General features: G+C 65.3%; 190 protein-coding genes, 5 tRNA genes and 2 pseudogenes. 106 read left to right on the top strand and 91 right to left on the bottom strand.

Annotated elements, in window-relative coordinates; genetic code table 11:
• Positions 1-14: 14 nt before the first annotated feature.
• From GQS65_RS22245 to GQS65_RS17150, 3 genes and pseudogenes are all read left to right on the top strand, one after another.
• Positions 15-131: pseudogene (locus GQS65_RS22245) on the top strand (hypothetical protein); the annotation flags it as partial.
• A 61-nt stretch (positions 132-192) separates the two neighbouring features.
• Positions 193-351 carry a thiolase C-terminal domain-containing protein gene (locus tag GQS65_RS22240; protein ID WP_394351456.1) on the top strand — a complete coding sequence of 53 codons (159 nt, stop codon included), beginning with the start codon at positions 193-195 and terminating at the stop codon, positions 349-351.
• Complete coding sequence (locus GQS65_RS17150) at positions 348-707, top strand: Zn-ribbon domain-containing OB-fold protein (protein ID WP_158205843.1); 360 nt, start codon at positions 348-350, stop codon at positions 705-707. Before GQS65_RS22240 ends, GQS65_RS17150 begins: the two co-directional genes overlap by 4 nt.
• A 66-nt stretch (positions 708-773) precedes the next feature.
• Here GQS65_RS17150 and GQS65_RS17145 read toward each other — a convergent pair whose 3' ends face one another.
• Genes GQS65_RS17145 through GQS65_RS17135 form a run of 3 tightly spaced genes read right to left on the bottom strand, consistent with a single transcriptional unit; the run spans position 774 to position 2274 of the window.
• Positions 774-1724 (bottom strand): zinc-dependent metalloprotease, encoded by a 951-nt coding sequence (locus tag GQS65_RS17145; RefSeq protein ID WP_158205842.1) that lies wholly within the window; start codon positions 1722-1724, stop codon positions 774-776.
• A gap of 60 nt (positions 1725-1784) precedes the next feature.
• On the bottom strand, positions 1785-1946 hold the full coding sequence (locus GQS65_RS17140) for a hypothetical protein (protein ID WP_158205841.1): 162 nt from the start codon (positions 1944-1946) through the stop codon (positions 1785-1787).
• 43 nt (positions 1947-1989) lie between these two features.
• The gene (locus GQS65_RS17135) at positions 1990-2274 is read right to left on the bottom strand and encodes a hypothetical protein (protein WP_158205840.1); all 285 of its coding nucleotides are present in this window, start codon (positions 2272-2274) and stop codon (positions 1990-1992) included.
• 137 nt (positions 2275-2411) lie between these two features.
• Between GQS65_RS17135 and GQS65_RS17130 the strand changes: the two genes are divergently transcribed.
• From GQS65_RS17130 to GQS65_RS17115, 4 genes are all read left to right on the top strand, one after another.
• Entirely contained in the window at positions 2412-3464 is a 1053-nt protein-coding gene (locus tag GQS65_RS17130; RefSeq protein WP_158205839.1) for a M20/M25/M40 family metallo-hydrolase, read from the top strand.
• 39 nt (positions 3465-3503) lie between these two features.
• On the top strand, positions 3504-4127 hold the full coding sequence (locus tag GQS65_RS17125; RefSeq protein ID WP_158205838.1) for a histidine phosphatase family protein: 624 nt from the start codon (positions 3504-3506) through the stop codon (positions 4125-4127).
• A gap of 114 nt (positions 4128-4241) precedes the next feature.
• Positions 4242-4427: an LSM domain-containing protein gene (locus GQS65_RS17120; RefSeq protein WP_158205837.1), complete on the top strand. Its 186-nt coding sequence runs from the start codon at positions 4242-4244 to the stop codon at positions 4425-4427.
• A complete protein-coding gene (locus GQS65_RS17115; protein ID WP_158205836.1) occupies positions 4424-4600 on the top strand; it encodes a 50S ribosomal protein L37e in 177 nt (58 codons plus the stop codon). The genes GQS65_RS17120 and GQS65_RS17115 overlap by 4 nt, the downstream gene beginning before the upstream one ends.
• Before the next feature lie 62 nt (positions 4601-4662).
• On the opposite strand, the gene GQS65_RS17110 is transcribed toward GQS65_RS17115, so the two are convergent.
• Positions 4663-5424 (bottom strand): SDR family NAD(P)-dependent oxidoreductase, encoded by a 762-nt coding sequence (locus tag GQS65_RS17110; RefSeq protein WP_158205835.1) that lies wholly within the window; start codon positions 5422-5424, stop codon positions 4663-4665.
• 270 nt (positions 5425-5694) lie between these two features.
• On the opposite strand from GQS65_RS17110, the gene purF reads away from it, so the two are divergent.
• The 3 genes from purF to GQS65_RS21465 all read left to right on the top strand — a co-directional run bounded on the left by purF (position 5695) and on the right by GQS65_RS21465 (position 7659).
• Positions 5695-7146: an amidophosphoribosyltransferase gene (gene purF / locus GQS65_RS17105; protein ID WP_394351455.1), complete on the top strand. Its 1452-nt coding sequence runs from the start codon at positions 5695-5697 to the stop codon at positions 7144-7146.
• Positions 7147-7163: 17 nt separating this feature from the next.
• Entirely contained in the window at positions 7164-7325 is a 162-nt protein-coding gene (locus tag GQS65_RS17100) for a hypothetical protein (protein ID WP_158205834.1), read from the top strand.
• Between the two features lie 175 nt (positions 7326-7500).
• A complete protein-coding gene (locus GQS65_RS21465; protein ID WP_368280298.1) occupies positions 7501-7659 on the top strand; it encodes a DUF7563 family protein in 159 nt (52 codons plus the stop codon).
• A 164-nt stretch (positions 7660-7823) separates the two neighbouring features.
• On the opposite strand, the gene GQS65_RS17095 is transcribed toward GQS65_RS21465, so the two are convergent.
• Positions 7824-7907, bottom strand: a tRNA-Ser gene (locus GQS65_RS17095).
• A 40-nt stretch (positions 7908-7947) separates the two neighbouring features.
• Entirely contained in the window at positions 7948-8667 is a 720-nt protein-coding gene (locus GQS65_RS17090; protein WP_158205833.1) for a hypothetical protein, read from the bottom strand.
• A gap of 54 nt (positions 8668-8721) precedes the next feature.
• Here GQS65_RS17090 and GQS65_RS17085 point away from each other — a divergent pair, with 54 nt between their 5' ends.
• Both GQS65_RS17085 and GQS65_RS17080 read left to right on the top strand, forming a co-directional pair.
• Positions 8722-8928: a hypothetical protein gene (locus GQS65_RS17085; protein ID WP_158205832.1), complete on the top strand. Its 207-nt coding sequence runs from the start codon at positions 8722-8724 to the stop codon at positions 8926-8928.
• A gap of 112 nt (positions 8929-9040) precedes the next feature.
• Entirely contained in the window at positions 9041-9745 is a 705-nt protein-coding gene (locus GQS65_RS17080) for a hypothetical protein (protein WP_158205831.1), read from the top strand.
• A 22-nt stretch (positions 9746-9767) separates the two neighbouring features.
• On the opposite strand, the gene GQS65_RS17075 is transcribed toward GQS65_RS17080, so the two are convergent.
• The 5 genes from GQS65_RS17075 to aroC form a co-directional block, all read right to left on the bottom strand.
• Entirely contained in the window at positions 9768-11435 is a 1668-nt protein-coding gene (locus tag GQS65_RS17075; protein ID WP_158205830.1) for an acyl-CoA synthetase, read from the bottom strand.
• A 49-nt stretch (positions 11436-11484) separates the two neighbouring features.
• Positions 11485-11961: a hypothetical protein gene (locus tag GQS65_RS17070; protein ID WP_158205829.1), complete on the bottom strand. Its 477-nt coding sequence runs from the start codon at positions 11959-11961 to the stop codon at positions 11485-11487.
• Positions 11958-13535 carry a sodium:solute symporter family transporter gene (locus GQS65_RS17065; protein ID WP_158205828.1) on the bottom strand — a complete coding sequence of 526 codons (1578 nt, stop codon included), beginning with the start codon at positions 13533-13535 and terminating at the stop codon, positions 11958-11960. Before GQS65_RS17065 ends, GQS65_RS17070 begins: the two co-directional genes overlap by 4 nt.
• On the bottom strand, positions 13535-14008 hold the full coding sequence (locus GQS65_RS17060) for a hypothetical protein (RefSeq protein WP_233265167.1): 474 nt from the start codon (positions 14006-14008) through the stop codon (positions 13535-13537). Before GQS65_RS17060 ends, GQS65_RS17065 begins: the two co-directional genes overlap by 1 nt.
• Before the next feature lie 113 nt (positions 14009-14121).
• A complete protein-coding gene (aroC, locus tag GQS65_RS17055) occupies positions 14122-15357 on the bottom strand; it encodes a chorismate synthase (protein WP_158205827.1) in 1236 nt (411 codons plus the stop codon).
• A gap of 89 nt (positions 15358-15446) precedes the next feature.
• Here aroC and GQS65_RS17050 point away from each other — a divergent pair, with 89 nt between their 5' ends.
• Complete coding sequence (locus tag GQS65_RS17050) at positions 15447-15671, top strand: hypothetical protein (protein WP_158205826.1); 225 nt, start codon at positions 15447-15449, stop codon at positions 15669-15671.
• Between the two features lie 87 nt (positions 15672-15758).
• Positions 15759-16616: a winged helix-turn-helix domain-containing protein gene (locus GQS65_RS17045; protein WP_158205825.1), complete on the top strand. Its 858-nt coding sequence runs from the start codon at positions 15759-15761 to the stop codon at positions 16614-16616.
• A gap of 15 nt (positions 16617-16631) precedes the next feature.
• Here the strand turns inward: GQS65_RS17045 and GQS65_RS17040 are convergent, their stop codons facing one another.
• Both GQS65_RS17040 and aroA read right to left on the bottom strand, forming a co-directional pair.
• Positions 16632-17822, bottom strand: coding sequence for an iron-containing alcohol dehydrogenase family protein (locus GQS65_RS17040; RefSeq protein WP_158205824.1), 1191 nt, complete (start codon positions 17820-17822; stop codon positions 16632-16634).
• Positions 17823-17903: 81 nt separating this feature from the next.
• Positions 17904-19190: a 3-phosphoshikimate 1-carboxyvinyltransferase gene (gene aroA / locus GQS65_RS17035; RefSeq protein ID WP_158205823.1), complete on the bottom strand. Its 1287-nt coding sequence runs from the start codon at positions 19188-19190 to the stop codon at positions 17904-17906.
• Between the two features lie 111 nt (positions 19191-19301).
• Between aroA and GQS65_RS17030 the strand changes: the two genes are divergently transcribed.
• From GQS65_RS17030 to udk, 4 genes are read left to right on the top strand one after another with little or no spacing between them, the layout of a single operon-like run.
• Positions 19302-20099 carry an enoyl-CoA hydratase-related protein gene (locus GQS65_RS17030; RefSeq protein ID WP_368280297.1) on the top strand — a complete coding sequence of 266 codons (798 nt, stop codon included), beginning with the start codon at positions 19302-19304 and terminating at the stop codon, positions 20097-20099.
• Positions 20100-20101: 2 nt separating this feature from the next.
• A complete protein-coding gene (locus tag GQS65_RS17025; RefSeq protein ID WP_158205822.1) occupies positions 20102-20980 on the top strand; it encodes a BKACE family enzyme in 879 nt (292 codons plus the stop codon).
• 56 nt (positions 20981-21036) lie between these two features.
• Positions 21037-22269 (top strand): alpha/beta hydrolase family protein, encoded by a 1233-nt coding sequence (locus GQS65_RS17020; RefSeq protein WP_158205821.1) that lies wholly within the window; start codon positions 21037-21039, stop codon positions 22267-22269.
• Positions 22270-22319: 50 nt separating this feature from the next.
• Entirely contained in the window at positions 22320-22955 is a 636-nt protein-coding gene (gene udk, locus GQS65_RS17015) for a uridine kinase (RefSeq protein WP_158205820.1), read from the top strand.
• A 10-nt stretch (positions 22956-22965) separates the two neighbouring features.
• On the opposite strand, the gene GQS65_RS17010 is transcribed toward udk, so the two are convergent.
• Both GQS65_RS17010 and GQS65_RS17005 read right to left on the bottom strand, forming a co-directional pair.
• Positions 22966-23229 carry a hypothetical protein gene (locus GQS65_RS17010; protein ID WP_158205819.1) on the bottom strand — a complete coding sequence of 88 codons (264 nt, stop codon included), beginning with the start codon at positions 23227-23229 and terminating at the stop codon, positions 22966-22968.
• 63 nt (positions 23230-23292) lie between these two features.
• Positions 23293-25053 (bottom strand): acyl-CoA carboxylase subunit beta, encoded by a 1761-nt coding sequence (locus GQS65_RS17005; RefSeq protein ID WP_158205818.1) that lies wholly within the window; start codon positions 25051-25053, stop codon positions 23293-23295.
• A gap of 133 nt (positions 25054-25186) precedes the next feature.
• Between GQS65_RS17005 and GQS65_RS17000 the strand changes: the two genes are divergently transcribed.
• Both GQS65_RS17000 and GQS65_RS16995 read left to right on the top strand, forming a co-directional pair.
• On the top strand, positions 25187-26353 hold the full coding sequence (locus GQS65_RS17000) for an acyl-CoA dehydrogenase family protein (RefSeq protein ID WP_158205817.1): 1167 nt from the start codon (positions 25187-25189) through the stop codon (positions 26351-26353).
• A 195-nt stretch (positions 26354-26548) separates the two neighbouring features.
• A complete protein-coding gene (locus GQS65_RS16995; RefSeq protein ID WP_158205816.1) occupies positions 26549-26689 on the top strand; it encodes a hypothetical protein in 141 nt (46 codons plus the stop codon).
• A 39-nt stretch (positions 26690-26728) separates the two neighbouring features.
• Here GQS65_RS16995 and GQS65_RS16990 read toward each other — a convergent pair whose 3' ends face one another.
• The gene (locus GQS65_RS16990) at positions 26729-27154 is read right to left on the bottom strand and encodes a hypothetical protein (protein WP_158205815.1); all 426 of its coding nucleotides are present in this window, start codon (positions 27152-27154) and stop codon (positions 26729-26731) included.
• A 55-nt stretch (positions 27155-27209) separates the two neighbouring features.
• A complete protein-coding gene (locus tag GQS65_RS16985; protein ID WP_158205814.1) occupies positions 27210-28850 on the bottom strand; it encodes a class I adenylate-forming enzyme family protein in 1641 nt (546 codons plus the stop codon).
• A 136-nt stretch (positions 28851-28986) separates the two neighbouring features.
• Between GQS65_RS16985 and GQS65_RS16980 the strand changes: the two genes are divergently transcribed.
• The 3 genes from GQS65_RS16980 to GQS65_RS16970 all read left to right on the top strand — a co-directional run bounded on the left by GQS65_RS16980 (position 28987) and on the right by GQS65_RS16970 (position 30396).
• Positions 28987-29772, top strand: a complete 786-nt coding sequence (locus GQS65_RS16980) for an HAD-IIA family hydrolase (protein WP_158205813.1) — start codon at positions 28987-28989, stop codon at positions 29770-29772.
• 48 nt (positions 29773-29820) lie between these two features.
• Complete coding sequence (locus GQS65_RS16975; protein WP_158205812.1) at positions 29821-29982, top strand: hypothetical protein; 162 nt, start codon at positions 29821-29823, stop codon at positions 29980-29982.
• Positions 29983-30144: 162 nt separating this feature from the next.
• Positions 30145-30396 (top strand): MTH865 family protein, encoded by a 252-nt coding sequence (locus GQS65_RS16970; RefSeq protein WP_158205811.1) that lies wholly within the window; start codon positions 30145-30147, stop codon positions 30394-30396.
• 34 nt (positions 30397-30430) lie between these two features.
• Here the strand turns inward: GQS65_RS16970 and GQS65_RS16965 are convergent, their stop codons facing one another.
• The gene (locus GQS65_RS16965) at positions 30431-30910 is read right to left on the bottom strand and encodes a metal-dependent hydrolase (RefSeq protein ID WP_158205810.1); all 480 of its coding nucleotides are present in this window, start codon (positions 30908-30910) and stop codon (positions 30431-30433) included.
• A 66-nt stretch (positions 30911-30976) separates the two neighbouring features.
• On the opposite strand from GQS65_RS16965, the gene GQS65_RS21975 reads away from it, so the two are divergent.
• The 4 genes from GQS65_RS21975 (at position 30977) to GQS65_RS16950 (ending at position 36951) form a co-directional block, all read left to right on the top strand.
• Positions 30977-31111, top strand: coding sequence for a hypothetical protein (locus GQS65_RS21975; RefSeq protein ID WP_267902934.1), 135 nt, complete (start codon positions 30977-30979; stop codon positions 31109-31111).
• 42 nt (positions 31112-31153) lie between these two features.
• Complete coding sequence (locus GQS65_RS16960) at positions 31154-31741, top strand: peroxidase-related enzyme (protein ID WP_158205809.1); 588 nt, start codon at positions 31154-31156, stop codon at positions 31739-31741.
• 218 nt (positions 31742-31959) lie between these two features.
• Positions 31960-36048: an Eco57I restriction-modification methylase domain-containing protein gene (locus GQS65_RS16955; RefSeq protein WP_158205808.1), complete on the top strand. Its 4089-nt coding sequence runs from the start codon at positions 31960-31962 to the stop codon at positions 36046-36048.
• A 312-nt stretch (positions 36049-36360) separates the two neighbouring features.
• Positions 36361-36951: an AsnC family transcriptional regulator gene (locus tag GQS65_RS16950; protein WP_158205807.1), complete on the top strand. Its 591-nt coding sequence runs from the start codon at positions 36361-36363 to the stop codon at positions 36949-36951.
• Between the two features lie 70 nt (positions 36952-37021).
• Here GQS65_RS16950 and GQS65_RS16945 read toward each other — a convergent pair whose 3' ends face one another.
• Entirely contained in the window at positions 37022-37219 is a 198-nt protein-coding gene (locus GQS65_RS16945) for a heavy-metal-associated domain-containing protein (RefSeq protein WP_158205806.1), read from the bottom strand.
• A 140-nt stretch (positions 37220-37359) separates the two neighbouring features.
• On the opposite strand from GQS65_RS16945, the gene GQS65_RS16940 reads away from it, so the two are divergent.
• Positions 37360-40035 (top strand): heavy metal translocating P-type ATPase, encoded by a 2676-nt coding sequence (locus tag GQS65_RS16940; RefSeq protein WP_158205805.1) that lies wholly within the window; start codon positions 37360-37362, stop codon positions 40033-40035.
• Between the two features lie 65 nt (positions 40036-40100).
• Here the strand turns inward: GQS65_RS16940 and GQS65_RS16935 are convergent, their stop codons facing one another.
• Positions 40101-41450, bottom strand: coding sequence for an MFS transporter (locus tag GQS65_RS16935; RefSeq protein WP_158205852.1), 1350 nt, complete (start codon positions 41448-41450; stop codon positions 40101-40103).
• Between the two features lie 217 nt (positions 41451-41667).
• Between GQS65_RS16935 and GQS65_RS16930 the strand changes: the two genes are divergently transcribed.
• The 3 genes from GQS65_RS16930 to GQS65_RS16920 all read left to right on the top strand — a co-directional run bounded on the left by GQS65_RS16930 (position 41668) and on the right by GQS65_RS16920 (position 45022).
• Positions 41668-42399, top strand: coding sequence for an ABC transporter ATP-binding protein (locus GQS65_RS16930; RefSeq protein ID WP_158205804.1), 732 nt, complete (start codon positions 41668-41670; stop codon positions 42397-42399).
• Positions 42396-43823, top strand: coding sequence for a hypothetical protein (locus GQS65_RS16925; protein WP_158205803.1), 1428 nt, complete (start codon positions 42396-42398; stop codon positions 43821-43823). Before GQS65_RS16930 ends, GQS65_RS16925 begins: the two co-directional genes overlap by 4 nt.
• Before the next feature lie 872 nt (positions 43824-44695).
• Positions 44696-45022, top strand: a complete 327-nt coding sequence (locus GQS65_RS16920) for a hypothetical protein (RefSeq protein ID WP_158205802.1) — start codon at positions 44696-44698, stop codon at positions 45020-45022.
• Positions 45023-45025: 3 nt separating this feature from the next.
• Here GQS65_RS16920 and GQS65_RS16915 read toward each other — a convergent pair whose 3' ends face one another.
• Complete coding sequence (locus GQS65_RS16915) at positions 45026-45214, bottom strand: hypothetical protein (RefSeq protein WP_158205801.1); 189 nt, start codon at positions 45212-45214, stop codon at positions 45026-45028.
• Positions 45215-45336: 122 nt separating this feature from the next.
• Between GQS65_RS16915 and GQS65_RS16910 the strand changes: the two genes are divergently transcribed.
• Positions 45337-47247, top strand: coding sequence for a DEAD/DEAH box helicase family protein (locus GQS65_RS16910; RefSeq protein WP_368280295.1), 1911 nt, complete (start codon positions 45337-45339; stop codon positions 47245-47247).
• A gap of 3 nt (positions 47248-47250) precedes the next feature.
• Here the strand turns inward: GQS65_RS16910 and GQS65_RS16905 are convergent, their stop codons facing one another.
• Positions 47251-48801, bottom strand: a complete 1551-nt coding sequence (locus GQS65_RS16905) for an aldehyde dehydrogenase family protein (protein WP_158205799.1) — start codon at positions 48799-48801, stop codon at positions 47251-47253.
• 205 nt (positions 48802-49006) lie between these two features.
• Between GQS65_RS16905 and GQS65_RS16900 the strand changes: the two genes are divergently transcribed.
• Positions 49007-49243, top strand: a complete 237-nt coding sequence (locus GQS65_RS16900) for a hypothetical protein (protein ID WP_158205798.1) — start codon at positions 49007-49009, stop codon at positions 49241-49243.
• A gap of 97 nt (positions 49244-49340) precedes the next feature.
• Here GQS65_RS16900 and GQS65_RS16895 read toward each other — a convergent pair whose 3' ends face one another.
• Together GQS65_RS16895 and GQS65_RS16890 are read right to left on the bottom strand one after the other, a co-directional pair.
• Positions 49341-50879, bottom strand: coding sequence for a cryptochrome/photolyase family protein (locus tag GQS65_RS16895; RefSeq protein WP_158205797.1), 1539 nt, complete (start codon positions 50877-50879; stop codon positions 49341-49343).
• A 182-nt stretch (positions 50880-51061) separates the two neighbouring features.
• Positions 51062-51307 carry a sporulation protein gene (locus tag GQS65_RS16890; RefSeq protein ID WP_233265166.1) on the bottom strand — a complete coding sequence of 82 codons (246 nt, stop codon included), beginning with the start codon at positions 51305-51307 and terminating at the stop codon, positions 51062-51064.
• Between GQS65_RS16890 and GQS65_RS21460 the strand changes: the two genes are divergently transcribed.
• Positions 51302-51460, top strand: a complete 159-nt coding sequence (locus GQS65_RS21460) for a hypothetical protein (protein WP_199268493.1) — start codon at positions 51302-51304, stop codon at positions 51458-51460. The genes GQS65_RS16890 and GQS65_RS21460 overlap by 6 nt on opposite strands.
• A gap of 21 nt (positions 51461-51481) precedes the next feature.
• Here the strand turns inward: GQS65_RS21460 and GQS65_RS16885 are convergent, their stop codons facing one another.
• Positions 51482-52375 carry a haloalkane dehalogenase gene (locus GQS65_RS16885; protein WP_158205795.1) on the bottom strand — a complete coding sequence of 298 codons (894 nt, stop codon included), beginning with the start codon at positions 52373-52375 and terminating at the stop codon, positions 51482-51484.
• A gap of 71 nt (positions 52376-52446) precedes the next feature.
• Here GQS65_RS16885 and GQS65_RS16880 point away from each other — a divergent pair, with 71 nt between their 5' ends.
• Together GQS65_RS16880 and GQS65_RS16875 are read left to right on the top strand one after the other, a co-directional pair.
• Positions 52447-52755 (top strand): ubiquitin-like small modifier protein 1, encoded by a 309-nt coding sequence (locus GQS65_RS16880; RefSeq protein ID WP_158205794.1) that lies wholly within the window; start codon positions 52447-52449, stop codon positions 52753-52755.
• Positions 52752-53771 (top strand): MBL fold metallo-hydrolase, encoded by a 1020-nt coding sequence (locus GQS65_RS16875; protein ID WP_158205793.1) that lies wholly within the window; start codon positions 52752-52754, stop codon positions 53769-53771. Before GQS65_RS16880 ends, GQS65_RS16875 begins: the two co-directional genes overlap by 4 nt.
• A 455-nt stretch (positions 53772-54226) precedes the next feature.
• On the opposite strand, the gene GQS65_RS16870 is transcribed toward GQS65_RS16875, so the two are convergent.
• A tRNA-Arg gene (locus GQS65_RS16870) sits at positions 54227-54299 on the bottom strand.
• A 31-nt stretch (positions 54300-54330) separates the two neighbouring features.
• Complete coding sequence (locus GQS65_RS16865) at positions 54331-54618, bottom strand: twin-arginine translocase TatA/TatE family subunit (protein WP_158205792.1); 288 nt, start codon at positions 54616-54618, stop codon at positions 54331-54333.
• Positions 54619-54707: 89 nt separating this feature from the next.
• On the opposite strand from GQS65_RS16865, the gene GQS65_RS16860 reads away from it, so the two are divergent.
• The 3 genes from GQS65_RS16860 to GQS65_RS16850 all read left to right on the top strand — a co-directional run bounded on the left by GQS65_RS16860 (position 54708) and on the right by GQS65_RS16850 (position 57500).
• On the top strand, positions 54708-55175 hold the full coding sequence (locus GQS65_RS16860) for a redoxin domain-containing protein (protein WP_158205791.1): 468 nt from the start codon (positions 54708-54710) through the stop codon (positions 55173-55175).
• Positions 55176-55223: 48 nt separating this feature from the next.
• Positions 55224-56042: an HD domain-containing protein gene (locus tag GQS65_RS16855; protein WP_158205790.1), complete on the top strand. Its 819-nt coding sequence runs from the start codon at positions 55224-55226 to the stop codon at positions 56040-56042.
• A gap of 126 nt (positions 56043-56168) precedes the next feature.
• A complete protein-coding gene (locus GQS65_RS16850) occupies positions 56169-57500 on the top strand; it encodes an MFS transporter (protein ID WP_368280294.1) in 1332 nt (443 codons plus the stop codon).
• A 157-nt stretch (positions 57501-57657) separates the two neighbouring features.
• On the opposite strand, the gene GQS65_RS16845 is transcribed toward GQS65_RS16850, so the two are convergent.
• The 5 genes from GQS65_RS16845 to GQS65_RS16825 all read right to left on the bottom strand — a co-directional run bounded on the left by GQS65_RS16845 (position 57658) and on the right by GQS65_RS16825 (position 61969).
• Positions 57658-58143 carry a YciE/YciF ferroxidase family protein gene (locus GQS65_RS16845; RefSeq protein WP_158205789.1) on the bottom strand — a complete coding sequence of 162 codons (486 nt, stop codon included), beginning with the start codon at positions 58141-58143 and terminating at the stop codon, positions 57658-57660.
• A 55-nt stretch (positions 58144-58198) separates the two neighbouring features.
• Positions 58199-59014 carry a class I SAM-dependent methyltransferase gene (locus tag GQS65_RS16840; RefSeq protein WP_233265165.1) on the bottom strand — a complete coding sequence of 272 codons (816 nt, stop codon included), beginning with the start codon at positions 59012-59014 and terminating at the stop codon, positions 58199-58201.
• A gap of 112 nt (positions 59015-59126) precedes the next feature.
• Positions 59127-59426, bottom strand: coding sequence for a hypothetical protein (locus GQS65_RS16835; RefSeq protein WP_158205788.1), 300 nt, complete (start codon positions 59424-59426; stop codon positions 59127-59129).
• Positions 59427-59789: 363 nt separating this feature from the next.
• Positions 59790-59864: transfer RNA gene (locus GQS65_RS16830), tRNA-Glu, on the bottom strand.
• 137 nt (positions 59865-60001) lie between these two features.
• Positions 60002-61969: a 3-hydroxyacyl-CoA dehydrogenase/enoyl-CoA hydratase family protein gene (locus GQS65_RS16825; protein WP_158205787.1), complete on the bottom strand. Its 1968-nt coding sequence runs from the start codon at positions 61967-61969 to the stop codon at positions 60002-60004.
• Between the two features lie 120 nt (positions 61970-62089).
• Between GQS65_RS16825 and GQS65_RS16820 the strand changes: the two genes are divergently transcribed.
• Complete coding sequence (locus GQS65_RS16820) at positions 62090-63244, top strand: acyl-CoA dehydrogenase family protein (RefSeq protein ID WP_158205786.1); 1155 nt, start codon at positions 62090-62092, stop codon at positions 63242-63244.
• Between the two features lie 69 nt (positions 63245-63313).
• Here GQS65_RS16820 and GQS65_RS16815 read toward each other — a convergent pair whose 3' ends face one another.
• The gene (locus GQS65_RS16815; protein WP_158205785.1) at positions 63314-64555 is read right to left on the bottom strand and encodes a hypothetical protein; all 1242 of its coding nucleotides are present in this window, start codon (positions 64553-64555) and stop codon (positions 63314-63316) included.
• 261 nt (positions 64556-64816) lie between these two features.
• Between GQS65_RS16815 and GQS65_RS16810 the strand changes: the two genes are divergently transcribed.
• From GQS65_RS16810 to GQS65_RS16780, 7 genes are all read left to right on the top strand, one after another.
• A complete protein-coding gene (locus tag GQS65_RS16810; RefSeq protein ID WP_158205784.1) occupies positions 64817-66073 on the top strand; it encodes a geranylgeranylglyceryl/heptaprenylglyceryl phosphate synthase in 1257 nt (418 codons plus the stop codon).
• A 114-nt stretch (positions 66074-66187) separates the two neighbouring features.
• Complete coding sequence (locus GQS65_RS16805) at positions 66188-67696, top strand: hypothetical protein (protein ID WP_158205783.1); 1509 nt, start codon at positions 66188-66190, stop codon at positions 67694-67696.
• A 72-nt stretch (positions 67697-67768) separates the two neighbouring features.
• A complete protein-coding gene (locus GQS65_RS16800) occupies positions 67769-68686 on the top strand; it encodes a hypothetical protein (RefSeq protein ID WP_158205782.1) in 918 nt (305 codons plus the stop codon).
• An 81-nt stretch (positions 68687-68767) separates the two neighbouring features.
• Positions 68768-69877 (top strand): NAD-dependent epimerase/dehydratase family protein, encoded by a 1110-nt coding sequence (locus GQS65_RS16795; protein WP_158205781.1) that lies wholly within the window; start codon positions 68768-68770, stop codon positions 69875-69877.
• Positions 69874-70290 (top strand): hypothetical protein, encoded by a 417-nt coding sequence (locus tag GQS65_RS16790; RefSeq protein WP_158205780.1) that lies wholly within the window; start codon positions 69874-69876, stop codon positions 70288-70290. Before GQS65_RS16795 ends, GQS65_RS16790 begins: the two co-directional genes overlap by 4 nt.
• A gap of 172 nt (positions 70291-70462) precedes the next feature.
• Positions 70463-71053, top strand: coding sequence for a serine O-acetyltransferase (gene cysE / locus GQS65_RS16785; protein WP_158205779.1), 591 nt, complete (start codon positions 70463-70465; stop codon positions 71051-71053).
• Positions 71054-71136: 83 nt separating this feature from the next.
• Positions 71137-71703 (top strand): DNA-3-methyladenine glycosylase family protein, encoded by a 567-nt coding sequence (locus GQS65_RS16780; protein WP_233265172.1) that lies wholly within the window; start codon positions 71137-71139, stop codon positions 71701-71703.
• 290 nt (positions 71704-71993) lie between these two features.
• Here GQS65_RS16780 and GQS65_RS16775 read toward each other — a convergent pair whose 3' ends face one another.
• Complete coding sequence (locus GQS65_RS16775) at positions 71994-73349, bottom strand: RimK family alpha-L-glutamate ligase (protein WP_158205777.1); 1356 nt, start codon at positions 73347-73349, stop codon at positions 71994-71996.
• 109 nt (positions 73350-73458) lie between these two features.
• Here GQS65_RS16775 and GQS65_RS16770 point away from each other — a divergent pair, with 109 nt between their 5' ends.
• From GQS65_RS16770 to GQS65_RS16740, 7 genes are all read left to right on the top strand, one after another.
• Positions 73459-74484, top strand: coding sequence for a succinylglutamate desuccinylase/aspartoacylase family protein (locus tag GQS65_RS16770; RefSeq protein WP_158205776.1), 1026 nt, complete (start codon positions 73459-73461; stop codon positions 74482-74484).
• A 130-nt stretch (positions 74485-74614) separates the two neighbouring features.
• On the top strand, positions 74615-75019 hold the full coding sequence (sdhC, locus tag GQS65_RS16765; RefSeq protein ID WP_158205775.1) for a succinate dehydrogenase, cytochrome b556 subunit: 405 nt from the start codon (positions 74615-74617) through the stop codon (positions 75017-75019).
• Positions 75019-75390 (top strand): succinate dehydrogenase hydrophobic membrane anchor subunit, encoded by a 372-nt coding sequence (locus GQS65_RS16760; RefSeq protein WP_158205774.1) that lies wholly within the window; start codon positions 75019-75021, stop codon positions 75388-75390. Before sdhC ends, GQS65_RS16760 begins: the two co-directional genes overlap by 1 nt.
• A gap of 2 nt (positions 75391-75392) precedes the next feature.
• Complete coding sequence (locus GQS65_RS16755) at positions 75393-76280, top strand: succinate dehydrogenase/fumarate reductase iron-sulfur subunit (protein WP_158205773.1); 888 nt, start codon at positions 75393-75395, stop codon at positions 76278-76280.
• Positions 76281-76365: 85 nt separating this feature from the next.
• Positions 76366-78201, top strand: a complete 1836-nt coding sequence (locus GQS65_RS16750) for an FAD-binding protein (protein WP_368280302.1) — start codon at positions 76366-76368, stop codon at positions 78199-78201.
• A 392-nt stretch (positions 78202-78593) separates the two neighbouring features.
• The gene (glmU, locus tag GQS65_RS16745; RefSeq protein ID WP_158205771.1) at positions 78594-79778 is read left to right on the top strand and encodes a bifunctional sugar-1-phosphate nucleotidylyltransferase/acetyltransferase; all 1185 of its coding nucleotides are present in this window, start codon (positions 78594-78596) and stop codon (positions 79776-79778) included.
• A gap of 324 nt (positions 79779-80102) precedes the next feature.
• Complete coding sequence (locus GQS65_RS16740; protein WP_158205770.1) at positions 80103-80309, top strand: hypothetical protein; 207 nt, start codon at positions 80103-80105, stop codon at positions 80307-80309.
• Here GQS65_RS16740 and GQS65_RS16735 read toward each other — a convergent pair.
• The 3 genes from GQS65_RS16735 to GQS65_RS16725 form a co-directional block, all read right to left on the bottom strand.
• Complete coding sequence (locus GQS65_RS16735; RefSeq protein WP_158205769.1) at positions 80299-81012, bottom strand: ferritin-like domain-containing protein; 714 nt, start codon at positions 81010-81012, stop codon at positions 80299-80301. The two genes, GQS65_RS16740 and GQS65_RS16735, sit on opposite strands and share 11 nt — an antisense overlap.
• A gap of 171 nt (positions 81013-81183) precedes the next feature.
• Positions 81184-81495: a hypothetical protein gene (locus GQS65_RS16730; protein WP_158205768.1), complete on the bottom strand. Its 312-nt coding sequence runs from the start codon at positions 81493-81495 to the stop codon at positions 81184-81186.
• A gap of 72 nt (positions 81496-81567) precedes the next feature.
• Positions 81568-81882, bottom strand: coding sequence for an ArsR/SmtB family transcription factor (locus tag GQS65_RS16725; RefSeq protein ID WP_158205767.1), 315 nt, complete (start codon positions 81880-81882; stop codon positions 81568-81570).
• Positions 81883-82271: 389 nt separating this feature from the next.
• Between GQS65_RS16725 and GQS65_RS16720 the strand changes: the two genes are divergently transcribed.
• The 3 genes from GQS65_RS16720 (at position 82272) to GQS65_RS22315 (ending at position 83982) form a co-directional block, all read left to right on the top strand.
• Positions 82272-82436, top strand: coding sequence for a hypothetical protein (locus GQS65_RS16720; protein WP_158205766.1), 165 nt, complete (start codon positions 82272-82274; stop codon positions 82434-82436).
• Between the two features lie 386 nt (positions 82437-82822).
• Positions 82823-83326, top strand: coding sequence for a hypothetical protein (locus GQS65_RS16715; RefSeq protein ID WP_368280301.1), 504 nt, complete (start codon positions 82823-82825; stop codon positions 83324-83326).
• Between the two features lie 413 nt (positions 83327-83739).
• A complete protein-coding gene (locus GQS65_RS22315) occupies positions 83740-83982 on the top strand; it encodes a DUF7344 domain-containing protein (RefSeq protein ID WP_449271797.1) in 243 nt (80 codons plus the stop codon).
• 71 nt (positions 83983-84053) lie between these two features.
• Here GQS65_RS22315 and GQS65_RS16710 read toward each other — a convergent pair whose 3' ends face one another.
• Entirely contained in the window at positions 84054-84329 is a 276-nt protein-coding gene (locus tag GQS65_RS16710; RefSeq protein WP_158205765.1) for a hypothetical protein, read from the bottom strand.
• A gap of 248 nt (positions 84330-84577) precedes the next feature.
• Between GQS65_RS16710 and GQS65_RS16705 the strand changes: the two genes are divergently transcribed.
• The 5 genes from GQS65_RS16705 (at position 84578) to GQS65_RS16685 (ending at position 91171) form a co-directional block, all read left to right on the top strand.
• Entirely contained in the window at positions 84578-87547 is a 2970-nt protein-coding gene (locus GQS65_RS16705) for a queuine tRNA-ribosyltransferase tRNA-guanine transglycosylase (protein WP_199268490.1), read from the top strand.
• A 97-nt stretch (positions 87548-87644) separates the two neighbouring features.
• The gene (locus tag GQS65_RS16700; RefSeq protein ID WP_158205764.1) at positions 87645-88679 is read left to right on the top strand and encodes a tRNA-guanine transglycosylase; all 1035 of its coding nucleotides are present in this window, start codon (positions 87645-87647) and stop codon (positions 88677-88679) included.
• Positions 88676-89572, top strand: coding sequence for a hypothetical protein (locus GQS65_RS16695; protein WP_158205763.1), 897 nt, complete (start codon positions 88676-88678; stop codon positions 89570-89572). The genes GQS65_RS16700 and GQS65_RS16695 overlap by 4 nt, the downstream gene beginning before the upstream one ends.
• Complete coding sequence (locus GQS65_RS16690) at positions 89569-90726, top strand: BREX system ATP-binding domain-containing protein (protein ID WP_158205762.1); 1158 nt, start codon at positions 89569-89571, stop codon at positions 90724-90726. The genes GQS65_RS16695 and GQS65_RS16690 overlap by 4 nt, the downstream gene beginning before the upstream one ends.
• 121 nt (positions 90727-90847) lie before the next feature.
• Positions 90848-91171, top strand: coding sequence for a hypothetical protein (locus tag GQS65_RS16685; RefSeq protein WP_158205761.1), 324 nt, complete (start codon positions 90848-90850; stop codon positions 91169-91171).
• Between the two features lie 112 nt (positions 91172-91283).
• Here GQS65_RS16685 and csa3 read toward each other — a convergent pair whose 3' ends face one another.
• On the bottom strand, positions 91284-91937 hold the full coding sequence (gene csa3, locus GQS65_RS16680; RefSeq protein ID WP_158205760.1) for a CRISPR-associated CARF protein Csa3: 654 nt from the start codon (positions 91935-91937) through the stop codon (positions 91284-91286).
• Positions 91938-92380: 443 nt separating this feature from the next.
• Between csa3 and GQS65_RS16675 the strand changes: the two genes are divergently transcribed.
• The 7 genes from GQS65_RS16675 to GQS65_RS16645 all read left to right on the top strand — a co-directional run bounded on the left by GQS65_RS16675 (position 92381) and on the right by GQS65_RS16645 (position 111085).
• Positions 92381-93247: a hypothetical protein gene (locus tag GQS65_RS16675; protein ID WP_158205759.1), complete on the top strand. Its 867-nt coding sequence runs from the start codon at positions 92381-92383 to the stop codon at positions 93245-93247.
• Complete coding sequence (locus GQS65_RS16670) at positions 93244-94170, top strand: hypothetical protein (RefSeq protein ID WP_158205758.1); 927 nt, start codon at positions 93244-93246, stop codon at positions 94168-94170. Before GQS65_RS16675 ends, GQS65_RS16670 begins: the two co-directional genes overlap by 4 nt.
• Positions 94171-95640: 1470 nt before the next feature.
• Positions 95641-97269: a hypothetical protein gene (locus GQS65_RS21725; RefSeq protein WP_233265164.1), complete on the top strand. Its 1629-nt coding sequence runs from the start codon at positions 95641-95643 to the stop codon at positions 97267-97269.
• 1 nt (position 97270) lies between these two features.
• Complete coding sequence (locus GQS65_RS16660) at positions 97271-98125, top strand: hypothetical protein (protein ID WP_158205757.1); 855 nt, start codon at positions 97271-97273, stop codon at positions 98123-98125.
• Positions 98126-98127: 2 nt separating this feature from the next.
• On the top strand, positions 98128-103659 hold the full coding sequence (locus GQS65_RS16655; RefSeq protein ID WP_158205756.1) for a DEAD/DEAH box helicase: 5532 nt from the start codon (positions 98128-98130) through the stop codon (positions 103657-103659).
• 21 nt (positions 103660-103680) lie between these two features.
• The gene (locus tag GQS65_RS16650; protein WP_158205755.1) at positions 103681-109137 is read left to right on the top strand and encodes a DEAD/DEAH box helicase; all 5457 of its coding nucleotides are present in this window, start codon (positions 103681-103683) and stop codon (positions 109135-109137) included.
• Positions 109130-111085, top strand: a complete 1956-nt coding sequence (locus GQS65_RS16645) for a phospholipase D-like domain-containing protein (RefSeq protein WP_158205754.1) — start codon at positions 109130-109132, stop codon at positions 111083-111085. The genes GQS65_RS16650 and GQS65_RS16645 overlap by 8 nt, the downstream gene beginning before the upstream one ends.
• Positions 111086-111963: 878 nt before the next feature.
• Here GQS65_RS16645 and GQS65_RS16640 read toward each other — a convergent pair.
• From GQS65_RS16640 to GQS65_RS16630, 3 genes are all read right to left on the bottom strand, one after another.
• Complete coding sequence (locus tag GQS65_RS16640) at positions 111964-112224, bottom strand: DUF7692 domain-containing protein (protein WP_158205753.1); 261 nt, start codon at positions 112222-112224, stop codon at positions 111964-111966.
• Positions 112225-112535: 311 nt separating this feature from the next.
• The gene (locus tag GQS65_RS16635; protein WP_158205752.1) at positions 112536-113996 is read right to left on the bottom strand and encodes a hypothetical protein; all 1461 of its coding nucleotides are present in this window, start codon (positions 113994-113996) and stop codon (positions 112536-112538) included.
• Between the two features lie 111 nt (positions 113997-114107).
• Positions 114108-114854: a hypothetical protein gene (locus GQS65_RS16630; protein WP_158205751.1), complete on the bottom strand. Its 747-nt coding sequence runs from the start codon at positions 114852-114854 to the stop codon at positions 114108-114110.
• A 209-nt stretch (positions 114855-115063) separates the two neighbouring features.
• Here GQS65_RS16630 and GQS65_RS16625 point away from each other — a divergent pair, with 209 nt between their 5' ends.
• Complete coding sequence (locus GQS65_RS16625; RefSeq protein WP_158205750.1) at positions 115064-116125, top strand: DUF6414 family protein; 1062 nt, start codon at positions 115064-115066, stop codon at positions 116123-116125.
• 264 nt (positions 116126-116389) lie between these two features.
• Here the strand turns inward: GQS65_RS16625 and GQS65_RS16620 are convergent, their stop codons facing one another.
• The 4 genes from GQS65_RS16620 to GQS65_RS16605 all read right to left on the bottom strand — a co-directional run bounded on the left by GQS65_RS16620 (position 116390) and on the right by GQS65_RS16605 (position 120161).
• The gene (locus tag GQS65_RS16620) at positions 116390-118024 is read right to left on the bottom strand and encodes a DUF7845 domain-containing protein (RefSeq protein WP_158205749.1); all 1635 of its coding nucleotides are present in this window, start codon (positions 118022-118024) and stop codon (positions 116390-116392) included.
• A gap of 392 nt (positions 118025-118416) precedes the next feature.
• Positions 118417-118490, bottom strand: a tRNA-Thr gene (locus tag GQS65_RS16615).
• Between the two features lie 7 nt (positions 118491-118497).
• Complete coding sequence (locus GQS65_RS16610; RefSeq protein ID WP_368280293.1) at positions 118498-118980, bottom strand: GNAT family N-acetyltransferase; 483 nt, start codon at positions 118978-118980, stop codon at positions 118498-118500.
• Entirely contained in the window at positions 118977-120161 is a 1185-nt protein-coding gene (locus tag GQS65_RS16605; protein WP_158205748.1) for a phosphoglycerate kinase, read from the bottom strand. The genes GQS65_RS16610 and GQS65_RS16605 overlap by 4 nt, the downstream gene beginning before the upstream one ends.
• An 81-nt stretch (positions 120162-120242) precedes the next feature.
• On the opposite strand from GQS65_RS16605, the gene GQS65_RS16600 reads away from it, so the two are divergent.
• The 5 genes from GQS65_RS16600 to GQS65_RS16580 all read left to right on the top strand — a co-directional run bounded on the left by GQS65_RS16600 (position 120243) and on the right by GQS65_RS16580 (position 125044).
• On the top strand, positions 120243-120719 hold the full coding sequence (locus tag GQS65_RS16600) for a hypothetical protein (protein WP_158205747.1): 477 nt from the start codon (positions 120243-120245) through the stop codon (positions 120717-120719).
• Between the two features lie 120 nt (positions 120720-120839).
• On the top strand, positions 120840-121886 hold the full coding sequence (locus tag GQS65_RS16595; protein ID WP_199268488.1) for a branched-chain amino acid ABC transporter permease: 1047 nt from the start codon (positions 120840-120842) through the stop codon (positions 121884-121886).
• Complete coding sequence (locus GQS65_RS16590) at positions 121883-123235, top strand: branched-chain amino acid ABC transporter permease (protein WP_158205746.1); 1353 nt, start codon at positions 121883-121885, stop codon at positions 123233-123235. Before GQS65_RS16595 ends, GQS65_RS16590 begins: the two co-directional genes overlap by 4 nt.
• On the top strand, positions 123228-124178 hold the full coding sequence (locus GQS65_RS16585; RefSeq protein WP_158205745.1) for an ABC transporter ATP-binding protein: 951 nt from the start codon (positions 123228-123230) through the stop codon (positions 124176-124178). The genes GQS65_RS16590 and GQS65_RS16585 overlap by 8 nt, the downstream gene beginning before the upstream one ends.
• Positions 124175-125044 carry an ABC transporter ATP-binding protein gene (locus tag GQS65_RS16580; protein WP_158205744.1) on the top strand — a complete coding sequence of 290 codons (870 nt, stop codon included), beginning with the start codon at positions 124175-124177 and terminating at the stop codon, positions 125042-125044. The genes GQS65_RS16585 and GQS65_RS16580 overlap by 4 nt, the downstream gene beginning before the upstream one ends.
• A gap of 184 nt (positions 125045-125228) precedes the next feature.
• Here the strand turns inward: GQS65_RS16580 and GQS65_RS16575 are convergent, their stop codons facing one another.
• Positions 125229-126608 carry an ABC transporter substrate-binding protein gene (locus tag GQS65_RS16575; RefSeq protein WP_158205743.1) on the bottom strand — a complete coding sequence of 460 codons (1380 nt, stop codon included), beginning with the start codon at positions 126606-126608 and terminating at the stop codon, positions 125229-125231.
• A gap of 145 nt (positions 126609-126753) precedes the next feature.
• Complete coding sequence (locus GQS65_RS16570) at positions 126754-127512, bottom strand: GTP cyclohydrolase IIa (protein ID WP_368280292.1); 759 nt, start codon at positions 127510-127512, stop codon at positions 126754-126756.
• 172 nt (positions 127513-127684) lie between these two features.
• Between GQS65_RS16570 and GQS65_RS16565 the strand changes: the two genes are divergently transcribed.
• On the top strand, positions 127685-127858 hold the full coding sequence (locus GQS65_RS16565; RefSeq protein ID WP_158205742.1) for a hypothetical protein: 174 nt from the start codon (positions 127685-127687) through the stop codon (positions 127856-127858).
• Between the two features lie 70 nt (positions 127859-127928).
• Here the strand turns inward: GQS65_RS16565 and GQS65_RS16560 are convergent, their stop codons facing one another.
• Positions 127929-128243, bottom strand: a complete 315-nt coding sequence (locus GQS65_RS16560) for a DUF5785 family protein (protein WP_158205741.1) — start codon at positions 128241-128243, stop codon at positions 127929-127931.
• A 70-nt stretch (positions 128244-128313) separates the two neighbouring features.
• Entirely contained in the window at positions 128314-128871 is a 558-nt protein-coding gene (locus GQS65_RS16555) for a DUF420 domain-containing protein (RefSeq protein ID WP_158205740.1), read from the bottom strand.
• A 354-nt stretch (positions 128872-129225) separates the two neighbouring features.
• Between GQS65_RS16555 and GQS65_RS16550 the strand changes: the two genes are divergently transcribed.
• Both GQS65_RS16550 and GQS65_RS16545 read left to right on the top strand, forming a co-directional pair.
• On the top strand, positions 129226-130029 hold the full coding sequence (locus GQS65_RS16550; protein WP_158205739.1) for an alpha/beta fold hydrolase: 804 nt from the start codon (positions 129226-129228) through the stop codon (positions 130027-130029).
• A gap of 1243 nt (positions 130030-131272) precedes the next feature.
• Positions 131273-131566: a hypothetical protein gene (locus GQS65_RS16545; RefSeq protein WP_158205738.1), complete on the top strand. Its 294-nt coding sequence runs from the start codon at positions 131273-131275 to the stop codon at positions 131564-131566.
• A gap of 314 nt (positions 131567-131880) precedes the next feature.
• Here the strand turns inward: GQS65_RS16545 and GQS65_RS16540 are convergent.
• Positions 131881-131965: transfer RNA gene (locus GQS65_RS16540), tRNA-Leu, on the bottom strand.
• A 174-nt stretch (positions 131966-132139) separates the two neighbouring features.
• Between GQS65_RS16540 and GQS65_RS16535 the strand changes: the two genes are divergently transcribed.
• Complete coding sequence (locus tag GQS65_RS16535; RefSeq protein ID WP_158205737.1) at positions 132140-132658, top strand: helix-turn-helix domain-containing protein; 519 nt, start codon at positions 132140-132142, stop codon at positions 132656-132658.
• Positions 132659-132750: 92 nt separating this feature from the next.
• On the top strand, positions 132751-133992 hold the full coding sequence (locus GQS65_RS16530; RefSeq protein ID WP_158205736.1) for an alanyl-tRNA editing protein: 1242 nt from the start codon (positions 132751-132753) through the stop codon (positions 133990-133992).
• A gap of 16 nt (positions 133993-134008) precedes the next feature.
• Here the strand turns inward: GQS65_RS16530 and GQS65_RS16525 are convergent, their stop codons facing one another.
• The 4 genes from GQS65_RS16525 to GQS65_RS16510 are packed head-to-tail and all read right to left on the bottom strand — an operon-like array spanning position 134009 to position 137242.
• A complete protein-coding gene (locus GQS65_RS16525; RefSeq protein ID WP_158205735.1) occupies positions 134009-134749 on the bottom strand; it encodes a DUF7519 family protein in 741 nt (246 codons plus the stop codon).
• Positions 134746-135957, bottom strand: coding sequence for a DUF58 domain-containing protein (locus tag GQS65_RS16520; RefSeq protein ID WP_158205734.1), 1212 nt, complete (start codon positions 135955-135957; stop codon positions 134746-134748). Before GQS65_RS16520 ends, GQS65_RS16525 begins: the two co-directional genes overlap by 4 nt.
• 47 nt (positions 135958-136004) lie before the next feature.
• Positions 136005-136550 carry a DUF7269 family protein gene (locus GQS65_RS16515; protein ID WP_158205733.1) on the bottom strand — a complete coding sequence of 182 codons (546 nt, stop codon included), beginning with the start codon at positions 136548-136550 and terminating at the stop codon, positions 136005-136007.
• A complete protein-coding gene (locus tag GQS65_RS16510) occupies positions 136547-137242 on the bottom strand; it encodes a hypothetical protein (protein ID WP_158205732.1) in 696 nt (231 codons plus the stop codon). The genes GQS65_RS16515 and GQS65_RS16510 overlap by 4 nt, the downstream gene beginning before the upstream one ends.
• 124 nt (positions 137243-137366) lie before the next feature.
• Here GQS65_RS16510 and GQS65_RS16505 point away from each other — a divergent pair, with 124 nt between their 5' ends.
• The 3 genes from GQS65_RS16505 to GQS65_RS16500 are packed head-to-tail and all read left to right on the top strand — an operon-like array spanning position 137367 to position 139467.
• Positions 137367-138488: an acyl-CoA dehydrogenase family protein gene (locus GQS65_RS16505; RefSeq protein ID WP_158205731.1), complete on the top strand. Its 1122-nt coding sequence runs from the start codon at positions 137367-137369 to the stop codon at positions 138486-138488.
• Between the two features lie 59 nt (positions 138489-138547).
• Positions 138548-138952, top strand: a complete 405-nt coding sequence (locus GQS65_RS21720) for a hypothetical protein (RefSeq protein WP_233265163.1) — start codon at positions 138548-138550, stop codon at positions 138950-138952.
• Positions 138949-139467, top strand: coding sequence for an HAD hydrolase-like protein (locus GQS65_RS16500; RefSeq protein ID WP_368280291.1), 519 nt, complete (start codon positions 138949-138951; stop codon positions 139465-139467). Before GQS65_RS21720 ends, GQS65_RS16500 begins: the two co-directional genes overlap by 4 nt.
• A 17-nt stretch (positions 139468-139484) precedes the next feature.
• Here the strand turns inward: GQS65_RS16500 and GQS65_RS16495 are convergent, their stop codons facing one another.
• Positions 139485-139718, bottom strand: a complete 234-nt coding sequence (locus GQS65_RS16495) for a DUF5822 domain-containing protein (protein WP_368280290.1) — start codon at positions 139716-139718, stop codon at positions 139485-139487.
• Positions 139719-139842: 124 nt separating this feature from the next.
• Here GQS65_RS16495 and panB point away from each other — a divergent pair, with 124 nt between their 5' ends.
• Positions 139843-140649 (top strand): 3-methyl-2-oxobutanoate hydroxymethyltransferase, encoded by an 807-nt coding sequence (gene panB, locus GQS65_RS16490; RefSeq protein WP_158205730.1) that lies wholly within the window; start codon positions 139843-139845, stop codon positions 140647-140649.
• Positions 140650-140765: 116 nt separating this feature from the next.
• Complete coding sequence (locus GQS65_RS16485) at positions 140766-141704, top strand: DNA-3-methyladenine glycosylase 2 family protein (RefSeq protein WP_158205729.1); 939 nt, start codon at positions 140766-140768, stop codon at positions 141702-141704.
• A 20-nt stretch (positions 141705-141724) separates the two neighbouring features.
• On the opposite strand, the gene GQS65_RS16480 is transcribed toward GQS65_RS16485, so the two are convergent.
• Positions 141725-142495: an alpha/beta fold hydrolase gene (locus GQS65_RS16480; RefSeq protein WP_158205728.1), complete on the bottom strand. Its 771-nt coding sequence runs from the start codon at positions 142493-142495 to the stop codon at positions 141725-141727.
• 192 nt (positions 142496-142687) lie between these two features.
• On the opposite strand from GQS65_RS16480, the gene GQS65_RS16475 reads away from it, so the two are divergent.
• A complete protein-coding gene (locus GQS65_RS16475) occupies positions 142688-142921 on the top strand; it encodes a DUF7127 family protein (RefSeq protein ID WP_158205727.1) in 234 nt (77 codons plus the stop codon).
• Complete coding sequence (locus GQS65_RS16470) at positions 142918-145194, top strand: CDC48 family AAA ATPase (protein WP_158205726.1); 2277 nt, start codon at positions 142918-142920, stop codon at positions 145192-145194. The genes GQS65_RS16475 and GQS65_RS16470 overlap by 4 nt, the downstream gene beginning before the upstream one ends.
• Before the next feature lie 257 nt (positions 145195-145451).
• Here the strand turns inward: GQS65_RS16470 and GQS65_RS16465 are convergent, their stop codons facing one another.
• From GQS65_RS16465 to priS, 4 genes are all read right to left on the bottom strand, one after another.
• The gene (locus GQS65_RS16465) at positions 145452-145646 is read right to left on the bottom strand and encodes a hypothetical protein (protein WP_158205725.1); all 195 of its coding nucleotides are present in this window, start codon (positions 145644-145646) and stop codon (positions 145452-145454) included.
• Positions 145647-145680: 34 nt separating this feature from the next.
• Positions 145681-146214, bottom strand: a complete 534-nt coding sequence (locus GQS65_RS16460) for a hypothetical protein (RefSeq protein ID WP_158205724.1) — start codon at positions 146212-146214, stop codon at positions 145681-145683.
• A gap of 109 nt (positions 146215-146323) precedes the next feature.
• Entirely contained in the window at positions 146324-147244 is a 921-nt protein-coding gene (locus GQS65_RS16455; RefSeq protein ID WP_158205723.1) for a DNA replication complex subunit Gins51, read from the bottom strand.
• A complete protein-coding gene (gene priS / locus GQS65_RS16450; protein WP_158205722.1) occupies positions 147241-148422 on the bottom strand; it encodes a DNA primase small subunit PriS in 1182 nt (393 codons plus the stop codon). The genes GQS65_RS16455 and priS overlap by 4 nt, the downstream gene beginning before the upstream one ends.
• A 139-nt stretch (positions 148423-148561) precedes the next feature.
• Between priS and GQS65_RS16445 the strand changes: the two genes are divergently transcribed.
• Positions 148562-149023, top strand: a complete 462-nt coding sequence (locus GQS65_RS16445) for a cupin domain-containing protein (protein WP_158205721.1) — start codon at positions 148562-148564, stop codon at positions 149021-149023.
• A 174-nt stretch (positions 149024-149197) separates the two neighbouring features.
• Here the strand turns inward: GQS65_RS16445 and GQS65_RS16440 are convergent, their stop codons facing one another.
• Complete coding sequence (locus GQS65_RS16440) at positions 149198-149671, bottom strand: GNAT family N-acetyltransferase (protein ID WP_368280289.1); 474 nt, start codon at positions 149669-149671, stop codon at positions 149198-149200.
• 85 nt (positions 149672-149756) lie between these two features.
• Here GQS65_RS16440 and GQS65_RS16435 point away from each other — a divergent pair, with 85 nt between their 5' ends.
• Entirely contained in the window at positions 149757-150524 is a 768-nt protein-coding gene (locus GQS65_RS16435; protein ID WP_158205719.1) for a DUF502 domain-containing protein, read from the top strand.
• 15 nt (positions 150525-150539) lie between these two features.
• Here GQS65_RS16435 and GQS65_RS16430 read toward each other — a convergent pair whose 3' ends face one another.
• Positions 150540-150845 (bottom strand): hypothetical protein, encoded by a 306-nt coding sequence (locus tag GQS65_RS16430; protein ID WP_158205718.1) that lies wholly within the window; start codon positions 150843-150845, stop codon positions 150540-150542.
• A gap of 112 nt (positions 150846-150957) precedes the next feature.
• On the opposite strand from GQS65_RS16430, the gene GQS65_RS16425 reads away from it, so the two are divergent.
• Positions 150958-151797, top strand: coding sequence for a translation initiation factor eIF-2B (locus GQS65_RS16425; RefSeq protein ID WP_158205717.1), 840 nt, complete (start codon positions 150958-150960; stop codon positions 151795-151797).
• 167 nt (positions 151798-151964) lie between these two features.
• Here the strand turns inward: GQS65_RS16425 and GQS65_RS16420 are convergent, their stop codons facing one another.
• Positions 151965-152174 (bottom strand): hypothetical protein, encoded by a 210-nt coding sequence (locus GQS65_RS16420; protein ID WP_158205716.1) that lies wholly within the window; start codon positions 152172-152174, stop codon positions 151965-151967.
• Positions 152175-152735: 561 nt separating this feature from the next.
• Positions 152736-153470 carry a proteasome assembly chaperone family protein gene (locus GQS65_RS16415; protein WP_158205715.1) on the bottom strand — a complete coding sequence of 245 codons (735 nt, stop codon included), beginning with the start codon at positions 153468-153470 and terminating at the stop codon, positions 152736-152738.
• A gap of 80 nt (positions 153471-153550) precedes the next feature.
• On the opposite strand from GQS65_RS16415, the gene GQS65_RS16410 reads away from it, so the two are divergent.
• Positions 153551-154672, top strand: coding sequence for a mechanosensitive ion channel family protein (locus GQS65_RS16410; protein ID WP_158205714.1), 1122 nt, complete (start codon positions 153551-153553; stop codon positions 154670-154672).
• Between the two features lie 43 nt (positions 154673-154715).
• Here the strand turns inward: GQS65_RS16410 and GQS65_RS16405 are convergent, their stop codons facing one another.
• The 3 genes and pseudogenes from GQS65_RS16405 to GQS65_RS16400 form a co-directional block, all read right to left on the bottom strand.
• Positions 154716-155114, bottom strand: a complete 399-nt coding sequence (locus GQS65_RS16405; protein ID WP_158205713.1) for a universal stress protein — start codon at positions 155112-155114, stop codon at positions 154716-154718.
• Positions 155111-155371, bottom strand: a pseudogene (locus GQS65_RS21970) (hypothetical protein); the annotation flags it as partial. The pseudogene GQS65_RS21970 and the gene GQS65_RS16405, both read right to left, overlap by 4 nt.
• Before the next feature lie 73 nt (positions 155372-155444).
• Positions 155445-156515: a bifunctional metallophosphatase/5'-nucleotidase gene (locus GQS65_RS16400; RefSeq protein WP_267902930.1), complete on the bottom strand. Its 1071-nt coding sequence runs from the start codon at positions 156513-156515 to the stop codon at positions 155445-155447.
• A gap of 75 nt (positions 156516-156590) precedes the next feature.
• On the opposite strand from GQS65_RS16400, the gene GQS65_RS16395 reads away from it, so the two are divergent.
• From GQS65_RS16395 to GQS65_RS16365, 7 genes are all read left to right on the top strand, one after another.
• Positions 156591-156833 (top strand): DUF5816 domain-containing protein, encoded by a 243-nt coding sequence (locus tag GQS65_RS16395; protein ID WP_158205712.1) that lies wholly within the window; start codon positions 156591-156593, stop codon positions 156831-156833.
• A gap of 132 nt (positions 156834-156965) precedes the next feature.
• A complete protein-coding gene (locus GQS65_RS16390) occupies positions 156966-157283 on the top strand; it encodes a DUF7116 family protein (protein WP_158205711.1) in 318 nt (105 codons plus the stop codon).
• A 75-nt stretch (positions 157284-157358) separates the two neighbouring features.
• Complete coding sequence (locus tag GQS65_RS16385) at positions 157359-158306, top strand: metal-dependent hydrolase (protein ID WP_368280288.1); 948 nt, start codon at positions 157359-157361, stop codon at positions 158304-158306.
• A gap of 31 nt (positions 158307-158337) precedes the next feature.
• Positions 158338-158931, top strand: coding sequence for a hypothetical protein (locus tag GQS65_RS16380; protein ID WP_158205710.1), 594 nt, complete (start codon positions 158338-158340; stop codon positions 158929-158931).
• Complete coding sequence (locus tag GQS65_RS16375; RefSeq protein WP_368280287.1) at positions 158928-159623, top strand: hypothetical protein; 696 nt, start codon at positions 158928-158930, stop codon at positions 159621-159623. The genes GQS65_RS16380 and GQS65_RS16375 overlap by 4 nt, the downstream gene beginning before the upstream one ends.
• Positions 159624-159720: 97 nt before the next feature.
• On the top strand, positions 159721-160914 hold the full coding sequence (locus tag GQS65_RS16370; RefSeq protein WP_158205709.1) for an NAD(P)/FAD-dependent oxidoreductase: 1194 nt from the start codon (positions 159721-159723) through the stop codon (positions 160912-160914).
• Positions 160915-161048: 134 nt separating this feature from the next.
• Positions 161049-161246: a dodecin gene (locus tag GQS65_RS16365; protein WP_158205708.1), complete on the top strand. Its 198-nt coding sequence runs from the start codon at positions 161049-161051 to the stop codon at positions 161244-161246.
• A 77-nt stretch (positions 161247-161323) separates the two neighbouring features.
• Here GQS65_RS16365 and GQS65_RS16360 read toward each other — a convergent pair whose 3' ends face one another.
• The 6 genes from GQS65_RS16360 to GQS65_RS16330 form a co-directional block, all read right to left on the bottom strand.
• Positions 161324-162082 (bottom strand): universal stress protein, encoded by a 759-nt coding sequence (locus GQS65_RS16360; RefSeq protein ID WP_233265168.1) that lies wholly within the window; start codon positions 162080-162082, stop codon positions 161324-161326.
• A gap of 143 nt (positions 162083-162225) precedes the next feature.
• A complete protein-coding gene (locus tag GQS65_RS16350; protein WP_158205705.1) occupies positions 162226-162582 on the bottom strand; it encodes a HesB/IscA family protein in 357 nt (118 codons plus the stop codon).
• Positions 162583-162639: 57 nt separating this feature from the next.
• A complete protein-coding gene (locus GQS65_RS16345; protein ID WP_368280286.1) occupies positions 162640-163095 on the bottom strand; it encodes an SRPBCC family protein in 456 nt (151 codons plus the stop codon).
• A 156-nt stretch (positions 163096-163251) separates the two neighbouring features.
• Positions 163252-164529: a histidinol dehydrogenase gene (gene hisD / locus GQS65_RS16340; RefSeq protein WP_158205704.1), complete on the bottom strand. Its 1278-nt coding sequence runs from the start codon at positions 164527-164529 to the stop codon at positions 163252-163254.
• Between the two features lie 83 nt (positions 164530-164612).
• Positions 164613-165422 carry an ArsR/SmtB family transcription factor gene (locus GQS65_RS16335; RefSeq protein ID WP_158205703.1) on the bottom strand — a complete coding sequence of 270 codons (810 nt, stop codon included), beginning with the start codon at positions 165420-165422 and terminating at the stop codon, positions 164613-164615.
• Positions 165423-165520: 98 nt separating this feature from the next.
• Positions 165521-165730: a hypothetical protein gene (locus GQS65_RS16330; protein WP_158205702.1), complete on the bottom strand. Its 210-nt coding sequence runs from the start codon at positions 165728-165730 to the stop codon at positions 165521-165523.
• Between the two features lie 228 nt (positions 165731-165958).
• Between GQS65_RS16330 and GQS65_RS16325 the strand changes: the two genes are divergently transcribed.
• From GQS65_RS16325 to GQS65_RS16315, 3 genes are all read left to right on the top strand, one after another.
• A complete protein-coding gene (locus tag GQS65_RS16325; protein WP_158205701.1) occupies positions 165959-167035 on the top strand; it encodes a hypothetical protein in 1077 nt (358 codons plus the stop codon).
• Between the two features lie 57 nt (positions 167036-167092).
• Positions 167093-167479 carry an ester cyclase gene (locus GQS65_RS16320; protein ID WP_158205700.1) on the top strand — a complete coding sequence of 129 codons (387 nt, stop codon included), beginning with the start codon at positions 167093-167095 and terminating at the stop codon, positions 167477-167479.
• A 72-nt stretch (positions 167480-167551) separates the two neighbouring features.
• The gene (locus GQS65_RS16315; RefSeq protein ID WP_158205699.1) at positions 167552-168838 is read left to right on the top strand and encodes an alpha/beta hydrolase family protein; all 1287 of its coding nucleotides are present in this window, start codon (positions 167552-167554) and stop codon (positions 168836-168838) included.
• A gap of 397 nt (positions 168839-169235) precedes the next feature.
• Here the strand turns inward: GQS65_RS16315 and GQS65_RS16310 are convergent, their stop codons facing one another.
• Positions 169236-170585 carry an NAD(P)/FAD-dependent oxidoreductase gene (locus GQS65_RS16310; protein WP_158205698.1) on the bottom strand — a complete coding sequence of 450 codons (1350 nt, stop codon included), beginning with the start codon at positions 170583-170585 and terminating at the stop codon, positions 169236-169238.
• 133 nt (positions 170586-170718) lie between these two features.
• Between GQS65_RS16310 and GQS65_RS16305 the strand changes: the two genes are divergently transcribed.
• Positions 170719-171669, top strand: coding sequence for a D-2-hydroxyacid dehydrogenase (locus tag GQS65_RS16305; RefSeq protein WP_158205697.1), 951 nt, complete (start codon positions 170719-170721; stop codon positions 171667-171669).
• Between the two features lie 183 nt (positions 171670-171852).
• On the opposite strand, the gene GQS65_RS16300 is transcribed toward GQS65_RS16305, so the two are convergent.
• On the bottom strand, positions 171853-172626 hold the full coding sequence (locus GQS65_RS16300; RefSeq protein ID WP_158205696.1) for a helix-turn-helix transcriptional regulator: 774 nt from the start codon (positions 172624-172626) through the stop codon (positions 171853-171855).
• A gap of 118 nt (positions 172627-172744) precedes the next feature.
• Here GQS65_RS16300 and GQS65_RS16295 point away from each other — a divergent pair, with 118 nt between their 5' ends.
• On the top strand, positions 172745-175969 hold the full coding sequence (locus tag GQS65_RS16295; protein WP_158205695.1) for an FAD-binding and (Fe-S)-binding domain-containing protein: 3225 nt from the start codon (positions 172745-172747) through the stop codon (positions 175967-175969).
• A 12-nt stretch (positions 175970-175981) separates the two neighbouring features.
• On the opposite strand, the gene GQS65_RS16290 is transcribed toward GQS65_RS16295, so the two are convergent.
• On the bottom strand, positions 175982-176347 hold the full coding sequence (locus tag GQS65_RS16290) for a VOC family protein (RefSeq protein WP_158205694.1): 366 nt from the start codon (positions 176345-176347) through the stop codon (positions 175982-175984).
• 108 nt (positions 176348-176455) lie between these two features.
• On the opposite strand from GQS65_RS16290, the gene GQS65_RS16285 reads away from it, so the two are divergent.
• Complete coding sequence (locus tag GQS65_RS16285) at positions 176456-176770, top strand: hypothetical protein (protein WP_158205693.1); 315 nt, start codon at positions 176456-176458, stop codon at positions 176768-176770.
• Here GQS65_RS16285 and asd read toward each other — a convergent pair.
• The 10 genes from asd to GQS65_RS16235 form a co-directional block, all read right to left on the bottom strand.
• Positions 176761-177798, bottom strand: a complete 1038-nt coding sequence (gene asd, locus GQS65_RS16280) for an aspartate-semialdehyde dehydrogenase (RefSeq protein ID WP_158205692.1) — start codon at positions 177796-177798, stop codon at positions 176761-176763. The genes GQS65_RS16285 and asd overlap by 10 nt on opposite strands.
• 108 nt (positions 177799-177906) lie before the next feature.
• Entirely contained in the window at positions 177907-179403 is a 1497-nt protein-coding gene (locus GQS65_RS16275) for an MATE family efflux transporter (RefSeq protein ID WP_158205691.1), read from the bottom strand.
• A gap of 152 nt (positions 179404-179555) precedes the next feature.
• Positions 179556-179744 (bottom strand): 30S ribosomal protein S17e, encoded by a 189-nt coding sequence (locus GQS65_RS16270; RefSeq protein ID WP_158205690.1) that lies wholly within the window; start codon positions 179742-179744, stop codon positions 179556-179558.
• Positions 179745-179942: 198 nt separating this feature from the next.
• A complete protein-coding gene (gvpM, locus tag GQS65_RS16265; RefSeq protein WP_158205689.1) occupies positions 179943-180191 on the bottom strand; it encodes a gas vesicle protein GvpM in 249 nt (82 codons plus the stop codon).
• On the bottom strand, positions 180178-181017 hold the full coding sequence (gene gvpL, locus GQS65_RS16260; RefSeq protein WP_368280285.1) for a gas vesicle protein GvpL: 840 nt from the start codon (positions 181015-181017) through the stop codon (positions 180178-180180). Before gvpL ends, gvpM begins: the two co-directional genes overlap by 14 nt.
• Complete coding sequence (gvpK, locus tag GQS65_RS16255; protein ID WP_158205688.1) at positions 181014-181301, bottom strand: gas vesicle protein GvpK; 288 nt, start codon at positions 181299-181301, stop codon at positions 181014-181016. Before gvpK ends, gvpL begins: the two co-directional genes overlap by 4 nt.
• Positions 181298-181792, bottom strand: a complete 495-nt coding sequence (gene gvpJ, locus GQS65_RS16250) for a gas vesicle protein GvpJ (protein ID WP_158205687.1) — start codon at positions 181790-181792, stop codon at positions 181298-181300. Before gvpJ ends, gvpK begins: the two co-directional genes overlap by 4 nt.
• Positions 181785-182660: a hypothetical protein gene (locus GQS65_RS16245; RefSeq protein WP_158205686.1), complete on the bottom strand. Its 876-nt coding sequence runs from the start codon at positions 182658-182660 to the stop codon at positions 181785-181787. Before GQS65_RS16245 ends, gvpJ begins: the two co-directional genes overlap by 8 nt.
• Positions 182657-182911, bottom strand: a complete 255-nt coding sequence (gene gvpG / locus GQS65_RS16240; RefSeq protein ID WP_158205685.1) for a gas vesicle protein GvpG — start codon at positions 182909-182911, stop codon at positions 182657-182659. Before gvpG ends, GQS65_RS16245 begins: the two co-directional genes overlap by 4 nt.
• Positions 182908-183531 (bottom strand): GvpL/GvpF family gas vesicle protein, encoded by a 624-nt coding sequence (locus tag GQS65_RS16235; protein WP_158205684.1) that lies wholly within the window; start codon positions 183529-183531, stop codon positions 182908-182910. The genes gvpG and GQS65_RS16235 overlap by 4 nt, the downstream gene beginning before the upstream one ends.
• A gap of 146 nt (positions 183532-183677) precedes the next feature.
• Between GQS65_RS16235 and gvpA the strand changes: the two genes are divergently transcribed.
• Both gvpA and gvpO read left to right on the top strand, forming a co-directional pair.
• Positions 183678-183965, top strand: coding sequence for a gas vesicle protein GvpA (gene gvpA / locus GQS65_RS16230; protein ID WP_158205683.1), 288 nt, complete (start codon positions 183678-183680; stop codon positions 183963-183965).
• Positions 183966-183981: 16 nt separating this feature from the next.
• Complete coding sequence (gvpO, locus tag GQS65_RS16225; protein WP_158205682.1) at positions 183982-184467, top strand: gas vesicle protein GvpO, halophile-type; 486 nt, start codon at positions 183982-183984, stop codon at positions 184465-184467.
• A 4-nt stretch (positions 184468-184471) separates the two neighbouring features.
• Here the strand turns inward: gvpO and GQS65_RS16220 are convergent, their stop codons facing one another.
• The 4 genes from GQS65_RS16220 to GQS65_RS16205 all read right to left on the bottom strand — a co-directional run.
• A complete protein-coding gene (locus GQS65_RS16220) occupies positions 184472-185128 on the bottom strand; it encodes a DUF447 domain-containing protein (RefSeq protein ID WP_394351454.1) in 657 nt (218 codons plus the stop codon).
• Positions 185125-185988 (bottom strand): triphosphoribosyl-dephospho-CoA synthase, encoded by an 864-nt coding sequence (locus GQS65_RS16215; protein WP_158205681.1) that lies wholly within the window; start codon positions 185986-185988, stop codon positions 185125-185127. The genes GQS65_RS16220 and GQS65_RS16215 overlap by 4 nt, the downstream gene beginning before the upstream one ends.
• Positions 185985-186788, bottom strand: coding sequence for a tRNA-dihydrouridine synthase (locus GQS65_RS16210; RefSeq protein ID WP_158205680.1), 804 nt, complete (start codon positions 186786-186788; stop codon positions 185985-185987). The genes GQS65_RS16215 and GQS65_RS16210 overlap by 4 nt, the downstream gene beginning before the upstream one ends.
• 2 nt (positions 186789-186790) lie before the next feature.
• On the bottom strand, positions 186791-187191 hold a 401-nt coding region (locus tag GQS65_RS16205), incomplete at its 5' end, for a 2-phospho-L-lactate transferase CofD family protein (protein WP_199268487.1).

Raw genomic sequence — 187191 nt, 5'->3', positions numbered from 1 at the left:
GTAGCGCCGACGAGATGGACTTCGCGGAGGTCCACGACTGCTTCACCGGCGCGGAGATCATGGCCAGCGAAGCCATCGGCTTCCTTCGAGGACGGCGAGGGGTGGCCCGCCGCCGAGGCGGCCGCCTCGTCGACTCGAGGGCGACCGACCCATCAACCCCCTCGGGCGGTCTGAAGGCGGAAGGGCCACCCCATCGGCGCGACCGGGACCGGCCAGATCGTCGAACTGACCGAACAGCTCAGAGGCGGTGCGAAGGAACGCCAGATAGACGGCGCGACGAAGGGTCTGGCCCACAACCTGGGTGGCGACGCCGCAACTACCGTCGTCACGGTGATGGAGGTGCGCGAATGAGCGCCCTGACCCACGAGGAGTGGGCCGACGCCCTGCGCGAGGGCGACCTGCTCGGCGTCACCTGTACGGACTGCGGGCGGACCTACGCGACCCCGTTTCTCGTCTGTGACGAGTGTGGCTCGCGCGACCTCGAACGCACCGCGCTCCCCCGCGAGGGCGTCGTCTACACCGAGACGACCGTCCAGGTCCCTCCCGAGCAGTTCGAAGGACCGTACCAGGTCGGGATGGTCGAGGTGGACGGCGCGAAGGTGATGGCCCGTCTCGAAGGCGGTGCGGACATCGGCGACCGGGTGGTGTTCGACGACGTGCTCGAAGAGAGCGGCGACCCCGCGCCAGTCTTCCGCGTCGACGAGTAGCGCGGCGACCGGCGGCCGTCGAGTCCCGCGAGAACGAGACGAGTCTTCGACGCCCGAGACTCCCCTTCAGACGCCCATCCGGCGGAGCCACCGCACCGGGTGGTCCAGTTCGTCGTCGGTCGGGAGGTTGTCCGGGGACTCCCAGACGACTGCGGCGGTCTGGACGTCACGGGCGGCCGCGACGGACTCGAAGAACTCCTTGCCGCGTTCGTACTGGCGCTGTTTCCGGCCGAGTCCGAGGAGGCGACGGAACAGCGTCGAGAGCGGACCGCCCTGTCCGCGGCGGGCGTCGAGTTTCGCCCGAAGGTCGGCGTACTCCCGGTCGAACGTCTCGTCCATCAGGAGTTCGGCGTAGCCCTCGACGGCGGTCATCGTCGTGTCGATCTCCTGCAGGTCGGCGCGGTTGAACTGGATGGCCGAGATGTCGTCGAGCGTCGTCTCGATGAGCGATTCGAGGTGGTCGTCGAGCCACGGGGCGGCCCCGAACTCGGCGGCGTGGGTCATCTCGTGGAACGCGATCCAGCGTCGGAACCGGGGCACGTCGACGTCGAGCATCTCGGCGACGTTGACGATGTTCGGGTGGACGAAGTAGAGGCGATGTTCGTCGTGACCCGAGAGGAGCAGCGGGTCGTACTGCCCGAGGACGTGGTTGGCGAGGAAGCCGACGGAGGCGGCGATAGAGCCGGTGTTGAGGGTGCGAGCGATGCCGGGGACGACGGCGGGACCGACCTCCAGTTGGTCGAGGACACGCCGGAAGGTGGGGACGTTGGCGTCGATCCAGTGGTGGCGGTGGTGGAGTTCGACGGTCTCGGGGAGGTCGAACTCGACGCCACCGATCTCCTGAATGCGTCGGTGGGCCGCCTTCACGTCGTCGGCGTAGCCCTGCTGTTCGGCGGTCGTGAGGTCGAGGTCACCGGGGTCGGTCGCCGCCTTGGCCGCTTCGCCGACGGCGTACCAGTCGACCGGACCGTCACCGGAGGCCTCGGAGACTGCACGAACCGCACGAAAGAGGTTCATGGACGATACAGGCGCACACGCTCCAAAGGCCTTCCGGCTACCCGTAGAATCGCCCCTCGCTCACGCCTCCGGACGGGCGCTCGCTGGCTCGTCGACCACGACGTCGTCGACCGGCGTACCGGCCCGACGGCGGCGGGCCAGCGCCGTCACGAACAGCAAGAACAGCAGGCCCACGACGGCGGCGACGGCCCCGCTGCGACTCGACGCTTCGTCCGTCTCCACGCCCTCGTCGTCCTCGTCGGTGAGGGCCGTCGACCCGTCCCAGTCATCGTCCCAGTTCTCGTCGCCCCAGTCCGACTCCTCGGGGGGGGGCCGGGTCCTCGTCGTCGCCACCTCGGAACTTCCGGGCCAGGACGACCCCGAGACCACCGACGACGGCCACGACACCGACCGCACCGACGACGAGCAGTTTCCCACGACCACCGCCGCTCCCTTCGGCGTCGTCGTCGTCGCTCTCGACGTCGACGCGGTCGGCGAGTATCTGGCGGCCCAACGGCGCGACGAACGTCGAGTCGGACAGGTCGACCTTGAACACCGTGATGTCAGCCATGCGTCGTACCTCGGCGGCCGACGGCTTAGCGGTTGTCCCGACCGGCGCGGAACCGGGACCCGGTCCATCGACCGAACACCCTCACGCTCCGGCAGCGAATCGCGGGCTACTTACTCGACGGTCGGTCACTGTTCGACATGGACGAACGCCAGCGTGGGTTTCTCGACGAACTGCTGACCACGGCGTCCCCCTCGGGGTTCGAGACGCCGGCGACCCGCGTGTGGGTCGACTACGTCTCGGCGTTCGCCGACGACGTGAGCGTCGACGCCTACGGGAACGCGGTGGCAACGGTCGAAGGGTCGGGGGATGCCGACGTCGCGTTCGGGGGCCACGCCGACGAGATCGGCTTCATCGTCCGCGCCATCGACGACGATGGCTTCCTCTCGCTGTCGCGTATCGGTGGGTCTGACAGGACCGTCATGCGTGGCCAGCACGTCACGGTCCACACCGACGACCCGGTCCACGGCGTCGTCGGCCAGACGGCCATCCACCTCCGCGACGGCGACGACGACCCCGCCGACATCGAGAAGCAGTCCGTCGACGTCGGCGCGACCAGCCGCGAGGAGGCCGAGGAACTCGTCGAGGTCGGTGACCCCGTCACCTTCTCCAGTGGCGTCCAGGACCTTCAGGGCGACCGCATCGCCGCTCGGGGGATGGACAACCGTGTCGGCATCTGGGCGGCCGCCGAGGGGCTTCGGCGGGCCGGCGAGCGCGGAGCGGAGGCGACGGTCCACGCGGTGGCGACGGTCCAAGAGGAGGTCGGGCTCGAAGGCGCGCGGATGGTCGGCTTCGACCTCGACCCCGACGCGTTCGTCGCCGTCGACGTGACACACGCCACTGACGCCCCCGGCGCACCGGGTGACGCGGTGTCCCCGGTCGGCCTCGGTGACGGTCCGGTGGTCGCTCGCGGGTCGACGAACCACTCCGGCCTCGTCACCGGTGTCCGGGAGGCGGCCGACGACGAGGACATCGACGTCCAGTTGCAGGCCGCCGGGAGTTCGACCGGGACCGACGCGGACGCGGTGTTCACCGCCCGCGGCGCGACGCCGTCGCTCAACGTCGGCCTCCCGAACCGCTACATGCACACGCCCGTCGAAGTCGTCGACACGGCCGACCTCGACGCGACGGCCGACCTCCTCGCGGCCGTCGGCCGTCGCATCGAGACGTTCGACCTCGGGCCGGGGTTCTGAGAGCGGTCGCTTCTTGCTCCTCGCGCGCCTCCCCCGACTGTGAGACTCCTCCTCGTTCGACACGGCGAGACGGCGTGGAACCGGGCCGGTCGAGTGCAGGGCTGGGCACCCGTCGGACTGACCGAACGGGGCCGCGAGCAGGCCGAACGCGTCGGTGACCACCTCGCGGGGGCGTACGACCTCACCACGGTACACGGTTCGGACCTCAGACGCGCCCGCCAGACGGCGGCCGTCCTCGCCGCCGCGCTCGACGTGTCGGACGGACGACTCCACACGCACCCCGAGTGGCGCGAACGCGACTTCGGGGTCTACCAGGGGTTGACCGACGAGGAGGTGCTCGACGCCGACCCGGACCTCGTCGACCGGTACCGCCGGGGGGAGGTCCCACCGGACGAGGGACCACCGTCCGGCGAGAGTCCTCGCACGTTCCGTGAACGCGTCCTGACCGGACTGCGCACCGTGACCGACGGCGACGACCGGACCCGAGTGGTCGTCACGCACAACAACCCCATCGTCGTCGTGCTCTCCCACGTCAGCGGCCGGTCGGTACAGGCGGGGTTCGACGACTTCGACGTCCCCAACGGGTCGCTGTCGGTCGTCGAGTGGGACGCCACCACCGAGACGGGTGGGGTGGCGGCCGTCGGTCTCACCGAGTTCGAGTGAGCGGGTCCCTCGTGGCTCGGGAGCGGTCGGTCGGGAGCGGGTGTGACGTGCTCACGGCCCGGTTCCGGAGGCGTTCCCGGTGGTATTAAGGCGGTTCCCCGTCGGGTAGCGAGTATGACTGGTCGTCCACTGGACGTGCTCGAAGAATCGCTCGGTGAGGAAGTGACGGTGAACCTGAAAGGTGGGGAGGTCTACTCCGGTGCGCTGACCGGCTACGACCAGCACATGAACCTCGTCGTCGAGGACGAGGACAACGTAACGATTATCCGCGGCGATAACGTCGTCTCGATAACTCCATGACTGGCGCAGGAACACCCTCTCAGGGGAAGAAGAACACGAAGACGCACGTCAAGTGCCGCCGCTGTGGCGAGAAGTCCTACCACAAGAAGAAAAAGCAGTGCGCATCCTGTGGCTTCGGCAAGACCGCGAAACGCCGGAGCTACGACTGGCAGTCGAAGAACGGCGACCACTGAACGGCCGATTTCTCTGCGGTTCTCTCCGGCGAGGAGTCACCACCAGCGGGAGCGGAGGCGACTCAGCCCCGCAGTTCTTCGGGCGGGTCGCAGACCCGCGTGAGGTACTCCTCGTCGGCGTGGAACGGTCCGAACAGCTCGGTCGCTCCCAACTCGGGGAAGAGTGGAACCTCGTAGCCCAGCCAGAACATCCTCCCCGTCGGGCCGTCAGCGTCGAGGCCGAGGAGGTAGTCGACCGTCGAGTGACACGCCGTGGGCGGGAGCGGGCCATCGTACATCTCGGTGCTCGTGGGGCCCGGGCCCATCAGGTTGATTTTGACGTTCCGGTCGTCGTTCTCGTGGGCTGCCGTCACGCCGTAGGCGTTTCGAGCCATGATAGACGCGTACTGGGCAGCCCACCCCGCCATCGGGACGAGGACTCCCGTGCCCGAGACGTTGACGATGCGGCCGAAGTCGTGTTCGCGCATCGCGGGGAGGAGCGCCTGCATCGTCCGAACGTGAGCGAAGGCGTCCACTTCCATCGCCAGTCGAAGGTCCTCGTCGGTGAGTTCGAGGAGCGACTTCGTGTTCCAGATGCCGGCGACGTTCAGGAGGTAGGGGATGTGCCCCCACTCCGCAACCAGGTCGGCGAGGAGCGAGCGGGTGCCGTCGGCGTCGGCGAGGTCCAGTTCGTACGGGTGGATGGAGGGGTGGTCGCCGTACTCGCGGTTCATGCGGTCGATGCGGCGAGCGAGTGCGAGCACCTCGTAGTCGCCAGCGAGGTGACGAACGAGCGACGCACCGATGCCGCTCGACGCCCCCGTGATGAGGAGCGTGCCGTTCATGCGGACACCCTACTCGATTCGTTCGTGTGGTCCTCGGTCGTCATCAGTCGTCGAGTCGGTGGTGAACTGCGACGATAGCTGTTGTGTCGCGGACCGACTGGAACTCGGGACACGGTGGAGTCTGGCGACTCGCCAACCGCTCGGAGCGTGTCCCGTCGCTCCACTACGGCACGGCCCACATACGCACGTTCGTGTATACACTCGCTCGTGAGGGACCTTCGCTACGCACAACCACGGACTTTTTACTGGCTGGGCGGCCATCTCCCCCTGATGATGCACTCCGGGCCGCGCGAGAAGTGCGGCGTCGTCGGTGTCGCGCTCGACGACCGGGCGGCAGCCAGACCGCTGTACTACGCACTCTACGCCCTCCAGCACCGCGGGCAGGAGTCGGCGGGAATCGTCACCCACGACGGGTTCCAGCAGCACGACCACGTCGGGATGGGCCTGGTCGGGGACGCCTTCGACGAGGCCGACCTCGACGGGCTCAACGGGAGTGTCGGCATCGGTCACGTGCGCTACCCGACGGCCGGGAGCGTCGACACGTCGTGTGCTCAGCCGTTCTCCGTCTCGTTCAAGAGCGGGTCGCTCGGTCTCTCGCACAACGGCAACCTCGTCAACACCGCCGACGTCCGGGACGCCCTCGCCGCACAGGGTCACGCGTTCACGAGCGACGGCGACACCGAGGTCATCGCCCACGACCTCGCGCGCAACCTGCTGGACGGTGACCTCGTGCGTGCCGTCCGGCGGACGATGGACCGTATCCACGGGTCGTACGCACTCACCATCATGCACGACGACACCGTCGTCGGCGTGCGCGACCCGGAGGGGAATCGCCCGCTCTGCATCGGCGAACTGCCGGACGGGTACGTCATCGCCTCCGAGTCGGCGGCCATCGACACGCTCGACGGCGAACTCGTCCGCGACGTGCGACCGGGTGAACTCGTCGTCCTCGAAGCCGACGGGTCGGGCTACGAGACCTACCAGCTCGTCGAGCGCGACCGGACCGCTCACTGCTTCTTCGAGCACGTCTACTTCGCCCGGCCGGACTCGGTCATCGACGGCAGCCTCGTCTACGAGACGCGCCGTGACCTCGGGCGCGCGCTCTGGGAGGAGTCGGGCGTCGACACCGACGTCGTGATGCCCGTCCCCGACTCTGGGCGGGCGTTCGCAACCGGCTACGCCGAAGCGTCGCAGGACTCGGGCGCGGACGTCGAGTTCGCCGAGGGCCTGATGAAGAACCGCTACGTCGGCCGGACGTTCATCATGCCGACGCAGGACGCCCGCGAACGCGCCGTGCGGCTGAAACTCAACCCCATCCGTTCGACCGTCGAGGGGCGGACGGTGACGCTCATCGACGACTCCATCGTCCGCGGCACCACGTCGAACCAGCTCGTCGACCTGCTGCGCGACGCCGGGGCCGAGGAGGTCCACCTGCGAATCGGTGCGCCGCCCATCACCGCCCCCTGCTACATGGGTATCGACATGGCGACCCGCGAGGAACTCATCGCCGCCGGCGAGGACGTCGCGGACGTCGAGTCGACGGTGGGGGCGGATTCGCTGGCGTACCTCTCCGTCGACGCCGTCGCCGCGGCACTAACGGAGTCCCGTGCCGACCTCTGTCTGGGCTGTGTCACCGGCGAGTACCCCTACGACATCGACGGGGAGACGACCGACCGCGACGTCCGACGACCCGGCGTCGACACAGCCCCGGCCGACGACTGACCTCGACGTCCACCGGTGTGCCCGTCGCCCTCGCCGGCCCGTACCGTTCCCCGACGGGACCCGGCCGTCCGAGCGACCACCTTCCGGACGGGTCGTCCGTGACCACCGCCGCGGACTGCACCGCCGCGGACTGTACCGCCACCGTCGGGGCCGATGGCCGAATCACGGTCCGGCAGTGACGCGACTTCCGTCGTTCACGGGCGAACACGCACGAGTTCGCAAGTGCTCGTCGACGCGACCGCGTCGTCCCCTCGTCGACCCGGCCGGAGCGCGGCGGTGGGTGCGGTTCCGGCCCACCCACACCTTGACCTCGCAGGCTCAACCCACATCCGACGCAGTCCCCTCTCTCCACACGTGACCGAGTGTGACAACTGCGGGTCGTTCGTGACCGAAGCGTACGTCCGAGTGTTCTCGCCGCCGGAGATGGAGACGGTCAGGGTCTGTCCCAACTGTGAGGACAAACTCCGCGACGGTGCGCAGATCCGCGAGGCCCGCTCTTCGCGCGGGAACTGACGCCGTCGGGAACTGTCACAGCAGCCACCTCTCCTCCGGAGACCAGCCTCTGGCGTGAAACGCCGATGCACGTCGAGACGGTCGCTCGCTTCGCTACGCGCGTTCGGTCCCCTCCGAATCCAGAGGTGCCCTTGCGGTCGTTCGCGTCCGCTCACGACCGGAGACGGTGAGGCTGGGATTCGAACCCAGGAGGCAAATGCCACCGGTTTTCAAGACCGGCGCGTTAGGCCAGGCTCCGCCACCTCACCACACCACGGCGTACCGGTCCGCCCCTCTTTGTCCTGTCGGTCAGCGTGCGAGCGTCAGGTCCGCGCCCTCCGCCACGACGGTCACACCGAGGTCGTCCAGTACGGCCGTCGTCCGCTCGGGGACGATGCGACCGGCACGCCGTCGCGCCCGAATCAACGAGAGCGCCTCGGCGAGGTCCGAACCGGTCTCGACGACGGGCAGGACCGGGAGGAAGTCCACGTCGTAGCCCGCGTCGAGACCACGGTCGGTGACCGTCTCGACGGCCGGCGCGGCGTACGCGTCCTCGAAGTCGACGGGGTCGGTGAACCCCGCGTAGTACACCCGGCCCCTCGTGGCAGGCCCGACGACGACCTCGCTGGAGCGGAGCTTCATCGCCGCGTTGTCGACGTGCGAGCGGCCGAGGAACGCCGCGGTCGGTTCGACGACGGCGACGGAGACGACGTCCTCGCCGTCCAGCAGGTGAGTCGCGGTGTTACCCGCCCGTCCCGCGAACGTCTCGCCGACCTGCACCTCGTAGCGTACCGCGTCGGGGTCCGCGACCGCCTCGCGGACGACGCTCCGCAGTTCGGCTTCGGCGTCCTCCTCGCCGCGGTAGTTGACGAGTAGTTCGCCGCCGCTGGTCTCGACGGCCCGGCAGACGTCCCCGAGCATCGCGGCGTAGAGGTCGGCGCACTCGGCGGGGGTGAGCGGTGACGTGTCGGCGAGCGTCGAGAGGACGCCTTCGCGTGGCGGGTCACAGAGGACGGCGACGGTGGTCATGTCCGGGCATCCGACCCCCGCGGGCTTTATGCCCTCGGTGTCGAACGCTTGGCCATGGTACTCTCACGACTCCTCGGTGGTCTCGCCGTCCTCTCCGTCGCCGGCCTCACGCTCGGCACGCTCTGGACGCTGCTCGGACTGCTCACCGGCGAGTACGTCGTCGCGTCGGCGCTCGCACTCGCACTCGTCCTCGTCGTCGCCGGGGGCGGCGTCCTCGCGGGCCGTCGGTCCGGTCGGTGGACCGCCAACCCCTACTGGTGAGCGTCGGGGCCTGTCCCCGCACCGTGGGACGCTGGTCTCCCCCCGTCCCCCTTCGCCTGCGGTAGCCTGCCGGGAGCTGTGGATTCAACACCGGTGCGTTCCTACGCTCCCCGTGACCAGAGCGGCAGTCGAGACGGAGCTCCACGACGCCATCGACGCGACGATGGACGCCGTCTACGAGGCGTTCGACGTAGTCAGTGCGGTCCGGGGGAGCGCGGGAGGTGCGGTCGGGTCGCGCGCCGTCGACGCACTCCTCAAACGGAACCGTGTGCTGAACGAGCGTCTCGTCGAACCGGAACTCGACCGCTACCGGCGGAACGCTCGTCGGCAGGTGACGGCGATGCTGGACGCCGTCGCCGCGGGCGACCCGGTCGAGACGCGACGTGCCGAACTCCTCGACGCGAGCGTCTACGTCGAGGCGCTCCGCGAGGACGCCCCGACCGCCACGCGCGACGCCGTCGAGTCGGCTGTCGTCGACCGGTTCACACGGGCGGGTGTGGCGGTGACGCCGCTCGTGGAGAGCGACGAGACCGAGTTCTGGGCCGCCGCGCGGACCGAACTCTCCCGTGCCGGGATGGACGACCTCGTGGCCGCCAACTTCTCGTTCGCTCCGCGGATGCGCGAGTTCCGCGACGCGCTGGCGTTCGAGACCCGTCTCGACCCCGGTGCGGTCCTCGACAGTCCGCTCGTCGCCGGCCTCCCGACCCTCGCCGTCGACTACACCGACGAGTCGTTGCGAGCGATGTCCCGCGGCGAGACGAGGGTCAGACGCGCCTACGAGCGAGCGGTCGACCGTCGGTTCGAAGGCGACGGCTGACTCCCACGGGACGCCGGAGGCCTCACTCGCCGTCGTACCCCTCCCGCAGTTTCCGCCGTTGTATCTTCCCGGTCGTCGTCTGTGGCAGTTCGTCGACGAACACCACCTCGCGGGGGTACTCGTACTTCGCCAGTCGCTCGCGGACGAGGTCCTGAATCGCTCGCCGAAGGTCGTCGTCGCCCGTGACGCCCGAGACCGGCTGGACGAACGCCGTGATGCGCTCCCCGCGCGTCTCGTCGGGGAGGCCGACGACCCCCACCTGTGCCACGTCGGGGTGGTCGAGGACGACGTTCTCCACCTCCCCCGGCCCGACGCGGTAGCCCGAGGTGATGATGACGTCGTCGTCGCGTGATTTGAACCAGCAGTAGCCCTCGGCGTCACGACTGCCGAGGTCACCGGTCAGATGCCAGTCGTCGCCGTCTGGCCCCTCGACGGTCGCCGCTGCGGTCTTCTCCGGTGCGTTCCAGTACTCGCGGAACACGACCGGATCGCCCGTCCGTCGGACGGCGAACTCGCCGACCTCGCCTGCCGGGAGTTCCTCCCCAGTCTCCGAGTCGAGGACCGCCACGTCGTGGCCGGGGACGGGTCTGCCCATGCTCCCGACCCGAGCGTCGAACCACTCGCGGCAGTTCGTGACGAGCAGGTTCGCCTCGGTCTGGCCGTACAGTTCGTTGACGACGGTGCCCGACAGTTCCTCGTCGGCCCACGCCAGAATCTCGGCGGTGAGCGGTTCGCCGCCCGAACAGACGGCCTCGACCGAGAGGTCGTACCGCTCGGCGGGGGCCTCGACGTCCATCAGCATCCGAATCGCCGTCGGCGGGAGGAACGTCCCCGTCACGTCGAACTCTTCGACCACCTCGAACGCCGTCTCGGGGTCGAACGTCCCCATGGGGTAGCCGACGACGGGTTGGCCGTAGTGCCACGCCGGGAACAGCAGGTCGCCGAGCGCACCGATCCACGCCCAGTCCGCGGGCGTCCAGTACACCCCGTCGACGCTCCGCTCGAAGTACATCGAGAACGCCGGACAGTGCCCCGCCCAGAGACCGTGTTCGTGCAGCACGCCCTTCGGCGGCCCGGTCGACCCGCTGGTGTAGAGAATCATCGCGGGCGTCTCGTGGTCCGTCTCGACGATGGCGAACTCGGTGTCCGCGACGAGCAGGTCGGCGAACGCGACGGTTCCGTCGGTCGGGTCGCCGGGAACCGTGAGGTCGCCGTCGGTCGGTTCGACGACGTGCTCGACGGTGTCCACGTCGCCGGCCGCGTCGAGCACCGTCTCGCTCACCGACGGGTCGGCGACGACGACCCGCGCGCCGCTGTCGTCGAGTCGGTAGCGAAGCGAGTCGGGACCGAACAGGACCGAGAGCGGCAACGAGACGGCCCCGAGTTTCCAGCACGCGAGGTGGGTCAGTGCGTTCGCGGGGCGCTGTGGGCAGACGACCGCCACCCGGTCGCCCCGGTCCACGCCGCGTGCGGCCAGTCCGTTGGCGAGGCGGTTCGACAGGCGGTCGAGGTCGGCGAACGAGTACGTCTCCCGACGGCCGTCCGGGTACGCCTGGTAGAGCGCGGGCGCGTCGGCATCGTCGTGTTTCCGGAGTAGGTCGTGGGCGAGGTTGTAGTCCGGTGGGAACTCCCACTCGAAGGACGCGCGTGCGTCCTCGTAGCCGTCGCCGAGCGTGACGTGCCAGGTCATACCGCACGGCCACGCCGCTGGCTAAAGAAACCGGCCCCCACCGGTCGTCTCAGAGGAAGGCGAGACGTGGGGTCCGCGTCGAGACGTCGACGGAGGAGAACGCCTCGTGGTCGGCGAGTCGCTCGACGAGTTCGCGCTGCTGGTCGCCGTTCGCGGTGTTCGACAGCGTCCACTCGTGGTGGCCGTCGTCGTCCGTCCACGCGAGTTCGAGTCGGGCGCGGCGCGTCCGCGTGCCCTCGGTGAGCGCGAGCGAGTCGAGCGCCGAGAGCGGGACGGCGAGGTTCCGCGCCTCCGAGACGAGCGCCTCGTCGGGTGACCACTCTTCGAGTCGGCCGCGCGTGCGTTCGCCCATGTCCGCGCGGAGCAGCATCGCGCTGAACGACTCGCCGGCGAAACAGCAGACGAGTCGCCGGTCGGTGACGACCACCTCCCAGAACTCCAGTGAGGTCGGTCGGTTGCGGAACCACTCGGTGAACCGCCCGAGCGTCGTCTCGGCCGCAGTCGTCGCCGTCTCCTGGCCCGTCATCGGTCGATGAGGGCGGCGATGTCCGCCGGGACGCGGTTACCGCGCTGGGTCGCCAGGGAGACGAACACGAACAACGCGATGGCGAGGAGCAGCGCCGTCGCACCGACCGGGACGCCGTTGAACGTGCTACCGTAGAAGCCACTGACGGCGTCGCCGGCCGACTCGAACCCGGCCTGCGTGAGGATTCGCGGTACGGCACTGAACAGGACGTTGAACCCCATCCCGCCGAGGGCGGCCGCGATGGCTCCCGCCGACGTCGCCCCCTTCCAGTTCATCCCGAGTGCGGCGATGGGGAAGATGGCCGCCGCGAAGAACCCCCAGCCAATGGTCCCCAGGATGCCGACGAGTTCGCTGGAGAAGAACACGACGAACGTCGAGGCGACGGTGAGGAACGCGAGCGCACCCTGCGTGACCCGGAGTTCCGTCCGGTCGTTCCGGATGTTCACCCCGAGTGACTTCGGGATGTCCCGCGAGATGGCCGCCGCCCCGATGTTGAGGAAGGAGTCGCTCGTGGACATGATGGCCGCGAGCAGCGCCGCGAGGATGAGACCCGCGACGACGCCGGGCGTGTTCTCCAGGACGAACACCGGGCCGACGATGGAGGCGCTGGCCGGTTCGGCCGCGCTCCCGGCTTCGACCATCGCCCGCAGCGAGAGGCCCACCGAGAGCGCGAGCAGGCTCGAAACCGCGTAGGAGATGGCCGCGATGGGCGCACCCCAGCGCAGGATGCGCAGGTTGCGACTCATGTAGAACTTCGTGATGAGGTGTGGCTGACCGGCCGCGCCGAGCGAGAACAGGATCCACCAGCCCAGCCCGGTGAAGATGGGCACCGCGACGGCCGTCTCGACGCCGAGCGACCCGAACGGCGTGACGAGCGCGGGGTTCGCGCTCTCGAGGTTGGCGAAGATGTTCTCGACACCGCCGCCGAACGAGATGGCGAAGAAAAACACCATCACCGCGCCGATTATCATCGTGATGGCCTGGACGAAGTCCGTCCAGACACCCGCTATCATCCCGCCGAGCATACTGTAGAACAGCAGGATGAGTGCGCCGCCGAACAGACCGTAGATGACGGGGATGCCGAAGATGGCACGCATCACGTACTGGAGTGCGGCGAGGTTCGTCGCCAAGTAGGCGATGACCCCGACGACGACGGCGATACCCGTCAGCAGTCGGACGACGTCACTCTCGTAGCGGACGTACATCCCGTCGGCGAGCGTCAGCACGTCGCGGATGTCCGCGAGGATACGCATCCGCTTGGCGAGGACGACCCACGTGACGAGAAAGCCCAGCGGTGCGGTGAGGAATATCCAGAACGACGTCGTCCCGTAGAGGTAGATGAGTTCGGGACCACCGACGAAGCCGAACCCGGACTGGATGACCGAGAACGCCGTCAGCGCCAGCACCCACGTCCCGATGGACTTGCCCGTGATGAGGAAGTCCTTGGTCGACTCGGTCTGCATGTACCCCCACGCGCCGATACCGAGCACGAGCAGCAGGTACGCCGACCCGAACAGCAACACGAACGGGTCGTCGGCGACAGGGATCTCCTGTAGCGGCACGAGCGACCGCATCAGTCGTCACCCCCGGTCGACCCGTCGCTCGGCGTCAGCGGGTAGCGACGCTCCGACTGTGCGTCCCGCGCCTCCGCCATGATGTCGTCGACGACGTCGTCGCTCCCGATCTCGGGGAAGAGAACGGCGTAGTAGATGGCCCCGAGCAGTGGGAGAATCCAGATGAACACCAGGTACGACAGCGTCGCACTGGGGACGCCGAAGACGTAGGTGAACTCCCCACTCCCGGGCGTCCAGAAGTACCAGATAGTGGTCAGGCCCGCGAGGAACGTGGCGAGCAGGCCCGCGCCGAGCCCCACGTACGGCGAGAGGTCGAACTCGCGTCGCCCCCGTTCGACCGACGCCCCGACGACCACCGAGACGATGAGGACGGCCGCGACGTAGGAGAACGCACGGTAGGTCCCACCCACCGCGGTCACCAGCGCGGCGACCGACAACACCCCGACCGTTGCCATGAGTTTGTTCCGTGACATACCGTCACGTCCTTCCCGCCGGCCGTAAGGTGACGGGTTAATTTGTTAACCCGGTCGGTCGCCGTTCGGCGGTTCCTCGTCGACGAGTGATACGAACCACCCGCGTGTCTCGCTCAGTCCTCCGTCGGTTCGGCGTGGGTGTCCGCTCCGTCCGGGTCGTTCTGCGGACTGCTCGGGTGGTAGTCGGTGTCGTACTCGCCCGGCCGGTCGTCGAGTCGGTCGGGGTTGACGCGCCCGGCGAGGAGCATGAAGTCGAGGATGGTGCAGTGGAGCATCGCCTCGACGACGGGCACCGCTCGCGGCGGCAAGACGGGGTCGTGGCGACCGACGACCTGGATACGTTTCTCCTCGCCCGTCTCCCAGTCCACGGTGGTCTGTTCTTTCGGAATCGAGGTCGGGGCGTGCCACGTCACCTCGCCGTAGATCGGTTCGCCGGTGGTGATCCCTCCCTGAATACCGCCGTGGTCGTTGCCGACGGGCGTGGGGTCACCCCGCGGCTTGTCGCCGCTCGCGTCGTCCGCGGAACTCCGTTCCGCGCTATCGTCGAACTCCCAGTCCTCGTTCCGGTCGATGCCGGCCACCTCGCGGGCCTCCCGGCCCAGACCGAACTCGAACGCCGTCGTCGCGGGAATCGCCATCATCGTCTGCCCGAGGCGGGCCGGGAACGAGTCGAATCGTGGTGCGCCGAGTCCTCGGGGCACGCCGCGCGTCTCGAAGTAGATGGACCCGCCGATGGAGTCGCCCTCCTGCTGGTACTCGTCGATGCGTTCGCGCATCGTCTCGGCCGTCTCGGGGTGGGCACACCGGACCGGGTTCTCCTCGGTGTGTTCGACCATCTCCTCGAAGGTCACGTCGGGGGCGACGATGTCGTCGATCTGGTTGACGTGCGCTTTCACCTCGATGCCGAACCGTTCGTTTATTTTCTTGGCGATGGCTCCCGCAGCGACCCAGTTGACCGTCTCGCGGGCGCTGGAGCGCCCGCCGCCGCCCCAGTTGCGCGTGCCGAACTTCGCGGAGTAGGTGAAGTCGCCGTGTGAGGGACGGGGCGCGGTGACGAACGGTTCGTACTTCCCCGACCGGGCGTCCTTGTTCTGGACGACCATCCCGATGGGCGTCCCCGTCGTGTAGCCGTCCTGGACCCCCGAGTTGATGACGACGGCGTCGGGTTCGCCGCGACTCGTCGTGATCATCGACTGGCCGGGTTTCCGCCGGTCGAGTTCGCGCTGGACGTCCTCCTCGGAGAGTTCGAGCCCCGCCGGGACGCCCGAGACGGTGGCTCCCATCGCCGGCCCGTGGCTCTCGCCGTAGGTGGTGACTCGGAACAGTCGCCCGAACTGATTGCCGTTCATGCCCTCCGTGCGGTGCGAATCCATTTCAAGCGTACGGATAGCGCAGGTGGCCCGTACGTTCCAAGTGGTCGGCGGCCGTGGCGTCACCCATGGAAGAAGCACTCGAAGTCGTGGACGTACTGGCCGACTCGGGACTCGAAGGCGTGTTCACGTGGCTGTTACGCCTCCTCGGCGTCGTGGCCGTCCTCGCCGGCCTCGGTCTCTGGCTGTTCACCGACGCGGGGATTCTCGTCCTGCCGGCGCTGTTGCTCGTCGTCGGGGTGATCCTCCTCGTCGCGCCGAGCGTCCTGCTGGCACTCGCAGAACTCGCCTGACTCCGACGGACTCCATCGCTCGACGACGACCATCGAAGGGGCCGTCGTGTCCACAACGGCTTTCGGGTGGCCGGTGATGGACCCTCCATGGACCACGACGCTGGCATCACCGTCGACTATCGGTCGCCCGAGGAGGTGTTCGCGGTCCTCGGTAACGAGACGCGACTCGCCATCCTTCGGGCGTTCGTCGGGGCCGAAGGGCCGCTCACGTTCTCACGGCTCCGCGAGACGGTCGGGATGCGCGACTCCGGGCAGTTCAACTACCACCTCCAGAAACTGTCCGGGGCGTTCATCCGCGAGAGCGAAGCGGAGGACGGGTACGAACCGACGCTGGCCGGGATGCGCGTCGTCGGTGCGCTCGTCGCGGGCAACTACACGGCCGACGCGACCATCGACCCCATCGACGTCGACGACGCCTGTCCGACCTGCGAGGAGCGGCCCCTGCGCGTCACGTTCGAGGACGACCAGGCACACGTCAGGTGTCCTCACTGTGAGTCGTTCCACAACCAGTACGGGTTCCCGCCGGGGACCATCGACCAGTACAGCCACGAGGAGCTTCCGCAGGTGTTCGACCGCTGGCTGTGGACGCTGTTCCAGCGTATCACCGCCGGGTTCTGCGTGAACTGTGCGGGGCGTCTCGACGGGGCACTCGTCACCGACGGGGACGAACCACGCATCGAGTGGCGCTGTGACCGCTGTGGGGACAGGGCGAACGCGTCGGTGACGGTTCCCGTCCTCTACCACCCGGCGACCCAGGGCTTTCTCTACGACCACGGTGTCGACCCGACGACGACGCCCTCGTGGCGCATCGCCACGAAGCGTGACCGCGACGTCGAAGAGACCGACGACGGCGTGACGGTCCGACTCACCGTCGACGGCGAGACGGTGACTGGCCGGGTCGCACACGACGGGTCGGTCACGGACGTCGACCGGTCGGACCGCTGACGACCCCGTTCCTACTCACCAGGTCGCTTCGAGCGTGTCGAGCAGGTCCTCCCGACTCGGGTCGAACCCCTCGGGCGCGTTCGCCACGAACTGGTCCTCGGCGACACGTCGGGCCACGGTGGGCAGTGCATCACGCTCGACTTCGTCGACCTCGCGCAGTCGCGCGGGCAGTCCCAGTCCGTCCCGGACCGCGGCGACGGCGTCGACGACGGCACTCGCCGTATTCTCGGCGTCGGTGACGCCCAGAGCCGTCGCCAGCAGGTCGCGCCGGCCGTCGACCGACTCGAACAGCAGTTCGAGCGCGGGCGGGGCCATCACGGCGTGGGCGACGCCCTGCTGGACCCCCTCGCCGCGCAGTCCGTGGCCGAAGGCGTGAATCAGCGAGAGCAGTCCGCCGTCGACGGTCGCTCGCGGGTACTGGACGAGGACGATACCGGCGACGACACGCTCCAGCACCGACTCGTCGGCGGGGTCGGTGACGCCGGGGAGCGCGTCGGTGAGCAACTGGAGGCCACGAATCGCCGGCGCGTCGGTCAGCGGCGACGCGTGACGCGAGTAGAGCGCTTCGAGACCCTTGTCGAAGCCGTTCATCGCGGACCCGACGAGCGCACCGGTCGGCGTCGTCTCGAACAGCACGGGGTCGTAGACCACCGCGTCGGGCATCAGCCGTGGGTCACCGTAGCCACCGGAGAGCGTCTCCTCGTCGCCGTCCCCGTAGAACGTCACCGACCCGCCCGTCGAGCAGTCCGCACCCGCGAGCGTCGTCGGGACGGCGACCAGCGGCGGGAGCGACGCGTCCGGAACCGGTATCGTGCCGTGCTCGGCGACGTACGCGCGGAACTCGTCGGCGTCGTGCCCCGTCACGGCGACGGCGCGCATCGCCCGCGCCACGTCGATGGACGAGCCACCACCGACCGCCACGAGGGCGTCCGCGTCGTGGTCGGCCATCGCCGCGACTCCCTCGGTGACCGCGCGAGCGTCCTTGTCCGGCGTCGTGCCGTCGAAGACACCCGCGAGCGAGTCGCCGAGACCGGACTCGACGGGGGCCATCGTGTCTCGATTCGCGCCGACGTTCGACCCGCAGACGACGAGTGCGCGTTCACCGCCCGCCTCTGCAACCGAGTCGCCGAGTTCGGCGGTGCGGCCACGGCCGAACGCGATGCGTCCGGCGACGTTCTCGTAGTCGAAGGGAGCGACGTGGTCCATGGCACCCGTGTGGGTCGGTGCCCCGTTAACGGTTGAGCATGCGGCGAACGGTCCGGACACTTCGTGGTGGGCCTCCCGTGCTCACTCGACGCGCGTCGGGGCCGCCCCCAACTCGTCGAGCACGTCGAAGAAGTCGGGGAACGACACGTCGACGTGCTCGGCCCCCCGCACGGTCGTCTCGCCGTCCGCGACGAGTGCGGCGACGGCCAGCGACATGACGATGCGGTGGTCGTGGTAGCCGTCGACCGTCGCGCCCGTCAGGTCGGACTCGCCACCGTGGACGGTCAGCGAGTCGCGTTCTTCGGTCGTCTCGACGCCCATCTTCCCGAGTTCGGTCGCCATCGCGCTCACGCGGTCGGTCTCCTTGTATCGGACGTGTTCGGCGTCCGTGATGTGGGTGTCGCCGTCCGCGACTGCGCCGAGCGTGGCGATGGTCGGCAGCAGGTCGGGCGTGTCGGCGACACTGACTTCGACGCCGGAGAGCGCCGAGCGTGACGCCTCGATGACGCCCGCGTCGCGGTCCCACGCCACGTCGCCGCCCATCCGTTCGACGACGTCGACGATGGCGGTGTCGCCCTGTGCGCTCGGGACCGCCCCCTCGATACGGAGGCCGTCGGGGGCGGCGAGGACGCCCATCGCCAGCAGGTAGGAGATAGAGGAGAAGTCGCCGGGGACGGTGTACGGGTCGTCGCGTGTGTACGACTGCCCACCCGCCACCTCGAACCCGGCGTCGGTCTGCTCGGTGTCGACGCCGAAGTCCGCCAGCAGTTCGCGCGTGATGTCGACGTAGGGCGCGCTCTTGAGTTCGGTTTCGAGGTCGATGCGGATGCCCTCGCTCGTCGCCGCGCCGGCCATCAACAGCGCGGTGATGTACTGCGAGGAGACGTCGCCGGGGATGGAGACCCGCCCGCCGTCGATGGCTCCGCCGACGACGAGCGGTGCCTGTCCGTTGTCGCGGGTCGATTCCGCCCGGCCGCCGAGGTCCGCGATGGCCGCCAGCAGCGGCCCCTGTGGCCGCGACCGGAGCGAGTCGTCGCCCGTGAGGACCGTCAGACCGTCGCCGAGGGCGGCCGTCCCCGTCGTCAGGCGCATGGTCGTCCCGCTGTTGGCGCAGTCGACGACGTCCTCGGGGACGTCGGGGCGGCCGTCGAACCCCTCGACGTGCCGGTCGTCGCCGTCCTCGGTGACGGTGCCGCCGTAGGCCTCGACCGCTCGCATCGTCGCTCGCGTGTCGGCGCTCAAGAGCGGTCGTTCGACGGTCGCACCGGCGGCGTACCCCGCCGCGAGGATGGCCCGATGGGTGTAGCTCTTCGACGGCGGTGCGCGGGCGGTCCCGGAGAGGAGAGACGGCGAGAGTCGAAGGTCCATGCCACGGCGTGGCGCGGGCCGCGCATGAGGGTTCCGGAGTGTGCAGGGCTTGCATCGGTCCGCCCGCACGGGGAAACGGCTTTGTGATGCGCTCACGCATCACGCCCAACCGTGGACATCGACGCACTCTCGGACGACGACCTCCGTCTCGACACGCGCGACGACGGACTCGTCGTCCGGGCGACCATCGACCGCCCCGACCAGCGCAACGCGCTGAACGACGCCGTCGTCGCCGGACTGCTCGACGCCCTCGACGCCGCGGACGACGCCGACGCGCGGGTGTTCGTGATTCGAGGCGCTGGTGAGACGTTCTGTTCGGGCGGTGACCTCTCGGCGATGCCCCTCGGACAGGGCGCACAGGACTACCGCGAGAACTTCTCGGGACTCGCTCGTCTCCTCAAACGGATGGAGGACGCATCGGTCATCACCGTCGCCGCCGTCGAGGGGTACTGTCTCGCCGGTGGCTGTGGCCTCGCCGCGGCGTGTGAGTTCGTCGTCGCCGACGCCGACGCCCAGTTCGGCACGCCGGAGGTGAACGTCGGCCTGTTCCCCGCACAGGCGATGGCCCCCATCACCCGCGCCGTCGGCGAGAAACAGGCACTCAAGCTCATGTTCACCGGCGAGCGCATCGACGCCGAGGAGGCCCACCGCATCGGTCTCGTCACGACTGTCGCGGACCAGGGTGAGTTCGAGGCGACGCTCGACGACACCGTCGCCGCCATCGTGAAGAACAGTCCCGTGATGCTCTCGATGGGCAAGGAGGCGTACTACGCTCAGCGCGACATGGGCTACGGCGAGGCACTGGACTACCTCAAGGAGGTCATCGCACTGCTCGCGCTCTCGGAGGACACCGAAGAGGGTATCGACGCGTTCCTGACCGACCGCGACCCCGAGTGGCGGGGGCGATAGCGATGTTCGACAGCCAGGAGTCACTGAAGGGTAACGACCCCGAGACGGCCGTGATTTCGGCGGCGCTCACCGGCGCGCTCACGACACGGGACCAGTGTGAGCACATCCCCTACACGCCCGAGGAGATCGCCGAGGACGCTGCCGCCGCACGCGAAGCGGGTGCGAGCGTCGCCCACATCCACGCGCGGACTCCCGACGGGTCGCCCACGTTCGAGACGGAGACCTACCGCGAGATTCGGGACGCGGTCCGCGAGCGGACCGACATCGTCGTCAACTTCTCGACGGGTGCGGTCGGGGTGCCCGTCGAGAAACGCGTGGCGTACATCGAGGAGACGGCCCCCGAGATGGCCGCGCTCAACATGGGGTCGATGAACTACGCGAAGTACTCCGAGTCCCGCGAGGAGTTCGTCTTCGACATGGTGTTCGAGAACTCCTTCTCGGAGATTCGAGCGTTCGTGGCCGCGATGAACGACGCGGGCGTCAAACCCGAACTGGAGTGTTTCGACACCGGGCACGTCGGGAACGCCGAACCGCTCGTGAAACACGGCGACCTGAACGAACCGCTCCAGTTCAGCCTCATCATGGGCGTGCTCGGCGGCATCCCCGCGAGCGTCGAGAACCTCGCCCACCAGGTCCGACAACTCCCCGAGTCCGCGACGTGGCAGGTCATCGGCATCTCGCGGGACCAGTGGCCGCTCTGTGCGGCGGCGCTCTCGATGGGCGGCAACGTTCGGGTGGGGTTGGAGGACAACTTCTACCTTCCCGACGGTGAGATGGCGACGAACGCCGAGTTGGTCGGGGAGGCCGCGAAGCTGGTCCGACAGGTCGGCCGGAAACCGGCGACACCCGACGAGGCACGGGCGATCCTGAGTATCGACTGAGCCCGGTCGTCGTCTCGCTCGTCTCGCTTTTCTCCCTGCGCGTGCAACATCTGTCTATGCGTGTTCACTTCTCCTCCAAGGCGTTCGACTACCAGACGCTCCGAGCACTGGCGTACGCGCCGTTCGGTGGGTCGGAAGTCGGCGAAGTACTCACCACCGTCGAGCGCATCACGAACGGTGACACCGACGCGTGGTTCGAGGAGTGGTACCGGACCGCCGCGCTCGTCGAACGCGCCGCCGAGGACGCCCACGACGCGGGCCGGGAGCGGACGGCCGGCCACGCCTACCACCGCGCCCACACCTACTACCGCACCGCCGAGTTCTTCCTGTCGGCCGACGACCACCGGCGCTCGACGGCCTACGGACGCGCCGTCGAGACGTTCCGTTCCGGACTCGACGCGCTCGCTGTCGCCGCCGACCGCCTCTCGATACCCTACGAGGACACCCGCCTGCCGGGCTACCTGTTCACCTCGCCGGACCACGACGGGCCGCGACCGACCGTCGTCTGTCTCGGCGGGTTCGACTCGCTCGGCGAGGAACTCTACTTCCTCTGTGGCGTCCCCGAGGCGCTGGCGCGTGGCTACACCGTCGTCGTCTTCGAAGGGCCGGGGCAGGGCGCACCGCTCCGCGAGCAGGGGTTGACCGCCCGTCCCGACTGGGAACACGTCGTCGGGCCGGTGCTCGACGAGACAGCGGAACGACCCGAAGTCGACGCCGACCGTATCGCGCTGGTGGGGGTCAGTTTCGGTGGCTACTACGCGCCGCGAGCGGCGGCGTTCGACGACCGCGTCGCCGCCTGTATCGCGTTCGACCACATGCACGACCTCTGGCGGGCGGCGGCGGTCGACGCCCCGCGACTGTCGAGAGCGATGCTGTACGCACCGGACTCGCTGGTGAACGGACTCGCACGTCTGGGCGAGCGGGTCAGCGTCGACTCGCGGTGGCTGATGGACAACTCCCGGTGGGTGTTCGGTATCGAGACGGCCGCCGACCTCCAGCGGACGCTCCGGGAGTACTCGCTGACCGACGAGGCGCGACGTATCGACTGCCCGACGCTCGTGTTGGCGGGCGAGGACGACCACTTCGTCCCCGTCGAACTCGCCGACGAGTTCGTCGCGCTGGTCGGGACGACGGCCTCTCGACGCGTCTTCAGGGGAGAGGAAGGGGCGGCCGAACACTGTCAGGTCGGCAACCTCACGCTGGCGACCGACACCATCTACGACTGGCTGGACGAGACGCTGGCCGCTCCCGAACGTCCGGACAGCGTGGAGAACGTTCGCCGTCGGTGACAGCGACGGACTCCGAGCGATTCAAGCGTTCTGACCTGTAGGTCACGATAATGACCCAGCCGTCGTTCGTCATCGGCATCGCAGGGGGCACGGGTGCCGGGAAGACCGCCGTGGCGCGCGAGGTGAAAGAGGCCGTCGGCGAGGCCGTGACGCGTCTCCCGCTGGACAACTACTACCGCGACCTCTCGCACCTCCCGATGGCCGAACGCGAGGAGGTCAACTACGACCACCCCTCGGCGTTCGAGTGGGACCTGCTCGCCGAGCACGTCTCGGCGCTGATGCGGGGCGAAGCCATCGAGATGCCGCAGTACGACTTCTCGGCACACAACCGCGACCCCGAGACGGTCACCGTCGAGCCGTCGGCGGTCATCGTCGTCGAGGGGATCCTCTCGCTCTACGAGTCGGAACTGCGAGAGTTGATGGACCTCTGTGTCTACGTCCAGACGGACGCCGACGTGCGTATCCTCCGACGCATCCAGCGCGACGTCATCGAACGCGGCCGTGAACTGGAGGGCGTGATGGACCAGTATCTCGGGACGGTGAAACCGATGCACGAGCAGTTCATCGAACCGACGAAGAAACACGCCGACATCATCATCCCCGAAGGGCTGAACCGCTCGGCGGTCGACCTGCTCATCAAGAAGATACACGCGGAGATGCGCGAACAGGAGAGCGCACTGGTCTGAGTCCGACGGTTCAGAACCGGTCGTCACCGGTCATCCGTTCGACGGCACCGACGAACCGGTAGAGGAGGTAGACGGTGTAGGCCGCCAGTCCGAACCACGCCAGGTCCCAGACGAGGCCGAACCAGACGGCGAGACCCAGCCCCGAACGCGGGCCGCTCAGGAACAGCACCGAGTAGAGCAGCGCCAACACGAGGAAGACGACGAGACCACGGACGAGATAGCTCGACCACTGGTGTGAACGAAGGTACAACTGTCGTGGCGTGTCGGGGGACATGCGTTCGACCAGCGACGGCGCGACGATAACCGTTCCGGACGGGGGAAACAGTCCGAACCTCGGTCAGAACAGTACGGTCCCGTGGTGGCGGTCACGTTCGACCCGGCGCTTGTTCCGGAACGTCCGCAGACGCTGGGTCAACTGCTCTCGCAGGTCACCCGCCGCGAGGAGTTCGTCCACCTGCATCGTCGACGCCTGCGCACGGACGTCGACGAACTCCTGGAACTCCGCCTTCGCGCTCTCGACGAACTGCGCGCGGGACTCGTCGTCCATCTCTTCCAGTTGCCCGCCGAACAGCGCGTGGACGGCGGCGTCCGGACCCATCACCGAGATTTCGGCGGAAGGGAGCGCGAGCGTCGCGTCCGGGCCGAACGACGGGCCACACATCGCGTAGATGCCCGCGCCGTACGCCTTGCGCGTGACGACGCAGAACTTCGGCACCTGCGCGTTCGAGGTGGCGTAGATGAACTTCCGACCGCGCTGGAGGATGCCCTCGCGTTCGACCGCAGAGCCGACCATGAACCCCGGCGTGTCACAGAGGTAGACGAGGGGGATGCCGAAGGCGTCGCAGATCCAGACGAACTCCGCGCCCTTCTCGGCACTGTCGGGGAAGATGGCCCCCGAGACGTGGGTCGGCTGGTTGGCGACGATACCGACGGGAGAGCCGTCGATGCGACCGTACCCCGTCACGAGTTCCGGCGCGAACCGGGGTTTGAGTTCGAACCACGAGTCGCGGTCGACGAGGCGGTCGATGACCTCGTGGACGTCGTAGGCCCTGTTCGGCTCCTCGGGGATGACCGAATCCAGTCCCTTCGGGTTCGCGGCGGGCGGTTTCGGGGTGCGAGTGGGGAGGTCGGCGTCGAACGTCTGTGGGAGATACCCCAGCAGGTCGCGGACCGCGTCGGCGGCGGCGTCCTCGTCGGGCACGACGAGGTCCGCACTGCCCGACTGCGTGGCGTGGACGTCCGGGCCGCCCAGTTCCTGCATCGTCACCGACTCGCCGGTCATCGCCTCGACGATTCGGGGGGAGGCGATGGCCATCCCCGAGATTTCCTCGACCATCACCAGGTAGTCACAGAACACCGGTGTGTAGGCGCTCCCGGCGATGTCCGGGCCGTACAGCACGCCGATTTGGGGAACCTGTCCCGAGTGGATACACTGGTTGTAGAACATCCGGCCGCCGCGATAGCGGTCCATGTGGCTCCCGCCCTCCTCGCGTTCGCTGGCGTCGAGTCGTGCGCCGGTCGAGTCGATGAGGCGCAGGATGGGCGCACCGGCTTCGACGGCGCGTTCGGCGAGGCGAATCTCCTTCTCGACGCCCATCTGTCCGAGCGACCCGGCCTTGACCGTGTAGTCGTTGGCCGCGAAGAACACCTCCCGACCGTGGATGCGTCCCACCCCGGTCAGCAGACCGTCGGCGGGGAACGCCAGTTCGTCCGAGTCGCCCGCGTTGAACCTGGCGAACGTGCCGTCCTCGTAGGCCACCTCGTCGAAGATGCGGTCGATGCGCTCGCGGACGAACAGTTTGCCGAGCGCGTCTATCTTCTCGTGGCCGCGTTCGGGACCACCCGAGAGGACGCGTTCGACGTCCTCGCGCAGGCGGTCCTCGCGGTCGGTGACGACGTGGTCTGCGTCCCACTCCCGTTCGCCCGCCTCGGCCACCGGGCCGTCGTCGGCGACGAGTTCGACGGGTCTGCCGAGGTGCTCCGCGAGGGCGGTGGCGAGGACGCGAGCGGTCTCCTCGTCGGTGTCGCCACGGACGGTTATCTTCACGTGGTCCACCCCCGGGCCGGTCGCTCGCCCCGTCGGAGAGCGGTCGAGCATGGTGTCTTGGAGGACGGCTGTCGTGTCATGGTCGGTCACGTCGCTCGGGTGGCAAATAGCTATGGGGGACGCCCCCGCGGACCGTGGGTCGTGTCACCACAACCGTCAAGACTGCGTGGCTCGGCGAACGTGTATGGCGAGCGACAACGACGACCTCCACGGACTCATCCGCGAGTCGGTGCGGGGCATCGCGAGCGACTTCGACCGGGACTACTGGCGCGAGCACGTCGACGAGAAGGAGTTCCCGGAGGCGTACTGGCAGGCACTCGCCGACGACGGCTGGCTGGGCGTCGCCATCCCCGAGGAGTACGGCGGCGAGGGGATGGGGATGGAGGAGATGACCATCATCATCGAGGAGCTCTCGCGTGGCGGGGGGCAGGGCGGCATCGTGTTCGTCCTGACGCCCGTGTTCGGTGGCATCGGCATCACTCGTCACGGCACCGAGGAGCAGAAAGAACACTACCTCCCGAAGATAGCGAACGGCGACATGCGCTTCTGTATGGGCCTGACCGAGGCCCACGCGGGCACGAACACGCTCAACATCGAGACGCGCGCCGAGAAGGAGGGCGAGGAGTTCGTCGTCTCGGGCCAGAAGATGTGGATTTCGGGCGTCGAGAACGCCGACACGATGTTGCTCATCGCCCGCACCAGCGAGTTCGACCGGTCGAACCCGACGCACGGCGTCTCGATGTTCCTCGTCGACGACCCCGCAGAACGGGAGGCCATCTCGCTGTCGACGGTGGACGTCGCCCTGCCGTGGTTCGAGAAGCAGTACCAGGTCGACATCGACGGCCTGCGCGTCCACGAAGACGACATCCTCGGCGAGGAGGACGGCGGCCTCTACATGCTCTGGGACACGCTCAACACCGAACGTATCGCCGGAGCGGCGTCCTCGCTCGGTGGGGGTCTCAGAGCGGTCGACCTGGCAGTGGACTACGCCTGTGACCGCGAGGTGTTCGGGCAACCCATCGGTGCCCACCAGGCTATCCAGCACCCGTTGGCCGACTCCTACGCGAAACTGCTGGCCTCCCGCGAGATACTCTACAAGGCCGCCCGACTGTGGGACGACGGCGAGGACTGCGGGATGGAGGCGAACGCGGCGAAACTCCTCACGAGCGAGTTCGGTACCGAAGCGGCCGACCGGGCCATCCAGACCCACGGCGGCAACGGCTTCACCCGCGAGTACGAGGTGTACGACATCTGGCAGAACATGCGCCTGACGCAGGTCGCTCCCGTCACCAACCAGATGGCGAAGAACTTCATCGCGGAACACCACCTCGGCCTCCCACGAAGCTACTGAGCGCCGTGTGAACGGGGGCCGTGAACTACCGTCTCATTCTCTTCCGTTTACGACCGTTCGTCCAGCCGACGGGTCGGACACGTGATGATACCGCGGGAACGACCATCCAGAACCGTAAACACATTAGACGATACCGTGCCAAGAGAGGTCATGTCAGCGTACGCTTATTAGGCTCCGGTCGAAACGTCAACCCGTATGCCCGAAACCATCGCTCCCGAACCCGACGACGCGGCCGAATCGGACCTCGAAGCGGACGCCGAGGCGGCCGAGACGACGGACGAGGACGAAGAAGGGGAGTTCTTCATCCCCGCGCCCGGCGGCCTGCGCGGACTGTAAGTAGTCGACCGATTGTTCTACCGCGTCGACGCTCCCCGTTCAGCCAGCCGTGCGGTCGTAGACGACGTAGGCCGCCGGAACGAGGTACGACGCGACGAGCGAGACGGAACCGGGAACTCCGCCCGCGAGAGCCGCGAGGACGGCGACGAGCAACGAGACGCCGACCTGTACGACCAGGAACACGCCGAGCGGTCGTCCCCCGAAGCCACGCCAGACGTGGACGACGCCGGCGAGGACGGGGAGTCCGAACGCGACCCACGGTCGGAGCGACTCCCACAGTGTCGGCGGAGCCTCGGCGACCCCTCGGTTCGTCGCAGGTTCGAGGGCGCTCGCAGCGCCCGATGAGGGAAAGAGGAGCGTCGCCAACAGCGGCCCCAGCACCATCAGGTAGCCGAACGCGGCGAGGCCGGCCAGTCCGAACAGGCGCAGCCAACGATAGACCGGGTCGTCGGTGGAAGAGGGCACAGTCCACGGTTCGCGGCGGTGGACGAAAAGGTTCGCTCGCGGATCGGTCCGGTCGCTACAGTTCCTCGCTCGGCGAGAGCGGGCCGTCGAGGTGCTCGTCGGCCTCCTCCTCCAGTTTGTAGCGCTGGACCTTCTGGGTCGCGCTGCGGGGGAGGTCGTCGACGAAGAACACCCGTCGCGGGTGAGCGTAGGTGGCGAGGTGGTCGAGCGTGAACCGCCGGAGGTCCTCCTCGGAGACGTCCTCGCCCTCCTCCAGCACGACGAACGCGACGGGCGCTTCGCCCTTCATCTCGTGGGGGACGCCGACGACGGCCGCCTCCGCGACGGCGGGGTGTTCGTACAGCGCGTTCTCCACCTCTGCCGGGTAGATGTTCTCCCCACCGGCGATGATCATGTCGTCGGCGCGGTCGACGATCCAGAAGTAGCCGTCGCGGTCGACGCGCGCGACGTCCTCGGTGTAGAACCAGCCGTCGTCGTCGAACACCTGCTCGGTCTTCTCGGGGCGGTTGTAGTAGCCCTCGAAGACGTTCGGGCCGCGAATCGCTATCTCGCCCGTCACCGAGTCGTGGTCCTCGAAGTCGATGTCGGGGTTCGGATGCGGCGAGAGGTCGTCGGGCGCGACGACGGTCTCGCGGGTCTCGGGGTCGGTGATCTTCAGTTCGACGTTGTAGACCGGTGGGCCGACACAGCCGGCGGGCTTGCGGACGCCACGCGAGGGTTCGACGGTTCCGGCGGGGGCCGTCTCGGTCATCCCCCACCCCTCGACCATCGGGACGTCCCACGCCTCCTCGATGGTCCGGCGGGTCTCGTCAGCGAGGGGTGCGGCCGCGCAGGTCACGTCCTCCAGCGACGAGAGGTCGTACTGGTCGGGGGTCTGGCGGTACTCCCGGAACATCATCGTGTACATCGCGGGGACGCCCGCGAACTTCGTGATGCCCTCCTCCTCGATGGCCTGCAGCATCGGGACCGGTTCGGGACTCGGCTGGAGGAACATCGTCGTCCCCGAGTAGATGCCCGTCCCCATCAGCGCGTTGAGCGCGTAGATGTGGAACAGCGGGAGGACGAGCAGGAACGAGTCCTCGGGGTCGATGGCGAGGCCGCCCTTGTCGTAGGCCTCGATGGTCGTCAGCAGGTTCTCGTGGGTGAGCAGCACCCCCTTCGGCCGTCCGGTCGTCCCCGAGGTGTAGGGCTGACAGGCCACGTCGTCGTAGGCGCGCTCGGGTCGGTCGAGGTCCGACGAGGCGTCGGCGATGGCGGCGTCGAGGTCCTGCACGCCTTCTCCGCCGCCCGCGACGAACGTGTGTTCGACTTCGGCGGCCGCCGCGAGCCGTCCCACCTGGTCGCCGATGAGCTGCGACCCCAGCAGGTGGTCCGCGCCGGCGTCGTTCAGGACGAACACGAGCGTCTCGGGGTCCATCCGGAGGTTCAGCGGCGTCGGGACGCCGCCGGCCTTGATGGCTCCGAAGTAGGCGACGGGGAACTCGTTGGTGTTCGGAATCATCACGCCGACCCGGTCGCCCGGTTCGAGCCCCGCGTCGAGCAGGACGTTCGCCACGCGGTTCGAGCGGTCGTCGAGCGCCGCGAACGAGAGGTCGTCGGCGTAGAAGTTGAACGCCGTCTTCTCGCCGTAGCGGTGGGCGGCCATCGCCGGCAGGTCACCCAGATGTCGCAGGGGTTCACCCCGAAAGAGTTCCATGGTATCGTTTGACGCTGTTCGTGTGCTCACATAAACGTTCACTCCGTTGGCAACAGTTTGGACGGCAGCGGTACCACCGTTCGACACCGGCGACGAGCATCGCCGTCGTTATTCACGCGCCGGTGATAGCGACAGTATGGACGTGCGCGGTGCGGTCGTCGACCTGGACGGGACGGTGTACCGGGGTGACACGCTGGTCGAGGGGGCGCGAGCGGGTATCGACGCGCTCCGCGACCACGGCGTCGACCCACTGTTCGTGACGAACAACCCGACGCGCTCGCCAGCGGCGTACGCACGTCGCCTCGGTGAGATGGGCCTCGACGTCTCCGCAGACCGGGTGCTCTCGGCCGGGTCGGTGACCGCCCAGTTCCTCGCGGAACGCCACCCGAACGACGAGACGTTCGTCGTCGGCAGCGACGGCCTCCGCGAGCAGTTGCGGGCGGTGGGTGTCTCACTGACCGACGACCCTCACGCCGCGACGGTGCTCGTCACCTCCCACACCTACGGCTTCGACTACGAGGCGCTGACCGAGGGGTACTGGGCGCTGGCGTCGGCCGAGACGTTCGTCGGGACCGATCCCGACCTGACCTACCCCGGTGGCGACGGCCGGAACCGTCCGGGGTCGGGAGCCATCACGAGAGCGGTGGGTGCCGTCGCGGACCGGGACCCGGACCACGAGTTCGGCAAGCCCTCCCCGGAGACGCTCGCGGCGATTCGAGAGCGACTCGACTGCGACCCGGCCCACTGCCTCGTCGTCGGCGACCGACTGGACACCGACGTGGCGCTCGGGGAACGTGGCGGGATGCAGACCGCGCTGGTACTCTCGGGCAGCACGACCCGCAGCACGTTCGAGGCGGGCGACGACGGCCCGACACCCGACGTCGTACTCGACCACCTCGGGGACCTCCGGACCGTCCTGTGAGTCACTGTCTGACATAGCTTTTTATACGAGCGCGTGTTCCCTTCTGGCATGAGGAATCCGGATAGTCCGTACCTCTTCGGTGAGGTCGAAGACGAGGAAGAGGAGGAGGAAGAACTGATCGAGACGCCCGACGTGAGCCGCGAGACCGTCATCGTCGACGGTGCGGCGATGAGCTACAGGGGGTACCAGCGCCAACTGGGTGAGGAGTGAGCGACCGACCACCACCCGGGAGGACCGACCCACGACCGTCTCACGTCGACGGCGGCCGAGCGACCGCTGACGACGGCACCACCCCGTCCGATAAACTCTCTGCTGGGGGTCTGCGGTTCCATACGGTTTTTTGTGTGTAACGGTGTTCAGTGACGGTGTCACATGGCAGACAAAGACGAACTCCGACAGCAGATGATCGACGCGTTCGAAGGTGCCGACTACCCGATCAACTCCCCGATGGACCTCGTCCCGGCGCTCCCGAACGGCCCGGCGACGAAGTTCGAGTCCGGCGACTTCTCGATGACCGCGATGGAGCTCAACACGAAGCTCGGTGGCGGCGACTTCCCGTACGAGTCGGCCGAGGCGTTCGTCGACGACATCATGGACCAGCTCGAAGAGCAGGGCCACGTCTGAGTCCGCGCGACCACACCGAATCCGACCGCATTTTTCACCGGAGGAGGACGGCCAGCGCCGTCAGGACCGTTCCGAGTCCGAGCAGTCCCCAGTTGGCCAGCGCGTCGTTCGCTCTGACGAGACGGAGCGAGAACCGTCGCCTCGACAGCGGCCAGAACAGCGGGACGCCCGAGGGCGTCAGCGCGTCGGCCAGCAGATGCGTTCCGATGCCGAACACGCCGGTGAACGCCGCGAACGGGACGAGCCACGGCGCGTCGAGCGACGACGGCGCGACGTCCGACAGCAGGGTCGCCACACCCGCCAGCACCGCGCCGACACCGAGGGCGAACAGGAGCGTGTGCGTCGGCCCGCGGTGGGAGACCAGCGGGAGGCGCAGGTCGACGTCCGGGAACCGGGCGAGTGCGAGCACGCCGATGCCGCCCGCGAGCGCGAGGCCCGGCCGTGTCTCCAGCAGAAACCACCCGACCGGCGCGTAACAGACCAGCGCCGCACCCCAGTGTCCCGTCTTGAGCATGGCAGCGCTCACGGCGCGACCCGTATCAACGACCCGTTTTATCCTGTGGCCGCCCGACGAGTCGGTATGCAGTCGTCGCTCACGTCGCTGCTCGACCTGTACGGCGTGTTCCTCATCCCCGTGGCCGTGTTCGTCGCCGGAGTCGTCGGCTACGGCGTCCTCTACGTGTCGAGCAGACGGGGCTGGCTGGAGTGGCCGTGAGTCGAACGTAGACCTTTCGTGGTCGCCGTTCGACTCCACCCTATGGACGACCAGTCCGACCCGGCGATGGGGAACTTCCCCGTCCCCGACCACGCCGACCTGCCCGAGGACCTCCAAGAGCGCATCGAAGAAGAGACCGAGCGTGCCGGCTTCACGCCCAACGTCTTCTCGGCGATGGCGTACAAGCCCAGTCACTTCCGCGCGTTCTTCGAGTACCACGACGCCCTCGTCGAGGACACCGCACTCGAACGCGAGGAGATAGAGATGCTCGTCGTCACCATCTCGGGGGTCAACGACTGCCTCTACTGCGTCGTCGCCCACGGCGCACTCGTCCGCATCTACGCGAAAGACCCACAGTTGGCCGACCAACTGGCGACGAACCACCGCGCGGCGAGCCTCAACCCCACCCACCGCGCGATGCTCGACTTCGCCGTGACGCTCACCGAGTCGCCCGGCCGTATCGACGAGACGGACCTCGAAACCCTGCGCCAGCACGGCTTCTCCGACGAGGCTATCTGGGACATCACGAGCGTCGTCGCGTACTACAACCTCTCGAACCGACTGGCCGTCGTCGCCGACATGCGACCCAACGAGGAGTTCTACACCCTCGGCCGGGAGCCACGCGAGTAACCCGAAACTCCCCGCTTCGGTCGGTGGCGTGCGTCCGACGAGTCGAACGGGAGACGCTCTCGCTACCGCGCCGAGCGGACCGCCCGCGACTGGGCGCTCCGTGCGGTCGCGTCCTCGGTCGTGGTGGTGCCGGTCGTGAGCGCGTGACTCGTCGGTGGTGTGAGTGACGGCAAGTCCACACATTCTTTACAGCGGCAACCACCCGTCTACCAACGGACATGAGTCAGGCGACGCTCCCCCCGACCCCGTATCTCAACTCCAGTCTCTTCTCGGGCTACTATCTCGACGAACGGGTCGCGGACCTCGACGCGTGGGACTGCGACGAGGAGGCGACGGCAGCCTTCGAGACGCTCGTCGAACTGTGGAACGAGGAGTCGGGTCTCGTCGGGACGTACAAGGAGGACGAACTGCTCGACTCCTGGATCGACGAGGTGCTCTCGGTTCTCGGGTTCGACACGCTCTCGGAGTCCACGATTCCCGAGGGGACCGGCTACACGGACCGCCTGCTGTACGACTCCGCCGAACGCCGCCGCGACGCCGTCGGAAAGGACCAGTCCGAGAACGTGGACGCGAAGTTCGGACTCGCCTCGGCGGTGTTGGAAGCGAAACAGTGGGACACCGACTTCACGAAGAAGTTCGACGAACAGCGGTCGTACCGTGACGCTTCACACCAGATCAAGTACTACCTCGAACGGACGCCCGAACGCCTCAGATGGGGCGTCCTCACCGACGGTCGGAAGTGGCGGCTGTACGGAACGAAAGACTACGAGACACAGACGTACTACGAAATCGACCTGCCGGAACTCCTCGAATCGGGCAGCGTCGAGCGGTTCAAGTACTTCTACGTGTTCTTCCGGGCGGCGGCGTTCCACGAGACGGCCGAGACGTGCTTTCTCGACCGGGTCTGGAACGAGAGCGAGACCGCCGCACAGGAACTCGGCGAGGACCTGCAGGACAACGTCTTCACTGCACTCCGAGTGCTCGGTGAAGGGTTCGTCGAGGAGAACGACCTCGACATCGGCCCGGAGGACGAAGCCGCGCGTGACGAACTGAAAGAGCAGTCGCTGGTGTTGCTCTACCGGTTGATGTTCGTCCTGTACGCGGAGTCCCGTGGGCTGATTCACCCGGACGACCCGGACGCCGAGAGTGAGTACCAGGAACACTTCAGTATCGAGCAGCTTCGGAGCGAGATTCACGACACTATCGAGGGAGGAGACTCGTTCGAGGACTACAGCGAGCACTCCACGTCGATGTGGAGTCGGCTTCAGGACCTGTTCCGCCTCGTCGACGAGGGTGAGGACGCACTCGGTATCCCGCCGTACAACGGTGGCCTGTTCGACGCGGAGCGCCACGCGTTCCTCGCCGAGCACCAGGTCGCCGACCGCTACATCGCGGAGGTCATCTACCGTCTCGGAACGACCGAGGCCGACGATGGGTCGTTCGTCCTCGCGGACTACGCCGACCTCGACACGCGACACCTCGGGACCATCTACGAGGGACTGCTCGAACACGAGTTCCGCATCGCGGGCGAAGAGTACGCCGCAGTGGCCGACGACGGCGGACAGGTGTGGAAGCCAGCCACCGACGTGAGCGTCGCCGACGCCGTCGAGACGGTCGAACCGGGCGAACTGTACGTCGTCAACGACGACGGCGAGCGGAAGGCGACGGGCGCGTACTACACCCCCGACTACGTCGTGACGTATATCGTCGAGGAGACGGTCGGTCCCCTGCTCGACGACATCGACGAGGAACTCCGTGCGGAGGGTCTCGAACCCAGCGACGGGGCGTACTTCGGCAAGTTCTGGAGTGCGGTGCTGGACCTGAAGATCCTCGACCCGGCGATGGGGAGCGGCCACTTCCTCACGCGGGCGACGGGCTACCTCACCGAGCGGGTGATGAGCGTCGTCCGCGAACACGAGATTCAGGGCCGCGACGAACAGGACCTGCGCCGTCGCATCGCCCGCGAGTGCATCTACGGCGTGGACCTCAACGGCATGGCCGTCGAGTTGGCGAAACTCTCGATGTGGCTGGAGACGCTCGCCACCGACCAACCGCTCGCCTTCCTCGACCACCACCTCAAAACCGGCAACTCGCTGGTCGGGTCGGACGTGACCGAGGTGCTCTCCGAGGACGAGGCGGACGACGGCGGGCAACTGACGCTGTTCGAGGCCCACGCTCGGGTCCGACAGCGCACGCTCGAACACGTCATGGACCTGATGGAGGAACTCCTCGCTATCGACAACGAGACGTACGCCGACGTGAAGTCGATGGAGGACCTGTACGAGCGCATCCGCGAGGACCCGCTCTACCAGCGCCTGTTCGAGTTGGCCTCGGTCCACACCGCCGAACAGTTCGGCGTCGACGTCCCCGATGGCTCCTACGAACGCATGGCCGACGCTATCGAGGACGAAGCGGGATGGGCCGAGATTCGTTCCGAAACGTGGTTCACGACGGCGCAGTCCGTGAGTGAGGACGAGTCGTTCTTCCACTGGGAACTGGAGTTCCCCGAAGTGTTCTTCGGGGAGGGTGGGACCAAGCGGGAGGATGCTGGGTTCGACGCTGTTGTTGGGAACCCGCCGTACGTCTCAAACTGGAACCTGACAGAAGAGAGCCCAGAATTAGTCAATGTCGTTAACAAACTATATCCAGAAGTTGCTGTAGGTCACTGGGACCTATTCGTCCCTTTCTCTTATCGAGCGATTACGTTACTAAAAGAGCGAGGGAGACACTCGTACGTTACATCAAATTCGATAGGGTCTGAAAAGTATGGGCGGAAAATTAGGGAGGAAATTATTGAGCGAACTAATCTTGAGAAGTTAGTTAGGTTTTCTTCAAATAATGTATTTACTGGTGTCAACCGGATGGTCCTTATATATGTGCTTGAGAGATCGCGTAACGAACAATCAGAGGTAGATATCGTTAAATCAGCTTCGGAGAAATTCTCTACCGAAGGCCGACTGAAGCAGAGCCACTTTTCAGAGTTCGAAGATTACGCGTGGCGGGTTGATATTAGTGAGTCTGATTTCAAACTCCGTGAGAAGGTGGAGAGTATATCGGTACAATTGGGTTCACTTTGCTGGGTAAATCCAGGAGTAGTTGCCCACAGCGCAGAAGATAGCCCTCTCGATTTCAAGAAAGACGATGTGCTGACCGACAACCCATCCGAGAGCGCTAAAAAGTACGTTTCGGGACAGGATGTAAAACGCCATCACGTCAATTGGAGCGGAAAATACATTGAGTATGACCAATATGCAGAACACTTTCACCGCCCAAAATCGCCCGTTTTATTCGAATCTGAAAAAATTATGTTCAGTGACGTCAGCGGGAAGAATAACCGAATCAAGAGTGCATTTGATGATTCTGGCTATTTCTCAAACCATACCGTAAATCACGCTACGAAGTGGACCGATGACACTGAAGCGTTCAAATCATCATTTGATTATGACAAACATGAGAGTGCTGGCTCCTTTAATTTGAGATTCGTATCCGGAGTAGTCGGGTCTTCTCTCCTCGCCTACTACTTCTCAAATTTCCTCGCGACGAAAACACTTCAGAGTAGCCGGACAAGAATGCATCCCAACGATATACGAAAATTACCAGTAATTGACATAACAAAAGACGATGGCAGGGATGGGGAGAAGTCCGAGCACGCGGCAGAAATATCTCGGCTCACAAAATCGATTACACAGTCGCATGGAGAGAAGCGCAAACTCAACACCAACCTCCTCGACCATCTCGGCAACTACTCCGACGGTCACACCCTCGCCGAAATCGGTCTGACCCAACCCCCGGAGAACGCGGCCGAGTCCATCCTCCAGCAGACCACGGAACAACACCCCAACCTCCGAATCGGGGAGGCGACGGTCGAACGCTCCTCCGAGAACACGGTCGAGATTCGACTCACCGCCCGCTACAAACCGGACGACGACTCGCTCGAAACCGACCGCTGGGGCTACACCGAAACGGCCCCGCTCCCGGCACTCCGAATCACGGACCTGAGCGAGACGGAGGCGGACCTCGTCGAGGCGTTCGTCCCCGTCGCGGTGGACGAGGCGGGTGGGTTCGCGGGCTTCCGCGAGACGGCGACGAAGACGAACTCGCTGGTCGACCGTCTCCAGAAACTCACGCTCCCGGCCGTCGCGGACGTGGCGCAGGGCTTGCAGAACTACACCGAGACGGTCGAACGTGCCGAAGAACTGGAGGCGAAAATCGAGCGCACGGACGCGCTCATCGACGACATCGTCTACGAGTTGTACGGTCTGACGGACGAGGAAATCGAGATCGTCGAGGAGTCGGTCGGGGAGTAAGCGGTCCGGTGCGGTACTGTCGCAGTGCCGTCGCAGTGCCGTCGCAGTGCCGTCGCAGTGCCGTCGCGGTCCAGTGCGGTGTCGTCGCGGTGCGGTCGCACTCGGCCGTCGTACCGCGAGTGACCGCAGTGAGCGAGCGGCCTTTTTCGTCCGGGGTTTCGAGGGGCGGTGATACGTAGCGCGACCCGACGCGGCCAGTGGTGAGGGTCTGTGGCCCCGTGCGGTACGGCGGTCTGACGACCGGGACCGTGCTTTCGATACTAAACTCCACTCGCCACAACACTGTTGTATCGAAACTCCGTACCGAAGCCTATGCCAGACCTCGACGACATCGACCGGACCATCCTGCGCCTGCTGGTCGAGGACGGCCGGCGGCCGTACAGCGACATCGCCGAGGCGGTCGACCTCTCGCCCCCGGCGGTCTCCGACCGCATCGCACGCCTCCGGGAGTGGGGTATCGTCCGGCGGTTCACCGCCGACGTGGACCGCTCGAAGCTCCGTGACGGCGTCTCGGTACTCGTCACGCTGGACCTCGAACCGAACGCCGTCGAGACGACGCGAGCGGCGCTCGTCGCCGACGAGGCGGTCGAACACGTCTTCACCACCGCGGCGGGGTCCCTCGTCGCCACGCTGCGCGTCCCGAGCGGCGACGTGCGGACGTTCCTCGCCGAGACGGTCGAGTTCGGCGCGATACGGTCGCTCGACGTGTCGCTGCTCACGGCCACGTCGTGGTCGCCGGGTATCGGCGCGGCGGAGTTCGCCCCGGAGTGTGCGGAGTGTGGGAACACCGTCACCGCCGAAGGCGAGACGCTAGCGCTCGACGACGACACGTACCACTTCTGTTGCTCGTCGTGTGCCGGCCGGTTCGAGAACCGCTACGACGACCTGAAGTCCGGCGTGTAGTCGCCTCCGGCGACGGAGACGACGCCGGACCGGTTCGACGGGGAGACCACCGCTGCCGGGAGACGTGGCTTCAGGCGCTCGCGTCGTAGCCCGCGCCCTCGACGGCGGCGACCAGTTCGTCGGTGTCGGCGTCGCCCTCGACGGTAGCCGTCTCGTCGTCGGTGTCCGCGCTCGCCGACTCGACGCCGTCGACGGCTTCGAGCGCCTCGACGACGCTCTGCTCGCAGTGGCCACAGCTCATACCGGTGACGGTGAGTGTCTTCGTCATGGAGACACGTTGCCCGCCACCGAACTTGTATCTTCTCACTCTGAATCCCGATTACGGTTCAGAATAGAAAGTTCAGAACCGTCTCGAACGTCGATGTCGAAGGCACAAGGCGGTTGAACCTACACCGAGTATCTCTACACATGAGCCACAGGACGGAACGCCTCGCAATCACCGGCATGAGCTGTGCGAACTGCTCGGGGACGGTGACCGAGGCGCTCGAATCACTGCCGGGAGTGCGTGAGGCGAACGTCAACTTCGCCACCGACGAGGGTACCGTCGAGTACGACCCCGACGTCACGCCGCTGGCGGCCATCTACGACGCCATCGACGAGGCGGGGTACAGCGCCGTCGACGACACCGCCCGCATCACCGTGACGGACATGTCGTGTGCGAACTGCTCGCAGACCGTGACGGAGGCGCTGCTCGACACGCCGGGGGTCGTCTCGGCGGACGTCAACTTCGCCACCGACGAGGGGCGAGTGCGGTTCAACCCCGAGGAGGCGACCCGGTCGGACCTCTACGACGCCGTCGAACGGGCGGGCTACTCGCCGGTCCGTGACGACGGCGAGGACGCCGACGCGGGGGACACGGAGAGCCGTGCCGACACCGCCCGCCGCGAGGAGGTCCGCCACCAGCGCAACCTCGTGCTGTTCGGGGCGGCGCTCTCGCTGCCGCTGCTGGGGACGATGGTTCTCGAACTGTTCGCGCCGGGGGTCCTGCCCGAGACGGTTCCGGGGACCGACCTCCAGTTCGGCTGGGTCGCGTTCGCGCTGGCGACGCCCGTCCAGGTCCTGCTCGGCCGTGAGTTCTACGTCAACTCCTACAACGCGGTGGTGAAAAACCGCACCGCGAACATGGACGTCCTCATCGCGCTCGGGTCCTCGACGGCCTATCTCTACTCCGTCGCCGCGCTCGCGGGCCTCATCGCGCAGGCGGGCCTCTACTTCGACACCGCCGCGTTCATCCTCGTGTTCATCACGCTCGGCAACTACCTCGAAGCCCGCTCGAAGAGCCAGGCCGGCGCGGCGCTCAAACGCCTGCTCGAACTCGAAGCCGACACCGCGACTGTGGTGGACTACTCGGAAGCGTCGGGAGCAAGCGACGACGGCGAGGCCGACCGAAGCGAGGGCTCGAACCGAACGGGGGGTGGAACGATCCGTGAGGAACGCGAAATCCCGCTCGACGAGGTACAGGAAGGGGACTACCTGAAGGTCCGCCCCGGCGAGCAGGTGCCGACCGACGCCGAGGTGGTGCAGGGCGACTCGGCCGTCGACGAGTCGATGGTCACCGGCGAGTCCGTCCCCGTCGAGAAGTCGCCGGGCGACGAGGTGGTCGGCGCGACGGTCAACCAGAACGGCGTGCTCGTCGTCCGCGCGACGAAGGTCGGGGCCGACACCGCGCTCCAGCAGATCGTCGAGCAGGTCCGCGAGGCACAGTCCCGCCAGCCGGAGATTCAGCGCGTCGCCGACCGCATCAGCGCGTACTTCGTCCCGGCGGTCATCGTCAACGCGCTCCTCTGGGCGACGGTCTGGTACCTGTTCCCCGAGACGCTCGCCGGGGTCGTCGGGTCGCTCCCGCTGTGGGGACTGGTCGGTGGGGGTCCGGCCGCTGCGGCCGCCGGCGCTGGCGGCGTCTCGGCGTTCGAGTTCTCGGTCGTCGTCTTCGCCAGCGCGGTGCTCATCGCCTGCCCCTGTGCCCTCGGACTGGCGACGCCCGCCGCGACGATGGTCGGGACGACCATCGGCGCACAGAACGGCGTGCTGTTCAAGGGTGGCGACGTGCTCGAACGCGTCCGCGACGTCGACACCGTCGTCTTCGACAAGACGGGCACGTTGACCGAGGGCGAGATGGAACTGACCGACGTGGTCGCGGTCGGTCCACGGGCCGACGGCGGTTCGCAACTGGAGCGAGCGGACGACCTGGACGAGGACGGCGTCCTCCGCCTCGCCGCGAGCGCCGAACGCGACAGCGAACACCCGCTCGCACGGGCCATCGTCGACGGGGCCGAGGAGCGTGGCATCGACCTCGTCTCGCCCGACTCGTTCGAGAACGTCCCCGGCCACGGCGTCCGTGCGACCGTCGAGGGCCGCCAAGTGCTCGTCGGAAACCGGAGACTGCTCGCCGACCACGACGTCGACGTCGGGCCCGCCGAGGACGTCGCAGAGCGCCTCGAATCGGAGGGGAAGACGGCGATGTTCCTCGCTGTGGACGGTGCGGTGACTGGCGTCCTCGCCGACGCCGACACGGTCAAGGAGACGTCGAAAGAGGCAGTCACGGCCCTCCGCGAACGCGGAACCGACGTCTGGCTCGTCACCGGCGACAACGAGCGGACCGCCCGTGCCGTCGCCGAACAGGTCGGTATCGACGCCGAGCACGTCCGAGCGGAGGTGCTCCCCGAGGACAAGTCCGAGGCCGTCGAGTCGATTCAGACGGACGGCCGGAGCGTGATGATGGTCGGCGACGGCGTCAACGACGCGCCGGCGCTGGCCACCGCGTACGTCGGCGTCGCCATCGGGTCCGGGACGGACGTGGCCATCGAGGCCGCCGACGTGACGCTGATGCGTGACGACCCGACGGACGTGGTCCGGGCCATCCGCATCTCCGAGGGGACGCTCTCGAAGATCAAGCAGAACCTGTTCTGGGCGCTGGGCTACAACACGGCGATGATTCCGCTGGCCTCGCTCGGCCTGCTCCAGCCGGTACTCGCCGCGGGTGCGATGGCGCTCTCCAGCGTCAGCGTCCTGACCAACAGCCTGCTGTTCCGCAGCTACGACCCGGACGAGGACTACCGCCTCTTCGGGTTCCTGCGACGCTGAGCCGAGAAGCCGACTCGACCGACTCCGTCCGCTCTTCGATTCCTCTTTCGTCCTCCTTCCGTCCGTTACCGACCGCCGGTGGTCGGCCCCTCGCCCGCGTCCGTGGTACCGTCGCGTACGCTCTCGCCGCCCCCACCGCCGAGCACGTCGCCGTCCAGTCGACGGAGCAGGACCAGCACGGGGACGAACAGCAGGCCGGCGACGACGAACGGGACCCAGAACGCGATACCGGCGTACAGCGCCCCCGCCAGCGCGGGGCCGACCGTTCGAGCGAGACTCCCCGCGCTCTGGGTGAGGCCGAAGGCCCCACCCTGCGTCTCGTCGCTCGCCGACCGGGAGACCAGCGCGTTGAGCGAGACGTTCGTCAGCGCGTTGCCGAACGCCAGCGGCGTGGCGACGAGCGCCAGCGCGAGCGACGCGCCGGTCTGCCACGGCTCGAGGCCGGCGACGGCGACGAGTTCGAAGCGTCGCCCCCACGCGGCGGCGAACGGGACGAGGCCGAGCGTCAGGACCTGGACGCCCGCGCCCACGACGGCGAGTCGGTACTCGCCGAAGCGGTCGGTGAGCGGTCCGACGAGTCCACCCTGGACGACGGCGACGACGACGCCGAAGTAGGTGAGCAGGAGGGCGTTCTCCGCCGTCCCGAACGTCAGCAGGTCGTTCGTCAGGAATATGAACTGGCTCTCGAACGCCGAGAAGGCGAACGAGGCGACGAAGAAGGAGACGACCAGCGTCCCGAGGGCGGGCGTCCGCAGCGCCCCCACGAGCGCAGCGACGCGCGACTCCTCGCTCCCGGCCGACCGCGTCCGGTTCGGTTCGGGCAGGACGACGGCGGCGACGGCGAGGTTGCCGGCGGTCAGCGCCGCGGCGACGAGACTCGGGAGCGTGAACTCGGTGATGGGTATCCACGGGACGACGCCTCCCACGACGTCGAGGGCGGGGCCGCTGGCCGCGAGGCCGCCGATGGCGGGACCGAAGACGAACCCCAGGCCGAACGCCGCACCGAGCAGGCCGAGGCCGCGTGCACGGTCCTCGGGTGGCGTGATGTCCGCGATGTAGGCCTGTGCGGTGGCGATGTTGCCGCCCATCGCTCCCGCGAGGGCACGGGCGAGAAACAGGACGACGAGGCCGTTGGCCGCGCCGACGAGCGACCCGAGTTCGCCCGCGAGGCCGAACAGCGTCCACGCGAGCGTGCTCCCGAACAGCGAGACGAGGATGACCGGGCGACGGCCACGCTCGTCGGAGAGGCGGCCGAGCACGGGGGCGAAGACGAACTGGAACAGCGAGTAGACGGCGATGAGGAGACTGCCGACGAACTCGTTCGCACCGAACGAGAGCGCGTACAGCGGGATGACGGGGATGAGGATGCCGAAGCCCAGCAGGTCGACGAAGACGACGAGAAAGAGCGTCGCCAGCGCCCGACCACGGTCGACGTCGGCGTTCGGGTCGCCCGTCTCTGCCGACGGGGCGTCACTCGACCCGCTCACGAGGACCGCCCTCGGGCAGACAGTCGGTTCATTGACGTACTCAGCGACGCGGGTGGGATAGCACTGCCGGTGGGGGGTGTGCGCCCCGCACCGCGTGGGCCACTGCGTTGCAAAGGTTCAACACGTCACAGTCGATGACCGACACATGGACGAGAACGAATCGGCCGTCGTGCTGGAGCGCGTCGGCAAGCGCTACGGGGATGTGGTCGCACTCGACGGTCTCTCGCTGTCGGTCGGCCGCGGCGAACTGTTCGGCTTCCTCGGTGCGAACGGCGCGGGAAAGACGACGACGATCAAACTGCTGACGGGCCAGCGCGTCCCCGACGAGGGGTCGGTGTCGGTGCTCGGACGCGACCCGAGCGTGGACCCCGTCGAGACGCGTCGACACCTCGGTATCCTGCCCGAACGCGAGGACCCGCCGAGTTTCGTGACCCCACGCGAGTACTTCGGGTTCGTCGGTCGGGTCCGAGACATCGACTCCGAGATGCTGGCGGCGCGAGTCGACGGCTGGACCCGACGGTTCGCCTTCCGTGAGCAACTCGATACGCTGTGTACGGACCTCTCACGGGGGCAGCGCCAGAAGGTGATGATAGCGGCGTCGTTCCTCCACGAACCGGACCTCGTGTTCATCGACGAACCGCTGGCGAACTTAGACCCCATCATGCAGGAACGGCTGAAGGAGTTCCTCGTCGCCTACACCCGCGAGGAGAACACGGTCTTCCTCTCGACGCATCACATCGACGTGGCCGAGGAGATCTGCACGCGTGTCGGCGTCCTCCGTGACGGCCACCTCGTCGAGGACCGGCGCCTCGGCGATTCGGCCGCCGGGGACGACGCGCTCCTCGACGTGTTCCTCGACGAGGTGGACGCGCCGTGAGCGAGTACCCCTCCGTCGGCCTGTTGCGGGCGCTGTTCCGCGAGGAGTGGCGACTCCACAGCGACCTGTTCGGCGGCGCACGGTTCGCGGCGTTCCCGCTGTTCGTCACCGTCCTGGCGACGGGAGCGCTGTACGGTCTCCAGACGGTCGGGACGCCGCTCGTCGACGCACTGGCCGGCCTGCACGCCCTCGTGTTCGTCTTCGGCCTCCAGACCGGGGCGGTGGCGTTCGTCAGTTCGGACGCGCTCGACAGCCTGCTCGGGGACGTGACGCTCCTGCTGTCGTCGTCTCGGACGCTGCCGGTCTCCGAGCGACGCATCTACGCGCTGTTCCTCGTGAAAGACGCGCTCTACTACTCGGTGCTCTTCCTCGCCCCGCTCGCCGTGGCGGTGGCGGCCGTCGGGACGCTCGTGGGGTCGTCGACGCTCTTCTGGCGGTCGCCGCTGCTGTTCGGGTCGCTGTCGGCGACGTTCTCGCTCGGCCTGGCGACGACGCTCGTCGCCATCGGTCTCTCGCGTCGAGGCGTCCAGGGGCGAGTGACGCTGGCGCTCGGCGTCGGGAGCCTCGCCGCCGCGTTCTGGCAGGGGTTCCCGCTGGTCGCGTACTCGCCGTACGGCGTCTTCGCCGACCCGGCTCTGGGTCGGGGCGTCGTCGCCCTCGGCGGCGTGCTCGTCGCGGCCGTCCTCGGCTGGTGGCTGTTCGACCCCGACCACGAACGCCGCGCACGGACGAGCACCGACCGCTTCGAGACGCTCGCGGTACGGTTCGACGACCCGCTGGCCGCCCGTTCGCTCGTCGAACTGCACCGCTCTGGCGGCGGCGTCGGGAAGGTCGTCGTCTCGACGGCCATCGTCGCGGGGGTCGCCGTGGCCCTGCTCGAACTCGTGAGTCGGGTCGTCGGCGACCCGCCGGCCCCGTCCGTCGCGCTCGGTGCCATCCTCGCCCTGACGGCGTTCACGACGTACAACTGGCTGACGCAGTTCGACTCGCTGGAGGAGTACCGGACGCTGCCGCTGTCGGTCCCGGACGTGTTCCGGGCGAAGGCGCTGGCGTTCGCGCTGTTGCTTCCCGTCGGTGGTCTCGGCTATCTCGTGACGGCGCTCTCCGCCGGTGGGTCGCCGACGGGCCTGCTCGTCGGTGGCGTGCTGTTCGTCGGCGTCTCGGTGTACCTGTTCGGACTGACGGTGTTGCTCGCCGGCGTCGAACCGAACGAGTTCCTCTTCGACACGGTGCTGTTCGCGGCGTTCACGCTGGCCGTCGTGGTCGCCCTCGTCCCGGTGTTAGTCGCCGGTCTCGTCCTGCCGTTGACGCCGACGCTCGCCGTCGGTATCGGTGTCGAGGCGCTGGTGCTGGCCACGGTCGGTGTCCTCGCGCTTCGACGGGCCGGGCCGCGCTGGGAGGCGCGACTGCTCGGTGGCGCGTGAGCGCGTACCTCGGGAACCGGGACCGGGGGCGGCCTCGGGGAGGGCTGAGCGGTGTCGTTCGCTACTCGTCGTACATCGGGCCGACGTCCGGGAGGCCGGAACGCTGGCGGGCGAGCGATCGGAGGGTCCGTTGCATCTCGCCGTAGTCGGGCATTCGGGGAGTGGACGCCGGACTCATCGTGCATCACCCGTGACCGCGGGGTGATGCACGACCAGCACGGCGGCGCTGTTCGGTACCATGTTATCTCAGGACAACGGCACGATGGGTCTTTGTTATGCCTGCATATGCAACAGAGTAGTCGCCGATTAATCCCACGCTCGGGGCCGTACCGTGGAGATTCGCTACAGACGTGGTGGGTCTCTCGGGGCGATTTGCAGGCCCACCGGAGGGAGCCACTCCGCTCGACACCGTCGCCGTGTGGCCGGCCTACCGTACCCGGTCACGGAGGGTCGGCGATCGGGTCGCTCCGTTCCGCGAACTGCCAGCGACCGCACACTCGGTGCGGCGACCGAGTAGGCGGTTGCTTCGCCCTCGTCGAGTCGCCGGACGGCCGCCGGGGCCGCGAGCACGTCTCCCCGGCAGCGCTCCGTCTCCGGTGGGCAGCGGAGGTGTCGTCGCGCTCCGACGGGGACTAATTCACCGGGACTGACCAGTCGTGTCAGCGGACAAAGTGTATCGCTCGTCGATACGTTTAAGCGTCCCCGAACCCGTCGTGTGTGCGTATGGCACGACTGGCCGCGACCCGGAGGATACGTCGGTGACGGTGGTGACCTCGATGACGTCGATGACGGCTGTCCGGCCGTTCATCCGACCGCTCGGTCTCTCAGTGGTCGGTCTCCACGCCACCTTCGCGACACTCGGTGCCGTGGCTATGGAGTCACTACTCTCGGTCGGTGCGCTCGTCGTGACGCTCGTCCTCGTGGCGGCCATCGGTCTCCACGCCCACGGCCGTGGCCCACTGGTTCCGACGGTGCTCGGGGCCGGCTACACGCTCGCCGCGGCGATGGCGGTGACGTTCGCGATACCGCTGGGTGCCCTCGGTCCGGTTCCGACCGACGCGTTCGCGTCGCTCTCGTGGCGGACCATCTCCTCTATCGTGTTCTTCGCCCTCTTCGCCGGCGGAGCCTGCTACGTGCTCGCGGTGCTGTCGCTGGTGGGTGGGAAGCCACAAAAGCCGATGCTGTTGGACGTCGAGTGAGGCTCAGTCGTCCGCCGCCGCCCCCTCTTCGTCGAGCAGCGAGTCGCCGTCCGGGTCGCCACCGAGCAACTCCTCGAAGTCGAGGTCCTCCTCGGAGTCCAGCGATTCGAGTTCGCGGTCGTACATGTGTTCTCGGAGCTGCTCGTGCTTGCCACGCCCCTTGCGCTCACGACCACGTTTCGTGTCTGGCATGTTCTGTCATACCTCGCCTGTCGTCTTGAAGCTTGTCCCCACGTGAACTCCTCTCGTGGTGACCGGCGGCGAGGTGCTGCCGTGACGCAACCGGTTTGGGGGGGCCGACCCTATCGTGGGTAGTGTCCGACGAGTCCTCACCGCTGTCGCTCGACGAGTTCCAGGCCGTACTCCAGCGCCTCGGACGGTCGGTCGTCACCGCGAGTCAGGTCGCACGGGTTCTGGAGTGCCCACAGGCCGACGCGAGCGAGCGTCTCGCTGCACTCGCCGACGCCGGGCGTATCGCCAGCGCCGACGTGTCGAGCGACCCGGTCGTCTGGTACCCGACCGACCTCGACGCGGTCGCCTCGAAGGAACACCGTATCCTCTTTCCCGAACGCCGGGAGGTCGTCGTCGAACACCCCCGACAGTTCACCCGTGCGCAACTCGCGCAGTTCGCCCACCTCGTCGACTCCTCGGGCGACGCCTACATCTACCGCATCCGCGAGGAGGACGTCTGGCAAGCGCCCTACGACCACCTCGACGACCTGTTGCGGACGATGCGCGACGTGTTGCCCGAGCGCTCGCCACACCTCGACGAGTGGGTCGAACGCCAGTGGTCCCGCGCCCACAAGTTCACGCTCGTGACACACGAAGACGGGTACACGGTTCTGAGGGCCGCGAGCGACGACCTCATGGGGAACGTCGCCCTCCAGCGACTCGACCAAGGCGAGCACGTCCGTGCTCCGATCAGCGACTCCGAGGTGTGGGTCGCCTCCGAACGCGTCGGCGAGATAAAGCGCATCCTCTACGACGCGGGCTACCCCGTACAGGACGACCGGGAACTCGAATCGGGCGCGCCGCTCGACATCGACGTGAACCTCGACCTGCGGGAGTACCAGCGGTCGTGGGTCGAGCGCTTCGAGACGGCGAACTCCGGAGTGTTCGTCGGCCCGCCGGGCAGCGGGAAGACCGTCGCCGCGATGGGCGCGATGGCGGCCGTCGGCGGCGAGACGCTGATTCTCGTCCCCTCTCGTGACCTCGCCGGGCAGTGGCACGACGAACTCCTGATGAACACCTCCCTGACGCCCGACCAGGTCGGCGAGTACCACGGCGGTGAGAAGAACATCCGGCCCGTCACCGTCGCCACCTACCAGACCGCGGGGATGGACCGCCACCGCTCGCTGTTCGACGACCGCGAGTGGGGGCTCATCGTCTACGACGAGGTCCACCACGTCCCCTCGAACGTCTTCCGACGCAGCGCCGACCTGCAGGCAAAGCATCGGCTCGGACTGAGCGCGACCCCCATCCGGGAGGACGACCGCGAGGCCGACATCTTCACGCTCATCGGGCCGCCCATCGGCACGGACTGGGCGGCGCTGTTCGACGCGGGGTTCGTCGCCGAACCCGAAGTCGAGATTCGCTACGTCCCGTGGGCCGACGACTACGCCCGCAACGAGTACGTCTCGACGCACGGCCACGAACGCCGGCAGGCGGCCGCGACCAACCCCGCGAAAGTCGAGGCCGTCCGGACGCTGCTCGAAGCACACGCCGGGTCGAAACTCCTCGTGTTCGCGGACTACCTCGACCAGGGCGAGGCGCTCTCGGCGGCACTCGACATCCCGTTCGTCTCCGGGGAGATGCGCCACAGTCGGCGGCAGGTGCTGTTCGACGAGTTCCGAAGCGACCGCCGGGACGCGCTCATCATCTCGCGGGTCGGCGACGAGGGCATCGACCTCCCGAACGCCGAGGTGGCCATCGTCGCCTCCGGGTTGGGCGGGTCACGCCGACAGGGCGCACAGCGCGCCGGCCGGACGATGCGACCGGTCGGGAGCGCCCTGATGTACGTGCTGGCCACCAGAGGCACCAGCGAGGAGGACTTCGCTCGCCAGCAGTTGCGTCACCTCGCGGGGAAAGGCATCCGCGTCACCGAACGCGACGCGCCGCAGGTCGAACCGGTCGTCGACCGAGAAGCGGAGGACGACGACACCGAGGACGCGTCCGAACTCGACGACGGAGAGGACGACGCCGGGACGCGCGACGCCGAGGATTGACCCTCAGAACGGGTAGTCGCGCGGTTCGTGCTGGACGGATATCCACTTCGTCTCGGTCAGTTCTTCGAGGACGTACTCGCCGTTGAACCGCCCGATACCGGAGGCACCCATCCCGCCGAACGGGACGTGCGGTTCGTCGTTGACCGGCATGTCGTTGAGATGCAGCATCCCGTGGTCGATACGGTCGGCGACGCCCTCGGCGGCCTCACGGTCACCGAACACCGACCCGGCCAGACCGTAGCGCGTGTCGTTGGCGAGTTCGACGGCCTCCGCCTCGTCGGAGAACGGAATCACGGGTGCGACCGGGCCGAAGTGCTCGTTGCACGCCGCGCTCATCTCGTTGGTCGCCTCGGAGAGCACCGTCGGGAGGACGAACAGTCCCGAGGAGTCGCCGACGTCGCCGTCCAGTTCGCCGACCGGGACCGACGTCCCCTCGAAGTCGTCGGGGCCGACCGCGAACCCGCCGGTCTCGAGAGTCGCCCCCGCTTCGATGGTCTCCTCGACGTACTCCAGCATCTGGTCACGCTGGGACTCGTTGATGATGGGTCCGACGACCGTCGACTCGTCGGTCGGGTCGCCGAGCGGCAGGTTCCGGGCCTTCTCGGCGAGTCGCTCGACGTACTCCTCGTAGTGGTCCTCGTGGACCAGGTGACGGTTGATGGAGATACAGATCTGGCCCTGGTGGAGGAAACTGCCGAACGCGCCGGCGTCGACGGCCTGTTCGACGTCCGCGCTCTCCAGCACGACGTGAGGGCCGTTGCCCCCGAGTTCCATCGACGGGAGCGCGAAGTTCCCGGCGGCGGTGGCGGCCACCTCCGACCCGACCTGCGAGGACCCGGTGAACGAGACGACGCTGGCGGCGTCGTGGCCCGCCACCCGGTCGCCGATGTCCGAGCCACGCCCGGTGACGACGGTCAGCAGGCCCTCGGGGAGACCGGCGTCCTCGAAGATGCGTGCGAGGAGCAACCCACCCGTGATGGGCGTGTCCGAGGCGGGCTTGAGGACGACACCGTTGCCCGTCGCCAGCGCGGGGGCGACGGCACGCATCGAGAGGTGGAACGGGAAGTTCCACGGCGAGATGACCGACACCACGCCGACCGGTTCGCGCTTGACGACGTGTTCCTTGTTCGGGACCATCCCCTCTTTGTTGTCGCCGCCCATCCGCGTCGGGAACGAGGCAGCCTCCTGCATCATCCCGACGGCCGTCTGGAGTTCCGACTCGGCTTTGATGCGGGTGCTCCCGGACTCGGTGGCGAGCAGGTCGAGTATCTGCTCGCGGTGTTCTTGGACCGTCTGAATCGCGTTCTGAACCACTCGCTGGCGCTTGGCGGGCGTCGTCTCGGCCCACTCCGTCTGTGCCTCCTGGGCTACCTCGAACGCCTCGTCGACGTCGTCGGTCGTCCCGGCGGGGACCTCGGTGAAGGGCGTCTCGGTCGCGGGGTTCTCGACGGTGATGGTGTCGCGGTTACCCGCGTCCCGTACACCGTCGAGATACAGCACGTTCCAGTCGCCGTGCGGTTCGTAGCGGTCGGCTCGCTGGGTCTGTTGTGCCATATCTGTGGTAGGGGTTGGAGCCTAAAGGGGGCGGGCGAAACCCACACGCTTGCCGCCACCGAGCGTGTGTGACGGACTGGGTTTCGGAGTAGTGCTCGCCGCTACGTGGCTGGCTGCACAGGTTGCCGGTATTGTTAGACGCGTGCCGCGTGTGTATCAGTTAGGGCTGCACCACACCTTTGTTTCCCTACACATACTGTGTCGTATGGCCCCTACGGTTCCCTCAACGAATCCGATACTAGATGCTGTCAGAGACACGTTCAGCGAGATCTTCGAACACCAGTACAGTGATGTCGTGGTGTACGGCGACCGAGAAGGCGAAATCGTCCTGCACGAAGGTCCGGTTCGGATGCGTGCTGACGGGTGGATTGAGCTTCCGACAGACCGACTTCTCTCACCGGAGGCCGTCCATCACGTCGATATCCGCTCGGAAAGGAGATGAGGATACCCCATACCTCCGCTGTGAGACCCACGCTCTCTGTCTAACAGCCGATTCGAATCGTGAAGGCTTAAAGTAACGACGTGCATCGCCTTACCACTCACAGGTCACCCGACTCGGCCAGCGTTCGAATCTCGTCGGCCCGGTCGTGGATTTCCTCGCGCTCCTCGTCGTCCTTGCGGTCCCAGTGGCCGTAGACCGGGCCGATGCGGTCGTTGCTTCGCAGGCTCTCTTCGTGCCGCCCGAGGAAGTCCCAGTACAGCGCGTTGAACGGACAGGCGTTCTCGCCGGTCGTCTTCGTCTTCGCGTACTCGCACCCCGAGCAGTAGTCGCTCATCCCGTCGATGTAGTTCGCGGAGGCGGCGTACGGTTTGGTGGTGAGCACGTCCGTGCCGAACACCCCCATCCCGATTACGTTCGGCGTCGTCACCCAGTGGAACGCGTCGACGTAGGCGGCGTGGAACCACTCGTTTATCCGGGTGGGTTCGACGCCGTAGGTGAGCGCGAAGTTCGACAGGAGCATCAGTCGCGGGATGTGGTGGGTGTAGCCGCGTTTCCGAACGCTCTCGACCACGTCCGAGAGACAGTGCATGTCGGTCTCACCGGTCCAGTAGAACTCGGGCAGGTCGTGGGGCGCGTCGAGCAGGTTGGCCGTCGCCAGTTCGGGCATCTCCCGGCGGTACGTCTGGCGCATGAACTCCCGCCAGCCGACGAGTTGGCGGACGAACCCCTCGATGCTGTTGAGCGGGACGTCGTCACGCCCGCGGGAGGTCTCGATGGCGCGTTCGACCACCTCGCGGGGATGGAGCAGACCGAGGTTGATAGCCGGCGAGAGCAGGAGGTGGTCGAGCGACCACTCGCCGTCGAGCATGGCGTCCTGATACGGGCCGAACCCCGCGAGGCGGTGTTCGCAGAAGTCCGCCAGCGCGTCGAGTGCCTGCTCGCGGGTGACCGGCCAGCAGAACGGTTCGGGGTCGGCCCACGCACCACCCTTCTCGTCGGTGTCGTAGCTGCCGTCGAAGGTGTCCTCGACCCAGTCGAGCACCTCCCGGGTCGTCTCGTCGGGGTCGTAGCGCGGCGGGTCGGGGAACGCCCGTTCGGGGTCCGCTGACTCCTGGTTCTGGTCGTCGAGGTTCCACTCACCACCCTCGGGGTCGTCGCCGTCCATCAGGTAGCCCGTCTCGCGGCGCTGCCAGCGGTAGAACTCCTCGTGTGTGTAGTCGCTGTCGCCGGACTCCCCGTCGAACCAGTCGTCGAACGCCGCGGGCGTGACGAGAAACAGGTCGTTCTGGACGACGTCGAGGCTGCCACCGGCGCTCTCGACGACGTCGTGGAGACGCTCCGCTCCACGGTGGCTCGGTGGGTCCATCACGACCAGTTCGTCGCCGGGGTGGTCCGCGAGGTGTGTCTCGACACCTTCGGCGAACGTCTCCGTCTGTCGGTAGTCGACGCTGTGGCCCGTATCGCGCAACTCGTCGCGGAAGTGGCGCATCGCCGAGAACACCAGCGTGAGTTTGTGCGGGTGGTAGGCGTGGCGGGTGGCGAAGGCCGTCGCCTCGACCATCAGCACGTCCGGCGACCCCTCGCTCAGCGGCCCGTGCCGGCGGGTCAACTGGTCGCCGAGGACGAGGACCGTCATCTGCGACCACCACGGTGGGGTTCGTCGTGGACCGGTGTCGACGGGCCGACCGCTCGTGACATACTCCGAGGACGGGTGTGGGTCACATAGCCCTTCACCGCCCGACAGGAGTGACCGGTGGTGAGAGTAACACTGATAGCCGTCCCCCGAGTGGCGACGAACGCACTCGTACAGTGCTCCACTCACGCGGCACCGAACGAGTGTTCACGGTGGTTGCGTTCGGCGAGTGCGTCCGGACGCGTGTTCGCGTCACCGCCGTCGTGGGCGGAGGTTGCGCTCGCCCGCACACCGTTTCTCGCCGTCGCTCGTCTTCGAGCGACGCGCTTTCGGGCGAGCGTCGTCCTCCGGTCGCCCTCCTCGTCACGGTAGCGTGTCTTGAGGGCGAAGTAGACGACGTCGATGTCCAGGTCGGTCGACCCGCCGTGCATCTCGACCTGGGCGTCGACGGCATCACCCCGCGTCAACTGGGTGGTGGGGAGGAGGGATCGACCGTAGCGGCACCGATGCCGATGCGAGCGAGGATTCGCTCCATGCGTCCGGTCGTGACGAGCGTCCGGTCGTACGCGTTCGGGTTCGTGTGACCGTCCCCCGAACCACCCGGTTCAGGTCCGGTCGACGAACGCCAGTATCTCCTCGGCGATGTCCTCGCCGGCGTCCTCCTGGAGGAAGTGCATCGCGCCCTCGACCCAGACGTCGGGTTGCTCGTCGGCAGTGGCGATGAGTCCCCGGAGCGGGTCGCGTGCGGGCCTCGTGATGGGGTCCGAGTCGGCGAACAGGACGAACGCCGGTTTCTCCCACGACTTCAGCTCCTCGCGGGCCTTCTCGGTCATCTCGCCGCCATCCCCACCGTCCGTGCGTGGGACCATGTCGGGCCACGCGTACGCGCCCGCCTTCGACGCCTCGTTGGGGTACGGTGCCTCGTAGGCGGCCAGTTCCTCGTCGGTGAGTTCAGTCGCCGTCGCGTTCTGGACGAGCATCCCGATGGGCAACTCCTCGACGCGCTCGACGAAGTTCCGGAAGTCGTGCCACTCCTCGGCCATCTCCGTCTCGTAGGTGGGGACGAACGTGTTCATCGCCACGAGTCGCGCGAACCGGTCGGGCTGGTGGGCGGCGTACGTCAGTCCGATGATACCGCCCCAGTCCTGGCAGACGAGGGTGACGTTCTGCAGGTCGAGCGTCTCGACGAAGTCCGCGAGCGTCTCGTAGTGGAGCGCGAAGCTGTACTCCTCGCGGTCGGTCAGCTTCTCCGAGCGGCCGAACCCGACGAAGTCGGGGACGACCACCCGCCCGCGTTCGGCGAGCGTCGGAATCATCTTCCGGTACAGGTAGCCCCAGGTCGGTTCGCCGTGGAGACAGAGGAACGTCTCCTCGGCGTCTTCGTCACCCTCGTCGACGTAGGCCATCTGAAGGTCGTCGCCCACGGTGACGCCGTGCAGGTCGTAGTCCCAGTCCGGCAGTCCCTCGAACCGTTCCTCGGGGGTGTGCGTTCGTCCCATGGCGGCCCGTCGGCGCGGCAGGATAAGGCGATTGTGGCGGGGTTTATACGCTTCGCGCGGCGAGCGAGTGCATGCAGGTCGAGGTCGAATTCGAGTTCTACGCGACCCTCCGCGACGCCGTCGGCGAGCGAACGCTCACCCGAACGGTCCCCGAGGGAGCGACCGTCACCGAAGCACTCCGGACGCTGACCGGGGAGTACCCGTCGCTCGGGCCGCTCCTGTTCGACGGCGAGGGGCGACTCAGACCACACGTCTCCGTACTCGTCGACGGGGAACGCACCGAGGGCGGCCGTTCGCTCGCTGGCGGCGAGACGGTCGGCGCGGCACCGGCGGTGGCCGGCGGTCGTGACGGTGCCTCGTCGACGGAGGGGGCCCGATGAAGGCGATCAGCCTCGGCAACCGCGCCTTCGAGGGTCTGAACAACGCCTACCTCCTGGAGGGGGAGGTGACGACGCTCGTCGACACCGGTATCGCCACGCCCGACACCGAGCAGGGACTGCGTGACGGCCTCGCCGACGCGGGCTACGAGTTCACAGACGTCGACCAGTTGCTCCTCACGCACTTCCACGCCGACCACGTCGGCCTCGCCGGCGCGGTCCAGGAGGAGAGCGACGCCGTCGTCCGGGTCCACGAGGCCGACGCACCGCTCGTCGCACAGGACGCCGACGCACGGACCGCGATGGAGGAGCGCCAACGGGCGGCACTCGACCGTTGGGGGATGCCCGAGGACGCCCAGTCGGAACTGCTCGGGGTCCTCGACGGGAGCGACGGGATCGAGGGGAGCGCCCCCGAGGTGACGCCGTTCGAGAGCGGCGAGGCGTTCGCGGCCGGCGACCGGACGCTGGAAGCGGTCCACCTCCCCGGACACAGTGCCGGTCTCTGTGGGTTCGCGTGCGCCAGCGACTACGTGGGTCTCTCCGGGAGCGGCCGGGACCTCTTCTCCGGGGACGCGCTGCTCCCGTACTACACCCCGAACGTCGGCGGCGCGGACGTGCGCGTCGAACGACCACTCGCCGAGTACCTCGACACGCTCACCCGCATCGCCGAGGGTGGGTACGCCCGTGCCTGGCCCGGCCACCGTGGCCCCATCGTCGACCCCACCGGCCGCGCCCGCGACATCGCCGTCCACCACCGCGAGCGGACCGGCCGCGTCCTCGCCGCCCTACGTGATCACGGCCCCGCGGACGCCTGGACCGTCAGCGCCCGCCTCTTCGGCGGCCTCTCGTCGATTCACATCCTCCACGGCCCCGGCGAGGCCTCCGCCCACCTCGACCACCTCGCCGAGGGCGGCCTGCTCACCGTGACCGAGACCTCATCACGGGAGTACGAACTGACCGACGCGGCCGACGACGAGTCCGCCGTCGACGACCTGTTCCCGGCGCTGGCCGTCGAGTAGGTCGACAGTCGTCTCTTCGGGCCACCACCATCACCACACCGTGGCCGCCGCTGTAAACCGGCCGGAGTACCTCGGTGTCCGGCTACGCCGTCCGACTGCATCACCGCAACACGGTGCGGGCCGTCCACGTCGATAGCTGGCCACTCCATCCGGCGACGAGCAGACCAACCAGTCGCCGGCCAGTTCGAGGGCGTTTGGGGGCTCCCGCGAACGAGCGGAGCCAGTGAGTGGGAGTCAGGCAGGCTCGTCGACTGAGCGCAGTGAAGGAGACGGGCGTGGCGGGAGTCGAACTTCAGTCGCTCGCATCCGGTCGTTCCCTGCGTCGAACCCGCACGCGTCGCTGTTGGTCTCGCTTCGTTGGCACGACAGTGGGCGTTTGGGGACTCCCGCGAACGAGCGAAGCGAGTGAGTGGGAGTCAGCCACGGCCGCGAGGCTGAGCGAAGCGAAGCCGAAGCGGGCGTGACGGGATTCGAACCCGCGGTCTAGAGGTTAGGAACCTCTCGCCCTATCCGCTAGGCCACACGCCCTGCGTCATCCCCGAGTCGGGCGACGAGAAAATCAGTTCTGCTTCTCGGTCTCGACGGTCTCCTCGGTCGCCGTGGACGGCGTCGTCTCGGTCGTGGTCGGCTCCGACGACTCGGCCTCCTCCGCGCCCTGTCCCTGCATCTCGGCGAGTTCCTGCTCGACTTCCTCGCGCCCCTTCTTGAACTCGCCCATCGCCTGTCCCGACGAGCGTGCCAGCTTCGGGAGCTTGTTCGCACCGAACAGTAGGACGATGATGAGCAGCACGACGAACACTTCGATGCCGCCGGGGATGCCCGGGAACAGCGGTACCAGGGTTGCCATGTCTATCGTCACTTACCAACTCCCGACTATAGGCCTTTTGCTAACCCGTAGGGACGGGTATATCCGTTCGACGACCGTTGCTCCAGTCGATGCAGGTCGGAGACACCGCCCCGGAGTTCACGGCACCGCTCGCAACCGGCGAGGACGTCGAATCGTTCACGCTGTCGGACGCACTCGAGGACGGACCGGTCGTTCTCGCGTTCTTCCCCGGCGCGTTCACCAGCGTCTGTTCCCACGAGATGGCGACGTTCAGAGACCGGTTGGACGAGTTCCGAGCCTCGGACGCGAGCGTCTACGGCATCAGTACCGACCTCCCGTTCGCACTCAACGCGTTCCACGACGAACTCGACCTGAACTTCCCGCTCATCAGCGACGCGAACCGTGAACTCGTCCACCAGTACGACGTCTCGACCGAGTTCGCCGGTATCGAGGACGCCGCCAGACGGGCGGTGTTCGTCGTCGGCGCGGACGGCGTCGTCGACTACGCCTGGGTCGGCGAGAACCCCGGCGTCGAACCGGAGTACGACGAGGTGGAGGCGGCCGCGGCGGACGCCTGAATATATATTTCCGAAGCTGTTTTCGCACCGACGACCGGAGGTGGCCGTATGCAACCTCAAGGCGACAGTGGCAACGGGGGTCGGACCTACGACCCCGACGCGGACCACGCGTTCCCCGACGAGCGTCTCAACGAAGTGCTCGGCTTCATCGACACCGACGACGAGATTCAGACGTATCTCGACGCACAGAACGTCAACCCCGTCGACCGGAAGGGGTACAACGACCACGGGCGCAAGCACATCTCCATCGTCCGCAACCGTGCGCTCTGTCTCTACGACCTGCTGAAAGCCGGCGGCGTCGAGTTCAACGGTGCGCGCCAGCAGGGTCTCGACGAGGCCGACGAGGCCGTCATCGTCGCGCTGGCGGCCCAGTTACACGACATCGGTCACGTCGTCCACCGCGACGACCACAGCTACTACTCGATTCCGCTGGCGTCGGACGTGCTCGACCGTATCCTTCCGGAGTTCGGCTACGACGTGGCCGAGGCCGTCCGGGTGAAAGGCGAGGTGCTCCACGCCGTCCTCTGTCACCACACCGAGGAGAAACCTCTGACCCGTGAGGCGGGCGTCCTGCGGGTCGCGGACGGACTGGACATGGAACGCGGGCGTTCGCGGATGCCCTACGAGCGCGGCGGACGGGGTATCAACACCCTCTCGAGTCAGGCCATCCGGAAGGTGACGCTACGGGAGGGAGACGACCGGAGCGTCCTCGTCGAGATCGAGATGACCGACGCGGCGGGCGTCTACCAGGTCGACGAACTGCTGAAGTCGAAACTGGAGGACTCGCTCATCGAGGACGACATCCGTATCGTCGCCATCAACAGCCACGGCGACGGCGACCAGCTGGTCGAACGCATCGAACTGTAGCCCCGTCTCCGCACGGCGAACACGTGCCGTCCGCCCCGTGTCGCTCGTTCTCTATCACGGTCTTTCCGTCCCCTCTCGTCCGGTTTTCGGGGATTTAACCGTCTTCGAATCGTCGGTCGAGATACCGTGGCTGGTGGCTCGCTCGGCGTCCTCAGGGACCGCGAGTTCCTCGCGCTGTCGGGAACCGCGTTCGCTCGGGCACAGGCGTACTCGACCATCGCCATAGCGCTGGCGCTGTACGCCGACATGCTGGGCACCTCCAGCACCGTCGAGGGACTGTTCGCCACCGTCTTCGCACTGGCACAGTTCGTCATCGTCCTCCCGCTGGGGCGGAAGATAGACACGGGGAACGCGAAACGCTACCTGCTGGCGGGACTCGTGCTCAACGTCGGCGTCTTCGTCGGCTTCTGGATGGTCGACTCGGTGGCCGACATCCTGCTCGTTCGGGTCGTGCAGGGGTTGGGCGCGTCCCTTCTGTGGATTACCGGGTCGACCGTCGTCGGCGAGATATCGCCCGACGGCGAGCGCGGCCAGTGGCTCGGGACGTACAACCAGGTGGGGGCGTTCTCCTCGTTCGCCGGTGACCTCGTCGGTGCGTACCTGCTCGACGTCCACGGCTTCGGCGTCACGTACGCCGTGCTCGCCGGCGTCACCGCGTTCGCCACTCTCTTGCTGTACTCGTGGCTTCGGGACAACCCCGGCGGGAGAGCCGACCCCGACGAACAGTCCGGCCGGGAGGCCATCGAGCGCCTCCTCTCGCGGACGCCGATTCGTGCGCTCGTCGTCTTCCGGTTCGGGCTCAGCTTCGGGAAGATGTGTGTCATCCTCTTCCTGCCCATCTACGCGGTGACGGTCCTCGACATCCCGACGCTCTACGTCGGCGGCATCCTCGCGGGCGGGAAGCTGACGAAGGCGCTCACACAGGGGTACGTCGGCGGTCTCACGGACAGAGTCGGCTCGAAACACCTGTTCGTCTTCGTCGGCGCGTTGCTGTACGCGGTCGGGGCGCTCCTCATCCCGTTCGCGGGACTGGCCGGCGCCTACTTCTCCGCGATGACCGTCGCGGGCTACACGCTCACTCCCGGCTTCCAGGTCCTGTTCATCGCGTTCGGCGTCTGTGGCGTCGCCGACTCCATCCGCCTGCCCGCCAGTATGGCGCTGTTCGTCGAGGAGGGCGAGCAGTTCGACGCCGTCGCCGCGAGTATGTCGCTCCGCTCCATCGCGTGGAAGGTCGGGCAGATTACGGGACCGTTCCTCGTCGGCGTCGTCTGGGACCTCACGGACGTCTTCACCGCCTTCGGCGTCGCCTCGGTCACCATCGTCTTCGCAGCGCTGGCGTTCATCACGCTGTACACCGTCGACCCGATTCCCGACCTCGTCGACGAGGAGCCCGTGGACCTGACACCCGGCGGTCCGAACCAGTGCGACGAGGACGCCTCCGGCGCGGACGACGACTGACCGACCGGTCTACACGTCAGTGCGCTCCTGTCGTCCGGTATCTCTCCGGGTCTCAGTATCCGTCGCGGCCCGCTCCGAGCGGCCGGCCGAGGCATCACTCCCCGTCGTGGTCGACCACCGACCGGTGACCTACCGGACGTCGCCGCGCTTTCGCCGCCTACAGCGAGTCGTAGTCGAACGACCGGGCCATCTCCGCGAGGTCGCTCAGCGTCTCCTCGTCCTCGTCGAGGTTGGTCTTGAGCAGGTCCATCGCCTCCTCGTCGCCGCGCTCGGACGCCAGCGCGACGAGACTCTCGTAGGCCGTCTGCTCGTAGCGTTCGGTCTTCATCGCCGTCACGACGTTGTAGTAGTCGTGGACCGGGCCGGGGTCGTGGTCGGCGGTGAACTCCTCCCACTCCGTCAACAGCCCCTCGATTCCTTCACACTCCTCGGTCTGTGGGGCTTCACCGGTCGCCTCGAAGACGTCGACGAGGCGCTCAATGTGGCTGCCCGTCTCCTCGACGTGCGCCTCGAAGAACGCCACGAGGTCCTCGTCCGTCGACGCCTCGGCCATTTGCTCGTAGGCCGCAGTGAGTTCGTGCTCCGCGAAGTAGATGTCCTCCAGTTCGTGTTCGAACAGATCGTCGAGACTGGCGGTGCTCATAGCTACAGTCGTCTCGACGGACGTTGATGACGGTTGTGCCTGTCTCTGCCCGCCGTCACACGGACCGGTCACCGTCGGTCGGTTTCGACCCCACGATGGCCTCGACGGTCGCTCGCTGTTCGAACCGCTCCCGGTCGAACGCCGTCAGTCGCGCACGGAGGTCCGTCTCGAACGCCTCGGCGTCCCCGCCGAACCGGTCGGGCGAGCAGTACGAGAGCGAGAAAACGTAGCCGACGATGCCGTCGACTGGCCACTCACGGTGCAGGTCGAACTCCAGTGTCTCGACGTCCTCGAACCCGAAGGCGCGGAGCTTCTCGTCCCACGGGTCGTCGTAGCTCACGGCCGCCGGGTCGACGCGCTCCGGCAGGTCGTCGAGGTACTGCTCGGTGACCTCGTAGACGGCCGCCTGCCAGTTGGCCTGCCCCTTCGTCAACCACTCGCGGTCGGTGACGAGCGCGACACCACCACCGGGTTCGGTCGCTCGAAACAGCCTGTCGAGCGTACGTTCCTGGTCCATCCAGTGGAACGACCGGCCCATCACCGTCAGTCGAAACGGCCCCATCTCGACGCGCAGGTCGGCGTCCGACCCGACGACCCACTCGACGGTCTCGACGCCCGCTTCGCTGGCCCGCCTGCGAGCGTGTCGCACCATCTCCTCGTTCGGGTCCATCGCCAGCACGTGGCCCGCGCGTTCGGCCAGCGGGAGCGTCGTCTGCCCGGCACCACACCCCAGGTCGAGGACCCGGGACTCGTCGCCGAGCGCGAATCGCTCCGCCAGGAACTCGAACAGCGCGTCACCGTAGCCGGGGCGGTGCTCGGCGTAGTAGGATTCGGTGCTGGCGAACCGGCGTGCCGGGGACTCGTCGGTCATGGCTGGTCGGACTCCGAGCGAGTCGTCGCGGTGACAAGCCGGTTGCGATGTGGCGAGCGCTCTGCCCCGGTGGACGGTCGGCCCGCCGACCGGCGGACTCGCCGCGGCCGTCTCACTCGAAGCGGTCGCGGTGGACGAACAGGACCACGACCACCGCTGCCGTCGCCACCGCAGCGAGCGGAAGGCCGACCGCCAGCGCGGCACCCGCGGTCACGGTGTCGGCACCGAGCGCCGCGGACCACGCCCAGCGGCGGCGGCTCCACACCCCCCTCGCGAGGACGAGTTCGACGACGACCGCACCGACGACGGCGACCGCGAGGAGTCCGGCGGCGTCGCTCAGGAGGCCGTAGCCGACGCTGGCGACGGTCAGCAGTCGGACGAGGCAGGCGAGCGTCACGCTCGGCGGTGTCACGTCCGGCGTCTCCGACTCGTCGGGCCGATGCGGGTACTGGAGGGTCTCGTTGTCCGGCGACCGAATCGGTGCCGATGGAGGGGGAACCGTACGGTCCGTTCGGACAGCAGAGTGATAAGTTCTCGCCAGCGGCGACGGCGTACCGAACGGCGCAATCGCTCGTCGGTTCGGCTCCACGAGAACCACCCGTGGCGCGTTTCTCACTTCGTCCGAGAAGTGCTCGGTACGGGCGTCTGCTCGTCGGAGTACTCCTCGCAGACTGCTCGGTACGGGATTTGAACCGCGGTCGCTCACTGGCGTTCGCTCCCTGATCCAAATCTCGACGCTGTGCGTGTTTCTTCGTCACTCTGTTCCTCAGAAACATGCTCGGTACGGGATTTGAACCCGTGTCATCGGCTCGAAAGGCCGAAATGATTGGCCGGACTACACCAACCGAGCTTTCGCTTCGCTCAGCTTCGAGCCCCACGTCGCTTCGCTCCGTGGGACGACCGAGCTACGGTTTCACCTGCGACCCAGCCACTGATAAAGGCTGTTGTTCGGGACGCGGCTGTCACTTCCTGACAGCCCCGTTCAGGTCACTTCCCTTCGAACTCGGGGTCGCGGTCCCCCATGAACGCGGTGATACCCTCCATCAGGTCGTCGGTACCGAGCAGGTGGCCGAACGACTGGGCTTCGAGTTCGAGACCGGCGTCGGGGTCCTCCCAGCCCTTGAGCATCGCGCGCTTCGTGAGCTTCTGGGAGACCGGCGGGCCGCCTGCGAGCTTCGCGGCCAGTTCGTGCGCCTTCTCCTCGAACTCGCCGAACGGGACGACGTCGTTGACGAAGCCGTAGTCGTACATCGTCTCGGCGTCGAAACGCTCGGCGGTGAACACGATCTCCTTCGCACGGCCGAAGCCGACGATGCGCTGGAGGCGCTGGGTGCCACCCCACCCCGGAATCAGGCCGAGGTCGTGTTCGGGGAGGCCGAGTTCCGAGCGGTCGGAGGCGATGCGCAGGTCCGCACAGGCGGCGAGTTCGAGGCCGCCACCGAGCGCGAAGCCGTCGATGCCGGCGACGACGGGCAGCGGCGACTCTTCGAGTTTGCCGAACGTCTGCTGGCCCTTCCGGGAGAGTTCGATACCCTTCAGCGGTTCGGCGGAGGAGGCGAACGCGCTCACGTCCGCACCCGCGGAGAACGCGCGGTCGCCCTTCCCCGTGATGAGGATGGCACGCACGTCGTCGTCCTCCTCCAGCACGTCGACGGCTTCGCCGATTTCGTCGAGCATGTCGGCGCTGATGGTGTTCATCCGGGCCTCGCGGTCGAGGACGATCTGACCGACCATGTCGCCGGGATACTTCAACGAGACGGCGGAGAACTCGACGGACTCCTCGTCGTCGCCACCGTAGAACCCGCCCTCCTCGGCGGCCTCACGGAGGCCGTCCGAAACCGCGTAGCGCTCGGCGTCCTTCTCCTCGTGGAGGTCCTCGAGCGTCTCGACGAGTACGTCGAGGCCGGCGTCGTCGGCCATCTTCGCGGGACCGTCGGGGTAGCCAGCGCCGAGCATCACGGCCTGGTCGATGTCGCGGGGTGGCGCGACGTCCCCTCCGACGAGGTTGCCGACCTCGTTCGCCATGATGGCGAGCAGACGGTGTTTGACGTCTTCACGGATCTCGTCGGTCGGGACCTGTGCGCCCTCGCCGTCCTCGTAGTCGTAGAAGCCCTTCCCGGATTTCTTCCCGTAGTTCTCCTCCTCGACGACCTCTTCGAGCAGCGGTGCGGGGGCGTACGCCTCACCGAGCACCTCGTGCATGTACTCGAGGACGTGGTAGGTGACGTCGTTGCCGACCTGGTCGCCCAGTTCGAACGCGCCCATCGGCAGGCCGATGTCGTACTTGACCGTCGAGTCGACCTCGGCCATCGTGGCGTCCTCCTCGGAGACGACCCAGCACGCCTCGTTCATCAGGGGGACGAGGATACGGTTCACGATGAACCCAGGCGTGTCCTTGCGAACGCGGACGGGCGTCTTGCCGAACGCCTCGGCGAGGCCCTCGATGGCTTCCAACGTCTCGTCGGCCGAGTGTGCACCGGAGATGACCTCGACCAGCTGCATGCGCACGGGCGGGTTGAAGAAGTGCATCCCACAGAACTGCTCGGGACGCTCGGTGGCCTCCGAGAGGTCCGTGATGGACAGCGAGGAGGTGTTCGACGCGATGATGGCCTCGTCGGGGGCGTGGGCCTCTACCTCGTCGAAGACGTCCTTCTTGATGTCCATCTTCTCGGGGACGACCTCGATGACGACGTCGACGTCCGAGACGGCCTCGCTCATCTCGACGAGCGGCGTGATGCGGTCGAGGGCGGCGTCGGCCTCGTCCTCGCTCAACTGGTCGTTCTCGGCGAGTTTGCCCAGCGACCACTCGATTTGGTCGTAGCCGTTCTGGACGAACTCCTCGTTGATGTCACGAAGGTTGACGTCGTAGCCGGCCATGGCCGCCACCTCGGCGATACCGTGGCCCATGTTGCCAGCGCCGAGCACGGCGATGGTCTGGATGTCGTCGGAGTCCATAGACAGTCGTGACTCTGCCGGTGCCCTGTTCAACGTTTCCCATCCACCCCGCAGAAACTCCTTACCCGTTGGAAATCGTCGGGAAACGGTTATGTGTGCCCCTCTGCGAGGACGAATGTCATGGACTATCAACTCAGCGACGAGCAGAAACAGATCAAAGAGGAGGTCCGCCGCTTCGCGGAGAACGAGATCGCGCCCGTCGCCCAGGAGTACGACGTCGAGGAGAAGTTCCCCCACGAGGTGCTGGAGACGGCCGCCGAGATGGGTCTGACCGGCGCGAACATCCCGATGGAGTACGGTGGTGCGGGCTACAACGCCCTCGAAACCGCCCTCATCGTCGAGGAGATGTTCGCCGTCGACCCCGGTATCGCCCTCTCGATTACGGCGACGACGTTCGGGTCGGACGCCATCATGGAGTTCGGGACGGAAGAACAGAAAGAGCAGTACCTCGAACCCGTGGCGATGGGCGAGGCCATCATGGGCGCGGCTATCTCCGAACCCGACACCGGTTCCGACGTCTCGTCGGTCTCCACGACCGCCGAGAAAGACGGCGACGAGTGGGTCCTCAACGGCAACAAGATGTGGATCACCAACGGCTCCGTGGGGGATTTCTTCGTCGTCATGTGTAAGACCGACCCCGAAGCAGAGGGCCGCTACAACGGCTTCTCTCAGATCGTCGTCGAGTCCGACCGCGACGGCTTCACCGCCGAGAAGATCACGGGGAAACTCGGCATCCGCGCCAGCGACACCGCGGAACTCATCTTCGACGACCTGCGTGTCCCCGAGGAGAACCTCGTCGGCACGCGCGGCATGGGGTTCCTCCAGCTCATGCAGTTTTTCGACGTCACCCGGACGATGGTCGCCGCGCAGGGCGTCGGCATCGCCAAGGGCGCGTGTGACCGTGCGCTGGAGTACGCCAAGGAGCGCGAGCAGTTCGGCAAGCCCATCGGCGACTTCCAGGCCATCCAGCACAAGCTCGCGGACATCCACACCCGCACCGAGGCCGCCCGTCAGCTCACCTACAAGAGCGCGTGGTCGGTCGACAACTCCGACGACCAGTTGACGACGCTCGCCTCGATGGCCAAGGAGTACGCCTCCCGCGTCGCCGTCGACGCCGCCAACGAGTGCGTCCAGATTCACGGTGGGGCGGGCTACGTCAACGACTTCGACGCCGAACGCCTCTACCGCGACGCGAAGATCACGCAGATCTACGAGGGCACCACCGAAATCCAGAAGAACATCATCGCCCGCGAACTGCTGGGGAAAGGCTTCTAAGCCACGCGTTTCGGTCCCACGAACGCTTCGGTGGTCGAATACGTGTCTTCCGTCGGAACGGCGTTCGGGTCACTCGCGGCTTCCGGGCAGGCTCTCGGGGGCACCCGAGCGCAGGATGTACTCGACGGCGATACCGGTGAGCGTCGAGTCTGAGGCCGTCGCGGCGGCCTTCGCCGCGTCGAGGTAACGGACCGCGATGTCGACGATTCGGTCGTAGGCTTCGCCGTCGGAGTCGGCGAGCCAGTACTCCGCGGTGGCGGGGGTCAGCTGTCGGTCCGCCAGGTCCTCGGGGAAGTCGTCGACGTCGTCGAGCCATATCTGTGCGCCGACGATGGCGAGGATGATGGACTCCTCGAAGCCGGCGTCGATGTCGATACCGACCGCCCGGTACATCTCGATCATCCCCGCGTAGATGACGCCGACGCGACCGTACTGGGTCGTGAAGTACGGGAGGTCGCCGTGTTCGGGGGCGAACAGCGGCCCGTCGTCGTCGAACGGGGCGTGTTTGTACTCCTCGCGGATATCGGTCGCGGCCGCGTCGGCGTCCGTCGCGGCCCGCTCGGCGATCTCGCGGAACCGGGGGTCGTCGTCCTGGTGGCGTTCGGAGACGGTGACCGCCCGCTCGTAGGCCGCCCTGACCTCGTCGGGGAACGTCTCGAACTGTGCCTCGACGCGTGCCGCCAGTGTCTCCTGGGCGACGACGGCGATTTCGGGCGTCGAGAGGTCGCCCGTCGGTCCTTCGACCTCGAAGTCGTCGTACTCGTCGTCGTTGATGGCGTCGCGCATGTCGCCGTCGAGTAACGCCTCGACGACCAGTTCGGTCATCGCCTCGGCCCGTTCGACCTCGTCGAGGACGGCGGCGTACTGCTCTCGGTACATGCGGAGCCGTCTCCGCTCGTACTCGTCGTCGAAGGGAGAGCGAACGTACTCGACGAGCGGCGTCCTGACGGAGAGCGTCACCGGGTTGAACGCCGCCGGCGTCTCGTCGACCGCTCGCTGGTAGACCCGGCCGAGCGTGAGTTCCGCGGGCAGTGTCAGCTTCGTATCGTAGGCGAACTCGATGGCCGAAGGAGGTTCGTCGACGACGTCCGCGATGGACCGTTCGACCGCCCGGTACGCCGCGGTGAGGAGTTCCTCGACGGTCCGGTCCACGTAGCGCTTGAGCGTGAGCGAGTCGTAGTCGAAGACGCCGGTCTCCGCGTAGTAGCCCAGTACCGACCGGAGAGAGAGGGGGAGGAGGTCGCTGTCCGCGGCGACGCTGGCGACGCGAGCCACGGCCGACCGGGGTGGGGAGTCGACGTGCGTAGTCATGCTACGGAATCACCGAGCGCTCGCAGTGACCGCCCGGAGCGGGTGTGGGGCAGTCGGGTCGGTTCCGATGCTGGTCATACTGGCCGGTGGGTCAGGCCCCTAATCAACGCTCCTATCTCCGGAGTGGTGAGTGTCGCCCCGGCCGACGAGCGTCGGTGTACTCGGACGACACGGAAGCGCCAGACTCTCGCTCACCCTCCGTCGGTGGGGGCGTGGTCGGTTTCGGGGCTGTTATGTGTGACACTCGCGCTTATCGCACCAATGACGCGTGACAGCTCCGTTCTGGGGGTGGCCCGGACCGTGGGGGGTGCGGTCGGAATCGCCGGCCGTCACCTGTTCAGAGTCGACTCGAACCCCGTTCCGAGCGAGTGGTCACACGTGACCAAGGTCGACCCGGAACCGGAGAAGCTGCTCCCCGTGTTGTATCCGCTCTACCTCCAGCACACGGACGTCCTCTCGGTCGGCGGGTCACGGAGCGTCGACCAGCGGACGACGGAGGAGACGTTCCACCTCTTGGAGTGGACACCGAAGCCGACGATTCACGAACCCAGCGGCGCACAGCACGTGAGTTCGACCACCATCGAGAGCGCGACGTTCCTCGCCGTCCCCGAGGTGCTCAACGGCGACTCGAACGCGCTCGTCGGCACGCTCGGCGAGGGGATCGAGTACATCCGTGAGTCGCTGGCTCCCGAGACGCTCGACGGCGTGCTCCCCCGCTGGACACCCGACGCCGTCTCGGACCGACTCGCCGACTTCCTGACGTCGTGGCTGCTCCACGAGGCGGTGTTCGAGGCCTACATCATCCAGAACCCCGACAGCGCGGCGGCGCGGGAGGCCAACGTCACCGCCTCGGACTGCCTCACCGTCGAGGAGGCCCGCCAGCGGGCGATGGCCGCGGAGCGACACCTCGAAAGCGAGATTCTCTACCTCGAATACTCCGGGACGTTCGGCGGCGAGGAGGCCGCGGCGACGCTCGACGCGATCCGGGACGCGACGACGTGGTCACGGCTCTGGTACGGAGGTGGTCTCGACTCGCGGGAGAACGCACGGGCGATGCTGGCGGCCGGCGCGGACGCCGTCGTCGTCGGTAACGTCTTCCACGACATCGCCGCCGCCGAACGGTCCATCTGCACGCGAGCGGCCGACGACCTGACGGCCGATGCCGACGAGGCGGCGGTTCGGGAGTGGGTCGACCGGCACGTCGACGTCGACGCGTTCCCGGCGGTCCAGTATCTGGAGACGATACCGTCCGTCGACGACCCGGCCGAGACGGCGCGGGCGTATCTGGTGGCCACCGTCGCCGTCTGGATGCACGTCCTCGACGACGGCCCCACCCCCAGCGAGTCGCTCCCGGAGCGGTATCGTTCGGTCGCGGGACCGACCCACGCCGACGGTGACGACGACGTGAGGGTCGACGAGTACCTCGACGCGCTGACGAGCGCACTGTCTCGGGCCGACGGTGGGCCGACGGGGGTGCCGGTCACCCACCTGAGCATCCACGACGTCGTCGACGGCTGAGTCCGAGCGACGACGGACGGGCCGGTCGCTCGTGGCTAGAGCGCCATCGACCGCCCGAACCGGCAGTGGCGACGACGCGTTGTTATATATGCTATCGTATCACACTGTCCGGTGATGGACGAAGACGAGCGGTCCGACGGAGGGGTCGTCGCCTCGTCCACCCCCCGCTCTCGGGAGCGAAGCGGGTCGGGGTGGCATCGAGGTACCGACTCGAACCCGACGTACCTCCACCAGTTCTGTCCGCTTCCGGCGGCTCTGGGAGGTGAGTCGGACGAGCGGAACGAGCGGGACCACAGGGAGCTGTTCTTCGAGTTCGATGGGGAGGGGCTACCGGTGTTGAACCGGGTTCCCGTACTGGAGACCTGGTCGGACCTCGCCGCCACAGCGTATCGCTACTCGCCGCTGGTGGTCCTCGGCCTCGCGGTGGTGCTCGCCGCGTTGCCGGAGTTCTTCGAGGTGGGACTCGCCCCGCTGTCCGAACTGCCGGTCTTCGACAGGGACGTCGACGGCCTCGCGGCGAACGAACTGGTGCTCGTCGGATTCGGTCTCCTCTGGTTGGTCATCCTCTGGACGTTCTCGAGACTCGTCGACGACCGACCGGAGGGGCCGCCCGTCGCACAGTTCGTCGTCTACTACTCCGGTGCTCTCCTGCTGGTCCTCGCAACCGCGTACTCGGTGTATCTCGTCGTCAGTGGCACACACACGGAGTCACCGTCGAACGTGCTCTACGCCTCCGCGTACGTCCTGTTGCTGTATCTGGGTGGGCCGCTCATCTACGACGGGATGTTGCGGACGTACACCCTCCTGGAGACGCTCCCGACGAACGGGCACCTCTCCGAGGAGTACGCCGGAGCGTATCGGGCCAGTCTGGACGACCTGAAGGCGGCCACGACGTCCCCGAAGGTCGTCCTCATCGCGGTGCTGTTCGTCGCGCAGTTCCTCTTCCTCTACGCCCAGGGGAACGGCCCGTTCAACACCGGGTCGCCGGTCACGTACGTCGTCGTGTTCCTCGGGAACCTCCTGATAACCGTCCTAGCGGTCCAGTTCGTCCTCCTGATTCGGTTCCTGCGGCGACTGTTCGACGATTCGATGGGCGACCCGACGCGCGAACGGCCGACGCCGGTCGGCGGAGACGACGACCTGCCCCTGGAGGTGATTCCGCTCTCGTACAGGCCCGACTCTCTCGACTCGGCGGGCGGGTTCGAGGACTTCGGGACGTTCGCAACGCGAGTCAACACGATACTCGTCCTGGCGCTCGCGTACCTGTCGTATCGACTGCTCGTTCAGGGGTTGCGGGACCCGCTCGTCACCGAGAACGAGTTGCTGTGGATGCTCAGCTACTGGCTCCCGGTGTTCGTCTACGTCGTCGTCCTGGCGCTGTGGCTCTACCTGTCGTTCTGGACCATCCACAAGAAGATGGTGCGGGAGAAACGCGAGTGCATCCGACGAGAGATCGAGGGGAACGACGACCCGCGGGACAACCTGGAGGTCATCGCGGCGTACGAGGAAGCCCCGGAGTGGCCCATCGGCGAACAGGTTCTCTTCTCCGTCGTGGCCATCGACATCGTGTCCATCGGACTCTCGGCTCTCGGACTCGGGACCTCCATCGTCCTCAGCATATGACGGGGCGTCGAGCGACCGAGCGGGGGCCGAGACGACCCAACGGTTTACGTCACCGACGGTGAACGACGACCAATGACACAGGTCGCCCGGCAGTTCGGTGCCGTCGTCGCCGGCAGCGTGGTCATCGCAACCGGCTCGGCCGTCGTCGGACTGATGGCGTTCGACGGGAGCGTGGGGTGGGTGACGCTCGGGTTCGCCCTCTTCGTGCTCGGCTACGCACTGTCACAGCGAGGGGCCGACTCGGGCGTCCCCACCCGTCCGAGCGGCGACCGGAGGGCCGTCGAGGTGGTCGTTCGAGGGGGCCTCGTCGTCGGCGGTGTCGTCGGTATCGCCTGGGGGGTCACGCAGTTCTCCCTGACCGTCCTCGACCCGAGTCTCACGCGTGCAGCGGTCGCGGGAGTGAGCAGTATCGGCGGCTACATCGTCGCCCACGTCGGGGTCAACCGCGACGGGTTGGGAGGGTCGTTCTTCGAACCGCTGCTGGACTCGGTCAGGGGGGTCGGTCGCTCCCCGGCCACCGAGGAGGACATCTCCCGACTGCAGTGGGCCGGGTTCGGTGCCGGGATGCTCCTCACCTCGGCGTCGCTCTCGTCGGGGTTCATCTGGGCCTGCGGTACGCGCTGTATCGAGGACGCCGTCGTCTGGTCGCCGGGACGACAGGGGGCGCTGATATTCGCCGCGGCGTTCGCCGGGTGGTGGGGGTATCTCGTCGCCCACCGGTCGGTCGCCGGCAACTGGGTCGACCAGAGCGCACACGGGCCGGGGGCCTCGGCGACTCGGGACGGAACCTCGGACACGACGACGGCCGACTCCCTCTCGACCGTGCGTCTACTCGGCGTCGTCCTCGGACTCGGCGTCCTCGTCGCCGGGATGGTCGTCGGCGTCTTCTACATCCGACAGGGTGACCACCTGCTGACGAACGTCGGCGGCGTGCTCTTCCTGAGCGGGTACGCCATCGCACACCACCTGGAGACGGGGCTCCCGCTCTGACCCGCGGGCTTCCGCCGTGCCGGGGGTGGTCTCGACACGGTGATTTTTACGGTCGCTTGTCATACACCGCCACGAACGGTCGTGGGTCACAAGCGAGCACTCGTCACGGGAGCCTGTGGGTTCGTCGGGAGTCACCTCGTCGAGCGACTGGACGAGCGCTGCGAGAGCTGGGACGTCGTCGCCACCGACCTCGAACGGGCACAGCGACGCTCGTACTACGCCGACGGGACGCTCGAGGAGAGCACCGCTCGACCGCAGCATCGCTACTACGGGGACTTCCTCGAAGAGAGCGGGGCACGGTTCGTCCCGGCGGACCTGACCGACCGGTCGTCGCTGGAACCGCTGTTCGAGGAGTCCTACGACGTCGTGTTCCACACGGCGTCCCTGTTCGACTACTTCGCCGAGCGGGAGACGCTCGACGCCGTGAACGTCGAGGGCGGGCGGAACGTCGGTGCGCTGGCCGCCGCGAACGACGTCGGCCAGTTCGTCCACTGGAGCACCCTCGGCGTCTGTGGCGGAACCGACGTCACCAGGGACACCCCCGCAACGGAGGACGTACCGTACGACCCACACAACCGGTACGGCCGGTCGAAACGACGACAGGAGGAGGCCCTGTTCGAACTCCGAGCACAGACGGACCTGCCGCTGACGGTCCTCCGTCCCGCCCCGATATACGGACCGCGCCACCAGTACGGCATCTACCACCTGCTGTTGCTCTACCGGAAGGTCGGGACCGGACTGGTCTTCCCCATCTACCCCCGCGAGCGACAGTTCCGGTTCCCGTGTGTCCACGTCGAGGACCTCGTCCGGGCGGCCGTCTTCGTCCACGAGCACCGCGAGCGGACCGTCGGCGAGACCTACCACGTCACCAGTGACCCGATTCGACAGGACGAACTCGTCGAGTTCGTCGCCGAGTCGCTGGGACTCCCGCGACGACGCGTGCCGCTCCCGTGGCCGGTCTATCGGACCGTCGCGGGGTGGCTGGTGGGTCTCGCCTCGTCGCTGGAGCGACGCGCCCGCGAGCAGGGGCGAACGCCGAAGTTCCCGGCGTCGATGGCGCGGTACCTGACGAACGACTTCTGGTTCACGAACCGGAAGCTCCGTGAGGAGGGGTTCGAGTTCGTCTACGAGGACCCGCGACACGGCCTCTGGGACTACATCACGTGGTGCAAGGAACGGGGGCTCCTGTGACCCTCGTCAGCGTCTGGGACGTCCCACTCCTGGTCGTCTCGGGGGCGGTGGCCGCGTTCGTCCACCGCCGGTCGCTCCGTCGGGAGCGTCGAAACGCGTTCGCACTCCTGTCGGTGCTCGTCGTCGCCCTCGTCTGGGCCAACGCGGTGGTGGCGAACGCGAGTTCAGTGTCGTACTGGGCCGTCGGTGTTCCGACCACGAACGTCCCGACGGCGCTGGGCGTCGTCTACCTGCTCGCCTACCCGCTGTGGTGCAAGGCCGCCGGCGAGGCGACGTTCGTCGTGTTCGGTCGGAGCGCCGAGCAGGGCGGTCTCCTGTGGGTGTTCACGCTCGTCGACTGGACGGCCTCCATCCCACCGTCCTGGCGAGCGACGAACGAGAACGGGAGAGAGGACTCGGAGACCGACCGGTGACCGTTCTCGCCAGCCTTTTGCCCGCACCGCCGAAACGTCGGGTATGTGCGACAGCACCGGTCGCCGTCGGTCGCCCGCTCACCACTCGCTCGTGCGCCCGTGTTGTCGCTGTTGACTCTCTCCTCGCCCGTTCGCCCGCCACTCGACTACCCCACGACAGTCACCACCCACGATGCTCGATAGAATCCGCGAAGACGTCCACACCGCACTCGACACCGACCCGGCCGCGCAGAGCCGCCTCGAAGTCCTGCTCACCTACCCCGGTCTCCACGCCGTCTGGGGGTATCGAATCGCCCGCCGACTGCTCGATGCCGACCACCCGCTGGCCGCGCGCGTCGTCTCGCACCTCGTTCGCGTACTGACCGGCGTCGAGATTCACCCCGGTGCGACCGTCGGCCGCCGCGTGTTCGTCGACCACGGGATGGGCGTCGTCGTCGGTGAGACGGCCGAAATCGGCGACGACGTCCAGATGTATCACGGTGTCACGCTCGGCGGAGACGACCCCGAACCGGTCGAACGCCACCCGACGCTCGAAGACGGGGTGACGGTGGGAGCGAACGCGACGCTCGTCGGTGACATCACCGTCGGTGAGGGGGCGACCGTCGGCGCTGGTGCGGTGGTCGTCCGGGACGTCCCGCCCGGCGTGACCGTGGTCGGGAACCCCGCCCGACCGGTCTCGGAGAGCGACGAGTCGAGCGACACCGGCGACGACGGGACGGTACCACAGCACCCACCTGCCTCGGAACCCAACGAGGACCGATGACAGACGACGGCGTGACGACCGGCGAGTCCGACGAGGAGACGACCGAACGGACCCCCGAGTCGGTACTACGGAGCGACCCGGTGATGGCCGAACTGTGGGACCGATACGGCCCCGTAGACCTCGAAGCGGCCGTCTACGACGACGAGTTCGAGCGCATCGTCGTGAGCGTCGTCAACCAGTCGGTCTCCACCGCGTCCGCGAACGCCGTCCGCGAGCGTCTCTGGGACGTCCTCGACGGCGAGGTGACGCCCGACTCGATACGCGCCGCGGACGACGAGGCGATGCGCGAGGCGGGGCTCTCGGCGGGCAAGGTGGAGTACCTCCACCACATCGCCGACGCGTTCGACGAACGCGACTACTCGCGCGACGGTCTCGCGGACCACGACGACGAAGCGGTCGTCGACCTCCTGACGGAGATTCGCGGCGTCGGCGCGTGGACGGCACGGATGTACCTCCTGTTCGCACTGGGACGGGAGGACGTCCTCCCGCTCGGTGACCTCGCGGTCCGACGGGCCATCGAGGACCTCTACGACGCGGAGTCGCGCGCCGAGATGCGGGACGTCGGCGCGGCGTGGACACCCTACCGTTCGTACGCGACGGTGCTGCTCTGGCGCTGGTACGAGGACGACGACAGCGCACCCCTGTCCTGAGCCGTCGGCGGAAAAGTCCCACTGCAGCGCTCGCGTTCCGGGGGTTCTCGCTCGCTGCACTCGCTCCGGGCGACGAACGCAGTGAGTCGTCCGTGCTCCCGCTCGCTCCGTTCGCGGGACCTCCGACTCTCCCTACTCCTCGCGGCTCACTGTGTTCGCCGCTCGGGTTCTCGGAGATTCTCGCTCGCTCCGTTCGCGGGACCTCCGACTCTCCCTACTCCTCGCGGCTCACTGTGTTCGCCGCTCGGGTTCTCGGAGATTCTCGCTCGCTGCGCTCGCTCCGAATCTCCCTACTCTTCGAGCATCTCGTCGTCGTCTTTCGCCGGCGAGTCACTGTCCGCGCGTTTGCGCACGTCGACCTGGTAGTGCTGGAGGATGTCCCGTCCGAGCAAGAGCGGGTAGTCCATGTGTGAGCGGTCCTCGACGCTCGCCGTGACGGTGTGCTGTCGGCCACCGATGCCGATGACGAGGTCGACGACGGGCCGAGCCTTCCCGCCCTTGACGCTCCCCGACTTGACGCGAGTCATGCTCTTGATGGGGCCGGCCCCGATTTCGGCGGCGAGTGAGGTGTCGATGCTCGTCCGGGTCGCGCCCGTGTCCGACTTCGCCAGTGCGGTGACCGACCCGCTGGTCCCCGAGGCGACCACCTCCTCGATGTAGCCGATGAGCGGCGTGTCCTCGCGGTGGGTCGCGGGCATCCGGGGTTTGCACGACGGCGTCGAGTCGTCGAGGGAGTTCGCCAGCGCGTCGACACGCTCCTCGTCGACTTCGCCACCGGCGCGTTCGATGGCCATCTGGGCGATGTACGGCGCGGGCGAGCGGCCGGTCGCTTTGTAGAGGCCCTTGAAGCCCGCAGTCGGGTTGACTTCGAGGACGTACCAGCCGTCCTCGCCCTCGATGAGGTCGACGCCGGCGTAGTCCAGTCCGATGACCTCGGCGGCGTAGAGCGCCGTCTCCTTGGCCTCCTCGGGCATCTCGTCGGTCATGTCCTGGACGTCGCCGCCGAGAGCGACGTTCGTGCGCCAGTCGCCCTCCGGAGCGAAGCGGTGCATCGCGCCGATGACCTTCTCGCCGACGGTGTAGACCCGCAGGTCACGGTGGAGTTCGGAGTCACGCTCGATGAAGTCCTGGAGGAACGCCTGCCGGTTGCCGACCTTCGGGTTGACGGGTTCGGTGAGGTCGACCTTCCAGGTCCCGCCGCCGTGCGTGCCGATGGCGGTCTTGTAGACGCCCTCCGTGCCGAAGCGTTCGCGGCCGGCGTTGAGGCGGTCGTTCGACAGCGCGAGCAGCGCGTCCGGGACGTTGATGTTCCAGTCGGCGAGCGTGACCGCGGTGGCGAACTTGTGGATGGCGGTGAGCACCGCTCCCGGCTGGTTGAGCATCGGGCGGAGTCGGTTGAACGTCGTCGCCAGCCCCAGCCCCTCGGCCGGCTCCTCGGTGTTCGAGAGCAGGAGGCGGTTGGCGATGATGTCGACCTCCGGTTCGATGACGACCTCGCCGTGCTCGATGTTGACCGCCGTGTTCTCCTGGCGCAACCACTCCGGGTCGTGGCCCAGGTCCTCGACGGCGTTGAGGATGGCTTTCGTCTCCTTGCTGTTGTGCAGCGAAAGAACACCGACGGAAACTTGCTCGTCGTTGTCGGTCATACCGACGTGAACCAGGCCGTCGCTAAAAGGCGTGCCGATAGCGAGCGACCCACGTCGTCGTTCGTCCGCGTGACGGCGGGCTTAAGGTCGGCCGCGGTGGTGAGGACGTATGACAGAGTCCGAGCCGTTCACGTACAACGGCGGGACCGTAGCTCCTGGAGAGGTCCAGAACCTCCGCTACAGCGTCAGCGAGACGTATCTCGGTGACCCGGTCCGTATCCCCGTCACCATCATCAACGGCGAGCGTGACGGTCCGACGATGTTCCTCAGCGCGGCGGCCCACGGCGACGAACTCAACGGCGTCGAGGTGGTCCGACAGGTCGCCCACTCGTGGGACCACTCGAACCTGCGGGGGACGCTGGTCTGTCTCCCCGTCCTCAACGTCCCGGCGTTCATCGCACAGGAGCGCTACCTCCCCATCTACGACCGCGACCTGAACCGCTCGTTCCCCGGGCGTGAGTCCTCGACCGGGGCGAAGCGGATGGCCTACCGCATCTTCCGCAACTTCATCGAGCCGTGTGACCTCGGACTGGACTTCCACACCTCGACGCGGGGCCGAACCAACATGCTCCACGTCCGCGCGGAGATGGCGGACGCGAACGTCGAGCGTCTCGCCAACGCGTTCGCGTCGAACGTCATCCTCGCCAGTCAGGGACCGGACGGGACGCTCCGCCGGGAGGCGACCGAAGCCGAGACGCCGACCATCACCATCGAGATGGGCGAGGCCCACCGCTTCCAGCGCGGCCTCATCGACCGGGCGCTCGAAGGGGTCAAGAGCGTGATGGCGGAGTTCGGTATGCGAGAGGAGGAGATGGTCCACTGGCCCGGCTGGCGGACCGTCATCGACGACTCCGACGAGAAGACCTGGCTCCGCTCGGACGTCGGTGGTCTCGTCGACATGCACTACGAGCGCGGGGCGCTGGTCTACGAGGGCGACGCCATCTGCACCATCGCCGACCCGTTCAGAGCCGAGAGCGTCACCGTCGACGCGCCGTTCACCGGTCTGCTCGTCGGCGTGCTGGAGAACCCGCTGGTCTATCCGGGCAACCCGCTGGTCCACCTCGTGAAACTCGGCGAGCGGACCCTGTTGGCGCTCGAACACGAACAGGGCCGGGTCGCCCACGAGCGGACCTGAACGGCCGGTTCTGTGGGGCGAGCGACGACACCGAAACTGCGCTTCTGACGACACGAGCGGCCGGAACTCCTGTGAGCGACCACCGTGAGTTAGTAACTACTATACTCGCCGCCCGCGAGGCTTCAGTTATATGAGCCAGTCGTACGACAGGGGGCTCGTCGAGGACTTCGGTCGGTGGCGCGATTTCTCCGCCGGCATGTGGGCGTGGGTGTTCCACAAGTTCACCGGGTGGGTCCTCATCGGCTACCTGTTCACACACATCGCGGTGCTCAGCACCGCCATCCCCGCCGCCGGGGGCGACCCGAGCATCTACACCGGGACGTTGCAGGGGCTCGAAGAGCTCCTCGTCGTCCGGTTCCTCGAAGTCGGCCTGCTCGCCGTCGCCGTCTTCCACATCCTCAACGGGATTCGGCTCCTGTTCGTGGACCTCGGGGTCGGACTGACCGCACAGGACAAGAGCTTCTACGCGTCGCTCGTGCTGACCGGTGCCATCGTCATCGCGTCGGTGCCGACGTTCCTCGCGGGGGCCATCTGATGGCGGAACACTACTCCTCGTTCGACCGCAAGGGGACGCGCTGGCTCCTCCAGCGCCTGACGGCGGTGTTCCTCATCGGCGTGTTGGCGTTCCACTTCATGCTGCTCCACTTCGTCAACCACGCCGCGGACGTGACGTTCAACGGGACGACGATGCGGATGCAGCAGTTGGGCTACTTCCTGACGATGATAGCGTTCCTCGTCACGGCGACGTTCCACGGCGTCAACGGCGTCTACAACGCCCTCATCAACCAGGGCCTCGAAGGGACACAACGGAGCGTCGTCAAGTGGGCCCTCGTCGCGGCGAGCGTCGCACTCGTCGTCCAGGGCGTCCGCGTGGCGTTTGCGATGACCAACGGCGGCCTCTTCTAACCATGAGCACACAGATTCAAGAAGGAGAGCAGACGGAGGACGAACAGGCCGAAGAACAGGGCGAGTCCGTGCCCGCCAACCAGCAACGGCGGATGCAGGAGAAGCGCGAGCGTGCCGACTCCGAAGAGCGCCAGCGCGAGGAGGCCGAGTCCTCGCTCGACGACGAGGACACGCGGACGCTGAAGGTGTTCCGCTACGACCCCGAGGTCGAGGGGAAGAAAGACCCCCGGTTCGACGAGTTCGTCGTCCCGTACCGCAAGGGGATGACGGTGCTCGACGCCCTGATGTGGGCGCGCGACCACTACGACTCCTCGCTCACCTTCCGACACTCCTGTCGGCAGGCCATCTGTGGGTCGGACGCGCTGTTCGTCAACGGTCGCCAGCGCCTCGGCTGCAAGACCCAGCTCTCGGACCTCCAGAACCCGGTCCGTATCGAACCGCTGCCCCACCAGGAGGTCGTCAAGGACCTCGTCGTGGACATGCAGCACTTCTACGACCAGATGGACGCCGTCGAGCCGTACTTCAACGACGACGACGTCCCCGACGGCCTCGAAGAGCAGCGTCAGACCCGCGAGAACCGCGAGAAGATCAAGATGTCCACGCGCTGCATCTGGTGTGGCGCGTGCATGTCCTCGTGTAACATCGCCGCGGGCCAGAACGAGTATCTCGGCCCGGCGGCCATCAACAAGGCCTACCGCTTCGCCATGGACGAACGCGAGGGCGAGGCGATGAAACAGGAGCGCCTGGAGATTCTGGAACAGGAGAACGGCGTCTGGCGGTGTCAGACGCAGTTCTCGTGTACGGAGGTCTGCCCGAAGGACATCCCCCTCACGGACCACATCCAGGAGCTGAAACGCGAGGCCGTGAAGAACAACCTCAAGTTCTGGTAACCCTAGCGAACTAGTAGCGAACGGCGAGCGAACGACCCGTCGCCACCGGGGCGACACCAATCTCAACACACTACACAACATGGCGATTCACGAACACGACGTCATCGTGGTCGGCGCGGGCGGCGCCGGCCTCCGAGCGGCGATTGCAGCACAGGAGGCGGGCGCGGACGTGGCGCTCGTCTCGAAACTCCACCCGGTTCGCAGTCACACGGGCGCGGCCGAGGGTGGCATCAACGCGGCCCTCCGCGACGGCGACTCGTGGGAGGACCACGCGTACGACACGATGAAGGGGTCGGACTACCTCGGCGACGCCCCGGCTATCGAGACGCTCTGTCAGGACTCCCCACAGGAGACGATGCAGCTCGAACACTGGGGGATGGCGTTCTCCCGTGACGACGACGGGCGCGTCTCTCAGCGACCGTTCGGCGGGCTCTCGTTCCCACGGACCACGTACGCGGGCGCGGAGACGGGCCACCACCTGCTCCACACGATGTACGAACAGGTCGTCAAACGAGGCATCCGGGTGTACGACGAACACTACGTGATGCGCCTCGCCGTCACCGACCACGAGGACCCCGAGGACCGGCGCTGCCGTGGCGTCGTCGCCTACGACATCAAGACGGGCGACCTCAACGGGTTCGTGGCCAACAACGGCGTCATCCTCACGACGGGCGGTCCGGGACAGGTGTTCGACCACACCACCAACGCCGTCGCCAACACCGGCGACGGGCCGGCGATGGCCTACCGTGCCGGCGTCCCGCTGGAGGACATGGAGTTCATCCAGTTCCACCCGACGACGCTCCCCTCGACGGGCGTGCTCATCACGGAGGGGGTCCGTGGCGAGGGTGGCATCCTCTACAACAAGGACGGCGAGCGCTTCATGTTCGAGCACGGCTACGCGAACAACGTCGGCGAACTCGCCAGCCGTGACGTCGTCGCCCGTGCCGAACTGGACGAGATAAACGCGGGTCGCGGGTTCGAGGACGACTACGTCCTCCTCGACATGCGCCACCTCGGCGAGGAGCGCATCACCGACCGGCTGGAGAACATCATCCACCTCTCGGAGGACTTCGAGGGCGTCAACCCGCTCGAAGAGCCGATGCCGGTCAAACCCGGTCAGCACTACGCGATGGGCGGCATCGAGACCGACGAGAACGGCGAGACGTGCATCTCGGGGCTGTACGCCGCCGGCGAGTGTGCCTGTGTGAGCGTCCACGGCGCGAACCGCCTCGGCGGGAACGCGCTGCCGGAACTCATCGTCTTCGGCGCACGTGCCGGGCGACACGCCGCCCACCGCGAGAAGGGCGAGTCCCAGATCAAGACCGGTCCCTCGGCGAAGACCGAAGACGGTGTCGTCGACACGCCGGTCACGCCCGGTGCGGTCGGCGCGTCCAACGAGGACGTCGTCGCGGACGGCGGGGCATTGCTCGACGCACCGGCGGGCGAAGTCGTGAATCGCGCCGTCGAGCAAGAGCGTGTGCGCGTCGAGAACCTGATGGAGCGCGACGGGACGAACCACGCCGAGATTCGGGCCGACCTCCAGCAGACGATGACCCAGAACGTCAACGTCTTCCGCGAGGAGGCGGGTCTGAAGCAGGCGCTCCGTGACATCCGCGAGTGCCGCGAGCGCTACCAGGACGTCGCCGTCAGCGACCCGTCCCGGACGTTCAACACGGACCTCATCCACACCATCGAGACCCGCAACCTCATCGACCTCGCGGAGGCGCTGACGCTCGGCGCACTCGCCCGCGAGGAGTTCCGTGGTGCCCACTGGCGTGCGGAGTTCCAAGAGCGCCGCGACGAGGACTGGCTCAAACACACGATGGTCGCCTGGAACGACGGCCGTCCGGAACTGTACTTCACCGACGTCATCCTCGAAGGCGAGAACAAGACGTACGAACCGAAGATCCGCAGTTACTGAGCGACCGTCGGCCCGTCCCGTTCTCCTCGGAGTTCGACAGCGAAGGAGTTCGCCGCCGAGTCCGGCGTGTTCGAGCGGTCGTCCACCAACGGATATATGACGGACACCTGAGTATCGAAGGAACGAGGAAGGTCGGTCGTGGTAATCAGCGGTTGACGCTCTCGGAAGTGTCGGCCGACTCCACAATAGGGCTTCGCGTGGTTCGACTCCCGCCCCTTCCTCCCACGTTCTCACAGGACGCGACCACACGTCGATAGCTCCGGCGACGAAGCGGTGTCGACGGGTCGCCGGTGGGGTCCGTGGTCCGTCGAACGGCCGATAACAGTCGGTATGAGAGCCAATCCCAAGCGGTAGGCGGTAGGCATATCCGAGTCGCCGTGGACGGAGCGAGTATGCAAGCCGTCATCCTCGCCGCCGGCGAGGGCACCCGGATGCGACCGTTGACGCACTCGACGCCGAAACCGATGTTGCCGGTCGCCGACCGACCGCTCGTCGCTCACACCGCCGACATGGCCGCGGAGGCCGGGGCGGACGAACTCGTGTTCGTCGTCGGCTACGAGGGCGACGCGGTCCGAACGTTCTTCGGTGAGGAGTACGCCGGCGTCCCCGTCTCGTACGCGACACAGGACGAACAGCTAGGGACGGCACACGCCGTCTTGCAGGCGCGCGAGCATCTCGACGGCGACTTCGTCGTCCTCAACGGCGACGACCTCTACGACCGGGCCGCCATCGAGGACCTGTTCGTCGGCGACGCCGCCATCGCCGCGTACCGTGCCGACGAACCGTCGAACTACGGCGTCCTGACGCTCGACGGCACCGGGAACGTCGTCGATATCGTCGAGAAACCCGAGAGCCCGGCGAGCGACCTCGTCAACGCCGGCGCGTACCACTTCCCCGCCGAGGCACGCGACTGGCTGGAGGTTCCGATGTCGGAACGTGGCGAACACGAGATTACCGACGTCGTCGCGCGGGTCGTCGAGGAACACGACGTGCGTGCCGTCGAGGTCGACCGCTGGCTGGGCGTCGGGCGGCCGTGGGAGCTACTGGAGGCCAACGAGTGGAAACTCGGCGAGATGGAGCGACGCATCGCGGGTGAAGTCCGCGGCGACGCGGACCTACGTGGGAACGTCGTCGTCGAGGAGGGTGCCGTCGTCGAACCCGGCGTCACCGTCGAGGGGCCGGCGCTGATTCGCTCGGGGGCCGACATCGGGCCGAACGCATACGTCCGCGGGGCGACGCTCGTCGACGAGGGCTGCCACGTCGGCCACGGCGTCGAACTGAAGAACAGCGTCCTGATGCACGACACGAACGTCCCGCACCTCTCGTACGTCGGCGACAGTCTCCTCGGACCGAACGTCAACCTCGGGGCGGGGACGCAGGTGGCGAACCTCCGCCACGACGGCGGCGACGTGAGACAGACCGTCAAGGGCGAACGCGTCTCGACGGGTCGCCGAAAGTACGGTGTCGTCGCGGGTGACGACGTCAAGACGGGCATCAACTCCTCGCTCGCGCCCGGTCTCGTCCTCTCTGCGGGCGCGTTCACGACGCCCGGTGAGTCGGTCGACCGCGACCGCTGAGCGACCGGTCGCACAGGCAAGTGATACGACCAGTACCGCTGGACCGTTCCAGCTTCGGTGAACTCATAGAAACCGACGGACGGTACAGCTAAATCGGTCGCCGTCGAACAGTTGGTTGGCTTCCGCGAGAACGGGACGTGTCGGGAGCCACCCGGCACACGCCGGGAACCCACCTGTGAACGGACCAGGGCGCGCCCCCACCGCGCCCATCGCGTCCGTGAGTGCTGTGCGGTCCGTTACTTCGCCGATAACTCCGGTAGCACACGCCCTACCGACCGGTACGCCTGTCGGTAACTATTGCTGTCGTCGGTGTTTCGCGAGGTAATGAACGCGCTCGTCAGTACACTGGTCGCCCTCGCGGTGCTCCTCGAAGTGGTCGGTCTCGTGGGACTCGTGCTCGTCCAGTGGCCCGTCGGGTCCGCGCTGGTCCTCTGGCTGGCGGCGTTCGGTCTGCTCGTCGTCGCTCGTGGCTGTGAACGGTTAGAAACGGAAACGCCGAACGTGGGATACGAAGCCGGCGTCAGTCGCTGACGATGAACTGACTGGCGATGGCGATGACTTCGTCCATCGTTCGGGCCGGGTCGAACGCACCGTCCTCAGCCTGGAACGGGATGGACCGCTCCCGCTGGAGGCGGATGTAGGTGGCGTGCCGTGCCTCGACGCTGTGAATCGACAGTGCGGCCGCCAACAGGTCGTCGTTCTCGATGAGCGGCGCGGCACCGGCGTACGCGGAGACACCGACGTCCTCGATGGTCGCCGACAGTTCGACGAACTCCTGGATCGACGAGTACGGGAACTCGTACTCGGCGGCCTCGACGGGCGTCCCACCGAGGTCCTCGATGACCGAGGAGAGCGTCTCGACGTGAGCCACCTCGTGGTCACGGATCTTCTCGTACTGCTGGTAGGTGCCGTAGCGCGGGCGACCGCCGCTGAACGTCTCCATCCCCGGACTGCCGAAGCCCTCGAAGTCGTCCTCGCTGTAGATCTCCAGCGCCTCGGTGTAGTAGTTCGCCTCGAGGTGTTCGAGCGTCAGCGCGTAGTTCAGGATGTCGATGTCCGTGACCTCGTCCATCCCGTCCTCTTCTTGAGCCATCACGTTGTCGCTCCCGACGTACGAGAGCAGGGCACCGCCGAGACCGAGCTTCGCTGCACCGTTCATGAAGCTCCGTCGGTCGGTCAGCATGTCGTTTGCGCCGTTGTACACGCGAGCGATTGGGTTCGTATCGTCGGTCATAGTGGTAGCGCCGAAGCGCGTCTGTATACACTACTATCCACTTGAATAGCATTTGCCGAATTGAGACCCAAATTGGGCCGAGAAGTGGACAGGGCGCCCCTGTGTAGCCGAATAGTGTTATTTCGTAAAGAAAGTACCGAAGTAGAGACTATCTCTATTGAGAATAGTTCGTCAGTCCAGCGTGACCCAGAGGAGGAACGCGATGCCGCCCGTCTCCAGGACACGGAGGGCCAGCATCGCCATCTGGGCGATGGGTGGGACGAACTCGGGGTCGAGGATCCACGCGGTGAGCGTGTCGTCGAGGAAGAACATGTAGAGTCCGAGTGCGTTCTCGGCGAGGAGGAACGCGGAGAACAGCACCAGCCCCAGTGTGTGCTTCGAGCGGAACTCCAGATAGTTTCGTAGCCAGATTGCGAGTAGACCGGCTAACAACAGGAGATTCACGCCGAAGAGCACGCGAAACAGGTCGACCATACCGCTCATGGTTCACTCATACTCCTCCCGTTGCGATAGTCACTTTCCCAAATTCGGCCCATGTCCACTCTCATTCGTCGGTCACTCCGTCTCCGGACTGGAATCGGGGTCGGTCGAGTCGTCCTCTACGGCCATCAAGACTCGCTCGACCAGTTCCCATTGCTGTCGAACGCGTTCTGACGGTAGATAAATGGCCCCATACTCGTCGCCGCTGGTGCTCGCTATCCCGTTGTCGAGCAGTACGTCGAGGTGGTGGCGAACCGTCTTGTAGTCGAGGTCGAGGTCGTTCGCGAGTTTGTTGGCGTTGCGCGGTCGCTCGTCGAGGGCCCGAAGTATGCGTGCGCGGTTCGGACCGCCACGTGTCCCTGTCAGAACGTACCACAACACCGCCTCCATGCTCTACGCTACCCACAACACCGACCCCTATAGAGATTGGTCACTGTCACGCTGTGTCGTGGTCGGAGGACACCGCGACCGCTCGCCGGTGTCGTCCCCTGCAAAAACCCCCTCGGCGACCCCGGCCCAACGGTGACGGGTGAAGCCCATCGAGGTGGCCAAGTGAAGCCATTCGGTGAATGTGGAACCGAGTTGGACGCCGAGAGGCATCGATTCGTAGGGAGACCTGCCCCTTAAACGGGTGTCACTTCAGTTCGAGTGACACCGTGTGTCACCCCGACGGTACCCCCGCTCTCGGCCGGCTATCGGCGTCCACTCGGATCACTCCAGTATAAGCCACCTGCGGAGTCATGCAGTCACCGTACCCGTGGGCGGACGAAGTGAGACGTGTGGAAGAGCCCACGAACGACTGGCACCTCGCTTGTATCGAGTGTGAGTTTCGCGGCGCAGCCTCCTCCGAGCGGCTCGCCGAACGACTCGCGGACACGCACAGAGCGGTGACCGACCACTCGCTGGCCATCGAACCCGCCACCGAGGAGTCGACGGTGGCGTAGTCGGCCGGTCGCGCTCTTTTTTGAGCCACCACCCCCACCCACCTCCACGGTCCGGGCGGCCACGGCCGCCGGGCCTTTGCCCTGGGCAGTGAAAAAAGAAGCTTCGGGACCACTCGCCGACTACACGCCGTCCGAGGACGTGGCCTTGACAGCTTCGGCGAGGGCAGCGTCGGAGGGACTCTCGTCGCCCGCACCGAGGACGGCCTCGTCGATGTTCGCCAGTTTGTCGACGTCGTACTGGCCCGGACGGCCTCGTTGATGATTTCCTGTATTGGCTTGTCGTAGAGCGCCGAGAACACCTTCACTGCGGCGTGTACGTCGGGTTCGATGACCACCGTCTTCGTCGCCGAGGAGTCGGCTATCTCAGTCCCCTCCGGCAGTCGGCACTGAGCGGAGCGAAGAGCGTCTTCGACGGACTGACCGGCGGTGATCTGTCGCAGGCGCCAGTATTCGACTACTACGTGACGTTCGACAAGTCGTCGTCGCGGGTGGCTGGGCCAGGACGGTGGGGCGACCGACCGACGGTCGCTCGGGTTTACTCAGCTGCTGGGCAACAGTTACTCGAAAGTGGGTGGGAGGCGACCGAACGGGAGTTCCACCGGACGCTAGGGCGTGTCCGCGAGGCGCTGGCCGCGTGTTCTGACGAGGAGTTGATGGGCGACGCGATGGCCCGCCACGCCTACCGGACCCTCGGCGCGTATCGTGGGCCGTCGGTCTATCTGTACGACGAGCATGGCCAGGGGATTCGTCATCGCGAGGCCCTCGGCCGAGTTCTCGACGCTGTTGACCCGCTACTCGTCGAGCAACTCGGACCCGAGGACGCGCGTGAGAACAGCGAACACGAGGGTGTCCCCCAGCACGACGACAGTGAGATGACGGCCGATGACTGAGCGGTCCGCGAGCGAGTCGAGTGGGCTGACCCCCGAATAGCGACTCGGACCCATCAAGCCGGCGCTCATCACGACCGGGATTGTGACGATTCGGGACACGGAGATGCTCCAAGCGTGCGTGGCTTACGAAAACCAGCACGACCAGCGGGTCCCCGTATTGCGGCAACTCGGCCAGCGAACAACGGCGCTCCGAGAGGAGCGACCGCCCGTAGCGTGTTTCGGCGCCTCAAGGGGCAGAGGCTCACTTGCAGTGTTCCGGCCGGGGTCAGATCGGAGGACTCTACACTGTAACTGCCTCTCACTATTGAATCCGTGAACGATATTTCAAGCCAAGTTAACGTGCATAGAATACTGAGCAATCAGCGTAGGATAATTTCGATACGTTATCTCTCTTTTTTCAGCAAGACGAACCCATCTCTGTTCGGCATCTTGCAAGAATCGTCCGTGGGATCGAAACCGCAACTGCCCCACGAAATGTGCCGGCTGCTGGGTACGAGTCATCATACAACAGCCTAATTCAAACACATCTACCCCAGCTCGCTGCTGTAGAGGTTATTTTGTACGACGAGCAGCGGAAGATTGTTTCAACAACCCCTCGTCTCTATCAACTCGCTGCCGTAGCTGCACTGAATCGAATACTAACAACCGAGTTGTAGTCGGGGAATAGAAGCGTGCACTGCTGATGCTTAGTTGACTAGAGAATTATTCAGAGAGGGCTCTATCTGAGTTACTCGCTCCAGCACTGGACCGATTTATCCTCGCCACCGGACTTCTCGCTCGTAATCTCACAGATGAAGTAGTCTTCCTCGGGGTACATTACGAACCGGTCCTCTTCGGCGTTTTCGACAGACTTGACACCGTATACGGTCCACTCTGCGTCTTCGACGCCTACCCACGTCTCGTACTGATTTTGCCCATCAATAGCGAAGCCAAGCACTCCAGAACCACTACCCAGAATATGTTCTACGCGCTCAAGCCGTCTATCCTGGCTTGTGTCACTCATACCAGTACTGGTCCGCCATCGGGGATGAATGCTATGGACCGAATCATGGAACCATGGCAATTCGGGATGTTCTCTACGCAGAGCCGAAACAGCGCAAGCGTCACTACCGACCAATCATATCTAGGTCGCCCCTGGGTGCGTTACCGACCAGACTGCGAGAATACTTTCAAGATAGAGAGAACACTGTCGCGCCAGACAGGGAGATTCATATGTGGGAGTACGTAAAGTGCATCCGGTGACCCTAATTCGTGAGGTTCTACGTTCCTGAGTGGGACGACGCGGTTGATGCGGGATATGATTTCGAGTTTGACGAACTCTCTGAACTCGACCGCGAGGAGCGGACGCTGGATTATATCTGGGATGTTTTCGAGGATCCAGAGGAGCAAACACCGATTGATGGGGTGCTCATCTCGCGTGAACAGGTTGAGGAGACGGACCGCAAGGCTCGTCGACTCAAAGAATATGGTGTCCACGGAAACGGCGAACCGTCTGATTCCTCCGTTGATGAACCGGCACTCTCGATCCCCGAGTGGATGCCAACGATTAGTGACTGTGGGGCGTGGGGCTACAAGTCGCTTCCATTCCCGCCGTACGGCAACCAAGAGATGTTGGAGTTTTACGAGACGCTCGGGGTCGATATCGGCGTCACCATCGACCATCTCGTCCTCGGGTCTGGAAAGGACAAGGGACGCCTCTATCTAGACAGTCGAGCGTTCGGGGATGGATTCTCCAAGAAGGACCTCCCAGAACAGTTGACTGACGTCGTCGATTTGATGATCGATGAGTGGCCCTCTGAGTGGCCCCCCTACGTTATGGAGTACGAACCAACGATCTGTACCGAGTCCGATGAGGCGATCGACCTGTTCACCGCCGAAACCTTCGCGGGCGATGTCGACTCTGTCCTCTCGAGATTAGAGACCGACTCGCGAGCAGTGTATCGATCGGACGACAAGCAGTTCCGATACGACCTCACCCTCCGCAACGCCGCGGAGATGTACGACCTCTACGAGGAGGGGGACTACCCGTTCCGTCTAATGGTTGCCATCCAGGGATGGACCCCATGGTCGTACGTCGAAGCCGCCGAGCAGGTTCTCGACACCGGTTATGACTACTTGGGAATCGGTGGCGTCGCAGGAAGTCCGATCCACAATGTACGGAAGATCGTCAAGGCGGTCGGACGAACGATCACCCAGTTCGAGCGTGAGCACGCCACTCGTGTCGACCCTCACGTGTTCGGGTTCGCGAAGACAGACGCGTTCGAGACGATTGGCCGTTCTGGAATGGCGAGTTTCGACAGTGCGAGCATGCTCCGGTCTGCCTGGACGGGTGGACGGAACTACCGCCTGACTGCTGAGGAACGTTACGACGCGATTCGCGTTCGGTATCCTTCAAGTCGAGACGACCTTGCGACCGCTGTCAAAAAGACGGTTCGTGGGCGAGAAGCGCTCGTTGCACTCCGTGCGTATGCCGAGGAGGAGTCAATCATCGACGCGCTCGATGAGTGGGAGAATGAGGCGGAAACGGTCCTTCCCGCAACGCGAGAGTATCTACAAGAGCACCGCCATGCCAGCCAGTTCGACGAATCGCTTCTTCAAGACGTTGAGACTGCATTCAGAGATGGTAACGATGCAGACGAGACCACTGTTGCGTTCGAGCAAGCTCGGGCGTTGCAGGCGTACTTCAGTGGCGAACTCCGTAACAAACTCGTCAAACTTCTCCGAAAGGACGACCCAGAAAGCTCAGTCCCAATTGAAGAGTATGACGAACTCTTGACAGTCGCTGAAGAGCAGTTCGAGTCGGTCCCTCGAATCGCATCGATGCTCGACGAGCAGGAAGATTCCTACGACCAGATATGGACCATCATCAGTGAGTACGCGAGGTACATCGGGGATGACGACCTGTTAGAGGAGTACCAACGTACGCTCAAGGCTCGCCCATGGGAGCAGTGTGACTGTCCGATTTGCGACGAGCATGGTGTCGAGGTCTGCATCTTCCGTGGAAACGATCGGAACCGGCGGCGTGGGTTCCACAATACTCATCAGTTCTACAATGAGTTCGCGGAGAGTCTCCCGAAGATACTCATCGCGACTCAGGGGACAGATCGACTTGACCAGTACGAAACTGTCGAAGAATACCTTCGGAGCGAGCACTCAGCGTTCTGGGAACAGGTCCATGATCTACCAGTCGCTGAAGTCGGTGTGCTCACTGAAGAGGGAGTCCACGAGTGGTGGGATGAAACGCCGAGTGGCAACTCGTTCGACCTCGACTCGACAGCAGACGGCTTGGGGCGACAGACAACACGGTACCAGCACCTCTTCGTCCACACTCTAGAAGCGAATCTCGATGATGCCATCGTCGATGCTGTGGAAGGGAGTTCCTGCACTCTCCACACGTTTGATGACGCAGCGAAACTCCGAGTGGAGGCGTTGTCGACCTGTGGCAGAAACTACGTCGCCGGTGATGATTTCCTCCCGCATGCGCCAGAACTTGCGACCGAGGACGGACTGAACATCCTCGTCATCGACCAGTGTTCCGGGTCAAAGGAGATACCCAACGACGCCCGGGTCTTCGATGCAGACGAGACACTCCACCAGTCGCGTGAGCATCTGTTGGGACACCCATACGCGCCAGAGATCGCAGCGGGCGATCTCTACACAGGCCGTCAGCAAAAGTACGTCACCGAGGCCGTCAGGCGACTCAAAAACGAGGGGCACACAGTCGATCGCCACTTCATCAGTGCCGGGTTTGGACTCGTCTCCTCCGACGACCGACTTCCACCATACGAGGTGACGTTCAGTTCGATGAACGTCAGCGAGATACGCTTTCGTTCGGAGCAACTCAACATCCAGTCCGATGTCGAGCAATTACTTGCAGAGTCCGACTACGATGTAGTCTTTTTCACTCTCGGGAAGGACTACTACACGAGTATCGATATCGACGAGATGGTTCAGCAGGTTCCCGCAGACCGTATCGGCGTTGTATTCAACCGCGAACTTGTCGATGGGCAGTTCGAAAACATCGTTTCGGTTCCGGCTCGGACTGACGACGCGAAAGAGCACGGTACGATTGTCGTCGGCCTGAAAGGGTTGTATATGAAGAATTTCTCACGGCGCATCGGTGAAGTAGACGTGCTGACTCCCGATTTGATCGAAGAACTCTGTCGGCGATTAGATGAGGAACCGACTCAGAAACGGCTCAACGGCGTCAACAATGAGTAGATTCGCTGGATATCGGCGATTTCGTTATTTGTTTTTTGAGAGAGCCGTCTACTGACCAATTATCTATGTGATATGGCAGATAATCGGAGCGGGTGGTATGCTGTATAGACGACGAACACTCGATCTTCCCCACGGGACACTCGACACACCAGTCCTCTTCCCCGTTCGGAATATTGGCAAACGGTCGAGTGACAACACCCCAGAGTATGTCGAATCGATTCCAGACTTCCCAGTTGCGATGATAAACACGCGATCGATACGAAACCGAACCCCGATGTGGGAGCGATTGACCGGCGGCCGGTCACTCCGAGAAGAGATGGGAGTTCCAGACGACACCATCGTCTTCGCAGACAGTGGAGGATTTGACTTCGCCTCTAAAGAAGTCGATACGACACCAGAACGGACGCTAGATACTCAAAGGCAGTTGGAAGCAGATGTCTACGGGACCGTTGATCTTCCTCTATCGAGAGAAAAAAGAGCAGCAGAGAACCAGCGTCGGATCGAACAGAGTATCCAATATGCGTTGGAGGCGAGCGATCGACACGACGACGATGCGCTTCTTTTCGCAAGCATCCACGGGTATGATCCAGAGACGATTCGGAACAGTATCCGCTACTTAGAGCGACGAGGGACGTTTGATGGCTACGCCCTCGGCAGCATGGTGCCGATTCGTACGGACTATCGAAAGGTAACAAAACTAATTCTGGCCGCCCGCACGGCGACCGAAAAACCGCTCCACGTCTACGGTCTAGGCGGATGTGCATACCTCTCCCTATTGTTGTATCTCGGCGTCGATAGCTTCGACTCGTCTTCGTTCATCCGTGGTGCCAGCCATCGAAACTACCTCATACCAGGATTTGGTCGCGAAGAGTTACGCGACATTGAGAACCTCGAGCGACTCCCTTGTCCCTGTCCGATTTGCGGGCAGCGGAGTCTCGACGATATCCGAGAGGACCGGACAGCACTCACGCGGCACAACCTCTGGGCACTGGCGACCGAACTCCGCCGGTTCCAGTATATTGCAGAGTCGGGTCGCGACGTCGAAACGTATCTTGATCTACGATTCGAGGGCAACGAGGTCACGAAACGCGCGTACAATATGGCGAAACAGCAAGTTCGGAGGCTTGCATGAGCGAGCGTCCAACGGTTCGTCCGGTGACGCTCGCTCGTCTGACCGAGGCGACTCACCTGTGTGAAGGAACGAGTCGAACGACAGATGAATTCAAAGAGGCAACAGGCGTCAGTCGTCGACGGGCCCGGACAACCATCCTTGAGGCTCTTCGAATCGGTCTCATCGCCGAGCATACTCCTGCTGACGATGAAGAGTCGTGGTTCATGACGACCCGTGTTGGCCACGAGTTTCTGAAAGGTATCCGAGCGGAGGACTGGTTAAGAGTCAGTGACATCCTCGAAGCGCGAAGCCCCCACTACGGTGCGTTCTTGACGGCACTAGATTCGGTCGCACCGGCAGACCAAGCAACCGTCCTAGACGAACTTGCCGACCGAGAAGCACACACCGGCCGCACATACAACCAGACGAGTATCGAGGTGCTCGGTGACTGGGGGGAACGACTGGGGCGAATCCAGCGAAACGCATTCACTGGGACGTACTATCCCGTGACTCAAGCAGAAGTACCGGGAAACTTCGTCTACCTTCTGCTCGCAGTGTTCGACGACTTGGAGGAGACGGCCGGCGTCGCACTGCGGCAACGGTATCTCGCGATTCCGAAACTTCGTGAACATCTGTGCGAACGGGTCGGGTGTCCCCGCATGGCATTCGACGACGCCGTCGTCGCTGTCGCTCAGCAGAACGTTGGCCGACTCGAACTCTCAGGGGCTCCAATCGACACAGCCGCGAAAGACGCTGCTCTCGGTATCAAACAGATCACCCGCGCTGACAACAACGACCTCGTTTCGACCTCACAGTCCACCGAGCAGGTCCTTGCCGGCGTTGAACTGTACGACAAACGGTATTACTACCTCGCAGTCCACGACCGCGAACTCAGTTACAATCCAGCACAATGACGAACACCTTCACCATCAGCGATGAGCAGCGCGATTACTCCCGGTACGACCTAGCCGGTAATCCATTCCCATATAGTCCGGTCCCAGCCGAAGATCCTGAACTCTACTGTGGCCAACAGCACGTATCACGGGTTATCAGTTCGACCGTTTCGTCGGTGCTCGCGACGGGGAAATCCAAGCACCTCGTCGTGACTGGAAAGTACGGAAACGGGAAGTCGCACACCCTGAAGTACACTCGGTCGTTGCTACGCGAACGTGACGATGTGATCGTAGGCTACGTCGCCCAGCCCGGCGAAGGGTTCGTCGATATCTATCACGAGTTCGTCTACGACCTTGGATTCGAGCGCCTGCAGACAATTGCCTACGAATTTCTCGCAGACGTCGCACGTGACGAAACGAATTCATACCCAGAGGATGCGACCGCAATGAAAGCCCTCATTGACGGCGGAGACGTGTTGCTGTCCGAAATTATCCCGGAAGCAATTCGGCGGCTCAGTGACGTGACCAAGTTCGCAGACTTCGCCCGTGCACTCGTCCATTTGGTCTACGAAGACACCAACCTATACGCGTGGCAATGGCTCACTGCAGAGGGCATTCGCTACGAGCAGCGCAAGGAGATGGAGATTCACAGCGCACTTGACGACGATACGATGGGCGTCCGCGCGTTCACGGCGCTCAAGAATACGCTACTCGAACTCGGCTATACCGCGGTGTTCGTCTTCGTGGATGAGTTCGAAAGTATCGCACGCCTCTCCCCGAAAGACGAGCAGACAACACTCAACAGTATCCGTCATCTGATGGATCAGAATGCTGATGGACTGTGTATGCTCTTTGGATGCGCTCCAGAGGTGTGGCAGGACGTGATGAGTGAGTACCATGCGTTCAGCGAGCGTATCGGTCAGGAGGTCGCCCTTCGACCGTTGACTGCAGAGCATCTCACGGACTTGATTGCAGATTATTTGGCCCGTGAACGCATTGACCAACCAACTGGGAACACGATACACCCGTTCACCGAAGAAAGTCTTGAGGTCATCTTACAACGAGCACAGGGGAACATTCGGCAAATTCTCGCCGTCTGTAGTCGGGTGCTAGACTCGGCAACAGAGGCCGATGAAGCAGAAATCACAACAGAAATCGTTCAGAGGAGTTTATAATATGCCCTCAAGAATGCCTAAATAGACGTCCAACAGAGGTGACCCGTGGCTATCATTTTGTGTCATAGTATCGTATTAGACCTACTATTATATGCGATTACGGACAACCCGGTGATACACGATGCCTGAGAGTGAAACCGACTTGATAGACTACTACCCTCCAGGGTGGACTGAGCAGATACACGACGACTACCTCGTTGAGTGGGTATACGATTCCGATTCGTCGATTTTCATTCGACTTGACGGTACAATGGGTGATGCCGACTACACGGTTATGGCAATCACCGGAGTAAACTCCGATGGTGAAGAATTTGTCACTCGTCCTGTTTCAGGTTTGACTCGCGAGCCAGCGTTCGAATTTGCGGAGGCACTCGTCTACTCGCTTAACGGTGCTATCGGACGAATTTCGGGTGAACCAGAGTTCAACGGCGGTGGCAATCGTTAGACATCTATTGGGTTAGTTTTCGTATTCTGGTGAGCAGTGCGGAGTCACAAGTCGACCCTCAATGTGAACCTCAGATAATATTTTGTCCATGGAAATATAGAGATAAAACAGCTCAAAATTTCGATACTCGTCGTGTCTTCAGGAACACACGCCCGCTATCGGTTATCGAGACATGCTTCGATCTCCCTTCTTTCTTGGCCGAGACGAAACCCTCCGATTCCAAACTATTGACGTGGCGAGTGATTGTGCTCTTCGACTTGTCCAACTCGTTTGCAATCTGGCTGATCGAAAGTGATGTCGGTAATTGGTCAAGGTTGCTCAGTAGTTCGGTTTCGGCATCCGAGACGTTCCCTCGGAGATTCAATTGGGGAATCCGTCGAACGCTACTGTCGATATCCCCCACTTGAAGGATTGTGTCTATGCTATCAACACTGGTGAATGTCGCAACGGTGAGTGGCAGGAGGATCTCTCGAGCACCCCCGCCGAGGATGACAATGGTTTCGCCTTCGGACTCCTGAATGAGGTCGACACAGTTCAAGGTTGTCTCCACAAAATCCGAGTACGGTAATGTCTCTACATTCAAATCAAGATTTTCAACCACCTGTGTAAGAACATCTTTCACTTCGTCATGCGCGTCGTCTCCGCGCTTAGACCCAGTAGCGGGTTGAAGCAACAAGACGCAGTCACTAGGTTCAAGTCCTTCACTTAGAACAGGGCGCACTACACGCCGACTGTCGAAACCAAGCGGTGCGAGATAGGTGCGCATACCCATTTCACACAGTTCGAGGACCCTTACTGTTCCGAAATAGTGCAACAGACAGCACGGTTTTGGCATACAATCGGGCTTGCATTCACTCAGACAATCCGATTATGAACAATCACGTCTCGAATTGTATCGAATTAATGCAAACAAGCCGGAGTTGTTTCACTCACGATAGATATATAATCGTGCCAATGAAACTGCCAATCGTTCGCACACTTGACTCTGGTGGGTGACTCTGTCAGGGCGAAGAGCCATATCTCCGACCACGATAATGTCGCCTACACGATAGGTTTAAGCAACGTGCAACATGAGCGGTATACGACAGCATCCCACTCGAGGTGGCCAGAAATGGTCGATTCGGCCCGTAGCTACTGCTATGGATTCAGATGTGTTCGACTGGGCGTCCATCCCACCCCGGCGCCACGCAAACTCCCAAGCCACAAACGATGACAGACCCCCCCGATACTCACCGACCGACATTAGCAGAGTTCATCGGAACGCGAGATTCGTTCCTCGTAGTTCAAGATCCACAACTCGCCAAGTCAGGAACACAGGCCCGCGCACAACTCAGGTCACTCCCGTTGCTGACAAAGTTCGGCCTCGAAGCAGTCGCACATCCCGGAATCTACGATAACGGATTGCGACTCGTCGAGTACGAGATGACCGCGAATGAGTCTCTACGAGAGAATGGTGTCGGAGACGTTGCGTTTCCACTTGTTCACTACGTCAGCCAAGAGATGCTGACCGGTGAACTCCAAGATGAAAATCGGACCTATGACGATCAGGACATCGTCCGCCAATTACTTCGAATTCGGCCAGAGGGGGTACCCTACGTACTCGTCACGGACACGAATACCCCTATGATGCCAAGGCACACGAAAAAGCCGGGGAAATCGTTCGTCGACGAGTTCGAGTGCACGGTTGTCGACCACAAAGCACTGCTGAAGCAGTATCTACAGTACAACTTCGAGACAGACCTCTCGTTGTCAACGACGCAGAACCTGTATTTCCACAATGTATCTGCTCATCACAAGGCAGCAGGTCTGGATGCCGGGTCTATCCCAAAGTTGTTCGACTACACCAAGATTCCGGCCGACAGTCCGGCATGGGAGCCGCTCTACTACCTCATTCGTGAGGACGTCGATAACGTACTCGAGGATTACTCAGAGCGAATCAGAGAAGCGCTTCGGTCATGGACCGAACGTGGTCCAACCCAGCAGGTCGCCAATCGTATGCTCGACATGCTCGAGTTGATCGAATTCGAAGAACCACGGCTCGACAACTACCGCTACCGCCATCAGGGGGACATATGAGCAGCACATACACATCGGCAAGCAACAAGCCGGACAAGTTACTCACCGGGTTTATCTCGGTTCGGGCACCAGAACTCAAACATATTTACGGCTCACTTCAGGGGCCAACCAGCGTCTCTGAAATCACGAGCAAGTTTGGCCGCCCAACCAGCGACGGAATCAAGACGGAACACATCGAGGAGACGATACGATTCCTCAACGCCGTTGACCTAGCTGAAAGCCCTAGCGGCGATATCAGAGATACAGTCCAGAAAATCAATGAAGACCATTTCGAGGGACTTCCTTTTGAGGCTCGCCTGCTGTACCACTGTAACCAGCAGAAAGGTCGCCAGCAACACTTTACTGACCTCCATCATGCTCTGATGAGCGAGGAGCGTAGGGTCGTCAGTGCTGACCGTGACGACGTTCGGACCATCTTAAAGCGTGAGACGGACTACGACTTCAGTTGGACCAACGAGAAAATCGACATGTGGGTAACGCTGTGTGAGGGCTTGGGCCTCATCTCTGAGACAGATGACGGAATCGTCATGAGTCCCTGTCGAGCACTGATGTACTGCGCGTTCAGCTTGGCACCAGCAAATTCGGACGCGGAAGTCGGGTATGATACTGGTTCAATCGAAGATGGAGAGTTCAGGCACATTCTTGACTGGATTCACGAGAATCTATTCACAGTCTATCTGAAACGGTCCGGCGCACTGCGGGTACACCCCGCAATAGCTGACGTACTACGTAACATGGAGGACGGCGGGGTTCTATCGTTGTCCGCTCCGGGTGACGCGAAAAATGAAGTGAAACTGCCGCCCCCGAACCTCGGTGAAGACCGCCGTGGGAACCGACGAAGCGTGACCCACGTCTCGATTCACTCGTGTCCGGACGAAACGGCGTACCAGTACCCGCTAAATCAGTTCCTCATCCACCAATGAGTCAGCAAACCTCTACACCAACGGAACTTGGCGACATGCCCCGCTACTGGGATGACGACCAAGTCGACCACTTCATCACCTCAGAAGCTCACACGAAGAAGAAGACACCCGACCAGTTCAGGGAGACGCACGTCGACATCGACCGGATTTATGCGGACACGTTGACGCCACTCGGCGTCTCTGGTGGCTTCGTCACCCAAGAGCAGGTACTGGAATCCATTACTGCCTCCAATCTGACCGATCCGAACCGGATCTTCATCCTGAGAGGTGAACCCGGGTCGGGCAAGAGCCAGTTATGCGAGTGGACAAAGCACCAGATCAACGGCTACGGCGAAAACGACGACGGCATTGAGGACTACGTCGCACTACACGTTTCCAGAAGCCAGACACGGATGGGCCAGATTGTCGATGTCCTGACTGAACCCTTGGATGTCAATCCCGACGTCGGGAATATCGACGATCTCAATCCCGATGATGCTGCAAGTGCTATCGTCGAGTATCTGCGTGGGATTTGGTCGACCGATCACTTCACTGACGCTGAGGTTCAAGAATTGACCGAGGCAAGAGCCGACAGCGGTGATCTACGAGACATTTTCGCCAAGAATATTCAAGGATATCAAGAAGCCCTTGACTCACGAGACGAAAATCCCGATTTCAACCTGCTAACGCGCAGTGACTACCGCCGCCTTCGACTCCAGTTGAGCTTCAGTGACAAACTCACAGATGACAGGGACATACTTTTCCCGGTCCTCAAGAATGAGGCTCACGAGTATCTCTCACGAAACCTCGTTGGGGACTTCAAAGAGCAACTTCAGGAGTATTCAGAGTTGTATCAGGAACAAGGAATTCGTCCGGTGCTCATCTGCGAGGATCTCACGACGTTTAGCGTTTTGAAGGAACAGCTACTGGACCACATCTTCGAGCTCAGTAGTAGTTGCTACGATATCGTCCTGGGGTGGACGATTGGCTGGGAGCAGGACAACATTGACGACGCATTCGCACGGAGCGATGCGGCGACCTACATGAAAGGTCGTTCGGAGGGGTTCCTCACGATGACCGATGAGGATGGAGAAGCGTACTTCCTTGACGACGACGCCTCAATCGCGCTCGCCCGGTCATACCTGAATGCTATCAAGCGGAATTCGGGGGAAGAAGGTGTTCCAGAGGATGTAGAGGAGGCGTTCGATGGCCTGTACCCATTCAACGAACGATTCGTTCAGGTCGCCTACCGGCAGTTGAACGACGAAGGGAGCAGTCGAAAGACGCCACGATTGCTTCTCCTCCGAGTGGTGAAACACTGCCTCAAATCGACTCGACCTCCATTCGAGGCGATGAAATCGAACGCGTTCGTCGATACGCCGACCTTCGAGGTCGACATGAAGTACGACCAGATTTATCGAGATGTCAGTCGGTGGTACGGCGTCCCCGTTGAAGGTGGAATTGGCGTTAGGGTTGGTGTTTTCGAGACGTATGGTATCGACATCCCTGACGACAATGAAGTCACCGTCAAAGGCGGCTTCGTCGTGTTCAAAAAAAGGCAAAGGAAGCGCTGTTCTGAGCAAAATCAAGAACCCGCCGACCCCCAAACGAACTCTCGAGACTGAAGATCCCGACGAAGAAGAGGCAGCTGATGGAACAGAGGAGAGTGACGGAGATGAGGAAGGCGAAGGAGACGACGAACCCGATGTCGAAGAAGAAGTAGAGGTCCTCGAAGACCCCGAACTCTCCGAAGAGAAACGTGAGCGTCAACATAAGTACCAAGAGTTTCAGGATTGGGTGACAAGCGGCGAAGAGTACCCCAGTTCAGACACACTTCACAGAGGAGCGGTCACCGCACTTGAGCGTTGGCACGAACCCACCCAACTCGGAAATCCAAACGCCTCAACCCGGTCGGTTGGCAGCATCTACTACGCAAGCGGTGACACCATTCCAGTATCCATCCAGGGGGACCAACAACGCCAGGCCAGCATCGACGTCGAACTTGAGTGGGGAGTGAAACACAACGACCTGTACACCTCGATGCTGATGTACGGTCTATTCGATGTGTTCGACCCCGAAACGACAGACTTCGATCAACTCCGAGCGTGGGCGGATACTAACGTTGCTCAGTTCAAACAGAAAATGCGTGAGGAGATTGAGGCATGCCTCCCTGAGGAACTCACCATCGAAGAAACCCTCGTCCTGGCCCAAATTTTCCTAGTGAACGCCGCTCGCGGATACGAAGTTGAGGACGGGAATCTCCCTACGGAAGTCGTCTTCGAAGAGTACGATAGTAATCAGGCCTACGGGAGAGCCCTCGCCGATCATTTCGACTCGGACAGCGCGTTCGGAGAAGCATTCGAAAATCTGACGCTATCCTCAGGAGATATAGGCGACCTCGTGGAGGGTTTCTTCCTCCTGAAATCGAATGTCGTAGACTTCGAACGTCTATCAGAATCCCGCGAGATGATGGCAGAGGACTTGGAAGAGTACATCGATGCCGCGATGATGATCGACACGGGCGACCTCGCTGATGCGTATAAAATCGGGACTACTCGAAAGCAGGCGAACACCACAATCGCTACTCTGTTCGACCGTATCTCGGATTATGCGACCGAACTACAGCGACTCACCGTCGACGACGACGCCGGACACATCAGTGAAACCCTCGAACCGGTCGAGCGCTGGTACGACAGCAGCCACACGGCTTCGGATTTAGCAGACTGGTTTAACACGTTAGAGGCCTGTCGCGGCGTGATGAACGTGAGCGACAAGAAGTCCTACGAACGGGCACGCGAGTTGCTCGGCATTAACGGGGGGGACGACACCTCCCCAAAAGATCTCGGTCTGTCTTCGTTCCGAGATGACCTCCAACAGTTCCAGAATATGGACGATGCGACAGGAGTGTCACTGGTTGCTCGGCTACATGACTTCGCACGAAGCCGTCACGAACAAGCAGCCTGGGAGGTATATGAGGCCCTCGACGGCCTGATTAGCGATTTACAAGCCGAGGAACACGCCACAGGAGTTGACCTCGAGCACCGTATCAAACAACTCGACGAGTACAGCAACTACGAGCAAAAACGTCAGAAAATTCACTCGATGACGGAGGAACTATAACATGTCTAGTTCACTATCGCTACCGGCAACCGTTGAGGCGCTGGAAGGGAAAGCAAAGGAACACAAGCAAGCACAGAACACCCAGTATCACGTCTCGGTCGCGGAACACAACATCCACGAACTGAACGGCGAACTTGACGAACTTGTAGGTAGCCTTGGTGAACTGAGATACTACAAAACAGTTCTCGAAGATGCTCTCGGTGGGTCGGCACCGACAGCGACCATCGATGCAGTTCAACTGGCAAAGAAGGCCGCAAGCGTGACGCAAGAAGAACTTCTGGCGAACGTCCAAACCGGCGACATAGGCCAGGAGGAAATCAACCTCAACGAGGTGAGCACGGATAGCGGCAGTCGAGTGACTGTGGAACTGACCGAGGAGGTTGAAACTCAAATATCTCAAATTGAGGCAGCGAAACGCCAACTCAAGCAGGCGACCAACCAAATCAAGAAACTAATCAAAAACGGTGGTCAAAACTGGAAGGGGAGGACGGAGTGGGAGGAGAAAGTTCGTGCCGCCGAAGAACTCCAGTCCATCCTCGGTAGCCAAAGTAAGGATTTCAACCGGGCGCTAAACCAAATCCGACGGTTGCTCAGGCGTGAGATGATGGATTCGAGCGACAGTGCAACGAATTTCGTCCGCCAGTGGGGGCGAGCTACCAGTAACTGGGAGAAGCACCAATCGTTACAGAGCTTCGACGCATTCCAAGAGGAGCACAACCTCTCAGACTCTACTGTCGACGAGATTCGGAAGCTCAGTAAGTCAGAGCAACTCACGCTGGCTGACGCCTCGCTCAACTCGTTGAAGGAGATGAAGAGCGTCAGCGAACTGGAATCGGCAGTCAAACTCAGCCTCTAACCATGGACGATCCAGTCAACCGTGCGGAAGAGATGCGGACTGCCTACCGCGATTACTTCATCGGTCGAGGTGGACGTGCTGCACGGAGCGTCGAGAGTAGGCTTGCCGACGGTGAGGACGGTATTTCCGGTATGCGTGGCCCGTACCTCCAAGCACTCGATATCCCGAACTGGAGCAACCGGTCATGGGAAACATTCGCGCAGTCGTCGCAGTTGGAACCTCATATCCGGCGTGCATTCTCACAAATCGGCTTTGAGCGCCTCTACGACTTTCAGGAGCGAAGCATCGAAGCCATCCTCGAAGGCGACGATACCGTCATTACTGCCGCAACGGGGCGGGGGAAAACCGAGGCATGGCTCATACCAATCCTCAATCGAATTCTGGAGACAAAACGTCGTGGTGACGATGAGGAGGATACCAGCGTCAAAGCCACGCTTATCTACCCGACAAAAGCGCTGGCTCAGGACCAACTCAAGCGACTGCTACAGTATCTCTACCTCATTAATAAGCACCTGAAATCCAAACACCGGATTACTGTCGGAATCTACGACGGGGATACCCCACGTAACGTCAGTGAGTCTGGGTCAGAAGGGTACCTCAATGCCACCTTCCGGCACTTCGAGTGTCCAGGATACAATGACGAATTGTCGAAATGTCAGGACTGCGGTGGTGGGGTCCGGATTCGGAACATGGGTTCGCGATTCAAGCTGATTCCAGAAAAAGCCGACTGTGAGGACGATACTCCAAACGACGTTCCACTCGACTTCCTCCGATTGACAAAGTACGATATTCTCGAGAATGGGGTCGACATCCTGCTCACGAACCCGGACACAATCAACTACCGACTCATCAACACTAACGCGGAGGACGAGCATGAGCGGTTCATATATGAGCCCGAATTCCTCGTGTTTGACGAAGTCCACACCTATGACGGTCTGTTCGGGAGTTACACCTCGATGTTGATGAAGCGGGTGCAGAAGTTGCGCAAAGCCCGTGGGACGAACAATCTACAACTCATCGCGAGTAGCGCGACCGTCGAGAATGATGTCGAACTCTTCCAGAAGGTGAGCGGCGCGATTGACGTCACGCAGGTGAGTGAATCGCCACGAGAACTCGACGACGTGACGCCCTCTACTGTGCCAGAGCAGTTAGTCAGAGAGACACTATCGACCGATAGAATTCTCCAAGCCACGGCAGACCCTGACGACACTATTCCTGGAGTTGGGTCGTTCAACTACACCTTGGAGAACGCATCGCAATACAATCGCGACCGGCGAGAAGCGCTCGTGGCCGACGCCCTCTTTGACCACCTCACGGAGGAGCGAGATGATCCCGGTGTTCAGGTGGTCCAGTATGTACACCAGTTGTTATACGACGACCCTTTGACTCGGCAGCAACTTCACGACAAGGTCGCGAGTGCCCTGAGCCTCGGCAAAGACGAGGCTGAGACGTTGGTCGCTAACGTGCGAACTCTCGGGGAGTTTTCAGGAATCTTGGAGAATCGGAGTCACGTGTTCTCTTGGCCAATCGACGGATTCTACACGTGTCCCGCCTGTGATGCTGTATACCGGTCTCCTCAAGACGACTGTCGAGAGTGTGGGTTCGAGTTCATCACCAGAGCAACCTACTGCCGGCATTGTAGCGACGAGCACCTCATTGCGTGGTACTGTCCGGAGTGTGACCAATTAGAACCCTACACTCCTACTGAACACGGGTCCGTCAGCCAGGACGAGGTGCATATCTGCAAGCGCTGTGAGACGGCTCGTGAAGAAGAGGTTGAGATGGTTCGGACGACTTTCCAGCCCTACCTCCGATGTCGTGACTGTGGCCAGACGACAGAGCGAACGACTACTCACGAGTGCGACGATTGTACGGCACGAACCGTCAGAACGGATTCCGATACGTTCTCTTGTATTAACCCAGCATGCGAATCCACTCATCAAGTCGAGCGTACGTGCCAGTCTTGTGCCGGGGCTGACTTCGAGATTGTTGCCAGTGACGGACGATTCGACTGTCCCGATTGTGGGACAATCTACGAGCAATCCGACGAGGTCCCGAACAATTGCGGCGACTGTGGGTCGGCACTCACCTCGACCAAGTACGTCCCATGGGTCTGTTCGAATGATGGATGTGGCCGTATTCATTTCGATGGAACCCCCGAGCGTTGTGACTGCGGTAGCACGTCGTTTGTGAAACGGGGATTATTCGAAGTCCAGCGAGACCAGCACTGCCAAGCGTGTGACACCGCCTTTCTGGGTTCGGAAGGGTGCGACTGCGATGACCCGGAGGTCCATCCCCGGATTGGTTCCCATCAGGCATACAAGACCCTCGACACGCAGGGTCGGATTCACACGATGAGCGACCAGTCGATAGCAGTACCGTGTCCACATCGATACGCACGATACGAAATCGGTCGGCGGTTTGATGAACTAATGCGGAGTCCGAACAACCTCGCAGCGACAACATCGCAGTACTTGTTGCGTGCAGTCGCCGATGACGAAGGGCAGCAGGCGGCCAAACTCCTGTCATTTGCGGACTCCCACCGTGACATGAAGGAACTCAGCCGAGACTTCTCAGAACCGGAGGTTGAGACGCTCTTAGACCAGTTGCTGGTCGGTGGTGCCACGGCCAGTGATGACGAGACAACGTGGGCTCCCTTCGATAGTGTTCTCAAGTACGCAAACGATGCCATCGAGAATCTCAACGAAACGCTCGAACCGCCCCGTGTAGCTCAGAACGTCGAGTTTGACCTCAAGTCGCGACTGAAAAACCAGCCACGGCGGCGGTGGGACGACGACGATTCTCTCCGAGACCGACTCACCCGGCGGGCACTCCCACATGTTTACAGCCAGCGTCTCGGTGAGCGCGATGACCCGCTGTCGGCGGTTGGGCTCCTCGATGTGCGGTTTGCGCCCGGCTTAGACGCACTCTCGTCTGACGAACGAACGATCGTTCGTGACCTCATTGTCGAGGGGAACGACTATCGCGTTGAGAAGTTCAACGATCCAAGCGCTGACCGTTCAGCGGAGGCAGTGGTCGCGGAACTGGTCGATCGGGAAATCCTTGGGTACGGCCACTCCGAGACATACGTCTCTTTTGCCCCCTCGGCGCTCTCGGTCACGGTTGCCGGGGATGACGATGGGATTGGATTCGATCCCGACAGCGAACGGTACTACACGACGCTCCAGCGCCAGTTCGGTTTAGACAGTTCGGAGACGGTTCCGTCGGGTGCCTCACTCTCGGAACGTGCTTCTTCGACTCATCCCCGGTTCACTCAGCGTGCTCACCGAATTGAGTACTCTGGGACCCGGATTTTGATTTCAGAAGAGTACTTGGGTACGACCGACAAACGCAAGCGCCGGGAACTGGAGTTCCTCTTCCGCGAAGAGAACTATCCGCACCACCTTTCGTCAGGTCCCACGATGGAACTCGGCGTCGACATCGGAGCGCTTGATGCACTCTTGCTGTACGGGACGCCCCCGAACATGAATGCCTACCTCCAGCGGGTTGGGCGGGCAGGTCGTAGTTCACATTCGTCGATGGTTCACTCAGTGAGTCAGCGCAATCCCATCGACTACTACTACTACGATCATCCCGAGAAACTCATCGACACTGACCCGACGCCGGTGCCGTTGAACGAGCACAATGAGGAAGTACTGCGTGTCTCGTTGTCTTGGGCTATCTTCGACTACGTAGCAGCGCACTTCTCGATACCTTGGGATGTTAGCCACTACGGCCGGGCCAAATCAATCGATGGGGGCGACACGTACCATCGGCGCAGTATGCGTGACCTAGACGACCGCGAGGACGCTAGCAAACTCACTCACGTCATGTCCATAACAGCGGACACACTCTCGCTTGGAAATGACGACTCGAAACTGGCGGTGTTGGGCGAGGCCGTCGACGATCACCAATCAGAAGTTGAGGATCACCTCACCGCCCTGCTTGATTACCAGTATTGTGAGGATTGTGAGCGCCGGTATGCGGCCACCGACGATCGGACGGACTGCGAACGTAGCGACTGTGACGGAAGAGTCGTATACGCTTGTGACCGATTCGGTCACCTCGTTGAGGAGGCACTCATTCGCTTTGAGGACCGGTACATCACCCACTTCCGCGAGTACGAGCAGTCCTTAGAAGACGAACTTGCGACCCTACGCCGTCGCAATAGGAAACTCCGACGTGAAATGCAGCGTGCTGGCCCTGATGATCGGGGTCGAATAATGAGCGAGCGCCGGGGGCTCATGGACCGAACTGACGTACTTGATGACTACCTCTCAGAATTAGGTCGGTCGAGTTACTTCGACTTTCTCAGGGAGTCCAGAGAGTCGAAGTACGACTTCTCGATGCGTAGTGTCGCGACTACGGTTGGCTTCACGCTGGTTGACGAAGGGTATGACCGGCGGGCAATCGGTGATCAAGGAAGTGGCCGAGCGATGCGGATGGCACTCTCTGAGTTACACCCAGGTGCAGCGTACCTTGACGGGAGAGAAACCTACACCGTCGCGCGAGTCCGCTTCGATGAGAAGTCGGGGTCGGACCTCCGAGAGGCGGTGAACGGAACGGTAGATGAAGAGAATCACTTGGCAGAAGAACTAGTCTGCCCGGCGTGTCACTCCACCTTTGGCCTCAACACCGCCGAGTGTGATTGCGAGGCGAACGTCCCGCTGAAACGACGACGACTAGCCGTACTCAATTCGGTCGACGCCTATTACGACAACCTCCAGCTAACCTCGGACGGTGATGAGGCTCGATATCTGCATGACGAACCGAATCTGGAGGTCCAGAATACCTACGCCGAACGTGAGACAGCGATTCTTAACTTCGAAGCGAACCGGACGTTCGAACTCCAAACCGACGAAGGCGATTGCCTCGGAACGCTGGAGTACGGCGACTACTCGGTGCTCCTCAGTACGGATGGCTACCGGACAAAGTACAAGTCCGGCGAAGTCGACCCACGGGAAACGCTGTTTGAGGTCTGTGGCGAGGAGAACTGTCCCGGGGTAATCTACAAAGACGGCGACGACGAGCGACGGTGTAGCGCTGACCCTGATCACTTCCCGGATGGCCGAGGGGCGGACTCAGAGTTCGTCCGACTCGGCTACCGCTACGATACACAGGGGGTTCGGATTAATCTGGACGACCACGACCTCTCGCACACGTTAGCCCACGGACTGCGCGTCGCACTACAGTACCTCGGAGGTGTCACCATCCGCGAACTCGCCGAACACGTCGGTGAAGATCAAGTCGACATCTTCGAATCGCAGGAAGGCGGAGCCGATGTCGCCCGACTTCTCTTCGAGCAATCTGGTGGAGAGTTCCGAGCCTTCGACCGCGGCGTCAATCTGATGCGAGAGCAGTTCGACTGTGATTGCGAAAACGGGTGCCCCTCGTGTCTCTACCAGTACGGTTGTGACGTCCGGAACGACCAGCGTTCCTTTGACCGTGATGGACTCCGACCGATACTGGAAGGCCGGGGCCTTTCGATTCAACCGATTGAGAATGAGAGCGTAGACGAGCAGCTCGACGAATAACCACATCCCAAATTACCACCGATGGAATTCGACCCACTCAAACTCGCGGACACCATGCGAGAATCGTACGCCGAACACTACGCCAGTTCACCCTCCCAACGGGCCGTCAAGGAACTCATCTCCCGATATCATGGCGGGCACGGCGAGTCACTTTCTGAAGACCTACCGGAATTCATCCGGACCAAGGGCCCGTACCTTCAGGTACTCGACCTAGCCCGAATGAGCGACACGCCTTGGGAGACCTTTGCCGCCAACAACAGTCTCCACGAGGACGTTGTCAGAACGTTCTCAGAGGCGGGGTTCCGATCGCTCTTCGAGTTTCAGGAAGACGCCATCGAAGCCGTACTCAAGGACGATCACACCCTTTTGACAGCAGCGACTGGCCGAGGAAAGACCGAGGGGTGGCTCATCCCGATTCTGCAGTTTATCTGTGAAGCAAAAAACGGCCAGCACCCAGAGCACCCACCAGATAGCGTCAAGTGTGTCCTTACCTACCCGACCAAGGCGCTCGCTCAAGACCAACTCAAGCGCCTGATTGACTACCTCTTCACGCTCAATCGTGGGCGTTCGCCCGACGAGACGATTACTGTCGGTATCTACGACGGCGACACCAAGCGGCGCGACCCTGACGAGTTGTCATACCTCCAGACGACCTTCCAGTACTTCGACTGTCCCTGCGGCGAGTGCGGTTCGTCGCTCACTGTTCGACGTCGTGATGACGACTCGTTCATTGTCGAACCGCTGGCAGACCACGAGGAAGACCTCACGTTCGAATTCATCAAGGTTACTCGGGATGCTATCACGGAGGGGCCTGCGGACATCCTTCTGACCAACCCAGATACAATCAACTATCGCCTGTTCAACATCAACGAACCCGAGGAACAGCAGCGGTTCGTCGCCGAACCGAAGTACTTCGTCTTCGACGAAATCCACGAGTACTCCGAGTTGTTCGGGTCGTTTACCTCCATATTGATGCGCCGATACATCCGCGAGCGGCAGGAGCTCAATGGGTACAAGAGTGAAGCCGACGATGACCTCACGATTGTCGGGGCGAGTGCAACCGTCGAGAACAAACTTACTGTCTTTCAGCGAATCAACCCGTTCGTTGACCCCACTCTAACGGTTGTCGAGGAAAAGGAACGTACACTCAGCGCTCCCTTCCCAGAAACGATTCCACCGGCATTTGCTGCGGATGAGCTGACTAAAGACGAGTTGTATAGTGGAGAGACAGATGCTGCTAGCCAAGTTATAGAGGCTGCCGAGGTGAATCCTGGGGTCAAGGACGAGGTCGTCAATGATGCACTCTACGAACATCTCGTGGAAGACGACGGTGGCCCGTTAGCATTCGTCCGCGGTATCTACGCCACGTTGCACGAGAAGCCGCTTCGTCCCGACGATCTCAAAGAGCGACTAGTCGAAACCGCGGGACTCACCGATTGCGAGGCAGAGCGAGTAGTAGCGAACTTCATGACCATCGGCGACGTGTCTGGGATTCTGGAGCGTCGTGCCCATCTGTTCAGTTGGCCGCTCGATGGTTACTACTCGTGTCTCAACTGTGGGACGGTCTATGACACCCCCCAATCGGCCTGTACTGAGTGTGAGCACCACTTCGTCACAAAACTTTCACTATGCAACCAGTGCGGAGAGGATTCGCTTGAGTCGTGGTTTTGCCCGAACTGTGAGCGACTTGTTCCCCACACAGTCACGTCCGAGGAAGGCCGATTCGAGTACTTCCAACGAAAGCAGTGCCAGTGTGAGACACCAGAGGGCGAGACTCCAGAGATGGTACGGGTGTACTGGCGTCCGTTCTACGAGTGTGAGGACTGTGGCGAGCGCCAGAAGATTGACCGCCAGCAGGAGTGCCCATCCTGTGAGGCCTCGATGGTACTTGACGACGCCATGGAGGCCCACGTCTGTACTAACCCCGAATGTAGCGGGAGAGTATTCGTCGAAGACGCACAGGGTCCGACCTGTCACTCCTGCGATTCTACAGCTTTGGAGCCGCTAGCAGATGAGCACGTCCAGTACTGTACTGAGTGTGGGGAGTACTACGAAGACCACGAAGGACAGGCGTGCACCGCCGGAGACTGCGAAGGTGACCTGCAACCGAAGCGATTCCTCGGGTGGACCTGTGGCGATCCGAACTGCGGCGAAGTGTACTTCGGTCGGCCCCCATCGACCTGCGGGTGTGGTAAGCGGCGGTTCATCCGGTCCGCACTGTTCGATGTGCGAATGGTCGACGAGTGCCAATCCTGCGAACAGACTTTCCTGCCGGACGGCGAACGCAATTGTGACTGCGATGATCCCTCTATTGCTCGACGGGCGAAGGGCTACAGCAACTTCCGAATGGTTGACGACAACGGGCGGTTGCGCGGGGCGAGTGACTTCCCCGGGGGACTCCCGTGTTATCACGAAGATCGTCGTGAAACTTACTCAAAGAGCGGCCGGTACGACTCAATGTTACGCGGCCCAGCCAATGCGGCCGTAACAACGTCACGGTATGTGCTTCGTTCGCTGGCTGACCGTGACGAACCGGCAACATTTTCTGAGTCGAAGATGCTCTCGTTCGCCGATAGCCAGTCCGACATGAAGGAACTGGAGCGGAACTTCCGCGAACCCGAAGAGTCGTTTTTCTTCGATCAGTTGTTCATCGCCAGCGTAGGGTCAACGGCGGACAACAGCGGTTGGGCTACACTTGAGGAGATTGTCGAAGAGGGCAAGAAGGATGCCAAATCCTACCAGGAAGATCTGAAAGGCGACACAAATCAAGACCCAAAAATCTTCGACTGGTTAACAGGGTACGACCAGTCTATCGACGAGTATCTGACTGAAGAATTGCTTTCTCGGGTGCTTCCCGGAAAGTACAGCACGCGCTACCGCAGTACCCAACTTTCCGATGAGGGTCTAATCGATGTCCGGCTGAGCGCAGACATCAAGGACCTCAGCGCGGGAGAGCGCGAACTCTTGGCCAAGAGTGTCGGTCAGAACCATCGCTATGAACCAAACCTCGTTGACGAAGTCGACGGCGGTCACAAGCATCTGGAAGGGTTAATCGATCGAGGACTGCTACGACGCGTCGAAGAGGATGGAAGTCGGTACGTCTTGATAGAGGAGTCAGCAATTGAGTGTGCAATCGTCAGTGACGATACTCCGATACGTTACGACGCCAAGCGACAAGAATTTGTCAATTCGCTAGCAGCAGACGTAGAAGACGTCCCTGAAGGGACCGTAGCATTCACCGCGACTCCCGAAGAGCGGGCCGACTTCTTGCACTCGCATTTCTCACTAACTGCCCAGCAGGTCACAACCTCGGAGCCAATGCTATTGCTTGCCCGTGCGTACTACGGACAGACGGATCGGGAAGAGCGGCGGAAGCTCGAGTACCAATTTCGCCAAGGTCGCTATCCACACTTCCTCTCGTCGGGACCGGCGATGGAACTGGGCGTCGACATCGGCGACCTCAACACTCTTTTGCTGTATGGGACGCCCCCGAACGCAAACTCGTATCTCCAGCGGATCGGACGGGCAGGTCGAGCGTCGGGGAACTCACTCATTCACTCTGTGAGTCAGCGCAACCCCATCGACTACTATTATCACGAACACCCTGAGGAACTCATCGCCTCAGACCCACAGCAAGTCCCGCTCAACGAAGTGAACCGAGAGGTACTCCACCAATCGCTCACGTGGGCAATTATCGACTGGGCTGCGACGACTCACTGGGTCCCATGGCGTCGGGACCCTAGTGGTCTCGACGACTTTGTCGTTTGCCAAGATAAGCCGAAACCTCGGAAAGAGCCACGGCCAAACGATATACTCAGATTCACCGGCCTGCTGTCGTCATCGAACATAGAAGTCCAATTTGATGGCGACGACGCTCCGCTCGAAGCACTACGTACGCTTGTCGAGGAGAACGAGAACGACATCCGCGAGTGGTTAGAGGACCTCCTCTCGTTCGGCGTCTGTTCAGCCTGTGGCCGGAAACACGCGGATGGTTACGAAGGAGATTGCCATATGGACGAATGCAACGGAAGCGTTGAGTCGGTAGTAGGTCTGCATAGCGAGGCCATCGACGGAGCGCTGTGGGGTACTGAAGACCACCAAAGCTTCGAGGAGGCAATTATCGATCTCTACGACGACCAGTGGCTCAACATTGACGGGGACCTCGAAGAAATCGATGAGGAACTTGCAGACATTCGACGCCAAGAGCGACGGACAAGAGACCGGGAGCGGAAACAAGAACTTCGCGAGCGTAAACGGCAGGTTCGCCGTCGGTCAGACCAACTGGACGACTACCTCAACCGACTGGAGGCCATGAATCTCGGTCAGTATCTGAGTAGTGAGAGTCCATCGGCCTTCGGCCTCCGATCCGTCGGAGACTCTGTTGACTACCAGCTCATCGGTAAAGAGTTCGAGAACATCAACAATGGGTCCCGCGCGCGGCGGATTGCCCTTTCAGAACTGCATCCCGGTGCAGCGTACCTACACAACAGTAGGTCGTATATCGTCACCCGTGTTTATTGGGAGCCCTTGGAAACCGCACGTATCAGCGAGCAGTTCGAAGACGCCGCGATTTGTACGACCTGTGGGTCCGAATTCGACACAGATGTAGCCGCCTGTGAATCCTGTGGTACCCGGCTGAAGAGACTTGTAACCAAGGTACCCGAGCGGGTGACTGCCTATCAGCACGACCTTCCGCTGAGTCCAACGCCCAACGCGAACCGACTCAGACCATCGAGTATCTATCGGGGAGACGGAGAAATTCAGAGCACCTACGCCCCGGTAGAGACTGACGCAGGCGACTCGTTCGATCCAGCGGTGTCTTACGACGTCGTCGACGCGGAAGGAACCATCCATGGGCGGTTCGAGTACGGCGATGTCACCCTCGTTGCATCGACTAAGCAGTTCTGGGCCACCTACAGGAACGGCGGTTCAGACCCGTTACCAAATGTGTTCGAGATGTGTGGTGTCGAAGGGTGCGGTGGCGTCATTGCAGACGTTGGTGATTCCACATACTGCACTAACAGCGTCGAGCACTCGGTTGAGAAGAGCATCGCGGTGCGACCCGCAACGAAATTTTCGACCAAGGCCGTCCGCGTCCAATTCGATAGCGAGGAACTTGAGCATGGCTTCGCACATGGACTCAGAGTAGCACTCCAGTACATAGGAGGGGTTAGCGTTCGTCAGGTTCCCGAGTCAATCGAGGATGAAGGGACGCTGGTGTACGACTTCGATGAGGGTGGAAGCGGAATCACCGTACTCCTAACCCAAGATGACGGCGAGAAGTTCGAGCGTGCGACTCGCATCATGCGGGATGCGTTCTCGTCCAGTGAGTCAAAATGTAACTGTGAGAATGGGTGTCCGTTCTGTATCTACCAGTACGGGTGTGCTGAACAGAATGACCCTGATTCGTTCGACAAAGAGGAACTACTTGAATTGTTGAACCACGACCTCCATCTTCAGCCGAGGAACGATGACTGACGGAGACTTGTCAACCACTGCTGAACGCTTGCACACGCAGTCGCCCAACCGTCTCTGGGGCGTCTCACCGGAGAGTGTCTACACTACTCTGGCAGCAAGATCTGTGAGTGAGTCGGCCACTCATCGACTTTCGCCACACATCAGAGCCGAGATGCTACGGACGAATGACGAACGCGATAGCGAGGACGTCGTTAAAATCCATGACTGGATACTGAAGGAATTCAATCTCCTGAAAGACGGCAGACCGACCTTGCTCGGTATGGTGGTCCTCGTGTCCACGGAACCCCAGTCACTCGTACGAGCGATTGCTCTGAGTCGACTCCGAACGGCAGAGACAGTGCTTCGCTCCTGTACCGAAGTCGAAGGATTACTCAAACGGCGAGAGTTCGACAGTCTCCTCACCGACGCCGATGAATCGATACTTGGTCCGCTACTCGGGTCTCTGGGATTCGTCACAATCTACCCAGACAGTGTCGAACTCCACCACGATCAAGTAGAATCTGCGCTAGTAGCCCAGAGCAAAATACCACGGGACCTCGCAGTCGCTGAAGCTTACAAGCAGATTCTCACCCAGATCGCGGAGATAGGCAACCAACACTGTCTCGATAGCGTTGTTGAGCGCATGACCGGAAGCGCTCCGACAGAGAAGGCCGAGGCGATAGAGGTCGTTGCAACGCTCGCCAACACACACCCAGTGACAATCGACTCAGAGGAACTCACTGACGCGATTGAGAAGAAACGAGAAGAATACGAACACGAGTACCGGAGACTCAGGTCACTTCTCACTCCGAAAGACAAATCAACCCTCACCCATGTAGACGCCCCTGAACCGGTAGACAGTAACTCGGTGGATGAAGGGAAAGAGTTCTTCATCGACGTCCTTGCCACGGTTTCGGCTCATCCCGGATTTGCGGCACTGGATGTTCAGTTCATCAGCGACCGCCTCTCAATAACATCGTATGATGTTTATCAAGAACTCTCAACGATTACGGGAGTTGACTGCGAAGTACGTGACAATGGATTGATCGAGTTTGCTTCGGTACCGACATCGGTCGATGGAAATGACCTCCGAGAGGAGTACACAACCCACCTAGTGGAGCGGTGCTCTACTGTACGACATCGTATTGACGCGCTATCCAACGCTTCAGTCACGCTGACTCCCGAAGCGATTGCTTCAGATCAAATTGTTGCAGAGGACTACGCATCTCTGGATGATGGTGATGTTGCTCCAGCGTACTTCACCTATACACTTGTAGATCCGGACGCCCTCGGGGAAGCGAAGATGGACACCTATGTTGGGAATTCTCGCGGGCTTGGTCGTGAACGAGCCCAACTCCGTCGTTGGCATAGGACCCGCCCACCTGGGCTACGTTCTTACACAGCAATGACCGACCGATTGTTCAGTCTCGGTTTAGAACGGGACCTCGAGCATAAGATACTGCGGATTATGACCCCATTCGACGATAATACATTCAACGAGTACGTATCTCAGATACGTCGTCTCCTCGAACAGGGCTTCGAGGTGCGCTTACTCACGCGGCATACGAAGGAACAATGGGAGTGGCAACGCCTCCAGCGTAACCTCTTGAGCGAAATCAAGGAGCATCGTGATCGTATCACCGTTCGAACCTACTCACGCTTCAAAGAGCAACAACGGGTCAAACCAGACATGGATTTCCGAAAGCTCGGTGAGTTCGGAATTCACGGAAAGGTACAAACAATCGGCCAGCCAGGAGAAGGAGCGGCACTCCTCGGGTCGGCAAACTTCATGCGGAACAGCTACGACTGGAATCCGGAGTGTGGAATCTACACAGAACGTACCCAGTTCGTCGACGCAGCTATCGAGTTTTTCGACATTGTTTGGGATATCTCGGAGTCTGATGAACTCTCTATGGAACGTCTACAGGCGATCCCAGACCGGAAGTTGGTACCAACGTACTATAGCTAACTCAAGAAATCCAGCGTCGTTACAAACTCACCTTTTCGAAAGGGGAGGACTCGATTACCACCGATGGAAGATGGCAACTCCCAAGCCTCCCAGGGCGGACGACTAAGTCTATTGGGACACGCCACGCATCCCACTACGTGACGATTTTGCCGTCCATCATTAGGGAGGAGGGCGAGGTACAAACATATTTTCTGCATAGAAATGGCACTCAAACCTAAATTGCGCCACTATACCTTCCGCCCGTTGACTGTATCGAACTCAATCGTGGGGAAGAATCCTACGGATAGATGGACGCAGACAACTATGGATCTGAGGCAGGTCGAAGGTCTCTCCATCGTAGGTGTTCGATTGAGCCTTCATCAATCTCAACGCTGAACAGATGCGAGTCACGTGGATCTCCTGTTTCTAGACCAGCGTCGTCTTCGAATATTTCGACGATGGTACCGCATTTTCCATGAAGACGTTTATGATCCGGATCACCCTCATCTGGGATATCGACTCGAACCCGATCGCCGACCTCAAATCGTCTCATTGCTCGATTTTTCTGCTGCTCTTCCCTGTCAGTTACGACTGGTATCGATAGTAAGCAGAAGCATCATCATCCCTCGCGATATGCGAGGGTTAAGGTACAAACATGGGTCGCGCTCGCAGTTCTGAGTGGTGTCTTACTGTCGTAAGATGAGTTCGGAAAGATCAAAAGCATTCGCGAATCGTTGAGCATCTCGGACTCGACACTCGCGTGAATAGCAGATAGACCCGTGAAGGTTCATCAGGTGGGGAGTACGAGATCGCCCTTCGGTGAATTACTTTACCTCAATTCTTCAGAACGGCTCACACTACTGTACCGATTTTACCGGAGGAAAGAACGACAAGTCGGTCTACTCTCGCTCGTGGACTGCGATTGACTCACTGAATGTGACGCTGAAGCTCTCGCCAAGATTGAACAGTGTGGCAATCTCTCGCTTCTGTGCGGTAGTCAAATCCTCGCGCTGAAGCAACTGCTCAACAGCACGTGCGAGGCGCGGGATATCCTCGCAGGCGTTGATGACACTCGCGGTCTTGTTCTGGTTGTAGAACTGAGCAGCCTGTTCGATCGCGTCCATCCGATGAGCGTAGTCACCGTCGGTTCGAATGCGCATGCTCGTACACACGACCCCCAAATCCTAGTTCTATCGGTGTCACTCAAATCTGAGCAGTATATAAAGAACGGCGGAAAGGGCAGGGTCACCCGTGATTCGGGCAGACCGTCCGACCCATTCGTGGACACCTCACCTTGGTTCGTGCACACAAGAAGATACCCCTCGTGTGCATATCGGGAGAAGCGATATCCTCGCGACGCAACTCCGTGCAAGTACTCTGTAATACTTGAAAGCCAGCCGTACTCATTGCTAAACAGTCCCTCAGACTTGCTCGTAAAACGATTGTGGTGTACGCTTGCACCAGGTACTTTCTACGGAGCTCGTATCATCACCTTGTAATCCATGATCTCAACATGTTCATCTATGAACTCACCATACTCAAACGCAGGCTTCAGATTAACTGAAATAGAGCTCTCTGGCTCAATCACCTCAATAGAAGAATCTGTCGCCACCACATTTCCCTCATCGTCATAGAACTTAGCAATCGGCACTATGGATTGTCCCTGTGTCCCAATATTCTCAATATGAACTGTCAGACGCACACCATCGGGACCATCCGCCCTTCGATAATGGACCTCCATCTCATCATCAACTACCGATACCCCACGCGGTAGCTCCACTTTCAAATCCCTGTACTCAGCAGACCAATCAACGTTGAACTTCTGCATCGGCGGATGAGCAACGGGTTCTACTCGTGGAGAAACTCGGAAAGGAGGTTTACGGAAGGTCTGATGCTCAACGGTCCCCATAGTATGTTCAAAATTTCCAGAACAATACTTCAGAGTCCATACATCCCCCGGTTCCAGACCATCGGCAGATAAATACATGGTCCCAACGATATTTTCTGGCAGTTTCTCACCCAGGTACAGCGTCGCCTTCGCATGCACCTGATAGTAGCCGTCAAGATGTCCTGAAACCCGGACCCAAGTCCGGGGTACTGCAAGCACTTGATAAAAATTCGGATTTTCGAACTCAATTGAACCAGAGTCGATATAGACCTCGGTCAAAGCAAGGAAATCCGGACGCAGCTCACTGAACCATTGCCGGAATTCCCACCAAGGGCTCGGGCGGTCGTGAATAACTTCGATCGAATCGTAGCCAGTATCGAACGTTATCGTCCCCTCTTTTGGGCCGTATGACCGGCAACTGACCTCATAGTTCAACTGGTAGCTCTCATTCTCATCTAAGTACAGTGGACCGCTAAACAACCTGAACCGAGCATCATTGTAGATCGCATCACTAATGAAGATCTGATTGACCTCTCCTGAAGTCCCAATGTACTGCAGGTAGTCATGCTTCAACTCCAGATTAGAATCTTCGAAGCTAATCTCTCCAAAATGACCTCCGTCTTCATCTACTGGTCCAGATTCTTCGCCACCCTCCGGTTCGGATGATTCCCCATCTGAGTCGCTTTCTGAACCCCCCGATATCACCGACACGTTGGTCACTAGACTGACCCCGCCGTGATCTTCTCCAAACTTCCAAGAATCCAAGGAAAGCTCAATGTACACGTCTTCAGCGAACTTCCGACCAATATTCTCGAGATGAAACACTGGATTTGCGTTCACCCTTCCATCGATTCTGTACTGGAATCGAGAGCTCATTTCCACCTCTAGCTGAAGATTTGGGCGTTGGAGAAAGAATCTGTATGCTGCGATAACCGCCGCGAGAGCTGCAAGCACCGCCCCGACCCACTTGAAGACGTTCGGAATCGGAGGAAAGAGAGCGACGAAACCCAGTACATCCATCATCAATATGTCCTGTATGGGCAAACGCCATTCACATGAACGTTAGCAATCAAAATTAATGGAGAGTCCAATGTCAGAGGATATTTTAGATGTATTTCGAGAGTGAGTAGAAGGCCCATAACTCTCGTGTTTAATTCAGCTACGCTTCTCAAGTCGCTTGTACATCGCCGCAGAGACGTCCAGCAATACTATTTGCATGTATGATCGCATCGACTCGCGTAGTATGTTGTCGGCGACCGTCGGTTCAATGAGATTGACCATACCCTCTAACGGCATCTCCTTGATGTCAGCAACCGTTTCCGGCCCCTCATCCAAGATCTCATCTGGCACATCCTCTAACAATGATTTTGCCTCGACTTCGTCAACGACATCATCTGTATCTGGACTCGGGAGATTATCCATTCTTCCGAACATCTCCATCATCTCTTTCACTTCACCTACATCGGTATCTTCGTGACCGAGTCTTTGTAGCATCTCTAATACTTCCGACAGAACCTCGGCCATCGGTTTCTCCTCGCTCACCTCCGCATATGCCGAAACGACAGAATAGAGCTTTGCAAGTTCGGCAACCTCCTTCGCCGATTCAGCATCTACGCCCTCCGGAGATTTGGAAGCATGTTTTGAGAGCGTCCCGGAAATCTCATTCAGTCGCTCGCTGATTGAGCCAAAGTCCAAATCGGACCGCAACGTATGACGCTGTCCCAAGTGCATCACCTCAACTATGGCGATCTGAGCTTCATTATACCAATCTTCGCGGTCCTGCTTTCCCTGTGTGGAATTGTCTCTCCATTTCTTGTATTCGACTCCAAGCGCGAAGGTTACCGCTGAGAAACCTGCTTGAAGCAGTGGGGTTGGAACAGAAGTGCCGAATAAATCCACCATACGATTATTACGACATTTGAACAGATAGGAAAACATAAACGTACCGCCAAAAATAACGAGTTCTCAACGCTTATTAGAACGATGCACACCACCAATCCGCTTCTACATTCGGATGGTACCGACGGGTATCGGGTTCAGTTCATGAGAAGCCCCTTTCACTTTCACTCTGGTTGGCTGTCGTTCATTACTATGCGCCCAAGAGTCTGGATATGTTCGGTTCCGGTGAAGACGGTCCTGAAGTTCGTGACTACGTGTACCTCGATTCTGGAAGCCTCGACTCTTGGTACGCCTCGATGCACGGATGGGTTCCCGAATCACGTCAGCAGCAGGACGGTAAAGAGTACACAGGCGAAGCCAACGTCGGCGCGAAGGGAGAACTCACAAGTCCATTCGCGGCGTTTCTCGCGAAGCTCGGCTTTGACGGTGAACTCGGCGGCAGTATTACCGGCCAGCGCATGACCGAGACCGCAGATCGCGTCATCGACCAAGGGCTCCACACGCAGCTCAGAGAAGAGTTGGTGAACGAAGGTATGATTCTGCCGATTACCGAGGATTTAGAGCCCGGCGATGTGGTAGAGGTTACAGGAAGCGGCGGAACTGATCCTCTCTACCGGCTTATTTTGGCACTTCAGCGGCTAATCGCCGTTGATGACCTCGAGGATATCTCTGCTCAGCTTGAGGAACTTCAGCCAGCCGAGAGTAACGATGAACCACGGCCCGGAATCCGCCCAGGGATGCAGGATGAGTTCGACTTCTCGGGGCCTAACGCTGGCGCGGACCTCTTCGGTGGAGAAAACATGATTGAACAGGTGCTGGGCCAACAGTTTGGAAGCAAGATTGGCCCATCGCGGAGTGAAGCGATTGGAGAAAGCCTTCAACAGGCACTGAGTGTCATCTACGGTGATGACATCTGCTTGATGCTGGATATTGACGAAGACGAAACAGAGGACTCCGACGGGACGTACCCGAAGTGTGGTATGCTGCTGTCTGAGGCGCACTTGGAGACCGGACCCCGAGATTTCCTCTCGGAGAAGAAGTATACCGTGTTAGGACGCGTTGTCGAGACACACCAGGACGGGAAGTGGAATTACGCTGAATTGCTCCGAGTAGCCGGCGATGTGATGAATGAAAGCGATGTAGACGAACTCCGTGAGTCCTTCGAAGAGAGTATGCAGGACATGAGCAGCTCGGATGATGTTTCCGTTGACGCAGAATCGTTTACAGCCAACGACCCTGTGGTTGTAATCAAACCGGTCGCCGTTTACTGGTAGAGTTGTGAATAGGGAACACTCATATCCAACGGCTCAACTCAACCGAATTGAGATGGAGTGGTGTATTTTGAGTTGGTGCCCTTAGGCACACCCCTAAGGGGGAACCCAACGCCTCCTGTTTGGTAAGTCTCGCCCGTGTGCTGTGGTGAATCTCTGTAGCTGTCGGCCAAGGCGCCACTCCTAAGAGAGACGGCCCTTAGAGCGGGTCAAAATCGCCGGTGACCGGCAGACAAGGTAGTGTTGCCACTCATGCGGCCAGCGCCGTCAGCCGGGGTCGAGATATCGCCACGCCTGCGAAACGCTCCCATCGCCGAATTGAACGCGAGCCATCCGGTATCGCTCCGGTGGCAGATTAGCGTCCGTCCAAATCCGGAAGCCCTCGCGAATGGCACGTCGGGTTTCACGGTCCGCCCTACCGAAGCGGAGTCGCATCCGTGCCTCGCGGCTGTTCAGTACGTCGTTCACGTCGACATCGTGGCGGGCAGCCCACGCAACGAAGACACTCATCGTCTCGTCTAACCCCCTCTGCGCAGCCTCCACCGCCGTCGCGCTCGTGTCGACGACACGCCGGAACGCATCCCGTGCTTCTTCGACAGCCTGGTGGACGAGTTCAGCGATGTAGTCCGAGCGGAGCGATACCTGACCGTACTTCCACTCGACGAGTTCCTCAAGATCGCGAAGTGCGCGTCGGACGCTCCCGACATGCCGATCGTTCTGTGAGGCGATGTCTCCGGTCGATACGATTCCTCCGTCGGTCACTAGCGTCTCAAGGGTCTCAAACTGGACGTCAGTGAGCCCGTCTGCGAGGTATTTGATGACGACGCTCTCCTGAGTGGACTTGATTGTAGTCAGGTCGAGTGCGACTGGCTCGGGACCATTGTCTGAGAGCGTCGCCCCGAAGTATGCATCGCGCACGTACGGGCCATCATCCTGCGAGGGAGCGATATCGAGTCCGCTCTCAGCCAAGACAGAGAGTAGCGTCTGGTCGAGCTCTGTCTCCAGTTGCTCAATATCTGTCTGGGTAGCGCCGAGCGTCTCATCCCATCGGCTCACCTGATAGGAGACACCGAGCTTCGGATGCGCAAGCGGGCCCTTCTCGGACTTCGTGGCGGCCTCGCGCGCGTAGTAGTGTTTGACCTCTTTGGGGAGTTGGTGCGTCGGAAACGCCTCACGAATCCGCCGTGTTCCGAGCGTGACCGTGTGGTAGTACCCTGGGACGTTGCGTCCCTGCTCATCATCGTCGTTCTGTACGATCTTCCGGTACCCTGCCCGGTCGCTCTCCAGAAGGTGGCCCATCGATGCAATCGGACCGTCACGAGCGTGAATTGGGCCGCTATCCTTCCAGTGAACACGCACGTACCGCTCAGCGTCCTGAATGTTGCTGTGCTTGTGTGGGGCATCGAAGTACCGCCCACGAATTCCAACCGCATCTGCCGCGCGCTGGAGAAGCGGAAGGTAGCGAGAGAATTCGATGTTGGAGCCCTGGACGCGAACGTTGACGCCTTCCTCTACCTGCGGCGGTACAGAGTACTCAGTGACTCGACCATCACTTCGTCTGACTTCCATCCCCTGCCATCGAGGCGCGAGGTGCGCGTTGAAATCCTGCTCGCCGACCGGGTCTTCGTCTGAGTGACGGGCAATCGTCAACCGGAACTCGCGCATCTCACCGAGTCGCCAGTCGGTCCCACCGGGTAGTTGGTCTCCGGGATGGACGATGCCACTCCCCTGATAGTAGAGCTTCACTACCCATCGTTCGCCCTCGGAGACGAACGAGGCGACCTGACTGCCGTCGCCCTCCTTGACTCGCCGGTCCGCAGCGAAAAACGGCGCGAGGCCGTCCTCGGTGATGAGATAGTTCGCCGCGAATTCGTGCGGTGCCGGTTGAATCAGCGCCGGCATCTCGACCACCTCGGAGTGTACTCACTCAGTCTGTCGAGTGCGAACGTGGAGGAACACTCACTGTCACGGCATCCGTGATTCGTCACGCTCGACCACCTCTGTGGTCATGGTGCCACGCGTCTCGCGGGTTGCCGACCTGTGCCGGCCAAGCAGAAGAGCGATACCCGCACTGGTGGCGCACGTTCATCGACGACTCGAATATGGGAACGTTCGCGCGCGCGTCAAGGACAATTGATGCGCACCCACGACGATTCCTGCTCACCCAGGTCAGAGTGAGAGCGGTTGAAGAATTCTCGCCAGCCAACAATTCTACGCTCTGCCTGAATCGCGTGAGTTCACAGGATGAGACCAGCGCTGCCGCTGGTTCATCCAATTGTAAACTTATTGTTAAGAGCCAAGGGTGGGATTCGAACCCACGAATTCTCGATTACAAATCGAGTGCTTGAGCCGCCCAAGCTCCCTTGGCGCGTACGCTAGCGGTCCTCCCCGTCGTGTAAATCGTTTTCGACCCGCTTGAGCATGGTGATTCGATGCGGGTCGTAGCCGTGTCGTCGATAGAACCGACGAGCGCCCTCGTTGTCGGCCATCACGTCGAGGACCACTACCCCGGCACCGTCCGCCACGAGCGCGTCCTCGGCGGCTTCGAGGAGTGCCGACCCGACCCCCGCGTCGCGGTAGCTGGCGACGACGAACAGGTTCTCGACGACGCCTTTGGGCGCGGCGGTCTCGTAGAGTCCGGACTCCAGACCGAACTGGACGAACCCCGCGAGGTCGTCGTCGACACGGGCGACGAGCGCACCACCGGTGACGATGGAGCGACAGATAGCCTCCCGCGCACTCGCACGGTTCGCCTCGGGGACGAGCAACGAGTCGTACGACTGCTGGTCCGCGGCGAGAGCCACCCACGCGTCGGCGAGCGCGTCGGCGTCGTCGATGCCGGGTGGCTCGATGTTCACGACAGCGCCTCGACGGCAGGGAGCGACTCGCCGGTGAGGAGCGTCAGGGCGGCCCCACCGCCGGTGCTGACGTGGTCGAACCCGGAGAGCCCCAACTGTCGGAGCGCCGAGGCCGTGTCGCCACCGCCGACGACGGTGTACTCCGCGGCCTGTGCGGCCCGGTAGAGCTCCCTGGTCCCCACGGCGAAGACGTCCATCTCGAAGACGCCCGCCGGCCCGTTGAGGATGGCCGTCCCGGTGTCGGCCAGCAGGTCGCCGTAGACGCCGACCGTCTCGCTCCCGACGTCCATCGCCGGTTCGGTCGTCGGCAGGTCCTCGACCGGTATCTCGACGCGTTCGCCGTCGCGTTCGACCGCTACGTCGACCGGGACGCGGATTCGGTCGCCGTACTCCTCGAGCAGTCGTTCGGCGCGGGTGAGCGCCTCACCGGCCCGGTCCTTGACGACGTTGGTCGACTCGGCACCCAACTCGACGCCCGACGCGTGGAGGAAGGTGTTGCCGACGACGCCGCAGGTGAGGACGGTGTCCGCGAGCCCCGAGTCGAGGACGCTCGACGCGACGTCGATGGAGTCGTCGACCTTCGCCCCGCCGAGGACGTACACACGCGGGGTCGGGGTCGACCCGATGTCGCCGAGCGCGTCGAGTTCCCGTTCCATCACCCGGCCGGCGTAGCCCGGCACGACCGCCGGGAAGCCGACCAGCGAGGGCTGCGAGCGGTGGGCGGCGGCGAACGCGTCGTTCACGTACGCGTCGAGCGCGGGCGAGAGGCCCGCGACGAGGTGCGTCTCGGCGGCCACCTCGGGCGGGAACGACATCACCTCCTCGCTGTAGAAACGCGTGTTCTCTAGGACGAGGACCCGGCCCGGTTCGAGCGCGTCGACGGCGTCGCGTGCGGTACTTCCGAACGTCGCGTCGAGGTAGTCGACCGGGGCATCGAGCAGGTCGTCCAGACGGGCGGCGTGGGCGGCCAGCGTGGTGAAGTCGTCGCCGCCGGGCCGACCCTGGTGGGCGAGAACGACGACCCGTGCGTCCCGAGCGGCGAGTTCGCCGAGCGTGTCGACGTGTGCCCGAAGGCGGGTGTCGTCGGCGAGCGAACCGTCGGCGGCGATGGGACTGTTGATGTCGACGCGAACTCCGACGGCCGCGTTCGCGGCGTCGAAGTCGTCGAGCGTCCGGACCATGCGACTCCCTCCACCAGCCGCCACCTAAGTTGTTCCCCTCCTAATCCCAGCGTTTATTCCCGTGAACCCGTGAGCGTCGCTGTGTCCAGTCGTCACCTCCGTATCGTGTCGCCCGACCTGACCGTGGTGGCGTTCCTGCTCGTCGCCTGTTCGTTCGTGACCGCGAGCGCACTCGCCAGTGGACTCCCGACCGTCGCGTCGTGGGCGCTCGTCGCCGCTGCCGGGTGCTGTGGCGCGACGGCCCACCGCCTCGTCCACCGGTCGGTCCCCGAGCGAGAACACGCCGCGTTCACGTTCGGGGCGCTCGCCGCGCTGGCCGGGGCCGTCCTGTTCGGTAGTGCCGTCCTGTTCGGTAGTGCCGTCCTGTTCGGAACGCCGACCGACCCGGTCCGTGCTGGCCTCTCGATTCGGGCAGTCGCCTGTCTCTCGCTCGGTGCGCTCGTCGTCACCACGGGAGCGACGGCCGTCTACCTCGTCGGCGCGCTTCGTCGACGGGAGTCCCCCGAGCAACGCGCGGACCGCATCGTCGAACAAGTGATTGGCGGCGAACGGTTCTGAGCGGGACGGACGGTTGGTTATTTATCCATCGACCGCCGACCAGTGCGTGAAATACACTCATGGCAGTAAGCGACAGAATATCATGGGGGGGGACGATTCTTCGACAACCCCGCGGCGTTCGTGGCGGGTGCGGTCGCAGTGCTGTTACTGCTGGACCTGCTCAGACGGCTCGTCGACGGCTCGCTCGGCCCGTCGACGCTACTGACGTATCTCTGGACGGGGCTGGTCATCGGACTCATCTACGGTCTGGCCGGTATCGGCCTCTCACTGACGTACAGCATCCTCAACTTTGCGAACTTCGCACACGGGGAGTACGTCACCGTCGGCGCGTTCTCCGGGTTCTCGACGGCGTACCTCGTCGCCGGGGGCGGCATCGCCACGCTCGGAAACCTGTTCTTGCTTCGACCGGCGGCCGGGCAGGTGGGCGTCAGTATCACCTCGGCCCCGTTCGCCGTCGTCGTCGGCTTGCTGGTCGCCGTGGTTGCGACGGTGGTCGTGGCGCTCGTCCTCGACCGGGTCGTCTACAAGCCGATGCGCAGTGCGGAGGGCATCTCCCTGCTCATCGCCAGCATCGGCGTCGCGTTCGTCGTCCGCTACCTGTTAGCCATCGTCTACGGAACCCAGCGCCCCGGTGTCACCGCCGGCACGCAGCGGTACTTCGTCGGTGAGGCGCTCGGACTCGGCCGGTTCATCGTCGACGCCCACCAGCTCATCATCCTCGTCGCCGCGGCGGTGCTGGTGGTCGGCGTCCACCTGCTGCTCACGCGGACGAAACTCGGCAAGTCGATGCGTGCGATGGCCGACAACGAGGACCTCGCTCGGGTCACCGGCATCCCGACCGAACGCGTCATCCGGTCGACGTGGGTGCTCGGCGGCGGCCTCGCCGGCGCGGCCGGGTTCCTGCTCGTCCTCTCGCAGGGCACCATCGCGTACAACATCGGCTGGCGACTCCTCCTGCTCATCTTCGCGGCGGTCATCCTCGGCGGCATCGGGTCGGTCTACGGCGCCGTCCTCGGCGGCATCATCATCGGCATCGTCCAGCAGGCGTCGGCCGTCTGGCTCTCGGGGGTGTGGTCGGACATGACCCTCCCGGTGACGTTCGCGCTGCTCATCGTCATCCTGCTGATCCGTCCGCAGGGTATCTACGGCGGGGTGGAGACGACATGAGCGACGAGACGCCACGCGAGCGCTTCTCGGGGCTTCGCGCACGGTTCAGTCAGGGCGGCGGCACCACCGACGCCTCGCTCCTGCTCGTCACGATGGTCGCGCTCTGGGCGCTGTTCGCCGCGGTCGGGATGTACCTCGGCTACGACACCGCCGGCGTGCTGGGGACGGTCCAGAGCATGACGTTCCTCGTCGCCGTCTACGCGCTGGCCGTCCTCGCGCTCAACCTCCAGTGGGGCTACGCGGGCCTGTTCAACATCGGCGTAGCGGGGTTCATGGCCGTCGGCGCGTACGCGGTGGGCTTCCTCAGCGGGTCGCCCGACGCGACGCCGGCCGGACTCGGCCTCCCGCTGCCCATCGGTATCATCGGCGCGATGCTCATCGCCGCCGTCGTCGGCCTCATCGCGGCGTTCCCCGCACTCAGACTGCGGGCGGACTACCTCGCCATCGCCACCGTGGCGATGTCCGAGATCATCCGCACCACCGCCCTCGCCCGCCCGCTGGCACCCATCACCGGCGCGGGGCAGGGGACCCGGAACTTCCCGGCGAACCCCGCACGGACGCTGTACTACGAGAACCCCGCGGACGTCACGTCCGCACCGAACGCCGTCGGCGAAGCCGTCTTCGGCGTGTTCGAGTCGTTCGGCGTGATGCGGACGAACCTGGTCGTTGATATGACCTACACCGTCCTGTTGCTCGTCGTCGTCGGCCTCGTCTACTGGCTCTCGCGGCGGACGGGCAACTCGCCGTTCGGTCGCGTGCTGAAGGCCATCCGCGAGGACGAACTCGTCGCCGAGTCGCTCGGGAAGGACACCCGGATGTTCAAGATCAAGATATTCATGCTCGGCTGTGCGCTCATGGGGCTGGCCGGCGCGCTCTGGCAGGGCCTCGGCAACGGGTCGGTCAACCCGACGACGAACTTCCTGCCCGTGTTGACGTTCTACATCTTCATCGCCCTCATCATCGGCGGGTCGGGGTCGAACACCGGGAGCGTCCTCGGCGGCGCGGTGTTCGCCGCGCTGTTGTTCCTCCTGCCGACGTACATCTCGAACATCGTCGCGACGTTCAACCTCCGGTTGCCACGACCCAACTCGGTCATCGACGCGTTCACGCCGCTGCTCTCGGCCGACCCCCTCCCGCTGGTGGGCTTCGTCGTCGCCAACATCGACAGCATGCGGTTCATCATCATCGGCGTCCTCCTCGTCTGGCTGATGCAGAACCGCCCGGACGGCCTGCTGGGCCACCGCAAGGAGGTCGCCTCCAGCGTCGACCTGATGCGCCGCGACCGGACGCGAGGGCAGACCGCCGCCACCGACGGCGGGCGGACCCAGGGAGGTGCCGACGATGAGTGACACCGAAGAACAACCCGTCGAGACGTCGGGTGAGACGGGCGAGTCGGGCGACGCCCCCGAACCCGGAACGGCCGACTCCGCCGTCGAGGAGGCCGCGAAGACCACACCACGGGGCGTCCCGCTCCGCATCCAGAACCTCCGGAAGGAGTTCGGCGGTATCACCGCCGTCGCCGACGCGAGTTTCCAGGTCGAAGCCGGGTCGCTGACCGGCCTCATCGGCCCGAACGGGGCCGGCAAGTCGACGACGTTCAACTGCATCGCCGGCGTCCACCGCCCCACCTCGGGGAAGGTGTTCTTCCAGGGCGAGGACATCACCGGCCTGCGACCCGAACAGGTCGCCAACAAGGGCCTCGTGCGGACGTTCCAGATCGCCCGCGAGATGGAGGACATGACCGTCCTGGAGAACATGATGCTCGCGCCCCGCGGGCAGGTCGGTGAGTCGCTGTTCAACTCTGTCGTGCCGGGGATTCCAGCACCACGCTTCCTCGACGACTCCCAACGACAGCGCTGGGAACGAGTCGTCCCACAGGGCCGTCGGGCCGTCACCAGACAGGAGGAGGACCTCAGAGAGCGCGCCTGGGAGACCCTGGAGTTCTTCGAGATCGACCACCTCGCGGGCGAGTACGCGGGGTCGCTCTCCGGCGGCCAGCGGAAACTGCTGGAGATGGCCCGCGTGCTGATGACCGACCCGGAGATGGTCCTGCTCGACGAACCGCTCGCCGGTGTCAACCCGACACTGGAGAAGAAACTGCTCAAGCGGGTTCACGACCTGCGCGAGGAGGGCCTGACGTTCCTCCTCGTCGAACACGACATGGACGTCATCATGAACAACTGCGAACACATCATCGTCATGCACCAGGGGACGGTCCTCGCCGAGGGCGAGGCCGACGACATCAGAAACGACGACCGCGTCATCGACGCGTATCTGGGGGAGACGATATGAGCACCGACCCGGACGCCGAGGGCGAGTCGAACGTCGAGTCGGGTGCCGCGAGGGAGTCACCGCCCGGTGACGCCCCCGAGGAGCGCGAAGCAGAGCGCGACGCCGCAGCGACGACCGAAGAGACGAGGAGCGCCAGCGCCGAGACGACACGTCCGGACACCGAGGGCCTGCTGGCGGTCCGTGACCTCGACGCCGGCTACGGCGACCTCCAGGTGCTCGACGAGGTGGACCTCGACGTCGCCGACGGCGAGTACGTCGTCATCGTCGGCCCGAACGGGGCCGGCAAGTCCACCGTCATGAAGTCCGTCTTCGGCCTGACGTCGTTCATGGGCGGGGCCATCGAGTTCGACGGGACGGACATCGCCGGGATGGTCCCCGAGGACATCATCCACTACGGCCTGGGCTACGTCCCCCAGAACGAGAACGTGTTCGCGGGCCTCTCGGTACGCGAGAACCTGGAGATGGGGGCGTACATCCTCGACGAGTTCCCCGACGACAAACTCGCCGAGGTGTTCGAACGGTTCCCCATCCTCGAAGAGCGTCAGGAACAGAAAGCCGGCACGCTCTCGGGCGGGCAGCGCCAGATGCTCGCCATGGGTCGGGCGCTGATGCTCGACCCGAAACTGCTGATGCTCGACGAACCCTCCGCGGGGCTGGCCCCGGACCTCGTCGACGAGATGTTCGACCGCATCGACGGTATCAACGAGAGCGGAACGGCCATCCTGATGGTCGAGCAGAACGCGAAGGAGGCGCTTCGGCGCTGTGACCGAGGGTACGTCCTCGTCAACGGGTCCAACCGCTTCGAGGACGACGGCGACGTCCTGCTCCACGACGAGGAGGTCCGACAGGAGTTCCTCGGCGGCTGAGGGACCGACGCTTCTCCGAGCGTCCAGCGGGCCACGAGGCCCTCTCGCGTTCACGCTCCGTCGTTCGCACACACTCACACCGACGAGCGGTCGCGCCGGTAGCCGCACACGCTTCCGGGAGGCGGTCGGTGTGGTCACTCGTGGACGCAGTTCGTCGAAAGAATCGGGGGTAGTGTGAGCCGTCTCAGGCGCTCGCGTCGATTTCCTCGATGGTCTCGATGGCGTACCCGCTCTCGGTGTCACTGGACTCGGTCCAGCCGAACAGTTCGTAGGTGACCGCCGAGAGGTCGCCGGCGTCGTCGAACTCGACGACGCTGGACGCGCCCTGGTAGTTGATGTCCGTCCCGCTCGCGGCCGCTTCGAGCGCCTCCGCGAGCGTCTCGGGGCCGAACTCCTCGCCGCCGGCGCTGATGGCCTGCATCTGTTCGGCGACGGCCGCCCCGTCGTTCGCTCCCGCGGCGGCGTTGGCGATGAGTAGGCAGGCCGACGCGTCGTAGGCGTGGGCGTTGAACACGCCCGGTGCGCGGCCGTACTCCTCCTCGTACAGTTGCGTGAAGAAGTCGTTCCCCGGCCCGCTTGCGAGCGGCGCGGTCCCCTGAACGTTCGCCATCGCGTTGCCGACGTTCGCCGGGAGCGACTCGCTCCGGAGACCGTCCGTGACGAGGATGGGGAGCTCCGGCTGGTCGAAACTGGAGTAGAAGTCCCGGAAGATCTGGACGCCCGACTCCGGGTAGCCGATGACGATCATCGACTCGGGACCGTCGCTCAGCGCCTGCTGGAGCCGCGAGGTGTACGAGGACTGCCCGCTAGTGAACGACACCTGTGTCTGGACGGTGCCGCCCATCTCCTCGAACGCTCCGGCGAACGCCTCGGAGAGCGCCTGGCCGTAGTCGTTGTTGAGGAACAGCGTCGAGGCCGTCGACGCCCCCTGGTTCTCGCCGGCGACCTGTGCGAGGACCGGCCCCTGGAGCGCGTCCGAGGGCGGCGTCCGGTAGATGAGGCCGCTGTCGTTGAGGTCGGTGATGGCCGGCGAGGTGCTCGCCGGGGAACACGCGGCGACGCTGTTCGGGATGAACACGTTCTGTGCCGCCTGGATGGTCACCGCCGAGGACGCCGCACCCGTCACCATCGGGTAGCCCGCGTTGACGAGGTTGTCCGCGGCCGCCTGCCCCGCGTTCGGGTCGGTCTGTGTGTCACCCTCCTGGATGTCGATGGTGAACGGCGTGTTGCCCTCCAGCTGGGTCCCCGGCAGAATCGCGCCGTCGCGGATAGGCTGGCCGAGGTTCGCGAGGTCACCGGTCGTCGGCATCAGCACGCCGAGACGGAGCGTCCGGTCGGTCTCGCCGCCCGACCCGCCGCCGCCCTCGGTGTCGGTTTCGGTCTCCATGCTCTCGGTGTCGGTACCGTCCATACCGCCACCGCCGTCGGTGCCGGTGCTGGTGCTGGTGCTGGTGCCAGTACCGTTGCCCTCACCGTCGTCGCCACCGAGACACCCGGCGAGGAACAGCGATCCGGTCGCACCGGCGCTGACGAGGAACTTCCGCCTGTCGAATTCACGTGTCATACTATCCCAATATTCTAACCGAGCCTCTTAAAGGTGGCTGTAATTACAAACCATATTTCACCGAAAATAGCAGAACGACCGGCGTCCGGACCGATTTCCGACGAAAGATTCGTCGGTAAATACCCGGTCGTGGTGTGGCGCGCGCTCAGTCGAACTCGACGGTCGTCCCCTCCTCGCGGCAGCGTTCGAGGGCGTGTTTGGCGGCCATCCCCGCACCCTGTGCGGTCCGTGACCGGCCGACGCCGACCTTCAGTTCGACGCCGACCTCCTCGTACACCGCGTCGATGGCGTCGCGGTACTCCGCCTCGCCGAGGGCGGGACAGACGGAGATGATGTTGTCCCCGCCGACGAAGAACGACAGCGAGTCGTGTTCCTGCCGCATGTACCGCATCAGCGCGGCGTAGCCCTGTTCGATGTTGATGAACGTGTCGAACTCGTTGAGTCGGTCGGTGTACTTGCCCGTGGCGTCGTTGACGTCGAAGTGTGCGAGTTGCACGTCGTCGTCCGCCCGGTCGGCCGCCGCGAGCACCGCGCCGTCGAGAACCTCCCGACGGTCGGCGTCCTGTGCGCTGCCGCCGTTCTGGACGACGGTCGTGGCGTCTCCCAGTGCGACCGCTGGCGACGGGTCGACGCCGGTGCCGAGACTCACCGTCACGGGGTAGCGGTTGCGCACCGACTCCTGAACGAGCGCGTGGGCCTCGTGGTCGAGGCCGTTGGTCACCGCGATCATGTTGTCGAAGCGGGTGAAGAAGACGTAGCCCTCGCGGTTGCCGAACAACTGCGAGAGGTCAGCGTAGAGGCGAGACTGGAGCGTCTGAAGGTCGACCTCCCGACGGGGTTCGGGGGTCACCGTCCACGGTCCGTAGTTGTCGATTTGGACGAGAGTGACCTGCGTGTTCGTCACGCGACTCCCTACTCAGTGGCCCCGTATGCCTGTATTGATTCGTCGCGGCGACGGCGCGGGCCACGACGGACCGACGCTGTGCCGAACGGATAGGAGGTGTAGTAACAGTTTCAGGCACACTAGAGTCGATTCAGGCGACCACCACGTAGCTACTGAGCCGTTCGTGTACTCGATGGCCGAGCAGTACGGACGACGAGACACCCTCGACCCACAGGAGACGAACGGCGACTCGACTACGCTGACGCTCGACGACCTGCAGACGTTCCTCGAACACGACGAGGAGTACAACCAGACGCTCCGCGCGGTGACGTTCGAGGTGGACGACGCCGTGACCGACCCGAGATGAGACGACGGCGGGGTCACCCCGCGCCGCATCTCTGCTACGACCGGGCCGACGAGCGGGGTGACCGACCGAATCAGTCCCGGTAGTCGTCGATGTCGAAGAACCAGTTGCCGGCCTCGCGCATCGCCCGGCCGGTCGCCTTGTGGAACTCCGGGAAGTCCTGGAACTCCTCCTGGTCGACGTTCTCGAAGACGTCCGCGACGGAGACGACCGTCTCGTGGTCGATGCGGACCGGGTGGTCGCCGTAGTGCTCGACGTACTCCTCGCGCGAGAGGGGGAAGTCCTCCTCTTCGTTCACCTTCTTGGCGAGGATGGCCTGTCCGTACTTGCGCATGCCCTCGCTCCCCTCGTCCGAATCCGGGTCGTGGGGCCACTGCGTGTCTGCCATGGTCGAGTAGTCGGCCAAGCGCGGCAAAAACGTTCCCTTAGCGGTCCCTCGCTGAACTCGCGTCGCCCGCTCAGAACACGACGTACAGCATCGCGTAGACGACGATGCCCAACGTGAACGACACCAGCCACAGGGACGCGGCGACGCGTCCGACGCGCTTGTGGGCGGTCCGCCGCAGTTCCGTCGGCGTGTGGGTCGCCGCGAGCAACAGCGCGTAGTACACCAGCGGCACGCAGACGATGGCCAGTAGGACGTGGACGGCGAGCAACGGGAGGTAGAGGTACAGGTACACCGTCTCCGGGCCGGGGAACTCGCTCGGCCCTTCGAGACTCACCCGGTAGAGGTAGAGGACGAGGAACGCCGCGAACAGGACGAAACTCGTTAGCATCGCGGCACGGTGTCTCGCAACCTCGTCGCGTCGAATCCAGCGCCACCCCGCGGTGATGGTGCCGATGGCGGCCGTGCTGAGCACGGCGTTGAGGTGTGGAATCAGTTCGACGAGCGGTTCCGACCGGGGGAGCGCCCCGGTCGGGAGGACCCGACCGACGGCGGCGAAGACGAGGGCGAGCGACACCACCGTGAGCACGCCCGTCAACACCGGGACGCGCTCTTTCGCGCGGAGTTCCATGGTCGGGGGTACGAGCGGCCGTGGTATCGTCGTGTCGCTTCCGGTGGCGGCGAGTCCCGCTCGTGTTCGATCACCGTTCGGTGGCGGACGAACGTCCGCTCCGCGCGCGACGAGCACGGCGAGACGACGACTCGCCGACCCGGTGTGCCGAGCGACGCCGTTCGGGAGGTCCTCCGATGCGGGCTGCGAACCGGACCACCACCCGTTGGAGTCGCTCCGAACCCGCTCCCGACCCCGCGGCGACGGTCGCCGAGCCCTCCCGACCTGTGATAAGAAGGTACCGCGTACAGGTAGACGACCCCACACATCTGTCGTGAGACTAAGTGAACGACGCGCCTCCATCGAACTGCGACCATGCCACGAGTATCCGTCGACGACGACGTGGAACTGTTCGTTCGGGACTGGGGCGAGGGCGAGCCTATCGTCTTCCTGCACGGGTGGCCCCTCAGTCACCGGATGTACGAACAGCAGTTCACCGACCTCGTCGACCGGGGCTACCGGTGTATCGGGGTCGACCTCCGGGGCTACGGCCAGTCGGACAAGCCCTGGAGCGAGTACAGCTACGACATGTTCGCCGACGACGTCCGGGCCGTCCTCGACGACCTCGACGTGGAGGACGTGACCCTCGTCGGGTTCTCGATGGGTGGGGGCATCGCTACCCACTACATGAGCCGTCACGACGGCGCGCACGTCGAGCGCCTCGCACTCCTCGCCGCGGCGAGTCCGTGTCTCACCGAGAAACCCGACTTCCCGCAGGGACTCGACGAGTCGGAGGTCAACCCGCTCATCGACGGCGCGCGCGAGGACCGCCCCGCGATGCTGTCACAGTTCACGGACATGCTGTTCCACACCGAGGTCAGCGAGGAGACCAAACGCTGGCTCGAAGGCATCGGCGGGGACGCCTCGCCGCAGGCGACCATCGAGTCCGCGAAGACGTTCCGTGACGAGGACCTGCGACCCGACATGGCCGACATCGACGTGCCGACGCTCATCTGTCACGGCGTCCACGACGAGATTACGCCCTTCGAGATCACGGCCGAGGTGCTCCACGACGGTATCGCGGACTCCGAACTCGTCCGCTTCGAGAACAGCGGCCACGGACTGGTCACCGACGAGACGGAGAAGATCAACGACCACCTCGCCGAGTTCGCCGGATAATCCCGGACTCGGTCGAGGTGCTCTGGCCGAGTCCGACCCCGCTCGGTGGACCGAGTTCGATACGAAATGGTCTGAAGGAAGTGGCCGGCGATTCGTCAGCACGAGACGGTGGCCACGGAGGGTCGATAGTCAGCGAGTACCCACGCTGCATCGTTTACCGGAATTGTTAGACAGAGAGCGTGGGTCTAACAACACGAGCCGCTTGGTAGCTGGACAAAGTACTTGTGCTGAATTGTCTTTCGACTGAACGTATGTCCCCGATTGGTTCCCGTCGAACGTTCCTTCAGAGCTGCCTTGTTGTAGCCAGCTTGTCGGTTGCGGGGTGCTCGGCATTGACCGGCGAAACGAACAGCCCGGGCACTCGCTTCGTGCCGACCAGTAGTGGCATTGTAGTAGAGAACGAGACGACGTCAGAACGAGACCTTACTGTCATTCTCACGAGAGTCAACGGCGAGCCGAGGTCGAACGTCCTCCCACGTACTCTGACCGCAACCACGCCTCAGTCAGCACAAGAGATTCTACTTGAGCGTGATTTCCGTGTTGGCCCAGACGACCGTGACGAGATTACCGATGTGTTTTCACTCCTCGACGAGCCGACGGAGTATCAGGTATTCGTCCGCCTCAGCGGTGGTTCTTCCGCGGCCTATGCCTTTGAGACGCAATCAGGAAGTGGTCTGCTCAATGTCGTCATTCGGGTTGACTCACCAACAGACGTCCGCTTCGCAGAGGAATATACATAGGTCGAAAGCCACTCCGCCACTGGTAGACTCGCGGCACGCATATAACAGCTGAATCACTACGATTCGTCCCGGAAATAATGCCGTTCAGCGTTTGCCGGAATTGTTAGACGCAGAGCGTGTCTTACACACTCCCGAGAAGTGAGAATGCGAGGCTCAGGACCATACCCCCAAAGAGAATCACGACCATCAGCACTACGAACCATCGGCGAGCATTCCCCGGTATTGATGGCACTCTCGATGGGAAGTACGGGGAAAGCGGGTTGTTGCGCTCTGGTTCCCTATCGGACATAGAATCCACTACAAGCCACATGATATTAAACTATCACTCCGTCTCGATACGGCCACCTCGCTGTTAGACTTGCGGCACGAGTCTAACAGCTGCGTCACCGCGAACCGTCGTGAAAGAAACCACTCGCACCGATTGCCGGTTTTGTTAGACAGAGAGCGTGAGTCCATCACCCGAAGCGATAAACATCTACCAGTCAACATCTACTCTATCCACGATGGTCGACTCTGCACTCATCTGGCTCGGGCTCGTCGCAGCAGGAGGACTGCTCTGCCTTGTCGGAGGGCTCTGGCAGTACGTCAAGACGGATGAAGTCAACTACTGGGGTATCGCAGGGGCGTGCGTCGCTACTGGAGGCGTTGTCGAACTTCTGATTGCGAATGAGTACGTGACCGAAACGACACTCAGCACCACGACTAACTGGCTCTTCTTAGCGCTCGGGTTCGTGTTCATTCTCGTTGCGCTACGAAGGCACGGGCTGGGCAGAAACCGGTCGAGCGATAGCCTCTGATACACACGCGGCACAAATCTAACAGCTGTATCACTACAGACAACACTGAAATGAAATCAGTGAGTCGTGGCCGCCGATACACGCGCAGTAGGTCCAGCGTGGAGTCGGGTCGGTTCCACGACTGAGTGGAACAGTTGTAGCCGACCACTGTCGACGACGTCAGGCGACTCACGGAACACGCTTCGAGGAGTCGACCGTCCGCGCGGTTCGAACCGTGGACTCGTCGCTCTCCAGTGTTGTTTCGGTAAGGATGATGCGTGGGTGCTGTCACTGTGACGAGCACCGTGCACTTTGGGGACGATGAGTCCCATCAGTGCGTGGGACCGGATTTGAACCGGCGGACCTCTACAGGACAGCGCCCTCAACGCTGCGCCGTTGGCCTGGCTTGGCTACCCACGCACGCTTCGTCGTGCGTTTACTCGTACCCGGCCAGGTATTAAAAGCCCTTCCGTTTGGGGTCGCCAGTGGGAGGGCGACCCACGCTACGCACGCCCGTCACGTCGTCCGGTTCCGATTCCGGTCGACCGGTCAACGAGCGCACGTTTCAAATAGCGCCGGGACGCAACCCAGGGTATGGCGAAGTACTCGACTGGCGGCGTCGGGTCGCGGGACTCCGACTCCTGCGAACTCTGCGGTGCCGAAGGACGCTCACTCGAAGCCGTGAACGTCGAGGGGGCCGTCCTCCAGGTCTGTTCGGACTGCCAGCGACACGGCAGCAGCGAGTCGCGCGGCAGCGGTGGCAGCCGAAGCGGTGACCGGTCCACGGGCGACGAGGACCGCGACCGGAAACTCAAGGCGGTCCGGGCACAGGCGCGCATGGACGACGCTCGGAAGGGTGACTCGAAGCGCTGGGAGGAGGGCGCGGACTACGAGGACGACCCGCTGCCGTATCTCGTGAAGGGGTACGGCGACGTCGTCGTCGAAGCCCGCGAGGAGCGAGACCTCTCGACGGCCGACCTCGCCGGTGACGTCGGCGTCCGCGAGGCCGACCTCGTCGCCGTCGAACAGGGCCGGGCCACCAGTGCCGGCATCGGCGGGTCGGTCATCGAAGCCCTCGAAGAACGACTCGGCGTCCGACTCGCCGAGAACTGAGCCACCCGGTCCCGGCCCCGCTCCCGCTCGACCACCTGCCGGCGAGCGGCGCGACCGCAACGCCCTTCGTGAGGGCGGTCCGTTCGGCTGGTATGTCATCACTCGCCGCGGCGGAGCCGTCGGTCACGACGTTCGAGGCACGTGTCGAGCGAGTCGACGGCGACAGCGTCGTTCTCTCGGAATCGTACTTCTACCCCGAAGGCGGCGGCCAACCGGCGGACCGTGGGACCGTAGCGGGCGTCCCCGTCAAGCACGTCGAGCGACGCGACGGGACGGTCGTCCATCACCTCGGGGAGGGTGGCGGCGACGCCGTCGAGGTGGGGACCGAGGTCGTCTGCGACGTCGACGAGCGGTTCCGGACGTACTGTATGCGAGCACACACCGCCAGCCACGTCCTCTACGGGGCGGGCCGGCGTCTGTTCGAGGAGTTGGGCTACGGTGGGTTCGGCATCACCACCGAGAAGGTCCGGGTCGACTTCACGACGACGAGCGACATCGACGACGAGGCGCTGGTCGAACTGGAGCGACTGGTCAACCGGGTCGTCTGGGAGTCACGCCCGGTCTCGTGGACGGAGGTCCCGAGAGACGAGGCACTCTCGCGGCCGGACGTGGCGTTCAACACGAAGACCGAGGAGGGCCTCGGCGGCGGGACGGTCCGACTCGTCACCGTCGGCGCGAGCGAGCGTTCGGACGAGACGACCACGGAGACGGTCGTGAACGACGCCGGCGACTGGGACGTCGCCGCCTGTGGCGGGACGCACGTCTCGAACACGCGCGAACTCGGCCCCGTCACGGTCCTCGGCCGCTCGAACCCCGGCGAGGGACTGACGCGCGTCGAGTTCGCCGTCGGCCCGGCCGCCATCGACCGGCGAGCGACCGAGAAGCGAGCGACCCTGACCGCCGCCCGTGACCTCGGGACGCCGGTCGAGGACGTCCCCGAAGGCATCGACCGTCTCCGGGCCGCGCGGGACGAGGCCGCCGCCGAACGAGACGCGCTCCGCGAGGAAGTCGTCGGCACACGACTCGCCGACCTCCGGGAGGAGTCCTTCGAGCGCGACGGCGTGACGTGGGTCGTCGGCACCGTCGACGGCCTCGACGCGAACGCGCTGGCCGACCACGCACGGGACCTCGCGGGCGACGGCGTGGACGTGGTCGCCCTCGTCGCGGACGCCTCGCTCGCGGTGGCGACGAGCGACGGTCACGACGCGAGCGCCGTGGTCGACGACGTGACCGACCAGTTCGGTGGGGGCGGTGGCGGATCGCCGACCGTCGCCCAGGGCGGCGGACTGTCGGCCGACCCCGCGGCCGTCGTCGCGTTCCTGCGCGGCGAGTGAGCGGTCCCCGAGACGCCTACGAGTAGAGCGCCACGAGCAGGACGACACAGGCACAGACGCAGGCGGCGAGGACGCCGGCCGGTACCGGGACGCTCCCGAGCGTGGTCGCCCCGAGCGCGACGACGACACCGACTCCTGCCGCGGCGACGCTCCCGACTGCGTGTGACCGGTACACCGCCGTGGTCGCACCACGACGACCGACCTGCTCGCCGAGGGAGACGGCCTGTTCGCCGAGGTCCCACGCCACCAGCGCCGCCGCGAGGCCGACGAAGAACGCGAGCGGCCGGACCGGGAGGACGACGGTCTCGGCGAACACGGCGGCGACGAGCGCCACGCCGCCCCACGCGACCAGCGGTCGGCCCCATCCACGTCGGAGGGGAAGCCCCCCGAGGGCGACGAGGGCGACACCCACCAGCACGACCACGTCGGGGAGGAGTTCGAGCGTCCGTCCCTCCGGAGTGAGCGTCCCGAACGCACCCAGCAGGACGACGACGGCGACGCCCGTCGTCAGCCGACCGAGCCGAGGCCAGCCACGACCCCCCACCCGGTCGGCCAGCAGGACGACGGCCCACCCGACGAGCGAGACGACGACGGCGAGTCGGTCGGTCGGCGTTCCGGCGACCGCTCCGGCACAGAGCCCCGCCGCGAGCAGCGCCGCCATCGCTTCACGGGTCGTGGGCCGACCGACCGTCTCGACCGGCCCGCCGGTGTGATTGCCGTCGGCAGGGCCGCCGTCGGTCCGATTCCCGTCGGTCATCGGTCGGCGGCCCCCCCGCTCGGCGTGGTGAGCGACGTCCCCGGTGTCCAGTCCAGTGCCCGGACGCCCGCCGCCCGCAGTCGACGCAGGCGCTGGGTCCGTTCGAGTGCGACCATCGCGACGCTGAGCGGTCCCGACGCGGTCACGTCCGGACTGACGACGGTGAGCGTTCGCCCCTCGGCGTGGACCCGCGTGAGCGTCCGTGTGAGGTCGTCGTCGAGCAGCGGGGTGAGACAGACGACGTGCGTTTCGTGCGGGGACCGTGCGACACGTGCGGCGAGACGGGTCGGCGGGTCGGCGTCGTTGTCCACCGGGGTTCGGAACGCGTCGGCCGTCGCCAGCGTGTCGAGAAGCCGGTCACGGTGCTCTGGGCCACGACCGAGTGGGACGGCACAGTCCGCGGCTCCGAGCGTCGTGAGGCCGACGGCCCCACCGTCCGTACAGACCGTCCGGCAGATGCCCTCGGCGGCGGCCGCCGCGTGACCGACGGCGTGGCGTCCGTCGGCCGCGGCGCGAGCGGCCACCGGTCGGGCGTCGACGACGAGCAGTACCGACTCGGCACGGTGGTCCGCGAACTCGACGGTGGTTCGCTCGCCCGTCCGAGCGAGTCGTCGCCAGTCGATACGCGAGGGTGGGTCGCCACGGCGGTACTCCCGAACCCGGTCGAACTCGACGCCCGACCCTCGGGGAGTCGCGTCACGGCCGTCCCCGACCGACGGTGCGTCCGTAGGCGTCGACCCGCCGCGAGCGGCGATACCACCGACGAGCGTCGAGGACCCACCGACACTCGCTTCGAGTTCCCGCGCGCCCGCCCGGTCCCGAACGAGGGCGGTCGCCGGTTCGAAGCGGTGAGTCCCGTCGATAGCGCGGACCCCGTACTCGAACGTGACCGCCGCTCCCGGGTCGAGCGCCGTCGCCAGTCGGGCGGTTCCGTCGACGACCGGAACCTCGGGCGGGACGCCGTCGACGAGGCGCACGTCCGGGAGCGGGGTGTCGCCCTCGTTCCGGACCGTCAGGCTCACCGTGACCCGTTCGTCGACGCGTGCGACCGACGTGCCGAGCGACCGGGAGACCGAGAGGTCGGTGTGAGGCGGCCGGGTGACGTGTGGATACGCGAGGAACCCGACCGCCACCACCGCTCCGAGGAGGACCGTCGGCCGACCGGTCAGGACGCCCAAAGCGACGGCGAGGAGCGCCACGGGGACCACACCCAACCACCGGCGTGTGCGACGGGTGCGGCGAGTCCGGTCGGTGCTCACTGCTCACCCGCCTCCCGAGCGAGTCGCCGAATCGCGACCGCAGCGTGGCGAGCACGACGACGGAACCGTACCGAGGCCCGGAGGCGGTCGAGCGGGCCGTCCGTAGGCGTGAACAGCGCCGCCGCAGTGTGGTCGGTCGTCCACGTCCCGTTCGTCAGTCGTTCGGCGGCCGCTGCCTCGGAGACGCCCCGTTCGGCCACCAGCGTCCGGACCGCGACGCGTCGGAGTCGGTCACGGATCGCCGCTCGCCGTCGAGCACCGACCGGGAGTCGGCCGCCGTCGAGCGCCCGGAGTTCGACGCCGGGTCGCGGGGTGCCGACCGTGGACTCGGGTGACTCGACCGCCGACTGCTGGACGCCCTCGCCCCAGTGGATGCCGCCGACCATCGCCGCCGTCGTGACGGCGAGGACGACCGAGAGAACGACCAGCATCGACGCGCCCGCTCCGAGAGACCAGCCGACGACGTCGAGTGCGAGGACGACGGCGGCCACGAGCAGTGTCGCGCCGGCGACCGCGACGAGCGACGTGCGGAATCCACTCACTCGCTCCCCTCGTCGGCCGTCCGGTCGGGCCGTTCTCCCCGCTCGGGTCGACCCGTCCGGTCGGTCGGGTCGGTCTCGTCGATACCGAGTCGCCGGCGTGCCCGACGGGCCACCTCGGTCGGGTCGGCGGGACCGTCCGCGGCGTAGTGTCCCTCCTCGACCGCCGACCGGAGTCGGCGGACCGTCCGTCGGTCGTACCCGTCCTCGACCGCTCGACCCGCCCACTCGCGGGTCGTCAGCGCGTGGGGCCGGTCGGCGTCGAGTCGGGCCACCAGCGCGACCCACGCTCGGTCCAGCGGGTTCCGGGCCGTCGGTGGCCAGGGGGGACTCCCGTCGGGGTCGGGCGACGGTCGAAGCCGGTCGCCCGACCCGGTCACCCCGCCGCGTCTGGTGAGCAACAGGACCACCGCGAGACAGCCCCCGGCGACGACGAGGGTGGCGAACGCGAGGACGACCGGTGGGACGACCGGCGGGGCCGACCCGCCGAGCGCCCCCTCGAAGGAGATGCCGAAGACCTCACGAAGCCACGCGAGGAGGAGTGCGAACAGCGACGGCCCGGTAGTACCGTCGAGCGACGGCTCCGGCGGCGGGACCAGCGGGGCCGAGAGCGACCCGTCGAGCGCGGCGCTGGTCGCCACCAGCACACAGCCACAGAGACCGGCCGCGACGACCGGCAGACGTCGGGAGACCATCCGTCCTCGGGACGACCACGTCGAACGACATTACTGTTCGGTCGGGGCGGGTCGTGACGGTGTGGCGATGAGTTCGTCGGTTCGGAACGGGCGATTTTTGCGCTCGGCCACCAGACACCCAGGTATGCAACTGACGGCCGAGCAGGAGGCCATCCGGGACGTGGTCCGGGAGTTCGCGGTCGAGGAGATACAACCCGTCGCCGAGGAGTGCGACGCGAACGAGACGTTCCCCGAGGACGTCTGGGACGGCCTCGCCGACCTGGATCTGACGGGCCTGACGGTCCCCGAGGAGTACGGCGGCTACGACGCCGACCCCCTCACCTACGCCGTGGTCAACGAGGAGGTGGCCTACGGGACGCTGGCGGTGGCCACCGCGCTGTCCGTCCACTGTCTCGCCACCTCGTGTATCGCCGAGTTCGGCGACGAGGACCAGAAGGAGCGCTGGCTGCCGGAGATGGTCGACGGGCGACCGGTCGGCGCGTTCTGCCTCTCCGAACCCGGCGCGGGGTCGAACCCCGCCCAGATGACGACGACCGCCGAGCGTGACGCCGGCGGGTACGTCATCTCGGGGGACAAGCAGTGGATCACGAACGGCCGCCGTGCTGGCGTCTACATCGTCTTCGCCAAGACCGCACCCGAGGAGATAACGCAGTTCGTCGTCCCCGGTGACGCCGACGGCCTCTCGGTCGGCGAACCCGAGGAGAAACTCGGCCTGCGCGCGAGTGACACGACCAGCCTCACCTTCGACGACGTGCGCGTCCCCGCGGAGAACCGACTCACGCCCGAGGGGAAGGGGCTCTCGGCGGCGCTCTCCATCCTCACCGGCGGACGCATCGGCATCGCCGCACAGTCCGTGGGTCTCGCACAGGACGCGCTGGACCGGGCCGTCGACTACGCGCAGGAACGCGAGCAGTTCGACGGGCCAATCGCGGACATCCAGTCGATTCGGCACAAACTCGCGGACATGCACACGACGACGCAGGGCGCTCGCCTGCACGTCCACGACGCCGCCCGGCAGAAGGCGGCGGGAACCGACGGCTTCCCCACCGCGGCGAGCATGGCGAAGTACGTCGCCAGCGAGAACGCGATGGACGTCACGAACGAGGCCGTCCAGATTCACGGCGGCTACGGCTACACCCGCGAGTTCGACGTCGAGCGCCTCTACCGCGACGCGAAGATTCTCACCATCTACGAGGGGACCAGTCAGATTCAGAAGACCGTCATCGCCCGCGACCTGCTCGGATGAGAGCGACCGGTCGGCCGTCCGGCAAGAACGGTTATCGTTCGATAGTCGAACCAGAGTCCATGCCGGTGACGAACGACCCGTCGGTCGGAGGCTTCGACGCGACACCCGCCGTAGAGGCCGCAGTGGCGGTCGCTGGCTCCGGCCTCCTGCTCGTCGTCGAGGACGACCGGGCGGACGACGAGGTGCTGTTCTGTGCGGACGTGGTCGCCGAGCGGGACGACGACGAGGCGATACACGAGCACCTCTCGGGCGTCCACTCCTCCGTCTCCCTCGACTTCACCGAACCGGACCTGTTCGAGGACCTCTTCGCCGACTCCGGGGAGACACGGGCGCTGACGACGTTCATGGACGACCTCACGGCCGTCCGCGTCCTCGCCGACGGCGAGGGTCTGTTCCTCGCGCTCGCACCCGATGCACCGACGACCGACGTGGTCGACGCCGTCGAGGAGTACGTTCGAGCGTGAACAGCTACGACGCCGTCGTCTACGACCTCGACGGCACGCTCGTCCACCTCGCCGTCGACTGGGACGCTGTCGCCAGCGAGGTCGCCGCGACGCTCCGCGACCGTGGCACCGAACCGCCGGACGACCTCTGGGCGATGCTCCAGCACGCCAGAGACGCCGGCCACGGCGAGGCCGTCGAGTCGGTCATCGCCGACCACGAGCGTGACGGCGCACGCCGCTCGACGCGACTCGCCCGTGCGGACGACCTGCCGCTGGACGTCCCCGTCGGCGTCTGCTCGCTCAACTGCGCGGCGGCCGTCCGCATCGCCCTCGACACGCACGGCCTCGCCGACCACGTTCGGACGGTGGTCGGTCGGGACACCCTCGATACGGAGAAGCCGGACCCGAAACCGCTGTTGACGGCTCTGGGAGCACTCGACGCCACCCCGGAGCGGACGCTGTTCGTCGGTGACTCGACACGCGACGAGGAGACCGCGCGACGGGCGGGGACGGCGTTCGAGTGGGTCGAGGACTGAACCTCGTCCGACGAGGCTCACTCGGCCCGCGAACGAGCGTAGAGGAAGACGCAGACGGCGATACAGACCCAGAGGACGGCCCCGACGCGGACGGCGAACGCCGCGCGGGCGGGCCACGTGTTCAGTGCGGGGACGAACAGGGAGGCGACGGCGACGAGCGGTGCGCCGACGGCGATGGCGACGACGAACGTCGTCTGCATCACCCACCCGTAGTCGACGCCCTCGGGGTCGGTTCGCTCGACGGTTGGCACACTCGCCGTTGCGCCGGGCGGGTCATGAACCGTTCGTTGTCACGTCGGTGCTCGGCGACCCCACGAGTCGCCACACGTTGCTGAACCGGAGACCTTTATCAGCGGCCGCCTCCGACCGCGAGCCATGCGGGCAAAGGACATCCGCGAGAAGGCAGGCGTCGACCCCATCACGATGCTGACGGCGTACGACGCGAAGGACGCGACCGTCGTCGACGAGGCCGGCATCGACGTGGTTCTCGTCGGCGACTCGATGGGTAACCTCCGTCTCGGACACGACTCGACCATCCCCGTCACCCTCGACGAGATGTTGAGCGCGACGAGCGCCGTGAGTCGTGTCGTCGAGAACGCGCTGGTCGTCGCCGATATGCCGTTTCTCACGTTCGGTGTCGACGAGGCCCGGTCCGTCGAGAACTGCGGTCGGATGCTGAAAGAGGCCGACGCGGACGCGGTGAAACTGGAGTGCGGTGAACACACCGTCGACCTGACTCGTCGACTCGCTCAACTGGGCATCCCCGTCATGGCCCACCTCGGACTCACGCCGCAAGGCGAGAACGAGACCGGCCTGTTCCGACAGGGGACCGACGAGGAGAGCGCGCGCCGCATCGTCGAACAGGCCGAAGCCCACGAGGCGGCCGGCGCGTTCTCGCTCGTCCTCGAACACATCCCGGCCAATCTGGGGCGCATCGTCACCGAACGACTCGACATCCCGACCATCGGTATCGGTGCGGGGCCGGACTGTGACGGACAGGTGCTCGTCGTCGACGAGGTGGTCGGCCTCACCGAAGGGACGGCACCGTTCGGGAAGGCGTTCGGCGACGTCCGCGGTGAGATGCAGCGAGCGGTCGCGGACTACAAGGAGGCCGTCGAGGCCGGCGAGTTCCCCGCCGACGAACACAGCCACGTCGAGGAGGACCTCGACGAACTGTACTGAGCGCTCGAACGTTTGGCTGTCAAGGCCCTGAAGAACCCGTCGACAACCCCCACGGATTGCCGTATTCTGTCCGGTCGGGGGCGACACTTATCTGCGAGTCACGTGTCGGGTGAGCCATGCAACTGCACGCGACCGAGCCATTCGACTTCGGTCAATCGATACGGGCGCTCTCCCGGACGGGACCCTGGGCCGACGAGCGAGCGTGCAGTGACGACGCCGCCACGGTCGCCGGCTACGCCGAGGAGTGGCCGTTCGTCGCCACCGTCCGGTCGGGCGAGGAGGCGGCGACCCTCGACGTGGACGTGACGTGGGTCGACGAACCGGGCGACGAACGGGTCGTCGCCGACTGGGTGGGGGCCGCGCTCTCGCTGGCCGACGACGTCGAACCGCTCTACGCGGCCGCGGCCGACGACCCGCCGTTTCGCCGCGTCCTCGACACGCTCGACGGCTACCACCAAGTCCGCGCACCGACGCCGTTCGGCGCGGCCTGTTGGGCGGCGCTCGCGCAGGCCACGCCGCTCGACGTCGCACGCGAGCAGAAGCGAGAACTGGTCACCTCCGTGGGGCGGGTCGTGGAACGACCGCTTCCGGCACCACCGGCCCACGCCGACGAGGGGGCCGGCGGTGGGTCGGCGGAGACGGCGGCCTCCCTCCTGTTGTTCCCGACGCCACGACTCGTGTTGACGGGAGCGGAGGCCGTCGAGCGTCTCTTCGACGACATGAAGGCACGGACACTGCTGGCCGCCGCCGAGGCGTTCGCAACGGAACCGCTCTCGACGCTGGAGACGGGCGAACTCGTCGACCGCCTCGAATCCGTCTGGGGGTTCGACTCGTGGGCGGCGGAGTTCGTCGCCGTCGAGGGGTTCGGCCGGACCGACAGGCCGCCCCGGTACGACCCCACACTCCGGACGGCCGTCGAGGAACTCTACGGCCTCCCGGAGGCGACCGACGACCACCTCGACAACTTCGCACAGCGCTACGGGCGCAACGCGGGGTACTGGGCGCACTACGTCAGGACGTGGGCCGAGCAGCGGACCGAGACGTCGACCCTGTGAGCCCACGCGCCTCGTGACTGCTACTGGCCTGCGAGGAAGGGTTCGACGGCGTCGTTCCACGCGTCGGGGTGTTCGAGCATCGAGAGGTGAGCGGCGTCCTCGACGGTGACGGCCGACGACGACGGGAGTTCGTCCGCCAGATACTCGTGGAACGACGGCGGCGTGAGCCGGTCGTGTTCGCCCGTGAGCGCCAGCGTCGGGACGGCCACCTCGTCGAGTCGCTCGCGGACGTCGAACGCGTCGCAGGTGAGGAAGTCACGTTCGGTGACCGCCCGACCCGTCGCCTCCATCGCCGCGATGGAGGCGGTTCGGGTCTCGTCGTCGGCGTCGTGGAACAGCATGTCCGGCCCGTGGAGCGTCTCGACGGCCGCCTCGAACTCCTCGGCGAGCAGTTCTTCGAGGTCCCCGGAGACGCCGAGTTTCGCTCCGGTCCCCGTGAGCACGAGGCCGGTCAGGTCGAGGTCGGTGTCGAGCGCGACGGTCAGCGCGATGGCCCCGCCCAGCGAGTTGCCGACGAGCACTCGCGCCCCCGTCCGGCGGGCGACCGCCACCACGTCCTCGACGTACGCCGTCATCGTCTCCGGGCCGGGGTCGGTGTCGACGTCGTCGCTCTCGCCGTGCCCGCTCAGGTCGAGTGCGACCGACGGTCCGTCGAACCCGCGACTCCCGTACTGGTGAACCCAGACCGAGTGTGCCCCGCCGCTCCCGTGGACGTACAGCGTCGGCACCCCCTCCCCGAACGCCGTCTGCCGATACGTGGTCGTGCGTCCGTCGTGTTCGACACGTTGCATGTCCCTCCCGACGACACCCGGCGGCAAAAGCCCCCGCCGTTCACACCGGTAGATCGGCCCCGACCACCAGCCTGATTTCGGTGCGGCCCCGACTGTGAACCGCAACCCGACCGCCACACCGGATTCGCCCACCCTACGGTGGTTCGCCTGCGAAACGTTCAAATACTAAGCGAACTAACCTGGAGTTAGTACATGACCAATCAGCAACGCGTCGCCGATAGCGATGGACCGCTTCGCCGGTACGACTACACCGACCGGACGGTGTTCGCGGCGGACCTCGGTGCTGGGGTCGACGCGGACGTCGACGTCGTGGACGGTACCGCGATGGTCCTCGTCGGCGACCGGCAGTTCGAGTTCGACGTGCCCGCCGGGTACGCGCAAGCGTTTATCAAAAACGGCGTCGTCACCGTCGAGATAGAGCGATGAAACTCACGGTCAAACCACTCAAGCAGAAGGACGCGGGCCGAGGCCTCGCCGCCATCGACCGCGCGGCGATGGACGACCTCGACCTGGAGAACGGGGACTACATCCTCATCAGCGGATCGGACGGTCGTGCGGTCGCACGCGTCTGGCCCGGCTACCCCGAAGACGAAGGCGACGCCGTCATCCGCATCGACGGCCGCCTCCGACAGGAGGCCGGCGTCGGCATCGACGACAAGGTCGACGTCGAGAAGGCCGACGTCAAACCCGCCAAGCAGGTCACCGTCGCCCTCCCGCAGAACCTCCGTATCCGGGGGAACATCGGGAGCCACATCGGCGACAAACTCAGCGGGCAGGCCGTCACGCAGGGCCAGACCGTGCCGTTCAGCCTCGGCCTCGGGCCGCTCTCCTCGATGAGCGGCCAGCGCATCCCGCTGAAGATCGCCGAGACCGACCCCGACGGCACCGTCGTCGTCACCGACTCGACGGAGGTCCACGTCAGCGAGAAGCCCGCCGAACAGATCGCCTCGGGCGCGAGCGGCGCGTCCGGCGGTGGCTCACCCTCCGTCACCTACGAGGACATCGGTGGGCTCGACGGCGAACTCGAACAGGTCCGGGAGATGGTCGAACTGCCGATGCGCCACCCCGAACTGTTCCGCCAACTCGGCATCGAACCGCCGAAGGGCGTCCTGCTCCACGGCCCGCCCGGCACCGGGAAGACGCTGATGGCGAAGGCCGTCGCCAACGAGATAGACGCCTACTTCACCGACATCTCCGGCCCGGAGATCATGTCGAAGTACTACGGCGAGAGCGAGGAGCAACTGCGCGAGGTGTTCGAGGACGCCGAGGAGAACCAACCGGCCATCGTCTTCATCGACGAACTCGACTCCATCGCCCCCAAACGTGGCGAGACCAGCGGTGACGTCGAACGCCGCGTCGTCGCCCAACTGCTCAGCCTGATGGACGGCCTCGAAGAGCGCGGCCAGGTCACCGTCATCGGCGCGACCAACCGCGTCGACGCGCTCGACCCCGCACTCCGCCGCGGCGGCCGGTTCGACCGCGAGATCGAGATCGGCGTCCCGGACAAGGAGGGCCGCCTGGAGATTATGCAGGTCCACACCCGCGGCATGCCGCTGGTCGACGGTATCGACCTCGACACCTACGCCGAGAACACCCACGGCTTCGTCGGCGCGGACCTCGAATCGCTGACCAAGGAGGCCGCGATGAACGCCCTGCGGCGCATCCGCCCGGACCTCGACCTCGAACAGGACGAGATTGACGCCGAGGTGCTCGAATCGCTCCAGGTCACCGAGAACGACTTCCGAGAGGCGCTGAAGGGCATCACCCCCAGCGCGCTCCGCGAGGTGTTCGTCGAGGTGCCGGACGTCACCTGGGAGCGGGTCGGCGGGCTGGAGGACACCAAAGAGCGCCTCCGCGAGACCATCCAGTGGCCCCTCGACTACCCCGAGGTGTTCGAGGCGATGGACATGGACGCCGCGAAGGGCGTCCTGCTCTACGGCCCACCGGGCACCGGGAAGACCCTGCTCGCCAAAGCGGTGGCGAACGAGGCCAACTCCAACTTCATCTCCATCAAGGGGCCCGAACTGCTCAACAAGTTCGTCGGCGAGTCCGAGAAGGGCGTCCGCGACGTCTTCGAGAAGGCCCGCTCGAACGCACCGACGGTGGTGTTCTTCGACGAGATCGACTCCATCGCGGGCCAGCGTGGTCGCAACATGAGCGACTCGGGCGTCGGCGAACGCGTCGTCTCCCAGCTCCTGACGGAACTCGACGGCCTCGAAGAACTGGAGGACGTCGTGGTCGTCGCGGCGACGAACCGCCCGGACCTCATCGACTCGGCGCTCCTGCGCCCCGGTCGACTGGACCGCCACGTCCACGTGCCGGTTCCTGACGAGGAGGCGCGCCGCGCCATCTTCGCGGTCCACACCGAGCGAAAACCGCTCGCAGACGACGTTGACCTCGACAAACTCGCCCGCCAGACCGAGGGCTACGTCGGCGCGGACATCGAAGCCGTCGCCCGCGAGGCGGCGCTCGTCGCCACCCGCGAGTTCATCTCCTCGATGGACGAGGAGACCGCCGAGAACGTCGAAGGCTCCGTCGGCAACGTCCGCATCACGATGGACCACTTCGAGCAGGCGATGGACGAGGTGCGCGCCTCCGTCACCGAGGAGACCCGCCAGCAGTACGACGACATCGAAGAACGGTTCAACTCCGGGGAGTCCCCGGAGGACCGCGAACAGGTCAGTCGTACCTTCCAATGAACGTTTTTCAGCGTCGGGTCGCGTAGCGACCCTCCTCGAAAAACGTTCACGAAAAAGGCCGGACGCGCCCGCGGGCGCGTCCGGTGAACCGCGCTCACTCGCTCCGGAAGGCTCGCTTCGCTCGTCTTCCGTGCACCCACTCGCTTCGTCGCCGGCGCTTCGTGCCGGCTGCTAGCGAGACCTTCGGTCCCCGCGCCCGCGGGAACTCCGCTCGTTCTCACGGATGCGGTCGCTTTCGTCGGACTATCGTCGCCCGGTCAGTTCAGCCACAGCGTCAGCACTGCGACCGCACCGACGCCGAGCGCGCCGACGAGCGGGTCGCCGCCGGCCCAGACGAAAGCCGAGAACAGTGCGAGTCCCGAGACGAGGGCACCAGCGAGTGCGATACGCTGGTTCATCCGTGGTTCCTCCGAGACGTAGTCGGAGCGCTCGCTCCAGCATCTCGGTGGCATCGCGGTCCGCGACCGGTTCGGCAGTCGGCCTCTGTCACCGTCTCGTCCTCGCTTCACGGGCGACGACCACTCGCTCGGACGGCGTCGGCGTCGAGCAGTCGTTCACGTCGTCGGCGAAGACGAGCACGCCCCATCGGAGCGCCCCCCTGTCGTCGACGACGAGACTGCGCCACGCGTTCGACTCCCGGACGCCCTCGCCACCGTCTTCGACCGACTGCACCGTCGTCCCGTCGAGTCGGACGCTGATTGAGTACACGCCGGGGGTACAGCCGCCGAACGATGACGACGGGACCGACTCGAACTCGCCACCGGACGACTCGGTTCCGTCACCCGACCCGCTTGCGGGCAGGTCGTAGGTGTCCCAGAGCACGACGTCGCCGTCGCGCTCGACCAGCACGTCGAGGGTGTGTGGTACGTCGTCGACATTCCCGACGCTGATTCCACCGATGCGGTACGGTTCCGGTCCCGAGTCGGCTTCGCTACCGAGCGTGCCACAGCCGGCGAGCGTCGCGGTGGCGGCCGTGCCGAGCGCCGCGAGGAGGGACCGCCGAGGGAGGGGAGCAGTCACGGTCCCGGTTGCACTGACCGAGTGATAAGTGTTCGGTAGGAAGACAGTTGTCGATAGCGACACACGAACTCCGCGTCTCGCGCCGGCCGGGCGACCGGCCGTGGGCCGGTCAGTCCAGCTTCTCGGCGGCGTCGCGGTCAACCAGCGGTTCGGCGTTCGGCGTCGGGAGCGTCACCACGTCCTCGTTCTTCAGGTCGTAGGCACGCTGGTCGACGCCGAGTATCTCACCGACGTCGCGGGTGATGCGGACCGTCGTGCGCTCGATTGCCGGTTGGTCGTCCTCGCTGGACTCGTCGGCAGCGCCGTCGCTCGACTCCACCGACGACTCTGGACTGGGTGCCGGGTCGGCCCCGTAGTCCGGGTCCTCCTCGGGCGCGGTCACGTCCGCAGCGTCGTCGTCCGTCTCCAGCGGGGTGTCCGGCGGGATGGCCGGTCCGGAGTCCGACGCGTCGGCGCGTTCCGGTTGTACCTCGGTCGCAGACGAGTCGTCGCCAGCGTCCGCGCCACCCATCAGGTCGGCGGCGTCGACGCTCGACGGGTCGCCCGTCGGAACGTCCGGAGCGACGTCGGTCGCTCCCGAAGCCGTGTCGTCTTCCGTCGACTCGACGGCCTCCGGCGAACTGGGAACGGACGACGACACGTCGCCCGCGACCACTTCGTCGAGCACCCGAACGCGGTTGTGTTCGATGGTCGAGACGAGCGTCTCGAAGACGTCCTGCTCTTCCCTAGTCAGCCCCGAGGCGTCGGCGGCCATGCCCGCCGCTTCGAGACTGGCCTGCTTGACGAGTTTCCCGATACGGCGCTCGTAGATGGCTTCGACCGTCCGCTCGGCGGTCTTGATGTCGTCCGTGAGTCGGCGTACCTCGGGGGCGTCGAACGGGTCGTCGGCCTGCTCCGAGGCACGCTTGCGCTCCTCGCGGAGTTGGCTGATGAACCGGCCGGCCTCCTCGTAGAACGACTCCCGTAGCTGTTGGAGGCTGTCGGTCTGCCGTTCACGACTCTGGGCCGTCTGGAGTTCGTCGAGGTTCATTCCGAAGCTTTCTCCGCGTCACCGCGTGCCATCAGGTGCACGCCGACACACTCTCTCACTGTGCAAATCCCCTCCGGGATATTATGTGTTTCCCCCAGGAGGTCGACGGTTCGGTCGGTCGGCGACTCGATGCGTATCTCGTGGTCGGTGAACGTCTCCGGGACGGCGTCGACCAGCGGGTCGAACTGAGCGAGTTCGTCGCGCTCGATACGGGTCACCGCCAGTCCGGACCCGCCGTGGAGACTCCCCGGGAGGCGGATGAGTCGGTTGATGTCCGTCGTCACCGGTTCGTCGATGGGTGCCCCCTCCTCGGTGAGCGCGTCGTCGAGGAGCAACTGCGCGAGTGTGCGGGTGTACTGGCCCGCCGCTTCGAGGTTCCCGGTCCGGTACTGGTCGTAGTTGTTCGCCATCGCGTTGTAGAGCGTCTGTGCGCCCTTCTCGCCGATACCCTCGAACTCGCGGAGTCGCTTCGTCCCCGCGTCCTCGTCGAGTTCCCGAACCTCGTCGGCGACGGCGAGGAGGCGACGGTGGACCCGACGACCCCACCCGCCGTCGGTTCGGAGCGTACGCTTCTCGACGGGGTTTTTCAGTCCCATCCCGGCGACGCTCTCGGTCGTCGTGAGGCGGGTCACGTCGTCGAGTTCCAGCCCACGGACGAAGTCGACGACCTCGCGTCGCTGCTCGCGGTCGAGCGTTCTGACCGACTCGTCGCGGACGTGGACGTGATAGCCACGGCCGCCCGAGAAGACGACGGTCATGTCCTCGAACCCGAAGTCGTCGTCGAGGAAGTCGAGGAGGCGACCGAGCGCGTCCTTACACGTCGCCAGCATCGAGGCGTAGCTGTCCGCCTGCTCGTCCACGCCCGGCAGGTGGTCGGCGTCCAGGTCGAAGACGAGGTCGGACTCCTGCCAGCCCTTCTCGTTCATCGAGCGTGCGCCGGGGTCGTCGTAGCGTCCCGCCGAGAAGTAGACGTGGCGGGGGCGCTCTCGCGTGAGGAACGTCCCGAGGTCCCCCACGTCGAACGCCGACTTGTGGCGGACCATCGTCGTCCCCTCGCTCGACGTGAAGGGGATGTACCCCCACTCGCGCCGGTCGGCCGCGGGCGGCGAATCGACCGACACCCGTCGGTAGTGGTCGCCGAACCGGCCACGGAGGTACTCGCGTGTCCGCTGGTTCATTCCTGCTCACGTTCGTGACCGCGGGAGTATGAAGGGTTCGGCATGGGCCGCTCGTGGGAGTCACCGGCGGCCCCTCCACCGCCGTTCACTTCCACTCGCTACCGTAGCGTTATCTACCAGAACTGCGGAGCATCTTCCGATGGAACACGTCGTCGTGAGCGAGGCCACCGGGTTCGAGACCGACAGCCGGCAGTTCCGCCACCTCACGAGTGCTCTCGGGACGACCGACCTCGCTGTCAACTACTTCGCCGTCGCGCCCGGCGAACCGGTCGGCTACTGCTATCACCGCCACCACGACCAGGAGGAAGTGTTCTACGTCCGCTCGGGGACGGCGACGTTCGACACCGAGCGGGGTGACGTGGTCGTCGACACGAACGAGGCGATTCGGTTCGCACCCGGCGACTGGCAGCAGGGCTGGAACCGTGGCGACGAGCGACTCGTCGTCCTCGCTCTCGGCGCACCACGCGAGGAGGGTGAGGTCGACCTCCGACGCGACTGCCCCGACTGTGGCGAACGGACGGAGGCAGTCCCCGAACACACCGAGCACGTCGCGGTGTTCACCTGCGGCGAGTGCGGTGTGGAGACGGGGCGGTTCGGCTGAGCGGTCGAGCGTCGAGCGCCAGACGAGCAAATACGGTGCGATTGCAATCTACACGAGCAGTCGTGCTGTCGGACCGCGAGCGAGTGAGCGAAGCGAACGAGCGAGCGGCCCTTTTTGCTCCAGATTTCTGCGCCGAGCGGTGCGCTCCGCGCACCCGAGGCGTAAAAAGGTGGCTTAGAAGCCCATGAACCGCGTCAGCTTCTCGCGCAGACCGTCCTCTCCGAGGCGGAGGTAGTAGGCGTCGCCGCCGTCCTCGTAGTAGCCGGAGACGCGGCGTTGAATCTCGAAGCCGAGATGTTCGTAGAAATCGAGGGCGTTCTGGTTCGTGGTCCGGGCGTGACAGGTGACGGAGGCGTGTCGGTCGGCGACGATGGCGACCAGTCGTTTGCCGAACCCGTGGCCGCGGAACTCCGGGGCGACGGCGAGAAAGAGGATGTAGCCGTCACGGCGAGTGGAGGCGAACGCCACGAGGTCGTCGTCTTCGAGGTAGCAGTAGACAGTCGAGCGTCGGTAGGCGTCCGTGAAGAAGCCACGACGCTGCTTGAGGACCCCCTCCTCCAGGTTGATGCGTTCTTTGAGGTCCCACGCCTGGTCGACGTGTTCGTCGTCACCGGGTTCGACGACGTAGGACTCTACGTTGACGCTCACTACCGTGGATACGGGTGTGAAAGCATATATTTCCACCGGCGTCGCAGGCCTCACTCCTTTACCCGAGGACGAAATACAGTCATCCATGGCGACGGTTGACGCTCGTCCGGTCGGAGGGTTCAAAGAGCGGTTCAGGGAGTGGTTAGTGACGGGAGCGGCGCTGATACTGCCGTTGCTCGTCTCCCTGGTCGTCATCAGCGTGCTGTTGAACTTCGTCTCGGGCCTGCTCGATCCGATCGTGACGATGCTCGGCCAGCAGTTCGGCTTCGTCGAGACGGACACGTCCGCGAGCGTAGTGCTCGTCAAGACGGTCGCCGTCGTGGTGACCGTCGCCGCGATGCTCGCGCTCGGGATGGTGGCGAACCGCTCGCCGACGGGCGGGCGGGCGACACAAGTGTTCCACAACGGACTCGAACGGATTCCGGGGTTCGGCTCCATCTACACCGGCTTCCGTCAGATGAGCGAGGTGGTCGTCGACAGCGACGTCGACAGTTTCCAGGACGTGAAACTCGTCGAGTACCCCTCCGAGGGGTCGTACACGATAGCGTTCGTCACCGCGGAGACGCCGACCAACATCGAGCAGGCGACCGGCACCGACGACATGGTGACGCTGTTCATGCCGATGGCACCGAACCCGGTGATGGGCGGGTTCGTCCTCCACGTCAGTCGTGACCGGGTCGTCGACGTCGACATGACCGTCGAGGAGGGCGTCCGCTCTATCGTCACCAGCGGCGTGACCGTCTCGGGCGAGAACCGCCAGACCGTCTCTCCCGACCGACTGCAGGCGATGGGCATCGACACGACGGCCCAGCAAGTCGACCCGGACAACGGGTTCGAGGACGACGAGCGCTGAGTTCGAGGCCGGTGTTCACCGCCGGAAGTCGAAGCGTGGCGCGTCCTCGGGTCGCAACGGGGCGTCGCTCTCGACCTCCCGACCGTCGTCGTACTTGACGAAACTCAGGTAGAACGGTCGACCACAGCCCTCGCCGTCGGTCTCGCTCGCGCCACAGACGAGTTCGACGCCGTCGTGCTCCTCGAACGGTTCGTACGCTGGCGCGTACTCCCACCCCGTCAGCGGCGCTTCGGTGACGCACTTGTCTGCGAGGTAGCCGTCGCGGTCGAGCGTCACGACCGCGTCACAGCGCGGACAGGTGTAGCGGACCGGGAAGCTCATACCACCGGTAGGGACCCGACGCTCATGGCGGTGCTGGTCGCATCGTCGACCCACCACGCCGTCGCTCTCCTATCCAGAAACACTTTGCCGGATTCGAGCGGAGAGTGAGTCAATGATAGACGACACCGTCGAGGAGATACGCGAGATGCAGACGCACAGTTCGTCGGTGGTCGCGGTCAAGGCCGCTCGCGCGCTCGCCACGCTCGCCGAGCGCGACGTCGCCACCGTCGAGGAGTACGTCCGTGACCTCGAACGAAACGCCAGCGCGCTCCGGCGGGCGAACCCGTCTCACGCCAGCCTCCACACCACGCAGCGCGACATCGTCGACGCGGTCACCGACGCCGACCCCGACAGTATCGAGGAAGCGAAGCGACTCACGAGCGAGGCCGCCGAAGCGGTCGTCGACCGCGTCGAGACGGCGAAACACCTCGCCGCCGAGAACACCGCCGCTCGGCTCGAGGACGGGACGACTCTGCTGACGCACGACTACTCCTCGACGGTGCTGGAGGCGGTCGAAATCGCGGCACTGGACGGCAAGGAACTGACCATCTACGTCACCGAGGCCCGCCCTCGCTACCTCGGGCGCAAGACGGTCCGAACGCTCGCCGAGATGGACCGTGTCGAGGCGCACCTCCTCGTCGACAGCGCGGCGGGCTACCTGCTCCCGAACTGCGAGACCGTGCTCCTCGGGATGGACTGTATCGTCGGTGACACGCTCTACAACCGTGTCGGGACCTTCCCCATCGCCGCGACGGCCCACGAACTCGACGTGCCGGTCACCGTCGCCGGGTCGGGCGCGAAGATCATCGAGGACGGCTTCGTCTTCGAGAACGAGTTCCGCTCGCCCAGCGAGGTGATGCTCGAACCCGCCGAGGGGTTCGCCATCGAGAACCCCGCCTACGACGCGACGCCGATGCAGCTCGTCAGCGACGTCGTCACCGACGAGGAGTAGCGCGGCACTCGCAGAGCGCCGCGGCCTATCCGACCGGTGACCGACGGGAGCCGCGAGGAGTAGCGAGACGCGAACGAGCGCCGGCGAGAGAGGCTCTCGGACAGCAGAGCGGCGAAGCCACGGGGACTGACGGCGCTGGGGAGTCGCGGGACGCCTCGAAGAACGGGTTACTCGTGGTAGGACGGTTCGACCGTGAGCGTCGTCTCGCAGGTCGGACAGGAGAGTTCCACTCGCCGACCGTCGTCGGTGAGACGGTGCTCGACGACCCAGTCGCCACGCCGGGCGGGGCTCTGGTGGCCGCAGGTCGGACAGAACAGCATCGACTTGCGGCGATGGGCCGTCCTGCTGGGAGGGTCTCGGTAGGTTGCTCGACTCATCACTTAAGTGTAGCCGCCGGGCACGGATAGGTTTGCTGTCTCACGAAATCCCGTCAACACCCCGCACACGCCCCGAGAGTCGGTATCACGGGTCGATGGCTCGACCGGAGAGTCGGCCGTCCGGGAGACTCGAACTCGCCGAGCGGTCGGTGCTCGGCCGTCCGGTCGGTCGGCGTCTCTGAGCGATTCGCGGTCGTCCTCGAACGGGCCGTCGTCGAGGTGGGATTTCGCCACACTCAGCCAGCAGAAATCGCTCTCGAAGCGCATTCGCGGGTGGGTGTGCGTGAGTCGAACCGACTGCGCCTACTCCCCGATTCGTTCGTCACACCGGTCGCATCGAGGCACTCGTACAGGAGAAGACGGCACAGTTCGACGTAACGGTCGGTAGTCCGGTCACTGGGTCGGTCCCAGGACGCCAACAGTAGTTCGTGCGGTAGCTGTGCGGAACACCGATGTACTGTACCGTGAGGCACGCTTCGCGTGCCGAGCGGCCTTTTTAGCCCAGGTTTTTTTGCGTCGAGCGGTCGCGCTGTGCGCGACCCGAGGCGTAAACAAGTGGTGTTACATGTACATCCGGTCGTCGCTGCTCCGCTCGTCGCGCCGTTCCATCCGGTCGGCGAGTTCGGTGTAGTACCGCTGGACGCGGTCGGCGTACGTCTCCAGCGGTTCGGTGTCGACGTCGAGGCCGTAGACCGTCGTGACGGCGTCGAGCAAGCGGAGGGCGGCGTCCACGTCGGGCGTCTGTCCGTGGGCCGGCGTGGCGAGGACGCACGTTTCGAGGTCGGTGTCGAGGCCGAGACGGGTGACGGCGGCGTTGACGCCGTCGAGGAACCCGCCGCCCATCGGGGCGATGTCGGTGTCGGCGAGTCGCCGGTCGCGGTAGCCGTCGGTGGCGACGGAGAACGCCCGGTGGTCCTCGGGGCCGTGAGCGATGGGCACCCCCGAGAGGACGACGAGTTCGTCGACGGTGTCGGTCGCCCACGCGCTGATGGCGTCGGCGAACGGGGCGGCCGCCGCCGGTGGGACGAACAGTTCGCCGACGAGCACGGTCACGGGCGCGTCGTCGCCGGCGAACAGCCGCGTGTGGTGGCGCGGCCGGCCGTCCTCGAAGGGGGTGATGGTCGGGAGTTCGGCCGTCGTGACGTGGCCCACCTCGGACAGGTCGAGGTGTTCGACGAGGTAGTTCGCGGCGGTCAGGCCCGCCAGACCGTACTCCGAGAAGCCACAGACGAGCGCGTCGGCCGACGACTCGGTGTCCGTCACGTCGAACGTCGGCCGCTCGCGGATGCCGAACATGGTGGAGTGCCGACGCGGAGGGGCTTAGCTTCGCGGGGCCGGGTCGCAACCCTTTTTCGTCAGTCCGGTGAGCGACAGGTATGCGCAGTCAGGACGCTCCGGACGACTCGTCGAACGCGACGAGCACGACGGAGGGGACTGAGGACGCGACGACCACGGCGACGGAGGGAGGCGACCAGCCGACCCCTCGGGACGGGGCGGTCGACCAGGTACCGACGGATGTACCGCCCAGCAACGCCGTTAGCGAGTGGTTGGGGGTCGACCTCTGGGTCGGACAACTGATACTAGCGATACTCGTCGCCGCCGCCGCGTGGTACGCCGCGAACCTCCTCACGCAGACGTTCGGTCGGCGCGTCGCTCGCCGGTTCCGCCGTCCGAGCGTCACCCGGACCGTCCTCCGACTGATGCGCCTCGGCGTCTACGCGCTCGCGTTCCTCTCGATTCTCAGCATCTACCGGGTCTCGCTGGGCGACATCACCATCTCGCTCGGTGTGCTCTCCGCGGTTATCGGTATCGTGCTCGCGCCCATCATCGGGAGCTACATCCAGGGCCTGTTCGTCCTCGCCGACCAGCCCTACGAGGTGGGCGACATGATAGAACTCGTCGGCCGGACCCCGCCACAGCGCGGGTTCGTCGAGGACATCACGCTCCGGTACACGAAGATATTCACGCTCGACAACACCTTCCTCGTCGTCCCGAACGGGAACATGCGTGACCGCGACGTCATCAACTACTCCGCCGAGGACCCGCGGGCGCGACTCTCCCTCGACGTGCTGGTCACCTACGAGGGCGACATCGAGGAGGCGCGCGAGATAATCGAGGACGCCGCCCGCGGCGTCGACCGGGTCGTCGGGGGCGGCCCGGACATCCGTATCGGGAGCGCGCGCTACCCCGCCGCGCCGACCTGTTACATCGAGAACTTCGCCGACCACGGTGTCAACCTCCGTCTCCGGTACTGGGTCCGTGAGCCGTACAAACTGCTGACCGTCCGCTCGCGGATTCAGGAACGCATCTGGGACGCGCTGGACGACGCGGACGTCGAGATAGCGTACCCCCACTCGCACCTGTTCTTCGACGAGACGTCGGGGGAACTCCCGGTGTCGCTCCGCGAGAACCAGCGCCCGTCACGTGAGAGTCCGCGACGAGGGGACCGGCGAGCGCACGACGGGGGCGAAACCGGCGAGCGATACGAGGACGACTGAGCGGACGGGAGACGTCGGCGAACGGCGACCGGGACCAGCGCGGTCAGCCGACGGTGACGATTTCGGCGTCGACCTTCTCGCGGAGGAAGCGCTCGACGTCGGGGTCGTCGGTCAGTTTTCGGACCATCCGCCGCCAGCGACTCACCTGCTTGCGGCCGATGACGACGATATCGGCGCGTTCGGCGGCCACTTCGTCGAGGATGGTCTCCTCGACGAGGAACCCCGACCGGACCACGTATCGGGTTCGGTTCCGGGACCCGATGATCGACTCGACGGCGCGTTTGAGTTCACGACGCGAGGTTCGGTCCCCGTTCTGATAGAGGTTGACGTGGAGGACGATGAGCGCGCCGTCGCGTTCGTCCGCGATACGCGCACCCTCCTCTACCGTCGCCCGCGAGTGCTCGGAGAGGGGATACCGGACCGGGACGATAACCTGCGTCATCGCTCCCTGTTTTCGGTCGAGCGTTCTAACCCTTCCGTCCGAGACCGACCTGCGCCGCCGACGTCGACCCGTCCCTCCAGTTCGGGCGCGATACCGGTCTCAAGCGCGTAGTCGACCAGCACTTCGTGCTGGACTCGGAGCGTCCGGTCCCGGTGTGCGGGTGTGAGCGTCGGGAACTCGTGGGCCGTCGAGAGCAGGTAGTCGTTGGTCGCCAGTTCGTACTCGGCGTCGGGGTCGACCGGGTCGCCTCCCACGAGGAGGTCCCGAACCGCCTCGGTGTCGCGGTCGTAGCAGACCGTCGCACCGCTGACGTGGGCGTCCCAGCGCCACTCACCGTGGGGGGGCGCGGGCGGCGTCGGCGAACACCCCCAGCAGGTCGTCGCCGGTCACGCGCGCCACGGAGACCGGTTCGTCGAACGGGACGACGCTCACGAGGTCGGCCGCGGTCACCGCGCCGGCGAGCGACGGGCCGTCCCGGAGGCCTCCGGAGTTGTGCAGGGCGAGGTCGGCGTCGGCGGCCCAGCGGTAGGCGTCCGCGACGAAGTTCCCGACGCGACACTCCCCCGCGGTCCGCAGGTCGCGGCGGCGCTCGATGGGCCGGTCGACGTGCCCGACGACGTCGGTCAGTCCCGTCTCGCCGCGGAGGCGCTCGAACTCCTCGCGGAGGGACTCGACGGTCGGCCCGTCGGCGACGTCGTGGACGGTCACCGACCCGTCGCCGAGGTCGACCTCGACGAGTCGCTGGCCGTTCGACCCGGTGCGCGTACAGACGGTGCCGGCGACCGTCTCCGCCCGCGGTTGGTGGACGTGGCCGCCGAGGACGGCGTCGAGGTCGTAGTTCCGGGCGAGTTCGTCGTCGGCCGCGCCGAGGTGCGAGAGGACGACGAGGTGGTCGACACCCTCGCTCCGAAGCCGACCCATCTCTCGCCCGACGGCTTCGAGCGGGTCGGTGAACCGGAGGCCGTTCGCACGCGGACTCATCTCCTTCGTCGCGGGGTCGGTGACGCCGACGAGTCCGACCCGTGCGTCGCCCGCGTCGAGCACCGTCGAGGGGACGACGCCGTCGTCCCCGCCGAACACGTCCCCCTCGGCGGTCCGGACGTTCGCGCTCAGCCACCGCTGTGGTGACTCGCGGACGAGGTGCCGGGTCGTGTCGAGACCGTAGTCGAAGTCGTGGTTGCCGAGCGTGTCGGCGTCGGGGCGAACTCGGTCGAAGAAGCGCAGTGACTGGCGACCCTCGGTGACCAGCGAGAGGACGCCGGGGGCGGTGTTGTCGCCCGACCCGAGAACGAGCGTCTCGTCGTCCCGCAACCGCTCGACGGTGCCGGCGAGTCGCGCGAGGGCATCCGGGTCGTCGTAGACACCCTCGATGTCGGAGTAGTGGAGGAGACGAGGAGCCATACCGCCGTGGAGGTCCCAGTCTCGTATCAACGCATCGACCGCGGAGCATTTACCGACTTGCGACGAGTCCCGTGTATGAGTCTGGAAGCGCACGCCCACGAGGGCCGGACGCTGTACGTCGCCCGCGACGAAGCCGAACGCGGGTCGAAAGCTCCCTTCTTCGTCGTCTACGTCACCGACGACCGGAGTCGTCGCTGGGGGTTCTGGTGTTCGAACTGCGAGACGCTCGACACCGCCGTCGACTCGATGGGTCGCATCCAGTGCAACGCGTGTGCGAACCTCCACAAGGCCGAGGAGTGGGACGCCGCCCACGAGTGAGCCGCTACCGACCGGATTCGACGTGCGGGCGTCTTCGGCAGGTTCCGGACGACCCCCGACCGGTCGACGATACGATGTGTCATGGTAAGCCGTGCCAACTGTTATGTGGTGGGACACACAACCTCCGAACGAATGGGGGTCCTTAGCACACCCTTGATAGACGAAGCGCGCGCCATCTTCACGGAACTCGGCTACGAGGTCGAGTCCGTCGGATCGGAACTCAGAGCCGAGCGCAAGTGGCGTATCGTCTACATCTCCGAGGAGACACCGACGACGGTCGACGGCGAGGCCGACCTGCGGTGTTTCGTCGCGGACCCCGAACGGGCACCCGAACTCCGGGCGGAGTTGCTGTCGCTCGAACCCGACTACGACTGGGCCGTGATGAGCGTCGAGTCGACGGGCGACTACGAGGTGCTCCACCCCGAGGCGAGCGAGGGCCTGCCGTCGTGATCGGGCACACGCGTCGCGTGACGACTGCTAGCTGACCTTCCACATCTTTTTGCGCGCTGCTGTCCTACCGGTGACGTGTTCATCGGTCACGGTCTGCTGGCGTTCGCGCTCGTCGCGTTCGTCGTCAGTCGCCTGCCAGCGGACACGCCCACCGCGACTCGCAGACGGGCGTTCGCGCTCGGTCTGCTCGCCGGCGTCTTCGCCACCCTCCCGGACGTCGACATGCTCTACGCACCGGTCGGCCTGCTGTGGGCCGACGGGGGGCCGCTCGCACTCGCGGAGGGGTTCTGGAGCGCGAGCACCGTGGTCCACCGCTCGGTGACCCACTCGCTGGTCGTCGGCGTCGTCGCCGCGGTGGGGTTCGCCCTCTGGACGCGCGGTGGGGCCTCGAAACTCCTCGCCGTCGTCGTCCTCGGCGGCCTCGTCGCCGTCTCGGGGACGACGAGCGGTCTCCTCGGTGGCCTCGTGATGGGCGCGTTCGTCCTCGGCGGACTCCTCGTCGGCACGCTCGCGGCACGCCGAGGGGTCGACGCCGGTGCCGTCTTCGTCACGGCACTGGTCGGCCTGCTCAGCCACCCGTTCGGTGACCTGCTGACCGGCGAGCCGCCGCGACTGCTCTACCCCTTCGAGACCGTGCTGGTGGCAGAGCGCGTCACGCTCAGCCTCGACCCGACGCTCCACCTGCTGGGTGCGATGCTCGTCGAACTCGGGACGTTCTGGCTGGCCGCGCTCGTCTACCTCCACCTCAGCGACCACGAGGTCCGCGACTACGTCGACCCCACGGTGGCGCTCGGCCTCCCTTCCGGCGGGGTCGCACTGGCCGTCCCCGCCCCCACGTTGTCGCTGTCGTACCCGTTCGTCCTGACGTTGCTGGGCGTCGGCCTCGCCTGTGGCATCCTCGTCGGTGGCGTCGACCGCTACCGTGCTCGGGAGCGCCACCGGCCGCTGACGATGGCGCTGACGGCGCTGGCGACGGTCACGCTCGCCGTCTTCGTCTACCTCGGCGCGTACCTCGTGACGTAGGTTTTTGTACCGGCTGTCGTCTACTCCCTGTATGGACCAGTCGGACGTGGGTCGGTTGCTCCGCGACGCGGGGACGAACGCCGCGCTCGCGTGGCTGTTGGTCGCCGGTGCCGTCGTGGTGTCGATGGCGAACCTCGCGCTCGGACAGCAGTTGTGGGCGCTGTTCGCGTTCGGTGTCGCGCTCGTCGGCGCGTTCCCCGCGCTCGCCCGGCGCTCGCCACGAGCGATGCCGCCGTGGGAGGTGCTGGGACTCGCGGCGATGCCGCTGTTGGGGCGGTCGGTCGGGAACGGCGTCGTCGCCGACGTGACGACGTACCTCGCCGTCGCCGCCGTCGCACTGCTCGTGGCCGTCGAACTCGACGTGTTCACGGCCGTCGAGATGAACTACCGCTTCGCGGTGCTGTTCGTCGTCGTCACGACGATGGCCGCCGCCGGCGTCTGGGCCGTCGTCAGGTGGGTCGCCGACATCTACCTCGGGACCGGGTTCGTCGTCGACGAACGGACGCTGATGCTGGAGTTCGTCGCCTCCACCGTCGCCGGTGTCGGTGCCGGCGTCGTCTTCGAACTCTACTTCAGGCGGGTCGCTCGTGGCCGCGAGCGACTCGACCTGGAGGTGGACCTGTGAACGTCCGCGAGCGCATCGGCCTCTCCGAACGGGTCCAGCACGCCCTCGTCTGGCTGATGGAGGTCGGACTGGCGGTCATGCTCGTCGTCGGGTTCTGGCTGGGCAACACCGGCATCGTCGTCAACTGCGGTATCGCGCTGCTCGTCGCTCAGCTCCCGCCCATCCTCCAGCGCGACTACGGTCTCCCGATGGACCTCGGTCTCACGCTGTGGATAACCACGGCCGTCTTCCTCCACGCGCTCGGCACCGTCCCGTTGCCCGCGAGTCTCGTCGATATGGTCGGCACCGCCCCCGACGGCGCGGCCTACGGGACGCTCTACTCCTCGGGTGGCTGGTGGGACCACCTCACCCACGGTCTCTCGGCGTCGGTCGTCGCGGGCGTCGGCTACGCCACCGCCCGCGCGCTCGACGAGTACGCGACCGGCGTCCACTTCCCGCCGCGGTTCATGTTCGTCTACATCGTGTTGTTCGTCCTCGCGTTCGGCGTCCTCTGGGAGGTCATCGAGTTCGTCATCGGCGAGGCCGCCGCCCTCTTCGGGTCGGGCTCTGTACTCACCCAGTACGGCCTCGAGGACACGATGTACGACCTCGTGTTCGACACCGTCGGGGCCGTCGTCGTCGGTATCTGGGGGACCGCCCACCTCAACGACGTCGCCGACGCCATCGGGCGACGGTTCAGCGTCGGCGGCTGAGACCGGACCGCTTCGCTCCGCTCGACTCGAATCGCGTCGCCACGCGGTCCACGAATCGTACCCAACTATCGCCCCGGCGCCCGTCCCCCTGGACACAATGTCGGAGTACGACGTCGTCGTCGTCGCCGGTGGCGGACCCGCCGGGTTGCAGTTCGCACGCGAACTCGGTCGACGGACGGACCACTCGGTCGTCGTTCTGGAGGCCAACGAGCGACTCGCGGACAACGACAAGTCGACCGGCGGGACATTCGAGCAGGTCGTCGACGGGTTCGACGTCGCCGACGACGTGGTGATGGGCGCGAGCGAGGACGTCGTCTTCGAGGGGCCGACCGCGAGCGTCCGCCTCCCCATCTCGAACTCCGTCCTCGACTTCTCGGCGTTCTTGGAGTTCCTCGGTGAGGACGCCGAGGCCGACGGCGTCGGCGTCCACACCGGTACGCGCGTCACCGGCCCGTTGCTGGACGACGGTCGGGTCGTCGGCGTCCGGACCCGCGACGACGAGACGTACCGGGCGGACCTCGTCGTCGACGGGACCGGTCCCGACGGCACGCTGACCAGCGCGCTCGGGATGTGGAACCGCGACGCCGCCCAGCGCGGTATCGGCAAGGAGTTCGAAGTCGAGGGGCGCTACGAGGAGGACGCGATGCTGTTCGCGTTCGACCACGACGTCGCCCCCGGCGGCTACGCCTGGGTGTTCCCGGCCGGCGACGGCGTGTTCAAGGCCGGCGTCTGCTGGGTCGACGACTTCCACGCACGCCGCCGGACCGACCACACCATCGACGACTACGTGCGCGACTGGCTGGACGCCGACCCGCGCTGGACCGTCGAGTCGATTCGCGCCGGCCACGCCGGCGAGGTGCGTTCGGACAACTCCGTCAACCAGCGGGCGGCCGACGGCCTCCTCGCCGTCGGCGACTCGGTGTCGAGCATCAACCCGCTGTTCGGCGAGGGTATCCGTCCGGCGATGGAGTCCGCCCGGATGGCCGCCGACACGGCCATCGAAGCGTTGCTGGCTGGTGACACCTCCCGAAGGCGACTCGCGGCCTACGAGCGGCGCTGGAACCGCGAGAAGGGGTCGAAGTGGAAGACCCAGCGTGTCGTCGGCGAACTGCTCTACGACTTCGATGCGGGCCAGCAGGACGCGTTCGTCGAGCGGACCGGCCGACTGTCGGACGCGGCGGCCGACCGTCTCCAGCGCTACGACCTGTCGGTCCGGGACCTGCTCTCGTTGTATCCGTACCGACGGCGAGACCTGCGGAAGGTACCGACGCTACTCCGCCACGCGTGGTGACCGTCGCTCGTTCGTGCCGGCCGGTCGCTCCGGACCCGTGAGCCGGCGACACCCCCGGTAGCGGCAACCTGTGGGAGTGGCCGGGGGCAGAGGTAAGTGAGAGCCGTGCGTCGTGACCAGACGGTACGAGCACCATGGTCTACAAGAAAATCACACTCATCGGGTCCAGCGACGAGAGCTTCGACGCCGCGGTAGACGACGCCGTCGAGCGAGCCGAGAGCACGCTCGACAACGTCCACTGGGTCGAGGTCAAGGAGATGGGCGTCGAACTCGCGTCGGTCGACGGCCGGGAGTACCAGGCCGAAGTCGAAGTCGCGTTCAAACTCGAGTAGTCGGCCCGCGAACCGTTCTTTTCGTGACGCGTCCGACTCCGCCAGCGACCGCTCTCACGACCGGCCTCGGTGCCGGCTCACTCCTCTCGACGGTCCGTGGGCGGCACCGACAGCACGGGTACCGTCGCACCGCGGACGACGACCTCGGTGACGCTCCCGAGCAACAGCCGACGCACGCCCGAACGGCCGTGCGTCCCCAGGACGACGAGGCCGGCATCGGCCGTCTCGACCGTCTCCAGAATCTCGGTGGCGGCGTGGCCGTCGACGACCGTTCCGCTCGCCACGACGGCACGCTCCTCGGCGCGGGCGACGAGTCGGTCGACGGCCGCCTGCGCCTGCTCGCGCAACGCCTCGGTGAGCCGTGTCGACCGGACGTCGAACCCGACCGCGTCCTGGTCGACCACGCTCACGGCGTGAACGGTCGCGTCGTAGCGCGCCGCGAGGTCGAACGCGTGGTCGGCGGCCTCCTCGGCGTAGCTACTCCCGTCGGTCGGGACCAGCACCGTCTCGACGTCCCACTCGACGTCGGCCGCCGTCGTGAGCACCGGCACCGGGGCGTGACGGACGACCTGCGCGGCGATGCTCCCCACGACGAACCGTTCGACGCCGGTCCGACCGTGTGTCCCCATCACGACGAGGTCGGCGTCGTGGTCGTCGACGGCCGCGAGCAGTTCCCTGTCGGCGAACCCGGCACGCCGGTCGGTCTCGCAGTCGACGCCGGCGGCGGCCGCCCGGTCGGCGAACGCGTCGAGTCGCTCGGTCGCCTCCTGCTCGCGGGCCGTGCGCTCCTCGACCGTCGAGAGACCGAACGTCTCGACGACACCGACGACGTGCAGCGTCGCGCCGTGGCGCTGCGCGAGTTCCAGGGCGTCGTCGCCGCGGCCGCCGCACAGTCGCTCTCGTCGAGCGCGAGGAGTATCGTCTCGTACATACCCGGCTCTCGGTACGCCGAGTAAAAAAGCGTCACCCGACGGTCAGATCAGGTTCGGAACGACTCGCCACAGCCACACTCGCTCTCGGCGTTCGGGTTCTCGACGTGGAAGCCCGCGCCCTGGAGGCCGTCCTCGAAGTCGAGGGTCGACCCCTCGACGTAGCGCTTGCTGGAGGAGTCGACGAACACGCGGAGGCCGTGGTGTTCGGTGATGCTGTCGCCGTCTTCGGGTTCGTCGTCGAAGCGCATGCCGTAGGAGAGCCCCGCACAGCCCCCCTGCTGGACGAACAGCCGAAGCCCGGCCACGTCCGTGTCCAACCCCTCGCCCGACAGCAGGTCGAGGGCCTTGTCCGCGGCCGACTCGGTCACCACCACGGCGTCGCTCTCGGCGGACGTGCTACTCATGCTGAACAGTACCGGGTGAAGGGTCGTAAGCCTGACGCCGGCGATGCTGACAGTTCCTCACGCCGGAACGGGGTCCGCTTCCAACTCCTCCTTCAGCGTCTCCAGTTCCTCGTGGAGTCGGCGTGCCATCAGACGGCGTGTAAGCGGTCGGAACAGCGTGAACATCACCGTCGTCGTGCGACTGTCCGACCCGGCGTCGATGGTGTTGGTCACGCGGGTTCCCGTCGGCGTCTCTGCGAGCGTCAGTTCCCCCTCGAACGGGAACGGCCCCTCGACCGACCGGATGCCGTACAGGTGTTCTGGCTCGTACGCGGACACCTCGTACACCATGGGCGACGTGCGCCCGCCGTAGCTGTACTGGCTCTCGTAGCGTGCGCCGACGCCCTCCTCGTGGCCGACGCGGTGGGTGTCGCTGGACCCGACGACCCACTCGTCCATGTTCTCGACGTCCGCGACGAACGCCCACACGTCGGCTATCGGCCTCTCGACGTCGATGGTGGCGGATGCTTTCACAGTGTATCTCCGTGCAGTGAATGGCGAGATGACAGCTTAATCCTATCGCGCAGCGGACAGTCGTTCACCGACGAGCAGCAACCACGCTGAGCGTTCCGTTCGCTACGGCGGTGGATAACCTCGTCGGCAGATTGTGAAACCGCATGGATTCAGCTCCTACTCCCCGGAGAACCGCTTCTCGACGCTCTCGGCGTGCGCTTCCAGTCCCTCCGCACGAGCCAGCGCCGTCACCGTCTCGCGCAGGTCGCCGAGCGCCTCGTGGGAGAGTCGCTGGACGGTCGTCGAGCGCACGAACGTGTCGACGGAGAGCCCACCGGTCACCCGCGGACCGCCGTTCGTCGGGAGGACGTGGTTCGTCCCGCTCGCGTAGTCGCCCGCGGCGACGGGCGTCTCCGGACCGAGGAAGACGCTCCCGGCGTTCGTGATGCGGTCGAGCAGTTCCTCGTCGTTCTCGGCGTGGATGGCCACGTGCTCGGCGGCGTACTCCTCGACGAACAGCACGGCCTCGGGCATCGACCGCCCGCGGAAGACCCCGCTGGCGTCGCCTTCGAGCGCTTCGCGGATGGTCTCCTCGCGCTCGCGCTCGCCGGCCTGTCGGTCACAGGCCTCCGCGATGGCCTCGGCGAGGGCCGCGTCGTCCGTCGCCGCGACGACGGAGGCGTTCGGGTCGTGTTCGGCCTGCGCGACGAGTTCCGCCGCGACGAGGTCGGCGTCGGCGCTCGAATCGGCGAGGACGGCCACCTCCGAGGGTCCGGCGAGGAAGTCGATGGCGACGTCGCCCCGCACGGCGGCCTTCGCTGCCGTGACGAACCGGTTGCCGGGGCCGACGACCTTCTTGACGGCCGACACCGTCTCCGTTCCGTACGCCAGCGCCGCGACGGCCTGCGCACCGCCGACCTGGTAGACGGCGTCCGCACCCGCGACGTGGAGCGCCGCGAGGGTGACGGGGTTCAACTCCTCGGCGGGGGGCGTGCAGACGGCGACGTGTGGGACGCCCGCCACCTTCGCCGGGAGGACGGTCATCAGCGCGCTGGAGGGGTAGGCGGCCGCGCCGCCGGGGACGTACGCGCCGACGCGCTCGATGGGACGGAACCGACGACCCAACTCCCGCCCCGGCGAGAACTCCTCGCGCCAGTCCTCGGGGAGTTGTGCCTCGTGGAACGCACGGACGTTGGTGGCCGCGTGTTCGACGTGCTCACGCATCTCGTCGTCCAGTTCCTCGTAGGCGCGTTCTGCCGCGTCGGTCACGTCGAGGTTGCCGACCTCCACGTCGTCGAACTCGCGGGCGTAGTCACGCAGGGCGACGTCGCCTTCGCTCCTGACGCGGCCGACGACCTCCGCGGCCACCTCGCTCGCGTCGCCGACTCCCGAGTCCCGTTCGAAGATGGCGCGACGCTCGTCCGGGCCGAGCGTTGCGATGTCACGGACGTCCATGCCGTCGCTTCGAGGGAGAGCGGAAAGAGCGTTTCCAAGCCGTCCGCCGAACGGCGGTCCGGCCGACACGGCACGCGACCCGCTCAACGCGTCGTGTACCAGACGAGACCGACCGCGAGGAGGACGAACAGGCCGCCGAGGAGGAAGGCGAGTGCGGGGTCGCCCGCGAGGACGTCGGCCGCCTGCTGGACGACCGTCTCGGAGCCACCGGCGGCCGCGTCGGTCGCCCGCTCCGCGCCCTGCGTGGTCGCCTCGACGCCGCCGTCCGTCGCCACGTCCGCCGCCGACGGCTCCTCGGTCGCGGCGATGGAGACGCCGTCGGTCTCGGCCGCCGCTCCGCCACCGGTGTCGGCGTCGCCCGACGCACCGCTCGCGCCGCCCGCCTCGCCGTCCGCACCCTCCTGACTGCTGGCCGCGCCGCCGCCGGACTCGGCGCTGTCGAACGCCGCGCCGCCGGTCTGGCTCTGGACGAACCACCGGAGCGCGGCCGTGGCGACGCCGAGCGCCAGCACGACGCCGAACACCCGCGAGAGCATCGAGCGGAGCCGCGAGCGGTCGTCCCGCCGACCGGCGAACAGGACGATAGCCTCGCTGGTCGGCGCGTAGACGGTCATCTCGGTGCCCTTCTCGGAGTAGCCGACGCCGGCCGGTTCGATGAGGTCGGCGTCCTCGAGCTTTCCGAGGTGGTAGTGGACGTTCTGGAGGGACGTGCCGATCTGGTCGCGCACCTCCGAGGGCGTCGAGGGCTGTTCGTAGAGCGCCGCGAGCACCTTCCGGGTCGTTCCCGAGGAGAGCACCTCGAACGTCTCGTCGGCTTCGTCGCCGGCCAGCCCGACCACCCGCGGCTCGTCCGGGTCGGCCGTGGACTCACCACGGAGCGGCAGCAGGCTCATTACTCGCTCCTACCGTTCACGTAACTAAACCTCTTCTGAAGGCTCAAACGGGGTTTTGATACTCGGTGTGTGACGGTGCCGGGGCGTTAGGTCGGCGTTTATTCGAGCTCCGCGAGCCCCGTCCACGCCAAGAGACCGCGGACGAACAGGAACACGACGAGGCACACCGCGAGGAGCGTCGTCGGCGCTGCGAGCAGCCGTGCAGTACGGAAGCCGACGAACCCACGGGTCGTCCCGAGGACGACGAAGCTCACCAGTATCAGACCGAACGCGAGGACGGCGAGTTTACCGTAGGTCTGGTGACGCACACCCGAGACTGGGCGACCGGTCGTTATGAGCGATGCGCTTCGTCCCTCCGACCACCTCGGAGCGGCCCCGGACGTCGTGTCAGAGTTTTTCCAAAAACACGTTTCAGAGAACCGTTTTGGGTCGGGGGACACCAGAAGCGGTATGGAGGAACCCGCTGCACCCGGCCGGTCTCGCTCACGACTGCGGCGGCCCGACGAGGGCGACGGCCGCCGCCGAGAGGTGAGACGATGAACGCGTGGCGTGTAGCCGACCCCTCGGCTCGCCTCGGCGACGACGACGAACTGCGACCGCCCGTTGAGACGACGCCAGAGGACGCACAGTCGATGGCGAACTTCGTCGTGTTCGACCCGACGTGGCTCCCCGAGGACTGCCGGGTCGAGACGGTCACCGCCCGGCCGGAACGACCACCCGGACGACCGGACGGTGTCGACACCGAGGAGGTCGGACAGACCCCGTGGAGTGAGGGGAACCCGTCGAGCGTTCGGGTCGTCGTCACCGGTGACGGTCGGCGGGTTCGACTCAAGCAGTTCTGCTACGACTGGGCACCGCCCGCCGCCAGTATCGCCCCGCTGTGGCGGACCCGACGGCCCGAACCGTTCGACTGCGCCGGCACGGTCGGATGGCTCGGCACCGACTACAAGGACAATCGTGGGGCCTGTGTCCAGCGCGACCGGACACAGCTCGAACTCTCCGTCGAGGACGGCGTCTTCGACGACGGAGAGCTCCGGCGGCTACTCTCGGGACTGCTGCCGGCGGCTCCGGCGACGGCCGCCGTCGTTCGTGGCGTCCCGTTCCACCAGTTGAGCTACTGGGTGCGGTACCAGTGTCGCCCACCGAGCGTCCCCCACGGGGTCTGGAACCACAGTCCGGAACGACCGTACGACGGGAGCGACCCACGGTCGCTCGTCTCACTCGTCGGCGACGACCCGGTCGAGACCCTCCAGCCACCGGGCGAGCGTTACGTCTTCGACTCGGCCGTGGCGTTCCCGGAGCACGACGCCGTCGAGGCCGTCTTCCGTCACCGAGAGAACGGGACCGACCACCTCTGGCTGACGGCCACGTCCGCCGACAGTCCGCTCGCTCCCACGCTCCCGCCCGAACCGGCCGACCAGTCCGCAGAGACCCGCACGGCGGTCGGTCGCCGCGGAACGACCGTCCACGTCGGTGCGCTCGACGAGGACAACGGGGCGTGGGAGGCGCTCTGGACCGAGGGTGACGTCCGATACGGCGTCTGGGCGGGCGCGTCACAGTCCCTCGACGGCGCGGCGTTCCGCTCGCTGGTCGACTCGCTGGAGGCGGTGTAGCCGCCCAAGCCCCGCGAGCGGACGAACGCTTTTCACCCGTGGTACGGTCTCACGACCATGAGCGCCGAGTCGAACCTCGAAACCCTCCGAGAGTCCATCGAGAACCACAACGACCCCGAGACGCGAGACCGGTATCTCGACAGCTACAGCGACGACCTCGTCCTCCACGGAGCGGACGTCGACGGTCTGGCGGAACTCCGGACGTTCTACCACACCGTCTGGGAGGCGATTCCCGACCTCACCGTCACCATCGAGAACGCCATCGCCGAGGGCGACGAGGTGGGCGCACGCTACTCGTGGTCCGGCACGCACGCCGTCACCGGCGAGGAGGTGGCGCTCGACAGCGGCCTGACGTGGTACCGCTTCGAGGACGGCGAAATCGTCGAGCGGTGGGTCGCGGAGGGGACCGGCGAGGCGATTCGGGACATCGTCGCGCCGGAGTGACGGCCGCCGCCTCACACCACGGAGCCGACCCCGGACAGCTACAACGACTCGGTCCGTCGTACGACCACCGCCATGGCACCCACAGCGGACACGCTCCCACCGACCTTCGCCGAACGGTTCCTCGACGAGTCGTTCGAGGAGGCGGCCGCGATGCTCTCCCCGGCCGGTCGCACGGCGGTCGTCGAGTCGTTTCCCGAGGGGTTCGCGGACGACGAGATGGACGCCACGGACGCCCTCGAAGCGTACTGGTGGGGGCTCTACGGACAGTACGGTCCACCGGACGGGGTCGGCGAGACCAGCGTCGACGGCGCGGTGGCGACGGTCACCCTCACCTTCGACGAGGGGACGGAGTCGGCGACGATACCGACCGACGAGGACGGTGTCGCCGGCTTCGCGTTCGACCCCGAGTACCGGCGACCCGCGTACGTCGACCCCGAGGCGTTCGAGGAACGCGACGTGACCGTCGACGCCGGCGACGTCGACCTCGGTGGCGTGCTGACGGTCCCGAACGGTGACGGCCCGTTCCCGGGCCTCCTGCTCGTCCACGGTGCAGGCGTCTACGACCCGGACGGCGGAGACGGCGCTTCGAGGCTCCTCCGTGACTTCGCGCAGGGTCTGGCGAGCGCCAGTGTCGCCACACTCCGGTACGAGAGCCGACTGCTCGACCACGAGGTTCCGGACGCCGACCGCACGCTCGACCGGGTCGTCACCGACGACGCCGTCGCCGCGCTGGCCGAACTCGCCGCCGCCCCCGAGGTCCGTGCCGACGCGCCGTTCGTCGCGGGGCACAGCCAGGGCGGAACGGCCGCACCACGTATCGCGGCCCGACACGGCGACGCCGCGGGCGTCGTGGTCCTCGACGGTCGCGCCGACCCCGTCTTCGGCCCCGACGACGTCGACATCGTTCGCTACGAGTTCGACCCCGAGGGTGACCTCGACGAGGAACAGCGGGCCCGACTCGACGCCGACCGCGAGACGGCCCGACGCCTCGCGGCGGGCGACTACGAGGACGACGAGACCATCTGGGGACAGCCAGGGACGTGGCACCGGAGCGTCGCCGAGTACGACCCCGTCGCCACCGCGAGGGCGTTCGGTCGACCGACGTTCGTCGGGAAGACCTGCCGTGCGGACGAGGACGCACAACCGGAACTCGCCGCGTGGCTTCGGAGCGAGTTCGAGGCGTGGCGCGACGCCGACCTCCCGGAGGGCAGTCGCGTCGAGTGCTACGAGGGTCTCGACCACTTCTTCCAGTCGGGGTACGCGCCGACGTGGCCGACGAGTCTCTACTTCGGTGGGAACGTCGCCGAGGACGTGGTCGCCGACCTCTCGGAGTGGGTTCACGGCGTCGCAGACGAGTGATTCGTCTCCGGGGTGGTGATGTCGCCCGGAACACTAACGTCCGACCTCATCCCGGGGCGGCGTGCCGCGTCGGTCGGGAAACCCTCGTGCCGGGCGCGCGGGCGTCCGCCAGGACGCCCGGAATGCCGAGGCGGTGGAACCGCCTCGGCGCGAAGCCACGGTGTGGCTTCTCAGTAGTGGTCCCTATCGAGAGACCGGTCGCGAGGGTCCGATGGACCCCCGAACATCGCTGGTGACGCCTGCGAGACGCGCGGTCGGTCGCGACCCGTGTCGCGTGCCCGGGTTCGTCGCACCGTCACGGTCCCGCGATGCGGGTCTCGGGGCGAGGACTAAAGGCACGCACGAAGGAGTTGACGAGTCGAGCGGAAAAGCCTGTCTACGTTCGCATCACGCCGAGTCAGACGGCGTACTCGTCTTCGTGAATCTGGACGAACTCCTTGCGGAAGCGACGGCGCTGGCGGTAGTACCGACCGAAGAGGCTCAGCCCCGAGAGGCCGGCTTTCACCGAGTTCCGGAGCTGGAAGCCCCTGCCCCGGTCGACGACGGCGCTCGCGGTGGCGAACTCGCGGTCCCAGTCGGCGGGGCCGAGACCACGGGCGAGTTCGGCGAACGCGAGGTTCCGGACCACCTCGTCGCCGATAGCGTGTTTCCACTCGCTGTTGTACGCCCGCATCGTGTCGTTGGCGGCCATCCGGCCCGCGATGGCACCCGTTCGGACGGCGACGTGGTCGCCGCCCTCGTGGAACGCGCTGGTCGCCCCCATCGCGCCGCCGGTGACGGCGACGTTCGCCACCGTCGGCGAGTCGATGGGCATCGTCGAGGAGATGGGGTACGTCTCGGTCCCGTTCTGCTTGCCGCGGTCGGTGACCAGCGGGAACTCCTCGAGGTCGTACTCCGGGTAGGCCAGCTCGAACAGGCGCTCGATGTAGACCTTCCCCTGTGGGATGCGAGAGTCCTCGGGACGCAGCAGTTTGTAGTGGTCGCGGTTCGGGACCGTCGAGAGGTCCATCCCGATGGGCATCGTCAAGCCGACGCGTGCGACGGTGCCGTCGTTGGGGAACACCCACGGGTAGGCGGTGTGGCCGGGCATGACACCCCACCAGAACTTGATACGGTCCTCCTCGAACGCCTCGGCCGGGAACTCGCGGTACTCCTGGTACGCGATGTGGTTGGCCTTCGTCGAGGCGAGTTTGTCGACCGTCCCGTGTGGGAGCAGCGGGTCGAGCACGCGGTTCGTGACCGTTCGTTGCGGGCCGTCCGCGAGGATCAGGTGGTCGGCCCGAATCTCGCTCCCGTCACGGAGTACGAGGGTGTGGGTCGGCCCCCCGAAGTCCGTCTCCACCTCGCGGACGCCGTTACCGACGCGGTACTCCGCGCCGGCGTCCTCGGCACGCTGGCGAAGCCAGTCGTCGAACTTCGAGCGGTGCATCGTGAACCCGAAGTTCGGGTACGTCGACTCCTGTCCGGTCGATTCGAGTGTCACCGACTCGTTCGGGCCGAGGAACTCCGCCGCGTGGAGTTCGCGTGCTTTCACCCACTCGGGGACCGGTTCGTCGAGGGCCATGATGTCGACCCAGTAGTCGAGGATGCCCGCCGCGTCCGTCGAGTCGGGACCGAGTCCCTCGCGGTCCGCGCGGGGGACGCCCTTCTCGACGACCACCGCCTCGGCACCGGCACTGGCCGCGGCGTGGGCCGCCGACGTGCCGGCGGGACCACCGCCGACGATGGCTACGTCCACCTGTTGCATATCACCTGTCGGCGTTCGTGAGGACTTAAGCGACGTGGCTTTCGGCCACGACGTGTCGTGGTTACGTCGACACACGTCGTGTGCGTCACACCACGGCACCACCGACTAAGCCACCCCGCCTCGAACGCCGACTATGACCGACCTGCTCGTCCTGCGTCGTGGTACCCACGGGATGCCCGTCGAATCGTACGTCGCCGAACTCCGCGAGCGACTCCCGGACCACGATATCGAACTCGCCCGCACTCCGGCGGCCGAACGGGACGCCATCGCGGACGCACCCGTCGTCACCGGTCCCGACATCCCCGAGTCGCTGCTCGACGGGGCCGACTCGCTCGAACTGTTCGCCGGCATGTACGCCGGCTACGGCCACCTCCCACTCGACGCACTGGAAGCGCGCGACGTCGCGGTCACGACGGCCTCGGGCGTCCACGCGCCGAACGTCGCCGAACACGTCCTCGCCTCGATACTCGCGTTCGTCCGCGAGTTCCCGACGGCGTTCGACCGCCAGCGAGACGCCGAGTGGCGACACTTCCAGGCCCACGAACTCGCCGAGTCGACGGTGACCGTCGTCGGCCTCGGCGCGATCGGTGAGGGCGTCGTCGACCGTCTCCAGGGGTTCGACGTAGAGACCGTCGGCGTCCGTCACAGTCCCGAGAAGGGCGGGCCGACCGACGAGGTACTCGGCCCCGACGGCCTCCACGGGGCGCTCGCACGGACGGACTACCTCGTCCTCGCGTGCCCGTTGACCGACGAGACGCGCGGCCTCCTCGACGCGGAGGCGTTTCACACGCTCCCGCCCGAGGCCGTCGTCGTCAACGTCGCACGGGGACCGGTCGTCGACACCGACGCGCTGGTCGAAGCGTTGCGCTCGAACCGGATTCGCGGGGCGGCCCTCGACGTGACCGACCCCGAACCCCTCCCGCAGGACCACCCGCTGTGGACGCTCTCGAACGTGCTCGTCACGCCGCACAACGCGGGGCACACGCCGCGCTACTACGAACGTCTCGCCGACATCGTCGCCGAGAACGTCCGCCGAATCGACGACACCGGGCGCTACGAGGGGCTCCGGAATCAGGTTCGATGACGGCCCGGTGGGAAGACCGGAACGGAACGACAGAGGGAGGGGTGAGCGGCCATCGGACCGGGTGGCCGCGAGGGCCGAAGCGGTGCGGGGACCGGTCGTGTGGACGCGGTCGATTCTCGGGAGTCCGCTCTGTTATACGCACCGAGTGTCGATTGACTCAGGGTGTGAGACAGTAGGCCCGAGTCAGGCGGTTTCGAGGACGTGTGCGCCGTTCCGATATCGCTCGTAGAGGTCGTTGGCCCACGTCACCAGCGGTCCCCCGTCGTCGTCGAGGCAGGCTCTGAACCGCCCCTGGTCGTCGTAGGCGGCGACGACCGCGGTGTCGCCGAACAGCGACAGGCCGAAGTCGAGGTCCTCGACGACGAACAGCGTGAAACTGTCGGCGCTCATCGCCGTCGCGTGGTTGTCCGGCGTCGTGGTCTCGGCGGCTTCGAGCGTCTGTTCGTCGATGACGAGTTCCATGTCGACGCCCGCGTCGAACAGCGGCCGGTGGACCTCGTTGAACACCGGACTCAACACCGGGCAGATACCGCGAAGCGTGTCGACCTCCCGTTCGCGGAGGAGGCTGGCGTAGCGTTCGAGAGGGGCGTGTGGCGTCTTCGCCGTCGCCGTGGTCGCCGTCGCCGTCCGGAGCGCCGTGACGGGGAGGTCGTCGGTGACGGAGTCGAGCAGCGACAGCGGCGACCCGACGTCCTCGACGGTTCCGACGACGTCGGTCAACTGCCGATAGGCACGGAAGACCAGCAGGCCCGCACCCGTCTGTCGGTACTCGCCGTCGCGCTTCTCGACCCACCCGCGGTCGGCGAGTCCGCTCAACGCTCGCTGGACGGTCGCTCTGGAGGCGACCAGTTCCCGTTCGAGTTCGCAGGGCCGTGCCGACTCCTCTCTGAGCGCTCGCATCACGGCGACGCGGTGTTCGGAACCGACGAGAAACGCGACCTCCTCGCGCGCAGTCATTGACGGGGTCTCTGTACGCCGCAATCATGATACTTTCGTGTAGGGGAACCTCGGAGCGTTACGGTCACGTGTCAACACTCACCACAGCTTTACCACCTCGTCGCGCTCACGGAGACACATGGCGACCGAGAACACGCGCGGTGCGGGCCGACCGGAGGCGTCGGCCCGTCACCTCGACGTCGAGCGGACGGACGTCGAGGCGTATCGACGACTCGCTGCCGACCTTCGACGCGTCGTTTCGGGCGACGTCGCGTTCGACGAGTACGCACAACTCCTCTACGCGACCGACGGGAGTATCTACCAGGCACGGCCCGCGGGCGTCGTCTGCCCCACCGACACCGCGGACGTGCAGGCGACCGTCGAGGTGGCGGCCAATCACGACGTTCCGGTCCTCCCGCGCGGTGCCGGGTCGTCGCTCGCGGGCCAGGCCGTCGGACCGGGCTGTATCGTCCTCGACTGCTCGCGGTACATGGACCGCATCGTCGACGTCGACCCGGAGGCGCGTCGGGCGACGGTTCAACCCGGTGTCGTACAGGACCACCTCGACGCCGCCCTCGAACCGCACGGCCTGAAGTTCGCTCCCGACCCCGCGTCCTCGGCACGCGCCACCGTCGGCGGCGGTATCGGGAACAACTCGACGGGCGCACACTCCGTCCGTTACGGTATCACCGACGCGTACACGGAGGAACTGAAGGTCGTGCTCTCAGACGGGTCGCTGATTCGGACCCGTGACGTGGTGCTCGACTCCCCCGAGTACGAGGATATCGTCTCGCGGGACACGCTCGAAGCCGACCTCTACGAGACCGTCCGTGCGCTGGTCGAGGAGAACGAGGCCGACATCGCCGAGCGCTACCCGAAACTCAAACGCTCCGTGTCGGGGTACAACCTCCACAAGGTGGTCCGGGAGGCCGACGACGCGGACGGCGACCACGTCGTCAACCTCTCGAAACTGTTCGTCGGCGCGGAGGGCACGCTCGGCGTCGTCGTCGAAGCGACCGTCTCGCTGGTCACCCGCCCCGAGGAGACCGCACTGGCGATGTACTGTTTCGACGACCTCATCGACGCGCTGGCGGCGGTCCCCGAGGCGCTGACGTACGACGTCGGCGCGGTCGAGTTGATGGACGACGAGGTGTTCAGGCTCGCCGCCGAGTCCGACGGGTTCGCGGAGTACGTCGAACAGGTCCCCGAGGGGACCGCCGCAGCGCTCCTGCTGGAGTTCGACTCGGAGCTAACCGAACCGGACCCGACGGCCGAGACGGAGGACCCGGACGACGAACAGGTGTCGCCACAACGGCGAGCGTTCGAGGCGGCCATCGCCGAGACGACGACGCACTTCGTCGCCGGCGACGACGGCGAGACGGACGACGGCTCCGACAACCGGACGGCGTCCGGCGACGCCTTCGAGGTGGTCGAGGCGTACACCGAGGCGGCCCAGTCCGACATCTGGAAGCTCCGCAAGGCCGCGATTCCGCTCCTGATGAGCCTGGAGGGCGACCCCAAACCGTACCCGTTCATCGAGGACGCGACGGTGCCACCCGAACACCTCGCCGCGTACGTCCAGGAGTTCGAGGCGGTCCTCGACGACCACGGCACCTCGGCAGCGTACTTCGCCCACGCCGGCAGCGGGACGCTCCACATCCGACCCATCCTCAACCTCAAGACCGAGGGCGGCGTCGAGGCGCTCCACTCCATCACCGAGGACGTGACGGACCTCGTCTTGGAGTACCACGGCGCGTTCTCGGGCGAACACGGCGACGGGATGGCCCGCACCGAGTTCTCCCCGAAGATGTACGGCCCGGCGCTCTGGGACGCGTTCAAGCAGTTGAAGACGGCGTTCGACCCGGACTGGCTGTTCCACCCCGGGAACGTCGTCTACCGCGACGGCCCCGAGGACGTCGGCCCCGACTCCGAACGTGGCGTCGGCGCGGACAACCGCGACCACCTGCGCTACGGCGCGGAGTACCAGTCCATCGAACCACGGACCGCGCTCGACTTCGACGACGACGGCGGGTTCTCCCACCTCGTCGAACTGTGCAACGGCTGTGGCACCTGCCGGCAGACCCGTTCGGACGTGATGTGCCCGACCTACCGCGCCTCCCGCGAGGAGGTCCAGACGACTCGGGGGAGAGCGAACATGCTCAGAGCGGCCATCTCGGGGGAACTCCCCGAGGACGAACTCTACTCCGACCGGTTCCAGAGCGAGGTGCTGGACCTCTGTGTCGGCTGTAAGGGCTGTGCCAGTGACTGTCCGACCGGGGTGGACCTCGCCAAACTCAAAGCCGAGGTGAAACACCACTACCACGAACGGGAGGGCGCCGGCCTCCGCGAACGCCTCTTCGCCGACGTCGACACGCTCTCTCGAGTCGGGAGCAGTCTCGCGCCGCTGTCGAACGTCGCACCGCACGTTCCCGGCGCACGGCGGGCGATGGAGCGCACCGTCGGCATCGCCGCCGACCGGGAACTGCCGACGTTCACCCGCCACACGCTCGAACGCTGGTTCGAGGAGCGCGGCGGGTCACGGGTCCCGTACCACGAGACGGACCGCCGCGTCCTCCTCGTGCCCGACACCTACACGAACTACTCCTACCCCGAACCGGGGAAGGCCGCGGTCCGTGTGCTCGAAGCCGCGGGGTGTCACGTCGCCCTGCCCGAGGGCCTCGCCCCGAGCGGTCGCGCGGCGTACTCGAAGGGCTTTCTCGACCAGGCACGCGACCGGGCCGCGACGAACGTCGAGACGCTCGCTCCGAGAGTGCGAGACGGCTGGGACGTGCTGTTCGTCGAACCCTCCGACGCCGTGATGTACCAGGACGAGTATCTGGACCTGCTCGCGGGCGACGACGTCGAGACGGTCGCTGCCGCCACGCACGGCGTCTGTGCGTACCTCGACGAGACGGGACTGGCCGGGGAGATACCGTTCCCGGCGGACTCGGGGTCGGTCGCTTACCACGGCCACTGCAACCAGAAGGCGACCAACACCGACCACCACGCCGTCGAGGCCCTGCTCGCGGCGGGCTACGACGTCGACAGGCTGGACTCCTCGTGCTGTGGCATGGCCGGGAGCTTCGGCTACGAGGCCGAACACTACGGCCTCTCGCAGGCCATCGGCGACGTCCTGTTCGGACAGGTCGACGACTCGCCCGCCGACCGGGTCTGTGCACCGGGCGCGTCCTGTCGCTCACAACTGGGCGACCGACCCGGCGAGACGACGCCGCCCCACCCCATCGAACTCCTCGCCGAGGCGTTGGAGGGTGAGTCCGGGGCGCTTCGCGCCGACGCGGCCACGGAGGCCGACCGCTCGTTGGCGGGCGCTGTCGCGGGGCTGTTCGGGAGAGTCGGGCGCTGAACCGGTCGAGACTCAGTCGAGTGGCTGGACCAACTCGACGACGTTCCCGTCGGGGTCTTCGAGGAACGCCGTACGCGCGCCGGCCTCGGGTTGGTCGCCGGGGTCCTTCACGACGCCGTGGTTCTCGATGGCGTCGAACGCGGCGTCCACGTCCTCGACGCCGAGTGCGAGGTGGTCGACGGTGTCGGCCTCCGCGATGGCCTGCTCGCCCTCGGTCTCGGTCAACTGCAACTCGAAGCCGTTCTCGTCGGCGACGTAGACGTGGCGCTGGTCGCCCGCGGAGAACGCCCACGAGTGCTCGAAGTCGAGTTGCTCGACGTACCAGTCGGCGCTCGCGTCGGCGTCGGTGACGAACAGTCGGACGTGGATGCCGTGCATGGTCGGCTACGTGGGTCGTGTGCCCTTAGTTCGACGTGTCCCGGCGGGAACTGCGAGTTCGGGACGGCCGGTCCGACCGTTTTTATCCTCTCGGGCGGACACGTCGGTATGGACTACAAGGACGTCGGCGTCGTCGGTCTCGCGGTCCTCGGCGGCGGCGCGGGCGGGGCGCTTGCTGGACCGGTCGGTCTCGTCGGTGGCGTCGTCGCCGGGGCGGCCGTCGGCGCGAAGTGGGCCAGCGAGTCCGACACGGTCGGCGAACTCCGCGAGCGAGTGACCGAACTGGAGGACGAACGCGACGTCGAGGCCGACCCCGAGGTCGACCGTGAGACCGACGCCGACCGTGCGGGTTCGGCGTCGGAAGGAAGAGAGACCGGGCAGAACACGACGACCGAAACCGCGACGGAGACGACCTACAGGTAACCGTTCTGAGCGAGCAGTTCGCCGTTCAGCACGCTCGCGCCCGCCGCACCACGGAGCGTGTTGTGTGCGAGGCAGTTGTACTGGACGCCGCCGGACGTCTCGCGGAACCCGCCGGCGGTGACGGCCATCCCGTCGCCGCGCATCCGGTCGAGGCGTGGCTGTGGGCGGTCCGGTTCCTCGAAGACGTGGACGAGCGGGTCCGGCGAGGAGGGCAGGTCGAGGCTCGGGAACTCGCGCATCGCGTCGGCCGCCTCGCCGGCGCTCGCGTCCTCGGCGAGGTCCGCCCAGACGTTCTCCAGGTGACCGTCGAGCGTCGGGATGCGGTTACACGAGGCGGCGACGTCGGCGTCGTGCCACGACACTTCCGCGCCGTCGAACGCGCCGAGCAGTTTCCGGGCCTCCGATTCCATCTTCTGCTCCTCGCCGCCGATGTGCGGGATGGCGTTGTCGAGTATCTCCATCGAGGTGACGCCGTCGTAGCCCGCCCCCGAGACGGCCTGCAGAGTGGAGACGCGCACGGCGTCGAGACCGAACGCACGGTCGAGCGCCGCGAGCGTCGGGACCATCGTGATGGTCGAGCAGTTGGGGTTCTTCACGAGCGCACCGTCCCACCCTCGGGCGTCACGCTGGACGTCGAGGAGGTCGATGTGGTCGGCGTTGACCTCGGGGATCACCAGAGGAACGTCGTCGGCGGTCCGGTCGTTCGAGGAGTTCGAGGAGACGACGTAGCCCGCCTCACAGAGGCCGGGTTCGACCCGTTCGCCGACCGAAGAGGGGAGCGAGGAGAACAGGAGGTCCACGTCGTCGGGGATGTCGTCGGCGTCGGTCCGCCGGACGGTCATCCCGGCGACGTCCTCCGGGATGGCGAAGTCGAGTCGCCACTTCGCGGCCTCGCGGTAGGGCTTGCCCGCGCTCTCGTCGCTCGCCGTGAGCGCCACGAGTTCGAAGTCGGGGTGGGGGTCCAGAAGCTGTACGAGTCGCTGGCCGACGGCACCGGTGGCACCGAGGATGCCGACAGTGTGAGTCATTGCCGTGGCTCGGGACGTATGGGCAAAAACGGTTGTGATACGGGCGGAATCGGACGGTGTCGAACGGTTCCGCTCGTTGTCAGTCCGTGGCAGGATTCGCCGGGAGCGTCAGTCGTCGGTCGGAGCGGGACGCGACCCGGCGGTGGCGTCGGCGTCTCGCCACGACCCGGTCCGGTACCACGAGAACGCGATGAGCGCACCCAGCGCGTTCGAGACGAAGAAGGCCGCCCAGACACCCATCCGCGCCTCCGGGAACACGTTGGGGAAGTACTGGGAGGCGACCCACGCGAACGGCAGACGGATGACCGCCAGCGTGGCGATGGAGATGGCCGCCGCGACGAGCGTCTTGCCCGCTCCGCGGAACGCCCCGGTGTACGCCCGGAGGACGCCGATGAAGCCGAAGGAGGGGGCGACCCAGCGCAGGAACTCCGCGCCCACCTCGACGACTTCGGGGTCGCTCGTGAACGCGCCGACGATGGGGCCGGGGAAGAGGAAGACGACGACGCCCATCGCCGACAGGACGACGAACATCGCTCCCGAGGCGATGCCCGCGGACGACGCCGCGCGGTCGGGTTTCCCCGCGCCGATGTTCTGGCCGGCCATCGTCTCGACGCCCCGCCCGACGGCGATAGCCGGCAGGAAGATGACCGAGAACACCCGGACGCCGATACCGAACGCCGCGACGACGGTCTGTGGGAACAGCGCGACGATGACCAGAAACAGGTTGACCGACAGCGCGCGCCCCGTCCCCTCGATGGAGGCCGGGACGCCGAGTTTGACGATGCGTTCGGCGTACTCCAGGTCGGGGGACATGTCACGGAGACGAATCCGGATGCCACGCGTCCCACGGAACATGATGGCGAGGCCGACGACCATCGCCAGCGCCCGCGAGAAGATGGTGGCGATGGCCGCCCCCGCGATGCCCGACCCGGTGTAGCCCGTGCTCGCCAGCAACGACGCTTCGAGACCCTGGAGACTCAGAATCGAGAACAGCGGGTTCCCGTCGAACCCGAAGATGAGCACCGGGTCGATGAGGATGTTGAGGACGACGGTGCCGAACATGACGAGCATCGGCGTGACGGTGTCGCCCGCCCCGCGCATCAGCGAGATGAAGATGAAGAACCCGAACATGAACGGCAGGCCGAGCGCGATGACCTGCATGTAACTCGTCGCCGCCGGGAGCGTCTGTGCGGACGCACCGAGGAGGGCGAGGAAGTCGTCGACGAAGAAGTACCCGACGGCCCCCGCGACGGCCGAGACGAGCAACGCGAACGTCACCGTCTGGGAGGCGGCGTACTCCGCGGCGCGTGTGTCACCCTTCCCGGTGTTCTGCGCGACGAGGATAGAACCCGCGACGGAGACGCCCATCCCCAGCGAGATGAGCAGGAACACCATCGGGAACGCGAACGTGATGGCCGCGAGCGCCGTCGTCGAGAACTGTCCCAGCCAGAACGTGTCAGCGAGGTTGTACGCCGTCTGGAGCAGGTTCGTCACGACGATGGGCAACGAGAGGAACAGCAGCGGCTTGCCGATGCCACCCTCGGTCAGGTCGAGCTGCTCCTGGCCCTTGAACAGCCCCGAGAGTCGCTCCCTGAGACTCACCATACCACCCGGTGTCGAACCGTCGGTTGGACGTACATCGGTAGTTGACTGAACAGTTAGTCAGCGACCGATTAATGGGTTACGACTCGGGGCGTGTCGAGAACTCCGGTCACAGCCGTCGCTCACGGCCGGTATCGAGAGACGAGAGAACTGCGTTACTCGACGCTGCCGCCCTTCTTGCGCGTGATGTAGCCCGCGACGCGGTTGCGGACCTCCTTCGAGTCGATGTTCGTGAGTTCGACGACGACCTCCTTGTTGTGGTCGAAGTCCGTCCCGAACGCTTCGCCGTACTCCTCCAGCAGCGTCGTCGCCGTCTTCTTGACGTAGGCGGGTTTGATGGCCATGTCCGTTCGTCTCGTCGGCGCGGCTAAAAGCGTTCGTTTCTATATCGGAATTCGACCATGAGACCGGGTCTCGGGGGTGGTCGCGTGAGCCGTGACGTTCCGCTGACGGTCGCCGAGTGTGCGCCGACCCGGCGCGTCGTCGACCGCGTCGGAGGGAGTCCGACGACCGACCGCTCGCGGGCCCTCGAACCGGCCGACCTACTCGAGTCGTGTCGGTGGCGCTCGCTCGTCCGCGATGGCCCGCGTTCGCGTCTCCTCGTCCCAGTCGGTGAGCAAGCCGTAGCGCGTCATGGTGTCCATCCCGGCGAGTGCGGCACGCAACTGGAGGCCGACCAGCGGTACCTCCGCGACGCTGATGATGACGTCCGCCTGCAGGATGACGCCGTCCCGGAGGATGCAGTCGAGCAGGTCGACGATAGCGTCGTCCTCGTCCCTACGCGGTTCCATCGTCGACCTCCGGGACGAACGAGTACGGCGGCCACGGCCCCGTGAACCGGACCCGGACGCCCGCCTCGTCGGCCACGTCGTCAAGGACGCTCCCGATGGCGTCGACACCCTCCTCGTCGGCCAGCGCGGTCAGTCGCGCCTGGACCGCTCCCTCCTTCTCCGGCGTGTCACCGAGCGTCGTCGTCGGATCGTCCGGCTCCTGCACCTCCCGAGCGTGTTCGGCGACCCGCGTCCCGAGTGTCTCCGTCCGGGCCGCCCGGCGTTCCCGTCGAAGTTCGTTCAGGCGCTTGTCGTACTGCTTGTCGACCAGGAAGGCGGTCCCCTCCGTCGACTCGTCGCGCTGAGCCGCCAGTTCCCGTAGTCGCTCGTCGGACTCGACGATGGCCGCGTCGAGCGTCTCCTCGTCCACCAGTACCTCGATGCGGTACTCCGAACAGCCTGCGAGGTCGGTGAGTACGTCGGCGAACCGCTCGCGGTGCTCGGTCAGCCACGACCGGACCGTGTCGTCGTCGCCCTGGACGACCGTGTCGAACCGGAACGGGACCGGCGTCCCGAACCGCTCGGTGGCCGCGTCCACGACGGCCTGATGGGAGAGCAGCCAGCCCTGCACCTCGGTCGGGTCCGCGGAGTCGTACAGACCGGCACAGTCGTGGACGAACAGACCGACGTCCCCTTCGGCGAGCAACCGGACCGGTTCGTCCTCGACGCCGGCGAGTCCGAGAGGTCCTGGCTCCACACCCTCGTGGAGCGAGACGGCGCAGTAGCAGTACCGCGCCTCCCCCGAGTCGTCGGGGGCGTCGCCGACCGTGGCGGTCCGGTCGGTCACAGTTCCACCTGCATCATGGCGTCTCGGACGAGTCCGTCGAGGTCACCGCGCAGGTCGTCGACGTGGTCCTCGACGCCGTGGACCTCCTTCAGCCGGTCGAGTTCGTCCTCCAGCGTGGCGAGTTGCTGACCGACGCGCTCGATTTCGGCGTCCGTGAGCGACCCCGACTCCATCCGTCGGATGGCCTCGCGTTCGAGCGCCTCGACGACGAGTTCGACGACGGTGACGACGAGCGCCACCAGTCCGTCGCCCGCGGACTCCCCGTCGACGTCGATCCGTGTCATCCGTCGTCCCCCGTCTCGGGGGCGTCCCCTTCCGCGGTTTCGTCGGTATCCGCACTGTCGGCCGCCTCGTCGTCGCCGTCCACCGCGTCCTCGGCGGCGTCACCGACGTCCTCGACGGCGTCGGTCAGGTCACCCTCGCCCTCGTCTTCGTCGCCGGTCGCTCTCGGTCGCTCGCCGGCGCCTCCTCGGGGACCGCGGACCGAGATGGGGGCCGCATCGCCGACGTCCTCGCCCTCCTCAAGCGGTTCGACGCCGGCGGCCTCCTGGACGCGCTGGGCGTCGGTTCCGTCGGGGAACTGGAGGCCGTACTGTGCGGCCGTCTCGAAGGAGGCGATGGCCGCCCGGATGTGGACGCCGAGCAGTTCCGTCTCGCCGACGGACACCGCGATGTCGGCGTTGATGACGATTCCCTTGTCGAGCAGTAGCTCGACGACGTCCGCGAGGCTGTCTTTCTGTCGAGTCGGGCCGGCCGAGCGTGTGGGTTCAGGCATCGTCGTTCACCTCGTCGTCCGCGTCCTCGTACTTCTCGAACCGGTCGCCGTAGATGCGCCCGCGGTTCGGGGCCGAGGAGTACCGCGTCTCCGTCGGGACGGTCGAACCGCGTGCCGCGTTGCCGATGTCCGGGCGCGACCCCGCCATCGAGGAGAACGCGGTCGGGTTCCGCGAGTCCGGCTGACCGACGCTCTCCGTCTTCTCCTCCAGTTCCGCGCGTCGCTCGACCAACTGCTTCCGAGCGTCGAGCACCCCCTCGCGGAACTCGTCGATAGCGTCCCGAAGCTGGGTCTGGATACCGGCCTGGACCGCATCGTCGTCGGCGGCGTCCGCGAGCGTCGACCACTCGACGTCCTCGTCGCCGTCGCCGTCGCCGTCCTCGCCCATCCCGAGTCGGTCCTTCCACTCGGCGAGGCCCTCCTCGCCGAGTGCGTCCTCCAGTTCCGCCTCCAGTTCCTCGGCGTTGCGCCAGAACTCTCGGACGTCGACGGCGTCGAACAGTTCGCCGAGTTCGAGGATGTCGAGCAGCGTGTTCGTGTCGACGATGTCGTCGGTGTCCCCGGAGACGATGGCGTAGGCGATGTCGTCGACCGAGACGACCTCCGGCAGTCGGCTGAGGTCGATGGCGTCCGGGAGGTCGCCGGCGTCGACGGTCGAGGCGACGTCCTCGGCTTCGGCGGCGACGGCTTCGAGGTCTTCGAGCGCGTCGAGCGCCTCTCCGGTCGACCCCGTGGCGAGCGACGTGACGAGTTGCAACAGGTCGTCGCGCGCTCGGTCCGCGAGCGTCGTCTCCGTGTCGTCCCCGCCACCACTGTCCGCCCCCTCGGCGTCCGTGCCAGCGGGGTCCTCGGCGGAGTCGTCGCTCATCCCCGCACCTCGATACGACCGCTCAACTGTTCACGGGCCTGTTCTGCGACCTCCAACCGGGTCTCGATGTCCTCACGACGTTCCTCGTACTCGGCCTCGCTCAGTTCGCCCAGCTCGAACAGCAGGCGGTTCTCCTTCAGTTCGTCCCGGAGCGCGTCGGTGTCGTACATCCCCTCGATGGCCATCGCGTGGATGACGTTGAGGAGTCCGACGAACGGCCGGACGAGCAGGTCGTCGAGGACGAAGGTCATTGTGCCTCGATTGCGATGTCGACGAAGTTGTACGGGGCCCACGGCCCCGTGTACTGGAGCGTCAGGTCGCTGTGGGCCGCCTCGATGTCGTCGATGGCCTCGTCGAACGCCTCGCGTTCGTCGCGTTTCACGAGATACGAGCGGTTGAAGACGAGTCGGTCGGAGAACAGGTCGTTCTCGACGGTGCCGACGCTCACCTCGGAGAGTCGGTCGTCGACGTCGGCTTCGACCGCCGCGCGGTCGACCCGTGCCCCCTCGTCGGCGACGAGTTTCACGCCTAGCTCGTAGGTGCCCTCGATGTCGTTCAGCGACCGCGAGAACGTCGGTCGGCCGGTCCGGAGGATGTTCTTCAGCGGCCGTTTCCCCTCGAACACCATCCCGAACTGCATCGGGACGACGGTCCGTTCGGCGTCGACCAGCACCGCACGGAGGACGTCGTCGTGTGCCCGGACGTTCTCGTCGCTACGCTCGGGGTCCAACTCCTCGATGTCGGAGACGATGGCCGCCAGCGGACCGTGTGAGACGGTGTAGATGTCGTCGGCCCCGTCGACGCCGGTCTCGTCGACCGCGAGGTCGCCGCCGTCCTCGGTGACGCCGTACGCGTAAAGCTTGTCGCTCATGTGGCTATCGCGCGTGCCTTCTCCAGAGGGCCACCAATAGACAGTGCTTGCACAGGAAAGCCACCGCGTTTTGTCGGCGTTCGAGCCGGCCACCCTGGCCCACGCAGGCAACAAGACGAACCCCACCGTTCGAGTGAGTGAACGCGATGGCAACGAACACGCCGAATGCGTCGAGTCTCGCGGAAGTACTCGACCGAATCTTGGACAAGGGGATGGTCATCGACGTCTGGGCACGCGTCTCCGTCGTCGGTATCGAAATCCTCACCGTCGAGGCTCGCGTCGTCGTCGCGTCCGTCGACACGTTCATCCACTACGCACAACAGATATCGATGATAGAGCAAGCGAGCCAGTCCGGCGAGCTAGAGGACATGCAGGACCTCGAAACCGGCGTCGGGGCCATCGAGCCACGCGCAATCGAGGTCGAGGAGTCCTGAGCAGGGCGAGTGAACCATGTCCGAATCCGACGCAGACCAGTGCCGGGCGCTCACCGCGGACGGAGAGCGGTGCGGGAACGCCGCGGGAGAAGACGGCTTCTGCCACCAGCACGACGAGAGCGACTCGACCGTCGACGACGCCGAGGGGTCGTCGACCGACGAGGAGTCGTCGACGGAGGACGACGTGAGTAGCGAGAGCGAGTCGACCGACGGGGGAGACGGGGTCGGACTCATCGAGGTCCGAGACACCGTCCGCTCGAACGCCGGGCAACTCATCGGCCACCCGTTCGACGCGCTGGTCGAGGTCGGCCGTCGCCGCGACGACGCTGGCGACCCCGACGGCTGGGTCGCCGTCGTCGAGGTGGTCGAGCGGAAGGCCATCCCGGACACGCAGGACATCCTCGGGCGCTACGAGATAGACCTGAACGCCCAAGCGGAGTTCCAGGCGTACCGCCGCGTCCAGCGCCTCCACCGTGGCGACACGGGCGACACCGAAGTCTGACCCCTCAGGACCGGTCGAGCGTCCGCTCGAACCGGTCCCACGCGTCTCTGACGCGTCGCCCGCCACACGAGTCGACGACCGACTCGCAGTGGCGAATCCGCTCGTGGAGCGTCCCGTCGTCGTAACCGGAGACGCCGAGTCTCGACGCCGCCACCGTCGCGTCGACGACGGCCGCGTGCGCCCGGTCGACCGTCGGGACGACCCGCCGCTCGACGCTCGCCTCGATGGGTGTGAGTTCCCACTCCACCCACTGCGTCTCCCCCTCCGCCCCTTCTGCGACGGACTCGACGGCGACGTGGACCCACGCGTCCGCGCTCGCCAGCACCGGCGACTCCTCCTCACGGACGGTACAGGCCGCCTCGACGAAGTCGACCGGGTCGCGCGTGAACTGGACGTACCCCTCGCCGCGCTCGACGAAGTTCCGCCAGGTCCGGGTCCGCCCCCACGTCCGCGCGGTCACACGGTCGTGTGGGTCCGACGGCTCCTCGGGCGCGAACACCCCGAGTGCCGCGACGTTCCAGCGGTCGTTCGGGCCGAGCGTCGTCACGACGGACTCGACACAGCCCTCCCACGCGACGGGCCAGCCGTTCGGCGCGAGCGGGTCCGGCCGCGTCCCGACGTGGTCGTGGTCGCCCCCCTCGGTGTCGGTCGGGTCGCTCACACCTCGACCCCCCGTTCGAGCGCGACGAACAGCGCCGCGGCGGTCAGGTCCGCCGTCGTGCCGGGGTTGATACCCCGTTCGACGAACTCCTCGGCCAGCGCCTCGGCGTCCTCCTCGTCGTCGAGGACGGCCTGTGCGCGGTCGGTCGCCTCCCGTGCGCTCGCGGCGTCGCTCGTCGTGGCGACGAACTGGTCGATTCGTTCGGCCAGGAGGTGGAGGAACGCCCGCGCACCGCGTTCGGAGACCGGGCCGTCGTCCGCCTCGATGCGTTCGGCCGCCCGGAGCGTTCGGGGGTAGCCGTCGGTCCACTCGGCGGCGATGCCGTCGCCGGGCGCACTCTCGGCCATCAGGTCGGCGAGCGTCAGGTCGCGTTCTCTGACGGCCGGAATCGCCCCGCTCCCCTGGCGAACGTCGAGGTCGGACATCCCCTCGGGCGGGTCGTCGACGGCGACGCCGACGTGGTCGAACGCGCGGTAGAACGAGCAGGTGTCCTCGACGGTGGTCTCGGCGACGGCCGCACGGACCCCCTCGCGGGTGAGTGCGTCACGACTCGCCGCACGGACGAGCGGGCAGAGCGCCAGTAGCGCGCCGAACTGTGAGTTGCCGCCGCGCTGTCGACTCATCCCGCCGACGGCACGCTCGAACGCTTCCCCGAGGGGGCCGTCCCCGGCGGCCAGTCGGAGGCCCGGCGTGGCACCGACCGCCCCCGCGAGGAAGTGGTCGAAGTGGAGATCCGCGTGGTCGCGGTGTCGGTCGACGTTGCCCGGTTTCGGCGTGCCGGCGACCTCCAGCAACAGCGCGAGTTCCGCGTTCTGGACGACGTCGCGGCGGGGCGGGCCGTCCGACCTGTCGTCGCTCATCGTCGCTCCGCGGACCGTGTCGGCCGCTGGTGGCCCGCGAACCACGCGTCGGTCGCCTCTCGGACCCGACGGAGGACGCGCGGGTCGTCGCTCGGACGGCCGACGCTCACCGCGTCCGCACCGTCGTCGAGGTACTCGCGGACGGTTCGACGGTCGCGGACGCCGTTGTTCGCGATCACGAACGCGTCACACGACTCGACCACTGCGCCGACGACGGACTCGGAGTCCATCGCGTCGACGTGGAGGACGCTCGCCCCCGCCTCGACGAGTCGCGGGGCGAGCACCGGGAGGACGACGCCGTCGACCTCCGCGCGGACCTTCACGCTCACCGTCGCCCCGGTGTCGCTGGCGACCCGGACCTGTTCGCAGAGCCGGTCGGCGTCCCGGAGGAGTGACTCGCCAACGCCCGCCGCACACATCTCGTCCTGCCGGCAGTGCGCGTTCAGTTCGAGGAGTGCGTCGTGGTCCACACACACCTCGGCCACGTCACGAATCGGGTCGAGCGTCGTACTCCTGACGTTCACCCCGGCGCGTATCGGAGCGTCGTCGAGCGCCGCCAACTGCGATTCGACGAACGCTACCGGGGCTGCTGGCAGGAACTCCTCGCGGTCACGGGCGACGAGCGCACGGGCGGCCGTGCGGGTCGCCTCGTCGAGCGCGACACCGCCGAGGAAGGCACACCCGGCGAACTCGCTGGCCGCGAGCGCCCACCGGGCGTCGGCGGCCCCCGAGAGACTGGCGAGCGCGACCCGTGGCTCGAACCCCCCGAACTCGGCGGCCGAGTCGCTCGTCCGGTCCATCGTCAGGCCACCTCGTCGAGCGCCTCGCGCACGGCACGGGCCACCCGTTCGCTGTCGGCGGGCGTGTCGAGTGTCGTGTCGGTCCGGACGACCGGTCGGGCGAGGTCGGTGTCGTCGTCGGTGTCGAGGACGAACGCGTCGGCGAACGGGTAGGTGTCGGCGACGCCCGCCGTCGAGGGGTCGTGGCCCGTCGCGTCCATCAGTTTCGCGGCCGGTCCCGAGAACACCCGGTCGCCGACGAACGGCGAGACGGCGACGACGCGCCCGTCGTCGAGGGCCGCTCGGAACCCGTCGAGTGCGAGCATCGGCCCGACGCTGGTGACGGGGTTGGAGGGACCGAGTACGACCGGCGCGTCGAGGGCGTCCCGCACCGCCGGCGTCACCGTGGCGTCCTCGCTCCCCC

It is taken from the genome of Halomarina oriensis (assembly GCF_009791395.1).
GTDB classification, from domain to species: Archaea; Halobacteriota; Halobacteria; order Halobacteriales; family Haloarculaceae; genus Halomarina; species Halomarina oriensis.
This window is presented reverse-complemented; position numbering and strand designations above follow the sequence as displayed.

What these genes read in the sequence shown, in the direction of transcription:
- GQS65_RS16760 (WP_158205774.1), top strand. Translation starts at nt 75,019, where the DNA reads ATGGCGGAACACTACTCCTCGTTCGACCGCAAGGGGACGCGCTGGCTC.
- GQS65_RS16535 (WP_158205737.1), top strand. Translation starts at nt 132,140, where the DNA reads ATGGCGAAGTACTCGACTGGCGGCGTCGGGTCGCGGGACTCCGACTCC.
- GQS65_RS16245 (WP_158205686.1), bottom strand. Translation starts at nt 182,660, where the DNA reads ATGAGCGACGACTCCGCCGAGGACCCCGCTGGCACGGACGCCGAGGGG.
- GQS65_RS16740 (WP_158205770.1), top strand. Translation starts at nt 80,103, where the DNA reads ATGAACGCGCTCGTCAGTACACTGGTCGCCCTCGCGGTGCTCCTCGAA.
- GQS65_RS16965 (WP_158205810.1), bottom strand. Translation starts at nt 30,910, where the DNA reads ATGCTCAAGACGGGACACTGGGGTGCGGCGCTGGTCTGTTACGCGCCG.
- GQS65_RS16915 (WP_158205801.1), bottom strand. Translation starts at nt 45,214, where the DNA reads ATGCCAGACACGAAACGTGGTCGTGAGCGCAAGGGGCGTGGCAAGCAC.
- GQS65_RS21975 (WP_267902934.1), top strand. Translation starts at nt 30,977, where the DNA reads ATGCAGTCGTCGCTCACGTCGCTGCTCGACCTGTACGGCGTGTTCCTC.
- GQS65_RS16285 (WP_158205693.1), top strand. Translation starts at nt 176,456, where the DNA reads ATGGACTACAAGGACGTCGGCGTCGTCGGTCTCGCGGTCCTCGGCGGC.
- gvpO (WP_158205682.1), top strand. Translation starts at nt 183,982, where the DNA reads ATGTCCGAATCCGACGCAGACCAGTGCCGGGCGCTCACCGCGGACGGA.
- GQS65_RS17085 (WP_158205832.1), top strand. Translation starts at nt 8,722, where the DNA reads ATGGTACTCTCACGACTCCTCGGTGGTCTCGCCGTCCTCTCCGTCGCC.
- gvpG (WP_158205685.1), bottom strand. Translation starts at nt 182,911, where the DNA reads ATGACCTTCGTCCTCGACGACCTGCTCGTCCGGCCGTTCGTCGGACTC.
- GQS65_RS16810 (WP_158205784.1), top strand. Translation starts at nt 64,817, where the DNA reads ATGACGCGTGACAGCTCCGTTCTGGGGGTGGCCCGGACCGTGGGGGGT.
- gvpK (WP_158205688.1), bottom strand. Translation starts at nt 181,301, where the DNA reads ATGACACGGATCGACGTCGACGGGGAGTCCGCGGGCGACGGACTGGTG.
- GQS65_RS16325 (WP_158205701.1), top strand. Translation starts at nt 165,959, where the DNA reads ATGAACGCGTGGCGTGTAGCCGACCCCTCGGCTCGCCTCGGCGACGAC.
- GQS65_RS16290 (WP_158205694.1), bottom strand. Translation starts at nt 176,347, where the DNA reads ATGCACGGCATCCACGTCCGACTGTTCGTCACCGACGCCGACGCGAGC.
- GQS65_RS16590 (WP_158205746.1), top strand. Translation starts at nt 121,883, where the DNA reads ATGAGCGACGAGACGCCACGCGAGCGCTTCTCGGGGCTTCGCGCACGG.
- glmU (WP_158205771.1), top strand. Translation starts at nt 78,594, where the DNA reads ATGCAAGCCGTCATCCTCGCCGCCGGCGAGGGCACCCGGATGCGACCG.
- GQS65_RS17150 (WP_158205843.1), top strand. Translation starts at nt 348, where the DNA reads ATGAGCGCCCTGACCCACGAGGAGTGGGCCGACGCCCTGCGCGAGGGC.
- GQS65_RS16320 (WP_158205700.1), top strand. Translation starts at nt 167,093, where the DNA reads ATGAGCGCCGAGTCGAACCTCGAAACCCTCCGAGAGTCCATCGAGAAC.
- GQS65_RS16845 (WP_158205789.1), bottom strand. Translation starts at nt 58,143, where the DNA reads ATGAGCACCGCCAGTCTCGACGATCTGTTCGAACACGAACTGGAGGAC.
- GQS65_RS16630 (WP_158205751.1), bottom strand. Translation starts at nt 114,854, where the DNA reads ATGGTGGATTTATTCGGCACTTCTGTTCCAACCCCACTGCTTCAAGCA.
- GQS65_RS17010 (WP_158205819.1), bottom strand. Translation starts at nt 23,229, where the DNA reads ATGTCCCCCGACACGCCACGACAGTTGTACCTTCGTTCACACCAGTGG.
- GQS65_RS16775 (WP_158205777.1), bottom strand. Translation starts at nt 73,349, where the DNA reads ATGACCGACAACGACGAGCAAGTTTCCGTCGGTGTTCTTTCGCTGCAC.
- cysE (WP_158205779.1), top strand. Translation starts at nt 70,463, where the DNA reads ATGCTCGATAGAATCCGCGAAGACGTCCACACCGCACTCGACACCGAC.
- GQS65_RS16735 (WP_158205769.1), bottom strand. Translation starts at nt 81,012, where the DNA reads ATGACCGACGATACGAACCCAATCGCTCGCGTGTACAACGGCGCAAAC.
- GQS65_RS17120 (WP_158205837.1), top strand. Translation starts at nt 4,242, where the DNA reads ATGACTGGTCGTCCACTGGACGTGCTCGAAGAATCGCTCGGTGAGGAA.
- GQS65_RS17090 (WP_158205833.1), bottom strand. Translation starts at nt 8,667, where the DNA reads ATGACCACCGTCGCCGTCCTCTGTGACCCGCCACGCGAAGGCGTCCTC.
- GQS65_RS16780 (WP_233265172.1), top strand. Translation starts at nt 71,137, where the DNA reads ATGGCCGAACTGTGGGACCGATACGGCCCCGTAGACCTCGAAGCGGCC.
- GQS65_RS17070 (WP_158205829.1), bottom strand. Translation starts at nt 11,961, where the DNA reads ATGACGGGCCAGGAGACGGCGACGACTGCGGCCGAGACGACGCTCGGG.
- GQS65_RS16370 (WP_158205709.1), top strand. Translation starts at nt 159,721, where the DNA reads ATGTCGGAGTACGACGTCGTCGTCGTCGCCGGTGGCGGACCCGCCGGG.
- GQS65_RS16400 (WP_267902930.1), bottom strand. Translation starts at nt 156,515, where the DNA reads ATGGCTCCTCGTCTCCTCCACTACTCCGACATCGAGGGTGTCTACGAC.
- GQS65_RS16825 (WP_158205787.1), bottom strand. Translation starts at nt 61,969, where the DNA reads ATGGACTCCGACGACATCCAGACCATCGCCGTGCTCGGCGCTGGCAAC.
- hisD (WP_158205704.1), bottom strand. Translation starts at nt 164,529, where the DNA reads ATGGACGTCCGTGACATCGCAACGCTCGGCCCGGACGAGCGTCGCGCC.
- GQS65_RS17145 (WP_158205842.1), bottom strand. Translation starts at nt 1,724, where the DNA reads ATGAACCTCTTTCGTGCGGTTCGTGCAGTCTCCGAGGCCTCCGGTGAC.
- GQS65_RS16805 (WP_158205783.1), top strand. Translation starts at nt 66,188, where the DNA reads ATGGACGAAGACGAGCGGTCCGACGGAGGGGTCGTCGCCTCGTCCACC.
- GQS65_RS16970 (WP_158205811.1), top strand. Translation starts at nt 30,145, where the DNA reads ATGGCAGACAAAGACGAACTCCGACAGCAGATGATCGACGCGTTCGAA.
- GQS65_RS16950 (WP_158205807.1), top strand. Translation starts at nt 36,361, where the DNA reads ATGCCAGACCTCGACGACATCGACCGGACCATCCTGCGCCTGCTGGTC.
- GQS65_RS16985 (WP_158205814.1), bottom strand. Translation starts at nt 28,850, where the DNA reads ATGGAACTCTTTCGGGGTGAACCCCTGCGACATCTGGGTGACCTGCCG.
- purF (WP_394351455.1), top strand. Translation starts at nt 5,695, where the DNA reads ATGATGCACTCCGGGCCGCGCGAGAAGTGCGGCGTCGTCGGTGTCGCG.
- GQS65_RS16710 (WP_158205765.1), bottom strand. Translation starts at nt 84,329, where the DNA reads ATGAGTGACACAAGCCAGGATAGACGGCTTGAGCGCGTAGAACATATT.
- GQS65_RS21725 (WP_233265164.1), top strand. Translation starts at nt 95,641, where the DNA reads ATGGTATCGACATCCCTGACGACAATGAAGTCACCGTCAAAGGCGGCT.
- GQS65_RS16895 (WP_158205797.1), bottom strand. Translation starts at nt 50,879, where the DNA reads ATGACGGTCCTCGTCCTCGGCGACCAGTTGACCCGCCGGCACGGGCCG.
- GQS65_RS16210 (WP_158205680.1), bottom strand. Translation starts at nt 186,788, where the DNA reads ATGGACCGGACGAGCGACTCGGCCGCCGAGTTCGGGGGGTTCGAGCCA.
- GQS65_RS16425 (WP_158205717.1), top strand. Translation starts at nt 150,958, where the DNA reads ATGATAGACGACACCGTCGAGGAGATACGCGAGATGCAGACGCACAGT.
- GQS65_RS16435 (WP_158205719.1), top strand. Translation starts at nt 149,757, where the DNA reads ATGGCGACGGTTGACGCTCGTCCGGTCGGAGGGTTCAAAGAGCGGTTC.
- GQS65_RS16815 (WP_158205785.1), bottom strand. Translation starts at nt 64,555, where the DNA reads ATGACTACGCACGTCGACTCCCCACCCCGGTCGGCCGTGGCTCGCGTC.
- GQS65_RS17040 (WP_158205824.1), bottom strand. Translation starts at nt 17,822, where the DNA reads ATGGACCACGTCGCTCCCTTCGACTACGAGAACGTCGCCGGACGCATC.
- GQS65_RS16430 (WP_158205718.1), bottom strand. Translation starts at nt 150,845, where the DNA reads ATGAGCTTCCCGGTCCGCTACACCTGTCCGCGCTGTGACGCGGTCGTG.
- GQS65_RS16995 (WP_158205816.1), top strand. Translation starts at nt 26,549, where the DNA reads ATGCCCGAAACCATCGCTCCCGAACCCGACGACGCGGCCGAATCGGAC.
- GQS65_RS16420 (WP_158205716.1), bottom strand. Translation starts at nt 152,174, where the DNA reads ATGAGTCGAGCAACCTACCGAGACCCTCCCAGCAGGACGGCCCATCGC.
- GQS65_RS17050 (WP_158205826.1), top strand. Translation starts at nt 15,447, where the DNA reads ATGGAAGAAGCACTCGAAGTCGTGGACGTACTGGCCGACTCGGGACTC.
- GQS65_RS16620 (WP_158205749.1), bottom strand. Translation starts at nt 118,024, where the DNA reads ATGCCGGCGCTGATTCAACCGGCACCGCACGAATTCGCGGCGAACTAT.
- GQS65_RS16475 (WP_158205727.1), top strand. Translation starts at nt 142,688, where the DNA reads ATGACCAATCAGCAACGCGTCGCCGATAGCGATGGACCGCTTCGCCGG.
- GQS65_RS16920 (WP_158205802.1), top strand. Translation starts at nt 44,696, where the DNA reads ATGGAGTCACTACTCTCGGTCGGTGCGCTCGTCGTGACGCTCGTCCTC.
- GQS65_RS16560 (WP_158205741.1), bottom strand. Translation starts at nt 128,243, where the DNA reads ATGGCAGACACGCAGTGGCCCCACGACCCGGATTCGGACGAGGGGAGC.
- GQS65_RS16890 (WP_233265166.1), bottom strand. Translation starts at nt 51,307, where the DNA reads ATGCACGGCGGGTCGACCGACCTGGACATCGACGTCGTCTACTTCGCC.
- GQS65_RS16485 (WP_158205729.1), top strand. Translation starts at nt 140,766, where the DNA reads ATGCAACTGCACGCGACCGAGCCATTCGACTTCGGTCAATCGATACGG.
- GQS65_RS16675 (WP_158205759.1), top strand. Translation starts at nt 92,381, where the DNA reads ATGACAGACCCCCCCGATACTCACCGACCGACATTAGCAGAGTTCATC.
- GQS65_RS16270 (WP_158205690.1), bottom strand. Translation starts at nt 179,744, where the DNA reads ATGGCCATCAAACCCGCCTACGTCAAGAAGACGGCGACGACGCTGCTG.
- GQS65_RS16455 (WP_158205723.1), bottom strand. Translation starts at nt 147,244, where the DNA reads ATGAACCTCGACGAACTCCAGACGGCCCAGAGTCGTGAACGGCAGACC.
- GQS65_RS16690 (WP_158205762.1), top strand. Translation starts at nt 89,569, where the DNA reads ATGACGAACACCTTCACCATCAGCGATGAGCAGCGCGATTACTCCCGG.
- GQS65_RS17135 (WP_158205840.1), bottom strand. Translation starts at nt 2,274, where the DNA reads ATGGCTGACATCACGGTGTTCAAGGTCGACCTGTCCGACTCGACGTTC.
- GQS65_RS16465 (WP_158205725.1), bottom strand. Translation starts at nt 145,646, where the DNA reads ATGCCACCGAGATGCTGGAGCGAGCGCTCCGACTACGTCTCGGAGGAA.
- GQS65_RS16725 (WP_158205767.1), bottom strand. Translation starts at nt 81,882, where the DNA reads ATGGAGGCGGTGTTGTGGTACGTTCTGACAGGGACACGTGGCGGTCCG.
- GQS65_RS17000 (WP_158205817.1), top strand. Translation starts at nt 25,187, where the DNA reads ATGGCGAGCGACAACGACGACCTCCACGGACTCATCCGCGAGTCGGTG.
- GQS65_RS16840 (WP_233265165.1), bottom strand. Translation starts at nt 59,014, where the DNA reads ATGACCGACGAGTCCCCGGCACGCCGGTTCGCCAGCACCGAATCCTAC.
- GQS65_RS16980 (WP_158205813.1), top strand. Translation starts at nt 28,987, where the DNA reads ATGGACGTGCGCGGTGCGGTCGTCGACCTGGACGGGACGGTGTACCGG.
- GQS65_RS16945 (WP_158205806.1), bottom strand. Translation starts at nt 37,219, where the DNA reads ATGACGAAGACACTCACCGTCACCGGTATGAGCTGTGGCCACTGCGAG.
- GQS65_RS16445 (WP_158205721.1), top strand. Translation starts at nt 148,562, where the DNA reads ATGGAACACGTCGTCGTGAGCGAGGCCACCGGGTTCGAGACCGACAGC.
- asd (WP_158205692.1), bottom strand. Translation starts at nt 177,798, where the DNA reads ATGACTCACACTGTCGGCATCCTCGGTGCCACCGGTGCCGTCGGCCAG.
- GQS65_RS16410 (WP_158205714.1), top strand. Translation starts at nt 153,551, where the DNA reads ATGCGCAGTCAGGACGCTCCGGACGACTCGTCGAACGCGACGAGCACG.
- GQS65_RS16660 (WP_158205757.1), top strand. Translation starts at nt 97,271, where the DNA reads ATGTCTAGTTCACTATCGCTACCGGCAACCGTTGAGGCGCTGGAAGGG.
- GQS65_RS17005 (WP_158205818.1), bottom strand. Translation starts at nt 25,053, where the DNA reads ATGCTCGACCGCTCTCCGACGGGGCGAGCGACCGGCCCGGGGGTGGAC.
- GQS65_RS16585 (WP_158205745.1), top strand. Translation starts at nt 123,228, where the DNA reads ATGAGTGACACCGAAGAACAACCCGTCGAGACGTCGGGTGAGACGGGC.
- GQS65_RS16640 (WP_158205753.1), bottom strand. Translation starts at nt 112,224, where the DNA reads ATGCGCATTCGAACCGACGGTGACTACGCTCATCGGATGGACGCGATC.
- GQS65_RS16625 (WP_158205750.1), top strand. Translation starts at nt 115,064, where the DNA reads ATGTTCGGTTCCGGTGAAGACGGTCCTGAAGTTCGTGACTACGTGTAC.
- gvpA (WP_158205683.1), top strand. Translation starts at nt 183,678, where the DNA reads ATGGCAACGAACACGCCGAATGCGTCGAGTCTCGCGGAAGTACTCGAC.
- GQS65_RS16770 (WP_158205776.1), top strand. Translation starts at nt 73,459, where the DNA reads ATGACAGAGTCCGAGCCGTTCACGTACAACGGCGGGACCGTAGCTCCT.
- GQS65_RS16655 (WP_158205756.1), top strand. Translation starts at nt 98,128, where the DNA reads ATGGACGATCCAGTCAACCGTGCGGAAGAGATGCGGACTGCCTACCGC.
- GQS65_RS16565 (WP_158205742.1), top strand. Translation starts at nt 127,685, where the DNA reads ATGGCCGAGCAGTACGGACGACGAGACACCCTCGACCCACAGGAGACG.
- GQS65_RS16550 (WP_158205739.1), top strand. Translation starts at nt 129,226, where the DNA reads ATGCCACGAGTATCCGTCGACGACGACGTGGAACTGTTCGTTCGGGAC.
- GQS65_RS16275 (WP_158205691.1), bottom strand. Translation starts at nt 179,403, where the DNA reads ATGGTGAGTCTCAGGGAGCGACTCTCGGGGCTGTTCAAGGGCCAGGAG.
- GQS65_RS16940 (WP_158205805.1), top strand. Translation starts at nt 37,360, where the DNA reads ATGAGCCACAGGACGGAACGCCTCGCAATCACCGGCATGAGCTGTGCG.
- GQS65_RS16865 (WP_158205792.1), bottom strand. Translation starts at nt 54,618, where the DNA reads ATGGCAACCCTGGTACCGCTGTTCCCGGGCATCCCCGGCGGCATCGAA.
- GQS65_RS16530 (WP_158205736.1), top strand. Translation starts at nt 132,751, where the DNA reads ATGTCATCACTCGCCGCGGCGGAGCCGTCGGTCACGACGTTCGAGGCA.
- GQS65_RS17130 (WP_158205839.1), top strand. Translation starts at nt 2,412, where the DNA reads ATGGACGAACGCCAGCGTGGGTTTCTCGACGAACTGCTGACCACGGCG.
- gvpM (WP_158205689.1), bottom strand. Translation starts at nt 180,191, where the DNA reads ATGGAACCGCGTAGGGACGAGGACGACGCTATCGTCGACCTGCTCGAC.
- GQS65_RS16605 (WP_158205748.1), bottom strand. Translation starts at nt 120,161, where the DNA reads ATGGTCCGGACGCTCGACGACTTCGACGCCGCGAACGCGGCCGTCGGA.
- GQS65_RS16900 (WP_158205798.1), top strand. Translation starts at nt 49,007, where the DNA reads ATGGCCCCTACGGTTCCCTCAACGAATCCGATACTAGATGCTGTCAGA.
- GQS65_RS16575 (WP_158205743.1), bottom strand. Translation starts at nt 126,608, where the DNA reads ATGACACGTGAATTCGACAGGCGGAAGTTCCTCGTCAGCGCCGGTGCG.
- GQS65_RS16820 (WP_158205786.1), top strand. Translation starts at nt 62,090, where the DNA reads ATGGACTATCAACTCAGCGACGAGCAGAAACAGATCAAAGAGGAGGTC.
- GQS65_RS16875 (WP_158205793.1), top strand. Translation starts at nt 52,752, where the DNA reads ATGAAGGCGATCAGCCTCGGCAACCGCGCCTTCGAGGGTCTGAACAAC.
- csa3 (WP_158205760.1), bottom strand. Translation starts at nt 91,937, where the DNA reads ATGCGCACCTATCTCGCACCGCTTGGTTTCGACAGTCGGCGTGTAGTG.
- GQS65_RS16555 (WP_158205740.1), bottom strand. Translation starts at nt 128,871, where the DNA reads ATGGAACTCCGCGCGAAAGAGCGCGTCCCGGTGTTGACGGGCGTGCTC.
- GQS65_RS16300 (WP_158205696.1), bottom strand. Translation starts at nt 172,626, where the DNA reads ATGACTGCGCGCGAGGAGGTCGCGTTTCTCGTCGGTTCCGAACACCGC.
- GQS65_RS16525 (WP_158205735.1), bottom strand. Translation starts at nt 134,749, where the DNA reads ATGACCGACGGGAATCGGACCGACGGCGGCCCTGCCGACGGCAATCAC.
- GQS65_RS16955 (WP_158205808.1), top strand. Translation starts at nt 31,960, where the DNA reads ATGAGTCAGGCGACGCTCCCCCCGACCCCGTATCTCAACTCCAGTCTC.
- GQS65_RS16350 (WP_158205705.1), bottom strand. Translation starts at nt 162,582, where the DNA reads ATGAGTAGCACGTCCGCCGAGAGCGACGCCGTGGTGGTGACCGAGTCG.
- GQS65_RS16580 (WP_158205744.1), top strand. Translation starts at nt 124,175, where the DNA reads ATGAGCACCGACCCGGACGCCGAGGGCGAGTCGAACGTCGAGTCGGGT.
- gvpJ (WP_158205687.1), bottom strand. Translation starts at nt 181,792, where the DNA reads ATGCCTGAACCCACACGCTCGGCCGGCCCGACTCGACAGAAAGACAGC.
- GQS65_RS17020 (WP_158205821.1), top strand. Translation starts at nt 21,037, where the DNA reads ATGCGTGTTCACTTCTCCTCCAAGGCGTTCGACTACCAGACGCTCCGA.
- GQS65_RS16855 (WP_158205790.1), top strand. Translation starts at nt 55,224, where the DNA reads ATGCAACCTCAAGGCGACAGTGGCAACGGGGGTCGGACCTACGACCCC.
- GQS65_RS16650 (WP_158205755.1), top strand. Translation starts at nt 103,681, where the DNA reads ATGGAATTCGACCCACTCAAACTCGCGGACACCATGCGAGAATCGTAC.
- GQS65_RS17060 (WP_233265167.1), bottom strand. Translation starts at nt 14,008, where the DNA reads ATGTCACGGAACAAACTCATGGCAACGGTCGGGGTGTTGTCGGTCGCC.
- GQS65_RS16670 (WP_158205758.1), top strand. Translation starts at nt 93,244, where the DNA reads ATGAGCAGCACATACACATCGGCAAGCAACAAGCCGGACAAGTTACTC.
- GQS65_RS16505 (WP_158205731.1), top strand. Translation starts at nt 137,367, where the DNA reads ATGCAACTGACGGCCGAGCAGGAGGCCATCCGGGACGTGGTCCGGGAG.
- GQS65_RS17075 (WP_158205830.1), bottom strand. Translation starts at nt 11,435, where the DNA reads ATGACCTGGCACGTCACGCTCGGCGACGGCTACGAGGACGCACGCGCG.
- GQS65_RS16235 (WP_158205684.1), bottom strand. Translation starts at nt 183,531, where the DNA reads ATGAGCGACAAGCTTTACGCGTACGGCGTCACCGAGGACGGCGGCGAC.
- GQS65_RS16390 (WP_158205711.1), top strand. Translation starts at nt 156,966, where the DNA reads ATGGGGGTCCTTAGCACACCCTTGATAGACGAAGCGCGCGCCATCTTC.
- GQS65_RS16470 (WP_158205726.1), top strand. Translation starts at nt 142,918, where the DNA reads ATGAAACTCACGGTCAAACCACTCAAGCAGAAGGACGCGGGCCGAGGC.
- GQS65_RS17065 (WP_158205828.1), bottom strand. Translation starts at nt 13,535, where the DNA reads ATGCGGTCGCTCGTGCCGCTACAGGAGATCCCTGTCGCCGACGACCCG.
- GQS65_RS16480 (WP_158205728.1), bottom strand. Translation starts at nt 142,495, where the DNA reads ATGCAACGTGTCGAACACGACGGACGCACGACCACGTATCGGCAGACG.
- GQS65_RS17045 (WP_158205825.1), top strand. Translation starts at nt 15,759, where the DNA reads ATGGACCACGACGCTGGCATCACCGTCGACTATCGGTCGCCCGAGGAG.
- aroA (WP_158205823.1), bottom strand. Translation starts at nt 19,190, where the DNA reads ATGGACCTTCGACTCTCGCCGTCTCTCCTCTCCGGGACCGCCCGCGCA.
- priS (WP_158205722.1), bottom strand. Translation starts at nt 148,422, where the DNA reads ATGAACCAGCGGACACGCGAGTACCTCCGTGGCCGGTTCGGCGACCAC.
- GQS65_RS16215 (WP_158205681.1), bottom strand. Translation starts at nt 185,988, where the DNA reads ATGAGCGACGACAGGTCGGACGGCCCGCCCCGCCGCGACGTCGTCCAG.
- udk (WP_158205820.1), top strand. Translation starts at nt 22,320, where the DNA reads ATGACCCAGCCGTCGTTCGTCATCGGCATCGCAGGGGGCACGGGTGCC.
- GQS65_RS16315 (WP_158205699.1), top strand. Translation starts at nt 167,552, where the DNA reads ATGGCACCCACAGCGGACACGCTCCCACCGACCTTCGCCGAACGGTTC.
- GQS65_RS16880 (WP_158205794.1), top strand. Translation starts at nt 52,447, where the DNA reads ATGCAGGTCGAGGTCGAATTCGAGTTCTACGCGACCCTCCGCGACGCC.
- GQS65_RS16510 (WP_158205732.1), bottom strand. Translation starts at nt 137,242, where the DNA reads ATGGTCTCCCGACGTCTGCCGGTCGTCGCGGCCGGTCTCTGTGGCTGT.
- GQS65_RS16685 (WP_158205761.1), top strand. Translation starts at nt 90,848, where the DNA reads ATGCCTGAGAGTGAAACCGACTTGATAGACTACTACCCTCCAGGGTGG.
- GQS65_RS16885 (WP_158205795.1), bottom strand. Translation starts at nt 52,375, where the DNA reads ATGGGACGAACGCACACCCCCGAGGAACGGTTCGAGGGACTGCCGGAC.
- GQS65_RS16380 (WP_158205710.1), top strand. Translation starts at nt 158,338, where the DNA reads ATGGACCAGTCGGACGTGGGTCGGTTGCTCCGCGACGCGGGGACGAAC.
- GQS65_RS17025 (WP_158205822.1), top strand. Translation starts at nt 20,102, where the DNA reads ATGTTCGACAGCCAGGAGTCACTGAAGGGTAACGACCCCGAGACGGCC.
- GQS65_RS16365 (WP_158205708.1), top strand. Translation starts at nt 161,049, where the DNA reads ATGGTCTACAAGAAAATCACACTCATCGGGTCCAGCGACGAGAGCTTC.
- GQS65_RS16960 (WP_158205809.1), top strand. Translation starts at nt 31,154, where the DNA reads ATGGACGACCAGTCCGACCCGGCGATGGGGAACTTCCCCGTCCCCGAC.
- GQS65_RS16395 (WP_158205712.1), top strand. Translation starts at nt 156,591, where the DNA reads ATGAGTCTGGAAGCGCACGCCCACGAGGGCCGGACGCTGTACGTCGCC.
- GQS65_RS16700 (WP_158205764.1), top strand. Translation starts at nt 87,645, where the DNA reads ATGCTGTATAGACGACGAACACTCGATCTTCCCCACGGGACACTCGAC.
- GQS65_RS16645 (WP_158205754.1), top strand. Translation starts at nt 109,130, where the DNA reads ATGACTGACGGAGACTTGTCAACCACTGCTGAACGCTTGCACACGCAG.
- GQS65_RS17115 (WP_158205836.1), top strand. Translation starts at nt 4,424, where the DNA reads ATGACTGGCGCAGGAACACCCTCTCAGGGGAAGAAGAACACGAAGACG.
- GQS65_RS16975 (WP_158205812.1), top strand. Translation starts at nt 29,821, where the DNA reads ATGAGGAATCCGGATAGTCCGTACCTCTTCGGTGAGGTCGAAGACGAG.
- GQS65_RS16295 (WP_158205695.1), top strand. Translation starts at nt 172,745, where the DNA reads ATGGCGACCGAGAACACGCGCGGTGCGGGCCGACCGGAGGCGTCGGCC.
- GQS65_RS16335 (WP_158205703.1), bottom strand. Translation starts at nt 165,422, where the DNA reads ATGAGCCTGCTGCCGCTCCGTGGTGAGTCCACGGCCGACCCGGACGAG.
- GQS65_RS16310 (WP_158205698.1), bottom strand. Translation starts at nt 170,585, where the DNA reads ATGCAACAGGTGGACGTAGCCATCGTCGGCGGTGGTCCCGCCGGCACG.
- GQS65_RS16415 (WP_158205715.1), bottom strand. Translation starts at nt 153,470, where the DNA reads ATGTTCGGCATCCGCGAGCGGCCGACGTTCGACGTGACGGACACCGAG.
- sdhC (WP_158205775.1), top strand. Translation starts at nt 74,615, where the DNA reads ATGAGCCAGTCGTACGACAGGGGGCTCGTCGAGGACTTCGGTCGGTGG.
- GQS65_RS16905 (WP_158205799.1), bottom strand. Translation starts at nt 48,801, where the DNA reads ATGGCACAACAGACCCAGCGAGCCGACCGCTACGAACCGCACGGCGAC.
- GQS65_RS16405 (WP_158205713.1), bottom strand. Translation starts at nt 155,114, where the DNA reads ATGACGCAGGTTATCGTCCCGGTCCGGTATCCCCTCTCCGAGCACTCG.
- GQS65_RS17110 (WP_158205835.1), bottom strand. Translation starts at nt 5,424, where the DNA reads ATGAACGGCACGCTCCTCATCACGGGGGCGTCGAGCGGCATCGGTGCG.
- GQS65_RS21720 (WP_233265163.1), top strand. Translation starts at nt 138,548, where the DNA reads ATGCCGGTGACGAACGACCCGTCGGTCGGAGGCTTCGACGCGACACCC.
- GQS65_RS16800 (WP_158205782.1), top strand. Translation starts at nt 67,769, where the DNA reads ATGACACAGGTCGCCCGGCAGTTCGGTGCCGTCGTCGCCGGCAGCGTG.
- GQS65_RS16860 (WP_158205791.1), top strand. Translation starts at nt 54,708, where the DNA reads ATGCAGGTCGGAGACACCGCCCCGGAGTTCACGGCACCGCTCGCAACC.
- aroC (WP_158205827.1), bottom strand. Translation starts at nt 15,357, where the DNA reads ATGAACGGCAATCAGTTCGGGCGACTGTTCCGAGTCACCACCTACGGC.
- GQS65_RS16730 (WP_158205768.1), bottom strand. Translation starts at nt 81,495, where the DNA reads ATGAGCGGTATGGTCGACCTGTTTCGCGTGCTCTTCGGCGTGAATCTC.
- GQS65_RS16305 (WP_158205697.1), top strand. Translation starts at nt 170,719, where the DNA reads ATGACCGACCTGCTCGTCCTGCGTCGTGGTACCCACGGGATGCCCGTC.
- GQS65_RS16930 (WP_158205804.1), top strand. Translation starts at nt 41,668, where the DNA reads ATGGACGAGAACGAATCGGCCGTCGTGCTGGAGCGCGTCGGCAAGCGC.
- panB (WP_158205730.1), top strand. Translation starts at nt 139,843, where the DNA reads ATGCGGGCAAAGGACATCCGCGAGAAGGCAGGCGTCGACCCCATCACG.
- GQS65_RS16545 (WP_158205738.1), top strand. Translation starts at nt 131,273, where the DNA reads ATGGTCGACTCTGCACTCATCTGGCTCGGGCTCGTCGCAGCAGGAGGA.
- GQS65_RS16755 (WP_158205773.1), top strand. Translation starts at nt 75,393, where the DNA reads ATGAGCACACAGATTCAAGAAGGAGAGCAGACGGAGGACGAACAGGCC.
- GQS65_RS16695 (WP_158205763.1), top strand. Translation starts at nt 88,676, where the DNA reads ATGAGCGAGCGTCCAACGGTTCGTCCGGTGACGCTCGCTCGTCTGACC.